194 protein-coding genes, 4 tRNA genes and 1 pseudogene (1 of these 199 only partly in view) are annotated in these 207,947 nt (G+C 66.2%); 93 read left to right on the top strand and 106 right to left on the bottom strand.

Annotation, left to right across the window (positions count from 1 at the left end):
- Nucleotides 1-998 precede the first annotated feature (998 nt).
- From HCU76_RS19560 to HCU76_RS19535, 6 genes are all read right to left on the bottom strand, one after another.
- Complete coding sequence (locus HCU76_RS19560; protein WP_213955079.1) at nt 999-1,739, bottom strand: TetR/AcrR family transcriptional regulator; 741 nt, start codon at nt 1,737-1,739, stop codon at nt 999-1,001.
- Complete coding sequence (hemW, locus tag HCU76_RS19555) at nt 1,736-2,986, bottom strand: radical SAM family heme chaperone HemW (protein ID WP_218510391.1); 1,251 nt, start codon at nt 2,984-2,986, stop codon at nt 1,736-1,738. Before hemW ends, HCU76_RS19560 begins: the two co-directional genes overlap by 4 nt.
- 58 nt (nt 2,987-3,044) lie before the next feature.
- Nucleotides 3,045-3,647 (bottom strand): RdgB/HAM1 family non-canonical purine NTP pyrophosphatase, encoded by a 603-nt coding sequence (gene rdgB / locus HCU76_RS19550; RefSeq protein ID WP_218510390.1) that lies wholly within the window; start codon nt 3,645-3,647, stop codon nt 3,045-3,047.
- Nucleotides 3,648-3,684: 37 nt separating this feature from the next.
- Nucleotides 3,685-4,413 (bottom strand): ribonuclease PH, encoded by a 729-nt coding sequence (rph, locus tag HCU76_RS19545; protein WP_218510389.1) that lies wholly within the window; start codon nt 4,411-4,413, stop codon nt 3,685-3,687.
- A 133-nt stretch (nt 4,414-4,546) separates the two neighbouring features.
- Nucleotides 4,547-5,449, bottom strand: a complete 903-nt coding sequence (locus tag HCU76_RS19540; RefSeq protein WP_213955082.1) for a PP2C family serine/threonine-protein phosphatase — start codon at nt 5,447-5,449, stop codon at nt 4,547-4,549.
- A gap of 79 nt (nt 5,450-5,528) precedes the next feature.
- Entirely contained in the window at nt 5,529-6,536 is a 1,008-nt protein-coding gene (locus HCU76_RS19535; RefSeq protein ID WP_213955083.1) for a serine/threonine-protein kinase, read from the bottom strand.
- 91 nt (nt 6,537-6,627) lie between these two features.
- On the opposite strand from HCU76_RS19535, the gene HCU76_RS19530 reads away from it, so the two are divergent.
- From HCU76_RS19530 to HCU76_RS19515, 4 genes are all read left to right on the top strand, one after another.
- Nucleotides 6,628-7,542 carry a YicC/YloC family endoribonuclease gene (locus HCU76_RS19530; RefSeq protein ID WP_218510388.1) on the top strand — a complete coding sequence of 305 codons (915 nt, stop codon included), beginning with the start codon at nt 6,628-6,630 and terminating at the stop codon, nt 7,540-7,542.
- Between the two features lie 14 nt (nt 7,543-7,556).
- Nucleotides 7,557-8,177, top strand: coding sequence for a guanylate kinase (gene gmk / locus HCU76_RS19525; protein ID WP_218510387.1), 621 nt, complete (start codon nt 7,557-7,559; stop codon nt 8,175-8,177).
- Nucleotides 8,178-8,199: 22 nt separating this feature from the next.
- Nucleotides 8,200-8,403: a DNA-directed RNA polymerase subunit omega gene (rpoZ, locus tag HCU76_RS19520; RefSeq protein WP_213955086.1), complete on the top strand. Its 204-nt coding sequence runs from the start codon at nt 8,200-8,202 to the stop codon at nt 8,401-8,403.
- A 94-nt stretch (nt 8,404-8,497) separates the two neighbouring features.
- Nucleotides 8,498-10,786 (top strand): bifunctional (p)ppGpp synthetase/guanosine-3',5'-bis(diphosphate) 3'-pyrophosphohydrolase, encoded by a 2,289-nt coding sequence (locus tag HCU76_RS19515; RefSeq protein ID WP_218510386.1) that lies wholly within the window; start codon nt 8,498-8,500, stop codon nt 10,784-10,786.
- Here the strand turns inward: HCU76_RS19515 and greB are convergent.
- Both greB and HCU76_RS19505 read right to left on the bottom strand, forming a co-directional pair.
- Nucleotides 10,750-11,331, bottom strand: coding sequence for a transcription elongation factor GreB (gene greB / locus HCU76_RS19510; protein ID WP_218510385.1), 582 nt, complete (start codon nt 11,329-11,331; stop codon nt 10,750-10,752). The two genes, HCU76_RS19515 and greB, sit on opposite strands and share 37 nt — an antisense overlap.
- A 9-nt stretch (nt 11,332-11,340) precedes the next feature.
- Entirely contained in the window at nt 11,341-11,811 is a 471-nt protein-coding gene (locus tag HCU76_RS19505) for a nuclear transport factor 2 family protein (RefSeq protein WP_218510384.1), read from the bottom strand.
- Nucleotides 11,812-12,112: 301 nt separating this feature from the next.
- Between HCU76_RS19505 and HCU76_RS19500 the strand changes: the two genes are divergently transcribed.
- The gene (locus tag HCU76_RS19500) at nt 12,113-12,331 is read left to right on the top strand and encodes an AMP-binding protein (protein ID WP_218510383.1); all 219 of its coding nucleotides are present in this window, start codon (nt 12,113-12,115) and stop codon (nt 12,329-12,331) included.
- Nucleotides 12,332-12,467: 136 nt separating this feature from the next.
- On the opposite strand, the gene HCU76_RS19495 is transcribed toward HCU76_RS19500, so the two are convergent.
- Together HCU76_RS19495 and HCU76_RS19490 are read right to left on the bottom strand one after the other, a co-directional pair.
- Nucleotides 12,468-13,361 (bottom strand): PaaX family transcriptional regulator C-terminal domain-containing protein, encoded by an 894-nt coding sequence (locus tag HCU76_RS19495; protein WP_256354295.1) that lies wholly within the window; start codon nt 13,359-13,361, stop codon nt 12,468-12,470.
- 100 nt (nt 13,362-13,461) lie between these two features.
- Entirely contained in the window at nt 13,462-15,105 is a 1,644-nt protein-coding gene (locus tag HCU76_RS19490; protein WP_218510381.1) for an AMP-binding protein, read from the bottom strand.
- 328 nt (nt 15,106-15,433) lie between these two features.
- Between HCU76_RS19490 and HCU76_RS19485 the strand changes: the two genes are divergently transcribed.
- The 9 genes from HCU76_RS19485 to HCU76_RS19445 all read left to right on the top strand — a co-directional run bounded on the left by HCU76_RS19485 (nt 15,434) and on the right by HCU76_RS19445 (nt 23,349).
- The gene (locus HCU76_RS19485) at nt 15,434-16,630 is read left to right on the top strand and encodes a cytochrome P450 (RefSeq protein WP_218510380.1); all 1,197 of its coding nucleotides are present in this window, start codon (nt 15,434-15,436) and stop codon (nt 16,628-16,630) included.
- A complete protein-coding gene (gene boxA / locus HCU76_RS19480) occupies nt 16,627-17,880 on the top strand; it encodes a benzoyl-CoA 2,3-epoxidase subunit BoxA (protein ID WP_256354294.1) in 1,254 nt (417 codons plus the stop codon). The genes HCU76_RS19485 and boxA overlap by 4 nt, the downstream gene beginning before the upstream one ends.
- A gap of 39 nt (nt 17,881-17,919) precedes the next feature.
- Nucleotides 17,920-18,144: a ferredoxin gene (locus HCU76_RS19475; protein ID WP_218510379.1), complete on the top strand. Its 225-nt coding sequence runs from the start codon at nt 17,920-17,922 to the stop codon at nt 18,142-18,144.
- Nucleotides 18,145-18,188: 44 nt separating this feature from the next.
- Entirely contained in the window at nt 18,189-18,770 is a 582-nt protein-coding gene (locus HCU76_RS19470; RefSeq protein WP_218510378.1) for a DUF2889 domain-containing protein, read from the top strand.
- A gap of 295 nt (nt 18,771-19,065) precedes the next feature.
- Nucleotides 19,066-20,049 (top strand): tripartite tricarboxylate transporter substrate binding protein, encoded by a 984-nt coding sequence (locus HCU76_RS19465; protein ID WP_218510377.1) that lies wholly within the window; start codon nt 19,066-19,068, stop codon nt 20,047-20,049.
- 30 nt (nt 20,050-20,079) lie between these two features.
- Nucleotides 20,080-21,066, top strand: a complete 987-nt coding sequence (locus HCU76_RS19460; protein WP_218510376.1) for a hypothetical protein — start codon at nt 20,080-20,082, stop codon at nt 21,064-21,066.
- The gene (locus tag HCU76_RS19455; RefSeq protein ID WP_218510375.1) at nt 21,063-22,298 is read left to right on the top strand and encodes a phosphotransferase family protein; all 1,236 of its coding nucleotides are present in this window, start codon (nt 21,063-21,065) and stop codon (nt 22,296-22,298) included. The genes HCU76_RS19460 and HCU76_RS19455 overlap by 4 nt, the downstream gene beginning before the upstream one ends.
- The gene (locus HCU76_RS19450) at nt 22,298-22,939 is read left to right on the top strand and encodes a hypothetical protein (RefSeq protein ID WP_218510374.1); all 642 of its coding nucleotides are present in this window, start codon (nt 22,298-22,300) and stop codon (nt 22,937-22,939) included. Before HCU76_RS19455 ends, HCU76_RS19450 begins: the two co-directional genes overlap by 1 nt.
- An 8-nt stretch (nt 22,940-22,947) precedes the next feature.
- Nucleotides 22,948-23,349 (top strand): PaaI family thioesterase, encoded by a 402-nt coding sequence (locus HCU76_RS19445; protein WP_218510373.1) that lies wholly within the window; start codon nt 22,948-22,950, stop codon nt 23,347-23,349.
- A gap of 95 nt (nt 23,350-23,444) precedes the next feature.
- Here the strand turns inward: HCU76_RS19445 and HCU76_RS19440 are convergent, their stop codons facing one another.
- The 5 genes from HCU76_RS19440 to HCU76_RS19420 form a co-directional block, all read right to left on the bottom strand.
- On the bottom strand, nt 23,445-25,196 hold the full coding sequence (locus HCU76_RS19440; protein ID WP_218510372.1) for a GMC family oxidoreductase: 1,752 nt from the start codon (nt 25,194-25,196) through the stop codon (nt 23,445-23,447).
- 7 nt (nt 25,197-25,203) lie between these two features.
- Nucleotides 25,204-26,703 (bottom strand): aldehyde dehydrogenase, encoded by a 1,500-nt coding sequence (locus HCU76_RS19435; RefSeq protein ID WP_218510371.1) that lies wholly within the window; start codon nt 26,701-26,703, stop codon nt 25,204-25,206.
- 22 nt (nt 26,704-26,725) lie between these two features.
- A complete protein-coding gene (locus tag HCU76_RS19430; protein WP_218510370.1) occupies nt 26,726-28,072 on the bottom strand; it encodes an MFS transporter in 1,347 nt (448 codons plus the stop codon).
- A 139-nt stretch (nt 28,073-28,211) separates the two neighbouring features.
- Nucleotides 28,212-29,552, bottom strand: coding sequence for an MFS transporter (locus HCU76_RS19425; RefSeq protein WP_218510369.1), 1,341 nt, complete (start codon nt 29,550-29,552; stop codon nt 28,212-28,214).
- A gap of 47 nt (nt 29,553-29,599) precedes the next feature.
- The gene (locus HCU76_RS19420) at nt 29,600-30,754 is read right to left on the bottom strand and encodes a M20 aminoacylase family protein (RefSeq protein ID WP_218510403.1); all 1,155 of its coding nucleotides are present in this window, start codon (nt 30,752-30,754) and stop codon (nt 29,600-29,602) included.
- Between the two features lie 184 nt (nt 30,755-30,938).
- On the opposite strand from HCU76_RS19420, the gene HCU76_RS19415 reads away from it, so the two are divergent.
- Nucleotides 30,939-31,823, top strand: a complete 885-nt coding sequence (locus HCU76_RS19415; protein WP_218510368.1) for a LysR family transcriptional regulator — start codon at nt 30,939-30,941, stop codon at nt 31,821-31,823.
- A gap of 1 nt (nt 31,824) precedes the next feature.
- On the opposite strand, the gene HCU76_RS19410 is transcribed toward HCU76_RS19415, so the two are convergent.
- Nucleotides 31,825-32,745: a FadR/GntR family transcriptional regulator gene (locus HCU76_RS19410; RefSeq protein WP_218510367.1), complete on the bottom strand. Its 921-nt coding sequence runs from the start codon at nt 32,743-32,745 to the stop codon at nt 31,825-31,827.
- On the opposite strand from HCU76_RS19410, the gene HCU76_RS19405 reads away from it, so the two are divergent.
- A complete protein-coding gene (locus HCU76_RS19405; protein ID WP_218510366.1) occupies nt 32,713-33,501 on the top strand; it encodes a PaaX family transcriptional regulator C-terminal domain-containing protein in 789 nt (262 codons plus the stop codon). The two genes, HCU76_RS19410 and HCU76_RS19405, sit on opposite strands and share 33 nt — an antisense overlap.
- 4 nt (nt 33,502-33,505) lie before the next feature.
- Here the strand turns inward: HCU76_RS19405 and HCU76_RS19400 are convergent, their stop codons facing one another.
- Together HCU76_RS19400 and HCU76_RS19395 are read right to left on the bottom strand one after the other, a co-directional pair.
- The gene (locus HCU76_RS19400) at nt 33,506-35,137 is read right to left on the bottom strand and encodes a class I adenylate-forming enzyme family protein (protein WP_256354293.1); all 1,632 of its coding nucleotides are present in this window, start codon (nt 35,135-35,137) and stop codon (nt 33,506-33,508) included.
- Entirely contained in the window at nt 35,134-36,363 is a 1,230-nt protein-coding gene (locus tag HCU76_RS19395; protein ID WP_218510365.1) for a CaiB/BaiF CoA-transferase family protein, read from the bottom strand. Before HCU76_RS19395 ends, HCU76_RS19400 begins: the two co-directional genes overlap by 4 nt.
- Nucleotides 36,364-36,451: 88 nt before the next feature.
- On the opposite strand from HCU76_RS19395, the gene HCU76_RS19390 reads away from it, so the two are divergent.
- Entirely contained in the window at nt 36,452-37,306 is an 855-nt protein-coding gene (locus HCU76_RS19390; protein ID WP_218510364.1) for an enoyl-CoA hydratase/isomerase family protein, read from the top strand.
- A gap of 26 nt (nt 37,307-37,332) precedes the next feature.
- The gene (locus HCU76_RS19385; RefSeq protein WP_218510363.1) at nt 37,333-38,169 is read left to right on the top strand and encodes an enoyl-CoA hydratase-related protein; all 837 of its coding nucleotides are present in this window, start codon (nt 37,333-37,335) and stop codon (nt 38,167-38,169) included.
- Nucleotides 38,170-38,181: 12 nt separating this feature from the next.
- On the opposite strand, the gene HCU76_RS19380 is transcribed toward HCU76_RS19385, so the two are convergent.
- The 9 genes from HCU76_RS19380 to HCU76_RS19340 all read right to left on the bottom strand — a co-directional run bounded on the left by HCU76_RS19380 (nt 38,182) and on the right by HCU76_RS19340 (nt 48,985).
- Nucleotides 38,182-39,156 (bottom strand): tripartite tricarboxylate transporter substrate binding protein, encoded by a 975-nt coding sequence (locus tag HCU76_RS19380; RefSeq protein ID WP_218510362.1) that lies wholly within the window; start codon nt 39,154-39,156, stop codon nt 38,182-38,184.
- Between the two features lie 27 nt (nt 39,157-39,183).
- On the bottom strand, nt 39,184-40,839 hold the full coding sequence (locus HCU76_RS19375; protein ID WP_218510361.1) for an AMP-binding protein: 1,656 nt from the start codon (nt 40,837-40,839) through the stop codon (nt 39,184-39,186).
- A gap of 94 nt (nt 40,840-40,933) precedes the next feature.
- The gene (locus HCU76_RS19370; protein WP_218510360.1) at nt 40,934-41,911 is read right to left on the bottom strand and encodes a tripartite tricarboxylate transporter substrate binding protein; all 978 of its coding nucleotides are present in this window, start codon (nt 41,909-41,911) and stop codon (nt 40,934-40,936) included.
- Nucleotides 41,912-41,972: 61 nt separating this feature from the next.
- Nucleotides 41,973-43,367, bottom strand: a complete 1,395-nt coding sequence (locus HCU76_RS19365; protein WP_256354292.1) for an aldehyde dehydrogenase family protein — start codon at nt 43,365-43,367, stop codon at nt 41,973-41,975.
- A gap of 50 nt (nt 43,368-43,417) precedes the next feature.
- The gene (locus tag HCU76_RS19360; protein WP_218510358.1) at nt 43,418-44,203 is read right to left on the bottom strand and encodes an SDR family NAD(P)-dependent oxidoreductase; all 786 of its coding nucleotides are present in this window, start codon (nt 44,201-44,203) and stop codon (nt 43,418-43,420) included.
- Between the two features lie 8 nt (nt 44,204-44,211).
- Nucleotides 44,212-45,435 (bottom strand): CaiB/BaiF CoA-transferase family protein, encoded by a 1,224-nt coding sequence (locus HCU76_RS19355; protein WP_256354291.1) that lies wholly within the window; start codon nt 45,433-45,435, stop codon nt 44,212-44,214.
- A 5-nt stretch (nt 45,436-45,440) separates the two neighbouring features.
- Nucleotides 45,441-47,093: a class I adenylate-forming enzyme family protein gene (locus tag HCU76_RS19350; RefSeq protein WP_256354290.1), complete on the bottom strand. Its 1,653-nt coding sequence runs from the start codon at nt 47,091-47,093 to the stop codon at nt 45,441-45,443.
- Entirely contained in the window at nt 47,090-47,962 is an 873-nt protein-coding gene (locus tag HCU76_RS19345; RefSeq protein WP_218510357.1) for an enoyl-CoA hydratase-related protein, read from the bottom strand. Before HCU76_RS19345 ends, HCU76_RS19350 begins: the two co-directional genes overlap by 4 nt.
- A 36-nt stretch (nt 47,963-47,998) precedes the next feature.
- Entirely contained in the window at nt 47,999-48,985 is a 987-nt protein-coding gene (locus tag HCU76_RS19340; RefSeq protein WP_218510356.1) for a tripartite tricarboxylate transporter substrate binding protein, read from the bottom strand.
- 229 nt (nt 48,986-49,214) lie between these two features.
- On the opposite strand from HCU76_RS19340, the gene HCU76_RS19335 reads away from it, so the two are divergent.
- Nucleotides 49,215-49,952: a FadR/GntR family transcriptional regulator gene (locus tag HCU76_RS19335; RefSeq protein WP_218510355.1), complete on the top strand. Its 738-nt coding sequence runs from the start codon at nt 49,215-49,217 to the stop codon at nt 49,950-49,952.
- Nucleotides 49,953-49,969: 17 nt separating this feature from the next.
- Here HCU76_RS19335 and HCU76_RS19330 read toward each other — a convergent pair whose 3' ends face one another.
- The 4 genes from HCU76_RS19330 to HCU76_RS19315 all read right to left on the bottom strand — a co-directional run bounded on the left by HCU76_RS19330 (nt 49,970) and on the right by HCU76_RS19315 (nt 51,753).
- The gene (locus tag HCU76_RS19330) at nt 49,970-50,470 is read right to left on the bottom strand and encodes a DUF2514 family protein (RefSeq protein WP_218510354.1); all 501 of its coding nucleotides are present in this window, start codon (nt 50,468-50,470) and stop codon (nt 49,970-49,972) included.
- Nucleotides 50,470-51,027, bottom strand: a complete 558-nt coding sequence (locus tag HCU76_RS19325; protein WP_218510353.1) for a glycoside hydrolase family 19 protein — start codon at nt 51,025-51,027, stop codon at nt 50,470-50,472. Before HCU76_RS19325 ends, HCU76_RS19330 begins: the two co-directional genes overlap by 1 nt.
- Before the next feature lie 73 nt (nt 51,028-51,100).
- Complete coding sequence (locus HCU76_RS19320; RefSeq protein ID WP_218510352.1) at nt 51,101-51,268, bottom strand: hypothetical protein; 168 nt, start codon at nt 51,266-51,268, stop codon at nt 51,101-51,103.
- Entirely contained in the window at nt 51,265-51,753 is a 489-nt protein-coding gene (locus tag HCU76_RS19315; protein ID WP_218510351.1) for a hypothetical protein, read from the bottom strand. The genes HCU76_RS19320 and HCU76_RS19315 overlap by 4 nt, the downstream gene beginning before the upstream one ends.
- A gap of 1,072 nt (nt 51,754-52,825) precedes the next feature.
- Here HCU76_RS19315 and HCU76_RS37235 point away from each other — a divergent pair.
- Nucleotides 52,826-52,882 (top strand): annotated as a pseudogene (locus HCU76_RS37235) (hypothetical protein); the annotation flags it as partial.
- Nucleotides 52,883-53,126: 244 nt separating this feature from the next.
- Here HCU76_RS37235 and HCU76_RS19305 read toward each other — a convergent pair.
- From HCU76_RS19305 to hrcA, 3 genes are all read right to left on the bottom strand, one after another.
- Nucleotides 53,127-53,203: transfer RNA gene (locus HCU76_RS19305), tRNA-Arg, on the bottom strand.
- Nucleotides 53,204-53,298: 95 nt separating this feature from the next.
- Nucleotides 53,299-53,375: transfer RNA gene (locus HCU76_RS19300), tRNA-Ile, on the bottom strand.
- Between the two features lie 41 nt (nt 53,376-53,416).
- Entirely contained in the window at nt 53,417-54,421 is a 1,005-nt protein-coding gene (gene hrcA, locus HCU76_RS19295; RefSeq protein ID WP_213955089.1) for a heat-inducible transcriptional repressor HrcA, read from the bottom strand.
- A gap of 28 nt (nt 54,422-54,449) precedes the next feature.
- Here hrcA and HCU76_RS19290 point away from each other — a divergent pair, with 28 nt between their 5' ends.
- The 3 genes from HCU76_RS19290 to rapZ are packed head-to-tail and all read left to right on the top strand — an operon-like array spanning nt 54,450 to nt 57,911.
- On the top strand, nt 54,450-55,346 hold the full coding sequence (locus HCU76_RS19290; protein WP_218510350.1) for an NAD kinase: 897 nt from the start codon (nt 54,450-54,452) through the stop codon (nt 55,344-55,346).
- A gap of 28 nt (nt 55,347-55,374) precedes the next feature.
- Entirely contained in the window at nt 55,375-57,039 is a 1,665-nt protein-coding gene (recN, locus tag HCU76_RS19285; protein ID WP_218510349.1) for a DNA repair protein RecN, read from the top strand.
- Complete coding sequence (gene rapZ, locus HCU76_RS19280; protein ID WP_218510348.1) at nt 57,036-57,911, top strand: RNase adapter RapZ; 876 nt, start codon at nt 57,036-57,038, stop codon at nt 57,909-57,911. Before recN ends, rapZ begins: the two co-directional genes overlap by 4 nt.
- Nucleotides 57,912-57,939: 28 nt before the next feature.
- Here rapZ and mutY read toward each other — a convergent pair whose 3' ends face one another.
- From mutY to mutM, 3 genes are all read right to left on the bottom strand, one after another.
- The gene (mutY, locus tag HCU76_RS19275) at nt 57,940-59,031 is read right to left on the bottom strand and encodes an A/G-specific adenine glycosylase (protein ID WP_371319857.1); all 1,092 of its coding nucleotides are present in this window, start codon (nt 59,029-59,031) and stop codon (nt 57,940-57,942) included.
- The gene (locus tag HCU76_RS19270; RefSeq protein ID WP_213955093.1) at nt 59,021-60,985 is read right to left on the bottom strand and encodes a dynamin family protein; all 1,965 of its coding nucleotides are present in this window, start codon (nt 60,983-60,985) and stop codon (nt 59,021-59,023) included. The genes mutY and HCU76_RS19270 overlap by 11 nt, the downstream gene beginning before the upstream one ends.
- Before the next feature lie 86 nt (nt 60,986-61,071).
- The gene (gene mutM / locus HCU76_RS19265) at nt 61,072-61,890 is read right to left on the bottom strand and encodes a bifunctional DNA-formamidopyrimidine glycosylase/DNA-(apurinic or apyrimidinic site) lyase (RefSeq protein ID WP_213955094.1); all 819 of its coding nucleotides are present in this window, start codon (nt 61,888-61,890) and stop codon (nt 61,072-61,074) included.
- Nucleotides 61,891-61,973: 83 nt separating this feature from the next.
- Between mutM and HCU76_RS19260 the strand changes: the two genes are divergently transcribed.
- The 8 genes from HCU76_RS19260 (at nt 61,974) to HCU76_RS19225 (ending at nt 68,325) form a co-directional block, all read left to right on the top strand.
- Complete coding sequence (locus HCU76_RS19260; protein WP_213955095.1) at nt 61,974-63,818, top strand: tetratricopeptide repeat protein; 1,845 nt, start codon at nt 61,974-61,976, stop codon at nt 63,816-63,818.
- Nucleotides 63,815-64,303, top strand: coding sequence for a lipoprotein insertase outer membrane protein LolB (locus tag HCU76_RS19255; protein WP_345944667.1), 489 nt, complete (start codon nt 63,815-63,817; stop codon nt 64,301-64,303). Before HCU76_RS19260 ends, HCU76_RS19255 begins: the two co-directional genes overlap by 4 nt.
- Nucleotides 64,300-65,169, top strand: a complete 870-nt coding sequence (gene ispE, locus HCU76_RS19250; RefSeq protein WP_218510347.1) for a 4-(cytidine 5'-diphospho)-2-C-methyl-D-erythritol kinase — start codon at nt 64,300-64,302, stop codon at nt 65,167-65,169. The genes HCU76_RS19255 and ispE overlap by 4 nt, the downstream gene beginning before the upstream one ends.
- 43 nt (nt 65,170-65,212) lie before the next feature.
- A tRNA-Gln gene (locus tag HCU76_RS19245) sits at nt 65,213-65,289 on the top strand.
- 96 nt (nt 65,290-65,385) lie between these two features.
- Nucleotides 65,386-66,360 carry a ribose-phosphate pyrophosphokinase gene (locus HCU76_RS19240; RefSeq protein ID WP_218510346.1) on the top strand — a complete coding sequence of 325 codons (975 nt, stop codon included), beginning with the start codon at nt 65,386-65,388 and terminating at the stop codon, nt 66,358-66,360.
- A gap of 80 nt (nt 66,361-66,440) precedes the next feature.
- Nucleotides 66,441-67,127 (top strand): 50S ribosomal protein L25/general stress protein Ctc, encoded by a 687-nt coding sequence (locus HCU76_RS19235; RefSeq protein WP_218510345.1) that lies wholly within the window; start codon nt 66,441-66,443, stop codon nt 67,125-67,127.
- A gap of 78 nt (nt 67,128-67,205) precedes the next feature.
- Nucleotides 67,206-67,856: an aminoacyl-tRNA hydrolase gene (pth, locus tag HCU76_RS19230; RefSeq protein WP_213955099.1), complete on the top strand. Its 651-nt coding sequence runs from the start codon at nt 67,206-67,208 to the stop codon at nt 67,854-67,856.
- Nucleotides 67,857-67,896: 40 nt separating this feature from the next.
- Nucleotides 67,897-68,325: a hypothetical protein gene (locus tag HCU76_RS19225; RefSeq protein WP_256354288.1), complete on the top strand. Its 429-nt coding sequence runs from the start codon at nt 67,897-67,899 to the stop codon at nt 68,323-68,325.
- On the opposite strand, the gene HCU76_RS19220 is transcribed toward HCU76_RS19225, so the two are convergent.
- On the bottom strand, nt 68,297-68,581 hold the full coding sequence (locus tag HCU76_RS19220) for a YfhL family 4Fe-4S dicluster ferredoxin (protein ID WP_218510344.1): 285 nt from the start codon (nt 68,579-68,581) through the stop codon (nt 68,297-68,299). The genes HCU76_RS19225 and HCU76_RS19220 overlap by 29 nt on opposite strands.
- A gap of 74 nt (nt 68,582-68,655) precedes the next feature.
- Here HCU76_RS19220 and HCU76_RS19215 point away from each other — a divergent pair, with 74 nt between their 5' ends.
- The 13 genes from HCU76_RS19215 (at nt 68,656) to HCU76_RS19155 (ending at nt 81,541) form a co-directional block, all read left to right on the top strand.
- A complete protein-coding gene (locus HCU76_RS19215) occupies nt 68,656-69,606 on the top strand; it encodes an ABC transporter permease (protein WP_213955102.1) in 951 nt (316 codons plus the stop codon).
- Nucleotides 69,607-69,688: 82 nt separating this feature from the next.
- On the top strand, nt 69,689-70,564 hold the full coding sequence (locus tag HCU76_RS19210) for an ABC transporter permease (RefSeq protein WP_213955103.1): 876 nt from the start codon (nt 69,689-69,691) through the stop codon (nt 70,562-70,564).
- A 159-nt stretch (nt 70,565-70,723) separates the two neighbouring features.
- Complete coding sequence (locus HCU76_RS19205; RefSeq protein WP_218510343.1) at nt 70,724-71,713, top strand: ABC transporter ATP-binding protein; 990 nt, start codon at nt 70,724-70,726, stop codon at nt 71,711-71,713.
- Complete coding sequence (locus HCU76_RS19200) at nt 71,710-72,519, top strand: ATP-binding cassette domain-containing protein (protein WP_218510342.1); 810 nt, start codon at nt 71,710-71,712, stop codon at nt 72,517-72,519. Before HCU76_RS19205 ends, HCU76_RS19200 begins: the two co-directional genes overlap by 4 nt.
- Nucleotides 72,520-72,570: 51 nt before the next feature.
- Nucleotides 72,571-74,061, top strand: coding sequence for an ABC transporter substrate-binding protein (locus HCU76_RS19195; protein ID WP_213955106.1), 1,491 nt, complete (start codon nt 72,571-72,573; stop codon nt 74,059-74,061).
- A 124-nt stretch (nt 74,062-74,185) separates the two neighbouring features.
- Nucleotides 74,186-75,592 (top strand): amidase, encoded by a 1,407-nt coding sequence (locus HCU76_RS19190; RefSeq protein WP_218510341.1) that lies wholly within the window; start codon nt 74,186-74,188, stop codon nt 75,590-75,592.
- A complete protein-coding gene (locus HCU76_RS19185; protein WP_371319856.1) occupies nt 75,585-76,022 on the top strand; it encodes a GNAT family N-acetyltransferase in 438 nt (145 codons plus the stop codon). Before HCU76_RS19190 ends, HCU76_RS19185 begins: the two co-directional genes overlap by 8 nt.
- Nucleotides 76,023-76,186: 164 nt before the next feature.
- Entirely contained in the window at nt 76,187-76,534 is a 348-nt protein-coding gene (locus tag HCU76_RS19180) for a hypothetical protein (protein WP_218510340.1), read from the top strand.
- 83 nt (nt 76,535-76,617) lie between these two features.
- Nucleotides 76,618-78,105: a porin gene (locus HCU76_RS19175; protein WP_218510339.1), complete on the top strand. Its 1,488-nt coding sequence runs from the start codon at nt 76,618-76,620 to the stop codon at nt 78,103-78,105.
- 94 nt (nt 78,106-78,199) lie between these two features.
- Nucleotides 78,200-79,120 carry a metal ABC transporter solute-binding protein, Zn/Mn family gene (locus tag HCU76_RS19170; RefSeq protein WP_218510338.1) on the top strand — a complete coding sequence of 307 codons (921 nt, stop codon included), beginning with the start codon at nt 78,200-78,202 and terminating at the stop codon, nt 79,118-79,120.
- Nucleotides 79,117-79,893, top strand: coding sequence for a metal ABC transporter permease (locus HCU76_RS19165; RefSeq protein WP_218510337.1), 777 nt, complete (start codon nt 79,117-79,119; stop codon nt 79,891-79,893). The genes HCU76_RS19170 and HCU76_RS19165 overlap by 4 nt, the downstream gene beginning before the upstream one ends.
- Before the next feature lie 56 nt (nt 79,894-79,949).
- Nucleotides 79,950-81,287 (top strand): tetratricopeptide repeat protein, encoded by a 1,338-nt coding sequence (locus HCU76_RS19160; protein ID WP_218510336.1) that lies wholly within the window; start codon nt 79,950-79,952, stop codon nt 81,285-81,287.
- A gap of 77 nt (nt 81,288-81,364) precedes the next feature.
- Complete coding sequence (locus HCU76_RS19155; protein ID WP_218510335.1) at nt 81,365-81,541, top strand: hypothetical protein; 177 nt, start codon at nt 81,365-81,367, stop codon at nt 81,539-81,541.
- A gap of 218 nt (nt 81,542-81,759) precedes the next feature.
- Here HCU76_RS19155 and HCU76_RS19150 read toward each other — a convergent pair whose 3' ends face one another.
- The 4 genes from HCU76_RS19150 to HCU76_RS19135 form a co-directional block, all read right to left on the bottom strand.
- Complete coding sequence (locus tag HCU76_RS19150) at nt 81,760-83,166, bottom strand: aldehyde dehydrogenase family protein (protein WP_218510334.1); 1,407 nt, start codon at nt 83,164-83,166, stop codon at nt 81,760-81,762.
- A gap of 59 nt (nt 83,167-83,225) precedes the next feature.
- Nucleotides 83,226-84,704: an amidase gene (locus tag HCU76_RS19145; RefSeq protein ID WP_218510397.1), complete on the bottom strand. Its 1,479-nt coding sequence runs from the start codon at nt 84,702-84,704 to the stop codon at nt 83,226-83,228.
- Between the two features lie 129 nt (nt 84,705-84,833).
- Nucleotides 84,834-87,164, bottom strand: coding sequence for a primary-amine oxidase (gene tynA, locus HCU76_RS19140; RefSeq protein ID WP_218510333.1), 2,331 nt, complete (start codon nt 87,162-87,164; stop codon nt 84,834-84,836).
- A gap of 220 nt (nt 87,165-87,384) precedes the next feature.
- Entirely contained in the window at nt 87,385-88,404 is a 1,020-nt protein-coding gene (locus tag HCU76_RS19135) for a helix-turn-helix domain-containing protein (RefSeq protein WP_218510332.1), read from the bottom strand.
- A gap of 196 nt (nt 88,405-88,600) precedes the next feature.
- Here HCU76_RS19135 and HCU76_RS36680 point away from each other — a divergent pair, with 196 nt between their 5' ends.
- A complete protein-coding gene (locus tag HCU76_RS36680; protein ID WP_256354287.1) occupies nt 88,601-88,735 on the top strand; it encodes a hypothetical protein in 135 nt (44 codons plus the stop codon).
- Nucleotides 88,732-89,028, top strand: coding sequence for a hypothetical protein (locus HCU76_RS19130; RefSeq protein WP_213955117.1), 297 nt, complete (start codon nt 88,732-88,734; stop codon nt 89,026-89,028). The genes HCU76_RS36680 and HCU76_RS19130 overlap by 4 nt, the downstream gene beginning before the upstream one ends.
- Before the next feature lie 81 nt (nt 89,029-89,109).
- Here HCU76_RS19130 and HCU76_RS19125 read toward each other — a convergent pair whose 3' ends face one another.
- The 7 genes from HCU76_RS19125 to paaA all read right to left on the bottom strand — a co-directional run bounded on the left by HCU76_RS19125 (nt 89,110) and on the right by paaA (nt 95,346).
- Entirely contained in the window at nt 89,110-89,799 is a 690-nt protein-coding gene (locus HCU76_RS19125; RefSeq protein WP_218510331.1) for a Crp/Fnr family transcriptional regulator, read from the bottom strand.
- 447 nt (nt 89,800-90,246) lie between these two features.
- The gene (paaK, locus tag HCU76_RS19120; RefSeq protein WP_213955119.1) at nt 90,247-91,566 is read right to left on the bottom strand and encodes a phenylacetate--CoA ligase PaaK; all 1,320 of its coding nucleotides are present in this window, start codon (nt 91,564-91,566) and stop codon (nt 90,247-90,249) included.
- Between the two features lie 96 nt (nt 91,567-91,662).
- Nucleotides 91,663-92,751 (bottom strand): 1,2-phenylacetyl-CoA epoxidase subunit PaaE, encoded by a 1,089-nt coding sequence (gene paaE, locus HCU76_RS19115; RefSeq protein ID WP_213955120.1) that lies wholly within the window; start codon nt 92,749-92,751, stop codon nt 91,663-91,665.
- Nucleotides 92,751-93,278: a 1,2-phenylacetyl-CoA epoxidase subunit PaaD gene (gene paaD / locus HCU76_RS19110; protein ID WP_213955227.1), complete on the bottom strand. Its 528-nt coding sequence runs from the start codon at nt 93,276-93,278 to the stop codon at nt 92,751-92,753. Before paaD ends, paaE begins: the two co-directional genes overlap by 1 nt.
- 8 nt (nt 93,279-93,286) lie before the next feature.
- Nucleotides 93,287-94,036, bottom strand: coding sequence for a 1,2-phenylacetyl-CoA epoxidase subunit PaaC (paaC, locus tag HCU76_RS19105; RefSeq protein ID WP_213955121.1), 750 nt, complete (start codon nt 94,034-94,036; stop codon nt 93,287-93,289).
- A 10-nt stretch (nt 94,037-94,046) separates the two neighbouring features.
- Entirely contained in the window at nt 94,047-94,349 is a 303-nt protein-coding gene (paaB, locus tag HCU76_RS19100) for a 1,2-phenylacetyl-CoA epoxidase subunit PaaB (protein WP_218510330.1), read from the bottom strand.
- A 1-nt stretch (nt 94,350) separates the two neighbouring features.
- Nucleotides 94,351-95,346, bottom strand: a complete 996-nt coding sequence (paaA, locus tag HCU76_RS19095) for a 1,2-phenylacetyl-CoA epoxidase subunit PaaA (RefSeq protein WP_218510329.1) — start codon at nt 95,344-95,346, stop codon at nt 94,351-94,353.
- A 248-nt stretch (nt 95,347-95,594) separates the two neighbouring features.
- On the opposite strand from paaA, the gene paaX reads away from it, so the two are divergent.
- Nucleotides 95,595-96,518, top strand: coding sequence for a phenylacetic acid degradation operon negative regulatory protein PaaX (gene paaX, locus HCU76_RS19090; protein ID WP_218510328.1), 924 nt, complete (start codon nt 95,595-95,597; stop codon nt 96,516-96,518).
- Here the strand turns inward: paaX and HCU76_RS19085 are convergent.
- Nucleotides 96,493-97,200 carry a histidine phosphatase family protein gene (locus HCU76_RS19085; protein WP_218510327.1) on the bottom strand — a complete coding sequence of 236 codons (708 nt, stop codon included), beginning with the start codon at nt 97,198-97,200 and terminating at the stop codon, nt 96,493-96,495. The two genes, paaX and HCU76_RS19085, sit on opposite strands and share 26 nt — an antisense overlap.
- Nucleotides 97,201-97,298: 98 nt before the next feature.
- Here HCU76_RS19085 and HCU76_RS19080 point away from each other — a divergent pair, with 98 nt between their 5' ends.
- Entirely contained in the window at nt 97,299-98,003 is a 705-nt protein-coding gene (locus HCU76_RS19080) for an alpha/beta fold hydrolase (RefSeq protein WP_218510326.1), read from the top strand.
- Between the two features lie 131 nt (nt 98,004-98,134).
- On the opposite strand, the gene HCU76_RS19075 is transcribed toward HCU76_RS19080, so the two are convergent.
- Nucleotides 98,135-98,569: an RNA-binding protein gene (locus HCU76_RS19075; protein ID WP_213955127.1), complete on the bottom strand. Its 435-nt coding sequence runs from the start codon at nt 98,567-98,569 to the stop codon at nt 98,135-98,137.
- A gap of 35 nt (nt 98,570-98,604) precedes the next feature.
- Between HCU76_RS19075 and HCU76_RS19070 the strand changes: the two genes are divergently transcribed.
- Nucleotides 98,605-98,745 carry a hypothetical protein gene (locus tag HCU76_RS19070; RefSeq protein ID WP_213955128.1) on the top strand — a complete coding sequence of 47 codons (141 nt, stop codon included), beginning with the start codon at nt 98,605-98,607 and terminating at the stop codon, nt 98,743-98,745.
- Nucleotides 98,746-98,756: 11 nt separating this feature from the next.
- Here the strand turns inward: HCU76_RS19070 and pxpA are convergent, their stop codons facing one another.
- From pxpA to HCU76_RS19035, 7 genes are all read right to left on the bottom strand, one after another.
- Nucleotides 98,757-99,497, bottom strand: a complete 741-nt coding sequence (gene pxpA / locus HCU76_RS19065; RefSeq protein ID WP_213955129.1) for a 5-oxoprolinase subunit PxpA — start codon at nt 99,495-99,497, stop codon at nt 98,757-98,759.
- A gap of 62 nt (nt 99,498-99,559) precedes the next feature.
- Nucleotides 99,560-100,558, bottom strand: a complete 999-nt coding sequence (locus HCU76_RS19060) for a biotin-dependent carboxyltransferase family protein (protein WP_213955130.1) — start codon at nt 100,556-100,558, stop codon at nt 99,560-99,562.
- Nucleotides 100,555-101,217, bottom strand: a complete 663-nt coding sequence (pxpB, locus tag HCU76_RS19055) for a 5-oxoprolinase subunit PxpB (RefSeq protein ID WP_213955131.1) — start codon at nt 101,215-101,217, stop codon at nt 100,555-100,557. The genes HCU76_RS19060 and pxpB overlap by 4 nt, the downstream gene beginning before the upstream one ends.
- 19 nt (nt 101,218-101,236) lie before the next feature.
- Nucleotides 101,237-101,737: a pantetheine-phosphate adenylyltransferase gene (gene coaD / locus HCU76_RS19050; protein WP_213955132.1), complete on the bottom strand. Its 501-nt coding sequence runs from the start codon at nt 101,735-101,737 to the stop codon at nt 101,237-101,239.
- Between the two features lie 50 nt (nt 101,738-101,787).
- Nucleotides 101,788-102,468 carry an RsmD family RNA methyltransferase gene (locus tag HCU76_RS19045; protein WP_213955133.1) on the bottom strand — a complete coding sequence of 227 codons (681 nt, stop codon included), beginning with the start codon at nt 102,466-102,468 and terminating at the stop codon, nt 101,788-101,790.
- A 40-nt stretch (nt 102,469-102,508) separates the two neighbouring features.
- Nucleotides 102,509-103,867: a pitrilysin family protein gene (locus HCU76_RS19040; RefSeq protein WP_213955134.1), complete on the bottom strand. Its 1,359-nt coding sequence runs from the start codon at nt 103,865-103,867 to the stop codon at nt 102,509-102,511.
- 15 nt (nt 103,868-103,882) lie between these two features.
- On the bottom strand, nt 103,883-105,322 hold the full coding sequence (locus HCU76_RS19035; RefSeq protein ID WP_218510325.1) for a pitrilysin family protein: 1,440 nt from the start codon (nt 105,320-105,322) through the stop codon (nt 103,883-103,885).
- A gap of 28 nt (nt 105,323-105,350) precedes the next feature.
- Between HCU76_RS19035 and ftsY the strand changes: the two genes are divergently transcribed.
- Entirely contained in the window at nt 105,351-106,751 is a 1,401-nt protein-coding gene (gene ftsY / locus HCU76_RS19030) for a signal recognition particle-docking protein FtsY (RefSeq protein ID WP_256354286.1), read from the top strand.
- Here the strand turns inward: ftsY and HCU76_RS19025 are convergent.
- Nucleotides 106,714-107,298, bottom strand: coding sequence for a hypothetical protein (locus HCU76_RS19025; protein WP_213955136.1), 585 nt, complete (start codon nt 107,296-107,298; stop codon nt 106,714-106,716). The two genes, ftsY and HCU76_RS19025, sit on opposite strands and share 38 nt — an antisense overlap.
- Nucleotides 107,299-107,315: 17 nt before the next feature.
- On the bottom strand, nt 107,316-108,743 hold the full coding sequence (locus tag HCU76_RS19020; protein WP_213955137.1) for a carotenoid oxygenase family protein: 1,428 nt from the start codon (nt 108,741-108,743) through the stop codon (nt 107,316-107,318).
- Between the two features lie 105 nt (nt 108,744-108,848).
- Between HCU76_RS19020 and HCU76_RS19015 the strand changes: the two genes are divergently transcribed.
- Nucleotides 108,849-109,490 (top strand): TetR/AcrR family transcriptional regulator, encoded by a 642-nt coding sequence (locus HCU76_RS19015; protein WP_218510324.1) that lies wholly within the window; start codon nt 108,849-108,851, stop codon nt 109,488-109,490.
- Between the two features lie 59 nt (nt 109,491-109,549).
- Nucleotides 109,550-110,011: a DUF962 domain-containing protein gene (locus tag HCU76_RS19010; RefSeq protein WP_213955139.1), complete on the top strand. Its 462-nt coding sequence runs from the start codon at nt 109,550-109,552 to the stop codon at nt 110,009-110,011.
- 114 nt (nt 110,012-110,125) lie between these two features.
- Here the strand turns inward: HCU76_RS19010 and HCU76_RS19005 are convergent, their stop codons facing one another.
- Nucleotides 110,126-110,455, bottom strand: coding sequence for an FHA domain-containing protein (locus HCU76_RS19005; RefSeq protein ID WP_213955140.1), 330 nt, complete (start codon nt 110,453-110,455; stop codon nt 110,126-110,128).
- A 260-nt stretch (nt 110,456-110,715) separates the two neighbouring features.
- Between HCU76_RS19005 and rpoH the strand changes: the two genes are divergently transcribed.
- Nucleotides 110,716-111,657, top strand: a complete 942-nt coding sequence (gene rpoH, locus HCU76_RS19000; protein ID WP_213955141.1) for an RNA polymerase sigma factor RpoH — start codon at nt 110,716-110,718, stop codon at nt 111,655-111,657.
- A 100-nt stretch (nt 111,658-111,757) separates the two neighbouring features.
- On the opposite strand, the gene HCU76_RS18995 is transcribed toward rpoH, so the two are convergent.
- From HCU76_RS18995 to HCU76_RS18975, 5 genes are all read right to left on the bottom strand, one after another.
- Nucleotides 111,758-112,375, bottom strand: a complete 618-nt coding sequence (locus tag HCU76_RS18995) for an SCO family protein (protein WP_213955142.1) — start codon at nt 112,373-112,375, stop codon at nt 111,758-111,760.
- Nucleotides 112,376-112,508: 133 nt separating this feature from the next.
- On the bottom strand, nt 112,509-113,417 hold the full coding sequence (gene cyoE, locus HCU76_RS18990; RefSeq protein ID WP_218510323.1) for a heme o synthase: 909 nt from the start codon (nt 113,415-113,417) through the stop codon (nt 112,509-112,511).
- 121 nt (nt 113,418-113,538) lie between these two features.
- Nucleotides 113,539-114,846 carry a heme A synthase gene (locus tag HCU76_RS18985; RefSeq protein WP_218510322.1) on the bottom strand — a complete coding sequence of 436 codons (1,308 nt, stop codon included), beginning with the start codon at nt 114,844-114,846 and terminating at the stop codon, nt 113,539-113,541.
- A complete protein-coding gene (locus HCU76_RS18980; RefSeq protein WP_213955145.1) occupies nt 114,843-115,556 on the bottom strand; it encodes a hypothetical protein in 714 nt (237 codons plus the stop codon). The genes HCU76_RS18985 and HCU76_RS18980 overlap by 4 nt, the downstream gene beginning before the upstream one ends.
- Nucleotides 115,507-116,295 carry an SURF1 family protein gene (locus tag HCU76_RS18975; RefSeq protein WP_371319855.1) on the bottom strand — a complete coding sequence of 263 codons (789 nt, stop codon included), beginning with the start codon at nt 116,293-116,295 and terminating at the stop codon, nt 115,507-115,509. Before HCU76_RS18975 ends, HCU76_RS18980 begins: the two co-directional genes overlap by 50 nt.
- Nucleotides 116,296-116,322: 27 nt before the next feature.
- Between HCU76_RS18975 and HCU76_RS18970 the strand changes: the two genes are divergently transcribed.
- Nucleotides 116,323-116,553, top strand: a complete 231-nt coding sequence (locus tag HCU76_RS18970) for a twin transmembrane helix small protein (RefSeq protein ID WP_213955146.1) — start codon at nt 116,323-116,325, stop codon at nt 116,551-116,553.
- 77 nt (nt 116,554-116,630) lie between these two features.
- On the opposite strand, the gene HCU76_RS18965 is transcribed toward HCU76_RS18970, so the two are convergent.
- The 8 genes from HCU76_RS18965 to HCU76_RS18930 form a co-directional block, all read right to left on the bottom strand.
- Complete coding sequence (locus HCU76_RS18965; RefSeq protein ID WP_213955147.1) at nt 116,631-117,512, bottom strand: cytochrome c oxidase subunit 3; 882 nt, start codon at nt 117,510-117,512, stop codon at nt 116,631-116,633.
- 45 nt (nt 117,513-117,557) lie between these two features.
- A complete protein-coding gene (locus HCU76_RS18960) occupies nt 117,558-117,764 on the bottom strand; it encodes a DUF2970 domain-containing protein (RefSeq protein WP_213955148.1) in 207 nt (68 codons plus the stop codon).
- Nucleotides 117,761-118,387 carry a cytochrome c oxidase assembly protein gene (locus HCU76_RS18955; RefSeq protein ID WP_213955149.1) on the bottom strand — a complete coding sequence of 209 codons (627 nt, stop codon included), beginning with the start codon at nt 118,385-118,387 and terminating at the stop codon, nt 117,761-117,763. The genes HCU76_RS18960 and HCU76_RS18955 overlap by 4 nt, the downstream gene beginning before the upstream one ends.
- A gap of 18 nt (nt 118,388-118,405) precedes the next feature.
- A complete protein-coding gene (locus HCU76_RS18950) occupies nt 118,406-118,516 on the bottom strand; it encodes a cytochrome oxidase small assembly protein (protein ID WP_213955230.1) in 111 nt (36 codons plus the stop codon).
- 14 nt (nt 118,517-118,530) lie between these two features.
- Entirely contained in the window at nt 118,531-120,162 is a 1,632-nt protein-coding gene (gene ctaD, locus HCU76_RS18945) for a cytochrome c oxidase subunit I (protein WP_213955150.1), read from the bottom strand.
- A gap of 34 nt (nt 120,163-120,196) precedes the next feature.
- Nucleotides 120,197-121,375 carry a cytochrome c oxidase subunit II gene (gene coxB / locus HCU76_RS18940; RefSeq protein ID WP_218510321.1) on the bottom strand — a complete coding sequence of 393 codons (1,179 nt, stop codon included), beginning with the start codon at nt 121,373-121,375 and terminating at the stop codon, nt 120,197-120,199.
- Nucleotides 121,376-121,436: 61 nt separating this feature from the next.
- Complete coding sequence (locus tag HCU76_RS18935; RefSeq protein WP_213955152.1) at nt 121,437-121,913, bottom strand: DUF2244 domain-containing protein; 477 nt, start codon at nt 121,911-121,913, stop codon at nt 121,437-121,439.
- A gap of 123 nt (nt 121,914-122,036) precedes the next feature.
- A complete protein-coding gene (locus HCU76_RS18930; RefSeq protein ID WP_213955153.1) occupies nt 122,037-122,954 on the bottom strand; it encodes a biotin synthase in 918 nt (305 codons plus the stop codon).
- Nucleotides 122,955-122,975: 21 nt separating this feature from the next.
- On the opposite strand from HCU76_RS18930, the gene HCU76_RS18925 reads away from it, so the two are divergent.
- The gene (locus HCU76_RS18925) at nt 122,976-123,692 is read left to right on the top strand and encodes a ComF family protein (RefSeq protein ID WP_213955154.1); all 717 of its coding nucleotides are present in this window, start codon (nt 122,976-122,978) and stop codon (nt 123,690-123,692) included.
- A gap of 26 nt (nt 123,693-123,718) precedes the next feature.
- Nucleotides 123,719-124,180: a tRNA (cytidine(34)-2'-O)-methyltransferase gene (locus HCU76_RS18920; RefSeq protein WP_213955155.1), complete on the top strand. Its 462-nt coding sequence runs from the start codon at nt 123,719-123,721 to the stop codon at nt 124,178-124,180.
- 114 nt (nt 124,181-124,294) lie between these two features.
- Here the strand turns inward: HCU76_RS18920 and HCU76_RS18915 are convergent, their stop codons facing one another.
- Nucleotides 124,295-124,753: a MaoC family dehydratase gene (locus HCU76_RS18915; RefSeq protein WP_213955156.1), complete on the bottom strand. Its 459-nt coding sequence runs from the start codon at nt 124,751-124,753 to the stop codon at nt 124,295-124,297.
- 66 nt (nt 124,754-124,819) lie between these two features.
- Nucleotides 124,820-125,440 (bottom strand): ParA family protein, encoded by a 621-nt coding sequence (locus HCU76_RS18910; RefSeq protein WP_213955157.1) that lies wholly within the window; start codon nt 125,438-125,440, stop codon nt 124,820-124,822.
- 156 nt (nt 125,441-125,596) lie between these two features.
- Here HCU76_RS18910 and HCU76_RS18905 point away from each other — a divergent pair, with 156 nt between their 5' ends.
- Nucleotides 125,597-126,307: an NAD(P)H-dependent oxidoreductase gene (locus tag HCU76_RS18905; protein WP_213955158.1), complete on the top strand. Its 711-nt coding sequence runs from the start codon at nt 125,597-125,599 to the stop codon at nt 126,305-126,307.
- The gene (gene kefC / locus HCU76_RS18900) at nt 126,307-128,133 is read left to right on the top strand and encodes a glutathione-regulated potassium-efflux system protein KefC (protein ID WP_213955159.1); all 1,827 of its coding nucleotides are present in this window, start codon (nt 126,307-126,309) and stop codon (nt 128,131-128,133) included. The genes HCU76_RS18905 and kefC overlap by 1 nt, the downstream gene beginning before the upstream one ends.
- A gap of 91 nt (nt 128,134-128,224) precedes the next feature.
- Here kefC and HCU76_RS18895 read toward each other — a convergent pair whose 3' ends face one another.
- From HCU76_RS18895 to HCU76_RS18885, 3 genes are all read right to left on the bottom strand, one after another.
- On the bottom strand, nt 128,225-129,829 hold the full coding sequence (locus HCU76_RS18895; RefSeq protein ID WP_213955160.1) for a nitrous oxide reductase family maturation protein NosD: 1,605 nt from the start codon (nt 129,827-129,829) through the stop codon (nt 128,225-128,227).
- A gap of 152 nt (nt 129,830-129,981) precedes the next feature.
- Complete coding sequence (locus HCU76_RS18890; protein WP_218510320.1) at nt 129,982-131,529, bottom strand: right-handed parallel beta-helix repeat-containing protein; 1,548 nt, start codon at nt 131,527-131,529, stop codon at nt 129,982-129,984.
- A gap of 463 nt (nt 131,530-131,992) precedes the next feature.
- Nucleotides 131,993-132,865 (bottom strand): amidohydrolase family protein, encoded by an 873-nt coding sequence (locus HCU76_RS18885; RefSeq protein WP_218510319.1) that lies wholly within the window; start codon nt 132,863-132,865, stop codon nt 131,993-131,995.
- Between the two features lie 105 nt (nt 132,866-132,970).
- Here HCU76_RS18885 and HCU76_RS18880 point away from each other — a divergent pair, with 105 nt between their 5' ends.
- The 7 genes from HCU76_RS18880 to HCU76_RS18850 all read left to right on the top strand — a co-directional run bounded on the left by HCU76_RS18880 (nt 132,971) and on the right by HCU76_RS18850 (nt 141,634).
- On the top strand, nt 132,971-133,744 hold the full coding sequence (locus HCU76_RS18880) for a crotonase/enoyl-CoA hydratase family protein (RefSeq protein ID WP_218510318.1): 774 nt from the start codon (nt 132,971-132,973) through the stop codon (nt 133,742-133,744).
- Between the two features lie 161 nt (nt 133,745-133,905).
- Nucleotides 133,906-135,777: a feruloyl-CoA synthase gene (locus HCU76_RS18875; RefSeq protein ID WP_218510317.1), complete on the top strand. Its 1,872-nt coding sequence runs from the start codon at nt 133,906-133,908 to the stop codon at nt 135,775-135,777.
- 21 nt (nt 135,778-135,798) lie between these two features.
- Nucleotides 135,799-136,584: an SDR family NAD(P)-dependent oxidoreductase gene (locus tag HCU76_RS18870; protein ID WP_218510316.1), complete on the top strand. Its 786-nt coding sequence runs from the start codon at nt 135,799-135,801 to the stop codon at nt 136,582-136,584.
- Nucleotides 136,585-136,610: 26 nt separating this feature from the next.
- A complete protein-coding gene (locus HCU76_RS18865; RefSeq protein ID WP_218510315.1) occupies nt 136,611-137,600 on the top strand; it encodes a Bug family tripartite tricarboxylate transporter substrate binding protein in 990 nt (329 codons plus the stop codon).
- 71 nt (nt 137,601-137,671) lie between these two features.
- Entirely contained in the window at nt 137,672-139,378 is a 1,707-nt protein-coding gene (locus HCU76_RS18860) for a tannase/feruloyl esterase family alpha/beta hydrolase (protein WP_218510314.1), read from the top strand.
- 9 nt (nt 139,379-139,387) lie between these two features.
- Nucleotides 139,388-141,121 carry an acyl-CoA dehydrogenase family protein gene (locus HCU76_RS18855; protein ID WP_218510313.1) on the top strand — a complete coding sequence of 578 codons (1,734 nt, stop codon included), beginning with the start codon at nt 139,388-139,390 and terminating at the stop codon, nt 141,119-141,121.
- A 45-nt stretch (nt 141,122-141,166) separates the two neighbouring features.
- Entirely contained in the window at nt 141,167-141,634 is a 468-nt protein-coding gene (locus tag HCU76_RS18850) for a MarR family winged helix-turn-helix transcriptional regulator (RefSeq protein WP_213955169.1), read from the top strand.
- Between the two features lie 7 nt (nt 141,635-141,641).
- On the opposite strand, the gene HCU76_RS18845 is transcribed toward HCU76_RS18850, so the two are convergent.
- The 4 genes from HCU76_RS18845 to HCU76_RS18830 all read right to left on the bottom strand — a co-directional run bounded on the left by HCU76_RS18845 (nt 141,642) and on the right by HCU76_RS18830 (nt 145,361).
- Nucleotides 141,642-142,403: an SDR family NAD(P)-dependent oxidoreductase gene (locus HCU76_RS18845; protein ID WP_371319859.1), complete on the bottom strand. Its 762-nt coding sequence runs from the start codon at nt 142,401-142,403 to the stop codon at nt 141,642-141,644.
- Between the two features lie 33 nt (nt 142,404-142,436).
- Entirely contained in the window at nt 142,437-143,195 is a 759-nt protein-coding gene (locus tag HCU76_RS18840; RefSeq protein ID WP_213955171.1) for a sulfite exporter TauE/SafE family protein, read from the bottom strand.
- Nucleotides 143,196-143,288: 93 nt separating this feature from the next.
- The gene (locus HCU76_RS18835; protein WP_213955172.1) at nt 143,289-144,518 is read right to left on the bottom strand and encodes an RtcB family protein; all 1,230 of its coding nucleotides are present in this window, start codon (nt 144,516-144,518) and stop codon (nt 143,289-143,291) included.
- Between the two features lie 114 nt (nt 144,519-144,632).
- On the bottom strand, nt 144,633-145,361 hold the full coding sequence (locus HCU76_RS18830) for a Crp/Fnr family transcriptional regulator (protein ID WP_218510311.1): 729 nt from the start codon (nt 145,359-145,361) through the stop codon (nt 144,633-144,635).
- Between the two features lie 134 nt (nt 145,362-145,495).
- On the opposite strand from HCU76_RS18830, the gene HCU76_RS18825 reads away from it, so the two are divergent.
- The 3 genes from HCU76_RS18825 to HCU76_RS18815 all read left to right on the top strand — a co-directional run bounded on the left by HCU76_RS18825 (nt 145,496) and on the right by HCU76_RS18815 (nt 148,961).
- A complete protein-coding gene (locus tag HCU76_RS18825; protein WP_218510310.1) occupies nt 145,496-145,963 on the top strand; it encodes a hypothetical protein in 468 nt (155 codons plus the stop codon).
- A 232-nt stretch (nt 145,964-146,195) separates the two neighbouring features.
- Entirely contained in the window at nt 146,196-147,662 is a 1,467-nt protein-coding gene (locus HCU76_RS18820; protein WP_213955175.1) for an amino acid permease, read from the top strand.
- Nucleotides 147,663-147,791: 129 nt separating this feature from the next.
- Entirely contained in the window at nt 147,792-148,961 is a 1,170-nt protein-coding gene (locus tag HCU76_RS18815) for a hypothetical protein (RefSeq protein WP_213955176.1), read from the top strand.
- A gap of 18 nt (nt 148,962-148,979) precedes the next feature.
- Here the strand turns inward: HCU76_RS18815 and pcaF are convergent, their stop codons facing one another.
- From pcaF to HCU76_RS18800, 3 genes are all read right to left on the bottom strand, one after another.
- The gene (gene pcaF, locus HCU76_RS18810; protein ID WP_213955177.1) at nt 148,980-150,185 is read right to left on the bottom strand and encodes a 3-oxoadipyl-CoA thiolase; all 1,206 of its coding nucleotides are present in this window, start codon (nt 150,183-150,185) and stop codon (nt 148,980-148,982) included.
- 172 nt (nt 150,186-150,357) lie between these two features.
- Nucleotides 150,358-151,011: a 3-oxoacid CoA-transferase subunit B gene (locus HCU76_RS18805; RefSeq protein ID WP_213955178.1), complete on the bottom strand. Its 654-nt coding sequence runs from the start codon at nt 151,009-151,011 to the stop codon at nt 150,358-150,360.
- Complete coding sequence (locus tag HCU76_RS18800; protein ID WP_213955179.1) at nt 151,008-151,709, bottom strand: 3-oxoacid CoA-transferase subunit A; 702 nt, start codon at nt 151,707-151,709, stop codon at nt 151,008-151,010. The genes HCU76_RS18805 and HCU76_RS18800 overlap by 4 nt, the downstream gene beginning before the upstream one ends.
- A 137-nt stretch (nt 151,710-151,846) precedes the next feature.
- Here HCU76_RS18800 and HCU76_RS18795 point away from each other — a divergent pair, with 137 nt between their 5' ends.
- A complete protein-coding gene (locus tag HCU76_RS18795) occupies nt 151,847-152,650 on the top strand; it encodes an IclR family transcriptional regulator (RefSeq protein WP_213955180.1) in 804 nt (267 codons plus the stop codon).
- A gap of 258 nt (nt 152,651-152,908) precedes the next feature.
- Here the strand turns inward: HCU76_RS18795 and HCU76_RS18790 are convergent, their stop codons facing one another.
- The 4 genes from HCU76_RS18790 to HCU76_RS18775 form a co-directional block, all read right to left on the bottom strand.
- Nucleotides 152,909-154,165, bottom strand: coding sequence for a hypothetical protein (locus tag HCU76_RS18790; RefSeq protein WP_213955181.1), 1,257 nt, complete (start codon nt 154,163-154,165; stop codon nt 152,909-152,911).
- Nucleotides 154,162-156,561, bottom strand: a complete 2,400-nt coding sequence (locus HCU76_RS18785; protein ID WP_213955182.1) for a hypothetical protein — start codon at nt 156,559-156,561, stop codon at nt 154,162-154,164. Before HCU76_RS18785 ends, HCU76_RS18790 begins: the two co-directional genes overlap by 4 nt.
- Before the next feature lie 27 nt (nt 156,562-156,588).
- Nucleotides 156,589-157,797, bottom strand: coding sequence for a hypothetical protein (locus tag HCU76_RS18780; protein WP_213955183.1), 1,209 nt, complete (start codon nt 157,795-157,797; stop codon nt 156,589-156,591).
- 595 nt (nt 157,798-158,392) lie between these two features.
- Nucleotides 158,393-159,853, bottom strand: coding sequence for a cytochrome P450 (locus HCU76_RS18775; protein ID WP_213955184.1), 1,461 nt, complete (start codon nt 159,851-159,853; stop codon nt 158,393-158,395).
- Nucleotides 159,854-159,989: 136 nt separating this feature from the next.
- Between HCU76_RS18775 and HCU76_RS18770 the strand changes: the two genes are divergently transcribed.
- Nucleotides 159,990-161,249 (top strand): glutamate carboxypeptidase, encoded by a 1,260-nt coding sequence (locus HCU76_RS18770; protein WP_213955185.1) that lies wholly within the window; start codon nt 159,990-159,992, stop codon nt 161,247-161,249.
- Nucleotides 161,250-161,282: 33 nt separating this feature from the next.
- On the opposite strand, the gene HCU76_RS18765 is transcribed toward HCU76_RS18770, so the two are convergent.
- The 7 genes from HCU76_RS18765 to HCU76_RS18735 form a co-directional block, all read right to left on the bottom strand.
- Complete coding sequence (locus HCU76_RS18765; RefSeq protein ID WP_213955186.1) at nt 161,283-162,224, bottom strand: 2-hydroxyacid dehydrogenase; 942 nt, start codon at nt 162,222-162,224, stop codon at nt 161,283-161,285.
- Between the two features lie 23 nt (nt 162,225-162,247).
- Nucleotides 162,248-163,213 (bottom strand): tripartite tricarboxylate transporter substrate binding protein, encoded by a 966-nt coding sequence (locus HCU76_RS18760; RefSeq protein ID WP_256354284.1) that lies wholly within the window; start codon nt 163,211-163,213, stop codon nt 162,248-162,250.
- 16 nt (nt 163,214-163,229) lie between these two features.
- On the bottom strand, nt 163,230-163,958 hold the full coding sequence (locus HCU76_RS18755; protein ID WP_213955188.1) for a ribonuclease activity regulator RraA: 729 nt from the start codon (nt 163,956-163,958) through the stop codon (nt 163,230-163,232).
- Between the two features lie 178 nt (nt 163,959-164,136).
- Nucleotides 164,137-165,225 carry a tripartite tricarboxylate transporter substrate binding protein gene (locus HCU76_RS18750; protein ID WP_256354283.1) on the bottom strand — a complete coding sequence of 363 codons (1,089 nt, stop codon included), beginning with the start codon at nt 165,223-165,225 and terminating at the stop codon, nt 164,137-164,139.
- The gene (locus HCU76_RS18745; protein ID WP_213955190.1) at nt 165,222-166,238 is read right to left on the bottom strand and encodes a tripartite tricarboxylate transporter substrate binding protein; all 1,017 of its coding nucleotides are present in this window, start codon (nt 166,236-166,238) and stop codon (nt 165,222-165,224) included. Before HCU76_RS18745 ends, HCU76_RS18750 begins: the two co-directional genes overlap by 4 nt.
- Nucleotides 166,239-166,267: 29 nt before the next feature.
- Nucleotides 166,268-168,010 carry an L-arabinonate dehydratase gene (gene araD, locus HCU76_RS18740; RefSeq protein ID WP_218510309.1) on the bottom strand — a complete coding sequence of 581 codons (1,743 nt, stop codon included), beginning with the start codon at nt 168,008-168,010 and terminating at the stop codon, nt 166,268-166,270.
- 327 nt (nt 168,011-168,337) lie between these two features.
- The gene (locus HCU76_RS18735) at nt 168,338-169,369 is read right to left on the bottom strand and encodes a LacI family DNA-binding transcriptional regulator (protein WP_218510308.1); all 1,032 of its coding nucleotides are present in this window, start codon (nt 169,367-169,369) and stop codon (nt 168,338-168,340) included.
- A gap of 98 nt (nt 169,370-169,467) precedes the next feature.
- On the opposite strand from HCU76_RS18735, the gene HCU76_RS18730 reads away from it, so the two are divergent.
- Together HCU76_RS18730 and HCU76_RS18725 are read left to right on the top strand one after the other, a co-directional pair.
- The gene (locus tag HCU76_RS18730) at nt 169,468-169,902 is read left to right on the top strand and encodes a DUF1841 family protein (RefSeq protein ID WP_218510307.1); all 435 of its coding nucleotides are present in this window, start codon (nt 169,468-169,470) and stop codon (nt 169,900-169,902) included.
- A 28-nt stretch (nt 169,903-169,930) separates the two neighbouring features.
- The gene (locus HCU76_RS18725) at nt 169,931-170,698 is read left to right on the top strand and encodes a class I SAM-dependent methyltransferase (RefSeq protein WP_218510306.1); all 768 of its coding nucleotides are present in this window, start codon (nt 169,931-169,933) and stop codon (nt 170,696-170,698) included.
- A 235-nt stretch (nt 170,699-170,933) separates the two neighbouring features.
- Here the strand turns inward: HCU76_RS18725 and HCU76_RS18720 are convergent, their stop codons facing one another.
- Nucleotides 170,934-172,253 carry an NAD(P)/FAD-dependent oxidoreductase gene (locus HCU76_RS18720; RefSeq protein WP_218510305.1) on the bottom strand — a complete coding sequence of 440 codons (1,320 nt, stop codon included), beginning with the start codon at nt 172,251-172,253 and terminating at the stop codon, nt 170,934-170,936.
- A gap of 236 nt (nt 172,254-172,489) precedes the next feature.
- Between HCU76_RS18720 and HCU76_RS37095 the strand changes: the two genes are divergently transcribed.
- Together HCU76_RS37095 and HCU76_RS18710 are read left to right on the top strand one after the other, a co-directional pair.
- Nucleotides 172,490-175,105 (top strand): alpha/beta hydrolase fold domain-containing protein, encoded by a 2,616-nt coding sequence (locus tag HCU76_RS37095; protein ID WP_218510304.1) that lies wholly within the window; start codon nt 172,490-172,492, stop codon nt 175,103-175,105.
- A gap of 160 nt (nt 175,106-175,265) precedes the next feature.
- On the top strand, nt 175,266-175,661 hold the full coding sequence (locus HCU76_RS18710) for a nuclear transport factor 2 family protein (RefSeq protein WP_218510303.1): 396 nt from the start codon (nt 175,266-175,268) through the stop codon (nt 175,659-175,661).
- 42 nt (nt 175,662-175,703) lie between these two features.
- Here the strand turns inward: HCU76_RS18710 and HCU76_RS18705 are convergent, their stop codons facing one another.
- Nucleotides 175,704-176,720, bottom strand: coding sequence for a LysR substrate-binding domain-containing protein (locus HCU76_RS18705; RefSeq protein WP_218510302.1), 1,017 nt, complete (start codon nt 176,718-176,720; stop codon nt 175,704-175,706).
- 101 nt (nt 176,721-176,821) lie between these two features.
- Here HCU76_RS18705 and pcaH point away from each other — a divergent pair, with 101 nt between their 5' ends.
- A complete protein-coding gene (gene pcaH / locus HCU76_RS18700) occupies nt 176,822-177,547 on the top strand; it encodes a protocatechuate 3,4-dioxygenase subunit beta (RefSeq protein ID WP_218510301.1) in 726 nt (241 codons plus the stop codon).
- A gap of 19 nt (nt 177,548-177,566) precedes the next feature.
- Entirely contained in the window at nt 177,567-178,172 is a 606-nt protein-coding gene (pcaG, locus tag HCU76_RS18695; RefSeq protein WP_256354282.1) for a protocatechuate 3,4-dioxygenase subunit alpha, read from the top strand.
- 138 nt (nt 178,173-178,310) lie between these two features.
- On the opposite strand, the gene HCU76_RS18690 is transcribed toward pcaG, so the two are convergent.
- Nucleotides 178,311-178,988, bottom strand: coding sequence for a cytochrome c (locus HCU76_RS18690; protein ID WP_213955200.1), 678 nt, complete (start codon nt 178,986-178,988; stop codon nt 178,311-178,313).
- A 149-nt stretch (nt 178,989-179,137) separates the two neighbouring features.
- On the opposite strand from HCU76_RS18690, the gene HCU76_RS18685 reads away from it, so the two are divergent.
- The 6 genes from HCU76_RS18685 (at nt 179,138) to HCU76_RS18660 (ending at nt 189,052) form a co-directional block, all read left to right on the top strand.
- A complete protein-coding gene (locus HCU76_RS18685) occupies nt 179,138-179,980 on the top strand; it encodes a MoxR family ATPase (protein WP_218510300.1) in 843 nt (280 codons plus the stop codon).
- Nucleotides 179,981-179,988: 8 nt separating this feature from the next.
- Nucleotides 179,989-180,594 carry a GNAT family N-acetyltransferase gene (locus HCU76_RS18680; protein ID WP_218510299.1) on the top strand — a complete coding sequence of 202 codons (606 nt, stop codon included), beginning with the start codon at nt 179,989-179,991 and terminating at the stop codon, nt 180,592-180,594.
- A 6-nt stretch (nt 180,595-180,600) separates the two neighbouring features.
- Entirely contained in the window at nt 180,601-181,788 is a 1,188-nt protein-coding gene (locus HCU76_RS18675) for a VWA domain-containing protein (RefSeq protein WP_213955203.1), read from the top strand.
- A gap of 213 nt (nt 181,789-182,001) precedes the next feature.
- Nucleotides 182,002-182,853 (top strand): 2OG-Fe(II) oxygenase, encoded by an 852-nt coding sequence (locus HCU76_RS18670; protein ID WP_213955204.1) that lies wholly within the window; start codon nt 182,002-182,004, stop codon nt 182,851-182,853.
- Between the two features lie 49 nt (nt 182,854-182,902).
- On the top strand, nt 182,903-184,804 hold the full coding sequence (locus tag HCU76_RS18665; protein ID WP_218510298.1) for an autotransporter assembly complex family protein: 1,902 nt from the start codon (nt 182,903-182,905) through the stop codon (nt 184,802-184,804).
- Between the two features lie 84 nt (nt 184,805-184,888).
- Nucleotides 184,889-189,052 (top strand): translocation/assembly module TamB domain-containing protein, encoded by a 4,164-nt coding sequence (locus HCU76_RS18660; protein ID WP_371319858.1) that lies wholly within the window; start codon nt 184,889-184,891, stop codon nt 189,050-189,052.
- A gap of 215 nt (nt 189,053-189,267) precedes the next feature.
- On the opposite strand, the gene HCU76_RS18655 is transcribed toward HCU76_RS18660, so the two are convergent.
- Complete coding sequence (locus tag HCU76_RS18655; RefSeq protein WP_218510296.1) at nt 189,268-190,404, bottom strand: BMP family ABC transporter substrate-binding protein; 1,137 nt, start codon at nt 190,402-190,404, stop codon at nt 189,268-189,270.
- 72 nt (nt 190,405-190,476) lie between these two features.
- Nucleotides 190,477-191,211 carry a GntR family transcriptional regulator gene (locus tag HCU76_RS18650; RefSeq protein WP_218510295.1) on the bottom strand — a complete coding sequence of 245 codons (735 nt, stop codon included), beginning with the start codon at nt 191,209-191,211 and terminating at the stop codon, nt 190,477-190,479.
- A gap of 218 nt (nt 191,212-191,429) precedes the next feature.
- Between HCU76_RS18650 and HCU76_RS18645 the strand changes: the two genes are divergently transcribed.
- Nucleotides 191,430-192,512, top strand: coding sequence for a DUF1989 domain-containing protein (locus tag HCU76_RS18645; RefSeq protein WP_218510294.1), 1,083 nt, complete (start codon nt 191,430-191,432; stop codon nt 192,510-192,512).
- A 130-nt stretch (nt 192,513-192,642) separates the two neighbouring features.
- Nucleotides 192,643-192,717 (top strand) — tRNA-Arg (locus HCU76_RS18640).
- Nucleotides 192,718-192,784: 67 nt separating this feature from the next.
- Here the strand turns inward: HCU76_RS18640 and HCU76_RS18635 are convergent.
- Entirely contained in the window at nt 192,785-193,603 is an 819-nt protein-coding gene (locus tag HCU76_RS18635; protein WP_218510293.1) for a hypothetical protein, read from the bottom strand.
- Between the two features lie 205 nt (nt 193,604-193,808).
- Here HCU76_RS18635 and HCU76_RS18630 point away from each other — a divergent pair, with 205 nt between their 5' ends.
- Nucleotides 193,809-194,600 carry an SDR family NAD(P)-dependent oxidoreductase gene (locus HCU76_RS18630; RefSeq protein ID WP_218510292.1) on the top strand — a complete coding sequence of 264 codons (792 nt, stop codon included), beginning with the start codon at nt 193,809-193,811 and terminating at the stop codon, nt 194,598-194,600.
- Here HCU76_RS18630 and HCU76_RS18625 read toward each other — a convergent pair.
- Nucleotides 194,524-195,750, bottom strand: a complete 1,227-nt coding sequence (locus HCU76_RS18625) for an acyl-CoA dehydrogenase family protein (protein WP_218510291.1) — start codon at nt 195,748-195,750, stop codon at nt 194,524-194,526. The two genes, HCU76_RS18630 and HCU76_RS18625, sit on opposite strands and share 77 nt — an antisense overlap.
- Before the next feature lie 33 nt (nt 195,751-195,783).
- Nucleotides 195,784-197,403: an acyl-CoA carboxylase subunit beta gene (locus HCU76_RS18620; protein ID WP_218510290.1), complete on the bottom strand. Its 1,620-nt coding sequence runs from the start codon at nt 197,401-197,403 to the stop codon at nt 195,784-195,786.
- 267 nt (nt 197,404-197,670) lie between these two features.
- Between HCU76_RS18620 and HCU76_RS18615 the strand changes: the two genes are divergently transcribed.
- The 3 genes from HCU76_RS18615 (at nt 197,671) to HCU76_RS18605 (ending at nt 201,612) form a co-directional block, all read left to right on the top strand.
- Entirely contained in the window at nt 197,671-198,453 is a 783-nt protein-coding gene (locus HCU76_RS18615) for an IclR family transcriptional regulator (protein ID WP_218510289.1), read from the top strand.
- Nucleotides 198,454-198,738: 285 nt separating this feature from the next.
- Complete coding sequence (locus HCU76_RS18610) at nt 198,739-200,982, top strand: ATP-binding protein (protein ID WP_218510288.1); 2,244 nt, start codon at nt 198,739-198,741, stop codon at nt 200,980-200,982.
- A gap of 9 nt (nt 200,983-200,991) precedes the next feature.
- Nucleotides 200,992-201,612, top strand: coding sequence for a response regulator transcription factor (locus tag HCU76_RS18605; RefSeq protein WP_256354281.1), 621 nt, complete (start codon nt 200,992-200,994; stop codon nt 201,610-201,612).
- Between the two features lie 176 nt (nt 201,613-201,788).
- Here HCU76_RS18605 and HCU76_RS18600 read toward each other — a convergent pair whose 3' ends face one another.
- Nucleotides 201,789-202,868: an AraC family transcriptional regulator gene (locus HCU76_RS18600; protein WP_218510287.1), complete on the bottom strand. Its 1,080-nt coding sequence runs from the start codon at nt 202,866-202,868 to the stop codon at nt 201,789-201,791.
- Nucleotides 202,869-203,064: 196 nt separating this feature from the next.
- On the opposite strand from HCU76_RS18600, the gene HCU76_RS18595 reads away from it, so the two are divergent.
- The 5 genes from HCU76_RS18595 to HCU76_RS18575 all read left to right on the top strand — a co-directional run.
- Entirely contained in the window at nt 203,065-204,735 is a 1,671-nt protein-coding gene (locus tag HCU76_RS18595) for a GMC family oxidoreductase (RefSeq protein WP_218510286.1), read from the top strand.
- Nucleotides 204,736-204,971: 236 nt separating this feature from the next.
- A complete protein-coding gene (locus HCU76_RS18590; protein ID WP_256354280.1) occupies nt 204,972-205,955 on the top strand; it encodes a formylglycine-generating enzyme family protein in 984 nt (327 codons plus the stop codon).
- Nucleotides 205,956-205,966: 11 nt separating this feature from the next.
- Nucleotides 205,967-206,452, top strand: coding sequence for a YidH family protein (locus HCU76_RS18585; RefSeq protein WP_218510284.1), 486 nt, complete (start codon nt 205,967-205,969; stop codon nt 206,450-206,452).
- 14 nt (nt 206,453-206,466) lie between these two features.
- Nucleotides 206,467-206,865 (top strand): DUF1622 domain-containing protein, encoded by a 399-nt coding sequence (locus tag HCU76_RS18580; RefSeq protein WP_213957335.1) that lies wholly within the window; start codon nt 206,467-206,469, stop codon nt 206,863-206,865.
- A 321-nt stretch (nt 206,866-207,186) separates the two neighbouring features.
- Nucleotides 207,187-207,947, top strand: partial view of a TolC family protein gene (locus tag HCU76_RS18575; protein ID WP_256354279.1) — the 5' portion only. The gene runs 697 nt beyond the window's last position; the window shows 761 of its 1,458 coding nt (coding positions 1-761); it begins with the start codon at nt 207,187-207,189; its stop codon lies off the right edge, out of view.

The following is a 207,947-nucleotide window of genomic DNA, read 5'->3' as shown; positions in this document are numbered from 1 at the left end:
CCTTGGCCGGAGGCATATCGGCATATCGCCAACATTCGCAACTTCGCCACCGAGCCTCATTGTTGGAAACCGCGCTCTGGCGCAAGTTCAGACGCTAGGCCAAGTGTTCCTGGGCAGTGCCCACGACGGCGCGCACGCCTTTACGGCCGGCCCCTTGGCACCCGGCCCCGGCAATTGATGAGCGAATGCGCACGGAATTTCGCCTCGTGCGGCACGAGCCGGAAGTGGCCGCCGGGGGTGGCGGGCATCACCCAGGAGGAATTTACCCATCTAGTCTGGCGTGAAGCTACATGTGTGGCATCCGGTGCGGGCGCGCGCAATCCGCGCTTCACGGTCCTCATGCGAATCTTGGAGGCCTTGGAATGGAGGCGGGCAGGTCTCTCGGCACTCTCCGCAACCGCCCAACCACGCAGGTAATGGCGAGACGCAGCGCGTACCACAAACGATAGCAAGCAGTTCCAGGTCTCGATGTGGCCCTGCACGCCTCGCCTCCCATCGTTGGGTCCTCCAATGGACTCTGCAAGATCGCAGTGGACAAGTTGCCCCGGGAAACCCCTACCAAGGTCGATACGCACTGGGCCGACGACGCAGCCGATCGACCTCTGATCCAAAGGCCAGAAGGCGCGCCACTATGACCATTGCAGGCCCCAAAAACGCGAAGTCAGGGGAGGGAAGCCTCCCTCCCCGCCTTAAAGGCGTGGACAACTCTTACGAGTTGCCCACACCACGGCTCCCCCTCCCTCTTCCTTAGATAAATTCACGATAGAGATCGGCGCCTAGGAGACGATCGGGGCCGATTAGACGCACCAACTGCCAACCGCCTTCTCCCTGCGACAGGGCGCTGGAATTGGTTGCACAAAAGCTTGGTTGAGATAAGAACTCACGGACGCTTTCACGTCGGCAGTTTTCAAGACTGCTGGTTTAAACCGCTCACCCAACTCTCCAATGAAGACATGCACCGCTCGCCCTGGGGCGGCAGGCAAGAGGCGGGAGGGATTCTAGACGGTGCTGCCTTCAGAGCGCTGCGCATGGCTGGCTTCGGGCTCTTGCGACGCCTTCCGCGGCGCCAGGCCGCCGAGCACCAGGTCCAGCACGCCCTGCGCCCATTCGCGGCGCTCCACCGGCCCGCCAAGCGGCCTGGAGATGAAGAAGCGAACTCCGCCGAAGGCCAGGTTCGAAAGCTGCACAGCGGTGAGTTCAGGATTGGGCACATGCAATTGGCCGTTGCGGTGCGCCTCTTCCAGGTAGGCGACGACCGGGCCGAGCACCCAGCTGTTCTCCGTATAGACGAGCTTTGCGAGTTCAGGGAAGCGCGTGGCCTCGGCAATCACCAGGCGCAGCAGCCCCAGCGTGCGCGGCTCGGTGGCCCCCAGGTACATGCCTTCGATCAACTCGAGCAGGCGCTCCTCGGTGTTGGTCTGTTCGCCCTTCAGCGCCGCATGCATGTCGGTACGCGCCTTCTCGACCGCCCGATGGATCACTTCGTGGAACAGCGCCTGCTTGTTTTCGAACTGGCGATAGATCGTGATCTTGGCAACGCCGGCGTCACGCGCAACAGCCTCGATGCTGGTGCCGGCATAGCCCTTTTCCAGAAACGATTGCGTCGCGGCATCCAGGAAGGCCTCCCGCAATTCGGCGGCCTGCACCACGCTGGGACGCCCGCGCGCGCGGCGCTTCGGTTCAACGGCTTCCGCGGAGGGCGAAAGTTCGGTCACGGGGTCGAGCAGTGTGATGGTCATGAATCTGGTAGGAACAATGTCTGGAGGTCGCTCAGGAAATCGAGTCCCCTTGCAGTAGGCCAAACGTGTCGAAGATCGCGAGAAAGTAACCCATTTTGCTCCGCTTGGGCCAGTCCGCGTTGAATTGCGGTGATCGAAAGGCCAGTCCGTTCGCCATATTGCGACAGAGTGAACCCTTCCTTCAGTCGCAAGACATTGAGCATGTATTCGAAGGGCAACTCGGCCAGCGCCACGTCATCGCTGTGTGATACCGCTACCCCGGCCAACGCCTGGTCCATGTATTTCTGGGGCTCCCGGAAACGCACCTGCCGCACGATCCGGTGCGCAAAACTCAGCTTGCTGTGCGCGCCGGCGCCAATGCCAAGGTAGTCGCCAAACTGCCAGTAGTTCAGGTTGTGGTGGCACTGATGGCCCTCGCGGGCAAACGCCGATATTTCATAGCGGGCCAGTCCGGCTGTCGCCGTGCGCTCGGTGATGCGGTCGAGCATGGCATAGGCGTCATCGTCTTCCGGCACCTTGGGCGGAAACTTGGCGAAGTAGGTGTTGGGTTCGATGGTGAGGTGGTAGATCGACAGATGCGGCGGGGCCAAGGCCAGCGCCTGCGCCAGGTCCGTCTCCAATTGCGCGGGCGATTGCCCTGGTAGCGCATACATCAGGTCGAGGTTGAAGGTGTCGAAGGCGCTCGCCGCCTCCTCCACCGCGGCAATGGCCTGCGCCCGATCGTGCACGCGTCCCAGCGCCTTCAGGTGCTCGTCGTTGAAGCTCTGCACCCCGACGGACAGGCGCGTCACGCCCGCGCTTCGAAAGGCCCGGAAGCGGTCGCGCTCGAAGGTGCCCGGGTTGGCCTCGAGCGTGATCTCGCAGTCGGGCGCCAGTTTGACGCGCGCACGCACGTCGCTGATCAGTCGGTCGATCGCCTCGGGCGAGAACAGGCTGGGCGTCCCGCCACCAATGAACACCGTGTGGATGGTGCGGCCCCAGATCAGGGGCAGCGCCGCATCGAGGTCGGCCACCAATGCATCGAGGTAGCGCTGCTCAGGCAATGCGCCTGCCTTTCCGTCGGACCATTCATGCGAGTTGAAGTCGCAGTACGGGCATTTGCGAAGGCACCAGGGCAGATGGACGTACAGCGAGAGCGGCGGCAGCGCGGACAGTTGCAAGGGCCCGGGCCGCATCATGTGCAGCACGTCGTTGGCGTTCGGCGCACCGGCCTGCACCGCGGGCGCGATGGGGACGATCGTGTTCATTGGATAACCTTCGCGCCGCGCGCTGCGGTGCGAGCACCTTCGGGCGGCCGGGCGGTGCTCATGGAAACCAACGCTCGCGCATCATCGCCAGCATCGCGCGCGCGGCCTGCCCCCGGTGACTGTTCGCGTTCTTCACCTCGGGCGGGAGTTGGGCGAAGGTTTTGCCGAACGCCGGCAGGAACATCACAGGATCGAAGCCGAAGCCGTTCTCGCCCACCGGCTCGCGCGTGATCCGCCCGGCCGCACGCCCGACCGCGATCAGCGGTTCCGGGTCTTCGGCACTGCGCAGCGCCACCAGCGTGCTGACCAGCGCAGCGCGGCGGTCCTCGATGCCGGCCATCTGTTCGAGGAGTGCACGCACGTTGCTCGCGTCGCCCTTTTCATAGCCGAACCGGGTCGCATAGTAGGCCGTGTCCACGCCGGGCAGGCCGCCGAAGGCCTCGACGCAAAGCCCCGCGTCATCGGCAATGGCCGGCAGGCCGGTGGCGGCGGCCGCATGCCGCGCCTTGGCCAGCGCGTTCTCCACGAAGGTGCGAAACGGCTCGTCGGCCTCGCCCACGCCCAGTTCCGACTGGCGCACGAGGGTCACATCCAGCGATGCGAGCAACAGTTGCAACTCGGCCAGCTTGCCGGCGTTGTTGGATGCGAGAACCAGTTTCATAAGCGATGCGCGCCCGCATGACGGGCACTGTCAGAAGTTACTTGGCGAGCGCCTGCTGTTGCAGCACGACCAGTTCCTGGATGCCCTTGTCGGCCAAGCCCAGCAACAGGTCCATCTCGGCGCGGGTGAAGGCAGCGCCCTCGGCCGTGCCTTGCACTTCGACGAAGTGGCCGGCACCGGTCATGACGACGTTCATGTCGGTATCGCAGGCAGAGTCCTCTGTGTACTCGAGGTCCAGCAACGGCGTGCCTCGGACGATGCCCACCGAGATCGCAGCCACCGGGCCGAGGATCGGCGATGCCGGGAGGGTCCCCGCGGCCAGCAGCTTGTTCACGGCATCCTGCGCCGCGACGAATGCGCCCGTGATGGCCGCCGTGCGCGTGCCGCCGTCAGCCTGCAGCACGTCGCAGTCGAGGTGGATGGTGCGCTCGCCCAAGGCCTTCAGATCGAACACGGCGCGCATGGAGCGGCCGATCAGCCGCTGGATCTCCTGCGTGCGCCCACTCTGCTTGCCACGTGCCGCCTCGCGGTCGCTGCGGGTGTGGGTGGCGCGCGGCAGCATGCCGTACTCGGCCGTGACCCAGCCCTCGCCGCTGCCGCGCTTGTGCGGCGGCACCTTCTCCTCCACCGAAGCCGTGCAGAGCACGCGCGTATCGCCGAACTCGATCAGCACCGAGCCCTCGGCATGAATGGTGAAACCGCGCGTGATGCGGACCGGTCGCAGTTGGTCAGCCGCGCGGCCGCCGCTTCGTGTGTATGTAGTCATGGGTTGAATTGGCAGTGATGAGAAAAGCGCGGACACCATAGCGCGCCCTGAGGGCAAGGAGATTTTCGCAGCGAAGGCGGCGAGGGACATCGCCGCCCCGAGATCGGCGACCGCAGTAGAAAGATCCCCGGCCTCAGCTCTTACGGGCTGCGGAGCGACGGATAGCTTCGTTGATTTCGGCAATCGACCGTTCGATCGCGTCTTCATCCAGATCGTCAGCCTCGCCATCCGACGGCATGCCGGCCTGGATCGTCGAGGCGAACACGCCTTCGCTGATCGCATCGGTCGACACGCCGCGCTCGTTGCCGGCCACGTCGGGCGTTTCCCATTCGAGCGCGATCAGCGTCACGTTGTCGCTGTGGGTGCCGCCGTTGCGGAGCGCCGCTTCAGCCAACTCCGGCGCAGCGTCAGACACAGGCCTGTTCGACAGCGTCCGCACGATTTGCTCGTCATCCAGCACACCCCAGACGCCATCCGAGCACAGCATGATGCGGTCGCCCTGCTGCAGGGTCAGCGGAGCCGAGACATCCAGCGTGGGCGTGGACGGCGAGCCGAGGCAGGTCAGCAGCAGGTTGCGATTGACGGGCTCGTTGCCCCCGTCGAGCCGCGGCCGCTCGGCATGCGAATGGTCGCGGGTACGCATCAGCAGTTGCCCGCCGCGCACCACGTACAGACGCGAATCGCCGCAGTGAACCCAAGTCGCCGTCGTGCCTTGCAGCACGGCCGCCACGAGCGTGGTGCGGGGCGTGTCGAGCATCGCCTTGTTGCCCGCATAGCGCATGATCTGCTGATGCGCCGACAACGCCGACGACGTGAGGAAGGCGCGTACGTCCTTCACCACCGGGCGGGCTTCGCGCTGATAGAGCGCGGCAATGGTCTGCAGCGCCATCTGCGCCGCGACCTCACCCTCCGGATGGCCGCCCATGCCGTCGGCCAGCACGAAGAGGCCGGACTCCCGCGTGTAGCAGTAGCCCATGCGGTCTTCGTTCTTGACGCGGCCGCCCTTGCGGCTGACTTGGAATACGGAAAATTTCATGAGTGCCCGCACGGCAGCACGAAGGCCGCACAAACCCATTCAGGGGGAAGCGAACACACGAGATATGGAGCGTGGAGATTCATGCCGGTCTGGTTGTGGGAGCGGCCGCCTTGGGCAACCCCTTCTTGTCGGGCGAGCGCATGTTGTCGATCGACAGGCGCACCTTCTCGCTGACGCTGAGCTTGGTATAGCGACGCTCGCCTTCGCGGCTCAATTCCTTCTGCAGCGCGAACACAGACTGCGGACGCGACAGCGGATCGAGCGACATGCACCACTCGACTACCTCGATCAGGTTGTCCGAATAGATGCCGCGCAGGCGCGACAGCGAGAGACTCAGCCGGTCCTTCTCGATGCGCTGCGGCGCGTCGTTGGGCGGATAGCCCTGCATGCAGGCATAGATGCAGGCGCCGATGGCATAGATGTCGGTCCAAGGCCCCATCGACGAATCGCGACGGTACATCTCGGGTGCCGCAAAGCCGGGCGTGTACATCGGCCGGATGAAGTTGCCCTCCTTGGACAGCACCTCGCGCGCCGCGCCGAAGTCGATCATCACGGCGCGGTCGTCGTCGGTCACGAAGATGTTGGCCGGCTTGATATCCAGGTGCAGCATCTTGTGCTGGTGCACGATGCGCAGGCCGCGCAGGATCTCGTCGAACAGGGAGCGGATGGTCGACTCCCTGAATACTTTCTGCTTCTTCAGGTCGCGCGCGGTGACGATGAAATCCTGGAGCGTGGCGCCTTCCAGATTGTTCATCACCATGTAGACGGTCTCGTTCTCGCGGAAGAAATTGAGCACGCTCACCACCGATGCGTGCGAGATCTGCGCCAGCGAACGCCCCTCTTCGAAGAAGCTCTTGAGGCCCAGCCGATACAGCGAAAGCTTCTCCGGCGCGACCTGCGGCGCCAGTTCGCCGACGCCGCGCGTGGCCAATGAAGACGGCAGGTATTCCTTGATGGCGACCTGCTGGCCGGAGGGGTCGACCGCCAGATAGACGACGCCGAATCCACCCGCGGAAATCCGGCGGATCACGCGGTATCCGCCGATCACCGTGTCGGGCAGCAGGGGCGAAGGTTTGACCTTTGACATAATCCGGGAGTTTCACCCGAAGGCGAGTGTGCGGCAAGCGAACGCACTGCCGATGCCTCGGTGCGAACAAACAAATTCACAGTGAGGCGCAATGCCAGTTTACAGCATGACCGGCTACGCGAGTGGCCAGAACACCCCCGGTGGAGGCCACGCTGACGCGGACTCGCGCCCTGCGGCCACGGGCCGTCTTGGCGTCGAAATTCGCTCGGTCAACAGCCGATTCCTCGACCTGACTTTCAAGTTGCCGGAAGAGCTTCGGCAGCACGAACCCGCCCTGCGCGAACTGCTCACCCGCAGCCTCAAGCGCGGCAAGGTCGAGTTGCGGGCCAACTTCGAGAACAGTGCCGCATCGGGCGTGGTGGAGCCTTCCACCAAGCTGCTGCAGCGGCTCAACGGCGTACAGGACAGCATCAAGGCGTGGCTCCCAAGCGCACGCGAACTGAGCGTGGCCGACGTGCTGCGGCTGGCCGGCGGCGACGGCAGCCAGCGCGGCGACTGGGGCCCGGACCTGCTGGATGTCAGCGGCAGGGCACTCGCCGCCATGATGGAAGCCCGCGCCCGCGAAGGCGCCCGCCTCGCCACCATGCTCAGCGAGCACCTCGGCGAGTTGCGCAAGCTGGCCACGCAGGCCGGCCCGCTGGTGCCTCAACTGGTCGAGCAGCAACGCAACCGCTTCCTGGAACGCTGGCAGGATGCTATGGGCCTGGTCGGCGGCACCCTGCCCGAAGCGGCGCAAGACCGCGCACTGACCGAAGCAACAGCCTTCGCCATCCGCATCGACGTGGCCGAGGAGCTCACCCGCCTCAGCTCCCACCTGGACGAAATCGAGCGACTGATCGCCAAGGGCGGCGAGATCGGCAAGCGCCTCGACTTCCTCATTCAGGAACTGCACCGCGAAGCCAACACGCTGGGCTCCAAGTCCGCCGCACTCGAACTCACGCGCATCGGCGTCGACATGAAGGTGCTGATCGAGCAGATGCGCGAGCAAGTGCAGAACATCGAATAAGAAGACCCTGCCCGATGGATTACCCCGGAAATATCTTTGTGGTGGCTGCGCCCAGCGGCGCCGGCAAGTCCAGCCTCGTGAAAGCGCTGATGGAGCTGGATTCGGCCGTGCAACCCTCGGTGTCGCACACCACCCGTCCCCCGCGCGGGCAGGAAAAGCATGGCCGCGAATACTTCTTCACCTCCGATGGCGAATTCGACGCGATGGTCGCCGGCGACGGGTTTATCGAATGGGCGCACGTGCACGGATGCCGCTATGGCACGTCGAAAAGGGCCATCGAGGAGCGCGTGGCGCAAGGCGCGGACGTGGTGCTCGAAATCGACTTCCAGGGCGCGATCCAGATCCGCAAGACCTTCGCCAACGCCGTGCTCATCTTCATCCTGCCGCCGAGCTGGGAAGAACTGCGCTCGCGGCTCGAGCGTCGCGGCGAAGACCGCGCCGACGTCATCGAACTGCGCCTCCGCAATGCGGCCACCGAGATGGCCCGGGCGGGGGAATTCGATTTCGTTATAATCAACGAGTTATTCGAGCGTGCGCTTTTCGACCTGAAAGCCATTGTTCACGCCCAGCGGCTGCGTTATTCCGCCCAGCGCCGCGCGCGGGCCGACACCTTCGCCGCTCTGAACATCCCCTGACACCGTCTACCGAAAGTTCATCATGGCCCGCATCACCGTCGAAGACTGCCTGCTTCAGATCCCGAACCGCTTCCAGCTCGTGCTGGCCGCAACGTACCGCGCCCGCATGCTGAGCCAGGGCCATGCGCCCAAGATCGAGAGCAAGAACAAGCCCGGCGTCACCGCGTTGCGCGAAATAGCCGAAGGCAAGATCGGCCTCGAAATGCTCAAGAAGGTGCCGGGCTGATCATTCGCCCCCGCTTTCCCATAGAGGCACCGCTTGCGGTGCCTTTTTTGTGGGCAATCACCTGCCCTCGAATGGCACGCTAAAGTCGGGGGCTATGAGCGCAGTCGCCAAACCCGAGCCCAACGCCCCGCGGGGTGCTGCTCGGCCCAGCCCTGCCGCCCTCAACGCCGCTGCGGCCAGCTTCGCGGCCCTGACCGCCCGGCTCGACTATCTCAGCGCCGAAGACACCGAACTGGTCCGCCGCGCCTACCGCTTTGCCGACGAGGCCCATCTCGGCCAACTGCGCAACAGCGGCGAGCCCTACATCACCCATCCGATCGCGGTCGCGGCCCAATGCGCCGAGTGGAAGCTGGATGCGCAAGCCCTCATGGCGGCGCTGCTGCATGACGCCATCGAGGACTGCGGCGTCACCAAGCCCGAACTGATCGAGCGCTTCGGTGCACCCGTCGCCGAACTGGTCGATGGCCTCACCAAGCTGGACAAACTGCAGTTCAACACCCGCGAGGAGAACCAGGCCGAGTCCTTCCGCAAGATGCTGCTGGCGATGGCGCGCGATGTGCGGGTGATCCTCGTCAAGCTGGCCGACCGCACCCACAACATGCGCACGCTCGACGATGCACCGCGCGAGAAGTGGCCGCGCATTGCGGGCGAGACGCTGGAGATCTATGCGCCTATCGCGCATCGACTGGGCCTGAACCAGACCTATCGCGAACTCCAGGAACTTTCCTTCAGGCACCTGAAGCCCTGGCGCTACGCCATCCTGTCGAAGGCCGTGACCAAGGCCCGCAGCCGCCGGCGCGATCTGATCCAGAAGGTCCAGCGCGAACTTGAAACCGCCTTCGCAGCCGCCGGTATCAGCGTGCGTATTGCGGGCCGCGAGAAAACGCTCTACTCGATCTACCGAAAGATGGACGAGAAGCACCTGAGCTTTGCGCAGGTCACCGACATCTACGGCTTCCGCCTGATCGTGCCGAACGTCATCGCCTGCTACACGGGGCTGGGCATCCTGCACCAGATGTACAAGCCCCTGCCGGGCAAGTTCAAGGACCACATCGCGATTGCCAAGCTCAACGGCTACCAGTCATTGCATACCACGCTGGTCGGTCCGTCGGGCGTCAACGTCGAGTTCCAGTTGCGCACGGAGGCCATGCATGTGGTCGCCGAATCCGGCGTGGCGGCGCATTGGCTCTACAAGGCGACCGACAACGCGTCGCCGTCGCGCGAGCGGCTCGGCGCGAAGTGGCTGCAGTCCTTGCTCGACATCCAGGACGAGACGCGCGATGCCGCGGAATTCTGGGACCACGTCAAGGTCGACCTGTTCCCCGATGCGGTGTACGTCTTCACGCCCAAGAGCCAGATCCTCGCCTTGCCGCGCGGCGCCACTGTCATCGACTTTGCCTATGCCATCCACAGCAACATCGGCGACCACACCTCGGCGGCGCGCATCAATGGCGACCAGGTGCCGCTGCGCACCGAGCTCAAGAACGGCGACGTGGTGGAAGTCATCACCGCGCCCGTCTCGACGCCCAATCCGGCCTGGCTGGGATTTGTTCGCACCGGCCGCGCACGATCGAAGATCCGCCACTACCTCAAGACCCTGGCCCATGCCGAGTCGGAAGGTCTCGGCGAGAAGCTGCTGGCCCAGGCGCTGCGCGCCGAGGGCCGCAACAAGGTGCCGCCGGAAGACGGCGAATACCAGGTCATCTGGGAAAAGCTGCTGCGCTTCACGGCCAACCGCTCGCGTTCCGAACTGATGACCGATATCGGCCTGGGCCGACGCATTGCGAGCATCGTGGCCAAGCGCCTCATGTTCCTGCTGTCCGAGCGCGGCGAGAAGCCCGATGCCCTGCTGCTCACGCGCGAGCGCTTCACTGCGCACGAGACCGTCTCGCAAGGCGGTGTCACGCTCGACGGCAGCGAAAACTCGTCGGTTCGCTTCGCGCTGTGTTGCCGGCCCATTCCAGGCGATCGCATCGTCGGCTACCTGGGCCACGGCGAAGGGCTCGTCGTTCATACCGACGAATGCGGCGTCGGCCAGCGCCTGCGGCACCGCGACAGCGAACGCTTCTTCGCAGTCGAGTGGGCCGAGGAACCGGTCCGCACCTTCGAGACCGGCGTGGTCGTGACGGTGCGCAACGACAAGGGCGTGCTGGCCCGCGTGGCAGCCACGCTGGCGGAGGCCGAGGCCGACATCACGCATGTCGAGATGGCCGATGAAACGCCGCAGGATTCGACCGACCTGCGCTTCGTGATCGCGGTGCGCGACCGCGCGCATCTCGACCTGGTGCTGCGCGCCGTGAAGCGGACGCCGTCGGTGCTGGTCGCGAACCGCGTGGTGCCCGCGCCCTATTCGGCCGACCCGAGCGCACCGGGCGCCGGGTAGCGCACCGACAGCACTTCGATCTCCTGCGCGCCACGCGGCGTGACGAGCTTCACCACATCGCCCTCGCGCGCCTTCAGCAGCGCCCGGGCAATCGGCGAAATCCAGCTCACCTGCGCTTGCTGGCTCTGGGCTTCATCGATGCCGAGGATGGTGACGCTGCGCTCCTCGCCCGCGGGATCGGCGTATTCCACTGTCGCTCCGAAGAAGACCTGGTCGCTGCCGTGATGCACGGACGGGTCCGTCACCTCGGCCACTTCGAGCCGCTTGGTCAGGAAGCGGATGCGGCGATCGATTTCACGCAGCCGCTTCTTGCCATAGAGGTAGTCGCCGTTCTCGGACCGATCGCCGTTCTTTGCCGCCCAATGCACCGCCTCGACCACCTTCGGCCGCTCCTCGTCCATGAGGCTGAGCAACTCGTCACGCAGCCGTGCATAGCCTTGCGGCGTGATGTAGTTCTTGCCGCCTGGCGGCAGCGGCGGCAACCCGCCGTCCGCGCCATCGTCGTCGTCGTCGGCGTCCGACTCTTTGGTGAATGCTTTGCTCATGGCGCCATGCTAAGTAAAAGCCTTGCCCCTTTGGCCATGGTGAACACCAGCCCCTGATCCAGCCATTGGGCGGCTCGGCAAGCCACTTGCGCCGGCGATGGGCCTCTCGGACCGCCTGCAGGCCTGGACCTTCGATGCGCCTTCGACGTAGCCAGCAATGGCTTCAGGGCCCACGTGGCGGGAGATCTGCTTGTCGCTGCCGAGGGTGATCACAAGCTCGCCCTCTTTCGTGAACAGCGAGCGCACGACGTCGAGCCTGGCCTCATCCCAGGCGATCCCCCAACGATAGAAAGCCTCCTGGACCAGCATCCTGTCCAGCACATTGGACGTCGTGTCAGCCTTCCCGTTGGGCTGCAGTTGAACCATTCCAACCTTGCTCGCCCAGTGTTGCGGAGGGAAGGGCTCCGCCTTCGCGGCCAATGCCACAACGGCGATGAGCAGGACCGCAAGCGGTCTCGGTGTCGTGTTTGAAAAGACCATGGAAATGCATCCGGTGGAAGTGGAAATCCCAGTGTTCCACCGGGACGCACCTCAAGGAATCACATATGCGATTTCGGTAGTGTCGGATGTCCGGCGCCGGTCTTCCGGGAAACGCACTCCGATCTCACACTCGCCGGCTACATACACCCCAAGCTTGCGCCGCATCAGCGCACCATAGGAGTCGGGGAACAGGCGCGAGATCCGGTGGATTGCGCGCGCCCCATTCTCCACTAGGAGGCGCCTGTCCCCGCGTGCAAGACCGCTCACGATGCCGCGCGCACTCCTTCGGGGACGTTAAGAGATGCCGACGCTTCGCAAGCTGCCATCCCCGCTCATGGAAGTGCGCATCGTCGACGACGACATGAACGAGATGCCGGTCGGCCAGCCCGGCGAATGCGTGGTGCGCGGCCCGAGCTTGTTGTCGGTCTACCTCGATGACGACACCGCCAATGCCGAGGTGGCCCGCGGCGGGTGGCTGCACACCGGCGACCTGCTGCGCGGCGAGGCGGACGGCAGGTAGTCGTCTCCGTCGCGCGTGGCGGTGGTGCGCATGGAGCCGAGGCGCGTCGGAGCCGGCGCCGGGTTCGGTGAGTTGCTCAAGCGCTGAGGCCGTACGCGGTCGCGGGAACGCCGTCGCTCCCCTTCCGCTTGTCTCGCTAAACCGTCGGCACGACCCCGGCGATCTCATCCCAGCGCCGATGCGCTTCCTCGCTCCACTGCTGCCGCAAGCCTTCAAGACGCGTGACCGCTTCCTTGCCGCCCCACCGAGGCGGCAAGAGGACCAGGGGAAGGCCGGGGTCGACAAAGGGGACACGTTGCCACTCGTTGACGAGTTGAACATGCGTGAACAGCATCGGATCCCCCGATCCTGGACGCAGCCTGCCGAATCGATTGAGCAACTGGTCATAGTGAACAGACACGGTGTCCAGATCCCAGGATTGGTCCACCACCTGCCGGTCGGTCATCCCCATCTGTGACGACGGCCCCACGAAAGCAAAGGTAGTTGCCGAGACCGCCAGCTGCTGCAGAACGCGCCTGGCCTCTTCCTCGCGGTCCGAATGGGGATTTACCCACAGGCCGGCGATCGGGTTGCCGAAGCCGATCCAGTGCAGCGCCCGCGACACCTTGAGCTTGAGCGCCCTATCGCCCTCCGGTGACGCCATCACGAGCACGAGCCAACGACCGTCCCAAGGTGTGTTGCGCTGGCCCATCGACAACACGCGTTGTGCACCTTCGTCGATGACGCGCCGCCCCCGCTCGGTCAGCGTCCAGCAGGTCTGGCGACCCACCGGATGCGCATCGATCCATCCCGTGGCAGAAGCCCTGGCGATCGCCTGCCGCGCAGACTTCTCGACGATACCGGCGCCGACCAGCACATGCACCAGGGTCGATGTCCAGACCGGCCGCCCGCGCGGCAGCACGAACTCGCCGAGCAAGGTCAGCAACAGCGATCGGGCGCTGCCCGGGTTGAGGCGATCCGAAGGCGCCGCCGCCGATGAGGCGTCGGATTGTCGAGGTGTTTTCTGTCTTGCTTTCCCTGCTGGCGGCATACCGTCCTTTGCGTCTGAACCTGTGGCGCAGCGGATTGTAGGAAGACCAGCCAATGTCTTCCGGACGCGCGCAACAATTGGCGCAGGCCGGCAAGATCTTTCAAGTCTTGGCTTCGACCGGGACGGGAAGCGTCACCAGTTCTCCGCTTCGGAGTTGCTCCCGCAGAACGTGCTTGCGGATCTTTCCGGACGCCGTGAGCGGGAAGGCTTCGACGAAATGCCAGACGACCGGTGTCTTGTAGGCGGCGAGCTTTCCGCGGCACCAGCCTCGCAACTCGTCTTCGGCCGGCGGCGACTGCGGCGACGCTGGCCGGATGATCGCCACCACCACTTCGCCCCATCTTTCGTCCGGCACACCGACCACGGTGGCATCCCCCACCGCCGGATGACCCACCAGCACATCCTCGATCTCGCGCGGATAGATGTTCTCGCCGCCGCGGATGATCATGTCCTTCAAGCGGCCGGTGACCCGCAGGTAGCCTTGCCCGTCCATCATGCCCATGTCGCCGGTGTGCAGCCATCCCTCGTCGCGCAGGGCAAGGGCCGTGGCCTCTGGCATGTCCCAGTAGCCGGTCATCGCCTGGTAGCCCCTCACGCAGATCTCGCCAGGGACCCCTGCAGGCAGGATCTCGCCGGACAGCGGATCGCCGATCTTCATCTCCAGGCAGGGCAAGGGCGTGCCGACCGTCTCGGCTTGCTGCACGGGGGAGTCCGTGAGTCGTGTCTGCGTGAAGACGCCGTTGCCTTCCGTCTGGCCGAACAGGATGGAGAACGCGCAGCCAAAGGCTTCCATCGTCCTGCGCACCAGCGCCGCGGGAACGACGGCGGCACCGGACAGCACCGTTTGCAGGCTCGACAGGTCCCTGCCCTTGCAATCCGGATGCTCGAGCATCGCAAGGATCATGGTGGGTACCAGCAACGCGATGTTGCCGCGCTCGCTCTCGAGGATCTCGAGCATCTCGCCGGCATCGAATGCGGGCAGGAGCACGAAGGTGCCGCGTTGCGCGAGGGCACCGATCTCGGTCACGGCGCAACCGCCGACATGGAACAGCGGCATGGCGTTGACCCAGACGCCGCCAACCGGAAACTCCGCCCGCAACGCCACGTACCGCGATGCGTTCACGATGCCGCGGTGGTGCAGGCAGGCACCCTTCGGAAAGCCGGTGGTGCCCGAGGTGTATTGGATCTGCACCGTGTCGCCAGGGCTGACACGCGGCAGCAGCACGTCGGGCCGGGCCTCCGCGAGAAAGCGATCCCACGACGAGAACGAGATGGCATGACGAAGCCCGGGGAGGCGCGGCCGCACCGCCTCGACGCCCGCCTTCATGTCGTTTTTCCTGTAGGTGTCGACGTGGAATATGCCGCTGGCGCCGGAGGTCCTGAGCACGTGCTCCAGTTCCTTGGACAGGAACGCCGGATTGACAGTCACCAGCACGATGCCGGCAAGGCTCGCACCATGCTGCAGGAAGATCCACTCGGCGCAGTTCGGCGCCCAGACTGCAACGCGCTCGCCCGGCGCGAAGCGACCGAGCAAGGCGCGCGCCGCACACTCGGCGCCCTCGAGCAGTTCGCGATAAGTCCAGCGCCGCCGCTCCGACGCCATGGTTCCGCCCTCAACCAGAGCGATGCGGTCGGGGACTTCCGAAGCAACTTGTCGCAACAAGTCGCCCAGTGTCACATCGAGCACGGCTTGGGAAGGGTCAGCAGGCCAATAGGAAGGGATGGATTCTCTGACGGCATTCATGCTGCAGCCTCCTTCAAGGCGCTGGCAAGGACCGCGAACCGCGGCGCCGGGCGCTGCCCCGCAGCGGTGCTGATGCTCGATCTCATCGTGGGTCTCCTCTTTCGGGTTTCGGGTTAATGCTACATACATCAAACTTGGTTTTCTCAATATGTAGTATGAACATCTTTTGGATTCGACGTCAATAGCCTAGTTTTCGAGTTGCCTTTCAGGCCAGCCTCTGCATGTTGACTTTCTCACCGCCTGATTTCATACTACGTTCAACTACTGTTTACGATATAGTGTGTAGTATAAATTTCACCACAGTACCTGCAACTGAAAGGCAACCGACATGACTGACCAGGCAACGCATGTTCACGATGGCTACGACATCTACGGAGCGGACTTCGCGAAGGATCCGCACACGGTATGGGAAGCGATGCGGCGTGGCGGCTGCCCGGTCGCGCACAGCCAGCTCGGCGGCGGGTCGTGGATGGTCACGAAGTACAACGACATCCGCGACATCACCCAGGACCCGGCGCACTATTCTTCGCGTGCCGTCGAGGTTGCCGGCCCCGTTCCCGCCATGGGGCGCGAACTGTTCATGCCCCCCCTCACGTCGAATCCGGAAGATCACAAGGCGCACCGCGACCTGCTGGCGCCCTACTTCACGCCCGACCGCGTCGCCCAACTTGAGCCCTTCGTTCACGAGGAAGCACAGCGGCTTGCACAGGCCATTGCCGAACGTGGCCACGGCGACGCAGTCTCGGACTTCGCGATGCCGCTTGCGCTGGCAGTGATCACCAAGATCCTGAAGGTGCCTGCCGACGCGCGCGACCGGTTCGTGGACTGGGTGGTTCGGCTGATCCGCCTCGGGCCGCTCGACCAGGCCGTGCGCAGTGCCGTCATCCAGGAAAAGTTGCAGTACCTCGAGCAGTTGCTGGAGGAACGTACGCGCAACCCGGGCGACGACATCATCAGCTACCTCGGACACGCCACGCTCGACGGCCAGCCGCTGTCCCGCAAGCACAAGCTGGGCAGTCTCTTCCTGCTGGTGCTGGCCGGCGCCGACACGACCTGGAGCGCAATAGGAGCGAGCCTGTGGCACCTCGCATCGCACCCCAAGGACCGCGCCACGCTGCTGGCCGATCCGGGCATCATGCGCACCACCGCCATCGAGGAACTGCTGCGGGCCTATGCACCGGTGTCGATCGCGCGCCTGGCGAGCGAGGAGGTCGAACTGCACGGACGCTGCATCGCCGCACAGGAGCGTGTGATCCTGCCATTGGCCGCAGCAAATCGCGACCCGGAAGTCTTCGAAGACCCGGACGTCGTCAAGCTCGATCGCAAGCGCAACAGGCACCTGACGTTCAGTTCCGGCCCGCATCGCTGCCTGGGCTCCAACGTGGCACGGCTGGAGCTTCGCATCGCGCTGGAGGAGTGGCTGCGCGTGATGCCGAATTTCCACCTGACCGATCCCGATGGCGTCGAATGGAGCACCGGGCAGACCCGCGGCCCCGAGCATGTTCACATCGGAGTGGACCAATGACCGCCACTGCCTTCGCAGCGCTGCCTGTCTCATCCAGGGTCGCTTTCATGCGGCAGCATCTGATCGACCCCGAGGTCTGCATCCGGTGCAACACCTGCGAGGAGAGTTGTCCGCACGGCGGCATCGTCCACAACGACGACAACTACGCCGTGCTTTTCGACGCCTGCACAGGCTGCGGCAAGTGCCTTGATCCTTGCCCGACGGGAGCCATCGCCAATTGGCGCGACGTCAGCTCGACGTACAGCGTCGACGAACAGTTCAGCTGGTCGCAGTTGCCTGCGCAGCAGGCCGGGATCGCGATCGACTTGAAGGATGCAGCGCACCTCGTCCCCCCGACGATCGAGCCGGCGGAAGAGCTTCCCGCGCTGGCCGAAAGCGAGTTGACGGATGCGTTTGCGGTCAAGCCCGCCGCGCCGTCCTCCGCCAGCCGGCCGGTGGTCAATGCGTTCAAGCGCAACCAGCCGGCCACGGCAACGATCGTGGCCAACGTCAGGCTGACCGCGCCCGAATCCGACACCGACGTCCGCCACATCGTGCTGCGGTTTGCCGATGGCATGTTCCCGGTGCTCGAAGGCCAGAGCCTCGGCATCGTCATGCCGGGAGCCGACAGCCAGGGCAAGCGCCATGCGGTGCGGCAGTACTCCATCGCGAGCCCTCGCAATGGCGAAGCAGGCGAGCCGAACACAGTGGCCCTGACGGTCAAGCGCGTACAAGGTGGCTTGTGCTCGAACCATTTGTGTGACCTGTCGGCAGGCGCCAGCGTCGACGTCACCGGCCCGTTTGGCGCCACCTTCCTGATGCCCAATGACCCGGCCGCCAACATCGTCATGGTGTGCACCGGCACCGGCGTCGCGCCCTTCCGCGGCTTCGTCGAACGGCGCCGCCAGTTGGCACCGGAGTCGTCAACAGGAAAGCTCGTGCTGTTCTACGGGGCGCAGACGCCGCAGTCGATGCCTTACGTCGACTACCTGGAGGAGCTGCCCGTCACCACCGTGCAACGCGATTTCAGTTACTCGCGTCTGGAAGATCGCCCGAAGATCCGTGTCCAGCAACGCATCCGCGCATCGGCGGCGCTGGTGTCGGCTCTATTGCGCGACGATCTGACGCATCTATACATCTGCGGTCTGAAGGGAATGGAGCAAGGCGTCGAGCAAGCCCTGGCCGAAGTCTGCGGCACCGCCGGCCTCGACTGGATTCGCGTACGCGACCGGATGCGCGCCGCGGGCCGCTACCACGTCGAGACCTATTGAGCTGCCATTCAACCGCGGCCATCACACGAATGCCCCACCATGAAACTGCACGTCTCCACCGAGCTCTGCCAAGGCCACAACAACTGCATCCGGATCGCGCCCCAACTGTTCCAACTCGATGCGTCCGGTTACGCCAGCGCACGGCTGGCGGCCATCCCGGTCGCACTTGAAAGCCTCGCGGAACTCGCAGCGGACAACTGTCCCGAATGCGCGATCGAGATCATTCGCGAGGAAGTGACCGAAGCGGGCAATCGCCAAGCTTGAGTTGCGTCGATCAAGCCACTTCCCGTATTGCAATGGAGACCTGAATGTCACTGCCCGCGCCAGTCGAACGCACGCCGCTGCACACGCGAAGGATCACTTTCCGGGGCTATCACCGGCATGATCGGCTGTGGGACATCGAGGCCGAACTGACGGATGCCAAGGGCTACCCCTTTACGTCGCCCGGCCTCGGCACTCTCCCCCCGGATACGCTCATCCACAACATGGCGATCCGCGCGACGCTGGACGAAACGCTGACCATTCGCGAAATTGCAGCCACGATGAATGGCAAGCCCCAAACGGAGTGCGCGCTGGCGACGCATCCGATGCAGCAACTCGTGGGCTGCACGATGGGGCCGGGCTGGCGCGCCACGCTTGAAAGGCACCTGGGCGGCATCAAGGGCTGCACGCACCTGCGCGAACTCATGTTCAACATGGCCACCGCCGCCTTCCAGACGATTCCCACCCACCACGAACTGCTGCTCAGGCAAGCCGGTGAACCGGTTGGGGATGATGGCCAGCCGCCTTACCACTTGGGCAAGTGCATGTCGTGGGACTTCAACGGGCCTCTCGTCCAGAAGCACTTTCCACAGTTCCAGGGGTGGCAGCCGCTCAACCGGATCAAGTAGTCATCGCTCGACGAGGGCCCGTCGCTATCGCGCGCCGCCGGAATGCGAAGACCCCGATGAAGCCGGTGCGGCCGCGCACGCCAGTTTGATGCCCTCGCATCGGCACAGGGCATCCAGAACCCAGGTATCAAGCGGCGCCGGCCCCGAACAGGCATGCGTCACTTCGCCCTTGACTCGCTCAGAGTTTGGGCGCAATATTCATTGGGTGACCCATTGACTACATGAAACTTCGCGCTTGCAGTGCCCACCCCGTGCTGCAGGTCAAACGTACTACGACTAATCGAAGGAGATTGCGGTGTCCATCCTGATGAGAACGATCCTCGTGGCGCTTGCGAGTGCTCTGGTGTCTGCGCAGGGCTATTGCCAGACCGAGACCTATCCGTCACGCAGTGTGCGCATGCTGGTGCCCTACAGCGCCGGCAGCGGCGTCGATCTGCTGGCGCGCAGCTTCGGTCATGGCATGGAAGGCAAGCTGAAGAATCCCGTGGTGGTGGAGAACCGGGAGGGAGCGACCGGCGTGATTGGCACCCAGGCGGCTGCGCGCGCACCCGCGGACGGCTACACGCTCATGGTCAATGCAAACCCGCCGTTCCTGGTCGCGCCTCTGAGCCAGAATCCGCCACCCTACGACGTGCTGAAGGCCTTTGCCCCGGTGGCGCGGGTGGGCAGCGTTCCGCTCGTCATGATCGTCGCAGCAGATTCGCCGGTAAAGGGCTTTGCGCAATTGCGCGAATATGCCAAGGCACATCCTGACAAGGCGACGTACGCGTCCACGGGGAACGGCTCTCCAGGGCAGTTGTTCATGGAAACGGTGAAGGCTGCGACCGGTCTACCGCTAAGGGAAGTGCCGTACAAGTCATCGACCCAGGCGCTCACGGACCTGATCGGCGGGCAGATCCTCACAAGCATCGTGTCGCTTCCTGCCGCCGATCAGCTGATTCAGAACGGGCGCCTGCGCGTCCTGGCGGTTGGGTCCAGGGAGCGACTGACTCGGTTCACCGACGCACCCACCTTGTCCGAAGCCTTGGGGTCACCCCTGGAAGCGAGCGTGTGGTACGGGTTCCTCGTGCCAGTCGGCGTCGTGCCCGAGAGGATTGCCGTTCTTTATTCCGCAGTGGCCAAGGTGTTCGACACGGACGAGGCCAGGAAAAGCATGCAGGTCCTGGGCATCATCCCCGAGCTTCAATCGCCGACGCAGTTCGCGGCCTCATTGCGCCAGGACGCCGATGCCGCCCGCAGGATGCTCTCCCTTGTGGAGCAGAGCAAGACCACGCCTTGATCCGCAGCAAGATTCCAGCATGGGCACACAATGATCCAAGCCTCCGATACCGAGTTCCACCCGCGCGACCCCGCGGACAGAATCTGGACCGAGACCACCTACCTCGCTTTCAACGTCCCCGAAGCGGCGCTGCACGGTACATGCTACGTGCTGGCGCGCCCCAATCTGGGCGTGGCGATGTCCTCGGTCGTTGTCGCGCGAGGAATGCGCCGCCGGCCGTATGAAGTGGATTTCTGCGATCCGCAGATCCACCTGCCCTGCCCGTCGTCCTACGCCAGCTTCACGCTGGAGAACGGATTGTCGGTCGATGCCGAGTCACTGACGGACTGGCGTTTCCGCTATGCGCACAAGCTCGGAATCTGCAGCTTCGACCTGCATCTGGAAGGGCTGCATCATCCATACGATCCCACCGACTCGCGCGAGAATCCGATGGTCGAACAGCTGGCCTCCCATCCCGCGGACTCGCGCATCGGCGATGCGTGGTCGCATGGACACTTCGATCTCAAGGGCCGGATTCGCGGCACGCTGAAGCTGCGCGGGCGTCAGTACCAGGTCGATTGCCATGAAGGGATGGACCGCAGTTGGGGTCCGCGCAACGAGACCCCGAACCGGGCCACTTCCTACATTTCGGTGAACTGCGGCGACGCCATGGCCATGTGGCTGACCATGACCCTCGACGTGGCCGCGTCCGGTCACGTGCGCTACGAACGGCTCAATTCCGGATACCTCGTCGAGCACGGCGTGGTGACGCCCATCGTGACGGCGCAAGTCGATGCCACGACGGTCGACATGCTCGCGATCAGCGACCGCATTGTTGTCACCGATACCAGGGGCCGCACGCATGAGTTCTTCGGTGCAGCGATCGGCACGCGGCCCATGGGATCACTGAACCCTTCGATCGCGGCATTCGTGTCGCTGATGCGCTATCACTACCTCAACCACGTTGGCCACGGCGGGCACGGCAAGCTTTTTGGCCTGTCATACCTTGCAGAACGGCTGGCCGGAGACGACGCATGATCACGTACGAATATGGCGCCGGGCGCGCCGCTGGCTTCGACAACCGGGACGCGCCTTCCGAAGCGTTCATTGCCGACCTGCGCAGTCGCTTCCCCACAGAGCCCGAGACCGACGCGTTGTTGACGCGCAAGATGCAGCGGCGCAGCGCGCCACCGTATCAGCAAGTCAGCCTGGAGCAGATGACGCGATGGCTTCACACCATGCTTTCGGCCCAGATTGCGGGCGAATTCACGGTGCGCGATCCAAGATGGCTGACAGGCGGCGCCTCGAAAGTGCAGGTTGCGTTCGTGCTGGATTGGGATGCCCCGGGACGAGGTCCATGCAGCGATCATCTCGTCATCCGGATGGATCCCTCCGAAGCTTCCAACACCACCAGTCGTGTGCGGGAAGCGGAACTGCTGGAGGCTTTTCAGACCCGGCTTCCCGTGCCGAGGGTCCTTTGGATCGATCGGGAGGCACGCTGGTTTCCGGAGCCAGCCATCATCTATACCTTCGTTCCCGGCGTGGCAAAACCCAGGAGCGGAAGCGCCGGCCAGGTCGTGGGCTTGGGTACCAACTTCGGCCGGCGCCTGCGCGAGTTGCTCGCGCCGCAGTTCCTGCGCGACCTGGCGATCATCCACACGGCTGATGTCGACAACATGCACTTCGAGAGCATGGAACAGCCCTCGGTCGGCACCCGGGAGGCCGCGCGCTGGCAGTTGAACCGCGCCCGGCGTGTCTGGGAAGAAGATCGAGGTGAGGACTACCCGCTGATGGACGTCGCGGCCAACTGGCTGGAGCGCAACCTGCCAGTGCTCGATCGCACAAGCATCGTGCATGGTGACTTTCGAAGCGGCAACTTCCTGTTCGACGAGGCCTCCGGCAACATCACGGCATGGCTGGACTGGGAGCGCGGCCATCTCGGAGACCGACACCGGGACCTTGCCTGGATGACCCAACGCGAGAAAGGGCACCTTGCCGAAGACGGCAAGACCTATCTGGTCTGCGGCCTGATCCCCCTGCAGGATTTCTACGAACTCTACGAAAGAGCGTCGGGCCTCACCGTAGATCCCGTCCGGCTGCGTTGGTACCGGGTGCTCAACTGCTTTCAGGTGATCACGACCACCATGGCCACCATGTATCGGGTCGCGAAGCTCGGCAAATCCCACCAGGACATCTTGCTGGCGCGCCTGAAGGCCATCGCCCCTATCGGCGCCCACGAGCTTTGCGAACTGCTTGAAGGAGACCTCTGATGGATCACACCCATGTCGGCTTGCGTGCCGCGGTACGGTCACTCACTGACGTCGTCGCACCCGCGGTAGACCCGCAGCACGCCCAGGCGCGCGACCAGCTACGGCTCACGGTCGAATATCTCGAGTTCGTGCTTCAACGCCTGGATCACTTTCATGAACGTGATCTGTTCGAATTGCGCCATCACATGGACTTGGCCAGGCAGGTGCTGGCGGTCGTCCCCGCGTCCGCCATGACCTGCTCCGCAGCACTCGGCTCGGCGCTGGAACAAGGCAAAAGCGCCCTGGCAGAAGTCAATGCGGCAGCGACGACGCTGCGCAACGCCACGGGCGCCCTGGCTGCGGCCGTGGCGCAAGCGGTGCGAGCAGCACCGCAAATGGATGCGTCGGCGCGCCGGAATATCGAAACGTGCGTTCTCCGCGCAAGCAAGACGCGCATCGCGTTCGAGCGCTCCTGGTATCTGCCGCTCGGTCTTGACGCGGATTCACACGAGGTCCTGCCGCTTTCCGAGGCTCTCCGCTTGCAGGTCGAAAGCACGGCGCACTCGTGGTGTCCTGCAGAACTCGACGATCCGGCATCAAGGTCAGTCCTGGATCCGAACGTGAAAGCGGAGCGGCAGATGGCGGTGAACGGAAGCGACTGAACTGAACCATGGCCGTCCAGATCGAACAAATCCCTTTTTCCGCGCACCTCGGCATGCAGTTGCAGTCCTCATGCGAGGGCCGCTCTAGCTGTACGGTCCCGCTGCGGCCAGAGCACCTGAATTCCAATGGTTTTGCGCACGGTGGCCTGACCTTCTCACTGTCGGACACGTGCATGGGCCAAGCCGTTGCCACGATGCTGGCGCACGGAGAACGTGCCGTCACAGTCGAGAGCAAGATGAACTACTTTCGGCCGGGCTCCGGCGAGTTGCTGCGCAGTGAAAGTGAAGTGGTGCATCGCGGCCGATCGCTGGCGAATGTCGAATGCCGAATCTGGGCAGGCGACCGGCTGGTCGCCACGGCCAACGGCACCTTTGCGATCCTGCGCGTTCCGGACAATCCGGCGGCGTGAAGTCGACAGCAGTGCCGATCCAATCCACCTGTCACAGGCACCAGGCCTAACCGTGCCAGGCAGGGCTTGGCGCCACTTCAGTCGCGCGTGCAAGCTCAGGCGTGCGTAACCATCGTTGAAGCCGTCACTACCGCGCGCGCTGTCTTTTGGGCCTTTCCATCGACAAGCCCATCCAACATGCCTGCAGCGATCCTTTCCGCCACCATGATCGTGGGTGCATTGGTGTTGGCGCCTGGAATCACCGGAAAGATGGATGCATCCACCACACGCAAGTTGTGAACGCCATGGACGCGCCCCGCGCTGTCCGTGACCGCGCCAGCGTCGTTCGCCGCACCCATGCGGCAGGTGCAGGACACGTGCCAGACGCCGGCGCTGGACTTGCGGATGTGACTGCGCAGGAGTGCAGGGTCCTGCAGCAGATCGGCCAACCGTGGCGCATCACGGATCACGTTCTCGAACAGGAACTTGCGCAGCGGCGCGGGGCCGTCGAGGCACGCGGCCAGGACATCGGTCAGCACCTTGTTGCGCTTGCTGAGCATGCCGATCTGGCGGACCTTCTCGCCATACGAAGCGAGGAACGGATGTTCGGTGATGGCGGACAGCGCACTCGATGCCTGCAGCGCGGCCATGCGCACGAACCCATCGGTCAGGCGTTCAATGTCCCTTTCGTCCGACAGCATGCCAAGTGACACGCTCGGAAACTGACGCCAGTCGGGCGAGTCCAGCGTGACTTCGCCCGACGCGGAGAACGGATTGTTGATGTAGGTCAGCAGCGTGCCGATGCGCTCACCCACGGCATGCCACGACGTCTTGGTCACGCCGAGCATGAGCATGTCACCCGACGGCGCGCCGACGACGCCGGAGGAATAGCGACAGCCGACGCGGATGTGATGGCGGGTCGGTCCGCTGATCCGATGCGCGCGCTTGATGTACGACGCCAGCGCGATGGAAGGATGCTCCATCAAGTTCTTTCCCACGCCCCGGAGCGACTTGACCACGGGCACGCCCATCCCGGCCAATTCATCGCCGGGGCCGATGCCGGAGCGCAACAGGATGGCAGGCGAATGAATGGCGCCGGCGGAAAGAATGACCTCCTTCGCGCGCACCGTCTCGAGTTGGCCTCGCGCCTGCAGTTCGACGCCGGTGCATCTCGTGCCATCGAAGGTCAACCGTGCTGCCGTGGTCTCGGTGGCAATCGTGAGGTTCTTGCGGCCGCGCACCTCCGCGTTGAGGTAGGCGGTCGCCACCGACACCCGCTTCTCGTCCTTGTTGGAGAGCGCGATCGGAAAGTAGCCGTCCGTGAATGCACCGTTCTGATCCTCGATGTACTTGAAGCCCTGGGATTCGAATGCCTTGCCGACCGCTTTCGCATGCCCGGGCCACACCTGGGGAAAGATGCGCCGGACCTGGATCGGCCCCGCCTTGCCATGCAGTTCGCCATCGAAGTCGAGGTCTGTCTCCGCCTTCCGGAACCAGGGCAGCACGGTGTCCCAACGCCAGCCTGCGGCGCCACGGCGTTCCCATTCGTCATAGTCCGCGGGCGCGCCGCGGTTGAAGAACTGGCCATTGATCGAGGAGCCTCCGCCGAGGATCCTCGCCTGGTCGTACTTGTCCGCGGGCCTGTCCGCAGTCGGACGTGCGCGGAGTCCGGCCCACATGAAGCTGGGGTTCAAGTAGGCCGTGCCGGGATAGCTGTCGAGAATAGAAGGCGGGATGTTGTCCAGCGGAAGGTCCTTCCCGGCCTCGCACAACAGCACGCGAATGCCGGGCGATTCAGAAAGCCTCGCTGCCAGGACGCAGCCGGCCGAGCCGCCGCCCACGATGATGTAGTCGTATTGGGAGTGCATGGCTGGCTCAGTCGATGTTGAGCCAGACGGCCTTGGTCTCGAGGAACTCCTCGATGTGCTCCACGCCGGACTCCCGTCCGTACCCGCTCATCTTGTAGCCGCCGAACGGAACGGCGGCGTCCATCGCCTGGTAGCAGTTGACCCAGACCGATCCGGCGCGCAGGCCCTGCGACATCTTGTGCGCCGTCTTCAGGCTTTTCGTCCAGACGCCGCTGCCCAGGCCGAGATCGGAGTCGTTGGCGCGCCGCAAGACTTCGTCGATGTCGTCGAATGGCAGTGCGGAGATCACCGGCCCGAAGATCTCTTCCCTGGCGATGCGCATCTCGTCGGTGACGTCGGCAAAGACCGTGGGCCGCACGAAGTAGCCTTCATCGAAAGGTTCCGTCGTGCAGCGCTCGCCGCCGCAGAGAGCGCGCGCTCCCTCGGCATGGCCGATGTCGAGGTAGCTGACCACCTTCGAGAGGTGCCGTTCCGAGACCAGAGGACCCAAGTCCGTCGCCGGATCGGCCGGGTCGCCCACCACCAGCTTGCTTCCGTAGGCGGCGACCCGATCGACAAATTCATCGTAGACCTGCCGTTGCACGAACAGCCGGGTGCCGGCGCTGCAAACCTGCCCCGAGTTAGAAAAGACCGCCATCGCGGCCGCCGGCACGGCCAGGTCGAGATCGGCGTCCGCGAAAACGATGTTCGGCGACTTGCCGCCCAGTTCCAGCGAGAGGCGCTTCACGTTGCCCGCGGACGCAGCGATGATGCGTTGACCCACGTCGGTCGATCCGGTGAAGGTGATCTTGTTCACGCCCCGATGGGCACTCAACGCGGCGCCCACGACACCCTGCCCCGTGATGACGTTGAGCACGCCCGGTGGCAGACCGGCCTCGGCGCAGATCTCAGCCAGCCGCAACGAGGACAAGGGCGTCTGCTCGGACGGCTTCAAGACCACCGTGCAACCGGCCGCCAGCGCCGGCGCGATCTTCCAGATGCCCAGCGTCAGCGGGCCGTTCCACGGCGTGATGGCGCCGACCACGCCCACCGGCTCTTTCACGGTATACGAGAGCACATTGCCGGGAACCGAGTTCGCAATGGTGGCCCCGTGCGGCATCGTGGCCAGGCCCGCATAGAAACGAAGCAGCGAAAGGGCACGGCCGCGCATCGCACGGGTGCGCGTCAGCGGCGCGCCCATGTTGAGCGTGTCGAGCGCAGCCAGCTCGTCGTAGTGCTTCTCGACGAGATCGGCGATCTTGAGCAGCAACTGCTGCCGCCCCTGCGGCTTGACCCGCGCCCATGCGCCCTCGAAAGCCGCCCGCGCCGCGCTGACCGCGCGATCGACATCCACCTCGTTGCCGTCGGCGATTTCCGCGAGCGGCTGGCCGGTGGTCGGGTTGGTGACCCAGTAGGTCTTGCCGGAGGCGGCGGGGCTGTATTCGCCATTGACGTAGAGCTGCTTCGGTCCGCCCTTGAGGAAGTCCGCACCAGACTCCAGCGCGCGATTGTGTTGCCAGATCGTCATTGGGTTTCGTCTCGTTGATTTTTCAGCCGGGCTGCACGGAAGGCTGTGGCTGGATTGACCTTGCTCGCTGCTCCACGCCGCGCAACAAGAAGGTCGCAATGGCGGAGACAAGCAGCAGCCCACCGAACAGCATCAACCCAGTGGACTGCGAGCCGGTCGCATCCTTGATCCACCCGACCACGAAGGTCGCGGCAAACCCGCCAAGATTGGCAATCGAATTGATCAGCGCGATACCTGCGGCGGCAGCGGTGCCCGAGAGAAACAGGCTGGGCAGGCACCAGAACACCGGGAACGATGCAAACGCGAACGCGTTGGCGACAGTGAGCAGCACCAGTGACAGCACAAGGCTGTGCGTGCTCTGCGCCGTCGCGATCAGCGCCATGCCGGTGACCACGAGGGTCAGGGTCAGGTGGCCCCACCGTTCCTTCCTGCGATCGGAGCTTGCGGAGACCACCAGCATCAGGACGATAGCCGCGACGCTCGGAATGGCGGTCAACCAACCGATCGTGAAGGCACTTCCTGCACCGGCCTCCTTCAGCATGGATGGCAACCAGAAGCTCACGATGTAGGTCGCAACGGCAATCGTCATGTCGATGAAGCCGAGCAGCAAGATCTTCGGGTCCCTGAACGCCTGCATGGCGTTGTGCTTCTGCTCGGGCTCTGCGTGCTTCTTCAGCTCCGCTTCAAGGTGATCCTTTTCGCTGTCGTCGAGCCAACGCGCAGAGCGAATGTTGTTGGGCAAGACCATGAAAAGCGCAATGCCGAGCACCACCGAGGGAACAGCCTCCAGCAGGAACAGCCATTGCCACCCAGCCCAGCCGTTCACACCGTGGAAGGCGGTCATGATCCAGCCCGACAGCGGCCCGCCCAGCACGCTGGCCAGCGGCAGGCCGACGAGGAACAGACCGAAGATGCGGCCCCTTCGCCTCGCCGGATACCACAGCGTGAGGTAGTAGAGGATGCCGGGCAGAAAGCCGGCCTCCGCCGCGCCCAACAGGAAGCGCACCAGATAGAACTGCGTCGGGGTCTGCACCAGCATGGTGGCCGCCGACAGCAGCCCCCACGTCACCATGATGCGACCCAGCCAGATCCTGGCGCCGACGCGGCTCAGGATCACGTTGCTCGGCACTTCCAGCAGGATGTAGCCGATGAAGAACAGACCCGCGCCCAGGCCGTAGACCGTGTCGCTGAACTTGAGCTGGTCGAGCATCTGCAGCTTGGCGATGCCCACGTTGATGCGGTCCAGGTAGGCCGCGAAGTAGCAAAGACAAAAGAACGGGATCAACCGCAAGCTGACCTTGCGATAGATCGCCTCCGAGGCTGCGGGATCGACCGGCAATGTCACATTTCTCGTCGCTGCTGGCTGCATGTGTGTCTCCAATCCTGGAATCCGTCACGTCGACGGAGGGGCTCCGTCTTATTGGGTCACCCATTATGGTGTTTGCGGATTCTCCAGTCTTTGTTCGATGCCGTCAAGGCGATGCGTGCACGTGGAAGCGTGCTGCGATTCAATCTTCCAGCGCGCGCTCCCGACTCTCCGGCAACGCAAGCATCGCCAGCGCCGTGATGACACTGGTGCCAGCGACATACCAGGCCGGTGCGGCCGGGTTGCCCGTCGCGTCGATCAGCCAGGTCACGACGAACTGGGTGGTGCCGCCGAACAGGGACACGCCCACCGCATAGGCGATGGAGAGACCCGTTGCACGAATGCCGCGCGGCAGCAACTCAGGAATCGCAACCAGTGACGCGCCACCGCTCAAAGCGGTCAGAGCCGCGAGCAACGTCGTCACGGACAGCAGCAACGGCACGCTCGGGAATGCGATCAACAGCATGAATGCCGGCAACGTGAGCACGGCAGTCGCAACGCGCGGCCACAGCATCACCGGCTTGCGGCCGTAGCGATCGCACAGCCAGCCGCCAAGCAATGCGAACACCAGCGTCGCGAGGCCCACCATCACCGTCGCGCCCATCGCGATCAACGGCGGGAACTTCAGCGTCGTGATGGCATAGGTCGTCATGTAGTTGCCCACGTAGTTCGACACCGTTCCGCCCAGAATCACCAGCACGGCCAGCACGATGATCCTGCGGTGGTGCCACAGGCCGCGCACGCCGACGCTCGTAGCGGGGGCGGGTTCGCCGTGCAGGGTCTCGGGCATCTCGCGTCGCAGGTAGAAGGCGATCGGCACCAGCAGCAGGCCGACCGCGAACGGCACGCGCCAGCCCCAGCTTTGCAGTTGCTCGGGCGTCAGCAAGGCGATCATCACGACACCGAACACGCCGGCGACGAGGGTTGCAATGCCCTGGCTTGCCGATTGCCAGCTCGCATACAGGCCGCGCTGGTGGGACGGCGCCGACTCGATCAGGAACGCGCTCGATGGCCCGACCTCGCCGCCGAGGGCCAGGCCCTGGACCAGGCGGCACAGGACGACGATGATGGGCGCGGCCATGCCGATGGCAGCATACGAAGGCGTCAGCGTCATGCCGAGCGTGCCAACCGTGATCAGCGCGATGGTCAGCAGCATGGCCGGCTTGCGCCCTGCCCTGTCTGCATATGCGCCGATCAGCACGCCGCCGAGCGGACGCGAGACAAAGCCGACACCGAACACGGCCACCGACAGCAGCAGGCTTCCGAGCGGCGTCGCGGCCGGGAAGAAGGTCCTGCCGATGTAGACCGCGAAGAAGGCGTAGGTGACAAAATCGTAGAACTCGAGCGCATTGCCGGCCACGGTGGCGGCGACGATTCGCTTGGGTATACCGTTCGCCGCAGCGGGCGCAACGGCGGATTCAGCGGGCGACCAAGTCGCGGATGCGGTCCGCGGGAGGGTGATCGGCATGGCAGTGGCGTTCATGATCTTGGGCTTTCGCGAAAGAAGGGATCGGAAGCTGGAAGCCGCGCTTACGCGCAGAGGAATCGCGCGACCAGCAGCGACCAGTACGCCGCGCCGACCGCGATGTTCTGGTCGTTGAAGTCGTAGCCGGGGTTGTGGACCATGCAGGCGCCCGCGCTGTCGCCGTCGCCATTGCCGATCAGGAGGTAGCTGCCCGGCACCCGCTCGAGCATGAAGGCGAAGTCTTCGCTGCCCGTCAACGCGGGGCCCTGCGGCGTGACGGCCGCCACTCCCACCAGTTCGACGCCAATGGCGCGCGCGAAGGCGGTCTCGGCCGGCGTATTCACCAGCACGCAATAGCCGGTGCGCCATGCGATGTCCGCGGTCAGGCCATAGCTCTCGGCCTGCGCCTGGACGATCGCCTTGATGCGGCGCTCCAGCATGCCGCGCACCTCGCGGTCCAGGGCACGCACACTCAGTTCCATCGTGGCACTGGCTGGAATGACGTTGTTGGCCTTGCCGGCGTTCAGTGCGCCCACGGTGACCACCGCCATCTGCAGCGGGTCGACATTGCGCGACACCACGGTCTGCAAGGCCATGACGATGCTGGAGGCCGCGACCACCGGGTCAATGGCCTTGTGCGGAATTGCGCCGTGACCGCCGACACCGTGCAAGGTGATCGTCGCGTAGTCACTCGACGCCGCGGCGGAGCCTTCGCGGAACACCAGGTGTCCTTGCGGGATGCCAGGCATGTTGTGCATCGCAAACACCGCGTCGCAGGGATAGCGGTCGAACAGGCCATCCTCGATCATGCGCAGGGCGCCGCCACCGCCCTCCTCCGCCGGCTGGAAGATCAGGTTCAGGGAGCCCTCGAATGTGTCGTTCTGCGCAAGGTCGCGCGCCGCAGCCAGCAGCATTGCGGTGTGGCCATCGTGACCACAGGCGTGCATCACGCCGGGACGCTGGCTGGTCCATTCGGTGCCGCTGGCTTCGTTGATCGGCAGTGCATCCATGTCCGCGCGCAGGCCGAGGCGTTTTGTTCCGTTGCCGCGTACCAGTTGCCCGACCACGCCCGTGCCACCGATGTTGCGTTCCACCCGATAGCCCCAGCCCTCCAGCTTGGCTGCCACCAGCGCGGCCGTGCGGTGTTCCTCGAATGCGAGTTCGGGTTGGCTGTGGATCTCGCGGCGCAAGCGGATGAATTCGCCAATCTGCATTTCCATCGCGCTGGCGAGATAGGCCCCTGCGGCTTGACTGTCGTACATGGTGCTTCCTTTGAGGTGTGGGTAGGGCCCGAAGCGATTCACCTCGGGAATGCCGCAACTCTAAAAATCCGGAAGCCTCCAGTCCAATGCATTGTTTCTAGGGATACGATGCCTTCACCGCATGCATCTACAAGGCGCGCTCATGACACTGGTCCAACTCCGGCATCTTCTCGCCTTGGCAGAAACTGGTTCATTCACTCGCGCGGCAGAAGCGGTGTTCCTGACGCAGCCCGCGTTCAGCCGCAGCATCCGCACGCTGGAGGACGAACTTGGCCAGCCCCTTTTCGACCGCGTCGGCAAGCGCAGCGAGGTGACCCCGTTCGGGCGCGAGATCGTGGCGCGCGCGAAATACCTTGTGTTCGATGCCGACGAGCTTGCCGCCAGCGGACGCAACATGAGCGAGGGTCGCACCGGTACCGTGCGCATCGGCATGGGGTCGGGACCGGGCGCCATCCTGATGACGCCGCTGTTGATGGAGATGACGACGCGCCATCCCACGATCCACATCGACGTTGCACGCGGCGACACGTCTTCACTCGTCCACGCATTGCGCGAACGCAAGCTCGATGCGCTGGTCGTCGACGTGCGCTCGCTGTCACCGGGACCGGACCTCCGGATCACGACCTTGGTCGAGATGCGCGGCGCGGTGATGTGCCGCGCAGGCCATCCGTTGACGCGCTGGAAAGGCGCGCTGCGGTTCGCCGTGCTGCGGCAGTATCCGATCGCCTCCACCCCCTTGAGCGATGAGGCCGCGCGTGCCATGGTCGAGCGCTACGGAAACGCCGCGCATCCGCAGGAGTGCGTCACCGTGCGTTGCGAGGAAATTCCCAGCCTGGTGGAAGTGGCGCGGCACAGTGACGCCCTGCTGCTGGCCATCCGCGCAGCCGCGCCCGACCTGGTCGAACTGCCGCTCAAGCCGCCGCTGTCAACGATGGCGCGTTTCGGCCTCGTGACCTTGTCGCGCCGCTCCGAAGCGCCCGCGCTGTCGATCGTCCGGGAGTTGATGGAAAAGCTGATGCACGACTGAGCTACTCGTGCGCGCGCTTCTCCGCGACCTGCCGAAGATAGATGGTCCGCAGGCGCAGCAGGTGGCTTCGCATCCGCTCGCCGGCAGCCTCCGAATCGCGCGCCCGAAGGTGGCCGAGCAACTGGCGGCGCAAGGGCATGACGGACCGATTCGATGTCGGACCGACCTCATCGACGAAGCGCTGGGTGATCGCAGTGACCGCCTCGGTCAGCGTGACCAGCAAGGGATTGCGCGTCATGCGTGCCAGCATGCGATGAAACTCGAGGTTGATCGCGGTGCGCCGCGAGAAATCGTTGTCGCGGGCTGCCTGTTCTGCGAGCTTGACGTTTTCCTCCAGCGCATCGATCTCTTCGACCGTGCAGCGCTTGCACGCGAGTTGCACCACTTCCACGCCGATCAGGATGCGTACTTCGGTGAGGTGTTCGGGCTGGATCGTGCCCAGCGAATACAGGTCGGAGATGCCTGCCATGACCGCATCGCCGCCGCCGTCACGGATGAAGGCACCCCCGGCGGACCCCTTCTTCATCTCCAGCAACCCGCTGTCCACAAGCGAGTGCAAGGCCTGCCGCACCGAGTTGCGGCTGACGCTAAACTGCTCTGCAAGTTCACGCTCGGAAGGCAGTCGATCACCGGCCTTCAACTGATGGGTCGCCAGCAAGTTGCGGATCTGGGCCTGGATTTCCTCGGCAGGACGCGTCCCCACCACCGGCGTGAACCGCATGGCCGACTTGACCGCGGCTGGTTGCTTCTCTTTCATCCCGACGTTCCTTGCCATAGCGCTGCGATCCATGATTTTCATATCGATGTTAACGACCGGACCATGCCACGCGTAAAGCAGGAGAACGCTTCGACGACGCCGGCACGTGTCAGCCCAGGCAGTGCGCGCTCGGTGCTGCTGACCCTTCTCGGCGAATTCGTTCATCCGACCCATGAGTCGACCTGGACCTCGACCCTGCTCTACGCGTTCCATGGCGTTGGCATCGCCGAAAAGTCGGCTAGGCAAGCCATTGCCCGAGCGTCCGCTGCGGGCTGGATCGAGAACGATCGCGAGGGCCGCCGCGCTTCGTGGCGCCTCACCGCCAGCGCCGATGCACTGATCGGCGAAGGGTCGCGGCGCGTGCGGGGCATCCGCAGCAGCATCGAATCCTGGCAGGGCGAATGGGTGGTGCTGCACATCTCGCTGCCGGAGTCGCGTCGCGCCGATCGCCTGCGCGTCTACCGGGCGCTCAGCTGGCTCGGCTTCGGCAACCCGACGCCGGGGCTCTGGATCTGCCCGCATGCGGATCGCGCAGAAGCAGCACGCAAGACGGTCGAGGAGATGGGACTCACGGAACACACCATCGCGCTGAACGCGCACTCGCTTGGCTTCGGCGTTTCCGAGCGCGACCTGGTCGCACAGGCATGGGACCTCCAATCGATCTCGTCGCACTACGACGCACTGGTCGAACGCTTCGCCGGCCTTCGTCCCCGCAGCGAAGAAGCGATCTTCTTCGCGCACATCGAACTGGTGAACGAACTGCAGCGGCTGCCGTCGATCGACCCCGGCCTGCCAGTGCCCTTGCTGCCCACCGGCTGGCAAGGCACGCGCGCCGCCACGCGCCTCAACGAGTTGCGCGCCAAGTGGCGAGACGCCGCTCATGCGCACTGGCGCACCGTCTCGCGCGAGCACGACGACTAGAAGGTCAGTCCCCGCCCCAGCGCTTCGGCAAGTCGCGCTTCAGGATCTTGCCCGTGGCATTGGTCGGCAAGGGTCCGTCATGCAGCCACCAGCGCGATGGCACTTCGAACTTGCCGAGGTTGGCAAGCGCATGTTCGCGCAGTTGCTCGACGGTGACCGGCATGTCGTCACGCAAGACCACCACGGCGCCAACCTCCTCGCCGAGGTCCGCGTGCGCCAACGGCACGACCGCCGCCTCCCGCACCGATGGATGGGCCAGCAAGGCATGTTCCACATGCGCGCAAGCAATGTTCTCCCCGCCACGGATGATGATGTCCTTCGACCGGCCGACGACGTAGAGGTGGTCGCCCTCGATGCGCCCGAGGTCGCCGGTCTTCACCCAACCCTCGGCATCGGCGATCGGCGTGGCATCACGCCAGTAGCCACTCGTCAAGGTCGGCGTGCGCGCAAGGATTTCGCCGATGCCGCCGGCATCCGGTGCGTCGATTCGAAGTTCCACCACGGGCAAGGCGCGGCCGACGCAGCCCGGGCGCCCTTTCACGTCGTCGGCTGAACCCGCTGCCAGGACGCCACCCGCCTCGGTCAGTCCATAGAGGCTGCCGACGCTCTTCTTCGTCGCCGGAAAGGCCCGCTGCACCTTCGCACGCAACTTCGCGGAGATGGCGGCGCCGCCCATCGGGATCGAGCGCAGGCTGGAGGTATCGAAAGCGTCGAAATCCTCGAAGTCGACGACGCGCGACACCATCGTCGGGATGCTGCCCCACACGCGCACCTTCTCGCGCTGGATCAGGCCCAGGACCTCGGCGGGATCGAAGCGTCCCTCCAGGAACACCAACGCGCCACCGGAGAGCAATGTCGAAAAGCTGATCTGGATGCCGGCGAGGTGGAACAGCGGCACCGATAGCAGGCTGACCGTGCCGGGCTTGTCGATCGGCAATTCGCTGGGCAGGCGCCCAGTCAGCACGAGGAGATTCTGGATGTTCGCCACCACGCCCCGGTGCGACATCATCACCCCCTTGGCAGCGCCGGTGGTGCCGGAGCTGAACATGATGATGGCGATGTCGTCTTCGCCGACCGGCGGCGTCGGGGGCTGTGCCACTTGCTCGCTCGAATCGACGATTGCCCGCAGCGCGCGCAGGTCGATCGGATGGAATCGCTCGTCGATCGCATGCGCGCCGCTGCGATCGGTCAGCACCGCGGCGGGTTCGATCAGCGCGAGCGCGGTGCGCGTTTCATCGTCGCCCCACCAGGCGTTCGCCAGGACCGCCACGCCTCCGAGCAATTGCACAGCCCAGAACGACGCCAGCCACTCCACGCTGTTGTAGCCGAGCAGCACCACGCGATCGCCTTGCCGGATGCCGCGCGCATGCAGGTGCCCGGCAACCCGATGCACGGCCGCCTCGAAGGCGGCGAAGCCGAGCCTTCGTTCTCCCTCGATCACGAAGGGGCGCGTACCCCAGCGTCGCGCGTCGTGCAGCAACTCGGACAACGAACGCGGACGTTGCGCGTACACGCGGCAGGGGTGGCCCGCAACCACGCCCGCCTCCACGCTGCGACCCCAGCGCTGTCGTGGCTGCAACGCGGGCTGCCGCGCATCGACGGCTTCTGCTTTAGGGGGCATCTCGAACGCGGTCATGCGGTGGCCTCGCGGGCGCCGGCAAGCGCTTCGATTTCCTGCTCTCCATATCCAAGTTCCGTCAGCACTGCCCGCGTGTGCTGGCCGGACTCGGGCGGCGGCGGCACCTCACCGCGGTTGACGCCATCGAAGCGAACGGGCGCATCGACCGACCGGACGTCGTCCACCGTCACCCACGCACCGATCGCATCGGCCTGTTTGTCGATCATTACTTCCGCAGGCGTCTGGATCGGCGCCCACCAGACATCGTGCACATCGAACTTCTCCACCCAGTACGCGAGCGGCTGCGCATTGAAGGCCTGGTCCAGGAGCGCAATCAATGCCTTGCTGTTCTGCGCGATGCCACGTGCGTCGCGAAAGCGTTCGTCTTCCACCAGGTCGGCCCGGTCGATGGCTCTCAGCACCGGACCGACATGCCGTTTCGCCTCGACGCCCACCAGGAAGAACCAGTGGTCGTCCGAGGTTCGGTAGGAGTTGTAGAGCGGCGTGCGGGTCTCGTCGCGCGGCTTGGGCGGACGCGGATTGCCACCGAGCGCCTGCTGCCCCAGTTCGCCGGCCAGCGCCCACATGCCGGTGCGCATCAGCGAAGCCTCCACGAAGCGGCCGCGGCCGGTTTGCTGCCGGTCCATCAGCGCCACCAGCACGCCCGATGCGGCCGTCATGGCGGTGAATGCATCGCCGATGCCCTGCAGCAATGCCGCGGGTGGCGTGCCTGCAGTCGTGATCTCGTGCGCGATGCCGGTACGTCCGTAGAAGGCCGCAATGTCGTAGCCCGGCCGGTCCTGGTCGGGACCGCCCCAGCCATAGGCGCTGAGTGCGCAATAGACCAGACGCGGATAACGCTCGCACACCTCCTTGTTGCCGAGCCCCAGGCGCTGGAGCGCGTCAGGCCGAAGGTTGGTCAGCAGCACATCGGCATTTTCCAGGAGCCGGTCCAGCGCGGCGCGGCCCCGCTCCGTCTTGACCTCCAGCTCGATCGAGCGCTTGCCGCGATTGGCCGCGATGAACGCACCGTTGGGCGTGCCCTTGCGCGCGCCCATCGAGGCAAAGATGGTGCGCATCGGCTCGCCGCCCGGCGGCTCCACCTTGATGACGTCGGCGCCCCAATCCGACAACAGACCGGCTGCCAGCGGACCGGCCATCCAGTGGGCAAGCTCGACCACGCGGATGCCGCGCAGGGGTTTGACAGCCGAGTGGTCGGCAATGGGTTCAGAGGTTGTGTTCATGGATTTAATGCTACAGACAATTGACGCAAATATCAATCTCTGTATCATGAAGGCAGCCACGCACCCGACCCCCTACCCGGAGCACCGAATGACTGACCCGTTGATCGTCGAAAAAGAAGGCCCCGTCGCGCGCCTCATCCTCAACCGGCCCGAGAAGCACAACGCTATGCGCTTCGCCGACCTCGACGTACTTGTCGAGGCGCTGCACGACGCGGAGGACGACGACGACATCAAGGTCATCGTCCTCAAGGGCAACGGCCCATCGTTCTGCGCGGGTCACGACTACAACGACGCGATCCGCTCGTACGGGCTGGAAGGCGACGGCAGCGGCACGAAGCCCCGGCGCCCCAGCCAACGCTCGCGCCTGATGCGCGACCGCAAGCTCGGGGCCAACTACATGGCGTTCCAGAATTCGTTGAAACCGGTCATCGCACAGGTCCATGGACATTGCACCGGCGCGGGCCTCTACCTCGTGGAACTGGTCGACCTCGCGATCGCCTCCGAGGACGCTTGTTTCAGCCACGCCGAGCAGCGCCTGGGCCTGGCCGGCAACACCTGGCACCTCAACAGCCAGATCCTGATGTACGGCGCCAAGAAGGCGCGCGAACTCCTGCTGCTGGGAGACACTTTCGACGGACAGGAAGCCGAACGGATGGGCCTCGTCAATCGCGCCGTGCCCCTGGCCGACCTGGAGTCCACCGTGGAGGCTTGGGCACAGAAGATCAGCAAGCATGCACGCGACGCGCTGGTCACGGGCAAGGCGATGCACCAGATGGCACTCGACAGCCTCGGCGCGAGCCAGCAGTTCTACCGCGGCTACGTGGGCCACACGCTTGGCACCAACCTGCGCTTCGAGAGCGACGAGTTCAACTTCCTGCGCGAGCGCCGCCAGGAGGGCACCACCTCCACCTTCAAGAACCGCGACAAGCGCTTTGCCGAATGACCCACGCAACAGATAGCGAGCACACCATGGAACTCCACGTCATCGAATCCGCGGTCGAGGACCACGTGGGCATTGTTCGATTGAATCGCCCCGAGCGCGGCAACTCCTGGACCACGCGCATGAACGCGGAGTACCGCTGGGTGATGCAGTCGATGGAAGACAACCCCGAGGTGCGCGTGATCCTGGTGACGGGCGCTGGCAGGCAGTTCTGCGTCGGCGCCGATTTCAAGGCACTCGACCACTACAAGGCCAGCGACAAGGACTATGTCGAGAGCAGCCGCAACGAGGAAATGGCAAGGCCCGGCCACGGCGTGCGGGAGGAGTTCGACCACGAACTGGTGTGGCACTGGGGCTTGTCCAAGCCCGTGATCGCCGCGGTCAATGGCGCGTGTGCAGGCATCGCTGTGGCGTTGACGGCGTTTTGCGACTTGCGCTACGCCGCAGCCGGGGCCAAGTTCACGACTTCGACACCCCGGCTTGGCCTGCCCGCGGAATACGGGCTCTCCTGGGTGCTGCCTCGCATCGTCGGCCTCACGCGCGCAGCCGAAGTGCTGCTGAGCGGTCGCGTGTTCCGTGCGGAAGAGATGCTGGCGATGGGCTTTCTGAACGGCGTGCTGCCAGCGGAAGACTTTGCGGCCTCGGCGATGCGAGTCGCGAAGGACATGGCCACCAGTGTGTCGCCCACGGCAGTCAAGGCCGCCAAGCGCCAGCTCTATGCCGAGCAGATGCACCTCGACCCGGGTCGTTCGGTCGAGGACTCGAAGGTGCTCACCGGCAAGCTCCTCAAGCAGCCCGACTTCAGGGAGGGCGTTGCCGCCGCGCAGGAAAAGAGGGCGCCGAAGTTCGGCGCCCTCGCTGCTTGACCAAAGCGTCCCTCAACGCTCCTTGAGGTTCCCGCTCGCCACCAGCTTTTTCGCGGTCTCGACGTCGCGAACGAGACCGGCGGCGAAGGCCTTCGAATCGAGCAGTTCGGGCACCATGCCCGAGCGACTCATGAAAGCGGCCATGCGCTGCGACATGGCCACTTTCGAGATCTCGCCCTGCAGTTTGTCGAGTCGATCCTTCGGCAAGCCGGCCGGTGCGAAGAAGCCATACCAGACGCCGGCCTGGAAGTCCTTCTGGCCGATGCTCTCGGCGAGCGTTGGCACCTCCGGCATTTCAGGCAGGCGCTCGCGAGAGCCCACTGCGAGCGCACGCAACGACCCCGCCTTGATCTGCTGCGAAGCCGCAGTCACCGACACCAGGCTGACCAGCACGTTGCCGGACATGACATCGGTCAACGCTTGCCCGGTGGCCTTGTAGCGCACCTCTTCGAGTTTCAGGCCGGTGGCCTGGTTCAGCAACTCACCATAGACCTCGCCCGGAGAGCCGACGCCCGCCGACGCGTAGTTGGCCTGCTCGGGATGCTTGCGCACGTAGTCCTTCATTTGCTGGAAGTTCGTGAAAGGCGACTTTCCCGAGGTGATCAGCACCAGGGGCACTGCTCCCACGCGAGCGATCGGCACGAAGCTCGTCAGCGCGTTGTAGGGTGGCTTGGGCATGGCCTGCGGCGACGTGACGAAAGGCGGGTTGGCAGTGAACAGCAACGAGTAGCCGTCGGCCGGCGCACGCGCCATGTAGGCCGTGCCGATCGCTCCCGCCGCGCCTTCGCGGTTCTCGACGAACACCGGCACGCCGAGCGGCTGCCCCAGTTGCTGGGCGAATTCACGCGCCAGCAGGTCGAGCCCATTGCCTGCCGAATACGGCACGACGATCGCGATCTTGTCGGAGGGATAGGCTTGGGCATGCACAACGCCGGTGGTGCCGGCCAGCGCGCATGCAACACCCAGCGCGGTGAGCATCTTCTTCATCTGGTGTCTCCTTTGGGATTTTCCGATTCAGGCGCGCACGCTCTCGCGCACCGGCTTGGCGAAGGGCTGCGGCGTGATGCCACCCTGCCGGATACTTTCGCGCAAGGCGAACTTCTGGATCTTTCCGGACGACGTCGTCGGGAACGCATCGACATAGAACCATTGCGCCGGCGTCTTGTAGGCCGCGAGTGACTTGCGGCAATGCGCGTGCAGTTCGACGGCATCCGGGGGCGGCAGGTGCGGGTTCAGCACGACGACAGCGGCGACGACCTCTCCCCACTTGGGGTCCGGCACGCCGACGACGCTGGCCTGCCGCACGGTCGGATGCGTGGCCAGCACGTCTTCGATCTCGCGCGGGTAGACGTTCTCGCCGCCACGGATGATGCAGTCCTTGAGCCGACCCGTGATGCGCAGGTAGCCGGCAGCGTCCATCGTGGCCTGGTCACCGGTCTTCAGCCAGCCGTCCGGCGTGATCGCCTGGTCAGAGGCCTGCGCAGCGTTGAAATAGCCGAGCATGGTCTGGTAGCCGCGTGCCCAGATCTCGCCCGGCTCGCCCAGCGGCAGCACGGCGCCCGTCTCGGGATCGGCGATCTTGACTTCCATTTGTGGCGCAGGTTGGCCGATCGTGGTCGCCTGCCGCTCGGCCTCGTCGTCGGGGCGGGTCTGGCAGATGACGCCATTGAGCTCCGTCTGGCCGAAGGTGATGGTGAAACGGCATCCGAAGGTGGCGCTGGCGCGCCGGACCAGGGAAGCCGGGACCGAGGAGCCGCCGCTCATCACGGTCTTCAGCGAAGTGAGGTCGCGGGCCGCGAGACTTGCATGCTCCAGCATGGCGAGCAGCATCGTAGGCACTGCATGCACGTGCTGCACCTGCTCGCTCTCGATGAGGTCGAGCATCACGCCCGCGTCGAAGCTGGGCAGCAGCACGAAGGTGCCCCGGCGCGAGAACGCGCCGATCTCGCTCCCCGCACATCCGCCCACGTGAAAGAGCGGCATCGCGCTCGCCCAAGGCGCACCGTCGGCCACGCCGGCGCGCTGCGCGGCGAAGCGCGCTGCGTTGATCACGCCGCGATGGTGCAGGCAGGCGCCCTTGGGCTTGCCGGTCGTGCCGGAGGTGAACTGGATCTGGATCATGTCGCCGGGCGCAACGAGCGGCAGTTCGACGGTGGGATTGCTGACCGCGACGAAGGCATCCCAAACGGTGAAGGAAATGACTTCGCGCAACTGCGGCAGTTCGGAGCGAATCGTGCGAATCACTTCCGCCATGTCGGTGTCGCGATAGCGGTCGGTGTGGAAGATCCCGGCGGCCTTGGCTGTTCCGAGCACATGCGCCAGTTCTGCCGCCAGGTAGGCCGGGTTGACCGTGACGAGCACCAGGCCGGCCAGCGCCGCACCATGCTGCAACAGCACCCATTCGGCGGAGTTGGCGGACCAGACTGCCACGCGCTCGCCTGGTTGGAACAGACGCAACAGGGAACGCGCAACGACCTCAGCCGACTGGAGTAGTTGCAGGTAGGTCCAGCGCCGACGCGCGCTTGCATCCGGCACGCCTTCGACGAGGGCGATGCGATCGGGCACTTCGGAGGCCAGTTCCCGTAGCAGATCGCCCAGCGTCGTGTCCAGTACGTCGGCAGAGGTGTCGGCACTCCAGTACGAGTCGGTGAGGCATACGTCGCGTGGCATCCGGAAGTCTCCTGTGCTTGAATCAATGGGTGACCCATTAATTGGACATCCGAACGGCCTCGGAGTCAAGCGATTCGATCGACTGCTCGCCCGGCTACCTGGCTGCCGCACCCACCATCGCCAGCAGGTCGCGCGCGCGCTTCTCCCCTTCCGCGATCTCGACGGCAAACTGCCGTGCGCCCGCGTTGGCAGCCTCTGCATCGGTCTGGGCAAATACGTTCTCGACCGTCGGAGACATCGTGGCAGTCTCGATCTCACGCTGCACGCGGTCCACGACATCCGGCGGCGTGCCCTTGGGCGCAAGGAAGCCGAACCACACATAGGCCTCGTAGCCGGGTTGCTCCAGGACCTGGGCAAATGTCGGAACGCCCGGCAGCTTCGCCACCGGCTTCGAGGAGCCGACCGCGAGCGCGCGCAGCTTGCCCTCTTGCAGCAAGGGCAACACCGCCGAAAGCGACGGCAGGTAGAGCTGGACCTGGCCACCGATCGTGTCTGTCGTGGCCGTGCCGGTGCTCTTGTAGGCCACGTGCGTGGCCGCAATGCCCAGGTCCTTGAAGAGCTTCTCTGCGTACAAGTGGCTGGGCGTGCCCACGCCGGAAGATGCGAAGTTCAACTGCCCGGGACTCGATTTCGCGAACCGCACCAGGTCGTCCACGGTCTTGATGCTGGAATTGCCAGCCACCACCAGCACATGCGGCGACCTGGCGACCTTGGCGACAGGCGTGAAGCCGTTGGTCGGATCGTAGGTCTGCCCCGCCTGCAGGTACGGCGTGGTCAGGAAGGGGTATTCGGCGGTAAAGAGCAGCGTGCGGCCGTTGGGTGCCGCGCGCGCGGCCGCCATGGTTCCGATCAGGCCGCCCGCCCCTTCCTTGTTGTCCACGATCACCGGCGCGTTCAACTGCTGGCCGAGCTGGGTCGCGTAGTTGCGCGCCATCACGTCCAGGCCGTTGCCGGTGCCGAAGGGCACGATGATCGTGACCGGGCCATCGGGCCATTTCTTCTGCGCCAGCGCGGGGGCCAGCATCGCAGCACCCATCACAAATCCGACGAGGGCCCGCTTGAAAAGTCTCATGTCTCCACCTCTTGTAAAGCTATGGCGAAAGGATCGCCGACGTGCAGAAAATCCCCCGGCCTCACGCCGGGCAGGACGCGTTGATGACCTTGAGTTGCGTGAAGTCCAGCAAGCCGTACAGGCCCAGTTCGACCCCAACGCCGGATTGCTTGGCGCCCGCCACGGGAACGTGCGGCGTGCGGTCGATGTGCTTGTTGATCCAGACCGTGCCGGTGTCCAGCCTCGATGCCACCGAATGGGCGAGATCCATGTCGGCCGACCAGACCGAAGCGGCGAGTCCATACGGGCCGCTGTTGGCTTGTCTCAACGCCTCATCGACGTCATCGAAAGGCATGACCGGCAGGATCGGACCGAACTGCTCCTCGACCACCAGCCGGCTTTGCGGCTCGCAGTCCTTCACGATGGTCGGGCGAAAGAAGTAGCCCGGGCGATCCACCGGGCCGCCGCCGGGCATCACCTCGCCATGCTGCCTCGCATCGTCGAGCAGGCCCTTGAGGCGCTCGAACTGCGCGGCGTTCTGCACCGGCCCGTAGTCGACGGCCTGCTCGGCACCATCCCCGACGACTGCGCGTTGCGCCAACGCGGCCAGCGCATCGCAGAACGCCTCGTACACCGACGCGTGAACGTAGACACGCTTGACCGCGCGGCACACCTGCCCGCAGGTGCCGAAGGCCGAAGCGAACACCAGCGTCGCCGTCTTCCGCACATCGACATCGCCCAGCACGATCGCCGGATCATTGCCGCCGAGTTCAAGCGTCACACGCTGCAAGCGGGCTGCACTCCCGGCCATGACCTTCTTGCCGGTTTCCGTCGAGCCAGTGAAGCTCACCTTGCGCACGTCCGGATGCGCCGTGAGCGCCGGCCCGATCTCGTCCGTTCCGGCGATGACGTTGACCACGCCGGCAGGCACCAGGCCGGCGGTCAGGCGCGCCACCGCCAAGGTGGTCAACGGCGTGGTGGGTGCGGGCTTCACCACGACCGTGTTGCCCGCGAGCAGCGCGGCCGGCAACTTGAAGGCCAGCAGCAGCAATGGAAAGTTCCATGGAACGATCGCCGCGATCACGCCGAGCGGAACGCGGTGGATCTCGACCCGGCGCATGTCGCTGTCTTCCAGCAGTTCCGGCGTCAGAGAGAGCGTGGTGAAGAAGCGGAAGTAGTCGACGGTGCCCTGCACCTCTACCAGCGCCTGCGCGCGCGGCTTGCCATGCTCGAGCGTGAGCACGTCGGCGAGTTCGTCCTTGTGCAATTCGATGGCGTCGGCGATGGCCGTCACCGCTGCGCGTCGCGCCTCGAAGGGCGTTCGACTCCATGCCGGAAAGGCACGCCGCGCCGCCGCGACGGCCTCGTCGACTTGCGCCAGCGAGGCCGCGGGCGAGTGCGCGAAAGGCACGCCTTTCGCCGGATTGATGACTGGCATGGTCGACGCGCCGGGCACGAGTTGCCCGTCGATCAACATCGAGAATTCCTGCATTCGATACCCCTTAATCTGGTCTGCTGGATCGGGCTTCAACGTGCGGTCAGGCCGCCATCGATCGGCAGTGCCGCCCCCGTGACGAAGGACGCGTCGTCCGATGCCAACCACAAGGCCGCATGCGCGACCTCCAGCGGCTGTCCCACGCGCCCCATCGGCACGGCGGACAGCACGCGCTGCTCGTTGTCTTCCTTGCTGAAGCGCGGATCGACCTTCATGAAATCGTTGTAGAGCATGGGCGTTGCCACCGGGCCCGGGCAGATCGTGTTGACGCGAATGCCTTCGGCGGCATAGCGCACCGCCAGCCCCTTGGTCAGGCCGATCACGCCGGCCTTCAATGCCGAGTAGAGCGGGCTCAGCGCAGAGCCCACCAGGCCCGACGTGGACGAGGTGAAGACGATCGAGCCGCTGCGCTGCTTGCGCATGGTCCGGATCACTTCGCCGGATACGAGCACGGCCGAGGTGAGGTTCAGTTCGGCGGACAGGCGGTAGCGCGCGAGGTCCAGGTCGTCGATGTCCGCCGGCGCGGGCATCCCGGCATGGTTCCAGAGGATGTCGACGCCTTCGAGCCATTGCTTGGCAGCGTCGATGACATCCACCGTCGCCTTCGAGTCGCTCAGGTCCGCCACGAAGCCGCGTGCATGCCCGCCGGAGGCCTCGATGGCCGCCACGACGCTGGCCAGCGCGGCTTCGTCGCGATCGATCGCCGCAATGCGCGCGCCGTGCTGTGCGAACAGTTCGCAGCCGGCCTTGCCCATGCCGGAGGCAGCGGCGGTGATGATGGTTCTCTTGCCTTCCAGGCGTCGAGGGTTGTGGCTCATGGGGTCTCTCAGAAAGTGGAAGTGACGGTGTCTCGGGGCGTGACTGGCGCGCGCTGACGGGCGCGCAGCTCTGCAAGGATCTCGTCGGTGTGCTCGCCCAGCAGCGGCGGCGGGCGCCGGATGTCCGGGCTGTGCGTGGAAAGCTTGATCGGGTTGCGCAGCAGCGGCAGGTCGCCCGCGGTGGGATGCCGAACCGTCTGCACGATGCCGTCGCGGACCACGGGGTCGCTGAACACTTCCTCGAAATCACGCACCGGTGCGAAGAGCACGCTGGCGTCGGTCAACACCTGCGTCCAGTGCGCGAGCGTGCTCTTCGCAAAGGCACTCGCGATCTCGGGTTCGAGCGCTGCGCGGTTTTCCAGGCGCGTCGCGTTCGTGAGAAAGCGCGGGTCCGCCAACAGGTCCACGCGGCCCAGTGAAGTCGCCAACGCGCGCCAGAACTTGTCGGTGTGCGCAACGATCATGATGTGGCGGCCATCGCTCGTGCCGTAGGTGTTCCACGGCGAGATCTGGTAGTGCGCGTTGCCCAGCCGTCCCGGCGTCTGGCCGGTCGAGAAATAGAAGCCCTCGCGCGGCACCATCGAGAAGACGGTCGCATCGAGCATGGAGACATCCACGCGCTGGCCCCTGCCGCTCGATGCGCGGGCGAAGAGCGCGCCCATGACGCCGATGGTGCCGAACAGCGGCGGCACGAAGTCGGAGATCAGGATGCCTGTCTTCAGCGGACCGCTGTCGGGCGTTCCGGTCAGTTGCATCACGCCCGACATGGCCTGGATCACCGGGTCCAGCGCGGGCCGGTCGCGGTACGGGCCGCTTTGGCCGAAGCCCGACATGCTGCAGAAGATGAGCCCTGGATTCAGTTCGGACAGCGTCTCGAAGCCGATGCCCAGCTTCTCCATGGTGCCAGGCCGGAAGTTCTCGACCACGATGTCCGAGGCCAGCGCGAGTGCCTTGAGCGTCTCGATGCCGGTCGCCGTCTTCAGGTCGAGCACAATGCTGCGCTTGTTGCGGTTCAGGCTCAGGAAGTAGTCGCTTTCCCCGCAGGCCCTGTTGACGCCGATCTGGCGGCTTGAGTCGCCATCCGGCGGTTCGACCTTGATCACTTCCGCGCCCAGGTCGCCCAGCAGCAGCGTGCACAGCGGCCCGGCCACCATCTGCGTCAGGTCCAGCACGCGGATTCCCTCGAGTACACCGCTCATGGCTTGTCCGGTCTTGTTGATGGGGTCGGTCATGGCAGTCAGGCCTCCGCAGGCCAGTTCTGGATGACTTCGCGCTTGACGACCTTGCCCGACGCGTTGGTCGGCAGCGGATCGCGAGTCAGCCACCAACGCGAGGGCACTTCGAAGCGCGCGAGCTGGGCGGTCGCATGGGCCCGCAACGCGTCCACCGTCGTCGCGGTGCCTTCGCGCAGCACCACCGCCGCGCACACTTCCTCGCCCAGGTCATGGTGCGGCAGCGGCACCACCGCCACCTCGAGCACGTCAGGATGAGTGCGCAGGCAGCGCTCGACATGCACGCTCGCCACGTTCTCTCCGCCGCGGATGATGTTGTCCTTCAGGCGGCCGACCACGTAGAGGAATCCTTCGTCGTCGATGCGGCCCAGGTCGCCTGAGCCGATCCAGCCATCGTCGTCGCAGATCGGGTGGGGGTCGCCCAGGTAGCCGCTCGTTGCCGTGGGCGTGCGTGCCGTGATCTCGCCTACGCCTTCCGCATTGGCATTGCGGATGCGCACTTCGACGGCAGGCAGCGGCTTGCCGACGCAACCCGGACGGCCTTCGAGGTCGCTGCCGGAGCCCGCGGCAATCACGCCACCGGCTTCGGTCAGCCCGTACATGCTGCCGACACGCTTGTCGGTCTTCGGGAAGGCCCGCTTCACCTCGGCCCGCAGTTCATGCGGAATGGCCGCGCCGCCCATCGGGATCGAGGACACGCTGCCGGTATCGAAACTGGCGAAGGACTCGTGGTGAATGACGCGCGACACCATCGTGGGCACGCTGCCCCAGGCGCGCACCTTCTCGCGCTCGATCAGTCCCAGCACCTCGAGCGCGTCGAACTTGCCCTTGGGAAACACCAGCTTGCCGCCCGACAGCAGCGTCATGAAACTGATCTGCACGCCGGCCAGGTGAAACAGCGGCATCGTCAGGAGGCTCACCGTTCCGGGATGCGTCGGCGGCAGTTCGCTCGGGAGACGGCCGGTCAGTGCCAACAGGCTATGGATGTTGGCGATCACCGAACGGTGCGACATCACCACGCCCTTGGCCTGGCCCGTGGTGCCGGAACTGAACAACACCATCGCGGCTGCGTCCTCATCGACCTCGTCGATGACGAGCGGCACGTCTTCGTCGCGTTCGACCAGGGCGCGCAGTTCAGAGAACTGGACGCGCGTGGGCGCCTCGGGCAACGGCCGATCCAGGGGCCTGTCGGTGAGCACCAGTGCCGGCTTCACCCACTCGATGGCGGCCGCAGCCTCCGCATCGCTCCACCAGGCGTTGCCCAGCACGGCCGTGACGCCGATGCACTGCAGGGCCCAGAAGGCAGCCAGCCACTCGATCTGGTTGTAGCCCAGCAGGACGACGCTGTCGCCCGTCCTGGCGCCGCGCTTGCGCAACAGATCCGCCACACGTGCGACCGCTCGTGCGTGCTGAGCACCGGTCAGGCGCCGATCGCCCTGGACCGCCAAGGGCCTGTCGGCCCAGCGTTGCGCATCCAGGAACAGCTCCGAAAGCGCGCGCGGCCGGACGGCATACACACGGCACGGATGGCCGTTCACCGATCCCTGCTCGATCCGGGTGCCCCAGCGCGGGGCGATTGCAGCGGCGCCATGCGATTCGCCCGCGACGAACCGGGTTGCCGTGTCCGACGGCGCGGCCAAGGTCTCCATCGCGCTCATGCCTGCCTCGCTTCCTGGACCGCTGCAAGACTGCGGCCAATGCCCTTGAAGCGGGGCGGACGGCGTTCCTGCAAGGCGGCGACACCTTCCTTGTAGTCATCGCCACGCATCAGCTCGCCAATGAGGCGCTTCGAATCCTCGACGCATTCCCCGACATCCGATTCCATCAGCTCGGCATAGAGCTGGCGCTTGGTCGTGAGCGCCGCTTGCGGCGAAACGGTGAGCGCAATGGAGCGTGCAATCGCCGCGATGCGTGCGTCGAATTCCTCGGGCTCGAACACATCGTTGAGCAGTCCCATCTGCTTGGCCTCCTCGGCAAGGAAGATGCGCCCGGTGATCAGCACGTCGGCCGCATGCGTCATGCCCATCAGGCGCGGCAGCAGCCAGGCCATGCCGTATTCGGCGGGCAGGCCAAGCCGGGCCGCCGCCGTCGTGAGCTTCGCGCCCGCCACCGCGTAGCGCAGGTCGCAGAAACCCACGATCGCGACCGCGATGCCCGCGCAAGCGCCGTTGATGGCGGCGATGACCGGCTTCTTCAGGCCCCAGTGCCAGACCAGTTCGTGGTCGTATTCCTTGCGCACGCCGTGGCCGGGCCTGGCGAAGCCCTCGCCCCTGACGCTGGCCACGTAGTCCTTCTCGCCTTCGGTGTAGTGGTCAAGCGCCTTGAAGTCGGCGCCGACGCAGAACTGCTTTCCGGCACCGGTGAGCACGATGACCTTGACTGCCGGATCGTCGTCGAGCGTGGCCATGATGTGCCGGTATTCGGCATTCATGCGGGAAGTCCAGGAGTTGCCGCGACCGGGCCGGTTGAAGCGAACGGTGGCCACGCCGTCCCGGTCGATGTTGTAGTCGGTGACTTTGAGTTCCATGGTGAGGTGTCCTTCGCACTCAGGCAAAAGTGGATGTCATTTCTCGGCGATGCCGAGCTTCTGGACCAATTGCCGGCTGCTGGTCACTTCGGCCCGGATCTGTGTGGCGAAATCCGCCGGCCCGACGAGCAAGGGCTCCGCGCCCATCTTGCTGACCAGCGCGACGATCTCCGGTGCTGTAGCCGCCTTGGCCACTTCCGACGCCAGCCGGTCGACGACCGCGCGTGGCGTGCCCTTGGGCGCCAGCAGCCCGTACCAGACGCGAATCTCCGGTCCGGGCTGCTTCAGCGCCTCGGCCAGCGTCGGGATGTCGGGCGCGCCCGCCGCACGCATGGGCGAACCGATGGCCAGTCCCTTGACCTTGCCGGCTTGCAGGTAGGCCTGCGCGGCTGGATAGGACGGCATGTAGAGCGGCACATGGCCGGCAATCGTGTCGGTCATCGCCTGCCCTGCGCTCTTGTAGTGGACAGGCTCGATGTTCAGGCCGAGCCGCTCTTTGATGACCTCGACACTGAGATGGCTCGGCGTACCGATGCCGGTGGTTGCGTAGTTGAGCTTGCCGGGGTTGGCCTTGCTGTAGCTCGCCAGTTCTGCGAGCGACTTGAACGGGGCATCGTTGTTGGCGATCAGCACCATCGACGTCGCAGCCACCTTGGAGACTGGCACGAAGTCGCTGTTGGGGTCGTAGGCCGAACTTCCCTGCACCGCCGGTCCCACCGCATAGGGCGGGCTGGCCGTGAAAAGCAGCGAGTAGCCGTCGGCAGTTGCCTTGGCCACGGCAACCGCGCCCAGGGTGCCGCCGGCGCCGTCGCGGTTCTCGACGATGAAGGCCGTCTTCGTCTGCTCACCGAGGCGCTGCGCAAGGCCGCGCGCCACGAGGTCGACGCCGCTGCCGGCCGCGAAGGGCACGACGAGGTGGACAGGTCGCGTCGGATAGTCGCCTTGGGCGGCGACCACACCCGCGAGCGCAAGCAGCGCGGCCGGGATGGAGAACCGGGCACAGGCCCGGACACATGACTTCATGACGCTTGTCTCCTGAACTCTTCAACTTCTTGCCAACAAGATTTGGTCCTACCATTTTTAATAACGCTATAGCCTTATTTATTGCGTCCAATGACATAATGGTAGGACCAATATTTCGATTCGTCAAGCCGCTACTTGAAGCGCTGCAGCCCAACCCGCCGGCGGGGCGTCCAACTGTCGACAGCTAAAGTCGCAAACGCATGCGGCAGTCATCAACGCGAGGTCAGAAATGAATGAACACAGCACCCTTTCAGCGTTCAAGCCGGTTCGTCGGCGAACGTTCGAGGACGTCACTTCGCAAATCCGCGAGCAGATCGCGAAGGGTGCGCTGCGCGAGGGCGATCGCTTGCCGGCCGAGCGCGTGCTGGCCGAGACCCTGGGAGTCAGTCGGAACACGGTGCGCGAAGCCCTGCGCTCGCTCGAGTACGCCGGGCTGCTGACACAGAAACCGGGCGCCTCAGGTGGCGCCTATATCGCCAGCGGCGGCGTCGAGGTCATCCGCTCGGCCTTCGATGACCTGATGAGCCTGGGCACCATCAGGGCCCCCGACCTCATCGAGGCCCGCATCGTGATCGGACGCGAAGTCGCGCGCCTCGCCTGCGAGCGCCACGACGCCGCCGACCTGGCCGCCCTGGTCGACAACGTGGACAAGACACACAAGGCAGCCGAGGCAGCCGACCTTCCGCTGCGCGTGCGCTACAGCCTGGAGTTCCACAAGCTCATGGCCCTGGCGGCCAAGAACCCGGTCCTGACGATCATGACCAACGTGCTGACGGACACCACGATGAAGTTCGTCAAGGCCATCGGCGAAATGCCCAACGACTTCGTGCTTGCGTCCCGGATACGGATGCTCGATCACCTGCGCAACCGCAACGCGGACATGGCGGCGGACGAGGCGGACGCCTATTTGCGGACTACCCTGCGCAGCTATTTGCGGGACGCGCAACTCCCTCCTGTTGGCAGATAGAGGGTGTCGACGCGACCCTAGGGCTTGACCGTCAGGGCGTCGTAGGACCGCTCGCAGGCGATGCCGACGACCAAGAGCCGGTCAGCGTATTCGCTGATTGCTCCCGCAGCGTCATCAGTCCGCACAAGCACGAGGGCGAGCAGATCGAGGGCGTCGGCACCAGGCTTGCCCTGCCCTCCGGTGGCAGGCTTGGGATCCTTGCCGGTTCGGACGGCGGCAGCAATGGCTGCGTGCAGTCGGTCAGCACCAGCGCGAGCAGCGCCAACATCGCTCTCCAGCGCTGCGATTCGATCGTGGGCATCCTTGGCCTCCTTGTCTATGGCGACCTGGCGCCGGGTTTCTTCGTTGCGCTGGGCGCCGTCGGCGAGGATCCGCTGCTCGGATTGCTGGGTCTTGTAGGCATCGAAGTCCGCCCGGACCGATGCTTTGCCGCCGCGGCAGGCGAACGCATGGGTGAATGCGAGGAATGCCGCCAGCGCAAGCGCAAGCCACGCGCGCGGATTGAGCAGGACGGCCATCACGCAACGCCAAGCGCGGCCTTCGCGGCCTTCCAGAACGCGAATCGCTCGGCATACCCGTTGCTGTCGCCGACGGCAGCGGTCTTCCGGCCCCGATTGATCAGATCGCAGACGCCATCGAAGTCGCCCGTGTCGGCCACCGCGCTCAGGTTGTGCGCCATCCAGAAGTAGCAGGCACTCCGGCACGCATCCACTGTGTTGCCAAAGCGCTCGGGGTCGGCCACATAGTCGACACCGAGCGGTTCCTTGAGGGCCGCGTAGCTGCAGCGACCCGTGGTCTGAATCAGGCCGCGACCGCGGTATCTGAAGCCGTCACCGGGCTGGGTGTTGCCGAGATCCTTGCGGCCTTCGTACCGGCGCTGTTGCTCGGTCGGGCCCCAGAGCTCGACTGTGTAGTGAAGGCCGCCGGACTCGTGTCCGATGTTCGCGAGGAACATGGTTTGCCGCGAAGGCTTGCCGATACCGAACTCGGCCATGGCAGCCGTCAGCGGTTCGGCGAAGCGCTGGGCGCGATCCAGGCGGGCGTTGGTGCAGCGCGCAAGAGTGGTTGCATCCATACGTCTACACCTTCGGTTCGTCGGTCGTGAGCGTGGCCTGCTTCACCGGCCGGCTGAGCACCACCAGGATCAGTCAGGCCAGGCGGATGCCAGACTTGTAGCCGCCGTCCAGCCAAGTGAGTGAGTCGGTGTTGTCCGCGATGAGTTGCAGAAGCTCGGGCAGCGCGATGCCGAGTGCTGCGAAGCGGATCGACCACGCGCGCCACAGCTTCTGCCAGCCTTCGATGAGTTCGATGTTCACGGCTTGATCCCTCCGGGGATGGTTGACTTCTTGACGGCCTCGGCCGCGCTCTTTGCGGTGTTGGCGGCGGTGGTCGCCGCCGAGGTCACAGCGGTGGTGGCGCTCTCAAGGCGCACGCCATAGGCCAGCTGTAGCCGTGCAATCTCGTCGAGCGAGTCTTGGCGCAGCCGCGGGACCTCGAAGTCGTTCAGGCGCGAGCTGTAGACGAAGCCCGTGCCGAAGCCGCCCAAGAAGATGCTGCCAATGACGAAGGCGTTTTCCGCCAGCCGGCGCCATGCGGGTGGCACGCGCAGGCGGGGCTGATGCTCGAGCGGGGCCGTGTCGGAATCAGTTTGACCACCGACGAGCGCGAGATCATCGCCGCCACCGATGCGCACCTCGGGGCCGCCTCGTGAAGCGCGGCCTGACCCAGCCGAGGCGATCGAGTACGTCGGCGTCAAGCGTCGCACCTTTGACGAGGACTGGCGGCCGCGCTTGGTGGCCATGCGGCAGGGCAGCTGCCTGATCGTCGACAAGCTCGACCTCGACCGACGGTTCGACGAGTTCAAGGCCGCAGCAGCAGCGCCAGCGGCCAACGCCGGCGCCGACCGGCCCCACAATGACCCTCGGAACGGGCGGCCCATTCAAGAAAGAGGAGAAAGCACATGGGCCAAAAGACACGGGGTATCTACCCCGAAGAGAACGGAACCTGGACGGTCGACAAGTAGTGGCGCGGATCTCGACTTCGACTCCGTGGCTGCAGCAGTTTTGAAGAGGCGGAACGCTGGCTGATCGCTCAGCTGGCGGCCAGGCACGAAGTCGTGGTGCACGGCGCGCGCCAGGTGCGGACATTCAAGGCGGCCGCGGCGCACTACGTGGCGATCAACCAGGACAAGACGTCAATCGAGACCGAGATCTACCTGCTCAAGAACCTCATGCCGCACATCGGAGCGCTCGAGCTGCACCAGGTGCACGACTCCACGCTGGCCCCGTACATCACGGACCGGCTGGCCAAGGGGCGATCGCACAAGACGATCAACCTTGCGCTGGGCGTTGCGCGCCAGATCCTGAATCTCGCGGCCACAAGCTGGCGGGATGAAGGCGGCCGCACTTGGCTGCAGCAGGCGCCGAAGATTACCCTTCTGCCGCTGGTCGGCCACCAGCGCGAGCCTCGCCCCATCACCTGGGGCGAACAGCGCGCGCTGCTGCCGAAGTTGCCTGACCACTTGGCGCGCATGGCGTTGTTCACGCTGAATACCGGCGTGCGCGACGACGTGGTCTGCAACCTACGGTGGGAGTGGGAGATCAAGGTGCCGGAGCTGGGCGTATCGGTGTTCGAGGTCCCGCGGCAGCACGTCAAGGGCAAGCGGCTGGCCAGGGTGGTGGTTTGCAACAGCGTGGCCCAGTCGGTGGTCGACGCTGTCCGTGGCCAGCACAAGGAGTTCGTATTCGTCTACCGCCGGGAGCGCGTCAAAAACGTCGACCAGGCGCCCACGATGGCCTACCGGCCGATCGAGACGATGAACAACACCGCTTGGGCAGCGCGCCCGCGGCGAGGCCGGGCCGGGCGACCTTCACGTGCACGACCTCCGCCATACCGTGGGCATGCGGCTGCGGGAGGCCGGAATCGTCGAGAGCGCGATTTCCGACCTGCTCTGGCACTCGACGGGCACGATGACGCGCCACTACACCGTGGCGCAGCTGGTCGAGCTCCATGGGGCGCTGGAGAAGATCAAGGCGGACAGCGGGCGCTGGAGCAAGAGCCTGGCGACGCTGCGGAGGGAGCAGGAAGAGGGGCGCCGGGCGGAGGTCACTCCCCAGAAGTCCCCCAAAAGAAAATGGCCTAGAAGGGGGAAACCTTCTAGGCCATTCGAGAGAGTGGTGCGGCTGGCAGGAATTGAACCCACGACCCCTTGGTTCGTAGCCAAGTACTCTATCCAACTGAGCTACAGCCGCACAGCTTGCGATTATAGCATGTACTTTTCATGACATTCCCAACAGGGCGAAATGATTTCGTAAATGCCTTCCTGCGCAGTCCCGCAAGACCGGACTGGTAGGCCGTGTTGGACTTGAACCAACGACCAAAGGATTATGAGTCCTCTGCTCTAACCAACTGAGCTAACGGCCCGCGCGGCCGGGATTCTAGTCGGCGCCCCGTGGCCTTCCGGATTACTTGCGTCCGCTTAACGCGTTGCTCACCAGTCGCGACGTGATGTCGACGATCTGGATCATGCGTTCATAGGGCATGCGCGTCGGCCCGATCACGCCGAGCGTGCCGACGACCTGCCCATCGACTTCATAGTTGGCGCTGACCACGGAGAGCTCCTCGACGGGCACGAGTTGGCTCTCGCCGCCGATGAAAATGCGCACGCCTTCGGCCCTGCTCGACGAATCCAGCAGCCGCATGAGTTGCGCCTTCTGCTCGAACAGGTCGAACGCGCGGCGCAACTGGCCCATGTCGCTGGAGAAGTCGCTGACCGACAGCAGGTTGCGCTCGCCCGACACCACGACTTCATCCTGCGCCTCGGTCAGCACCTCGCTGCTCACGACCACGGCTGCCTGCATCAGCGATGCGATCTCGCCGCGCAGCTTTTCCACTTCCGATTGAAGCCGATCGCGGACCTGCTCGATCGACAAGCCGGCAAAGTGGGTGTTGATGTAGTTGGACGCCTCGATCAGTTGCGATGGGGTGTAGTCCGTCTCCGGAAAGATCACGCGGTTCTGCACGTCGCCATCGGGCGACACGATGATCACCAGCAGGCGACGGTCCGACAGCCGCATGAACTCCAGGTGCCGGAACACCGACGGCCGCCGTGGCGCCATCACGACGCCCACGAAATGCGAAAGGTTCGACAGCAGCTGCGCCGCATTGGCGATCACCTTCTGCGGCTGGTCCGGCGAAAGCGGCGGTGTCGTGAAAGGTTCACGCCGGCTGGTCAACATGGTGTCGACGAAGAGCCGATAGCCGCGTGCCGTGGGAATGCGTCCGGCGGATGTATGCGGACTGGCGATCAGGCCCAACTCTTCGAGGTCGGACATCACGTTGCGAATGGTCGCTGGCGAAAGCTCCAGCCCCGGCGTTCGCGACAAGGTGCGAGAGCCCACGGGTTGGCCGTCCGCGATATAGCGTTCAACCAGAGTCTTCAGCAGTAGCCTGGCGCGGTCGTCCAACATCTGGCAATTTTAATGTTGTAATTTGGTCATGACCCCTCGCTTCCGGCACGTCGCCCTTATTGGCAAATACCAGGCGTCCGGCGTCCGCGCGCAGGCCGATGCACCCGACAGCGTGACCTGCGAGATTGCCACCTTTCTGGAGAGCCAAGGCTGCGAAGTAGTGGTCGAGCAGTCGACCGACGAATCGGCCGGTTCTGGCCGCTATCGTGCCCTCACGCTGGACCAGATCGGCGAGCAATGCGACCTGGGCCTCGTGGTGGGCGGCGACGGCACCATGCTGGGCGTCGGACGCCAACTGGCCCGCCATGGCTTGCCGCTGATCGGCATCAACCGCGGCCGGCTCGGCTTCATCACCGACATTCCGCTCGACAACTACCAGGCCACGCTGATCCCGATGCTGGCCGGCGAATTCGAGGAAGACCATCGCAGCATGATGCATGCGCAGGTGTTCCGCGACGGGCAGGTCGTCTTCACCGCCTACGCGATGAACGACGTGGTGGTGAATCGCGGCGCGACCTCCGGCATGGTTGAACTGAGCGTGTCGGTGGGCCGGCACTTCGTGGCCAACCAGCGCGCGGACGGCCTGATCATCGCGACGGCCACCGGCTCGACGGCCTATGCGCTCTCCGCCGGCGGGCCGCTTCTCCATCCGGCGATACCGGGCTGGGTGCTCGTCCCGATCGCGCCCCACACCTTGTCGAACCGGCCCATCCTGCTGCCCGACGCGGACGAGGTCACCATCGAGCTCGTGGCCGGCCGCGACGCGAGCGCCAATTTCGACATGCAGTCGCTCGCCTCGCTGCAGCATGGCGACCGCATCGTGGTGCGCCGCTCCGACTACCGCGTGCGCTTCCTTCACCCCAAGGGCTGGAGCTACTTCGATACGCTGCGCAAGAAACTGCATTGGAACGAAGGCGGATCATGAGCCTCCTCGCTTCCCCGGGAGACCTGACTTGGCATTAAGACGCATCGCCCTGCGCGATTTCGTGATCGTGCGTGAACTCGAACTCGACCTGTCGAGCGGGTTCACGGTGTTGACCGGAGAAACCGGCGCAGGCAAATCCATCCTCATCGACGCATTGCAACTGGCGCTGGGCAACCGGGCCGATGCCGGGTCGGTGCGCGAGGGCGCGGAGCGGCTGGACGTGTCGGCGGAGTTCGATGCCGATGCTGCGCTGGCCGGCTGGCTCGACGAGGGCGGCTTCGAATCCGGCGATTCGCTGTTGCTGCGCCGCACCGTCGACCTCCAGGGCCGCAGCCGTGGCTGGATCAACGGCAGCCCCGCCACGGCGACTCAGTTGCGCGAGCTTGGCGACCACCTGCTCGATATCCACGGCCAGCATGCATGGCAGAGCCTGACGCGGCCCGACGCGGTGCGCGGCCTGCTCGATGCCTATGCCGGCGTGCGCACCGAGGCGCTGGATGCGGGCTGGCACGCATGGCGGCAGTCGCTGTTGGCGCTAGAAACGGCGCGGTCCGCACAGGATTCGCTGCAACGCGACCGCGAGCGGCTGCAATGGCAGATCGGCGAAGTCATGAAGCTCGCCCCCGGCGCGGACGAGTGGAACGAACTGTCGGCCAACCATGCGCGCGCGTCGAATGCGCAGACGCTCATCGAGGCGGCCGAAGGCGCACGCGAGGCGCTGGAAGGCGACGATGGCGGCGCACTCAGCGCCCTCACCCGCGCCGCGACGCTGCTGCAGGGCTGCGAGCACATCGAGCCCGAGTTCAAGGCGCTCGGCGAAGTGCTCGCATCGAGCGTGGCGCAGGCCGCCGACGCCGTGCACACGCTGCATGGCTATCTGCGGCACGCGGACACCGATCCGCAGACCCTGGCCGAACTCGACGAGCGCATGGGCCTCTGGATGTCGCTCGCGAGGCGCTACAAGCGCGGCCCGGCCGACCTGCCCGGTCTGCTCGCGGGCTGGCAGGATGAGCTCAAGGCCCTCGACGCGGCCAGCGACCTCGAAGCACTGGAGCGCGTGGAGCAAGCAGCACAGCAGGCCTTCATGAAGGAAGCCGGCGCGGTCGGCAAGGTGCGCAAGCAGGCGGCGCCCAAGCTCGCGAAGGCGGTCACGCTCGCCATGCAAGGCCTCGGCATGCAGGGCGGCAGCTTCGAGGTGAAGCTGCAGGCGCTGGCGCAACCCGGTCGTGCGGGCCTCGAAGACATCAGCTTCCTCGTCAGCGGCCATCCCGGCAGCACGCCACGGCCGATCGGCAAGGTCGCATCGGGCGGCGAGCTGTCCCGCATCGCGCTCGCGATCGCTGTGACCACGAGCGAACTCGGCGCCGCGCAGACCTTGATCTTCGACGAAGTGGACGCGGGTGTCGGCGGTGCGGTCGCTGAAACGGTGGGCCGCCTGATGAAGCAACTGGGCCGGGATCGCCAGGTGCTTGCAGTGACCCACCTGCCGCAGGTTGCCGCGTGCGCCGATCATCACCTGGTCGTGGCCAAGCGCCAGATCGCCGGTCGCACCGAAAGCGGCGTCACGCCACTCGAAGGCGCGGCGCGGGAGAAGGAAGTGGCCCGCATGCTGGGCGGCGAGAAACTGTCGCAGACCTCGCTCGCGCATGCGCGCGAGATGCTGGGCAAGACATCGGCGGAAGCGCGCACATGAGCCTCGAACTGGTGCTCATCACCGGCATGTCGGGCTCCGGCAAGTCGGTCGCGCTGCATGCGCTGGAAGACGCGGGCTACTACTGCGTCGACAACCTGCCGCCCGAACTGTTGATGCCCTTCATCGCGTTGCAGCACGAGCAGCAGAGCGAGCGGGTGGCAATCGCGATGGATGTGCGAAGCGGCGTCTCGCTGCCCTTGGTGCCGCAGCAGCTTGAAACGCTGCGCCGCGATGGGGTGTCACTGCGCTCGCTGTTCCTCGACTCCACCACCGACGCACTCGTGCGCCGCTACTCGGAGACGCGCCGGCGCCATCCACTCTCGCGCCAGGAAAGCCGCAATGACGTGCCGGAGACCCAGCGCGTGCTGATCCAGGCCATCGAACTCGAGCGAGAACTGCTGGCCGAGTTGCGAGACGGCGCCGATGTGATCGACACCAGCATCATCCGCCCCGCGCAACTGCAGAGCTACGTGAAGCTGCTGATCTCGGCGCCGCAAAGCGCGTTGACGCTGGTGTTCGAATCCTTCGCCTTCAAACGCGGCGTGCCGCTCGACGCCGACTACGTGTTCGACGTGCGCATGCTGCCGAACCCGCACTACGTCCCCGCGCTGCGGCCCTTGACCGGCCGGGACGAGCCGGTCATCGACTGGCTTCGCCAGCACGACGACGTGGCGCGCATGTATGACGACATCGAACAGTTCCTCAGCCGCTGGCTCGATGCGCTCGCGCGCGACCATCGCAGCTACGTGACGGTGGCGATCGGCTGCACCGGCGGACAGCATCGCTCGGTGTTCCTGGTGGAGCAACTGGCCCGCGGCTTTGGCGCGCGCTGGGCCGCGCTCAAGCGACATCGGGAGCTGGACGGGACTTGAGTCCCCGGACGCGGTTCCCGATCCGCGTTCAGTGCTCGCCCGAGCCCAGCAGTTTGCGTACCGGCGCAGGCAGGCCCAGGCCTTCCCAGTCGGGCGGAGCGAACCATTGCCCGCCGCCCGGCATCGCGGCCCTTGCGTCGCCTTCGACCCGCACGGGATGCAGGTGCAAGTCCTTGTGAGTCAGCACGTGCACGAACGAGGCGCCGTCGCGCGCAGTGGCCCGCAGGCCCACAGGCAACGCCTCCAGCAAAGCCGCATGGCTGTCGAAGACCGGCAGGCAGTACAGGCCCGCCCACACTCCCCGCGCCGGCCGTTTCTCGAGCCAGCTTCGTCCCGTTTCGTCGTTCGCCTGCAGCAGCCAGAGCGACTGCGAAGTGCGCTTGACTTTTCGCGTCTTGACCGGATAAGCCTCGGGTGTGCCTTGCCGGCGTGCGACGCATAGCTCGTTCACCGGACACAGGAGACAGTTGGGTTTGCGCGACAAGCAGACCGTCGCGCCCAGGTCCATCAGCCCTTGCGTGTAGCTCTCGATCGCTCCGCGCTCGCTTGCTGGCGGCAGGAGTTCGGTCGCCTCGTTCCACAACGCACGCTCACTGGCGCCCACGGAAAGATCGGCGTCGAAACCCAGCACCCGCGTCAGCACGCGCTTGACGTTTCCGTCCAGGATCGCAACGCGCTCGCCAAAGCAGAAAGCAGCGATGGCCGCCGCCGTCGAACGGCCGATGCCGGGCAGCGATTCCAGGTCCTCCGATTGCCGTGGGAACGTGCCGCCAAAGCGCGTCATGACCTCCTGTGCGCAGCGATGCATGTTGCGCGCGCGGCTGTAGTAGCCCAGGCCGCTCCAGAGCCCGAAGACCTCGTCTTCTCCCGCCGCGGCCAATTCGCCAACGGTCGGAAAGCGCGCAAGGAAGCGGTCGAAGTAGCCGAGCACCGTCGACACCTGCGTCTGCTGCAGCATCACCTCCGACAGCCACACACGGTATGGGTCGCGTGTGTTCTGCCAAGGCAGTTTGCTGCGCCCGTGGGCGCGCTGCCAGCGCACCACGCTGGCGGCAAACACGGGGGCGATCAGACTGGATTGCGACGCGGCCGCCGTGGCCGCGCCGGGCTCACGCGGCACGAAGCTCGTTGTTTTGCGCTGCGGAGGTGCTGGGTGGCTCGTTGCTGGTCAGCAGGGACGTCAACTCACGCAGCCGACGGTGCAATTCCACCAGCCCCGCCTCTTGCGCGCTCAACTCCACAAGGCGTTCTTCGAGATTCCCAGCGGCTTGCTGGATGCGGTCGACGGCCTCGATGCGCTTGCCGAAATTGCGACGGCGCTCCTTCAACTGGGCATCGAGCTGGGCCCCCGCGCCCTTGCTCCAGCGCTCGACTTCGCTCATGGCCGCTTCGTTCACCACGCGCAGCCGACTGGACAGCGCACGCACCAGCTTGTCGCAGAACTCGGGTTGCGCCAGCTTGAGGATGTTGCCGACGCCGAGGTACTGCGTGTGGCTCTGTTCGATCTGGCTCATCTGCTCCTCGAACTCCTTGAGGTTCGGCTCGGCAGGCGCCAGCAGCGTGAAGCCGTGCTCCGCATTGAGCTGGCGGAAGGTGGCATGCAGCATCTGCTGGATCTCGGCGCTGGTGGCCTGCACTTCCCGCAGGTTGTTGCGCAGCGCGTCGAAGGTTTCGGCGTAGATCTTGCGCACGTTGAACTTGATGCCGGGCTTCTTGAGCGCTGCGGCCAGCTTGCCCATGTCGGACTTGAGCGCCGTGCTGCCGAGCACCGCATACACCTCGCGCAGCAGCTTGCCCTGGACCGAGCGCAGCGCCAGGATGCGCGCGTTGCTGCCTTCGAATTCGCTTTGTTCCTGCTCGATGCGGGTGCGCATGTGCCGGATGACGGACACGTTCTTGCCGCGCAGTCCTTGCAACTCCAGCGCCTGTTCGGACAGGTCGCGCTGGCGCACGTTGAGGATGCGGGCGGCTTCGGTGCGCAGCGCGGCAATACCGTTGTCCACCGCACCGCGCAACATCATTTCGCGCTTGCCGAGAAGGCCCTCGCCCAGCACCGATTCGAGTGCCGGTAGCCGGCTGGCCTGGAGCAACGGTCCATCTCGGCGGATCTTGGCCTGCAAGCCCTTCTGCGCGGAAACCGGCAGCACCTGGCGCAACGGGACGCCCAGCAACTCGGCCGCGCCCTTGCGCTGGCGGTCGATCTGGGCATCGATCTGGGCCGGCGTGCTCAGGATGTCCCACATGGTGTCGATCTTGTTGAGCACGACGATGCGCGCCTCGCCCGGGTCGCCTTCGGTGATCAGGTGCTCGCGCCAGATCGAGAGGTCGGATCGCGTCACGCCGGTATCGGCGCCCAGGATGAAGACGACGGCATGCGCCTGCGGGATCAGGCTCACCGTCAATTCGGGCTCGGCGCCGATGGCGTTGAGGCCAGGCGTATCGAGGATGACCAGGCCCTGCTCCAGCAGCGGATGCGGCATGTTCAACACCGCATGCCGCCAGCGCGGGATTTCGACGCGGCCCTCTGCATCGGGTACCGGGTTGTCCTCGGTGTTGTCGTCGCTCCAGAAGCCCAGCGCGCGCGCTTCGTCAAGCGACACCCAGTTGACCTCGGCCACCTTGTGCATCGTTTCCGCGAGCTGATCGGCGTCGTTGACGTCGATGGGCAACTCTGTCCAGCGCGAGGTCTCGTCGCGCCAATGGGTCAGCGAATGCGGCTCCAGCCGCGTCTCGATGGGCAGCAGGCGCAAGCTCGGGGGCACGCCCGTGTCATAGCCGAGCTCGGTCGGGCACATGGTCGTACGGCCCGCGCTGGCCGGCATGATGCGGCGGCCGTAGCCCGCGAAGAAGATCGCGTTGATCAGCTCCGACTTGCCACGCGAGAACTCGGCCACGAAAGCCACCATGACCTTGCTGGTGCGCATCTGGGACTCCAGGTCGCGCAGGCGCTCGGCCACGGATTGGTCGAGCAGCTCGTTTTCATTGAGCCAACCGGACAACCACTTGAGCCGGTGCGCGAAATTGCGTCGCCAGGTTCCGTGCTGGTCGAATTGCTGATTGAAAGAGCGGCTCAAGATTAATATGTAAGTGTTGGTTTACAAATACTATCACCGGCATCCTGCCAGATCGGCGCGCGTTGCGCGCGTCCGTTGGGCATTTGCTAGCACTTTTGACAACTTGGACAGAAAAACGTCGAGCGTTGGCCTTGCTTGATCTGCCGAATCGTCGCCGAACAAACCCTGCACGGTTCGCCGGCCCGCCCATAAACCGTGGCCTCCAACTGGAAATAGCCGCTCTGTCCGTCCGTGTTGGTGAAGTCGCGCAGCGTGCTGCCTCCCCGCTCCACGGCACGCGCCAGCACGTCCCGCACCGCCGCATGCAGGCGCAGCGCACGCGGGCGACTGATGCGCGAGGCGGAGAGCGTCGGCCGGATGCCGGCCAGGAACAGGGCTTCGGATGCATAGATGTTGCCCACGCCCACCACGAGTTCGCCCGCCAGCAGCACCTGCTTGATCGGCGCCTGGCGCTTCTTCAGTCCTGCAAGAAATGCGCCGAAGTCGAAGCCGTCGCCCAACGGCTCCACGCCGAGTCTGCCCAGCAACTTGATCGCCAACGGCGCGGCCTCGTCGTGCGCGTAGACCACCGCACCGAAACGACGCGGATCATTGAGACGCAGCGAACCCTTGTCGGTGACCATGTCGAAATGGTCATGCGGGCCGGGCGGCGGCAACGGCGCATCACTGAACCGCAGGCTTCCCGACATGCCCAGGTGGAGCAGCAGCAATCCTTCGTCCAAGTCGATCAGGAGGTATTTGCCACGCCTGCGCACCGCCCGCACCCTGCGGCCCACCAGCGCCGACGGCTCGACAGCCAGCGACCAGCGCAGCGGCTTGCCCATGCGCACGGCTTCGATGCGAGCGCCCGCGATGCGATCGGCAAAGCCAAGGCGTGTGACTTCTACTTCAGGGAGTTCGGGCATGGTCGACAATTCACGTCAGATTCCGCTGGAACCTCAAGCCCCTTGCGGCGGTCACACAAAAGCCTTGGATTATTATGGTTGCAATGACCCCTCCGCCCCGCCGACTCCGCCTTGCGGCGGCCGCTTCCGCCGTCTTGCTCGCCCTTGCGGCGCACGCCCAGCAGACCGATTCCCCACCTGATTCGCCACGGAATCCTGCCGCGCCGATGAGCCCTGCGCCCATCGTCGAGCCGCCGGGCGCGCCCCCTGCGGCGATCCAACCTCCGCAGGATGAAGACGCGCCGGACGCACGGCCGTCAGCGCTTACCGGTGAACTGTTCTTCGACGTGCTCGTCGGCGAGTTGAGCGCCCGCACAGGCTCGCCGGCTGACGGATCGGCGCTCATGCTCGAAGCGGCGCGCCGCACACGCGATCCGAGGTTGTACCAACGCGCCGTCGAACTGGCCTTGCAAACACGCTCCGGCGACGCCGCTTTGGTAGCAGTCCGCGCCTGGAAACAGGCCCAGCCGGAATCGCGCGACGCGCGCCGACTCGAACTGCAGATACTCATCGCAATGAACCGACTGTCCGCCACGGTCGAGCCGCTGCGCGCCGAACTCGCCGCCACCCCGGAGGTCGAGCATCCTTTCCTGTTGACCTTGATCACGCGGACCTACGCGCGCGCCACCGACAAGAAGGTCGCGGCGCAGGTGGTGGAGAGCGCACTGGTCGACGAAGTCAAGAAGCCAACGACCGCCGGCCTGGCCTGGGCCACGATCGGCCGCATGCGCCTGCTGGCCGGGGACGCTCCCGGCGCGATGGACGCTGCGTTGAAAGGCCAGGCGGCCGATCCCAAATCCGATGGCCCGGCGATGCTGGCGCTCGATCTCATCGACCCCGGGCAGCCCCTGGCCGAGCCCATCGTCACGCGCTACCTCGCAACGCCGGATGCGCAGCCCGAGATCCGCATGGCCTATGCGCGCGTGCTGGTCGAGGGCCGCCGCTTCGACGAGGCGAGCGCGCAGCTCACCAAGCTGACGACCGAGCGCCCCGAACTCCCCGAGCCCTGGGTCCTGCTCGGCTCGCTGCAAGCCCAGGCCCGGCAAGACACCGCAGCGGAAGCGTCGCTCAAGCGCTACGTCGACCTCGCCAATGGCCAGGCCGACGCCGAGGACCGCAAGCGCGGCCTGACGCAGGCCTACCTGTTGCTGGCGCAATTGTCCGAGCGCCGCAAGAACTACGCAGCTGCCGAAAGCTGGCTCGCCAGGATCGACAGCAGCGAAGACTTGGTCGGCGCGCAGGCGCGCCGGGCGTCCTTGCTGGCACGCCAGGGCAAGATGCAACAGGCCCGCGAACTGGTGCGCTCGCTACCCGAGACCTCGCCCGACGACAAGAAGCAGAAGTTCCTGGCCGAGGTCCAACTATTGCGCGATGCCAAGCAATACCAGCAGGCCTACGACATGCTCGCCAAGGCCAGCGCAGCCGCGCCGGATGACGGCGACCTGATCTATGACCAGGCCATGCTCGCTGAAAAGCTGAATCGCATGGACGACATGGAACGGCTCCTGCGCCGCCTGATCGAACTCAAGCCCGACAACCAGAATGCCTACAACGCGCTCGGCTATTCCTTCGCCGATCGCAAGGTGCGCCTGCCGGAGGCCCGTGAGTTGATAAGGAAAGCTGTCCAACTGGCGCCGGACGACCCATTCATCGCCGACAGCCTCGGCTGGGTGGAATACCGGATGGGCAACATGGATGAAGCCTCGCGCATCCTCGAGGCCGCGTACAAGAAGCGCCCGGATGCCGAAATCGGCGCCCACCTGGGTGAAGTGCTGTGGGCCATCGGCAATCGCGATCGCGCCGTGGCGATCTGGCGGGAATCCTCCCTGGCCGATGCCGACAACGAGACCTTGCAGGAAACCCTCAAGCGCCTGCGCGTCAAGTTGTGAGACGCCGCGCGGTATTGCTGGCAGGCGCAGCGGCCGCGCTCTTGATGGCGGGGTGCACCACGCCGCAGGTCCGGAACGCCGGACCCAGCGGCGCCTGGAACGGCCGGCTGGCGCTGCGTGTCGAGGGGGACGAGAAGCAGAGTTTCTCGGCCTTGTTCGACCTGCGGGGTTCGCCGAGCGCCGGCGAACTCGCGTTGACCACGCCCATCGGCAACACCTTGGCGGTATTGCAGTGGTCGCCAGGCGAAGCCCTGCTGAAAAACGGCAACCAGACGCGGCGCTATGACTCCGTGGATGCCTTGATCGAAGCCGCCACCGGCGCGGCGATCCCGGTTGACGCGCTGTTCGGCTGGCTGGCCGGCCGGGACGAACCGGTTTCAGGCTGGAAGGCCGACCTGTCTCAATATGGCAATGGCCGCCTTCAGGCGATGCGCTTTTCACCACAGCCCGCCGCCGACCTGCGCATCGTGTTCGAGCGCCAATGAAGGCCCTGTACGACCTCCCGGCGCCGGCCAAGCTCAATCTTTTCCTGCACATCACCGGGCAGCGGGACGACGGCTACCACCTGCTGCAATCGGTCTTCATGCTGATCGACTGGTGCGACACGCTCCATATCGAGCGGCGCGACGATGGCCGACTGTCGCGCGAAGACCTCACGACGCCGCTGCCGGCGGACGACCTGGTCCTGCGCGCGGCCCGCGCGCTGCAGGCCTTTGCGACGCCAGGCCAGGGCGCGCACATCGCCATTGCCAAGCAGGTGCCGGCGCAGGCCGGAATGGGCGGAGGCTCCTCGGACGCAGCCACCTGCCTGCTGGCGTTGAATCGCCTGTGGGGGCTGAACCTGCCACTCGCCCGGCTCGAACAGATCGGTCTTGCACTGGGCGCGGATGTGCCCTTCTTCTTGCGCGGACGCAACGCCTGGGTCGAAGGCATCGGCGAGAAAATCACGCCGATCGAACTGGCGCCGGGGCGCTTCTGCGTGGTCAAGCCATCTGACGGAATCGATACGCGTCGTATTTTTACAGCGCCGGACCTTGAGCGCCAAACTCCGAGTGCTATAATCGCAGGCTTCTCTGCAAAGCATGGGTCAAATGAGATCGACAAGTTCGAATTTGGCCACAACGACTTGCAGCCGGTTGCCCAGAGGCTTTGCCCCGCGGTCACCCAGGCCATCGAATGGCTCGGGTCGCAGGGTTTGAAAGGCAGGATGACCGGCTCCGGGAGTGCCGTGTTCGCAGCGATGCCGCAGGAAGCGGATCTGGCAGTAGCCCCCGAGGGCTGGTCGGTACGACAATGCGGCAACATGGCTGTTCATCCCCTGGCCGGGTGGGCAACCAGCGACATTTCATAGGTAGGCGGCCCGTCTCCACAAGAGACGAGCCTTCGACCCGTGTAGGGGAGTCGCCAAGCTGGTTAAGGCACTGGATTTTGATTCCAGCATGCGAAGGTTCGAATCCTTCTTCCCCTGCCAAACAACAACTCCCTGCAGCCGGCGGGCTGCGGGGATTTCAAGACTACACGTAGCCCTCCCCGGAGGGCTTTTTTGCCGAATTGCCGGAACGTACTCATGCAGGCTCACCATCCTGATTTCATGGTTTTCACCGGCAACGCCAATCCTGGCCTTGCAGCAGAAATCGCCCACAACCTCGGCACGACGGTCGGCGCCGCCCGCGTCGGTCGCTTCTCCGATGGCGAGGTCACGGTAGAGATCAACCAGAACGTCCGGGCACGCGATGTGTTCGTGGTGCAGTCGACCTGCGCACCGACCAACGAGAACCTGATGGAATTGCTGATCATGGTCGACGCGCTCAAGCGCGCCTCGGCCGAGCGGATCAGCGCCGTCATCCCCTACTTCGGCTATGCCCGACAGGACCGCCGCCCGCGCTCGAGCCGGGTGCCGATCTCGGCCAAGGTGGTCGCCAACCTGCTGGAAACCGTTGGCGTGGCCCGCGTGTTGACCATGGACCTGCACGCAGACCAGATCCAGGGCTTCTTCGACATCCCGGTCGACAACATCTATGCGTCGCCGGTGCTGCTGGGCGACCTGCGGCTGAAGAACTACGAAGACCTGATCGTGGTGTCGCCCGACGTCGGCGGCGTGGTTCGCGCCCGCGCGCTGGCCAAGCAACTGAATTGCGACCTGGCCATCATCGACAAGCGCCGTCCGCGCGCCAACGTGAGCGAGGTCATGCACGTGATCGGCGAGATCGACGGCCGCAACTGCGTGATCATGGACGACATGATCGACACGGCCGGTACGCTGGTGAAGGCGGCCGAAGTGCTCAAGGAGCGCGGCGCCAAGAAGGTTTACGCGTATTGCACGCACCCGATTTTCTCGGGCCCCGCCATCGAGCGGATCACGCAGGGCACTGCGCTGGACGAAGTGGTCGTGACCAACACGATTCCCCTGTCCGACGGCGCATTGACCAGCGGAAAAATTCGCCAACTGTCCGTGGCACCGCTGATCGCCGAGACGATCCAGCGCATTGCCAAGGGCGAGTCGGTCATGAGTTTGTTCTCGGATCAGGACAACCTGTTCTGAGCAAAAGGCGGGCTCCCTTCGGGTGAGCCCATTCGAAACGGGGTCGCACTGGTCGCGGTGGACCCTTACAGGAGTTAGATATGAAATTCGTCGCTTTTGAGCGCGCCAAGCAGGGCACGGGTGCGAGCCGCCGTCTCCGCATCTCGGGCAAGACGCCCGGTATCGTCTACGGTGGTGGCACCGAGCCCCAGCTGATCGAGGTCGACCACAACGCACTGTGGCACGCCCTGAAGAAGGAAGCGTTCCACGCCTCGATCCTCGAGATGGAACTGGCCGGCAACGTCAGCAAGGTCCTGCTGCGCGACGTGCAATACCACCCGTTCCGCCAGCTGGTCCAGCACATCGACTTCCAGCGCGTCGATGCCAAGACCCGCATGACCATGAAGGTGCCGCTCCACTTCAAGGGTGAAGAAGAGTCCGACGCCGTCAAGCTCGAGCACAACCTGGTCAACCACGTGACGACCGAACTCGAAGTGAACTGCCTGCCCGCAGAACTGCCCGAATTCATCGAGGTCGACCTGTCCGGGCTGAAGAACAACGGCACGGTCACGCTGAAGGACATCAAGCTGCCGCGCGGCGTGAAGTGGGTCAGCCACGGCAAGGTGAACGCAGTGCTGGCTTCGGCCTCCGCTCCGGTCGCCGAGGAAGAAGAAGTCAAGGCCGAAGGCGCCGAGGCCGCTGCAGCCGCACCGGCTGGCAAGGGTGGCAAGCCCGCCGCCAAGACCCCGGCTGCGAAGACGCCGGCTGCCAAGACTGCCAAGAAGTAATTCACTTCCTGCTGTCTGCAGATCGACGGCCCGCCCAGTGCGGGCCGTTTCCGTTTTGGCGACCGGATAATCGAAATCATGATCAAGTTGTTCGTCGGCCTGGGCAATCCGGGCCCGGAATACGAGGCCACGCGGCACAACGCGGGCTTCTGGTGGGTGGATGCGCTGGCGCGGGACTGGAAGCTGTCGCTGGTCCCGGAGCGCAGCTACCACGGGCTGGTGGCTCGGGCCAACGTCAACGGACAGAGTGTCTGGCTGCTGGAGCCGCAGACCTTCATGAACCTGTCAGGCAAGTCCGTCGGTGCGCTGGCGCGTTTCTTCAAGATCCAGCCGGACGAGATCCTCGTGGTGCACGACGAGCTTGACGTGACACCCGGACAGGCCAAGCTCAAGTTCGGCGGCAGCCATGCGGGTCACAACGGACTGCGCGACATCCACGCGCAACTGGGCACGGGTGACTATTGGCGGCTGCGGCTGGGCATCGGGCATCCGGGCGTCAAGAGCGAGGTCATCCACTGGGTGCTGAAAAAGCCGCTGAAGGAGCAGCGCGAGGCGATAGAGGACGCCATCGCGCGCACGCTGCACGCGGTGCCCGCGCTCGTGGCGGGCGAGATGGAGAAGGCCACGATGCAGATCCACACCAGCAAGCCGCCTCGGCCCAAGCCGCCGCGGCGCGAGCCCGAAGAGGGTGGGGGAAACGCTGGCGGTGCATCGCCGGCCCCGGGTTAGCATCGGCCCCACAAGACAACGGACAGGGAGACACGACAAGATGGCACAGCCACTACTTCGATCCATCGCGATCGTTTCGCTCGCGCTCTGCACGCATCTCGCGGGCATCGCCGCCACGTCGCCGCACGGCGTCTGGCGTTGCGGCTCGACCTACACCGACCAGCCGTGCAAGGAAGGCAAGTCGTTGAATGTGGACGACAGCCGCAGCGAGGCCGACCGGCGCGCCGCCGACAACGCCACGCGCCGCAACCAGGTCGAAGCCGACCAGATGGAGCGCACCCGCCTTCGCCGCGACAAGGACGCGATCGACCGTGACCGCAAGGCGGCTGCGGAGGCCCGTCGATTTGCGTTGGCAGAACGGCGTGCCGCTTCGGCCGAACGCGTGCACCAGGCACGCATCCGCAAGCTCGAGCGCGAGCCGCGGAAATCGACGATGAAGTTCAAGGGGCCGGAGACCCGGACGCTGTAGCGGCCGCCTTCGCAGCGGCGAGTCGCTGGAACTTCTCGAACAAGGTCTCTCGCGTCTCGACATGCGCGGGATTCACCGGGATGCAGGCCACGGGGCAGACCTGCACGCATTGCGGCTCGTCGAAATGGCCCACGCATTCGGTGCACTTGTGCGGATTGATCTCGTAGATCTCGACGCCCATGTAGATGGCGTCGTTCGGGCACTCGGGTTCGCACACGTCGCAGTTGATGCATTCGTCGGTGATCATCAGGGCCATGTTGCGATTATCCGTCGCGGGTCAAAGCCCCTGGAACGATCATTGCATCCTCGGGTTATGCTGCGCCCCGCCCCATGAGCCTGTTTCTTTTCAAGCGCATCCTGACCCTGATCGCGACATTGATCGGGGCTTCGATCATCGTCTTCGGAGTTCTGGAAATCCTGCCGGGCAACGCCGCCCAGTTGCTCATGGGCGCCGACGCCGCCCCGGAAGCCGTGGCCGCGCTGGCGCACAAGCTGGGCATCGACCAACCCGCATGGCTGCGCTACTGGCACTGGATCGCCGGCATGCTGCGCGGCGACCTGGGCGACAGCTATGCCTACAGCACGCCGGTCGTCGAGCTGATCCTGGAGCGGCTCGCCCTCACCGTGCCGCTCGCGTTGATGGCGATGGCTTTCACCACCGTCCTGGCCCTGCTGGTGGGCGTGACGGCGGCCGCGCGGCACAACAAGCTGGGCGACGTGGGGCTCATGGGGCTCACTCAGGTGGGCATTGCCATTCCGAATTTCTGGTTCGCGATCCTGCTGATCCTGGTGTTCGCGAAGACGCTGCAATGGTTCTCGGCGGGTGGCTTCGACGGGTGGGATGACGGCATCCTGACCGGCCTCAAGGCGCTGCTCCTGCCCGCGCTCTCGCTGGGCGTGGTGCAGGCCGCGATCCTCGCGCGCATCACGCGCTCGGCCGTGCTCGAGGTGATGCGCGAGGACTTCGTGCGCACGGCGCGAGCCAAGGGCATCTCGCAGCGCGCTGTGCTGTGGCGGCACGTGCTGCGCAACGCGATGATTCCGGTCGTGACGGTGATGGGCCTCCAGTTCTCGGAGTTGCTCGCGGGCACCATCGTGATCGAGAGCGTGTTCTACCTGCCCGGCCTGGGTCGCCTGATATTCCAGGCCATCAGCAACCGCGACTTGATCGTGGTGCGCAACTGCGTGATGCTGCTCGCGGCCATGGTGGTGATCGTGAACTTCGTGGTCGACGTGTTGTATGCGGTGATCGACCCGCGCATCAAGGCTTCGGACATATGAGCGCGGTGCAGGGCCGCCCCACGCAAGTTCGCGCTCCCTCAGGGGGCAGCGAGGACACGACGTGCCGAGCGTGGGGGCTCCGATGAACACGGTCGTCGTACCGAGCGCGGCGGCACTCACCGTGCCGGGCTTCTGGCGCCGCGCATTCCACCATCGCAGCTTTGCCATCGGCGCGGTGCTGAGCCTGCTGCTGCTGCTCGCCGCGGGCATCTCGTTCGTGTGGACGCCGTGGTCACCCTACGAGATGGACATCGCGAGCAAGCTGCAGCCGCCCTCCGCTGCGCACTGGCTGGGCACCGATGCCTACGGGCGCGACGTGGCCTCGCTGCTGCTGGTGGGCGCGCGCGCGTCGATCCTGGTGGGCGTGATCGCGGTCGGCATCGGCCTGGTCGTCGGGACGGCGCTCGGCCTGCTCGCTGCGGCCCGGCGCGGCTGGCTGGAGGAAGCCATCATGCGGCTGACCGACTTCTCCCTGGCCTTCCCGGCGATCCTGTCGGCCATCATGCTGACCGCCGTGTTCGGCGCCGGCATCGTGAACGCGATCATCGCGATCGGGATCTACAACATCCCGACCTTCGCGCGCATCACGCGGGCCTCGGCCAATGCGATCTGGTCGCGCGAGTACGTCGCCGCGGCGCGCGCCTGCGGCAAGGGCACTTTCGCGATCACCATGCAGCACGTGCTGCCCAACATCTCGGCGGTGCTGATCGTGCAGATCACCATCCGCTTTGCCATCGCGATCCTGGCCGAAGCCGCCCTCTCCTACCTCGGCCTGGGCACGCAGCCGCCGCAACCTTCGTGGGGCCGCATGCTGACCGAGGCGCAGACGCTGATGTACCAGGCGCCCTTGCTCGCAGTCTGGCCCGGCATGGCGATCGTGCTGGCGGTGCTGGGCCTGAACCTGCTGGGCGACGGCCTGCGCGACCTGCTCGACCCGCGATTGGCGAGGGCACGCTGATGAATGCGGACTTGACCGTACGCGAAGGGCGCGAAGAAGCGCAAAGGACGCGAAAGATGCAAAAGGCGAACCTCATCCTTTCTGTCTTCCTTCTGCGACTTCTGCGAAACCTTTGCGACTTCTGCGTTCGGCCGTCCGCTCCCGTTTCCGCCCCCTGACATGCCCCTGCTAGAAGTCGACAACCTCCACATCGGCCTGCAGACACAGCGCGGCCCGGCCGAGGCCGTGCGCGGCATCGGCTTCACGCTGGAGCGCGGCGAGACGATGGGCATCGTGGGCGAGTCGGGTTGCGGCAAGTCGATCACGGTGCAGTCCTTGATGGGCCTGCTGCCGTCGAGCGCCAAGGTCACGGGCAGCATCCGCTTCGAAGGGCAGGAACTGGTGGGCCTGGGCGAGCGCGCGATGTGCGGCATCCGGGGCGACCGCATCGGCATGATCTTCCAGGAGCCGATGACGGCGCTGAACCCGGTGCACACGATCGTGCGCCAGGTCGGCGAACCGCTGCGCCTGCATCGCGGGCTGTCGGCCGCCGATGCGCGCAAGGAGGTGCTGGCGTTGCTGGACCGCGTGGGCATTCCCGATGCGGCGTCGCGGCTCGATGCCTATCCGCACCAGTTCTCGGGCGGGCAGCGGCAACGCATCGGCATCGCGATGGCGTTGGCCTGCGGGCCCGACCTGCTGATCGCCGACGAGCCGACCACTGCCCTGGACGTGACCATCCAGAAGCAGATCCTCGACCTCATCAAGGGCCTGGTGGCGGAACGCGGCATGGCCATGATCCTGATCTCGCACGACCTCGGCGTGATCGCGCAAAGCGTGTCGAAGGTGCTCGTCATGTACGGCGGCAGCATCGTCGAAAGCGGCCCGACCGCGACCGTGTTCGCCGAGCGCGCGCATCCTTACACGCAGGGCCTGTTCGCGGCGCGACCGGCGTTGGGTGCACCACGCGGCGCGCGGCTGGCGACCATCCAGGGCAGCGTGCCCGAACTGGTCGATCTGCCGGCCGGGTGCCCCTTCGCGGGACGTTGCAGCTTCACGGTGGAGGCCTGCCACACAACGCGGCCGCCGGCGATGCAGATGCGGCACGACCATGAAGTTCGTTGCATCCGACTCGACGAGGTCATCGCTGCCACGGCGGTGCAGGCATGACGAAGACGCCGCTGCTGGAGGTCTCCGACCTGGTGCGCCACTACGAACTGCCGCGCGAAAAGCTGTTCGGCCCATCGCCTGTTGTCAAGGCGCTCAACGGCGTGAGCTTCAGCGTGCAGCCGGGACGCAGCATGGGCATCGTCGGGGAATCGGGCTCGGGCAAGTCGACCATCGCGCGGCTGGTGATGGCGCTGGACCGGCCCACGTCCGGCAGCGTCCGGCTGGAAGGGCGCGACCTGCATGCGCTGCCGCGCCAGGAATTGCGCGCGGCGCGGCGCGATGTGCAGATGGTGTTCCAGGACCCGTATGGCTCGCTCGACCCGCGCCAGACCGTGGCGCGCATCGTGGCCGAACCGCTCGAAGCCCTGGCCGAGACCAGCCGCGCGGAACAACGTCAACGCGCCAGCGAGTCGCTCGCCGCCGTCGGACTGCGCAGCAGCGACCTCGACAAGTACCCGCACGAATTTTCCGGAGGCCAGCGCCAGCGCATCGCCATCGCCCGCGCGCTGATCACGCGCCCCAAGCTCATCGTGGCCGACGAGCCAGTGAGCGCGCTCGACGTGTCGGTGCAGGCCCAGGTGCTGAACCTCATGCAGGACCTGCAGCAGCAGTTCGGCATCAGCTACCTGCTCATCAGCCACGACCTCGCGGTGGTCAACCACCTGTGCGACGAGGTCTGCGTGCTGCACCGCGGCCTTGTGGTGGAGCGCGGCGCGCCGCAGCAACTGTTCGCCCATGCCCAGCACCCGTACACGCAGGCCCTGCTCGCCGCGGTGCCGCGGGCCGAGCCGCCGGTCGTGAGTTGATGTAACGTATTCTTTCCTGCAATCTTTCTTCTTCTCCTGGAGTCGTCGACCATGCTGAACCGCCGCACCGTTCTCACGTCCACCGCCATGGCCGCGCTGGCCACCACAGTGCCGCAGATTGCACTGGCGCAGGGGCGGAAGGACGCCATCGTGATCGGCATCACGCTGGAACCGCCGGGCCTGGACCCGACGGCGAACGCGGCGTCGGCCATTGCCGAGGTGGTGCTCTACAACGTCTTCGAGACCCTGACCAAGGTGAATGCCGACGGCAAGGTCACGCCGTTGCTGGCCGAGAGCTGGGAGGTTTCGCCCGACCTCAAGACCTACACCTTCAAGCTGCGCCGTGGCGTCAAGTTCCAGAACGGCGAGCCCTTCAACGCACAGGCCGTGAAGTTTTCCTTCGACCGCGCGGGCGGGGAGAAGAGCACCAACAAGGACAAGCGCACCTTCGCGGCCCTGAGCACGCAGGTGGTCGATGAAAACACCGTGGTGCTGATCAACAAGGAGATCGACCCGGACCTGCCCTTCCTGCTGGGCCAGGCGACGGCCGTCATCGTCGAGCCCAAGAGCGTCGACACCAACGCGACCAAGCCCGTGGGCACCGGTCCCTACAAGCTCGACAGCTGGGCCAAGGGTTCCTCGCTCGTGATGAGCAAGTGGGACGGCTATCGCAACCCCGGCGAGGCCAAGCTGAAGAAGGTCACCTTCCGCTTCATCTCCGACACCGCCGCGCAGGCCGCGGCGCTGCTGGCGGGCGACGTGGATGTGTTCAAGCCCATCGGCACCCGCGCCGTGGCGCAGTTCAAGAGCAACCCGCAGTTCCAGGTGATCCAGGGCGGCTCGCGCGCCAAGACCATTCTGGCCATCAACAGCAAGAAGAAGCCGCTCGACGACGTGCGCGTGCGTCGCGCCATCCTGGCCGCGATCGACCGCAAGGCGGTGGTCGAGGGCGCTGCCGACGGCTTCGGCACGCCGATCGGCAGCCACTACGTGCCCGGTGCGGAAGGGTATGTCGACACGACCGGCATCAACCCCTTCGACATCGAGAAGGCCAAGAAGCTGCTGGCCGAGGCCGGTGTCAAGACGCCGCTCGAACTCACGATGACGCTGCCGCCGCCGGCCTATGCGCGCCAGGGTGGCGAGGTGATCGCGGCCCAGCTGGCCAAGATCGGCATCAACGTGAAGATCCAGAACGTCGAATGGGCCCAGTGGCTCAGCAACACCTATGGCGGCCCGCACGACTACGACCTCACCATCGTGTCGCATGTGGAGCCCTTCGACCTCGGCAACTATGCCAAGCCCGACTACTACTGGGGCTACGACTCGAAGGCCTTCACCACGCTCTACGACAAGATCAAGCAGACCGGCAATGCCGCCGACCGCGCCAGGCTGCTCGGCGACGCGCAGAAGCTGCTGGCCACCGATGCGGCCAACGGCTTCCTGTACCAGCCGCTGTTCCCGAGCGTGGCCAAGAAGGGCGTGAAGGGCCTGTGGAAGGAAAGCCCGATCTTCGTCAACGATGTGGCGGCCATGAGCTGGTGAATCGGCTCGCGCTCCAGGCTCCACGCCCTTCGGCTACTCCCGCGCCCCCTCGTCCGGGGCAACTTCTGCGGACCGGCAAGGCCGGTCTCGCAGTGCTCCACCCCATTGCCTCGATCGCTGCTGAATGAACAACGCATTGCATTCCGCTTCGGCGGTTGAACTGTTGAGTGCCTACCGCGAGGGCAAGCTGTCGCCCGTCGAGGTGACGCAGGACGTGCTGGCACACGTCGCGCGGTGGGAGCACCGGCTGCAGGCCACGTACCTGCTGCGCCCCGAGGCTGCGCTTGAGCAGGCACGCGCCTCGGAGGCACGCTGGCGCAGCGGCGCGCCGCTCGGTCCGCTCGACGGCGTGCCGGTCACCATCAAGGAAAACATCGCGACGCGTGGCGACCCGCTGCCCGCAGGCACCGCCGCCGTGGACCTGAAGCCGGCCGCGCTCGATGCGCCTCCGGCCGCTCGCCTGCGGGAGACCGGCGCGGTGATCTTCAGCAAGACCACCATGCCCGACTACGGCATGTTGTCCTCGGGCTTGTCGAGCTTCCATACGCTGGCGCGCAATCCGTGGGACCTGAGCCGCACGCCGGGCGGCTCCAGCGCGGGCGCGGGCGCTGCGGCCGCCGCCGGCTACGGACCGCTGCACGTCGGCACCGACATCGGCGGATCGTTGCGGCTGCCGGCCGGCTGGTGCGGCATCTTCACGCTCAAGCCCAGCCTGGGTCGCATCCCGATCGACCCGCCCTACATGGGCCGGGCGGCCGGACCGATGACGCGCACCGTGTCCGACAGCGCGCTGATGATGCAGGTGCTGTCCCGGCCGGACGCGCGCGACAGCATGAACCTGCCGCCGAACGACATCGATTGGGCGAGCCACGAAGTCGGCGCAGATCACCTGAAGGGCCTGCGCATCGGCTTGCTGCTCGATGCGGGCTGCGGGCTACCGGTCGATCCCGAAATCCACGCGGCAGTGGAGCATGCTGCCCGGCTGTTCGAAGCGGCCGGCGCCATCGTCGAGCCGATGCAGCCCTTCATGACGCAGGCGATGCTCGACGGCATGGACCACCTGTGGCGCATGCGCTCGCACGTCGACATGCAGTCGGTGCGGCCGGACCAGCGCGCGAAGGTGCTGCCCTACATTCGCGCCTGGGCCGGGAGCGCCGACGGCTTCAGCGGAGAGCATGTGTTCCGCGCCTTCAGCCAGTTCCACGCGACGCGGGTGGCCGCGGTCGCGGCCTGTTCGAAGTTCGACTACGTGATCTCGCCCGTGGCGCCGAACATGCCTGCCCCGGCCGAAGACCCCTCGCCGACGAACGACCCGTTGCGTCCGCTGGAACATATCGGCTTCACCGTGCCCTTCAACATGTCGGAGCAGCCGGCTGCCTCGATCAACTGCGGCTACAGCGCGGCCGGTCTGCCGATCGGCCTGCAGATTGCCGGGCAGCGCTTCGACGACCTGGGCGTGCTGCGCGTCGCGCGCGCTTTCGAGCAGATTCGCGAAGCGCAGCGCCCCTGGCCGGAGCCGCCCGGTGCCTGAACACGGGTCCGGGCTGCGCATCGCGCAGGCCACGGAGGAAGAGGTCCGCTCGGGCTACGTCGGGCGCCAGTTGCGCGAGTTCAACTACGGCTTCGTCGGCGAGTACCCCGAGACGCAGCCGGTTCGACTGAACGCCAAGGACGCCGATGGCAAGGTGGTTGGTGGCGTGCGGGCCTACGTGTTCCTGTACTGGCTGCACATCGACGTGCTGTGGGTGGAAGAAAGTGCGCGTGGCCAGGGCCTGGGCTTGCAGCTGCTCTCGCAGGCGGAAGCGCGGGCGATCGAACTGGATGCGCGCAATGCCAAGCTGGAGACCTTCGAATGGCAGGCGCGCGGCTTCTACCTGAAGCACGGGTACGAGGAGTTCGCGCGCATCGACAGGTACGCGGGAGACTTCTACCTGGCCTTCATGAAGAAGAGCCTGGGTTGACTGTCCGCGGCAGGCGCCGCGCGTCTGCCGTGGCGCGAGCCCGCCGTTGTGCTCCTCGATCGACGGCATCGGCCATCTCTCGACTTGTGCGCGATTCCGCAAGGAGGCCTTGTCGCCCCCGGCACGCCGGCGGAAGATCCAGCGGCTAAGATTCGCCCTCCACCATGCCCGCAGCCCACTCCCGCCTCACGCGCCCGCCGCGCCACCTCGCGTGGTTGCTCTGGCTCGTGCTGTTGCTGCCGGTGGCGCAGGTGGCGGCAACCTCGCACCTGCTGTCGCACGCGGGCGAGGCACTCGCTGCGGCGGCGGATCAGAAGGCCGCGACCCACGTGTTGCAGTGCGACCTCTGCGCCACGGCGGGCGCCATTGCCGGCGGCGCTCTGGCAGCCAGCCCGCCCTCCCTTGCGCTGCCCCCGGCAGCGCCCGTCGAAACGCCGCGGCCGGCCTTCGACAACCTGCGCGAGAACCTCCTCGCCCTGGCCTACCAAGGCCGCGCTCCTCCCGACGCCTGACCGCTGACTGTTTCCAGTTGCGCCCGACCCGCCTGAACCGCGGCCGGGCGCGGTTCGACGTATTTGCCGGGAGCGTTTCCCTCATGCCCAAGTTCTTGCCGGCGAGCCTCGCGCTCGCCCTGTCCCTTCCGATCGGCGCGATGGCCGACACCACCTCCGATGTGCGCGCACTGCAAAAGGAAATGAAGGCGATGCGCGCCGACTACGAAGCCCGCCTGAAGGCGCTGGAGCAGCGCGTCAAGTCGGCCGAAGCCGCGGTGTCCGCGCCAGGCACGGCGACCGCGAAGACGCCTGCATCAGCCACGGCCGCAGCCGGGACCGCGGCTGTGGCGACGGCCCCCGCGGACACATGGTCACCGCCCACCACGGTGGCCCAACCCTCGCCCCAGGCCACCCCAGCCGCTGCTGCGGCCCCTGCCACGGTTGCCTCGGCGGGTGGTGGCGGCGGCGCCAACGCCTTCAACCCTGCACTCTCGCTGATCCTGTCCGGCGGCTACACCCACACGTCGCGCGACCCTGCGGACTACCGGATCACGGGCTTTCCTTTGCCGCCCGGCGCGGAGATCGGCCCCGGCACGCGCAACTTCAGCCTCGGCGAAACCGAGCTCGGCTTCTCCGCCAGCGTCGATCCGTGGTTCCGCGGCGCCGCGAACATCTCGGTCGCCGCCGACAACTCGGTGTCGATCGAGGAAGCCTTCGTCGAGACCACGGCATTGGGCAAGGGCTTCACGCTCAAGGGCGGCCGCTTCTTCTCGGGCGTGGGCTACCTGAACCCGCAGCATTCCCACACCTGGGACTTCGTCGACGCGCCGCTGGCCTACCAGGCCATGCTCGGCACGCAGTACGGCGACGACGGCGTGCAGTTGAAATGGCTCGCGCCCATCGACCAGTACCTGGAACTCGGGGCCGAACTGGGCCGCGGCCGCACCTTCCCGGGCAGCGACAAGGACGGCAACGGTGCCGGCATGTACGCGCTCTACGCCCACACCGGCGGCGATATCGGCGTGAGCAACTCATGGCGCGCCGGCATCTCGATGCTCAGCGCGAAGGCGAGCGACCAGACCTTGACGGGCGTCGACGCCGCCGGCTTGCCGTTTGCCAGCCAGTTCACCGGCAACTCGCGCGTGTGGGTGCTGGATGGCGTCTGGAAGTGGGCGCCAAACGGCAACGCGACGCGCACCAACTTCAAGCTGCAGGGCGAATACCTGCGCAGCCAACGCGACGGCAGCATGGTTCTGGCAGCCGACGGCTCCGCATTGCCGAGCCCCTACGGCGTGACGCAGTCCGGCTGGTACCTGCAAGGTGTCTACCAGTTCATGCCCGCCTGGCGCATCGGCCTGCGCACGGAACAGCTGGACCCGGGCACGCCATCGTTCGGCCTCGATACCGGGCTGGTGGGCACCGGCTACCGGGCGAAGAAGAACTCCATCATGCTGGACTACAACCCGAGCGAGTTCTCCCGCATCCGCCTGCAGTTCGCGCAGGACCGCGCGCGCGAGGGCAAGCCCGACAACCAGATCTCGCTGCAATACCAGATGAGCCTGGGCGCGCACGGCGCGCACAGCTACTGAGCACCCCATGAAACTCCTTCGACACTCCCGCCCCCCAAGGTCCCGCGAAGTGGCAACACCCCATCTGCTTGAGACCGACCACCGGAGAACCTCCATGAAATTGAATCGCTCGACCCTTCTGGCGACGCTGGCCGCGCCGCTGCTGCTGCTCGCGGCGCCCGCCGGTGCGGCCCTGCGCGTGTTTGCCTGCGAGCCCGAATGGGGCGCGCTGGCGCAGGAACTCGGCGGCAGCAACGTCGACGTGTCGGTGGCGACCAACGCGTTGCAGGACCCGCACCAGATCCAGGCCAAGCCCAGCCTGATCGCACGCGCACGCAGCGCCGACCTGGTCGTGTGCACCGGCGCGGAACTGGAGATCGGCTGGCTGCCGGTCCTGCTGCAACAGTCCGGCAACCCCAAGATCCAGGCGGGGCTGCCCGGCAACTTCGCCGCCGCCGATTTCGTGCGCAAGCTCGAAGTGCCGACCACGGTCGACCGCTCGCAAGGCGATGTACACGCAGCCGGCAACCCGCACATCCAGACCGACCCGCGCAACATCGCGGCCGTGGCGACGGCGCTGGGCGCGCGGCTGCAGCAGGTGGACCCGGCGCATGCCGCCGACTATGCCAAGGCGACCAGCGACTTCTCGCAGCGCTGGCAGAAGTCGATGGCGGGCTGGGCGGCGAAGGCCGCGCCGCTCAAGGGTGCGCCGGTGGTGTCGCAGCACAACGCCTTCGTCTACCTCTACGACTGGCTCGGCCTGAAGGAAATCGCGGTGCTGGAGCCGAAGCCGGGCGTGGAGCCGACCGCTTCGCACCTGCAGGAAGTGCAAGCCGCGATCAAGGGCCAGCCGGTGCGCATGGTGCTCTACGCTGCCTACCAGGATTCACGGCCTTCCGACTGGCTCAGCAAGAACGCGGGCATTCCGGCGGTGAAGCTGCCCTTCACCGTGGGCGGCACGGACGGCGCCAAGGACCTGTTCGGACTCTTCGATGACACGGTGGCGCGGCTCACCGGCGCCGGAGCAAAGCCTTGAACTGGAGCGCGCTCGACTGGGGCATCCTCGGGCCCGCGCTGGTCGCGGGGCTGCTGGTGCTGGCGACGCACGTACCGCTGGGCGTGCAGGTGCTGGACCGCGGCATCGTCTTCATCGACCTGGCCATTGCGCAGATCGCCGGGCTCGGCGTGATCGCGGCCGACGCACTGGGGCTGCCCGAAGGCGGCATGGCGGTGCAGGCCGCTGCCGTGGGCGCCGCCCTGCTCGGCGCCTGGCTGCTGACCTGGACAGAGCGGCGCGCGCCCAAGCAGCAGGAGGCCTTGATCGGTGTCATGTTCATCCTCGCGGCCTGCGCCGGCATCCTGATGCTGGCCAGCAATCCGCATGGCGGCGAGCATCTGAAGGACTTGCTCGTGGGCCAGATCTTGTGGGTCAACACCACGCAACTGATGTGGCTCGGCGGCGTGTCGGCGGTGCTGCTGGTAGCGCTGCGCATGGGTTGGGTCGCACGGCTCGGGCGCTTCGGCTTCTACGGCGTGTTCGCGCTGGCGGTGACGGCTTCGGTGCAACTGGTGGGGGTGTACCTCGTGTTCTCCAGCCTGATCATTCCGGCGCTGGGTACGCTGGCCTATTCGGGGGCGAAGCGCTTGAGGCTGGCCTATGGCATCGGCGCGGTGGGCTACGGCCTGGGCCTGGCGCTGTCGGCCCTGCTCGACCTGCCGTCGGGCGCGGTGATCGTCTGGACGCTGGCCGCTTGCGCGCTGGTCGGGTCGCTCGTGTTCCGGCCCGGCGACGCTCCCGTCCGCGCCTGAACCGCGGGCTTGCGGCCGGCCGGCCGCGAGGGCGGGCGCGGCGGCACAATGGCCCGATGCACACCGACAGCCTCGGCAATCCCCTCAGCGTGAGCGACGTCGCCAGCGTGCGCGCGGTCGACGATTTCGTCATGGGCTTCATCTCGTGCGAGGCGCGGGCGGTGAATGTGTTGTCGGTGGCGCGGGACACCAGCCCGATCGTGCAGGCGTATTGCGCCGCGCTGCACATGTTCGCGGAGTCGCGCGACGCCGTGGCCAATGCGCGGCCTTTCATCGCACGCGCGCAGTCCGGCGTCGGGCGGGCCACGCCGCGCGAGCGGCGCTTCATCGCGGCGGTGGCGGCGTGGGTGTCCGGCGACATCGCCCAGGCGATCCGGCTGCACGAGGAGCAGGCGCGCGAGTTTCCGCGCGACCTGGCCTCGCTCAAGCTGGGCCAGTACCACTGCTTCAACGTCGGCGACTGCCCGGGCATGCTGCGCATCGCGCTGGCCACACTGCAGGCATCGGCCGATGTGCCCTACGTGCATGGCATGGCGGCCTTCGGCTACGAGCAATGCCACCTCATGCGCGAGGCCGAATCCAGCGCGCGCCGCGCCATCGCCCTGTGCCGCAAGGAACCCTGGGCCCATCACGCGCTGGGCCATGTGATGCTGACCGAAGGCCGCCTTGCCGAAGGGCTCGGCTTCATGCGCGCAGTCAGCGATTGCTGGACCGGCCTGAACTCGTTCATGGTCACGCACAACTGGTGGCATGTCGCGCTCTTCCTCATCGACCTGGGCCGCGATGCCGAGGCGCTGGCCCTGTACGACGAACAGGTCTGGGGCGTGGTCAAGGCTTATTCGCAGGACCAGATCGGCGCCGCGTCCCTGCTGGCACGCTTCGAGCTGGCCGGCATCGACGTCGGCGATCGCTGGCAGGACCTGGCCGGGCACCTGGCGCAGCGCACCGGCGATCACGTCCTGCCCTTCCTCGACCTGCAATACCTCTACGGCCTGGCCCGGGCGGGAAGGCCCGAGGCCGACACCTTGCTGCACAACATCGAGGCCTACGCGCCGCGTGCGCCCCGCTCGACCCGCGCCGCCTGGGAGCGCGTCTGCGTGCCCGCCGCGTACGGGCTGCGCGCCCATGCGCGCGGCGACCACGCGGCCGCCATCGAAGGCCTGGCCCTCGCCCTGCCCCGGCTGATCGAGATCGGCGGCAGCCATGCCCAGCGCGACCTGTTCGAGCAGGTCTATCTCGATGCGCTGGTGCGCAGCGCCACCACGACCGCGCTCACCGGCGCCCAGGGGATGCTGCAACGGCAATTGAACGGGCAGCCGGAGTCGCTCCGCCTGCGCCGGCAGGCCGACGCGGTCTACCGGGACCTGGGCCTGCCCGGCGTCGGCGCAGGCTGACGGCGCATGAAGCGTTCCGCCGAGGCGCCACCCTCGGGAACGCACGCAGTCTGGCGGTCTACTACCAGGAGACTGCCATGAGCCCCAGCGAATCGTCACGCACCAAGCCCGGCGACAACGAAGAGCCGGAAATCACCCAGGAAGAATCGGTGCCCTCCGACGGCAAGGACGTGGAAGGCGAAGCGATGATCCGGCAGGTGCGCAACAAGAAGCTGGAGAAACCGGAAGAACCGGCCGCCGACGAGGCGGGCTGACTCCATCGGGGCAGCGCCCTGCCCGCCAAATTCGCGCCAGAAGGTGTGAAGATTTCGTAGCGAGGGCGCCGAGGCCGGCTCGCGGAGCGGAACCGGCGTCAAGTACGGTGACAACGAAGTTGCGGCAGAGGCTGACAACTGCGCGAAGCGCTTGTCATGCCGGAGCCAACACCGCAGACCCGAGATCGGTGGCCGCAGTAGAGAGCTTCACACCTTCTTCAGCTGAAGATCACCTGGCCGTCGGTGTATTCCTTCATGCCGTCTTCGGTGAACTCGGAGCCCACGCCCGACAGCTTGACGCCACCGAATGGCGCGTTGGGCTGGATGGCGCCGTGCTTGTTGATCCACACCGAGCCGGTTTCCATGCGCAGGGCGATGCGCTTGGCATGGTCGATGTCGCTCGACCACACCGAACCGCCCAGGCCGTTGTGACTGTCATTGGCGGCGCGGACGGCTTCGTTGACGTCGGAATAGCGGATGACGGGAAGCGCGGGGCCGAACTGTTCGGTGTCGACCAGGGAATCGCCGTTCTTGAGCCCGGCAATGATCGTCGCCGGGAAGAACAGCCCGTCGCCCGGCTCGCCGCCGATCAGCACCTCGCCCTTCTTCTTCGCATCGGCCACCAGGCGCGAGACGATGTCGAACTGCGGGCGGTTCTGCATCGGGCCCAGCATGCTCGTCTCGTCCATGCCGTCGCCCATCTTCACGTTGCGCGCGTAGGCCACCAAGTGCTCGCAGACATCGTCATGGATGCTGTCGTGCACATACAGGCGCTTCATCGCGGCGCAGGTCTGGCCGTTGTTGATGAAGCCGCCCCAGAACAGGCCTTCTGCAATGGCCTTGGGGTCGGCGTCGGGCAGCACGATGCCGGCATCGTTGCCACCCAGCTCCAGGGTGAGGCGCTTGAGCGTTTCCGCGGCGGACGCCATGACGCGCTTGCCGGTGCCGGTGGAGCCGGTGAAGACGATCTTGCGGATGACCGGGTGCGCCGACATCTGGGCGCCCAGGTTGGAGGTCTTGTCGTCGCAGCTGACGCTGTTGATCACGCCGGGCGGCAGCACCTCGTTGAGCAACTCGACCATGCGCAAGGTGGCCAGCGGCGTGAAGGGCGATGGCTTGATGACCACCGTGTTGCCGGTGCGCAGCGCGGGCAACACATGCCACACGGCGATCAGCACCGGATAGTTCCACGGCGTGATGGAACCGACCACGCCCAGGGGCTTGCGATGCAGTTCGATGCGGCCTTGCTCGTTGTCCTGCAGGACGCGCATCGGCAGCGACAGCCCCGCCGTGTAGCCGGACCACGCGCCGGCGCCGCCGACCTCGAAGCGCGAGCCCATGCCGTTCAGCGGCTTGCCTTGTTCCTGCGTGAGCAGCACGGCCAGTTCTTCGGCATGCGCGTTGATCTTGTTCGTGACCGCGACGCAGGCCTCGGCCAGCTCGGCGTCGGACTTCTGCGACCAGCTCTGGAAGGCGGCATGCGCGGCGGCGACGGCCGCGTCCAGGTCCGCGCTGGAGCCGTTGGGCGCGGTGCCGATCACTTGCCCGGTCGATGGATTGCGGACCTCGAAGGTGCCGGCGCCGGCGACGGCGCGGCCGCCGATGGTCATGGTGGCTTGATGCATTGTCTTGTCCCTACATTTAGGTTTTGTTGATGAAGTGCTCAGGTCGGGTGAACTGCTGTTCAACCCAGCAGCGGACTGCGCCGCGAGGTGTAGCCGCTCGCCTGGTCATAGGCATGCCCGACCTGCAGCACCGCGAGGTCCGCTTGCGCGCGTCCCATGACTTGCAGGCCCATGGGCAATCCGTTCGAACCGAAGCCGGCGGGTACGTTGAGGACCGGCAGGCCGGCGAGCGTGCCGCCCACCACCACTTCCATCCAGCGGTGGTAGGTGTCCATCGGCTTGCCGTTGATGCTCTTGGGCCAGTCGAGCTTGGCGTCGAAAGGGAACACCTGCGCCGACGGCAGCACCAGGTAGTCGTAGGTCTTGAACAGGTTGTTCAGCGCCTGATACCAGCTCGACCGATCGACCCCCGCCTTGAACACGTCCGCGCCAGAAAGCTTCAGGCCGTTCTCGACTTCCCAGATGGCCTCGGGCTTCATCATGGCGCGCAGCTTGGGGTCGGCATACAAGCCGCCGGCCACGCCCGCGATGACGAAGCCGCGCATCGAAAGCCAGGTGCTCCAGAGCTTCTCCATCGGGAAGTCGGGTTGCACCGCCTCGACCTTGCAGCCGATGGCCTCGAAGTTCTTGAGGGCCTGGATACAGGTGTCCATGACGCCCGGTTCCATCGGCAGGTAGCCGTTGAAGTCGCCGAGCCAGCCGACGCGCACGCCCTTGAAGTCCTTCTGCAACGGCTTGGCGAACATCGCCGGGTCCTGGTCGATGGACTGCGGCGTGCGCGCATCGTAGCCCGCCTGCACCGACAGCAGCATGGCCAGGTCGGCCACGTTGCGTCCCATCGGCCCTTCGTAGCCGAGTTGCTGCAGGAAGACCTCGCTGGTCGGGCCGAAAGGCACGCGGCCCAGGGAAGGCCGGAAGCCGTAGACGTTGTTCCATGCCGCGGGGTTGCGCAGCGAACCCATCATGTCGCTGCCGTCGGCCACGGGCAGCATGTTCAGGGCCAGCGAGACGGCCGCGCCGCCACTGCTGCCGCCCGCGCTCTTGCTGGTGTCGTAGGCGTTGAGCGTGGTGCCGAACACCGTGTTGTAGGTGTGCGAACCCAGGCCGAACTCCGGCGTGTTGGTCTTGCCGACCAGCACCGCGCCGGCCTTGCGGACCCGCTCGACGATGATCGAGTCGGTCTTGGGCACGTTGTTCTTCAGGATCGGCGAGCCTTGGGTCGTGACGATGCCGGCCGTGTTCGTCAGGTCCTTCGGCGCCTGCGGAAAGCCATGCATCCAGCCCACGCGCTGGCCCGCCTTGGTGGCGCTGGCCAGCTGCGCGTCACGCTCGGTGGCCTGCGCCAGCAAGCCGTCGCGCGCCTGCAGCGAGACGATTGCATTGACCTTCGGATTGAAGCGGTCGATCTGCGCGAGGTAGGCCGTCATGACCTCCACGCACGAGACGCTGCGCGACTGGATCGCCTGCGAGAGCTGGATCGCCGTCAAGCCGGTGATCTCGCCAGCGCCCTTGGCGGCGGCGTGCGCGGATTGCGCCATCACGCCCAGGGGCGCAGCCAGTGCTGCCGCACCCAGCTTGAGAAAGTCGCGGCGCTGGGTTCCACGTGATGAATCGCTGCCGCTCGTTGCTTGCGTTTGATCGTCTTGCATCCTGGGGTCCTGGTGGGTTTACTTGGCCTTGGCTGCAGGCGCGTTCAGCCCCAGCGTCGGCGTTTCGTCGAAGAAGTTCCACGGCTTGAGCAGCACGTTGACCCACTCCGTCGGCATGATCGGCCACTCCTCGGCACGCGCCACGTGGGTGGTGCCGGTGGTGAGCCACACCACGTCGTCGGCGTTCTCGATGGACTGGTCGTCGGCGACGAATTCGCCGAGACCGGTGTCCTTGTTGGAGCGGTTGGGGTACTTGCCCTCGGGGAACAGCTCGTCGGGGTTGTAGCGGGTGACCCAGAGCTGGCGGTCCATGAAGCTCAGGCGGTGGTTGATCCATTCGTCCTTGGCGAAGTTGGCGCCCTTGGCGATCGGATGCGTGCCGCCTGCATAGGGAATCAGCTGGTAGGACACGGGGTTGCCGACCTTGTTGCTGCGCGCCGGATTGCTCAGCAGCCGGATGGTGGCCGCGTCGAACTTCTGCGCGGCCTTCTGCTCGGTCGCCACGGTGCGCGTCACCGTTTCCATGGCGCTGGTGCGCGGTCCACCGCGGGTGTTCGGCACGACCACCGGGTCGACTTCGGTCAGCGAGTTCTTCTCGCCGTCGACGTCGAGGTCGAGCCGGAAGTTGTAGATGTGCTGGTGCGTGGTGCCGACGATGTTGTGGTCGAGCAAGGTGCCGTAGCGCGTGTCCTCGGCCGCCGTCGGGTCCTGCATGGTGCGCGACTTCACGCCCTTGACCGCCTCGATGCCGGTGGCGCCGGCATTGATGCCGATGGTGCCGTTCTCGGCAAAGACCCAGTCGAAGATGTAGTCGTAGTTGCCGACCGTGCTGATCCAGCGCACCACCAGTTCGCGCCGCTCGGTGCTGACGGTGTACTTGCCCATCTCGTTGTGCTTGAACTCGGGGCCGGCATAGCGCTCGAACACGGCCATCGCGTTCGGGATCTTGTAGGCCTTGCCGGTGAAGTCGGCCAGCGTGGCGTCGAGCAGCACGGCGTTCATCGGCGCATCCTTGCCGGCCACGATCGGCGAGGTCAGCGTGCCCATGCCGTACTCGCCCGAGTCGAGGTAGGCCTTGAAGTACCAGCCGACATCCGGGTCGCCGTAGGGCACGATCATGCCGCCGAGCGAGCCCTCGTACATGATCTTGCGCTTGGTGCCCTTGTCGTTGTAGGTGACGGTCGAGAGCATCATGCCCACGCGCGAGTCCAGCCGCATGTGGAAATCCCAGTTGCGCCAGTGCAGCGTGTTGCCGGTGATCGTGTAGTTCTTGCCCTCGGGCTCGGTGATCTCCAGCGGCTTGGGCGGGGCCGTCAACGCGCGGTCGCGGCCGTCATAGGGCGTGGCCTTCATCGGCACGGGGATGACGCCCGAGTCCTCGATCTTGATGATCTTCTTCTGCTCCAGGTCGACCACGGCCACCAGGTTCTCGATGGGGTGTGCCCAGGTGTTGCCGTCGCCGACGTCGGCATAGCTGACCACCTTCAAGAGCCGGTCTTCCTGCTTCAGGCCATCCTTGCCGTCGAAGTAACCCACCGTGAGCGGCGTGGCGTAGACCTTCTTCACGTCGTTGATGCCGCGCTTGGCCAGCGCCTGCGCGTATTCGGGGCTGGCCTCGATGACCTTCTGCACCGTCTCGAAGTCGTCCAGCAGCACCATGCCGTGCGCGCCTTCGATGGGCTTCCAGTTCGTCAGGCTGCGCGCGGCCAGGTCCACCGTGCCTTCGATGACCTTCTTGCCGTCCAGGATCACGAAGTTGGCCTGCCGCGGCGCCTGGACCGGCTGGCCGCCGAGGGCATAGGACCACACCTGGTCCTTGGGCGGCGTCTTCAGGCTGATCTCGGTGAAGCGGTAGCCCGGCTGGTACTTGCCCGAGGCCTTGAGCACGTCCACCGTGGCCGTGATCTCGGCCTCCGTCAGCGGGTTGAGCGGGCTGGCCTTGCGCTCGATGACGAAGGTCTTGTCCAGGTTCGACTGGAACACCTGGTTGATGAAATCGTGCGACACGTACGGCGCGCCCTTGCGCATCACCACCGGCACGTCGAGTTGCAGGGGCTGACCGTTGACCAGCGCCTCCCTGGAGCCGGGCTTGACGCGCACCAGCGTGCCGTTGCGGTTGATGGTGTAGACGTTGGAGAAGCGGTCGAAGCGCACGCTGGCGCCGAAGTCTTCCAGCGTCTTCGTCATCGGCACCATGTGGGCCGCGCCGCCGTGGGCCATCGCGGGCATCGACCCCATCGTGGCCGCGCCGATGGCGCAGGCGCCAAGGACCAGGGCGATGGCCCGGCCGATCGGCCGCAGCCGCGGGCCGGTGGTGCGCAGTGCGAGTGAAGTGGGTACGTCTTGCATGGTGGATTCCTGGTCGTCAGTCGGTCGGAGGTGACAGCGCGACGAAGGTTAGGGCCGCGGGGGGCCACGGCGTTATCCACTTTTGGCAAGGCCTCGGGGAGGGATAACCCGCACGCCCGGCCGCGGGCATGGGCTCTCGAGTCGATGTGGCTTTGCCATCTCGAGGTGATTCCCCGCGGGGGCGGGCGTGGCCCGGCCCTGGGGGCTCGATCGCCCCTTCTCAGTGCCGCCGCATCGGCTCCGGCGGCATGGACGCGAATCGCATGCGCGTGACCGAGGGAAGTTCGCCGAACAGCTCGCGGTATTCCGCCGCAAAGCGCGACGGGTGCCAGAAGCCCCAGCGCGCCGCCACGTCACCGACCGTGTCGCCGTGCCGCGCCTGGAGTTCGCTGCGCACGCGGTTGAGCCGCATGACGCGCAGGTAGGTCACCGGGCTCAGCTGAACCACGTTCTCGAACGCGTACTGCAATGCGCGGCGTGACGCGCCGGTGGCCACGCACAGGTCCGGCACCGAGATGGGCTCGTCCGCATGGCTGCGCATGTACTCCCGCGCGGTCGCCACGATCTGCCGGCGCGCGGCGGCGCCCGGAAGCAGGCCCGACTCGATGCAGTCCGGTGCGATGCTCTCGAGCACCGCATCGGTGAGCGATTCCGCCAGCCGGTTGCGCAGCGCCCCATCGGCAAGGGTCGCGGGCCGGTCACGCACCAGCGACATGGCGCTGTCGACCAGCAGGGCCAGCGCGTCCCGATGCATCGTCGGCCGGCTGATGAGCGACGGGCCGGGCAGGCTCAGCGGCAACTCCCGGCCGTGCAGGATGGCCGCGCGCTTGGCGAGCTCCGCCGTGTCGACGCAGACCCCGACCAGCGCCATGCCGGCGCCGGCGACGAGGTCGAACTCGCGATCCGAGCTGAGGGCAAATACGCGGCCCTCGCCAATCTCATGCCCGCAGTACCAGCCCGCCACTTGGGTGGCCAACGTCAGCGCCACGGAGATGGTGTTCGCGCGCGGACGCCCACCCTGCAGCACGGCCTGGTTGGATTGTTCGCGGAAGATCTGCACCGGTCCGATATGGAACTCTTCCAGGCAGCCCTCGTAGCGCCCAGCCGAGAGCTGTTCATAGTGCTGATCCCACGCGCTCAGGCTGGCGGCATGCTCCCCGGCGTCGCGCGTCAGGGTCCTGGCGTAGCGGATTGCGGCGGCCTTGGCCGGTGCATCGGGAGGCAATTGCTGCGCGGGCATTGTTCTGGAGGGCCTGTTCACACTGCTAACAGAGATCGCGGGTGAACAAGCCTTGTGGCCTGCTCACTGCATGGCGAATGCTAGGTCACCGAAAGTACTCACACAACCCGCTCTTGTGCATCACTTTCGCCGGCATGGCAATCAGTGCGGATGGAATCCGGATTGACCCTGAACTCCTGGCCTCGCGCGAATTTCCTTGACTGAAATCAAGATTCTTGAAGTTGGCGCCGCCGGGCAACTCAAACGAAAACATTCATCCTTAGGATCACGCCCGGTCACCGCAAATCTGGATGATCGTTCATTAAACCAATATCAAGGAGTACAAGAATGACTGTGATGTTCACCCGTATCGGCACCCCGCACGCTGGCCACCAGCAGGACGCAATGGTCTACGCCAAGAAGCGCTGCGAAGCCGTCAACCAGGTCTATGCCCTGCATGCCCAGGTCTACGCGCGCTTTGGCGGTCCTGCCGGCCAGGTGGTGATGCTGGAAACCTTCGAGAACATGGCTGCCCTGGAAAAGCTGAAAATGGCCACGATGGACCCCGCCAACAACGCCAAGATTCCCGTCGCTCCGGAAGGCGTGTTCCAGTCGGTGGAAGAGCACATCTGGATCAAGCTGTAATCCGGCTCGTTTTTCCGGGAAGAAGAACAAACCCTTCCTAAAGGGTGTTTCCAATCGGCAGTTCGATGATTCGACTGCCGATTATTTTTTGTCCGCCGCGTGCTGGCTCAACCTGTGCACATCCAGGATGGTCACGCTGTTGCCTTGCAGTTCGATCAGCCCCAGCTTGCAGAACTCCCGGAAGTAGCGCGACAGGGTTTCCGGCGTCAGGTTCAACTGTGCGGCCATCAGGTGCTTGTGCAGAGAGAGTTGAACGCGGCTCACGCCTGTGCCATTGGGCGGCACCAGCCGCAACAGGTAGCTGGCCAGCCTCGCACCCGGCGGGTGCATGAAGAACTCGTCGATATCGGAGGCCGCCTGATGCAGTCGACCTGCCAGGCTGCAAAGCAGGCGCAAGGTCAGCTGCGGGTCGGCGTGCAGCAACGCCAGCACGGTGGCCTTGGGCACATAGACCAGCGCGGAGTCCTCGAGCGCGATGGCCGTCGTGTTGTGCGCGAGGTCGCGCAGCAGCGTGGCGTCGCCAAAGCCGCCGCCGGCCTCGACCACCCGCAGCGGCTTTTCAACGCCCTGGCCGGTGAACAGCGACTGGCGGACACGGCCGTAGGCAATGATGTAGCTGCCGCAACAGGGGTCTCCCTTGCGGAAGATGACTTCTCGTTTCTGCACGCGCAGCACGCGCGCCTCATGGGCCAGCTTGGCGAGCACGTCTTCGTCCAGCCCCTGGAAGAAGGGCAAGTTCTGGATCAGGCGCGCGATTTGCGCAATCTGCATTTTGGGAATTGAAGTGGGGGCGTTTGCGAATCGCATCGGCATCGGACCGTCCGCCGCTGCCGCGTGCAACATGAATCGTTGCGGCCCTGGACGCCGAGTGGCAACGCGCGCATCAACGGGCGGGTCAGGCCGGGAATGCGGCGCGAACCTTCAAGCTGCGACGGGGAATGCGCGACTGCCGTTTCCCCGGCTTCAACCGACATGCGGACGGGTCCGCGGCAATGGTTACCCAGTTCATTCTTGTGCCTCCTTGTTTGTTCGCCGCCTCGAAGGCGGTCTCTTGCGACGCCGTGCCCTGGCCACCGGCCGCCTCGCGTCCACACAGCGACGAGAACGGGATGATCGGCCGCGCCATTCTCCAATCTTCGCACGCACGGTTCCTGCAACTTGCGCTGCGCCCGCAGGCCGCCGAGGCCGGACACGGGCGCGCGGGCGCCGTTGCAGCAATCAGGCGCGCGGACGGTTGTCGATCACGCGGCGCGCCTTGCCGGTCTGGGTGCGCTCGATCGAATCCGGCGCCTGCACCGTCACGCGGGTGCTGATGCCGACCATCGTCTTGATGCGCTGCTGCAGCCAGCGGGCGGTCTCGGCCACTTCGCCGGACGGCATGTCGGCCGCGCCCGGCTGCAGTTCCGCCAGCACCTCGACCTCGTCGAGCAGGCCCTGGCGCGTGACGATCATCTGGTAGAGCGACGACAGCTTGCCGTGCTTGAGCACCAGCTCCTCGATCTGCGTCGGGAACACGTTGACGCCGCGGATGATGAGCATGTCGTCCGAACGGCCGACGATCTTGCCGATGCGCCGGAAGGCGCGCGACGTCGGCGGCATCAGCCGTGTGAGGTCGCGCGTGCGGTAGCGGATCACCGGGAAGGCCTCCTTGGTCAGCGAGGTGAAGACCAGTTCGCCCTCCTCGCCATCGGGCAGCACTTCGCCAGTCTCGGGATCGATCACCTCCGGGTAGAAATGGTCCTCCCAGATCACCGGCCCGTCCTTCGACTCGACGCACTCGCTGGCCACGCCCGGCCCCATGACTTCGGAGAGCCCGTAGATGTCCACCGCGTCGATGCCGGCCTGAACCTCGATGTCGCGGCGCATGCCTTCGGTCCATGGCTCGGCGCCGAAGATGCCGATCTTCAGGGAGCTCTCGCGCGGGTCGATGCCCTGGCGCGCGAACTCCTCCAGGATCACCTGCATGTACGACGGCGTGACCATGATGAGGCGCGGCTTGAAGTCCTGGATCAGTTGCACCTGCTTCTCGGTCTGTCCGCCGCTCATGGGGATCACCGTGCAGCCCAGTCGCTCGGCGCCGTAGTGCGCACCCAGCCCGCCCGTGAACAGGCCGTAGCCATAGGCGATGTGCATCGCGTCGCCGGCACGTCCGCCCGCGGCGCGAATGGATCGCGCCACCAGGTCGGCCCAATTGCTGATGTCATTCATCGTGTAGCCCACCACCGTCGGCTTGCCCGTGGTGCCCGACGACGCATGGATGCGCGAGACCTGGCTTTGCGGCACCGCGAACAACCCGAAGGGATAGTTGTCGCGCAGGTCCTTCTTGGTCGTGAAGGGAAACTTGCCCAGGTCTGCCAGCGTCTTCAGGTCGTCGGGGTGGACGCCCTTGGCATCGAAGGCCTGGCGGTAGTGCGGCACGTTGTCGTAGACGTTCTGCAGCGTGGCCTTGAGGCGCTTCAATTGCAGGGCGGCGATCTCGTCGCGGCTGGCGCGCTCGATCGGGTCGAGCAGATCGGTGGGAGTGGTGTGCACGGTCATGGTTCTTGTATCTCGTCGAATGGGTGGGGTCGCTTGTCTGGCGCGGATGCGTTGCCGGGCCCACGCGCGCACGCGGACGGGCCCCGGCAACAGGCTTCAGTTGTGGGCGTGTTCCTGGTCGAAGTCGATGACCAGCTTGTCGGTGACCGGATAGCTCTGGCAGCACAGGACGAAGCCGCGCGCCACCTCGTAGTCCTCGAGTGCGAAGTTGATGTCCATGTCGACTTCGCCCTGCACCACCTTCGCGCGGCAGGTGGAGCACACGCCGCCCTTGCACGAGTACGGCATCTCCAGCCCGGCCTTGATGCCGGCGTCGACCAGGTTGTCGGTGTTCTTGCGCATGAAGAAGCTGCGCCGCGTGCCGTCGACCACGACCTCCACTTCGCACTGGTCGCTGCCTTCGACCGGGGCACGCGTCATGCGCAGCTTGCCGTCCTTCGGGGCGCTGCCGAACAGCTCGACCTTGATGCGCGACTTGTCGACACCATGGTCCTGCAGGGCCTGCGAGGTGGCCAGCATCATGTCTTCCGGGCCGCATATGAAGGCAGCGTCGATGCCGGCCGGGTCGATCCAGTGCGTGAGCAGCTGGCTGCACTTCTCATGGTCGATGCGGCCGTTGAACAGCGGAATGTCCTGCGACTCGCGGCTCATGATCCAGACCAGGTTGAAACGGCCGAGGTAGCTGTCCTTCAGGTCCTCGAGTTCTTCCTTGAACATCACGCCGCTCGACGAGCGGTTGCCGTAGACGAGCGTCACGCTGGTCTCCGGTTCGGCCAGCAAGGTGGTCTTGATGATGGAGAGCACCGGCGTGATGCCGCTGCCGGATGCGAAGGCCACGACATGCCGCTGAGCATCGGGCTGCAGCGCCATGTGGAAGTGGCCCTGCGGCGGCATGACTTCAATGGCGCTGCCCGGCCGCAGGTTCTCCGCCGCCCAGTTGGAGAACGCACCGCCCGACACGCGCTTGATGGCCACCCGCAGGCGCCGGTCCTGCACGGCCGAGCAGATCGAATACGAGCGGCGCAGCTCTTCACCGTCGAGCCGCGTGCGCAGCGTGAGGTACTGGCCCTGCACGTACGAGAAAGTGTCGTCCAGGTGCTCCGGCACGGCGAAGGTCACGGCCACTGCGTCGCGGGTCGCCTGCTCGACGTGGCTGACCTGGAGGGAATGGAATTGAGGGGTCATCAGTGCGCCTTGAAATAGTCGAAGGGTTCCAGGCAGTCGTTGCACTGGTAGAGCGCCTTGCAGGCGGTCGAGCCGAATTGCGACAACAGGCGCGTCTTGCGCGAGTTGCATTGCGGGCACGGCACGACGACGCGCCGGGCCAGCAACGCGCTGATGTCGATGGCCTGCGTGCCATCGGCCGCAGCGGCGTGCGCCACCGGCGGCGCGATGCCATAGGCGTGCAGTGCGTCGCGGCCCTTGGCGCTCATCCAGTCCGTGGTCCATGCGGGTGCGAGCTGCGTACGCACCTGCACGCGCTCCACGCCGCGCGCCTGCACGGCATCGCGGATCGACTGGGCGATGACCTCGGTGGCCGGGCAGCCCGAGTAGGTCGGCGTCACGGTGACGACCAGCGAACCATCCTTCCATTCGACATCGCGTATCAGCCCAAGATCGACCACCGAGACCACAGGCACTTCCGGGTCCATCACCTCGCCGAGCCAGGCCAGCACCGAGTCGCGCGAGACCTGTTCCTGCGGCGCCGCCATCACGGCGCTCACCACTGGGCTCCCGGATAGGTGCGCTGCACGAACTGCAGATCGGTCAGCAGATGACCCAGATGCTCCGTGTGCACGCCACGCTTGCCGCCGCGCTGATGGCCGATGTAGCCGGGCATCGCAAGAGTCGCACGGCTCAGCACGGCCTCGACACTCGCGCGCCAAGGTGCGGCGAGCGAAGGCGCCGCCGGCGCCACGCCCGCTGCGGCGCAGGCCTCGTCCACCGCATCGGACTCGAACCATTCGTTGGCATACGGCCAGAGCAGTTCCACCGCCGCCTGCATGCGGGCATGGCTTTCCGGCGTGCCGCGACCCAGCGCGATCATCAAGCCGGCGCTGCGTTCGAAGTGATAGCGCACCTCCTTCACCGACTTCTGCGCGATCTCCGCGATGCGCGCGTCGCTCGACCCGGCCAGTCCGGCCAGCGCATGCATGTGCCAGGCATCGAACAGGAACTGCCGCGCCACCGTGTTGCCATAGTGGCCGTTGGGTTGCTCCACCAGCAGCAGGTTGCGGAATTCATTGCCGTCGCGGAAGTAGGCAAGCGCGTCCTCGTCGCGGCCCAGCCCCTCTTCCTCGCCCGCCAGCGTCAGCCACATGCGTGCCTGGCCCAGCAGGTCCAGCGCCACGTTGGTCAGCGCGAGGTCTTCCTCCAGCGCCGGCCCATGGCCGCACCAGGCCGCCAGTTGCTGCGACAGCACCAGGCAGTTGTCGCCCATGCGCAGCAGGTATTCGAGTTTGGTGTTCATGCGCCGGCCGTCAGATGTGTTCCACGCCGTCGGGCATGGGGAAGAAGGTCGGGTGGCGGTACACCTTGCTCTGCGCTGCATCGAACAGCGCTTCCTTGTCGCCGGGGCTGCTGGCCAGCACGTCGGCCGCACGCACGACCCAGATGCTCACGCCTTCATTGCGCCGCGTGTAGACGTCGCGGGCATGCTGGACGGCGCTGGCGCCATCCACTGCATGCAGGCTGCCCACATGCTTGTGCGCGAGACCGTGCTGGCTGCGAATGAAGATTTCCCACAGGGGCCATTCGCGTCGGGTTTTCTGTTCGGAGTTCATGTCATGCCGCCTTCAGTTCATCGGGTTGTTCCTGCTGGTCCGCATAGGCCTGCATGGCCTCCCGGAACCATGCGCCTTCGTTCCATGCCTTGTTGCGAGCGGCCAGGCGCTCTTGGTTGCACGGGCCCTTGCCGCGCACCACGTTGAAAAAGTCTTCCCAGTCGATCGGGCCGTAGTCGTAGTGACCGCGTTCCTCGTTCCACTTCAGGTCGGCGTCGGGAATGGTCAGGCCGAGGAACTCGGCCTGCGGCACGGTCTGGTCGATGAACTTCTGGCGCAGCGCGTCGTTGGTCTGCGACTTGATCTTCCAGGCCATCGACTGCGCGCTGTTCACGGACTGGTCGTCCGCCGGGCCGTGCATCGCGATGGAAGGCCACCACCAGCGGTTCAGCGCATCCTGTGCCATCGCCTTCTGCGCCGCCGTGCCGCGGCACAGCGTGTGCATGATCTCGAAGCCCTGGCGCTGGTGGAAGGACTCCTCCTTGCACACCCGCACCATCGCGCGGGCATACGGTCCGTAGGAGCAGCGGCAGATCGGCACCTGGTTGACGATGGCCGAGCCATCGACCAGCCAGCCAATGGCGCCGATGTCGGCCCAGGTCAGCGTGGGGTAGTTGAAGATGCTCGAGTACTTGGCCTTGCCCGACAGCAGGTCGAGGTAGGTCTGGTCGCGTGTCACGCCCAGCGTCTCGACCGCGCTGTAGAGGTAGAGGCCGTGACCAGCTTCGTCCTGCACCTTGGCCATGAGGATGGCCTTGCGCTGCAGCGTCGGGGCCCGCGAGATCCAGTTGGCCTCGGGCAGCATGCCGACGTATTCGGAATGCGCGTGCTGCGATATCTGGCGGATGAGCGTCTTGCGGTAGCCCTCGGGCATCCAGTCCTTGGGTTCGACCTTGATGCTGGCGTCGATCCGCTCCTGAAATGCGCGCTCCTGCGGCGACATTTCCTCCAGCGTCCTGACTGCCTGTGCACCCGTCTCGACGAGTTGTGCGTACATGCCTGTCTCCATTCATCGTGTCGTTGATATGCCCACCCCCGAATGCGCCTGCGGCGCCTCCCCCCTCAAGGGGGCGCACCCGGAGGCCCGGCAAAGCCGGTTCCGCGGGTGCCCACGAACGGGCTTCGCGGTGCTCGCCGGTTTCATGCGTCGCGGGTGCGCGCAGCGAAATGGCCAACTGAAATGAATGGTAGTGATACAAATGGACTCATACAATCGAAGGCTGTGTATCACTTCAGGAGCACGCCATGCCTCCCGCAAAGCTCGAAGCACAGATTTCCCCCCGCGTCGCGAAGCTGCGCCGAGGGCTGGTCATGCGCTCCAACTCCGTGTTGATCACCATCTACGGCGATGCGATCGCGCCCCGTCGGCAATCGGTCTGGCTGGGCAACCTGATCGCGCTGTCCGAGCCTTTCGGCATCTCGTCGCGGCTGGTGCGAACCAGTGCATTCCGGCTCACCGCGGACGACTGGTTCACCGCCACGCGCATCGGGCGCCGCAGCTACTACGGCCTGTCGGACATCGGCCTGCAGCGCGTGCGGCATGCCGATCGGCGCATCTACGAATTCAACCTGCCCACTTGGGACGGCCGCTGGACGCTGGTGCTGCTGGAAACTGGCATGCGCGCCAGCATGCGCCAGCACCTGAAGCGCGAACTGCTGTGGGAGAGCTTTGGCCAGCTCTCGCCCGGCATCTTTGCGCACCCGCATGTGGACCATCAATCACTGCAGGAAATACTGCGCGCCGCCAAGGCGGAAGACCGGGTCGCCGTACTCAGTGCGCAAAGCCTCGACGACTACGGCCGCAAGCCGCTGCAAGCCCTCATGCACGACACCTTCAAGCTTTCGAAGGTCGAGCAGGCATGGCAACAGTTCATTGCCCGTTTCGAGCCGGCCGTGGCGTTGCTGGACGCATTGACCCAGGCTGAAGCCTTCTTCCTGCGCACGCTGCTGATCCACGAATACCGCCGCGTGTTGCTGCGCGACCCCAACCTGCCGGCCGCCCTGCTACGGGCCGATTGGCCCGGCCTGCGCGCACGCGAACTGTGCGAGTTGCTCTACCGCGGGTTGCTGGCGGGCAGCGAGCAGTTCCTGTGCGCCCACCTGGAAACCACCGACGGCCCCCTCATCAAGACGCCGAAAGAAATCAGCCGGCGTCTGTCGCGGGCTTGACCGTGGGCGTGGGCGCGAGATGGCGCCGCTGGTCGTAGGTCGGCTGCGGCGGCAGGTCCTTCAGGTGCCCTGCATCGGCCCACTCGAGGATCTCGATGCGCGTCGGTTGCGAGGCATCGGCCAGCCGGATGCGGTTGACCCCGGCGTTTGGAATCTCGCTCTGCCGGGGACCGCTGAGGCTCATGCCCCTGGCGGTGCGCCACACCATGTCGAGCACGCCGCCATGCGTCACGACCAGCACGTTCTGACCGCCGTAGGTCGTCGCGATACGGCCCAGCGCCTCCATGATGCGCGCATGGAAGGCAAGCGCCGATTCACCCTCGGGCATCGAGTTCTCCTCGCGGAATTCGAGCCACTGCTCCCAGGCACGCGGATGCAGCGCGCGGATCTCGTCGGCGCGCAGCCCCTCGGCCACGCCGAAGTGCTGCTCGCGCAAGCCGACGGTGGTCACGATCGGCAGCTTGAGCTGCTGCGCCGCCGGCGTCGCCGTCTGCTGCGCGCGCATCAGGTCGCTGCTGATCACCTGCTGGATCGGCTCCCCGGCCAGCCGCAGCCCGAGCCGGCGGGCCTGCTCATGGCCCATGTCGTTGAGTGGCACATCGACGTGGCCCTGGAAGCGCAGCTCGCGGTTCCAGTCGGTCTCGCCGTGGCGGATCAGGATCAGGTTGGTAGAAATTTGCATAGTGCGTACTCGCATTGTCCCATTCGCACGCTTCAAACCTGTGTCGATGCCAGAATCGTTGGCAACCTCGCATTGCCATTCCTGCCAACCCCCTCGACATGCCTCAACTCGTCCTGCTTCCCGGCCTCGCCTGCGACGACCGCCTGTGGCAAGACCAGTGGCCCGCGCTCCCCAGCCACATGGCGCCGGCGGTGAGCGACGCCCACATGCGCTTCGCGACGATCGAGGAAATGGCGCGCGACGTACTGGAAGCGCACGAAGGCCCGCTGGTGCTTTGCGGCGCCTCGATGGGCGGCATGATCGCGATGGAAGCCGCGCGCCAGGCGCCAGAACGCATCCAGGGCTTGGCGCTCCTCGGCACCAATCCACGCCCTGAAACACCCGACATGCGCGCACTGCGCGAGGCCGCGATCGAGCTGTTCCAGCGCGGCGACGTGCGCAGCGTGATCGAGCCCAACGTGATGTTCGCGTTCCACCCCACGCAAGCCGCCGACAAGGCGATGGTGGCTCGCTACCTGCACATGATGCTGGACGCCGGCGCGCAGCAGTTGATCAACCAGAACCGCGCCCTGATGAAGCGCCCCGACGCGCGCGAGCAATTGCCCCGGCTGCGTTGCCCGGTGCTGGTGATGTGCGGCGACGCCGACCGCCTGACACCACCCGACTGCTCGCGCGAGATAGCGGCACTGGCGCCCGGTGCCGAGCTTGTGTGGTTGCCGGACTGCGGCCACATGCTGACCATGGAAAAGCCGGCGCTCGTCAACGCATCGCTGGGCGCCTGGCTGGACCGGCTCGTCGACTGATACGGCCCGCAATCAAACACATCACTGCGTCGGATCGGCCCGCCTGGCTACAGCACTGTCTGCGGCACTTAACTTGGCCAGACGCAAAAAAGGCTCCCAAGGGAGCCTTTTTTATTCAAAGCAGCGAGTGCTTAGTAGCCGCCGCGGCTGTTGCCGCCGCCGTAGCCACCACCGCCGCTGCCGCCACCACCGTAGCCGCCGCCACCACCGCTGCGGCCACCGCCGCCGCCGCCGTAACCGCCGCCGCCACCGCCGTAACCGCCGCCGCCGCCACCACTACGGCCGCCGCCGCCACCGAAACCACCCGAGGGGCGCGGTTCCATCGGGCGAGCTTCGTTCACCGTCAGGCTACGGCCTTCGAGTGCGTGGCCGTTCATGCCTTCGATGGCTGCGAGCGCTTCCGCATCGCTGCCCATCTCGACAAAGCCGAAACCCTTGGAGCGACCGGTGTCGCGTTCCATCATGACCTTGGCGCTGGCGACAGCACCGTACTGGCCGAAGGCCTGTTCCAGGTCGTTGTCACGGATCGAATAGGCAAGATTGCCCACGTACAGTTTTTTGCCCATTTTTTGGACTCCTCAAATAACAAGAAACAAAAGCGATGGAGTCCCAGAATCACAACAAACAAAACCCGCTGTGGCGCGAAACCAACCTATCACCGTTTGCCAACCCGCAGCAAGGTGCGGGAAAGCTGCGGCATTATGTGCCAAAGCGCGTCCTTGTGCGGGAAAAAGAAAAATAGTTCACATTGTTTCAACATGCGGCACGAATTGCGATGCCCTCTCCGGCCAGCTTTTCGCGGATGCTTCTTGCGAATTTCAGGGCGTGGGGCCCGTCGCCGTGCAGGCAGACGGTCTGGGCATTCACTGCCACCAGGCTGCCATCGATGGCCCGCACGCTGTGGTCTCGTACCAACGAAATGGCCTGGGCCATTGCCAGGGCATCGTCCTCGATCAGCGCGCCGGGCAGCTTCCGGCTGACCAGGCTGCCGTCGGCGTTGTAGCCGCGGTCGGCAAATACCTCTTCCACCGGCTGCAGGCCGGCCCGACGGGCCGCAGCGATCATTCCGCTGCCGGCGAGGCCGAAGAACCGCAGTGACGGATCGAAGCGCCTGACCGCCTCGCACAGCGCATCCGCCAATGCCGGATCCTTCGCCGCCTGGTTGTAGAGCGCGCCATGCGGCTTGACGTGCGCCAACGTGGCACCCTCCGCCCTCGCGATCGCCGCCAGCGCGCCGATCTGGTAAAGCGTGCCGGCGATGATGTCGTCGGCGGGCAGGTTCATCTCGCTGCGCCCGAAGTTCTCGCGATCCGGATAGCTCGGATGCGCGCCGATGGCCACGCCATTCTTCAGCGCCCAGCGCACGCATTGACGCATGGTCGTGGCGTCGCCCGCGTGCCAGCCGCAAGCGATGTTGGCCGAACTTACCAGCGCCATCAGCGCTTCGTCGTTGTCGCAGCCTTCGCCCAGGTCGGCATTCAGATCGATGGACATTTCGCTCACCCCGAGATTCGTTGCACATGCGTGCGCCGCAGAAGGATTCGCACCTTTTCAGTCTACGTCTGCAAGGGCCAATCGGCCGCCAGGAGGCCTTGCGCGACTTGCCGCAGATAGAGCTGCTGAGCGTCCCAGGCGGCCCGCGCGCCCGCGGCATCTGTCTCGACCAGCCGCAAGCGCGCATTGAGCGGCGCCTGCGCAAGCTTCCAGAGGTCGGCGCGGATGACCACGCCGATGCGTGGATAGCCGCCGGTGGTCTGCGCATCGCCCATGAGGATGATCGGCTGGCCGGCCGGCGGTACCTGGATCGTGCCAGGGATGACGGCCGATGAAAGCATGTCGGCCTGGCGCCGGCGCTTCAGCTCGGTGCCCGCCAGTCGACTGCCCATGCGGTTGCTCTGGGTCGTGATGCGCCACTCCCCGCTCCACAACGCCGCCCGCGCCGCCACCAGGAACTGCTCGTACTCCGGGCCCTGCATGACACGCAGGGTGATGGGTTCCGTGCCGCCCTCGCCGGCCGCCCACGCGGGCGGGCGCAGGCCGAACGGCCGACGGGTCCGCCGGGCATCATCCAGCGCGGAAGCGCCCACGGCGAGTTCGTCGTTCTTGCGCAACGCCCGCCCTTCGAAGCCGCCGAAGCCGGCCTTCAGGTCGGTGCTGCGCGATCCCAGCACCAAGGGCACGTCGATGCCACCCGCCACCGCCAGCCAGGTGCGCAGGCCAGCCTTGCCGCCCGACGCATTCGCGCCGCCCAGCCGGAGCGTCTGCCCGGCCTCGACCGGCACGCTCCAGCAGGGCCACAGCGGCCGGCCATCCAGGCGTGCGGAAAAATCGTCGCCGGCCAAGGCGATGCGCGTGGGGGATTCGAAGCGAAATTCGCAGTTGCCCAGGGTGATTTCAACGCCGGCCGCGCCGTCGGGGTTGCCGACCAGCCGATTCGCCAGGGTCAGCGCCAGCGTGTCCAGGGCGCCGCCCGGACAAATGCCGAGTTGGCGATGGCCGCGCCGCCCCAGGTCCTGCACCGATGCGAGGATGCCAGGGCGCAGGACGGTGATCACGTCCGCACGCTTTCCGCGACGAAGCGCACGCGGTCGCCGTGGCGCAGCAGCGTCGGCTCCTTGGCAGTCGGATCGAACAATTCCAGCGGAGTGCGTCCGATGAGGTTCCAGCCACCCGGCGAGGCCACCGGGTAGATGCCCGTCTGCTCGCCGCCGATGCCGACCGATCGAGCCGGCACCGAGGTACGCGGTTCGGCGCGGCGCGGCGTTGCGAGCTCGGGCGGCAAGCCGCCCATGAAGGCAAAGCCCGGGAGAAACCCGAGCAGGTAGACGACATACTCGCCGGCGCAATGGCGTCGCACCACTTCGTCGGGCGCGAGCCCGCAATGGGCTGCGACATCGCCCAGGTCCGGCCCCTCGTCACCGCCATAGGCGACCGGAACCTCCACTTCGCGCGAAGCGATGGCGCCGGCCTTGAGCTTGGGCCAAGTCGTCAGCACGCGCTCGCCCAGGGCCTCCGCATCGGCGAGCGCCGGGTCAAACATCAAGGTGAGGTTGTTCATGCCCGGCAGCACTTCGTCGACACCGGGCCACTGCGCCGCTTCCGCCGCCAGCGCCCAGATCCTCTGCTGCACCGCCAGCTGCGCAGGGGCCGGCAGTTCGCACAGCAAGGCGGCATCGCCGAGCGAGTGGAGCCGGGGCGGTGCGAGTTCGCTCATGCCAGGGGTGGCGGGCGCATCATTCGCGCCCCAGGGACCGGACCTTGGCCAACAGCTTCTTGCGCACGGCCGGCGACACGAACTTGTCGATCTCGCCGCCCAGCGTCGCGATCTCGCGCACGAAGGTGCTGGAGATGAACTGGTACTTGTCGCTGGGCGTCAGGAACACCGTTTCCACATTCGGCATGAGCGTGCGGTTCATTCCGGCCAGCTGGAACTCATAGTCGAAGTCGGTCACCGCGCGCAGGCCGCGCACCATGGCCTTGCCGTTGCGCGCGACCACGAAGTCGCGCAGCAGGCCCGAGAAGCTCTCGACCGTCACCAGTTCCTTGAAGGGCTCGACCACTTCGCGCACCATCGACATGCGCTCCTCCAGCGAGAACAGGGCCTTCTTGTGATGGCCCGCCGCCACCGCCACGATGACGTGCGAGAACAGTTGCGTGGCGCGACGCACCACGTCTTCGTGGCCGAGGGTCATGGGATCGAAAGTCCCGGGGTATACGGCAATCACACTGGACATTTTCTTTGTTCTCCTCCGCCGCCGGACTGTTCGATTTCTGGTCGGGCGGATTATGCCGCCGCAGGGGCCGATCGGCGCAGCAGATGCGCATGCACCGCACCGGCCTTCAGGTAGCGGAAGCCGACCAGGCCCAGCGGCGCGAGTTCGTCGTCGGTCCAGCGCCGTGGCGCCTCGAGGTACACCGCGCCGTCGACATGGACCGCCCGGGCCGCGGCACGCAACGCGGGCTCGTACAGCGCGGCCTGCTCGAAAGGCGGATCGAGGAACACCGCGTGCAGGCTCCCCGCCGGCGCGCGTTCGACCGCGGTCACGCCATTGCCGCGCTCGACGCGCAAGGCCGGGGCGTCGAGCTTGCCCTTGATGGCCTGCAGTTGCGCCACCAGGTCGGCGTCCTGCTCGCAGAGGATGACGCTGCCGGCGCCGCGCGATGCCGCTTCGAGCCCCAGGGCGCCGGTGCCCGCGAAGGCGTCGATGCAATGCCAGCCCGGCAAGTCGCCGCCGCCCGCGCCGGCCAGGCTGGCGAGCCAGTTGAACAGCGTCTCGCGCACGCGGTCGGGCGTGGGACGCAGGCCGGGCTTGTCCGCCACGGCGAGGCGCGTGCGCTTCCATTGGCCGCCGATGATGCGGATCTGGCGCGGCAGGGGCGCCTTGTGGCGCGGCGTCTTCGCTGCGGGCTTGGCAGGCTTGGCGGAGGGCTTGGCGCTGGCCTTGGGTGCGGTTTCTTTCCTCATCGGGCCGAGCTTAACCGCGGCCACGCGTGGCGACGTTTCGTCATTCCTTGGCGCCAAGAACGACCGTCACCATCCGGTCCGGGTGCAGCTTGCGCTGGAAGGCGGCCTTGACGTCGGCAGCGGTGATGGCATTCATGCGCGCCGTCCAGGTGTCGAGGTAGTCCAGCGGCAAGCCGTACCAGGCGATGTTGGCGACGTTGCCGAGCAGTTTGCGGTTGCTGTCCAGCAGCAGCGGAAAGCCGCCGATCAGGTTGTCCTTCGCGGCCTTGAGTTCGGCCTCGGTCGGGCCGTCGGCAACGAACCTGGCGAGCACTTCGCGCGACAGCTTCGTCGCCTCGGCGGCCTGGTCGGGCCGGGTCTGGAAGCCGATGCGGAACGCACCCGCATGCAGGCCCGGCGCAAAGCCGCTGTAGATGCTGTAGGCCAGGCCGCGCTTCTCGCGCACCTGCTCGGTAAGGCGCGACACGAAGCCGCCGCCGCCCAGGATGTAGTTGCCGAGGTTCAGTGCGAAGTGGTCCGGGTCGCTGCGTGGGTAGCCCGGCTCGCCGATGTAGACATGCGCCTGCGCGGCGTCGAAGGGAATGCGCTCCTCCTTCGCCGCCGTGAGCGGCATCACCTCCGGCACCGTCGGCAGCGCCGCGCATCCCGCTGGCTGCGCGGGCAGGCGCGACAGCAGCGTCATCGCGATGGATTCCGCCTGCGGCCGCGTGACCGCGCCAACGATGCTCAGCTTGGCGCGGCAAGGCACGATGAGTTCCGCGTAACGCGTGCGCATCGCCGCCGTGTCGATGCGCGCCAAGGTCTCCTCGGTCACCTCCGCGCCGAAAGGATGGCTGCCGTAGACCGCCTGCGAGAAGGCGCGCGAAGCGATCGTGTCGGGCTTGGTGTTGGCCTCCTTGATCGCCGCGCCGATGCGTTCGCGCTCACGCTTCCAGATGTCTTCCGGGAACGAGGGCTCGCCGATCTCGCGCGCGGCCAGGGCCACGGCCTTGTCGAGCAGTGGCGGATCGGACAGCGTGCGCAGGCTGAAGCTGGTGCGTTCGGAGCCAGCGCCCGCATCGAAGCTGGCGCCCAGGTCGGCCCAGGCCTCGCCGAGCGCGTTCTGGTCCATCGCCTGCGGATACGGGCCGGAGCCCGGCGCCGCGCGCACACCCTTCTCGATCATGCCGGCCGACACGCTCGCCAGCCCGGCCTGCGCCGCCGGGTCACGCCGGCTGCCGGCATCGAAGTCGAGCTGCAGGTCGACGATCGGGAGCGATTCGACGCTCGCGAGCCAGACCTGCGCGCCATTGGGCAAGGTCCAGTGCTCGATCGGCACCGCCGCCTGCGCGTGGGTTGCGATCAGTGCCGCAGCGCCGGCCAGCAAGGCGCCTGCGGTGAGTCTTTGAAAAGCGAACATGGTGCGTGGCTTCTTTCAGCGCAGCTCGCCCGCGGGCGCGGGACGCGGGCGGCGATTCTTGTCGAGGGGCAGCGGCCGCAGGATGGCCACCGTGAGCTGGTCGTCGCCGAAGTACTTGCCGGCGACCGCCTGCACCTGATCGGCCGTGACCGCCTGCAGCCTGGCAATCATCCTGCTGCTCGAATCCAGCGGCAGTCGCTGGACCCAGTTGCTGCCCAGTTCGCGCGCCTGCGCCATGACCGAGTCGAGCTTGTAGGTCTCGCTCGCCACCCACTGCGTCTTGACGCGCGCGAGCTCGGCCGCGCCGACGCCCTCCTTGGCAACGCGGGCCACTTCCGCGCGCAAGGCGGCCTCGACCTGCTCCGGCGTCTTGCCGGGTGCCGGCACGCCTTCGAGCCCGAACAGTTGCGGACCCCGGCCGATGAAGCCCGAATACGAACCGGCGGAATCGGCCACGCGGTTCGGCCCTTGCGTCAGCGCACGGTCCAGCCGGGCGCCCGCGTAGCCGTCGAGCAGGGCCGAGAGCACCACCAGCGCCCAGGCATCGCTCTCGCCATCGAGGCTTTCGAGCTTGGGCGTACGGAACGCCAGCGACACGTACGACTGCTCGGCCGGCGCCTTGAACTCGACGCGCCGGATGCCGCGCTGTTCCGGCTCGACGCGAGGCTTCCGCTCCGGCACCGCGCGGGCCGGGATGCTGCCGTAGTATTTCTCGGCCAACTTGCGCACCTGCTCCACGTCGACATCGCCGGCCACCACGAGGGCCGCATTGGCCGGCACGTACCAGCGCTGGTGGAAGTCGCGCACGTCCTGGGGCGTCATCGCATCCAGGTCGCTCATCCAGCCGACCACCGGCCGGTGATAGGGTGACGCGATGAACACGGCCGCGTTCTGCTGCTCGCCGAGCAAGGAACGCGGCTGGTCTTCGGTGCGCATGCGGCGCTCCTCCTTGACCACCTCGATCTCACGCTTGAACTCGTCGTCGGGCCACTGGTTATGGGCGAAGCGGTCGGACTCCAGCCTCATCACATCTTCCAGCTTGCCCATGGGAATCTGTTGGTAGTAGCCGGTGTAGTCGCGCGTGGTGAAGGCGTTCTCGCGACCACCCAGCGCGGCGACGCGGCGCGAGAACTCGCCAGGCTTCAGGTCCTTCGTCCCCTTGAACATCATGTGTTCCAGCGCGTGGGCCACGCCCGAGGTGCCGTCGACCTCGTCCATGGCGCCGACGCGCACCCACACCATCTGCACGGCGGTGGGCGCTCGGCGGTCGGGCTGGACGATCAGCGCCATGCCGTTGGCCAGCGTGAACTGCTGCGCCTGCGTGGACCGCGCGGCAGGTGTGGATGGGTTGGGAGGGGGTGGGTTTTGCGCAGCGGCGGGCGCGGACCAGAGCGCAACAAGCGCCGAGGCCAGCACCGCACCGAACGCAGCGCGGCGTGGCGAGGGGCGTTTCATAGAATGGGTCGATTGTAAAAACGCTGCGATGTTCAGTTTCTTCAAGAAAAAAAAATCCGAGGATGAGCCGCCCCCGGCATCCGAACCTTCTCCCCCCCCCGCGCCGATGATGGCGTCGGGCACGGCAGAGCAGGAGGTGCCGGCGTTCCTGCGCGACTTGCCCGCTCCGGCCGATGTGGCATTCGATGCCCTCCGAGGGAGAGGTCCCGGCGCCGGCGGCACAGTATCGACGCCCGCATCGAAACCGCTAGCCGATGCGGCCATTGCGCCGGCACCAGCGGCTCCCACGCCCGCCGCAGCACCGTTCCTGCCGCCGCGCTGGACCAAGCCGCCGCCGGCCGCACCGCTCGCGTTCAAGCCGCCACCGCCTGTGCCCCCATCGGCCGCGGTGCCACCGGCTGCAGCCACCGACGTCCCCGCGTTCCTGCGCGACCTGCCGCCCGCGCCGACGCCCTCCACACCACCTGCGGATCAACGCAAGCCCTCGCCCTACCGCGCCGCACCGCCGCCGGAGGCACCCGGCGAACCGGAGCGCGCAGGCTGGCTCGCCAAGCTCAAGACCGGCCTCAAGAAGACCGGCACCGGCATCCAGGCTGTGTTCGTCAACGCGCAGATCGACGAAGACCTCTACGAGGAACTGGAGACCGCGCTGTTGATGGCGGACGCCGGCGTGAAGGCGACCGAGCAGATGCTCGAGGAATTGCGCCGTCGCGTCAAAAGCACCATCGCCACCGATGCCGCGCAGGTACGCGTGCTGCTGGCCGACGTGCTGACCGACCTGCTCAAGCCGTTGGAAAAGCAACTCGTCATCGGCGAACACACGCCCACCGTGATCATGGTGGCCGGCGTCAATGGCGCCGGCAAGACCACGTCCATCGGCAAGCTCACCAAGCACCTCGCGGACGAGGGCTGCGCGGTGCTGCTGGCCGCTGCCGACACCTTCCGCGCCGCGGCACGCGAGCAGTTGCTGGTCTGGGCCGACCGCAACACGGTCGAGATCGTGAGCAACGAAGGCGGCGATCCGTCCTCGGTGAGCTTCGACGCGGTGAAGGCTGGCAAGGCACGCGGCAAGGACGTGGTGCTGGTCGACACGGCCGGGCGACTGCCCACGCAGATCCACCTGATGGACGAATTGAAGAAGATCAAGCGCGTGGTCACCAAGGCCGACGCATCGGCGCCGCACGAGGTGCTGCTGGTCATCGACGGCAACACCGGCCAGAACGCGGTCGCGCAGGTCAAGGCCTTCGACGACGCGCTCGGCCTCACGGGGCTGATCGTGACCAAGCTCGACGGCACCGCCAAGGGCGGTGTGCTCGCCGCGATCGCGCGCGAGCGGCCGATCCCTGTGTACTTCGTCGGTGTCGGGGAGAAGCTGGAGGACCTGGAGACCTTCAGCGCGCGCGAGTTTGCGCAGGCGCTGCTCGGCTGAGTTCCGCTGCGCGACGCAAGCGGCTCGGGTACCAGCCCGTGAACCAGGCCGCGCCCGCCAGCGCGCCGACGGTGATGGCAACGCCCACCGCCAGCGGCACCTGTGGCAGCAGCGCCATGATGAGGTCCGCGCCCGTCATCAGCGCAAAGGCCAGTCCCCATACCGCCGTGAGGATCTGGTTCACCGCGAGGAACTTCGGTGAATCGTGGAATTCCTTCGGCGCCTGCTCCCGCGCATACTGCAGCGTGAAGGGCTGGCGAATCAGCATCGTGAACAACACGATCAGCAGCAGTCCGCCGTCGACCGCCAGCCGGACCTCCGGAATGCTCCAGGCCCCGCCGTTCAGCAGCACATGGACGCCGAGCCCGCCGAACAACAGCACCGTGCCGATCTCCAGCAGCTTCATCGCACGATGGCGAACGAAGTGGTCGCGCAGCAGCAGCGCCAGGGCCAAGGCAGCGGCGGAGAACAGCGAAACGGTGAGGGGCGCCGAACGTGACATCAGCGCGTAGAGGACGAAGGGTGCAAAGCTCAGAAGAATGCCCATGACGGTCTCCGAAGAATCTAGCGATGCGCCTGGCGCACGAACTGGCCCGGCACCCAGCTGCCATGGAACCCTGACGGCACCCGGTGCGGAAGCTGCACCGTCGCGACCGGCCCGTCGCCGATCGCCAAAGCGTTGAAGACGGCCAGTTCGCTGCGGTTCTGCGCGGCCCGCCATGCGACTGCGAGCAGCCAGCCATCGCCTTGCGCCGCATCCGCCGCGCGCGGCACGAACACCGGTTCTGAGAATCGGTCGCCCGCGGACAGCCAATGGAGGTTGCGCTTGCCGTTCGCCAGGTCGAAGTGCACCAGGCCCTCGTAGCCGGCGCCGCGCACGGCCTCGCGCTGGCAGGCGGCCCAGCCATGACGGTATGGCAGGCCCGAAAAGCGCTCGTCGAAGCGCGGGAATTCGGTCGCCAGGTCGTCCATCGGCGTCTGCGTGAAGCGATTGCTGTCGCCGGCCAGGTCGAAGGTCCAGCGGCACATGCGCGCGACGCTGCGGGCCGGATCGGTCGGGCGGCCGTCCGGATGGGGGAACAGCGGTGGCTCGTCGTAGCGCATCACGTCCGCCACGATGCGCTCGCCCTCCTCCCCTTCTTCCCAGGCATTCATGACGTGGAAGACATAGCCACTGTCGCCCTCGAACCAGCGCATCTGCCCGACCGGGGCGCCGCGCTTCAACACACCGACGCGGGCGCCAAGTTCAGGCTCCCAGGCGTAGGGTGGCCGGCCTTGCTGCATGCGTGCCATGCTGCCCGTGAGGGGCAGGATCGGGAACAGCAGGTGATGCTCGGTGACGGCGAAGTCGTGGACCATGCTGGCATACGGGGCCTCGAAACGCTCGAAGCGGGTGACGCGGCCGGCCGCGTCGATGCTGCCGTGACTCATGCCGGTGGTGAGCGGGCCGGTGGCGTTGTAGCCGAAGAAGAGGAGTTCTCCGGTGGCCGGGTCGGTCTTGGGATGGGCGGTGAAAGGACCGGCCAGGCCACCGCCCAGGTTCGTCTGGCCGCGCGACATCAGCGTGGCGGGGTCGATTTCCACCGGCAGGTGCGCCTCTTCCAGTGCGAAGAGGCGCCCGGCGTACCAGATCACATGGGTGTTGGCAGCGCCTTCGTCGGCGATGGTTTCGTTGCGGCTGCCGTCGAGGTTGCGGCCATAGGCATCGAAGAGCCGTCGGCCGGCAGCGCGCTCGGCTTGCCAATGCGCGGTGCGTACCCAGCGGTTCCTGTAGCTTGCCCTGCCGCCGTCCAGCGTGAAGGCGTGCAGCATGCCGTCGCCACCGAACAGATGGGCATTGGCGTCGGGAAATTGCGGGTTCGGCCCGTTGCGGTAGAGCGTGCCATCCAGGCCCTTGGGCAGTTCTCCCTGGACGGGCAGGAACGCAGCATCGCACTCGATCGCGAGGGGGCTGCCGTAGAGAGAGGGCGCGGTGGTGGGAGGCGTGTTCATCGAGGCTCCTCGAAGTCAATGTTTACGCTGTAAATATCTGAATTGAATCAGGCGGCGCAGGCCTCGTCAAGTAAAATTTACATCGTCAACATCAACGAGGAATGCATGCCGCCTCGCGCCGCCGCCACGCCCTACCACCACGGAGACCTCCGCGCCGCCATGCTCGAGGCAGCGCAACGAATCCTCGAGAGCGAGGGCATCGAGGGCCTGACGCTGCGGGCCGCCGCACGCGCCGCCGGTGTGTCGCACGCCGCACCCAAGAACCACTTCGGCGACTTGAGTGGATTGCTCAGCGAATTGGCGGCCATTGGCTTCCGCCGGTTCACGAGCGAGTTGAAGGCCGCGATGGAAAAGATGCCCTCGGGCTCCGCGGAAGAGCGGCTGGATGCGATGGGCGCCGCCTATGTCGGCTTTGCCAAGGCGCATCCCGGCATGTTCGTATTGATGTTCCGCGGCGAGCGACTCGACCTCCAGCGCCCCGCCCTGCGCCAGGCCGTCGACGAGGCGCAGGCCGCGCTGGCATCGTCGATGGCGGCCCGACTCGGCATCGACGCTGCCGCAACGGGACATGGGTCCGTGACGCCCGAGCAAGGCGCCGCCATGGTGCGCGCCTGGTCGCTGGTGCACGGCTTCTCCATGTTGCTGATCGACGGGCGGCTGGACCGCGTGCTGGCGCAGATGCCGCCGGGGAGCGATTGGCGGACCCTGCTGGCGCGGACGTTTTCCGTGGGTTCCCATCCTCGCTGAAGCCGGGCTGCAATGGCATCATCGCCGCCGTACCGCACAGCGCGCCCATTGGAGACACGATGAACACAGCCCACGCGCCCTTGGCGGGCACCGAGCGCAAGCTCGACCGACTGCTCGCCCACTATGGCGAAAGCCATCGCAACCCCAGCAACGAGTTGATCCATTTCATTGCGATTCCGGCCATCCTGTTGAGCATCGTCGGGCTCTTGCATGCGCTGCACCCGTGGGTGGCTTATGCGTTCGTCGCAGCCAGCCTGGTCTACTACGCGATGCTGCGCTCGCCAGTGCTATGGGTCACGATGGCGGTGGCCACCGTGGCGGTGCTGGCGGCGGTGCGTGCGCTCGGGGAGCAGGTCGTGCCGGTCTGCGCGGCGGTGTTCGTAGTCGCCTGGATCTTCCAGTTCATCGGCCACAAGATCGAGGGCAGGAAGCCGTCGTTCTTCGAGGACATCCAGTACCTGTGGGTCGGACCGCTGTTCGTGGCGACGCGGCTCTACGCCAGTCTGGGGGTGCGCTGGTAGCGGACGGTGGCGGGCGCGCCGGGGCTCTTGGGCCGATGTGACTTTGCCGACTCGACTTGACCCCTCCGGGAGGCCAGTCGGCGGGGAAGCGGCCTTTGCGGCCGATGCCGCGGATCACTCGGCCAGGGTCAGTTCCTTGGGAAACGCGTAGCCGTTCTGGCGATTGAGGTAGCGCAGTTCAATGTCCCCGATGCGCATCACGTCGCCGTGACGCAGCGCGCGGTGCTGGACCTTGTGGCCGTTGACGAAAGTGCCGTTGCTGCTGGCGAGGTCAATCACCCAGGTGGTTCCGCCTTCGGTGCGCAGTTCGGCATGATGGCGGCTGACGCGCGGACGATCGATCTGGAGATCGTTGGCCGCGTCGCGGCCGATCAGGATGCGCTCATCGGTCAGTTCGATTTGTTTGGGCGAACTGGTTTTCGTCATCAACAGCAGGCGGGCCATGGCAGGGGTCTCGTGTAAATACCGGAGGCTTGGGGCAGACCGGGGAAATGTGCCCAAAGCGTTTAGTTAACTATAAGTAACATTTTAGCATTTAGTCCTTTTTGATACATCTACACAACACTACTGTGTGCTTATGTATTTCTGCAGGAAGTCTCGGTCTTCCAACAAACTATCGGATCGATAGCGATAAGGGGGAACCCTATGCTTAGCACTCCCTCTAACCGAGTGCTAATATGTCCCGAATGAAAGGAGCTTCCTCAATGACAGCACTGTCTGGAGTCTCTGCCAAGTCGCTCGCGGTCGCGAACCCGTGGTCCGTCGTTCCGCCGCTCGGCAACCTCGACGCCTATATCTCGGTCGCCAATCGGCTGCCGCTGCTCACGCTCGACGAAGAGCAGGGCTACGCTCGCAAGCTGCGCGACAACAATGATCTGGAGGCCGCGGGCGCGCTGGTGCTGTCGCACTTGCGCCTTGTCGTCTCCATCTCCCGTCAATACCTCGGCTACGGCCTGCCGCATGGCGACCTGATCCAGGAAGGCAACGTCGGCCTGATGAAGGCCGTGAAGCGTTTCGACCCCGACCAGGGCGTGCGCCTGGTGAGCTACGCCATGCACTGGATCAAGGCCGAGATCCATGAGTACATCCTGAAGAACTGGCGCATGGTCAAGGTCGCGACGACCAAGGCCCAGCGCAAGCTGTTCTTCAATCTGCGGTCGATGAAGCAAGGCTTCAAGGCCGACGCCGCCGCCATCGATGCCGATACGCACCGCGAGACGCTGAGCTTCGACGAGGTCGGACAGGTCGCGGCCAAGCTGAACGTCAAGCGCGAGGAAGTGCTCGAGATGGAAACCCGCCTGTCGGGCGGCGACATCCTGCTCGACCCGAGCCCGTCCGACGACGGCGACGACGCCTTCGGCCCGATCGCCTATCTGGCGGACGCCACGCAGGAGCCGACCGCGCAGCTCGAGATGCGCGCACGCGACCGCCTGTCGAGCGACGGCATCTCCACCGCGCTCGAAGCGCTGGACGACCGCAGCCGCCGCATCGTGGAAGAGCGCTGGCTCAAGGTCAACGACGACGGCTCGGGCGGCATGACGCTGCACGAACTGGCCGCCGACTATGGCGTGAGCGCCGAGCGCATCCGCCAGATCGAAGTGGCTGCGATGAAGAAGATGAAGAAATCGCTGGCGAGCTTTGCCTGAAGACAAACCGAGCCCGTGGGCGCCTGCGGCGCCCCATCTCGACGAGCCCGGCCAAGCGCCGGGCTTTTTCTTGCGCGGCCCACCCTGAGCCCGCCCTCGCTCAGGATTTCAGCAAGGCCTGGATGTCCGACACCATCGGCGCCACACCCGCGCCATAGCGCGCATACAGGCGCAGGCGCCCCTGGGTGTCGTAGATATAGCTGGCAGCCGAATGATCCATTGAATAGCTCGTCGGCGTCTTGCCTTCGACCTTCTTGTAGTAGACCTTGAAGTCCTTCGCGATGGCCGCGAGTTGCTCGGGTGTCGGGATCAGTGCGACGAAGCCGGGGTCGAAGGCGCCCATGTAGGCCTTCATCACGGCGGGCGTGTCGCGCGCCGGGTCGACCGTGACGAACACGACCTGCAGCTTGTCGCCGTCCTTGCCGAGTTCCTGCTTGACCTGCGCCATTTCGGTCATGGTCGTCGGGCACACGTCGGGGCACTGCGCATAGCCGAAAAACAGGACGACGACCTTGCCCTTGAAGTCGGCCAGTGTCCGCTCCTTGCCGTCGGCGTCCGTGAGCTTGAAGTCCCTGGCATAGTCGGCGCCCGTGAGGTCTACCGCATTGAAGTTGGGCTTGTTCTCGCTGCAGCCCGCGAGTCCGAGGCCCAGCGCGCCGGCGGCTGCCGTCCAGCCGGCGCCTGCGGCAATCCACTTGATGGCGTTTCTCTTGTTCATGTGATCGAACTCATTTCAGTTTTCATGGCGCCGCAACCGCGCCGACGTGCGCAAATCGAAGCCCAATCGAACCGGCTTTGCCGGGCCGTGGGGTACGCCCCGTGGGGAGCGCCACAGGCGCATTCGGGGCGGGTCATCCGATGTAATGGTCGACCAGCAGCGCCGCGAACAGCACGCTCAGGTGGATCAGCGAAAAACGGAAGGTCTTGCGCGCCAGCTGGTCCGAATAGTTGCGCCAGAGCGCGAACGCATAGCCGGTGAAGCCGATGCTCACGCCCACCGCCACGGCCAGGTATAACCAGCCGCTCATGCCGTAGATGAAGGGCATCAGGCAGGCGGCAAACAGGATGAAGGTATAGAGCAGGACCTGCAGCCGGGTGAACTCGTTGCCATGCGTGACCGGCAGCATCGGGAGTCCTGCCTTGCGATAGTCCTCGACGCGGTAGAGCGCCAGCGCCCAGAAATGCGGTGGCGTCCACAGGAAGATGATGAGGAACAGGATCAGCGCTTCCGGCCCGACGTCGCCGCGGATCGCGGCCCAGCCCAGCACCGGCGGCATCGCGCCGGAGGCGCCACCGATGACGATGTTCTGCGGCGTGAGCGGCTTCAGGATCACGGTGTAGATCACCGCATAGCCCACGAAGGTGGCAAAGGTGAGCCACATGGTCAGCGGGTTCACCGTGAACCACAGCAGCGCCGAACCCGCGGCGCACAGGAAGGCCGAAAAGATGAGCGCCTGCCGGTCGCTCAACTGCCCGCGTGCGGTCGGTCGCCACGCGGTGCGTTTCATCTTCGCGTCGATGCCCTTCTCGACGAGGCAGTTGAACGCCGCTGCGGCGCCGGCCACAAGCCAGATGCCCACACAGGCGAGCACGGCACGCTGCACCTCGACCCACCCTGGCACCCCCGGCACCGCCAGCACCATGCCGATGAAGGCGCAGAAGACGATGAGTTGCACCACGCGCGGCTTGGTCAGCGCGTAGAACTGGCGCAGCACGCTGGCGGTGCTGGTGGATCGTTGGACGGGTACGGGGGTGCTCATTCGATAACCTCAGCGCCGCGCGCTGCGGTGCGAGCGCCTTCGGGCGGCCGGGCGGCGCTCATTGGATAACCTTCGCGCTGCGCGCTGCGGTGCGAGCGCCTTCGGAGCGGCCGGGCGGCGCTCATTGGACAACCTCCGCGCCGCGCGCTGAGGTGCGAGCGACATCGGGCGGTCGGGCGCCATTCACAGGACCTCGCTGCTGCGCGCCGGGGTGGGAGCCTGCCTCAGGCGACCTGCTCCCGTATTGCGCGGGGTGCACCATGGCCGTGGCGCCCTGCGGCACGGCCACGGGAGCGCGTCGGCTTTCGCACAAGGACCAGACCAGTACCACGGCCAGCGCTGCCGCGCCGCCGGTGTGAAGCAGGGCCGCCAGCAGCGGCCAGCCGAGCAGGACGTTGCCGAGGCCGGTGGCGAGTTGAAGCAACGCCAGCCCGGCCAGCCAGTTCGACTGCGCGCGCAGCGTCGGCACGGCGCGCAGGCGCCACGCGAGCGCACCGATCGCGGTGAAGACGGCGTAGGCCATCAGCCGATGCACGTAGTGGATCGCGGTCAGCGCCGAAAAATCGACCGGGTTGCCCTCGGCAGTGAGGCCCAGCGAACGCCAGATCTCGAAGCCCTGTGCGAAGTTCATCGGCGGCCACCAACTGTCCTGGCACGTCGGGAACTGGGTGCAGGCAAGCACCGCATAGTTGGTGCTGACCCAGCCCCCCAGCGCGATCTGGAAACCAAGCAGCAAGCTGGTCGCGACCAGCAGGTTGCGCAAGGCGCCGGGCAAGGCGGTCGGCAATCGCTCGCTGGCGGCCTGCTGGTAGCGCACGGCCTGCATGCAGAGCAGCGAGAGCAGCACGATGGCGCCGAGCAGATGCAGTGTGACGATCGCGGGATAAAGCTTCATGGTCACGGTGAGCGCGCCAAAGGCGCCTTGCAGGCAGACCCACAGCAGCGTCACCAAGGGCCAGGCCGGCCGCAGCGCCGCATGCCGCGCGGCGCCAAGGGACGCGCGGCGTTGCTGGCGCCACGCAATGAACGTCGCCACGGCCAGCACCACGATCAGCACACCGACGCCGGTGGCCAGGTAGCGGTGCACCATCTCGATCCAGGCCTTGCCGTGCGTCACGGGGCCGGTCGGCTGGAGGGATTGCGCCATCGCGATTTCATGGCGTGCCCCCATCGGGCTGGCATTGCCGTAGCAGCCCGGCCAATCGGGGCAGCCGAGGCCGGAATCCGTCAGCCGCGTGAAAGCGCCGAACAGCGTGAGGTCAAAGGTGAGGAACAGCGCCAGGACCGTCAGCGCATGCAGGCGCCGCGCAATGCTGTGACCCGCGCTGCGCCGCCAGACCCACAGCAGCGGGCCGAGCGCGATGAGCACGCCCGCGCCCATGAGCCAGGCGATCGGCGAGAGGTCATAGGGCGCGACGACGGGGGTCATCGGCCGGGCTCGTCCCAGGATGCGGAGGCGCGCAACAGACGCTCCAGATCGCGCTTGGCGCGCGAAGCCCCGGCGGCATCCATGCGGGCCGGGAAACGCATCATCCAGTTGCCCATCGGGTCGACCACATACAGGTGTTCGTTCAAGGCGTGCCCCGAGGCGGGCGCCAGCCACTGCGACAACTGCGCAGCGGGCATCCGCAGCACCGTGGCGCCGCGCAGGCCGTTGTCCAGGCGCGCGGGCGGCGATCCGGCGTCGCTGATCATCCAGACGCGGTCCACGCGCTCCTTCTCGCGCCCAAGGCTCTCGCGCAACTGGCGTTGCAGGTAGAGCTGCTGCTCGCACAAGGCATCGCAGGCAGCATCGGCCACGGCCACGATCAGCCATTGGCCCTTGAGCGACGACAACGGCACCGACACGCCGTCGCGGTCGAGCGCCTTGATCGCCGGCAGCGTGCGTTGCGGCTCGACCAGTTCGCCGTAGACGCTGCGCCCCTCCGGCCGGACCACGTAGTAGGTGAAGTAGGACGCAATGACGGGCGCCGCGCACATCAGCATCACCGCGATCATCTTCCAGCGGCCCGAGACCGTGCGGCGGCCGGCCTCGGCGCCCAGCGCCTGCGGCGATGGCATCGAGTGCACGGTCAGCCCGAGCGGCTCGTCAGCCACGGCGGGCACGGCGGAACGGGGCAACAATTTGGAACCAGACATAGAGGATGGTGACGAGGGCTGCGAGGCCGAACCACTGGAATGCGTAGCCGTAATGCTTTTCGATGCCGAACGCCGGCGCCGGCCAGTCGCGATGCAATCCTTCGGAAGCGGCGCCGGTCTGCTGCAGTGACACATCGGTGCGCAGCGGCAGCCTGGATTCGGCCTTGAACACCTCGAGGTCGAGATTTTGCCGGATGGGCGATGCACCCGGCGATTCCACGGTCGCAGCAGCCGGCGCGGGCGTCTTGCCCAACTCCAGCAAGTGCGATGGCGGCGCTTCGATGCGGGCGTCGATCTCAACCAGGCCGGCGGGCGTCTGCACGGGTTGCAGCTTCGTGCGGTCCTCGAAATTGCGCTGGATCCAGCCGCGCTGGACCATCACGGTCTGCTGGCTGCCTTCGATGGCGAAGGGGGCGACAACGTAGAAGCCAGGCACGCCGCCCATCTGGCGGTTGTCGAGGTAGACCGTTTGCGGGGCCAGCCACAAGCCGCGCAGGTGCACCAGCCGATGCATGGCTTCGCCCGGTTGCCCCATGGCAAGGAAGTCCTGCTGGCCGAGCGGCGGCAGCGTCTTCTGCGACTCGATGGCGGCCTGGAGCGCCTCCTTTTGCGCCGCGCGCGAAAGCTGCCAGCGGCCCAGAGACAAGGTGGCCACAAGCATGAGCAACGCGGCGACCGTGACCAGCCAGAAGCGGCCGCGTCGCGCGGCAGGTGCGGCCTGCAGGGAGATGGTGTTCAAGGGACGGGGCGGCGTGGTCGGCCGATAATGAGAGTCATGAAATATGTCGTCGCCCTTGCCTTTGTCGGCATCCTGGCGAGTCTCGGATTTGCGCTCTACTACATGCTGAAGGACGGGCGCGACGGGCGCGCCAAGTCGGGTGGGATGGCGCGCGCTCTGACCGTTCGGATTGCCTTGTCGGTGATTTTGTTCCTGTGCATCCTGCTGGCCTGGAAACTGGGATACATCCAGCCAGGGGGCCTTCCGGTCAGCCGATAGGTCGGGGCGGGCCGCATCGCCGCCCAGCCATGAAAAAAGCGCCTCGCGGCGCTTCTTGAGGGTGCCGGCCAATGCCATCAAAGCCAGTACACCAGCGTGTAGAGGCCCAGCCAGACCACGTCCACGAAGTGCCAGTACCAGGCCGCGCCTTCGAAGCCGAAGTGCCGGTCGGGGGTGAAGTTGCCGTTCATGAGGCGAATGGTGATGAACAGCAGCATCAGCATGCCGATGAACACATGGAAGCCGTGAAAACCGGTGAGCATGAAGAAGGTCGAGCCATAGGCGCCCGAACTCAGCTTGAGGTTCAACTCGGTGTAGAGGTGATGGTACTCATAGCCCTGCACGCCCAGGAACAGCAGGCCCAGGATCACGGTCACGATCATGAAGCGGATGCATTGGGCGCGATGGTTGGCGCGCAGCGCGTGGTGGGCGATTGTCAACGTGACGCCCGAGCTCAACAGCAGCGCCGTGTTGATGGTCGGCAGCCAGAACGGGCCGACGGTCTGGAACGGCTCCACGATGCCGGCGGGCGAGCCCGTCACCCCTGCCGCGACACTCGGCCACACCGCCTTGAAGCCAGGCCAGAGCAACGCGTTGTCGAGGCTGCCGAGCGCCGGCAGCGAGTGCGTGCGCGTCCACCACAGCGCCGTGAAGAAGGCGCCGAAGAACATCACCTCCGAGAAGATGAACCAGCTCATGCTCCAGCGGAAGGAGAGGTCGACCTTGTGGCCGTACTGCCCGCCTTCGCTTTCGTGGATGGAGGTACGGAACCACACGAACAGCGTGCCGAGCCAGACCAGCATGCCTGCCAGCAGCGAATACATGCCCCATTCATGGCCGTTGATCCACTGGGCCGCGCCCAGGATCACGAAGAGCAGCCCCGTCGCGGCCATGACCGGATAGGCCGATGGGCCGGGCACGAAGTAGTAGGGCGTGGCGCCGTGGGTGGGTGAACTCATATCAGGTCCTGGCTTTCTTCTCTCGATTCAAATCTTTTGCGGGGATCAGGGCGCGACCACGAACTTGACCAGCACGATCAGGGCGCCGACGAACAAGGCAACCGCCCCGAAGCCGACCGCGATGATGTGCAGCGGCGTGAGGCGGGCGACGTCTTCCTGGTGCGCGCTGTTCTTGCGCACGCCGAAAAAGCCCCAGGCCACGGCCTTGATGGCCCGCAGCAGCGAGCCCTTGCGTTCCACGCCGGGGTTCATGACTTCGGCTCCACCTGCAACTGGGGTGCGGCCGCGGTCGGGGCAGGCGGTGTCTTGCCGCCCACCTCGAAGAAGGCGTATGACAAGGTGATGGTCTTGACGTCCTTCGACAGCTTCGGGTCGATGATGAACGCGACTGGCCATTCCTTCTTCTCACCCGGGTCCAGCGTGTATTGGTTGAAGCAGAAGCACTCGAGCTTGTTGAAGTACGGCGCGGCCTGCTGCGGCGCATAGCTCGGAATGGCCTGCGCCGCCATGCGGCGGTTCTGCACGTTCTGGAACTGGTACATCACGGTGTGCAACTCGCCCGGATGCACCTGGATCGAATTCTGCGCCGGCTTGAAGTCCCAGAGCGCGCCGTGCACGTTGGCGTCGAACTCGACCGTGATGGTGCGGCTCATGTCGACCTGCGTGTTCGCCGGCACCTTGACGTCCTTGCCGCCCGAGGCGCCGCCGGGCACCTCCAGTTCGGACAGCGCCAGGATGTTGATGCCGGTCACTTCGCAGATCTCGCGGTACAGCGGCACCAGCGCATAGCCGAACGCGAACATGCCGGCGGCCACGACGGCCAGCTTGGTGACCATCTGGAAGTTGGCGCGGCGAATGCGTTGGGCGATGCTCATGGAATGGGTGCGCGGGCCTTAGTGACCGACATAGACCATGCGGACAATGAATCCGACGAAGAACAGCACGGCGATGGAGGCCAGCGTCAGCCCCATGCGGCGGTTGCTCTTCTTTTGTTCCGGCGTCATCGCGTTTGCGGCGTTCAACCGATCACCTTGGTGGCGGTCGGGTCGAGGCGCGGAGGTGTTTCGAAGGTGTGGAACGGCGCCGGCGACGGCACTTCCCACTCCAGGCCTTCGGCGGCTTCCCACGGCTTCTGCGAAGCCTTTTCACCCTTGCCGAGCATGGTCGGCAGCGCGATGAAGAAGAAGAAATACACCTGCGCCAGTCCGAAGAACAGCGCGCCGATCGACGCCACCGCATTGAAGTCGGCGAACTGCATCGGGTAGTCGGCATAGCGACGCGGCATGCCGGCAAGGCCCAGGAAGTGCATCGGGAAGAAGGTGACGTTGAACGAGATCAGCGACCACCAGAAGTGGACCTTGCCGCGCGTCTCGTTGTACATCACGCCGGTCCACTTGGGCGACCAGTAGTAGAAGCCCGCGAACATCGCGTAGAGCGAGCCGGCCACCAGCACATAGTGGAAGTGGGCCACGACGTAATACGTGTCTTGCAGCTGCGTGTCGATCGGCGCCACGGCCAGGATCAGGCCGGTGAAGCCGCCCATCGTGAACACGAAGATGAAACCCACCGCGAACAGCATCGGCGTCTCGAAGGTCATCGAGCCCTGCCACATGGTGGCGATCCAGTTGAAGACCTTCACCGCCGTCGGCACCGCGATCAGCATGGTCGCGTACATGAAGAACAACTGGCCGGTGAGCGGCATGCCGGTCGTGAACATGTGGTGCGCCCACACGATGAAGGACAGGATGGCGATCGACGAGGTGGCGTACACCATCGAGGCGTAGCCGAAGAGCTTCTTGCGGGCGAAGGCCGGCACGATCTGGCTGATGATGCCGAAGGCCGGCAAGATCATGATGTAGACCTCGGGGTGGCCGAAGAACCAGAAGATGTGCTGGTACATCACCGGGTCGCCGCCGCCGGCGGGGTTGAAGAAGCTGGTGCCGAAGTGGCGATCGGTCAGCGTCATGGTGATGGCGCCGGCGAGCACCGGCATCACGGCGATCAGCAGGTAGGCGGTGATCAGCCAGGTCCAGCAGAACATCGGCATCTTCATCAGCGTCATGCCCGGGGCGCGCATGTTGAGGATGGTCACGATGATGTTGATCGAGCCCATGATGGACGAGGCGCCCATGATGTGCATCGCGAAGATGCCGGCGTCCATCGACGGACCCATTTGCAGCGTCAGCGGCGCGTAGAGCGTCCAGCCGGCCGCGGGTGCGCCGCCCGGCATGAAGAACGAGCTGACCAGCATGATGGCGGCCGGGATCAGCAGCCAGAAGCTGAAGTTGTTCATGCGCGCGAAGGCCATGTCGGACGCGCCCACCTGCAGCGGGATCATCCAGTTCGCGAAGCCCACGAAAGCCGGCATGATCGCGCCGAACACCATGATCAGGCCGTGCATGGTGGTGAACTGATTGAACAGCTCGGGGTTGACCAGCTGCAGGCCGGGCTGGAACAGCTCGGCGCGGATCATCAGGGCCAGCACGCCGCCCACCATGAGCATGGTGAACGAGAACAACAGGTACAGCGTGCCGATGTCCTTGTGGTTGGTCGCGAACACCCAGCGGCGCCAACCAGTGGGCGCGTGATGTTCGTGGCCATGGTCGTCATGACCGTGTGCGTGGCCGTGGGGGTCGAGGACTGCGCTCATGAATCTTCCTTGGAAATCGTGGGTCTCGGCGCGCTTACTTGGCGCGCTCGGCCTTCACCTGGGAAGGCTGGACCAATTGGCCCGTCTTGTTCGACCAGCTGTTCTTGGTGTACGACACCACCGCTGCAATGTCGGTGTCGCTCAATTGCTTCCAGGCGGGCATGGCCCCGTTGTTCTGACCATTCAGCACGACATGAAGTTGCACGGAGGCGTCTGCGTTGAGCACCTTTTCGCTGGCATCGAGGGGCTTGATCGGGCCGGCGCCCTTGCCATTGGCCTGGTGGCAGGCCGCGCAGTTGCCGGCATAGACCTTCTCGCCGCGCGCCATCAAGTCGGGCAGCACCCAGACCTTGTTCGGGTCGTCGAGCTTGGCCGCGGCTTCCTTCTTCTTGCCGTCGACCCAGGCGGTGTAGTCGGCGGCTGCCATCACCTTCACGTGGATCGGCATGTAGGCGTGCTCCTTGCCGCACAGTTCCTGGCATTGGCCGTAGTAGTCGCCGACCTTCTCGGCGCGGAACCAGGTGTCGCGCACGAAGCCGGGGATCGCGTCCTGCTTGAGGCCGAACTGCGGCACGGCGAAGGCATGGATCACGTCGTTGGCGGTGGTGATGATGCGGATCTTCTTGTCCACGGGAACGACCAGCGGGTAGTCGACCTTGAACAGGTAGTCCTTGGGCATTTCGCCGTGGGCGCCCGCATCGGACATGGCGCGCTGGCTGCTGTCGAGCGTGGAGATGAAGGCCAGGCCTTCGCCTTCGCCCTTGACGTAGTCGTAGCCCCACTTCCACTGGTAGCCGGTGACCTTGATGGTGAGGTCGGCGTTGGTGGTGTCCTTCTGCGCGACCAGGACCTTTGTGGCGGGCAGCGCCATGAGGATCACGATGACGAAGGGGACGATGGTCCAGATCACTTCGACGACCACCGACTCATGGAAGTTGGCCGCCTTGTGGCCGACCGACTTGCGGTGCTTCCAGATCGAATAGAACATGACCGAGAACACGGCAACGAAGATCACCGTGCACAGGACCATCATCGCGTTGTGCAGGAAGTGCTGTTCCTGCGCGATCTTGGTGACGCCAACGGGGAGATTCAACTGGCGTACCAAGGGGCCGCCCGGCAGGCTTTCGACTGCGTTCGCAGCACCACTGATCACCGCGCCGGCCGCCAGCAGCAGGGTTGCCGGCCAGGTCTTGTTGCGCCAATTGCTCTTCATCGTGTGTACTTCTTCAATTACCAGTTAACCCATTGGCCCGGTGCCCGCCTGCGCGCGCCACTCAGGCCGCGCGCAGTGCCATGCGAATCTCACGCGCCAGCGCGGCACGCAACTCGGGTCGCACATAGCGCCCCACCCTGACCGAACGACCCTGCCCCGAGACCTCGATCAGCGAACGGTCGCTGGCCTCGGGCTCGACCCGCACCTGGTGCGGCAAAAATTCCGTGCGCTCGTAGTGGCCGCCATTTTCCAGTTCAACCACCAGGCGACCTTCCTGCAGCGCGATCTTTTCGCCATCGGTCGCATGCCGCGCATACAGCACGAAGGCGACGCCGACGGCGGTGAGTTCCAGCCAGGCAAACGGCAACACGAGCCGCGCCCCATGCCACCAGAACACCGTGCCGATGCCCAGCGAGACGATGCACAGCGACGCGTAGAGCCAGCCCAGCTGGCTCGGCGTGACCGAGCAATTGCGCTTCAGGAACCAGTGGATGCTCTGGCCTGAGACAGTGGCAAAACGAAACACGGAATTCGACACGGGCGAGTTCGGCAAATCGGTGCGTCGACAGCCGCCAAACGGGTGTTTGACGAGCCGCGTTCGCGGGACCATACCCACGAGTTCACGCAACGGCGGATTGTAGCGGGTGGTTTCGGGCCAACTTCATGCGCCGGGGCGTCCTCGCTGCAGCATGGAGCGCATCTCGCGCAGCGAAACGGCGCTTTCTGGCGCGAGCGCGACACGTGGCGCCGGTTTGAACGCGTGGCCATAGATGATTTCGAAGCCCAGTGCAATGCGACCCTGGTCGGGGCCGCCGTTGCTGGCGGTGGCGGCGAGCGCGGCGCCGAGTTGCCCGCGCCACTTGCGGCCACGCAGCGCGCCGAAGCGAGCCGGATGCAGGTTTCGACCGAGGGTGCGCAACTCCGCCAGCGCCGCCTCGAGGGTAGCCCAGGTGAGGGTCACGCGTTCCATGTCCATCACCGGCTCCGCGAACCCGGCGTGCACCAGCATGTCGCCCCAATCGTGCATGTCGGTGAATTCATGACCGGCCGGCGGCCAGCCCAGGCGCGCGTAGAGGGCACGCAGTTCGCGCACCGTGTCGGGGCCGAGGCAGGAGAACATCAGGAAGCCGTCGGTCGCGACGGTGCGGTGCCAGCGCTTGATGAGCGCCTCCGGGTCGGCGGCCATGTGCAGCGCCATGTTGGCCCACAGCAGGTCGACACCGTCCTCTGGCGGGGCTTCGAAGCGCGGCTGCGCGCCTTGCCAGCGCCTGGCGCTCCACCAGGGTGCGCTGAGGAGCCCAGCGGTACGCGTGGCCAACGCGTCATCGGGCTCGATCACGTAGGGCGCGGCGGCGGCGTAGCGGCGCGCGACCAGCGCGTGCGCCTCCAGGCCGCCACGCAGCGGCGACCAGTCGGCCCAGGTCTTGGGCTTGGCGGTGATCCACTGGAGGCGATCTTCCATGCGGCGGCCGATTTCCTCGTGCAGCCAGGGGGAGCCTTGCGCGGGCGCGAGGCGGGACCAGCGGCTGGCCGCCGCGGCATCGATGGTGGGCGGGCGCTGGGCGGGGTCGGTAGCCATGGGCGGCCAGTATATTGAGGCATGCGCTTCCGCCCGGCCCTGCGCCCGTTCACCGCCCTGCTCGACGCCTTGCCAAGCCAATGCGCGGTGTGCCGTACCTGGCCGACCAGGCCGATCTGCGATGCCTGCGTGGCCCGGCTGGCGGCTCCTGTCGAACGCTGCCCCACTTGCGCGATACCGACGCCGCAGGGGATCACGCGTTGCGCCGAGTGCGTGGCAAATCCGCCACCGCTGGACGCCTGCATCGCGGCCTGCGCCTACGAATGGCCGTGGCCCGAATACATCGCGCAGTTCAAGTTCCACGGCGACGCGGGCTGGGCCGCGCCGCTGGCCACGCTGATGCGCAGTGCGCCCTGGGGCGAGCCGGCGCTGGAGGAATGCGATCTCGTGTTGCCGATGCCCCTGGCGCTGGAACGGCTGCGCGAGCGCGGCTTCAACCAGGCGCTGGAGTTGGCGCGTCGGCTCGCTCCGGGCAAGGTCGATGCCACGCTGCTGCTGCGCACGCGCGCGACCACGGCGCAGAGCGGGCTGCTGCGGGCCGAGCGATTGCGCAACCTGCAAGGCGCCTTCGCCATCGAGCCCTTGCGCGCGGACGAGGTGCGGGGGCAGCGCATCGTCCTGGTCGATGATGTGATGACCAGTGGTGCTTCGTTGTTCGCGGCGGCGCAGGTACTGCGCGCCGGCGGGGCGTCGCACGTGGGCGCCATCGTGCTCGCGCGCACCGGCGCTCCACAATAGCCGCCCTTCCTGTCATTCGCCGCGCAATGTTCCATATCGTCCTGGTCGAACCCGAGATCCCGCCCAACACCGGAAACGTCATCCGCCTTGCAGCCAATACCGGATGCACGCTGCACCTGGTCGAACCGCTGGGTTTCTCGATGGACGACAAGCTGTTGAAGCGCGCCGGGCTCGACTATCACGAGTACGCCGAGGTGCGGCGCCATGCGAACTGGCAGGCGCTGCTTGACGATATGCAGCCGCCGGCCGACCGCATGTTCGCGCTGACCACGCGCGGCACGCGCTTCGTGCACGAGACCGCGTTCAAGCCGGGCGACTGGCTGGTGTTCGGCGCGGAGACGCGCGGCCTCGCGCCTGAGTTGCGCGAGCGCTTTGCGCCGGCGCAGCGCCTGCGACTTCCGATGCGCGAAGGTCAGCGCAGCCTGAACCTGTCGAACGCCGTGGCGGTGACGGTGTTCGAGGCGTGGCGGCAGAACGCCTTCGCCTGAGGCAACTGCATGGCCTTCTGACGGCGATCCAAGGCCCGCGCTGTCGAATCGCGGGCGAGGGGGCTGAATGCGCTGTCGAGGAGCCTCACGGTCTCTCCGGCGGCGCGGATGGCATCAGCGGAAGCGGCGCACCACCGATTCGGCCACGCAGGCCGGCTTGCTTGCGCCTTCGAGCTCGATGGTGACTTCCCAGACCATCTGCACACTGCCCTTGTCGTCGATCGACTCGCTCGACAGCAGCTTCATGCGGCCACGCACGCGGCCACCGACCGGCACCGGCGACATGAAGCGGACGCGATTGAGGCCGTAGTTGACGCCCATGCGGGACTCGACCACGTCGACGCCCTCCGCGAAGATCTTGGGGATCAAAGCCAGCGTCAGGAAACCGTGCGCGATCGGTCCGCCGAAGGGGCCCGCCTTGGCGCGCTCGACATCGACGTGGATCCACTGGTGGTCGCCGGTGGCTTCGGCGAACTGGTTCACCTGCTCCTGGGTAATGGTGATCCAGTCGGTGGTTGCGACTTCCTGGCCGACGCACGCGGCCAGATCTTGAAGGGTCTGGAAAGTTTTCATGCCCCGGACTCTAGCCGTCGGCAGCGTGAATCGTCTGTAGCGGCGGCGACAAATTCCCCCGGGGAACTACTGATCCAGCCAATGCACGAGGGGCTGCCACTGTTCCAGGTCGCGCTGCACGCGGCCGGGTGCGATGTCGAACAGGGTGAGCCCGCGCGCGGCGAGCTGGACGTAATTCTGCGTGTCGCGCAGCTCGGTCACCATCGGCACGCCGAGCCGGGCCACGAACTCGCGCAGCCGGTCGCCCGACAGGGTATGGGCGCCCACGCGCATGCCGACCAGCCCGATGCGCGACTTGCCGGCCTTGCGCTGGCCCTCCAGCCGCAGCAGGAAATCGCGGGTGGCGTAGATGTCGAAGATGCTCGGCTGCAATGGCACCAGGATCTGGTCGGCCAGCGCCACCACCTCCTTGAAGCGCCAGCCGTGCAGGCCGGCCGGCGAGTCCAGCACCGCATGCGTGGTGCCGCGCGGCGGGCGGGCGACGGTGCCCTCGCCGGCCGCTTCCCAGGTGGCAATGGGCGCCGCCTTGGCCGGCCGCAGGTTGAGCCACAGGCCGGACGACTGCTGGCGATCGACGTCGCCCAGCATCACCGCATGGCCACGGCTGGCGAAATAGCCCGCGATGTTGGTCGCGAGCGTCGACTTGCCGACACCGCCCTTGGGGTTGGCTATCAGAACCACCGGCATGGAGTCTCCTCGGATACAGCGGAAGAAGTCCGCATCCTAGTGTGTCGTCCCGCGAATTGCTGCGCAAAGTGAAATTGAAGCATTTCAAGTGCGCCGCTTGCGGACGGCACATCGGCCTTGCGCCACGGCGTTCGACGATTGCGCTATGTTCGCGGCATGCCGGCCTCCACGACACCTCCAACCAGCCCACCCCGCGTCTACGTGATCGCGGCCCACCCGCAGTGGCGCGACTCGCGCGTGAACCGCCTGCTGATGCAGGCGGCGCGCAGCCTGCCGCACGTCGATGTGAACGATCTCTACGGCAGCTATCCGGACTACGACATCGACATCGAGGCGGAACAGGAGCGCCTGGCGCGCGCCGACCTGCTGGTGCTGCTCCACCCGATCCAGTGGTACTCGATGCCGCCACTGCAGAAGCTGTGGTTCGACGAGGTGCTGGGCTGGGGCTGGGCCTACGGGCCGGGGGGCTCGGCGCTGCGGGGCAAGGACTGCTGGCTGGTGGCGACCACGGGCGGCACGGAGTCGAGCTACCACCCGCAGGGCTACAACCGCTATTTCTTCGACGCCTTCCTGCCGCCCTATGAACAGACCGCGGCCTTGTGCGGCATGCGCTTCCTGCCGCCGCTGGTGTTCCACGGGGCACGCAGCGCGACGCAGGAGGAACTGGTGGCGCACGTCAACGTGTTCAAGGACCGGCTCGCGAGCTATCCGGACTGGCCGGAGATGGACGAGATCGACGCCTGCCCGACCTGCGTGGTGCCCGAGACCGACCGGCCGGCCGAGCAGGAAGACGCCGGCAAGCTGGGCGCCCAGGCCCTGAAGGACGCGCTGGCCCGCATCGCCCCCGCCCAGGCGGGAGCGGCCTGATGGAGCATCACGCACCGGCCTGGCTGGTCAACTCCCTCATCTACCTGGGCGCCGCGGTCATCGTGGTGCCGATTTCGAAATGGGCCGGCCTGGGCTCGATCATCGGCTACCTGGTGGCCGGCATCGCGATCGGGCCGACGGTGTTCGGGCTCGTCACGAATGTGCAGGACATCCTGCATTTCGCCGAATTCGGCGTGGTGCTGATGTTGTTCCTGGTCGGGCTGGAGCTGGAGCCCAAGCGGCTGTGGAACCTGCGGCAGCCGATCTTCGGCTGGGGCAGCGCGCAGGTGCTGTGCTGCGCGGCCGCCCTGTTCGCGCTGGGGTGGGCCGCGGGCGCCATGTGGCGCGTGGCGCTGGTGGGCGCGCTGGGGCTGGCCTTGTCATCGACCGCGATCGCGCTGCAGGTGTTCGGCGAGCGTAACCTGCTGAAGACATCGAGCGGCCAGGCCGGCTTCTCGATCCTGCTGTTCCAGGACGTGGCAGCCATTCCGATCCTGGCGCTGCTGCCCTTGCTGGCCGGCGATGCGGCGGGCGAAGCAGCGACCGGCACGGGGCGCCTGCTGCAGGGGCTCAAGATCATCGGCGTGATCGGCGGCATCGTGCTCGGTGGCCGGCTCGCGTTGCGGCCGGTGCTGCGGTGGATCGCGCGCAGCAACACGCCGGAGATCTTCACCGCCGCCTCGCTGCTGCTGGTGGTGGCGATCGCAGCGCTGATGCAGTTCATCGGCCTGTCGATGGCGCTGGGCGCCTTTCTCGCCGGCGTGCTGCTGGCGGAGAGCGAATACCGGCGCGAACTCGAGACCGACATCGAACCCTTCAAGGGCTTGCTGCTGGGCCTGTTCTTCATCGCCGTGGGCATGAGCATCGACTTCGGCGTGCTGATGCGGCAACCCGGCACGATGGCCCTGCTGGTGGTGGCCTTCATGGCGATCAAGCTGGCGGTGATCTACGCACTGGCCAAGGCGATGGACATTCCGTACCAGCAGCGACCGGTGTTCACGCTGCTGCTGGCGCAGGGCGGCGAATTCGCCTTCGTGGTGTTCCAGGCGGCCGGACCGAACGTGCTGCCGCCGGAGACCGCATCGCTGCTGATCGCGGCAGTGGCGCTGTCGATGCTGGTGTCGCCGCTGCTGCTGGTGGCCATCGACAAGCTGATCCTGCCGCGCTACGACCTGATGGGCGGCAAGGCGATGGAGGAGATCTCCGAGCAGCAGGAGGGCAAGGTGCTGATCTGCGGCTTCGGGCGCTACGGCCAGATCATCGGGCGCCTGATGCTGGCCAACGGCATGCCGCCGACGGTGCTGGACCATGACGCGGACACGGTGGAAGGGCTGCGCCAGTTCGGCTTCCGGGTGTTCTATGGGGATGCGACGCGGCTGGACCTGCTGCGCATCGCAGGCGGCGGGAGCGCCAAAGCGATCGTGGTGGCGGTGGATGACATGGAGCAGTCACTGGAGATCGTGGACCTGGTGCGCGAGCACTTTCCGCAGGCCGAGATCATTGCGCGCGCGCGCAACGTGGCGCACTACTACCATTTGCGCGACCGCAATGTCGCCCACATCGAGCGCGAGGTGTTCGAGTCCTCGCTGCGCAGCGGGCGCTCGGTGCTCGAAGCGCTGGGCTGGCCGGCGCACGAGGCGCGGCACGCGGCGATGCGCTTCCGGCAGCGCAACATCGGCATCACCGAAGCGGGCTACCCGCACTACAAGGACCGCGCCAAGCTCATCGCCGTCGCCAAGGAAGGGCGGCAGCAGTTCGAGGAGCAGATGGCGCGCGAGCGGGCGCAGCGGCGGGAGCGCTCGGGGGTGGGCTGGGAGCAAGAGTAGGCCCACCCCCGAATGCGCCTGCAAAAGGTTCGCGTGTAGATCAATTGCATGGTGGCTCTCAACTGCCCTGCCCCGTGGCAGCCGCCTGCTATCAACGACGCGCGAAGTACGCGCCGAAGTACGAATAGCCCGGCTGCACCGGCGCCCCGCCGAAGTCGCTGACGCCGCTCAGTTGCAGGCCACCGCCCTGCAACGGCGAGGCCAGCCGCATGCCGCCGATCAGCGGCGCGGCCAGGTTGTCGAACAGGGGTGTCTCGACCAGGTTGCCTACCGTGCGGGTCGCGGCATCGATGGTGGCGGGCGTGTTGACCCGGATGTCGTCGCCCCAGCGCATCACGGTGCCGCCTTCAGTGTTGACCAGCAGGTTCGGCCCGATGGTGTTGGGCTGGGTGAAGGTCTTTCCGTCGACGTAGACCGCCGGCACGCCCGCGCGCGTGGACATGGCGATGTTGTTGATCACCACGTTGCCGCGCGTGCGGCTGTTGCCCCTGGACGCACCAACGATGATTTCGGCCACCGCCCCGTGCGTGCCGTTCGGGTCGATCGAGTTGCCGCGCGTGGTGTTCCCGAAGATGCGGTTGTTCTGCGCCTCGTAGATGTTGATGCCGTGCCCGTCGTTGCTCAGCAGGATGTTGAAGGCCACGGTGTTGTCGTCGCACCAGCGGTCCACCTCGATGCCGTTGCCGTCATGCAGGCCGGTGTCGACGTTGTGATGGCTGATGTTGTAGACGATGTCGTTGTGGTCGCCGCTGTCCTCGGCCTCCGAACCGCTGAAGAGATGGATGCCGGAAGTGCCCGGCACCGCCAGCCCGCTCAGGCTCACGTCGTTGCGCTCGATGCGCCAGTACGAGCCGCGGATCTCCATGCCGTGGTGCCCGCTGCGGCGCACCGTGTTGTGACTGATGACGCTTTGCGCGCCGGCCGCGCCGTTGACTTCCACGCCGATGCCATGCGTCACGGCCTGGTCGACCACGTTGCTGACGATGTAGATGTTGGCGCCGGCGCCCTGCGACACGTTGATGCCCATGTGCCCGCCCATCACCACGTTGTTGCTGACGGTGATGTGGTGACTGGCCTGCCGGATCACGAATCCGCTGTACTGCGGTGGCTGGACGTAGAGGCCGCTGATGCGCAGGTGGCTGGCGTTCTGCACGTCCATGGTGGTCAGGATGACCGGCCGCTGGTTGCGGTCCGCCGCCACGATGCGAATGGGCGATTGCGCCGTTCCGTTGGCCGTGATGGCCAGCGGGCCGGCATAGGTGCCGGGCGCGATGCGCACCAGGCTGCCGGGCGGAAGCTGGCGCCAGGGCACATCCTGGAGCTGCGCGACCTGGAGTGCGCCGGCCGGGACGGCGATGCCCGACCCCACCACGACCAGCTGGCCGCTGGCCCAGGGCCAGGGATCTTCGTCGGGGGCCGGGGCAAAGCCGGGAATGAACTCGGGCGCCGGCAATGCATCCGCGGTGGTCGTGTCGCCGGCCTTGGAGAGGGCCATCGCTTCCGATGGCGACTTGCCCGCGCGCGGGGGGGTCTGCGCGGCTCTGTCGACATTCGCCGCCGCATCGACATTGCTGCTGGCAAGGCTTCCTGCAATCCCTGCGCTGCCGTCCCCGCTTCCACCACCCCCACAGGCCATGACGCATAGCGCGCCCGCGACCACCGCCGCGCTGGTGCGCGTCACTGTCTTCATGTTCATTCGACGTGTCCTCCCTTTTCAGCCCACGAGTATGGGCCGATGCGAACTATCGGATCAATTGGTCCGAATGTCCCACTCGACGATTTCAGGCTGCCCAGGGGCTCGGCATGCGTGCACCCCGGCCCCTGGAGGACAGCGAAAGGGAAGCCGCTTCACAGGGGACTGAAGAAATAGGCCCCGAAGTAGACGAGCGGGGGCTGCGCCGGGGCACCGCCGAAATCGGCCGCTCCGCTCAAGGAAGCGCCGGTGCCTGCCGGCGCTTGCGCCAAGCGAAGTCCGCCGGTCAGCGGATAGCTCGCATCGACGAACGCAGGTCGCTCGACCGCATTGCCGCTGGTCGACGTCGCGACATCGACGGCGGCGGAATTGTCGGCGCGGATATCGTCGCCCCAGCGCATCACCGTGCCACCCGCCGCGTTGAACAGCAGGTTGGGCCCGACCACGTTGTCGTGCAGGAAGGCGCGGCCGTCCACATAGATCGCCGCGCCGTCCGCGCGCGTTGCGACCGCGATGTTGTCCATCACCAGGTTCCCGCTGGTCCGGTTGTTTTCCGGCGTGGCGCCCACCATGATCTCGGCCAGCGCGCCATGGGTATGCATCGGGTCGAGCGCGTTGGCCAGGGCCGTGTTCGCATAGACGCGGTTGCCCTGCGACTCGTACACGTTGATGCCCGCGCCGTCATTGGCCCAGACGAGGTTGAACGCCACCGTGTTGTCGTCGCACCAGCGATCGGTCTGGATGCCGTTGCCGTCGTGCGCACCGGTGTCGGCGTTGGCATGGCTCGCGTTGTAGACGACGACGTTGTGGTCGCCGCGGTACTCTTCCGCTGTCTTGCTGAAGATGTGGATGCCGGAGGTCCCGGCGATCGCCAGCCCGCTGTAGCTGACGTCGTTGTGTTCGATGCGCCACCAGGAGCCGCGAATCTCCATGCCGTGGTGGCCGCTGCGGCGCACGGTGTTGCGGGTGATCAGGTTCGTCGCGTCGGCGGTGCCGTTGCCATCCACGCCGATACCGCTGAACACGGTGTCCTCGATGAGGTTGTTGCCGATGACGAGGTGGGTGCCCGGTTCCCCGGTCACGTTGATGCCGATCGGCGCGCGGCGGATGACGTTGTCGGTCACCGTGATGTGATGGCTGCCCTGGCGGATCACCACGCCGCCGTTGGCCTCGGTCCGTACATCGAAGCCGCTGATGCGCAGATGGCTGGCGCCACGCACGTCAAGGCTGGTGGTGACGACCGGCATCTGGGTGCGGCTGGCGGCCTGGATGCGGATGGGCGCTTCTGCCGTTCCGTTGGCGGTGATGGCGATCGTGCCGACATAGGTTCCGGGCGCGACGCGCACCACGCTGCCGGGTGGCAAGGTGTCCCAGCGCACGTCCTTGATCTGGGCGACCTGGGTGGCCCCGGCCGGCACCTCGATGCCCGAGCCCACGATCACGAGGACGCCCGCACCCGACGGCGTGGCATCCAGTTCGCCGATGGGCGGCACATAGCCGGGGGGCGCCTCGGAGGGTTTGGCGGCGTCGGGTCTCACTGGCGTGGCGCCCCCGCCTCCAGACGTGCCGATCACTTTGCCAAGTTCGGTCAATTCCACCGTGCCGAGGGCGGGCGCAGCGTCCAGCGCCTCCGAGCCTGCGGGCTTCGACACGCCGGTCGATGGCTCCCCGGGCGTCGTCGCCACGGTGCCCAGGCCGGCCATTCCGGCAGAACCGCCGCCTCCGCCTCCGCCGCAACCGACGAGAAACAGGGCGCCAGAAAGTATTGCTATGGCAAAACCGGACGCATTCTTGTAAACCTTAATACACATAAAACGATACTCCAATCTTGCATCAGTAGATGAAGTATCGCAATACGATCCCGAAATGTATCGGTCAGGCAACCAAAAGTGACTTTGTCCTACAAGATGCATGTCGGCCCCGAATGGCGCCGCAGAGGAGGGAGCGGATGCAGTTCGAAGTGCTTCCGGGGTGCAGCGTCGCGCCGCATGGACGCGCTGATGGTCTTGCCAACGCCGTTCGTCGCCATGGACAGGCTGTTGGTCTTCCTCCCTCTCCCTCCGGGAGAGGGCCGGGGTGAGGGCAGCCGCCTCCAAAAGGAGGCAAGGCTGCCGATCCACCCCGAGCCCGGTACGTACGGGCGCACCCAACCCAGGAAAAACGAACTCAGGAAGCCTTGTCCAACCCCAGCAACCTCACCGCATTCCCCTTCAGGATCGCCGGCATCACTTCCGGCTTGAAGCCCGCATCCTCGAAGTCCTTCAGCCACCGGTCCGGCGTGATCAGCGGATAGTCGCTCGCGAACAGCACGCGATCCTTCAGCAGCGTGTTGGCGTACTGGACGAGTTGCTTGGGAAAGTACTTCGGGCTCCAGCCGGACAGGTCGATCCACACGTTGGGCTTGTGCGTGGCCACGCTCAGCGCTTCGTCCTGCCATGGGAAGCTGGGGTGCGCCATGACGATCTGCATGTCGGGGAAGTCGATGGCCACGTCGTCGAGGTGCATCGGGTTGCTGTATTCGAGGCGCAGGCCGCCGCCGCAACGCATGCCCGAACCGATGCCGCTGTGGCCGGTGTGGAACACCGCCGGCAGGCCGTATTCGGCGACCACCTCGTAGATCGGCCAAGCCATCCTGTCGTAGGGATGGAAGCCCTGAACGGTCGGATGGAACTTGAAGCCCTTGACGCCGTATTCCTCGACCAGCCGGCGCGCCTCGCGAGCGCCCATCTTTCCCTTGTGCGGGTCGATGCTGGCGAAGGCGATCATCATGTCGCTGTTCTTCTGCGCGTGCTCGGCGATCTCCTCGTTGGGGATGCGGCGCCGGCCCATGTTCGACTCGGCGTCGACCATGAACATCACCAGGCCGATCTTGCGCTCGCGGTAGTAGTCGATGCTTTCCTGGATGGTCGGGCGGCGGCCGGCCTTGAAGTACTTGTCGGCGGCGCGGTCGTATTCCTCGCCGTAGTTGTCGAACGGGTTCCAGCAACTCACTTCGGCGTGGGTGTGGGTATCGATCGCGATCAGGTTCTGGTGGTCCACAGGCTTTGTCTCCAGGTTCGGGTAAGTACCGAGTTCAGCCGCCTCATGCGGCCTTGAATTGGTTATTAACCATAACCATAATCGAAGCCACACCGGAACGCAATCATGAACCACCCCGATCTTCACATCGAGCTTCGCGACACCATCGCCATCATCCGCCTGACCCGCGGCGCCAAGCGCAACGCGCTGTCGGACGGACTGATCCTCGCGTTGCGCGACGCCTTCGACAACCTGCCCGACACGGTGCGCGCCGCCGTGATCGACGGCGAGGGCCCGCACTTCTGCGCGGGGCTGGACCTGAGCGAACTGCAGGAACGCGACGCGGGCCAGGGCATGCGCCATTCACGCATGTGGCACGCGGCGCTGGAGCGGGTGCAGTACGGGCCGGTGCCGGTGATCGCGGCGCTGCACGGCGCGGTGGTCGGCGGCGGGCTGGAACTGGCGAGCGCATGTCACATCCGTGTGGCGGACAGCAGCACCTTCTACGCGCTGCCGGAAGGCTCGCGCGGCATCTTCGTGGGCGGCGGCGGCTCGGTGCGCATCCCCAAGCTGATCGGCGCGGCGCGCATGACCGACATGATGCTGACCGGCCGCGTCTACAACGCCGAGGACGGCGAGCGCGCCGGCTTCGCGCAGTACCTGGTGCCGGAGGGCACGGCCTTCGACAAGGCGCTGGAACTCGCGCAACGCGTGGCCCAGAACGCGCCGCTCACCAACTACGCGCTGATGCACGCGCTGCCGCGCATCGCCGAGCAATCGGCCGACCATGGCTTCTTCACCGAATCGCTGATCGCGGGCATTGCGCAGGCCTCCCCGGAAGCGAAGACGCGGCTGGCGGACTTCCTCGAAGGACGCGCCGCCAAAGTCAGCAAAGACTAGAAGGTGTGAATCTTTCTACTGCGGCCACCGATCTCGGGCCTGCGGTGCTCACCGCACGAGAGTGCGGTTCCGCTCCGCGAACCGGGCTCCCGGCTGGCGCCCTCGCTACGAAATCTTCACACCTTCTGACTCCCTCCAACTGGTAGCGCATGACAACCACAATGACCGAGACAAAACCCACTCCCGTCGTGCCGCGCTACCGCCCCCTGGCCTTTGGCATCACCCGCGGCGTGCTGACCGAAGGCGCGCCCGGCGTGCGCTACCTGAAGGCGGAGACGCCGCTCGCGCCCTACGTCGATCGCATGACGGATCGCCTCAAGCACTGGGCCACGGTGGCGCCGGACCGCACCTTCATCGCGCGCCGCGAACGCCTGCCCGACGGCAGCACCGGCGACTGGATTCGACTGAGCTATGCCGAGGCGCTGCACAAGGCGCGCAGCATCGCGCAGGCCGTGCTCGACCGTGGCCTGAGCGCCGAACGGCCCGTCGCGATCCTCAGCGAGAACAGCATCGAGCACGCGCTGATTGCGCTCGGCTGCCTGTACGCGGGCGTCCCCTACTGCCCGGTGTCGCCGCCCTACTCCATCGTCAGCCAGGACTTCGACAAGCTGCGCCATGTGCTGGACACGCTGACGCCCGGACTGGTGTTCGCCGCCGACGCGAAGCGCTTCGGCCGCGCCATCGATGCGGTCGTGCCGGCGGACGTGGAAGTCGTGCTGGCCGAAGGCACGCTGGACCGCCCCACCACTTCCTTCGACGAACTCGCCGCCACGCCCGCAACGTCCGCCGTCGATGCCGCGCTGGCGGCGACCGGCCCCGACACCATCACCAAATTCCTGTTCACCTCGGGCTCGACCAAGCTGCCCAAGGCCGTCATCAACACGCAACGCATGTGGTGCGCCAACCAGCAGCAGATGCGCCAGTCGATGCCGGTGCTGGGCGAGGAGCCGCCGGTGCTGGTCGACTGGCTGCCGTGGAACCACACCTTCGGCGGCAACCACAACGTCGGCATCGTGCTGGACAACGGCGGCACGCTCTACATCGACGACGGCAAGCCCACGCCGGGCGGGATGGCGGAGACGCTGCGCAACCTGCGCGAGATCGCTCCAACGGTGTACTTCAACGTGCCCACCGGATTCGAGGCGATTGCCAACGCGATGGAATCCGACCCGGTGCTGCGCAAGAACCTGCTGTCGCGCGTGAAGATGTTCTTCTATGCCGGCGCCGCCCTGTCGCAGCCGGTGTGGGACAGCCTGCACCGCTCGCAGGAGGCCGAAGTCGGCGAGCGCATCGTGATGGGCACGGGGCTGGGCATGACCGAGTCGGGCCCGTTCGCGCTCTACATCACCGGGCCGACAGTGCAATCGGGCGACCTCGGGCTGCCGGCGGCCGGCATCGAGATCAAGCTGGTCGACATCGACGGCAAGACCGAGGTGCGCTATCGGGGGCCGAACATCACGCCGGGCTACTGGCGCGCGCCGGAAGCGACGGCCGAGGCCTTCGATGAAGAGGGCTACTTCTCCACCGGCGACGCCGTCAAATGGATCGACGAAGCCGACATCCACAAGGGCCTGCGCTTCGACGGCCGCATCGCGGAAGACTTCAAGCTCGCCACCGGCACCTTCGTCAGCGTGGGGCCGATGCGCGCGAGGATCATCGCGGCCGGCACGCCGTACATCCAGGACGTGGTGCTGACCGGCATCAACCTGAAGGAAGTCGGCGCATTGATCTTTCCGACGCAGGCGGTGCGCAAGCTGGCCGGGCTGCCGCCGGATGCGCCGCTGCGCGAGGTGCTCGACAGCGCACCGCTGCGCGCGCGGATGCAGCAGGTGCTCGACGCGCTGGCCGCGGGCAGCACCGGCAGCGCCAACCGCATCGCACGCGCCTGGCTCGTCGACGAGCCGCCTTCCATCGACAAGGGCGAGGTCACCGACAAGGGATCGATCAACCAGCGTTCCGTGCTCAAGCACCGGGCCGCACTCGTCGATGCGCTGCATGCGGACACGCTGGCCTCCATCCTCAAACCCCGATAGACATTCCAAGGAGACAGACAGATGAAGATCGAAGGACAAGCCGCACTCGTCACGGGTGGCGCGTCGGGGCTCGGCGAGGCGACGGCGCGCGAGCTTGCGCGCCTGGGCGCCAGGGTGGCGGTGCTCGACCGCAATGCGGAGCTGGCCGAGAAGGTCGCGAAGGCCATCGACGAAGAATTCGGCGACGGTCGCGCCGTGGCCTGCGCCTGCGACATCACCGACACCGGGAGCGTGAGCGCAGCCATCGAACGCGCCGCCGCCGCGCACGGCCCGGCGCGCATCCTCATGAACGTCGCCGGCATCGGCAGCGCCAAGCGCATCGTCGGCAAGGACGGCAACCCCGCGCCGCTGGAAGACTTCGTGCGCGTGGTCAACGTCAACCTGATCGGCGGCTACAACATGGCGCGCCTGTTTGCCGCGGCCTGCGCGAAGCTGCCTGCGCTGGAGGGTGGCGAGAAAGGCGTGATGCTGTTCACCGCATCGGTCGCGGCCTTCGACGGGCAGGTCGGCCAGCAGGCCTACAGCGCCTCGAAGGGCGGCCTAGTCGGCATGACCTTGCCGATGGCACGCGACCTGGCGCAGCATGGCATCCGTGTCTGCACCATCGCGCCCGGCCTGTTCGCCACGCCGCTGCTCATGGAACTGCCGGAGCCGGTGCAGCAGTCGCTGGCCGCGTCGATCCCGTTCCCGCCACGACTGGGCAAGCCCTCCGAGTTCGCGGAGCTGGCCTGCCACGTCGTGACCAACGGCCACCTCAACGGCGAGGTGATCCGTCTCGATGGCGCGCTCCGCATGGCGCCGCGCTGACCTTTCCACAACCCCGGAGACATGACATGAGCACTCGTCGCACCATCCTCTCTGCTGCCGGCGCCGTCACCGCGCTCGCAGCCCTCCGCCCGTTGACCGCCCTCGCGCAGGCGCTGGACCAGGTCAAGATCTACTACGGCTTCCCTGCCGGGAGCGCGGGCGACAGCGTGGCGCGCCGCGTGGCCGAGAAGCTGGGCGGCACGCCCTACAGCAAGGGCGCGGGCTACGTCGAGAACAAGCCTGGTGCAGGCGGCCGCATCGCGGTCGAGTCGCTCAAGGCCTCGCCGCCGGACGGCTCCGTGCTGACGCTGGCGCCGGTGTCCGCGCTCTCGGTCTACCCCTACATCTATCCGAAGCTCAGCTACAAGCAGGACGATGTCGCGCCGGTGTCGATCGGCGCCATCATGTTCCACGGCCTGGCCATCGGACCCGCCGTGCCGGAAGACGTGAAGACGCTGAAGGACTTCCTGGCCTGGGCCAAGGCCAACCCCGCGCAGGCCAGCTACGGCTCGCCGGGCGCCGGCTCCATGCCGCACCTGCTGGGCGCCCTGCTCGGCCTGCGCTCCGGCGTGGAACTGAAGCACGTGCCCTACCGCGGCACCGTGCCCAGCATCACCGACCTGGTCGGGGGGCAGATCGCCGCCGCCATGAACCCGAGCGGCGACTACCTGCAATACATGAAGGCCGGCCGCGTGCGCGTGCTGGCCACCTCGGGCAAGAAGCGCTCGCCGTACCTGCCGGACGTGCCCACCTTCACCGAGCTCGGCTACCCGGATTGCACGGTGGAGGAATGGTTCGGCTTCTACGCACCGGCCAGGACGCCCGCGGCCACCATCGCCAGCGCCAGCGCCGCCATCAACACCGCCCTTGCCGACAAGTCGGTGATCGACGCGCTGGCATTGGTCGGGCTGGTGGCGCATGGCAGCACGCCGCAGGAAATGGCGGCCGACCAGAAGGCCGAATACGAGCGCTGGGGTCCGCTGGTCAAGCAGATCGGCTTTACTGCGGAATCATGAGGAAGCTCCCCCTTCGCGCACGGCGCCTTGCTGCGCCGCCCCGCTTGCAGAGGGCGGCCTGCTGGAGCAGGATGCACGGTGCCCCTGGCCTTGCATTGGCCGCGGCAACGCTGGTGGGCTGCGCGAGCATCGCACCCGGCACGCCGCCGCCGCAACTGCGCGCCGCGCGCCCCGGCGAACTCATGGCCTGCGGCGATCTGGCGAATCTCACCGGGCCCATCGGCACCGTCATCCTCCAGGCCACGGCCGTGGCGGCTGGACCGGTGCCGGTCGGCAACGGCAGCCAGCCCGCACCGGCGCACTGCCTGGTGCGCGGCAAGGTCAACGAACGGGTCAGTTCGGTCGACAACAACACCTACGCGATCGGCTTCGAACTGCGCATGCCGGTCGAATGGAACGGACGCTTCTTCTACCAGGCCAATGGCGGCCTCGACGGCGTCGTGGTGCCCGCGCTCGGCGGCATCGGCGGCGGCGCGCCGACCACCAGTGCGTTGCAGATGGGCTTTGCGGTGATCAGCTCGGATGCGGGGCATCCCGGATCGATGGGCCCGCGCTTCGGTGTCGACCCGCAAGCACGGCTCGACTACGGCTACAACGCGGTCGCGCAACTCACGCCCATGGCCAAGGGCCTGATCGCGCGCGCCTACGGCCGCGGTCCGGATCGCTCGTACTTCGGCGGTTGTTCCAATGGCGGCCGGCACGCGATGGTCGCGGCCGTGCGTTCCGCGGACCAGTACGACGGCATCCTCGTGGGCGACCCGGGTTTCAACCTGCCGAAGGCGGCCGTGGCCCAGCTCTACGGGGCGCAGCAATATGCCAAGGTGGCGAGCAGGAAGACCGAGGACGACGAGCCCGACCTGCAGAGCGCCTTCACGCCCGCCGAACTCAAGCTCGTGAGCGACAAGGTGCTCGCGCAATGCGACGCGCTCGACGGCCTGGCCGATGGCATCGTGTCCGATGTCAAGGCTTGCCAGGCGACGTTCAAGCTCGACACGGCAGTGCCGACATGCGCGGAAGGCGTGCGGGACGGCAGTTGCCTCAGCGTGCCGCAGAAGACGGCTCTGTCGAATGTCTTCGCAGGCGCACGCAACAGTGCCGGCAAGCCGATCTATGCCAGCTTTCCATTCGACAGCGGCATTGGCGGCAGCAACTGGCGCGAATGGAAGTTCGCCAGCCCGAGCACGCGCGACTCGGGCGCGGTGCAGTTCATCTTCGCGACCCCGCCGATGGTCGACCGTCCCGGCGGCATGGCCTTCACGCTGGGTTTCGACATGGACCGCGACCTGCCGCGCATCGAAGCCACCGACCCTGTCTACCGCACATCGTCCCTGGCCTTCATGACGCCGCCCGATGCAGCCAACCTGTCGGCGCTGCGCAACCGCGGCGGCAAGATGATGGTCTACCACGGCACCAGCGACCCGGTGTTCTCCTCGGACGACACGGCCGCCTGGTACGAGCGCGTGCAGGCCGCGAACGGCGGCGACGCGGCCAGCTTCGCGCGCTACTTCCCCGTGCCCGGAATGAACCACTGCGCAGGCGGCCCGTCCACCGACCAGTTCGAGATGCTGTCGGCGCTGGTGGCCTGGGTCGAGCAAGGCCAGGCGCCGGCCTCGGTCACGGCTGCCGCGCGTGGCCCCGGCGCCAGCGTGGTCAACGCCGAGGTGCCGGCCAATTGGTCCGCCAGGCGCACACGGCCGCTGTGCCCCTACCCCCAAGTCGCGCGCTACCAGGGCGGCGACGTTGAAAGTGCGGGCAGCTTCGCCTGCACTGCACCCTGAAGCTTTCACATGGACTATCAGCCTCGCCCCGAAGACCAGCGCTTCATCCTCGATGCCGTGCTCGGCGCTTCAAGCCGGCTCCGCGGCCTCGCGCCCTTTGCCGAGTTCGATGCATCGCTGCAGGCGCAATTGCTCGAGGAGGCCGGCCGCTTCATCGGCGAAGTGATCGCGCCGCTGAACCGTGTCGGCGACGAGGTCGGCTGCCGCTTCGCGCAAGGCCAGGTCACGACGCCGCCGGGCTTTCGCGAGGCCTATCGCGCGCTGTGGCAAGCCGGCTGGCCCGCGTTGTCCGCCGCGCCGGAAGACGGCGGGCAGGGCCTGCCCGCGCTGCTGTCGGCCATCGTGTCGGAATGGCTCAGCGCGTCGAACCAGGGCTTCAACATGGCGCCCGGCCTGCTGCACGGCGCCTACGAATGCCTCAAGCACCACGGCGACGAAGACCTGAAGCAGCGCTACCTCCCGAAGCTCGCCAGCGGCGCATGGCTCGCGACCATGTGCCTCACGGAAGCCCATGCCGGCAGCGACCTCGGCCAGGTGCGCACGCGCGCCACGCCCCAGCCCGATGGCACCTACCGCGTGAGCGGCAACAAGATCTTCATCTCCGGCGGCGAGCACGACCTGAGCGACAACATCGTGCACCTGGTGCTCTGCCGCCTGCCAGATGCGCCGGCAGGACCCAAGGGCCTGTCGCTGGTGCTCGCGCCCAAGCTGCTGCCGGACGGCGCGCGCAACGCGGTCCACTGCGAACGCATCGAGGAGAAGATGGGCCTGCACGGCAGCCCCACCTGCCAGATGCGTTTCGAGGACACCACGGGATGGCTCATCGGCGAGCCGAACCGCGGGCTGCAGGCCATGTTCGTGATGATGAATTCGGCGCGCCTGCTGGTCGCGCTGCAGGGCATCGGCCTGCTCGATGCGGCATGGCAGAAGGCCGATGCCTATGCGCGCGAACGACGCCAGATGCGCGCGCCACAAGTGCCGGCCAGCCGCGGTCCGAACGATGCGGCCGACCTGATCGTCGAGCATCCCGCCATGCGCCGCATTCTCGACACGCAGCGCGGCTGGATCGATGGCGCGCGCGTGCTGGCCTATCGCACCGCCCTGATGCTCGACGTGGCGAGGCACGATGCGGACAAGGTTTCGCGCGAGCGTGCGCAGCGCTGGTGTTCGCTCATCACGCCGGTGCTGAAGGCGGCCTGCACGCAGCAGGGCTTCCAGGGCGCGAGCGAATGCCTGCAGGTGTTCGGCGGCCACGGCTACGTGCGCGAATGGGGCATCGAGCAGATCGTGCGCGACGCGCGCGTGTCGATGATCTACGAGGGCACCAACGAGATCCAGGCCATCGACCTGCTGGTGCGCAAGGTGCTGCCCGATGGCGGTGCCGGCATGGGCAAGCTGCTCGTCGAACTGCGCGACGAACTGGAAGCTTCACGCGACACCGACGCGGACGCGCAGCGCCGACTGGCGCAGCTGCGCTACCTCACGACCACGGTGGCGATGGCCTCGCACGCCGACCCCGCGTTGCCGTATGAAGTCGCCGACGACTACCTGCGCGTGGTGATGCTCACGCTGATGGCATGGGCCTGGGCGCGCATCGACGTGGCCGCGTCGGGCGAGCCAGACGCTTCGCGCTGGTCGGCGCCGGCCGCGGCGTTCCGCCGCCACGCATTGCCGGAGTTCGACATGCGGCTCGGCATGGTCAAGCGGGCCTGCGAAGCGGTGACGATGCAGCCCGCGACGTGACGCTGCGACAGCGCCAGGGTCTCCTTAAGTTACGCTCGCGCCACCATGCCGACTGCCCGCACGCCCTCTTCTTCCTCCTCCGAATCCGCATCGCTCGACACGCGCGTCCTTGAATCGCTGGTGGGCTACAACACCCGCCGCGCGTGGAGCGTCATCAGTTCCGTGTTCGCCGAGCGCATGGCCGTGTACGGGCTCAAGCAGGTCGATTTCTCGGTGCTGTCATTGCTCGCGCACAACCCCGGCGCCACCTCGCGCCAGCTCTGCGCCACGCTCGACATCCTGCCGCCCAACCTGGTGAGCCTGGTGGCCGCGATGGACAGCCGCGGCCTCATCGAGCGCCGCCCCCATCCCACCGACGGCCGCGCCGTGGGCCTGCACCTGACCGCCGCCGGCAAGAAGCTGGTGCGCGAGGCCGAACAGACCGTGACGCAGCTGGAGCTGGATGCGAGCGCCAAGCTCACGGCGCGGGAGCGGGAGACGCTCATCAAACTGCTGCAGAAGGTTTACCTGTGATGCGCGATCAGGCGTCCCGCACATCAGCCACCGGCTTGCTCCCGAAGTCGGGCCGATCCAGGTAGCCCAGCACTTTCGCCGCAGCGACTTCGGGCGAATCCAGCAGGCCCTGCGCCTTCAGTTGCACGAAGCGCTCGCGGTCCGGGAACTCGTCGGCGCCGGTGCTGCGCAGCGTCACCTGCATGTCGGTGTCGATCACGCCCGGCGCCAGCGACACGATGCGCGCGCCGTTCGGCCGGGCCGCCTCCTCCAGCGCCACCGCGCGCGAGAAGTGGTCCATGCCTGCCTTGGCCGCGCAGTAAGGCGCCTGGCTGGCCATCGCATTGCGGCCCAGGCCCGAGGAGATGTTGAGCACTTCACGCCGGCCCGGCCAGTCGCGCGTCGCACTCAGGAAGGCGCTCGTCAGCATCACCGGCGCACCCAGGCCGACGCGCAATGCCTGCGCCAGTTCGGCAATCACGCTTTCGGCCAGCGGGCGTGGGTGACCGACGGTGCCGGCGTTGTTGATGAGCGTCGCGCGCTCGAAGCGCGACGGCTCGATGGCCTGCAGCCACGCGGCGAGCCGTTCCGCGGCGACGACCGAATTGCACAGGTCCTGCTGCCATTGCTCCAGCACGACGCCGGCGGCCTGCGCCGCTGCCGCGAGCGCGGCATCGGTGTGGCGCGAGATGCAGACCAGCGTCGCGCCCGGTTGCAGCAGTTGTTGCGCCATGGCACGGCCAAGGCCGCGCGACGCGCCGGTGAGGATGGTGAGGCGGCTGGAGGAAATAGTCATGTCGTGGCCCTGTCTGTTCGTGATTGTTCAGGCAATGAATCCGTCCCACACCAGCTTGAGCCCGGTCAACAACATGCCCAGGTACAGCATGCGATAGAACCAGGTCCCGCTGATGCGACGCGCGATGCGCACGCCTGCCCACACGCCAAAGGGCGCAAGCGGCAGAAGCACCAGCGAGGTCGCGAGATTGCGCCAGTCGAGCAGCCCGAGCCAGGCGTAGGGGACCCACTTGCTCAGGTTCACGACGAAGAAGAAATAGGCCATCGTCGCCGCGAACTCCACCGGCTTGAGCCGCAGCGGGATCACATACGCATTGACCGGCGGCCCGCCCGCATGCGCGATGAAACTGGTGAAGCCCGAGATCGTCGTCAACACGCTGCCAGCCAGGCGGGACGGTGGCGCCGAGTCGGCCGTGGGCGGGAACAACAGCCGCTGCGCCAGGAACAGCAACGTGAACAGCCCGACGATGCCCGCGACCGTGTGCGGCGTCAGCGTGCGAAACAGCATGGCGCCGATCACGGTGCCGACCAGCCCGAACGGGATCAGGAAGCCGAGCAGTTGCCGGTCGAAGTCGCGCCGAAACGCGGCGATGCCCAGCAGGTCCATCAGCAGCAGCACCGGCATCAGGATCGCAGCGGCTTCAGGGACCGTGACGGCCAGCGCCATCATCGGCACGGCCAGCGAGCCGAAGCCGGCGCCGAAGCCGCTCTTGCTGATGCCGAGCAACAACACGGCCGGCACGGCGGCGGCATAGAAATGGGGGTCGGAGATCGGAGCGAATTGCAAGCGGCGGATTTTCACACGCACGTTGCAGCCCCGCCTGACCGCGGCGCCTCTCTTGAGTCGACGTGGCTCCGCCAATCGAGCCCGGTCGCATCTTCACCCCTTCACGCACACCACCTGCTTGAGCGTGTAGACCACCTCCACCAGGTCCTTCTGGGCTTCCATCACCGCATCGATGTCCTTGTAGGCCATCGGAATCTCGTCGATCACGTCGGCGTCCTTGCGGCATTCGACGCCCTCGGTTGCGGCGATCTGGTCGGCGATGGTGAACATCTTCTTCGCCTTGGTGCGGCTCATGGCCCGGCCTGCGCCGTGGCTGCAGCTCATGAAGCTTTCCGGGTTGCCCTTGCCGCGCACGATGAAGCTCCTGGCGCCCATGCTGCCGGGGATGATCCCCAGCTCGCCCGCCTTCGCGCTCACCGCACCCTTGCGGGTCACGAGCACGTCTTCGCCGAAGTGCGTTTCGCGGCTCACGTAGTTATGGTGGCAATTCACCGCTTCCACATGTGCGTCGAAAGGCTTCGCGATGACCTTGCGGGCGGCGCCGATCACGCGCTCCATCATCACCTCGCGGTTGGCCCGCGCGAACTTCTGCGCCCAGCCGACGGCGCGCACGTAGTCGCCGAAGTACTGCGAGCCTTCCTCGAAGTACGACAGGTCCTGGTCGGGCAGGTTGCGCTGGTGCCGCTCTGCATCTTTCCTGGCCAGCTCGATGAAGTGCGTGCCGATGGCATTGCCCACGCCGCGCGAACCCGAGTGCAGCATGAACCACACGGCGCCAGCTTCGTCCAGGCAGACCTCGATGAAGTGATTGCCAGTGCCCAGCGTTCCCAGGTGCTTGTGGTTGTTGGTGTTCTTCAGGCGCGGGTAGCCCTCGCAGATCAGGTTGAACTCGGCGACGAGCGTGGCCCACGCCGCATCGGCTTCATCGGGTGGCGTTTCCCACGAGCCCCTGTCGCGGCCCATGCGCCTGGGGTTGGAGCCATGCGGCACGGCGCGCTCGATGGCCGAACGCAGCGGGCCCAGGTTGTCGGGCAGGTCTCGCGCATCGAGCGTGGTCTTGCACGCCATCATTCCGCAACCGATGTCCACGCCGACCGCGGCGGGGATGATGGCCTTGAAAGTCGGGATCACCGAACCGACGGTCGCGCCGATGCCGTAGTGCACGTCCGGCATGGCAGCGATGTGCCTGAAGACGATGGGCAGGCGAGCCGCGTTCTCGAGTTGCTTCTGCGCCTCGGCCTCCACGGGTACGCCGCGCGTCCACATCTTCACGGGGACGCCGTGCTCGACTTCATGCAGCTTGTAGTTCTTGATGATTTCCATCTTGTGACCTCCTCGGGTCTTCGACGAGAGCGCCGCCGCGTGCGCCCTCCCCCGACTCGCGCCACACGGCGCTTGCCTTTGTATCGCGGAGAGTGTGAGCTGCGCCCTGCCTACCTACCCGGCCCCGCTCACCTGCGCCACCATCCGGCTCAAGCGCTCCACGTCACGCAGCACCATGGCCTTGCCGTCTTTCTCGACCAGCCCATCGCGTGCGAGCCGGGCCAGTTCGCGCGTGACCTGCTCGCGCTGGGTGCTGATGCGGTTGGCCAGCGCCTCGTGCAGCGGAGCCGGGTCAAGCCTCGCGACGTTGTCGACGATGCCTTCCGTGCGCGCCATGCGCAGCAGCTCCGCATGCAGCCGGTTCTGCACGCCCAGCGTGCTGAGTTCGATGACGCGTTGCGACAGTTGCCGCACCAGCCCGGCCAGGTGGCGCATCTCGCGCTCGGCCACCAGGGGTTCTTCGCGCAGCAGCGCCATGAACGCCGCGCTGTCCAGGCTCGCGACGGTGCTGGGCTCGAGCGTGACGACGTCGGCCGAGCGCGGCCCGCCGTCGACGGCGGCCATGTCGCCGAACCAGTCGCCCTTGACCGAATCCCGAAAACTCACCTGGCGGCCGCCCGCAGAGTAGCTCGTCACGCGCAGCCGGCCGGAGAGCAGGAAGTAGACATCGCGCTGCGGGTCCGCGCGCAGCAGCAGGGGTTGGTGCGCCGCCAGCTGGTGCCACTGGCACTGCCGCGCCAGTTGTTCGAGCCGCGCGTCGGGCAAGCTCGCGAACAGGGGCAGCGAGCGCAAGGCCAGGCTGGAGCGAATCGGCGGATCCATGGGCGTCGGCGGGCCTGCCATTCTGCGCCGCGGGCCCCGAGCAGCGCAAACGTGTGCGCCAGCGCACATCGCCGTCGGGCAACCTGGACCGACACTGCCGCGTCGCGGATGCGATCCCCGCAGCCCGCGCGCCGCAGTTGAAGGAGCGCAACCCAATGAACGCCACGCAATTCGCACTCTCGGCCACGCTCGTCGCCGGCGGAACGGTGTCATCGGCCCAGACCGTGCCGGCAGAGCAATGGACGGGACCGGCAGTTTCGACCGTCGGCGGCGCGGTGGTCCGGGCCGAGGTCGTCGCCTTGCTCAACAGCTTCCTGGCGCAGCGGCAGGCCGCGCCGGAAGCCTGGGTCGGCGCCGCGGAATCGGCGACCGTCCACGTGGGCGATGCGCAGCGCGCGGAGGTCAAGGCGGACACCGCCATGGCGACGCGTGCCCGCCTCACCGGCTACATGACGCGCAATGAGTACAACCCCCAGAGCGCCGAGGCGCAACGCCGCAACGCGCGCTACATCCGGCTGCGCTTCGGCCCCGAATACACGGACGAGCTTTCACGGCTGCAGGGCCAAACACGCCCGGCCGCCGCGGCGTCAATGGCCAGCGAACCGGACGCGGGCGGCGAGTGAAGCCAGCCGCCGTACGGGCGGCCATGAGGTGGCATGGGCGGCATTGATGCATATCCAGCATGCGGCCATGCGCCGGATGCACATAAATTAGGCATTCAAACGACGCATTGTCGACCGAACGTTTCCTGAAGGCGCGTGAGTACTCGTCAATTGCGAGGGCGTGTGCTAACTTCCGCGCGGGCGCCACCGGGGGCCTCCGCGGCGCCTCATCTACAAAATCAGGGAGACAAGAATGGCAAACAGCCAGTACACGGCGCGCAAGAGCGTGGCCGACATCGTCGCGAGCGGGGAAGGCAGTCACACGCTGCCCAAATCGCTCGGCGCTTTCAGCATCACAGCCATCGGGGTCGGGGCCATCATCGGCGCCGGCATCTTCGTACTGACCGGCACCGCAGCCGCGCAATACGCAGGGCCCGGCATCATGATGTCCTTCATCCTGGCCGGGTTCGCCTGCGCCTTCGTGGGACTTTGCTACGCCGAACTGGCGGCGCTGATTCCGGTCAGCGGAAGTTCCTACACCTACACCTACGCCACCCTGGGCGAGCTGGCGGCCTGGATCATCGGCTGGGACCTCGTGCTCGAGTACGCCATGGGCGCGGCCACTGTCGCCGTGGGCTGGTCGGGTTATCTCGGCAGCCTGCTGGGGCAGTTCGGCATCCACCTGCCGCCGGCGCTCATGCATTCGCCGGGCGCCGTCACCCTGAAGGACGGCTCGACGATCACGGCGCTGTTCAACCTGCCGGCCGCGCTCATCATCATGGCGCTGACCTTCCTGCTCATCCGCGGCACCAAGGAATCGGCCAGCCTGAACAACGTGATGGTCGCGATCAAGCTGATCGTCGTGGTGGCCTTCATCGGCTTCGGTATCGGCTACGTCAACCAGGACAACTGGACGCCGTTCATTCCCGCGAACACGGGTGAGTTCGGCCACTTCGGCTGGAGCGGCGTGCTGCGCGGTTCCTCGGTGGTGTTCTTCGCTTTCATCGGCTTCGACGCCGTCTCGACCGCGGCGCAGGAAGCCAGGAACCCGCAACGCGACATGCCTATCGGCATCCTGGGTTCGCTGATCGTCTGCACCGCGCTGTACGTGGCCGTGGCCGCGGTGCTGACCGGCCTGGTTCCGTACGCGAAGCTCAACGTGCCGGACCCGATCGCGCTGGGCGTGGACGTCATCGGCAAGCCGTGGCTGTCGCTGCTCATCAAGTTCGGCGCCCTCGCCGGCCTGACCACCGTGATCCTGGTGCTGCTGTACGGCCAGAGCCGGATCTTCTACACGATCGCCAGCGACGGCCTGCTGCCCAGGTTCTTCTCCAACCTGCATCCCAAGTTCGGCACGCCGCACATGAGCCAGATCTTCATCGGCCTCATCTGCGCCATCGTGGCGGGCCTGGTGCCGATCCATATCCTGGGCGAAATGGTGAGCATCGGAACGCTGTTCGCATTCATCCTGGTGTGCGGCGCGGTGATCTACCTGCGCAAGAGCGAGCGGGACACCTTCCGTCCGTTCCGCGTTCCCGGCGTGCCGTTCATCCCCTTCCTCGGTATCGGCTTCTGCCTGATGCTGATGAGCGCGCTGCCCGGCGACACCTGGCTGCGGCTGGTGGTCTGGCTCGTCATCGGGCTGGCGATCTACTTCAGCTATGGCCGTCACCACTCGGTGCAACACCTGAAGCAACTGCGCAAGGCCGGCAAGCGCTGAGCGCGCCTTTGGCCCAGCCTGCACAAAGCGCCTTCGGGCGCTTTTTGCTTTTTGCCGCGGCGCTTCTGGCGCACCCATGCGGGCGCTTATAGTGGTCGCGGGAGGCCCACATCAGCAATGAGGATGACGATGCCATCGACAAGTCCGGACGCGACGTTCGCACCGATCGACAACGAATTGCCCCTGCGCTGGATGCGCCGGCTGGGCCTCGTTCCGCCCGACGGGCTGGGCACCATCCGTCGCGCCGTGTTCCTGGCAATGCTGTGCTGGCTGCCCATCGTCATCTGGGCGACCACCATGCGCCGCCTCGGCAACGTCGACCCCGGCGAATCGCTGCTGCAGCACTACGGCGTCCACGTACGCTGCCTGCTGGCGATTCCATTGCTGGTCATTGCCGAAGGTCCGTTGCAGACCATGATCCAGAAGCTGGTGCAGCAGTTCCACCTGAGCGGCATCGCATCCAGCGCGCCGGGCTCGCCCTTCGACCGCCTCATCGCAGAGATGCGCCGGGCGCGTGACGCATCGGTGCCGTGGATCCTCGTCCTCGGCTTCTCGATTGCATGGTCGGCCACGGTGCATCCCTCGTTCAGGGACGACGCGCTGAACTGGGCGATCGACGCCGATGGTTCACTCGGTTTCGGCGGCTGGTGGTTCGTGTGGGTGGCGCGGCCGATCTTCGTTGCACTCGTGACGGCGTGGGTGTGGCGAATCCTGCTGATCACCTGGTGTTTCTGGCGCATTGGCCGATTGGACCTGTCGCTGGTGCCCTCGCACCCCGACCGATGCGCCGGCATCGGCTTCGTGGCGAAGCTGCCGCGCGGCTTCGCCATCGTGACCTTCGTGCTCTCGGCCACGATGGCGTCGCACTGGGCGCATGAAATCGTCGTGCATGGCGCCAAGCTCGATACGTTCCAGATGCCCGCGCTGCTGTTCGTCGTGCTGTGGACGCTTTGCCTGCTGTTGCCGTTGATGGCCCTGGCGCCCGCCTTGCACACCGCGCGCTCGCACGCGTTGCCGGCCTATGCGGCGCTGGTGGGTGAGCAGGGCCGCCTGCTGTACCGGCGCTGGATCCTGCACGAGACGGTGGAAGACGCGCCCATCGTGGAGGCGCCCGGTATCGGCGTCGTGGCCGATGCAGCGGCGTTGTACGAGGCGGTCTCGAAGATGCGGATGGCCCCGATCACCCTCAAGTCTGTGTGGTACGTCCTCGCCCCGCTGGGGCTGCCCTTCGTCGTGGTGGCGAGCCTGCAGATTCCGCTGCTCGACTTGCTGCTCAAGCTGGCGAAGGCCCTGGGGTGATCCCCCCGGGCCGCCGGATCACACGCGTTCGAGGATGACCGCGATGCCTTGGCCGACACCGATGCACATGGTGCACAGCGCGTAGCGGCCGCCCTGCTTGTGGAGCTGGTTGACCGCGGTGGTCGCCAGGCGCGCGCCACTGGCGCCCAGCGGGTGGCCCAGGGCGATCGCGCCGCCGTTGATGTTGACGCGGGCATCGTCGTCCTTCAGGCCCAGCATGCGCAGCACCGCGAGGCCCTGCGCGGCGAAGGCTTCGTTGAGTTCGATGACGTCGATCTGGTCGAGCGTGAGGCCGGTCAGGGCCAGCACCTTCTGCGAAGCCGGTGCCGGGCCGATGCCCATGATGCGCGGCGCGACGCCGGCGGTGGCCATGCCGACCACGCGGGCGCGCGGCGTGAGGCCGTACTTGCCGGCGGTGGCTTCATCGGCCAGCAGGATCGCGCAGGCGCCGTCGTTCACGCCGCTGGCGTTGCCGGCGGTGACGGTGCCATCAGGCCGCACCACGCCCTTGAGCTTGGCCAGCGCTTCCATCGTGGTGTCGCGCGGATGCTCGTCCTTGCTGACGATGATCGGGTCGCCCTTTTTCTGCGGCACGCTCACCGGCGTGATCTCGGCATCGAAGAATCCGGACTTCTGCGAAGCCACGGCGCGTTGCTGCGATGCCAGCGCCATGCGGTCCTGCGCCTCGCGCTCGATCTTGTAGTCGGTGGCGACGTTCTCGGCCGTCTCGGGCATCGAGTCGACGCCGTAGGCTTCCTTCATCTTCTTGTTGACGAAGCGCCAGCCGATGGTCGTGTCGTACACCGCATTGGCGCGGCCAAAAGCCGACTCGGCCTTGGGCATGACGAAGGGCGCGCGGCTCATGCTCTCGACGCCGCCGGCGATCATCAGGCCCGCCTCGCCGGACTTGATGGCGCGGGCCGCGGTGCCAAGGGTGTCGAGGCTGGAGCCGCACAGGCGGTTGATGGTCGAGCCGCCCACCTCGAGCGGCAGGCCGGCGAGCAGCGCCGACATGCGTGCCACGTTGCGGTTGTCTTCGCCGGCCTGGTTGGCGCAGCCGTAGAGCACGTCGCTGACGGCTTGCCAGTCGACCTTCGGGTTGCGGGCGATCAAGGCCTTGAGCGGCACGGCGCCGAGGTCGTCGGCGCGCACGCTCGAGAGCGCGCCACCGTAGCGGCCGAAGGGGGTGCGGATGGCGTCGCAGATGAAGGCTTGGGTGGTCATATGTTGTCTCTTCAGAAGGTGAAATAAATACGGGTACCGGACGCAGAGGACGCGAAGATTTCGCGAAGGACGCGAAAGAACTCCATGAATTCTTTCTCGGTTTTCCTTTCGCGTCCTTCGCGAAACCTTTGCGTCCTTCGCGGCCGGATGTCCGTATTGGCTGTTCGGCTGCTTATTGTGCGATCGGCAAGCCCACGAGCTTTTCGAGTTCGGCGTGCTCCAGGCCGTCGACCTTGTCGACGAGCTTGAGGCCATCCGGCGTGCATTCGAGCGTCGCCAGGTCGGAATAGACGCGCTTGACGCAGCCGATACCGGTCAGCGGATAGGTGCATTGCTTGACCAGCTTGCTCGCGCCCTGCTTGGTCAGCAGGTCCATCATGACCCACGTTTGCTTCGCACCGATGGCCAGGTCCATCGCGCCGCCGACCGCGGGGATCGCGTCCTTCTCGCCGGTGTGCCAGTTGGCCAGGTCGCCCGTGGCCGACACCTGGAAGGCGCCGAGCACGCAGATGTCGAGGTGGCCGCCGCGCATCATCGCGAAGCTGTCGGCATGGTGGAAGAAGGAGCCGCCCGGCAGCAGCGTGACGGGTTGCTTGCCGGCGTTGATGAGGTCGTAGTCTTCCTCGCCGGCCTTGGGTGCGGGGCCCATGCCGAGGATGCCGTTCTCGCTTTGCAGGATGACCTCGCGGCCTTCCGGCAGGTGATTTGCGACGAGCGTGGGCTGGCCGATGCCGAGGTTGACGACGGCGCCGTCGAAGATGTCCTGGGCGACGCGGGCGGCGAGTTGGTCCTTGGTGCGACGGGTGTAAGTAGCGCTCATGGTCATGCTGCCTTCTTGAAACCGCCGGCTTGCGTGGCGATGCGTTCGATCTGTACGACCTGGTGGACGAAGATGCCCGGCGTCACGATGGTCTCGGGGTCGAGTGTTCCCAACTCGGCGATTTCGTGCACGGTGGCGATGGTCTTCTTCGCGGCCATGGCCATCACCGGGCCGAAATTGCGCGCGGCCTTGCGATAGACCAGGTTGCCCCAGCGATCGCCGCGTTCGGCCTTGATGAGCGCCACGTCGCCGTGGATCGGATACTCCAGCACGTAGTGGACGCCGCCGATGACACGCGTCTCGCGGTCGCCGGAGAGCTGCGTGCCGTAGCCGGTCGGGCAGAAGAAACCGCCGATGCCGGCGCCGGCCGCACGGATGCGTTCGGCCAGGTTGCCTTGCGGCACGAGTTCCAGCTCCAGCTTGCCGGCGCGATACAGGCCGTCGAACACCTGGCTGTCGGCCTGGCGCGGAAAGCTGCAGATGATCTTGCGCACCCGGCCGGCCTTGAGCAACGCGGCCAGGCCCACCTCGGCATTGCCGGCGTTGTTGTTGACGACGGTCAGGTCTTTTGCGCCCTGCTCGATGAGGCCATCGATCAGCTCGTTGGGGATGCCGGCTGTGCCGAAGCCGCCGATGAGGACGGTCGAGCCGTCCTTGATGTCGGCCATCGCGTCGGCAACCGAGCGCGCGATCTTGTTGATCATGTGAGCTTGTCTCCAGTTGGGGGATTCGGGGAAATCACTGAACGGATCGTTGCGAATGGTTGCTCGGCGGATTCTTGCAACTTGTTCGCATACCGAACATTTGTTCTTATAATGAATTCTAGGAGGATTGACCCATCATGGCAACCACCCCGATACAAAACCATACATCTGACGACTACGCACCACCCAGGCCGGGCGACACCTATGTGCAGTCCTTCGCGCGCGGGCTGGAAGTGATCCGGTCCTTCAGCGCCCGTGCGCCGCGGCAGACGCTCAGCGAGGTCGCGGCCGCGAGCGGCCTCACGCGCGCCGGCGCCCGGCGCATCCTGCTCACGCTGCAGACACTGGGCTATGTCGAGTCGGACGGCAAGCACTTCGCGCTGACGCCGCGCATCCTCGACCTCGGCTTCGCCTATCTCTCGTCGATGCCGATCTGGAACCGCGCCGAGCCGGTGATGGAGGCGCTGGTGCAGGAGGTGCAGGAGTCGTGCTCGGCGGCCGTGCTGGACGCGACGGACATCGTCTACGTGATGCGCGTGCCCACGCACAAGATCATGAGCATCAGCCTGGGCGTCGGCTCCCGGCTGCCGGCGTACTGCACGTCGATGGGCCGCCTCCTGCTGGCCGAGTTGAACGACGATGAGTTGCGCGCGCGGCTCGAGGCGTCGTCGCCGCAGCCGCTCACCAAGCACACGGTGACGGACATGGACGTCCTGCTGGCCAAGGTCGCGCAGGCGCGCCGCCAGCGCTGGTGCCTGGTGAACCAGGAACTGGAGGAAGGGCTGGTCTCGATTGCCGCGCCCATCGTCAACCGCGCGGGACGCGCCGTGGCCGCCCTCAACATCAGCGGGCAGGCCAACCGCACCAGCGCCAAGGTGATGCAGGAGACGATGCTGCCGCCGCTGCTGGAGGCGGCTCGGAAGATTTCACGGATGCTGTAGGGCCGCGGGCAAAGGCCGCTTGTCGCTGTCAGACAGAAGAGAGACGCTCGCGTGCCGGGGCGCTCGTCGTGGCGCCACGAATTGTTATTGCCCTGCGTCGCTCAAATACCGCTGGCCGACAAGTCTGGAGTCGCAGGCATTTCAATGGAACTCGATATAGCTGCAGGCAATCGCGTCTTCAACTCCGCGGCCCTCAATACCATTGAACGATCACCCGGTTGGATGCGTCGAGCGGGAATTCGTGAACCAGACCATTTCCTAACGCGGCCAAGCTGCCCAATACTGTTCGGATTCGTTCGCCGTCTCAATCATTTTTACCTGAATTCGGCCATTCTTGTCATGCTGTTTAGCCAAACCCAAGGATCGTGTTTCCCCGAGCAATTGGGTGACGAACCGATACTGACCTTGCTGGGGGGTCCCGAAGCATCGCCAGGTCTGCGCCGCACCTTGCGGTCCAATTCGATTGGCGGGGATGGTGCTGAGTGGATTCTTGGAGGCAATATCCTTGTCAGCAGCAAGCGCCGCCCCGCTGCCATCCAGTATTTGCCAGTAACCCATTCCAATGCGTCGGAAACGCCACGTCGGGCCTGTTGCATGGCCAACCACAAAATTCGTACTGGCCGGGTCCCGAATCAAGGCGGTGAGGCTGTAGCGTGCGGTGTACAGGTAGTAACTGGTATTCTCCTCTATTGCGCAAGCATCGTAAAAATAGTCTCCGGATACGAGATGGTCAAATTCTTGTTGTGCAATATCCTGATCGTGAATCGATCGCGCTGAGGATATGGTTCGGGCAAGCTGCGGCATTGCGGAGGCTATATCAGCCAGCACTTTTTCTGAATCAGGATCGGGCCGTTGCGGCAAGGTGCTGGATAAATGAGCAACATCCACAATGATCGCTCTCCAGCGCCCCCAGATCTCCTCGATCTGCCCGGCCGTTTGTACCGGATCGGGACTGACAGGCAGGACGGCCGATTCGGGAAAGCGGGCGGCCGAATAGGATCGCGCCGCATTTGTTGCGCTCAGGGCAAAGGTCTCCATCGCATTGCGGAACGAGCCCGAGGGCACATTTCCTTGCAAGTCCACCACCGTGGTTGCCAAATTGCGGCGGACCCCATCCATCTTCTGTGTCCATAGCGCGAAGTCGAGCGGTTTGCCGCCCATACCAGCATCGTCGAGTTGCTGACACAGATTGGCGAGGGAGAGGAGGTCGGCATCCAAAGCTACCAGCTTTGCGGCGAGTGCCCTGGACCGTGCCCTTGTATCTCGCCACGCAGCGCCGCTGGCGTGCAAATTGGCGAAGCTACCGAATGTCCGCAACCGCGACGCCAATTGCATGTTGCCTTGGACTGCGTCAGAGTCGTTGCCGACCATGAACGCAAACTTCGCGATATCCTGCCAGGAGGCGCGTGGAACAGGTGCCATCTTCGGCTCGGGCGGAACTGTGCAAACCCCGGCCACGGCTTGCCAGGCGGCCAGCATGCCGAAAAGCGCGCCAACAATGCGCCCTGTCTTCATAGAAAAGCTTGACCGATAAGCCGCACGCGCAGCCCCACGATTTTCGGAGGCGACAGTGGTTGCGAGATGCCGATGGTCCAGTCGGAGAACGGCGGAAGCAGGACGTGCTTCAATTCCCGGGAGAGTTCTACTTTATCGCCTCGGTACTCGAATGGAAATGGTTGAAACCAACCAAAAAATCTTGCGTTGCGCGTGCTGTCGATACGGTCCTGACAGCTCTCACCGCTATAGAGAATCAGGGCTACATGCCCGGTCAGGGCCGGGGTAGTTTCCAGCCGTGCCTGAACCGACGTCAATCGTACGTGCGACAGGGTTGCCAATAACGGATGATTTGGCGAGAGCGGGAAAGTCACGGTGCCGCGCTCCAGCCTGGCCATCAATTCCGGATCGTCGATGAATATTTCGCGGTCAAAATCAACTTGTTTTATTCCGATCAATCGTGTGGCATCCGCGTGGTCAGTTTCCATCGCCGCGCAACGGGCCTCCATCAGGGCGGGATCGGAGAGCACTTCGGGTACGACGAAGGTCGTGGGCGTGTACGTTTCAAAGAAAGTTGCGCGCTGGAAACCATAGCAGGCTTCAAAGAATTCGCGTGCCGCGGCTTGCTGGCGCAACGTTATCTCTGCCTTGATCGTTTCTGCCAGCACGGTGCGCTCGGTGAGCGTGGCCTGCAGTTTTTCGAGTTCCGCCTGCTTGCCGATCTGCGCCAGGCGCTGCAAGACAAGTGTGCCCTGCGCTCGATCCACGGCATCGCCCGCAGCTTGATATTCCGAGAGCACACGACCCTGAATACAGACCTTCTCCATCAGCGTCTTGTATTTGATCGCCGCCTGCTTCACTGCGTCGGAGAACTCGCCGTCAATGATGAGTTGCAGGCCGTTGACGACGTCAACCTCAATGGCATCCCATGCTGCCTTGGCTTCGATCGGGTGGGGCTTGCCGGCGATGGCGCGGATCGCCTCGCCGACCAGACTGCTCATTTCCGCGGCCAGATCAGGAGATGTGAGGTTGTTCAATATCGCTGTGCCGGCCTTCTGGATCGCGCTCGTGGCGTCCAACAACTTCTTGATGCTGTTGGCGTGGTCTGCGCCGTTCTCCCACGCGAAAGTCACTGGCAAGGCAAAGAGATTGATGACGGTCATCAGATGGTCAAGCCCGCCGCCGGCAAACATTCCACCGTACTTCGTGTTCTTGACCGCATCGATGAGGCCGGTGACGCCTTTGATATCGCCGTGGGACCCGCCACCCGGAAGGGGCGGAACCCCCATCGCGATCGCACCGAGACTGGTCGCCAGATTGATCAAGGCGCCGACGACTTCGAAGGATGCTTTGACAATCTTGTCGATTTTGTCGAGTTCCAGGGCCAGGCCAAGCCGGATGCTCTGTAAATTGGCCTCGAATTTCTGATCGGCGATGTCGCGAGCGACCCGTTCCATTGCTGCTGCAATGGTCTTGCGTCGCAAGGCCAGTTCTATCACCTGGCCTTCAATCAGTTTGGCTTCCTGGCGATCACGGCCGATACCTGCCGAGACAAACTGATGCGCGATGTCTCCAATGGTGCCCGTCAAATCGAGGAACTTGATATCCAGGCCGGTCGCCCTTGCCAGCTCCTTGCGTGACCAGGCCAGTTGTCTGTAGCTGTCGGCGGTCCTGGGTGGTATCGGATGCACGAGATCGTCGCCTTGGGCCACAGGCAGGAGCGCTCGTACCGCCTCGGAAATGCGGCCGATCGGCGCGAGGTCGGCATGCAGGCCAGCGAACCGCGCAACCCACCCAAGCATCGCTTGAACCATTGCCACGCGTTCGTTGGACGGGGCGCCGAGTGCTCCGGCGCACAGATCGAACGATGTCGCGAGGGAACGATACAACGGTCGTCCCAGCCGCAGCAATCCTGCCGGCACTTCAGACCGGGAAATGGCGGAGGCATCATCCCGCCAATGGAACACGGTGTAGCAGGGACGCTCGGAATTCTCCTTCAATCGCTCAAGATCGTAGGGTTCGTGTTTCTTGTTCCGAACGGACACGACACGGAAGTCCCCCACTACGCTGCCCGTCAGGATGCGCACCGCACCAATCGGTCCTGCGCCGTCGTGGGCGAGCAAGATATGGCCGGTACCCGAACCCTCCACGACGATGCGCCTGGCAATAATGGAGAGCCTTTGCGGCGTATTGCCTATTTGCACGCGCATGCCATCGGACACAACCAGCGTATCGGTATAGATGTCTACCGATCGCGCATTGCCTGATTCCGCAATCACTTGGGCGAGATTGACGACCAGGCTCTGATGGATTCGATCTGTTCCCAGGTCAGACCCGTCAAGCGGGGTTGGCGCGGGCAACAGGAGGCCTGCCGCATCGAGTTTATTTGCAAGCGCAACGATATCACTCGAATTCACGGGCGGCTCCTTGGTTTTCGCAATTCTTCATGCGGCCAATTTCTTCATTGCTTCATCGAGATCGTTGGCGGCTACTGGCATCGCTACCGTGCGCAGATGTTCAGCCTTGGTCGCCACGGATGCCCAGCTCTTTTGAGCGGTTTTCAAGGTCGTCACGAAGTTGAACCAATCCTCGTCATTGCTCTGACTGCGGCCGGGGCCACTCAGCAGGTCGACGATGAAGCGTATGTCTTTGGCGATTGCACGCCAGCCCAGCCCGAGTGTTTCGATTTTTGGCAGAATATTTTCGATGCCCTTCGACGTCTTGGTGACCATTGATTTGCCGTTGTTGTAATAAGTCATGAAGCGTTCGGCGCGCCCGAGCTCCGTCGAGATCAATCCCGCCTCATTCAGTTTTGCATCGATCTTGGCGCGTGTCACAGCCAGATCGACCCCAACGCCGATGTTTACGCCCAGCAGAATGAACGGCCCGAAAAATGGAATTATTAGATAAAGTGGAGAGGTTCCAAGCGCGATCACTTCATCGCGCTCCTTCTTGCGCAGACCACTGATCTCGATTTGGAGATTTTCCACGTCTATCTTGAATTTCACGACGCGTGGGCTTTCCTTGCCGAACTCGCTTTCAAAGACTTCCTTTTTCGAGTCGAAGCCCGTCTTGCTGGCTTGCAGTTTCATCTTCAAGCCCAGAGGGCCGAGAATATCTTCACGCAGCTTTTCCGCCCGTGTCGCGCGCTTCTCTGCTTCCAGGATCAAATCTTCCAGGGCCAGCTTGAATCGCTTCTGGATCTGATCTGAATTGCCAGAGACTTGGCCGCCCTTCCATAACTTGATCAGGGCGTTGAACTTTTCCTGGAGCGCTTCGGGCGTATCGCCGACACCCGGCATGTCGAAGCGTCCCACCAGATCAGCCAGACGGGTATAGACAACGTCCGCTTTGGCCTGGTAATGAACGATATCGTCAGCGAGATTCAGTACCTCATCGGCGATCCGGAAGGTGAAATCATTGCTGAGAGCAACCAGGTCTTTGTAAAGTGCGACGGTATCGGCGAATGCAGGTGCGAACGCGTCCCCTGGCAACATCTGCAGGCCGCTGCGCATTTTCGCTTCGCTGTCGGGTGAATTCGTGATGGAACTTTTGAAAAAGCACGACAACACCACCCAATCCGTTGTCGAGATCAGCGAAATTCCGTCGTCTATTTCCGATTTCGAAGAAAACTTTTCATCAATCTTGGACATTTTTTATTCCGGGTTTTGATTCGTGGAGCAGCTCGCCACGAAAATTGCAGAGAAAAGCCTTGCCCGAACGGGCCAGTAGACGCAATCGCCGTTTCCGACGTCGAAGGAACGTGGAACAGGAGGCCCCGCGAATCATCCAGTTTCGCGGACCTCGGAGAGCAGGACCCGTCGCTTCATCCAACAAGATGGTTGGTGCGCCGAGATCCGCAAATTCGTCGTGGAGCGATGAAGGTGCCCCGACCTTTTCGGAAAGTTACCGGGCTCGCAGTTTCCGCACTCGCCAATTCTTGACTTTGGTGGTGACCCGGCTTTTCACGGTGAACGTTCTGTCGGTCATGAAGGGCCCAGGAAGTTCTGGTTGGTCTGGCGGCGTGCAGTATCCGCTCGGACCCTGTGCGACAGCTACCCACAAACTAGGTAGTTTCCCGAAATCGAGGTCGACCCAACACCAGGCTGTCCGGTCGGACGGCTTGATCTCCGCTGTCGAGGTGAGCCGTTCCGGCAGCACGCTGTCACGACCGCGTGCCGCCCTCCGCCGGACGACATTGCGGCCGCTGTGGCTTTGCCAGGCCCCGCGATCAGGGCAGCAAGAAATCTACGACGCGCATTCGCGCAGCCGCATGCGAAGCCCCACGGGCGTCATGGTGAAGGCGAGCAGCTCGCGCGCCGGCTGGCCGTCGGGGGTGTCGATTGCGGCGATGTCGAAGCGGCTCAGCAAGACGGCCATGGCCATCTTGATCTCGAGCAGCGCCAGGTAGCGCCCGGGGCAGATGCGCGGTCCGGCGCCGAAGGGCATCGATGTGCGCCGGGCACTGCTGGCCATCGCGCCCGGGCCGCCATCGGCCATCCACCGCTGGGGCTCGAAAGCGGCTGCGCGCGGCACGTGACCCTCGCTCACGCCGTCGCGCCGCATGAGATTGACCACCACCGTGCCGGCCGGCACTTGGATGTCACCGACGATCACGTCCTTCTTCGCCTGCAAGCCCAGGATGGGCGCCACCGGGCGCAGGCGCATCGTCTCGTGCGCGCAGGCCTCGACGAAATCGAGCTGGGCCATCTGCTCGAAGGTCGGCTGCGCCGTATCGCCGACCACGCGGCGCACTTCCGCGGTGGCGCGCGCCAGCGCATCGGGATGGCGCCACAGCAGGTCGATCATCCAGGCGATGGTGTTGGCGGTGGTGTCCTCGCCCGCCAGCAGCATCGTCATGACGTTGCCCGAGACCTGGGCGTCGGTGATGCCGCTGTCGGGCTCATCGGCGGCGGCGATCATGGCTTCGAGCAGGTTGCGCGGATGGGTGCGCAATGCGGGGTCGGCTTGCATCCTCACACGCGCCTGCGCGACGAAGCCGTCGACGGCTTCGTTGACCGCCACCACCCCGCGCGCAAGCTGGCGGTCCGCCTGGGTCGGGAACCAGCGCCAGGTCGGCAGCGGCGACAACATGCGCTTGAGCAACGCGGGGAAGATCTTGTCGAGATGCTGCTGGATCACGTCGCCATCGGTTTCGAGCGTGTTCACCTCGGCGCCGAAGGCCAGCCCGGCGATGGTGTCGACGGTGTAGCGCATGAGGTCGGCCTGCAGGTCGATCGCGCTGCCGTCGCGCGCGGCTTTTTGCCAGCGCCGCGCCAGCCGATCGGCCACGCCTTGCAGCGACGGAAAGTAGCCCTTGACATGCGCCGGGTCGAAGCCCGCCATGACCATGCGGCGCTGCCGCCGCCAGTCGTCGTCGTTGGCACCGAAGACACCGGGCTTCAGGCCCATTTCCTGGCCGACCTTCTCCAGCCGCGTGGTGCGCTTGAAGCCATCCGGCCGGTCCCGCAGCATCGCCGCCACGGCCTGGTGGTCGCCGACGATCAGGAGATAACTGCGGCCGACCTTCAGCTTGAAGAACGGGCCGAACTCCTTGCACCACTGCTCCAGTTGCTGATGCATGCGCGGCGGGTCGAGTTGCAGCAGGTTGCCCAGCAGCGGGATGCCGCGCGGGCCCGGCAGGTCGGCGATCTGGCGAGGCGCGGGCTGGGGTGGGGTGATGGGCTTGTCGAGGGTGGGCGAATCCATGGTCATGGTGCTATTGGGCCATTTTTGGGTGGCGGTCGCGAGACATGGTTTCCCCTCCTCCTGACAATGGATCGCCGGGACGCAGCCCGGTCGCGCTAACCTCGCGCGCCTGCCCAACAAATCATCCAGGAAAAACATGACCTGCCGAGTCCCAAAGCTACTCTCGTCCATCGCAATGGCCTGCGGCCTCGCCATTGCCGGGACGGCTGTTCAGGCGGCCCCCGACGCCAAATTGCTCGCCGCTGCCGAGAAGGCGCAGCCCGCCGTGATCGAGAACCTCAAGGAAATGGTGCTCGTCGAATCGGGCAGCCTCAACGCGGAAGGCCTCATGAAGATGGCCGACATCACCGACGGCCGCCTCAAGGCACTTGGCTTCACGACGAAACGCGTCAAGACCACTATCGGAACGCCGGCCGAGATCGTCGTCGGCGCCCTGAAGGGCACCGGCAAGCGCAAGTTCATGCTGCAGGCCCACATGGACACGGTGTATCCCGCCGGCATCCTCACCACGCAGGGCTACCGCGTCGACGGCAACCGCATCTACGGCCCCGGCATCGCCGACGACAAGGGCGGCATCGCGGTGATTCTGGCCTCCCTCAAGATACTGGTTGATGCGGGCTGGAAGGACTTCGACACGCTTACCGTGCTGTTCAACACCGACGAGGAAGTCGGCTCCAACGCCTCCGGCGAACTGATCGCCACCACGGCCGAGTCGCAGGACTATGTGCTGTCGTTCGAACCCACCGCGGCCAAGTCGGTGGCCAAGGGCGAGGCGCTGCTGCTCGGCGCCGCCGGCATCGCGCAGGCCACGATGGACGTCAAGGGCCGCGCCGCACATGCCGGCGCCGCGCCGGAACTCGGCCGCAACGCGCTGTATGAACTCTCCTACCAGTTGCTGCAGACCAAGGACTTGGCCAAGGACATTCCCGGCATCACGCTGAACTGGACCGTGGCCCGCGCCACCGGCCCGAGCAACCAGATCACCGAGAAGGCGCAGGCCATCGGCGACATCCGCATCACGCAGCCCGGCGCCGAGAAGAAGCTCGACGCCGCGCTGCAGGCCAAGATCGCCGCCGGCAAGCTGATCCCGGACACCGAGACCACCGTCCAGGTCGTGACCACCCGACCGGCTTTCCTGGCCGGCGACAAGGGCCTGGCGGTGGCGAAGAAGGCGCAGGACATCTACAAGGAAATCGACCGCGAACTCGCGCTTGCGCCGATGACCGGCGGTGGCACCGATGCGGGCTTCGCAGGGCGTTCAGGCAAGCCGGCCGTGGTCGAGAGCTTCGGCCTGGCCGGCTTCGGCTACCACGCGAGGGACGAGTTCATCGAGGTGGATTCGATCGTTCCGCGCCTGTATCTCTCGACGCGGCTGTTGACCGAACTGGCGAAGTAAGGACTCCAGCGCGAGCGAGCCGAGCCGAGCCGCTCAGGCCGCGGCGCTCACCATCGGCTGCCCCGCCAGCGCAGCCTCCAGGTTCTCCTCCATCCGTCGAGCCATCGCCTCGCGCGTCTCGTTCGTGTTGCTCGCCAAATGCGGCAGCAGCACCACGTTGTCGAGTTCGAAGAAGGCCGGCGGCACGTTGGGCTCGTCCTCGAACACATCGAGCCCGGCGCCAGCAATGCGCCTGTGCTGCAGGGCCTCGATCAATGCCTTCTCGTCGACCACGCTGCCGCGCGAGATGTTGACGAGGTACCCATCGGGCCCGAGCGCGTCGAGGATCTCGCGCGAGACCAGGCCGCGCGTCTCCGGCCCGCCGGCGCTGGCGATCACGAGGAAGTCGGCCCATTCGGCCAGGCTCCTGAGCGTCGGCTCGTAGCCATGTTCGGTGTCCGTCAACGGCCGCCGGTTGTGGTACCTCACCTCCATGTCGAAGCCCGATGCGCGCCGCGCAATCACGCGTCCGATGCGCCCCATGCCGAGGATGCCGAGCTTCTTGCCCGACACCTTCGTCGCGAGCGGGAACGGTCCCTTCTGCCATTCGCCACGCCGCACGAAGCGGTCGGATGCGCTGATGCGCCGCGCCACGTCCATCACCAGCACGAAGGCGGTGTCGGCCACGCAATCGTTCAGCACGTCGGGCGTGTAGCCGACCGGGATGCCGCGCTCACGAGCCGCGTCGAGGTCGAGGGTCTCGAGGCCGACGCCGAAGCTGGAGATCACCTGGAGATTCGGCATGGAAGCGATCAGCGCAGCATCGGCGCCGAAACGGGCCGAGGTGACGAGCGCGGTGAACTCGCCGCCGTGCGCAGCGAGGAAGGCCTTGGCGTCGGCCTCCTGCCACAAGGGGTGGAGGTCATAGCGCTCGGCCAGCCGTTTCTCGAGCGCCGGCAGCAGCCGGCCGTGTTGCAGCACGCGGGTCTTGGGCATGGTTGGTTTCTCGTCTTCAGTTTTCATTCGGGCTGGATGCCGGCGTCCTTCGCGACCTTGGCCCACTTGACCATCTCGCTCGCGATGAAGGTGGCGAACTGCTGCGGCGTGCCGCTGCCAGGCTCGATGCCGTTGTCGATCAGCGTCTTGCGCACGTCCGGCAAGGTCAGGATGCGATCGACTTCGGCGTTGAGCTTGTCGACCGTGGCCTTCGGCGTGCCGGCAGGCGCGAGCAAGCCGCCCCAGGTGCTGGTCTCGTAGCCGGGTACGCCGGCCTCCTGCATCGTCGGCACGTCAGGCAGCACGCTGGAACGCTTGGCCGTGGTCACTGCCAGCGCGCGCAGGCGGCCTGCCTTGATCTGCACGTTGGCCGCGGCCACGGTGTCGAACATCAGCGAGGTGCGCCCGCTGATCAGGTCGGGGTGCGCCAGCGTGCTGCCCTTGTACGGGATGTGCGTGATGTCCAGGCCCGTCATGCTCTTGAACAGCTCGCCCGAGAAATGCGGCGCGCCGCCGGTGCCGCTCGACGCGAAGCTGAGCTTGCCGGGATTGGCCTTGCCGTAGGCGATGAGTTCCTTCACCGTCTTCACCGGCAGCGTCGGCGACACGATCAGCACCAGCGGCACCACGTGCGTGAGCGCGACCGGCTCGAAGCTCTTGAGGGTGTCGTAAGGCAGCTTCTTCACCATGCTTGGATTGATCGAGTGGCTGCTCGCCACCAGCGCCAGCGTGTGGCCGTCAGGCGGGCTCTTGGCGACGAATTCGGTGCCGATGATGCCGGTGGCGCCGGCGCGGTTGTCGATGACGACCGGCTGGCCCCAAGCTTCCGTGAGCTTCTGGCCGATGAGGCGCGCCGCAAGGTCGATGGCGCCGCCGGGCGATGCGGGCACGACGATGGTGATCGACTTGCCGGGATAGCTCTGGGCCATGGCGGGCATGGCGCCGGCAAGGGCGAGCGCCGCTGCGGCGGCGAAGGTCCTGCGTTGCATGAGCGTCTTCATGTGTTCAGATGCCCTTGGCCTTCCGCCACACCTCGAAGGCCGCCTTGGTGTCCGCGTTCGGCGGATAGGTGCCGGCCAGCTTCGCACCCCCCTCGATGCGTTCGAGCACGAAGGCTTCCATCTTTTCCTGTTCGGTCGCGTCGCGCGCCACTTCTTCGGCCAGGTGCTGCGGGATCACGACCACGCCCTCGTCGTCGCCGACGATCACATCGCCCGGATACACCGCCACGCCGCCGCAGCCGATCGGCACGTTGAGGTCGATCGCATGGTGGTGGATCAGGTTCAGCGGCGCGCTGCCGCCTGCGCAGTACACGGGAAAGTCCATCTGCGAGATCGGCCCGCTGTCGCGCACCGGGCCATCGGACACCAGCCCCGCCGCACCGCGCACCTTGAGCCGCGTCGTGAGGATCTGGCCGCCCGAAGCCACGCGCTTCTCGCCGCGACAGTCGATCACCAGCACGTGGCCCTCGGGCACGCTCTCGATGCCCTTGCGCTGCGGATGGTTCGGGTCATCGAAGGCGCTGATCTGGTCGAGGTCTTCGCGCGCCGGGATGTTGCGCATCGTGAAGGCCGGGCCGACCAGGTTGCCGCCGCTGGGCCGGGTCAGGCGGCCGACGCCTTGCAGATAGACATTGCGAAAGCCGCGCTTGAAGAGTTGCGTGCACAGCGTGGCGACGCTGACGTGGCGCAGTTGCTCGCGGGCCGTGACGGACAAGGGGGGCGAAGAGGTCATGGTGTCTCGATGTAGTTCAGGGATTGGGAAAGTGCTGCGCGCCACCGGGACGCACGAAACAACAGCTGCAAGCAAAGCGAAGCACGTTCGGGAGCGCCCGCGGAACCGGCTTTGCCGGGCCGCCGGGTGCGCCCCCTCGAGGGGGAGGCGCCGCAGGCGCGTTCGGGGGTGGGCTTCACTAATCGGCCCTGGCGCCGCTCTTGCGCACGAGCTCGCTCCAGCGCGGGATCTCCTTCTGCATCAGCGCGGCGAGTTGCGCCGGGGAGCCGGCCACCACCTCCATGCCGAGCTGGTTGCTGAGCTTGTCCTTTACCTCGGGCGTCAGCAGGATCTTGTTGATCTCGGCCGAGAGGCGTTGCGCGATGGGCGCGGGCAGCCCCTTCGGCGCATAGACGGCCTGCCACGAGGCCATCTCGAAGCCCTTCACGCCGGCCTCCTGCATGGTCGGCAACTCAGGCGCCAGCGCCATGCGTTTGGCGGAGGTCACGGCCAGCAGCTTGAGCTTGCCGCCCTGCACCAGCGGCAGCGCGGCCGTGATCTGGTCGAACATGAACGTGACCTGCCCCGAGGACACATCGAGCATCGCCGGTGGCGTGCCCTTGTAGGGGATGTGAGTGAGCTTCACGCCGATCATGTCGCCCAGCATCTCGCCGGCCAGGTGGGTCGACGTGCCCGCGCCGGACGATGCGAAGGTGCGCCTGGACGGGTCCTTCTTCAGCAGCGCGATGAGCTCGGCCACCGAGTTCACGCCGAGGTTCGGATCGACGATCAGCACGTTCGGCAGGAAGGCCACGAGCGAGATCGGATCGAAGTCCTTCACCGGGTCGTAGGGCAGGCTCTTGTAGAGGCTGGCGTTGATGGCGTGCGTGCTGATGGTGCCGCCGAACAGCGTGTAGCCGTCCGGCTTGGCCTTGGCCACGAAGGCCGCGCCGACCGCGCCCGCGGCGCCCGGCCTGTTGTCGACGATGACCGGCTGGCCCAGCGCCTCGCCGAGCTTCTGCGCGATGACGCGGCCGATCACGTCGGTCGAGCCGCCGGGCGTGAAGGGCACGACGTAGGTGATGGGGCGCGAGGGCCACTTGTCCGCGGTTTGCGCGACCGAGAGGAGGGGCACGGGCAGGAAGAGCGCCACGACGGCAGACAGCGCGGCGCGGCGAATGCCCGACGCACCGGTGAAGCGCCTTGGACGTGCCACCGGTGTAGCCGCCGACGAGAAAGCTGGCGCAGCAACGCCACGTGCGGAGAGCTTGAAGCAGCGCATGCTCATTCCACCTTGACGCCACGCGCCGTGATCACTTGCCCGTAGCGCGCCTTGTCGCTCTCGATGGTCTTCTGCAACTCGGCCGGCGTGGTGCCGCGCGGCGTGGCGCCCTGCGCGATCAATGCCTTGCGCATGTCCTCGGTGCCGATGATTTCCTTCACGTCGGCGGCGATCTTGTCGATCAGCGCCGGCGGCGTGCCGGCAGGCGCCAGCAGCGCGACCCAGGAGCCTGACTCGGCGTTCGGCACGCCCTGCTCCGCCAGCGTCGGCACGTCGGGCATGGCCGGCGAGCGTTGCGGGCTTGTCACGGCCAGCGCGCGCAGCTTGCCGGTCTTCACGTAGCCCGAGGTCTCGAGGATGGAGGCGAACAGCATGTCGACGTGCCCGGCCATCAGGTCGGCCATGGCCGGCCCGCCACCCTTGTAGGGCACGTGAACGAGCTTGACGCCCGCGGCCTGCTGGAAGATTTCTGCGGTGAGGTGAGGCGAGCCTCCGCTGCCGGAACTGGCAAATGTGTACTTGTCCGGCGTGGCCTTGGCGAGCGCGATGAACTCCTTCGGGGTTTTCGCCGGGATCGATGGATTGATGACCCACGCGAAGGGCAGGTCCGCGAACAGCGACACGGGCGCGAAGGCCTTGTCGGGGTCGTACCGCATCTTGTAGAGCGACGGGTTGATCGACTGCGTGCCCACGTTGCCGATCAGGAAGGTGTAGCCGTCCGGCGTTGCCTTGGCCACCATGTCCATGCCGACGATGCCGCCCGCGCCGGTGCGGTTGTCCACCACCACCGACTGGCCCCACTTCTTGCCGAGCCGCACGGCCAGCAAGCGCGCCGCGATGTCGGTGCCGCCGCCGGGTGCGAAGGGTACGACGAAGGTGACCGGCCGCGAGGGCCAGCCTTCGGGCACCTGCGCGCCGGCGGCGACGGGCGCGAAGGGCAATGCGGCGAGTGCGATCCGCGCGGCGAATCGACCGAGCGCCAGGCTGGGTCGAGGGCGCGCCTTGTGAGTTGTCTCCATGCTGTTCTTTTCCTTGTGGACGGTTGGGTTCAGTGGATTTCCGGATCGCGCGTGCCGGCGGCCTCTGCGTAGTCCGGCGCGAGGAAGTCGAAGTCGCAGCCGGTGTCGGCCTGCTGCACATGCTTGAGGAACATGACGCCATAGCCGCGGCCGAACTTGGGAACGGGCTTCTGCCATTCGGCGCGGCGCTTCGCGAGTTCTTCGTCGCTGACGTTCATGTCGATGCGGCGCGCGTCCACGTCCAGCGTGACCAGGTCGCCGTCACGCACCAGCGCCAGCGGCCCGCCGACGTGCGATTCGGGCGTGACGTGCAGCACGCAGGCGCCATAGCTGGTGCCGCTCATGCGCGCGTCGCTGATGCGGACCATGTCGCGCACCCCTGCCTTGAGCAGCTTCTGCGGGATCGGCAACTGGCCCCATTCGGGCATGCCGGGCGCGCCCTGCGGGCCGGCGCTCTGGAGCACGATCACGCTGTCCTTGGTGACATCGAGTTCGGGGGAGTCGATGCGCGCCGCCAGGTCGTCGTAGTTCCTGAACACGATCGCGGGGCCGGTGTGGCGGCGCAAGTGCTGTTCCATTGCGGCGGGCTTGATGACCGCGCCATCGGGCGCCAGGTTGCCGCGCAGCACGGCGAGGCCGCCGCTCTCCAGCAGCGCTTCCTGGCGCGGTCGGATCACGTCGGCGTTGTAGACCTCGGCGCCGGCGATGTTCTCGCCGAGCGTCTTGCCGGTGCAGGTCATCTGGCTGCCGTCGATGAGGCTGCCCATCTCCTTCAGGAAGGCGCGCAGACCGCCTGCGTAGTAGAAGTCCTCCATCAGGTACTTGCCGCCCGGCCGCAGGTTGGCGATGACGGGCGTGCCGCGCGCGAGTTCATCGAAGCGGGCCAGGTCGAGCGGCACGCTGGCACGCCGCGCCATCGCGATCAGGTGGACGATGGCATTGGTCGAGCCGCCCAGGCCCAGCACGGCGGTCACGGCGTTGTCGAAGGAGGCGGGCGTGAGGAAGTCCAGCGGCTTCAGGTCTTCCCACACCATCTCGACGATGCGCCTGCCGGTGTGCGTGGCCATCATTGCGTGGCGCGAATCCGCGGCGGGAATGGATGACGCACCGGGCAGCGTGAGGCCCAGCACCTCCGCCGCGCTGGTCATCGTGCTCGCAGTGCCCATGGTCATGCAGGTGCCGGGCGAGCGGGCGATGCCGTCTTCCACGTCCTGCCAGTCCTGCTCGCTGATGTTGCCCGCGCGCAGTTCGGCCCAGTACTTCCAGGTGTCGGAGCCGGAGCCGAGGAAGGTACCTTTGTAGTCGCCGCGCAGCATCGGGCCGGCGGGCACGAAGATGGTCGGCAGGTTCATCGCCAGCGCGCCCATCACGAGGCCCGGCGTGGTCTTGTCGCAGCCGCCCATGAGCACGCAGCCGTCTGCCGGGTAGGAGCGCAGCAGTTCCTCCGCCTCCATCGCGAGCATGTTGCGGTAGAGCATGGTGGTCGGTTTCTGGAAGGCTTCGCCCAGGCTCATCGCCGGGATCTCGACAGGGAAGCCGCCGGCCTGCCAGACGCCGCGCTTGACCTCCTCCACCCGCTGCTTGAAATGCGTGTGGCAGGAGTTCATGTCGCTCCAGGTGTTGAGGATCGCGATGACGGGCTTGCCGAGGTAGTCGTCGCGGCTCAAGCCCATCTGCGCCGTGCGCGAGCGATGGCCGAAGCTGCGCAGGTCTTTTACGCCATACCAGCGGTGCGAGCGGAGGTCTTCGGGCTTCTTGCGTGGGGTGGTCATGATCTTGTCTCGAATTTGCGTCTTGAATGTTAGCGCTGTCATTCGATCATAAGCAGGTCCGCTGGTCGGCGTCAATCGGAAAATCAAGGGAATCCGGAAGCGGGCACGACGGTCCCCGATGGCACCGCCCTCGGCCCGTCTCAGACCATGGGCAAGCGGCGCGATGCTTGTTCGTGGACACCCGCGGAACCGGCCTTGCCGCTCCGCTCGGTGCACTCCTTCCAGCGGCTCAGGGCCGCGGCGACGAGGCTGCACGGGCCCGCAAGAGCAGCTGCCTGTGTGGCGGCCGGCCGGGTGCCGCAGGCACATGCGTGGGCCGGGCCTGTTTCAGGCGCTCAGGCGCTCGATCAGGGAGAAGCCCAGGTCGACGACCATTTGCTCTACCTCGCGGCCTTCTGCCCGCTCGACGATGAAGCGCGCCGCCTGCCGGCCGATACCCGTGCCGTCGATGCGCACCGTCGTGATGGCCGGATGCGCATGCTGCGCGAAGCCCAGGTCGCCGAAGCCGATCACGCCCATGTCGCCCGGCACCCGCATGCCGCGCGCCTGCGCCTCGGTGATCACGCCGTGCGCCAGCACGTCGGAGCTGCAGGCCACGGCATCGATGTCCGCGCCAGCCACCAGCAACGCGGACAAGGCCTCGCGGCCACTGCCCAGCGTGGTCGGCGCCGGCACTTCGCGCACCGGCGCCGCATTGCCGCCCAGTATCCGCCACGCCTGCTCGAAGCCGTGGCGGCGCAGGGCCGCACGCTGGTCGTCGCCAGTGACGATCACCGGCTTGCGATAGCCCTTGCGATGCAGGTATTGCGCCATGGCCGCCCCGGCCTTCTCGTGCGAGAAGCCGACCAGCATGTCGATCGGCGTCGGCGTCAGGTCCCAGGTCTCCACCACCGGAATGCCCGAGGCCAGCAGCCGTCGCCGGCCGTCGACGGAGCGCATGATCCCGGTCAGCACGATGCCGTCCGGACGGCGCCCGACGATGGCGTCGATCAGCGCGTCCTCCCGCGCGTTGTTGTAGCCGGCCTGGCCGAGCATGAGCTGGTAGCCCTTGTCGGCCAGCGCCTCGGTCAGCGCCTGGATGGTCTCCAGGAACACCGGCCCGGCAATGGTCGGCACCAGCGCCGCCACGAGGCGGCTGCGATTCGACGCGAGGCCGCCCGCCAGCAGGTTCGGCACGTAGCCCGTGCGCTCGACCGCGAGGCGCACCTTCTCACGCGTCTCCGGCGACACCAGGCCCGGCGTGTTCAGCGCGCGCGACACGGTGATGGCCGACACGCCCGCCAGCTTGGACACGTCGCTCAGGGTGATGCCGCCGCTGCCGCGTCGCGAGGCTCGTCCGGACAGGTTCCGCTGGGTCAAGAAGGAGGCTCCGATGTTTGCGCTAACGTCCGCGCCGGACGCCGCTGCGGATTATGGATGAAAGCGGTCGCCCTGCGCCCCGGTGATACGCTGGGCGCATGTTCAATCCTTCCCCCGAAGACGTTCGCCGCTTCTTCTGCGGCGTTTACGCCAAGAGCCGCCAGGGCCTGCCGCTGGAGGCCCTCGAAACCATCGCCGCCGGCTGGATCGACCAGCATCCCGAGTACCACGCCGACCTGGCCGACGCAGACGCCGCCGTCGCGCGGGTCTACGACGGCAAGGACGGCCGCGAGAACCCGTTCCTGCACCTGTCGATGCACCTGTCGATCAGCGAGCAATGCTCCATCGACCAGCCGCGCGGCATCCGCCAGGCGGTCGAGTTGCTTGCCGCGCGGCGCGACTCATTGCTCGAGGCGCACCATGAAGCGATGGAATGCCTGGGCCGCATGATGTGGGAGGCCCAGCGCGCGGGCCGGCCGCCCGACGGCGAGGCCTACATCGCCTGCGTCCAGCGGCGCGCCACCAAGGACTGACGCGCCGGGCGTTTGCCTATGATGGTGCATGAACGACACCACAAGAACCACAACCAGAGACGCCGTGCAGTCACCGCACACCCCCTTGCCCGAGTACTACCGCGACGAGGCTGATCACCAGCGCTACCTGCGCCGCATCTTCGACGAGACGGCGAGCGACTACGACCGCATCGAGCGCGTGCTGGCGCTGGGCACCGGCGCCCGCTATCGCCGGATGGCGCTGCAGCGCGCGGGGCTGCGTGCAGGCGACAAGGTGATCGATGTCGGCATCGGAACCGGCCTGGTGGCGCGGGAGGCGCTCGGGTTGATCGGCTCCTCGGGCAGCCTCGTCGGCGTCGACCCGAGCCCGGGCATGCTGGGCCAGGTCAGCCTGCCCGGCGTGCAACTCAAGGTCGGGCGGGCCGAGCAACTGCCCTGCGCCGACAACGAGGCCGACTTCCTCAGCATGGGCTATGCGCTGCGCCACGTGTCCGACGTCGGCCAGACCTTTGCCGAATTCCACCGGGTGCTGCGCCCGGGCGGACGCCTCGTCATCCTGGAGATCAGCCGTCCGGAGAGCGCCCTCGGCAACACCCTGCTCAAGGCCTACATGCGCACGCTGGTGCCGGTGATTGCCCGCGTCGTCGCGCGCCAGCGTGGCACCTCCGAACTGTGGCGCTATTACTGGGACACGATCGAAGCCTGCATCGCGCCGGCCCAGGTCGTGGCAGCGTTGCAGGCGGCCGGCTTCGAGACGGTGGCGCGGCACAAGGAAGTCGGGATCTTTTCCGAGTACACGGCGGTCAAGCCAGGTTGATCCAGGGCTGCTGAGGTCGCTGCTACGCCGGTCTGCGGAAGCCTTCATTTCACGTGCGGGGCGTGTGCCGAGGACACCGGGTATTCCCCTCCGCGAATGTCCCCCGCCGCCAGCCTTCGGCTGCCGGCTCCTCCTTTATTTCGCTGCGGGGAACACCCGATGCCCTCGGCACGGGATATGCCGCGTTGTGCCGGTCGGATCGACCGCCGGACGGCGGCGTGATCGCGGCACCGCCCTACTTCAGGATCGTCTCACCCCGCAATTGCCCCATGTCCCGGACATTGAACCGATGCCGCTTCCACCCCGCATAGGTGCGGCGCCAGTTCAGCAGCGAGACGAAGTAATACACCACCTTGAACATCCAAAGCGAGCGCCGGTAGTACCAGCCCTGGTGGATGTCGGCCGCCAGCAGCGACATCAGCCCCTGCTTCACGTTGAAGATGTTCTGCGGGTGCATGAACATGTCGCGGATCGTCGGGTTGGTCACGCGATAGATGAACCACGAATAGTCGCGCGGCCCCACGCGCAGGCGCGTCTCCATCTCCTGCCGCGCCGCCGGCAGTTCGGCTGGCCGGTCGAGTGCGGTCTGTACGAGCTTCGCGCCGTCGAAGGCGCTCTGCATCGCCAGGAACACGCCGGACGAGAACATCGGGTCGATGAAGGTGAAGGCATCGCCCAGCATGAGGTAGCGCTCGCCGGTGGCATGCGTGCTCGAATAGGCGAAGTTGCCGGTGGCATGGACCTTGTCGTCAACGAGCGTCGCGTCCTTCAGGCGGTCGTTGAGTTCGGGGCACATCGCGATGGTGTCGAAGAAGTAGTCCTTCAACGGCTTGTCGCGCGCCTTCAGGTAGTAGGCCCAGCACACCGCGCCGACGCTGGTCGTGCCGTCGGCCAGCGGAATGAACCAGAACCAGCCGTGCTCGAACCAGCAGATGCTGATGTTGCCCTCGCGCTTGCCCTCCAGCCGCCGGGCGTTGCGGAAGTGGCCGAACAGCGCGGTGCTGTTGTGCTTCGAATTCTTCTGCTTGCACTTGAACTTGTTGGCCAGGACCGTGTCGCGGCCGCTGGCATCGACGACGAAGCGGGCCCGCCAGGTGCGGCGCGCACCATCGTCGAGTTCCGCCTGCACGGTGGCGCCCGTGCTGTCGAAATCAATCTCGCGCACGCGCGCGCCTTCCATGGCCACCGCGCCCACTTTCGCGGCATTGCGAAACAGCAACTCGTCCAACTCGGACCGGCGCACCTGCCAGGCCGAGTCCTTCGACGGATCCCAGCCTTCGGAAAAATCGACATAGCTGCAGTAGTCGAGGTCCGGCGGCACGAACTCGATGCCGAACTTGGGCATGCCGATCTTCTCGACCTGCTCGCGCACGCCGAGCTTGTCGAACAATTCCACATTGCCGGGCAGCAGCGATTCACCGATGTGGAAGCGGGGGTGGTGTTCCTTCTCGAGCAGAACCACGCGGCGGCCTTCGCGCGCGAGAAGTGCGGCAATGGTCGATCCGGCCGGGCCTCCGCCGACGACGAGCACATCGCATTCCTGAACAGCATCCATAGCGGACTTCTCCTGGGATTGAGCAAATTATTTGTACTCATTGTGCCGTCGCAGGACTGGCGATTCCAGGCGGGTGCTTCCCTCGCAGGTCGCGATCCGCAAACCGAATCGCGCAAGAAAGCAAGTGCACAACGCACATGGCGCGTGGTGGCCGCAAGTTGTAAGCTGAAAAGTCGGGCCGTCCTCAGGAACACCCTGGTGAAGTCTGCCTGACACATCAACCTGGAGATACCGCCATGGTGGAGACAAGGAACGACGACACCGCGCCCCCGGCCGGCAATGCCAAGGTCGATGTCGACGTGGTGGTGGTGGGCGCCGGCTTCTCCGGCCTCTACATGCTGCACAAGTTGCGGCAACTGGGCTTCACCACCCGTGTGCTGGAGGCGGCCGGCGATGTGGGCGGCACCTGGTACTGGAACCGCTACCCCGGCGCACGCTGCGACATCCCGACCACCGACTACACCTTCGGCTTCGACCCCGAACTGGAAAAAGCCTGGACCTGGTCGGAGAAGTACGCCACCCAGCCGGAGATCCTGCGCTATGCCCAGTTCGTGGCCGAGCGCTACGACCTGCGGCGCGACATCGACTTCCACACCCGCGTGGTCGCGGCCCGCTGGGACGAGGCGGCCGGCCGCTGGCATCTGCGCACCGACACGGGCCAGGACATCAGCTGCCAGTTCTACGTGATGGCCAGTGGCTGCCTGTCGCTGCCGAAGACGCCCGACATCCCCGGCGCCGATCGCTTCAAGGGCGAGGTCTACTTCACCGGCCGCTGGCCGCACGAGGGCGTGGACTTCACCGGCAAGCGGGTCGCGGTGATCGGCACGGGCTCGTCCGGCATCCAGTCGATCCCGCACATCGCCCGCCAAGCCAGCCAGTTGACGGTGTTCCAGCGCACGCCCAACTTCTCGATTCCGGCCGGCAACGGCCCGGTGCGGCCCGAACGCCTCGCACCGCTGCAAGCCGACCGCGACGCCTATCGCCGCGAGGCGAAATGGTCGCGAGCCGGCGTGCCGAACGAGCGGACCCAGATCTACGGCCGCTACAGCCCGCCGGAGGTGCACCGCCAGCGCTTCGAGGCCGCCTGGCAATCGGGCGAGCTGATTCCGATCCTGAGCGTGTTCGCCGACCAGATCCTGTTTCGCGATGCCAATGCCATCGTGGCCGGCCTGGTGCACGAGAAGATCCGGGGCGTCGTGCAAGACCCCGAGATCGCCGACCTGCTCTGCCCCACGGACCATCCGTTCGGCACCAAGCGCCCCTGCCTGGACGCCGGCTACTACGCCACCTTCAACCTGCCCCATGTGCGGCTGGTCGACCTGCGAAGCCAGCCGATCCAGAGCATCACCGAAGCCGGCATCGACCTCGCCGACGAGACGATGGCCTTCGATGCGATCGTCTATGCCACGGGTTTCGACGCCATGACGGGCGCCATCGTCTCCGTCGACATCACCGGCCGCGACGGCGTCACGCTGAAGCGCAAGTGGGCGAACGGCCCGCGCACCTACCTCGGGCTGATGACCGCGGGCTTTCCCAACCTGTTCACCATCACCGGGCCGGGCAGCCCGTCGGTGCTGTCGAACATGATGGTCTCGATCGAGCAGCATGTGGACTGGATCGCCGACTGCCTGGCCCGCCTGCGCGCCGACGGCCTGGGCACCATCGAGCCGACCGAGGCCGCCGAGGCCGGCTGGGTGCAGCACGTCGACGATTGCGCCAACATCACGCTCTACCCGACCGCCGATTCCTGGTACATGGGCGCCAACGTGCCCGGCAAGCCGCGCGGCTTTCTGCCCTATGTCGGCGGGGTCGACGCCTACCGCGGCGCCTGCGACGAGGTGGTGGCGCGCGACTGGCTGGGCTTCCGGCGCACCGGCGCGCAAGTCACGCGCTGCACGGACGGCGTGGTCCGGCGCCTGCAGCCCGACGTGGGGATGGTGCTGCAGATGATGGCAACCCTGAACCTGCCCACCTTCGATTCGCTGCCCGTCGAGCAGGCGCGTGGATTGCTGGCGCAGTTGTCGGCGGCGCGTCCGCCCGGCCCGACGATCGGCGAAACCGTCGACGGCGCCTTGCCCGGGGCGGCCGGCCCGTTGGCGTACCGCCTGTACCGGCCGGAAAGCCCCGGCCCGCATCCCGTGGTCGTCTACTTCCATGGTGGCGGCTGGGTGCTGGGCAGCCACGATTCCGACGATCCACTGTGCCGCGACCTCTGCCAACGCTCCGACGCGCTGATCATGTCGGTGAACTACCGGCACGCACCGGAGGCGCGGTTCCCCGCCGCGGCCGACGACGGCCTCGCAGCCGTGCGCTGGGTTGCGGACCACGCAGCCGAGCTGGGCGGCATTCCGGGCGAACTGGCGGTGGCCGGCTGGAGCGCCGGCGCCAACGTCGCGGCGGTGACTTGCCAGCAGGTGCGCGACCACGGCGGGCCGGCGATCTCGGGCCAACTGCTGCTGACGCCGGTGACCGACTGCGACATGCGCACCCCGTCCTATGTCGAGAACGCCGAGGGTTACGTGCTGACCGCGCCGTTGATGAAGTGGTTCTGGGACCACTACGCCGACCCCGCCGATCGCACGCATCCCAAGGCGTCGCCGCTGCGCGCTGCCGACCTGTCGAACCTGCCGCCCGCGTTCGTGGTCACCTGCGAGTTCGATCCGCTGCGCGACGAAGGCATCGCCTACGCCAAGGCGCTGGCCGCCGCGGGAACGCCCGCACGCTGGATCACCGCACGCGGCCACACCCACACCTCACTGACGATGATCGACGTGGTGGTCTCGGGCGAGCGCGTGCGCAGCGAGATGGCCGAGGCGCTGCGCGGCTTCTTCAAGGTGGCGGAGCCGGCCTGACAAGACCGCGGCACGCGGGCCGGACGATCAGCCCGCGCGTCCCTCCATGTCGCCCTGCGTCGGCCGTGTAGGCGCGGTTCTACCGGGCGAAAGCACCCCGTCTGATCGCCTGCGGCACACGCGTTGGAATCATGTGGCATTTGCGAATGGAGAATTTGCAATGCCGACGCTCGACAAAACCCTCATCGACCTTGAGACCAGGTTCTGGCAGTCGATGGTCGACCAGGACACCGACGCCGCCCTCTCGCTGCTCGACAAACGCGCGCTCATGGTCAGTCCGCAAGGAACGCTCCAGTTCGACCACGCGGGCTATCGAAAGATGGCGGAGGAAGGCGCCATGGTGCTGACCTCCTTCGAACTCAGCGACGTCGATGTCTTCCTTCCGAACGATGCAACCGCCATCCTGACCTACCGAGTGAAGCAGGGCGTCTGCAAGCGCGGCAAGCCCGAAAGCAGCACCACGACGGACATGATCGACACATCGACCTGGGTGAAGACCGGCAACGGCTGGCGCTGCGTGGCGCACACGGAGATTCCCGCGGCAGCGAGGCAATGATCGTCGCAGGCCTCGGGCCCACCGGCCCGGTGATGCGGGGCATCAGCGCGCGGCTGTCTTGCGCGAAGCACCTCTCTTCGTCGTCGCACCCGCAGGCCGGCTCTTCGGCTGGCCCTGGCGCGCAGCCTCGCGCAACAGGCCCAGCATCGCGACACACGCCGCCGAACTCTGCGCATCGCTGCGCATCAGCAACCCGACCGGCTCCTCCGTGCCAGGCGTATCGATGCGAAGCCGGATCAGCGTGCCGGCCAGGAAATCGTCTCGCGCCGCGCCCAGCGGCGTGACCCACACGGCATCGGAGGCCGCCACCAGCGCGCGTGCCACCATCAGGTCGAGCGTCTGCAGTGCGTCGGGCGGCAAGGCCAGCCCGCGCGAGGAAAAGAAACTCTCCGTGTTGTGCCGCGGGATCGTGCCCTCCGCGTAGACCACCAACGGAAAGCCGAGCACCGCCTGCACCGAACTCCCGCGCCGTGCCAGCGGATGACCCTTGCGCACCGCGAACACCAGCGGCTCGGTGTAGAGCAGTTCGAAACTCAGGCCCGTCATCAGGCGCGGATCGCTGAGGCGGCCCACCACCAGGTCGAGTTCGCCCGCGCGCAGTTCATCAAGCAGCACCGCATTGGTCGCGCTCTTGACCCTCACCTGCAACGCCGGCCAATGCGCGCGCAGCCTGGCCAGCGCCTGCGGCAGCAGCGCGGGCGCGACGCTTGGCAAGGCGCCGATGCGCAGGCGCTCCAGCCGCACGCCCGCCGCCGGCGCGATGGCCTGTGCGCCGGCATCGACCGCCTCCAGCACGCGCAGCGCATGCCCCAGCAGTTGCTCGCCGGTGGGTGTCAGGCCTTGCACGCCGCGCCGCCCCGCACTGCTGCGCTCGACCAGGCGCGTGCCGACCAGCGCCTCGAGCTCCGTCAGGGTCTTGGAGATGGCAGGCTGGCTCACGGCCAGGCGTTCCGCCGCCCGCGCCAGGTGCCGCTCCTGCGCGATCGCGACAAAGCAGCGCAGGTGCCGCAACTGCACGTTGCGCGAAAAGGCAAGAGCCGGCGCGGCGCTCTTTTTCATAACCAATGCTTATTGAAAATCATCGATTGTTCAATTTACATCAACTAAGAGGCCTTCTAAAGTGCGGGCTCCCACAAGACATTTCCCTCAGGAGACACGACATGCTGGACCGCACCAAGACGCCCGCCGCGACCCTCGCGCCACGCGATTTCGAAAGCCATCCCTCCTACATCTACCCCGGCTACAAGTCGACCGTGAAGCGCGGCCCGACGCAGCCGCTGATCCCGCTCAAGGCCTCGATCGGCGAATTGCAGCAGCCGGTCTACGGCCACAGCAGCATCGGCGAATTCGACAACGACCTCACCCGCAACGCCCGCCGCAACGGCGAGCCGCTCGGCGAACGCATGATCCTCACGGGCCAGGTGATGGACGAGCGCAAGCGCCCGATCCGCAACACGCTGGTCGAGATCTGGCAGGCCAACGCCGCCGGCCGCTACGTGCACAAGGTCGACCAGCACGACGCACCGCTGGACCCCAACTTCCTCGGTGCCGGCCGCTGCATGACCGACGACGAAGGCCGCTACCGCTTCCTCTCGATCAAGCCCGGTGCCTACCCCTGGGGCAACCACCCGAACGCCTGGCGCCCACAGCACATCCACGTGTCGCTGTTCGGCGAGCACTTCGCCAGCCGCCTGGTCACGCAGATGTACTTCCCCGGCGACCCGCTGATGCAATACGACCCGATGGTCACCGGCACGCCGGCGAAGTACCGCAACCGCCTGGTAGCCGACTTCAGCCTCGACATCACCGAGCCCGACTACGCCCTCGGCTACGTCTTCGACATCGTGCTGCGCGGCGCCGACGAGACGCCGTTCGAAAACCGTTGATCAAAAGGAGACACGATTCATGATGAGCGCACTCGAAACCAACTTCGGCCAGACCCCTTCGCAGACGGTCGGCCCGTACTTCGCCTACGGCCTCACCGCCACCCAATACGGCTACGACTTCAATCAGCCCTTCGACGCCACCGTGGCGCTCGACAACGCCACCGGCGAACGCATCCGCCTCGAAGGCCGCGTGATCGACGGCGACGGCATCCCGATCTTCGACGCACTGGTCGAGATCAGCCAGCCCGATGGCGAAGGCCGCTATCCGCAGACCGTGGACGAAGCCAGCGAAATCGGCTTCCGCGCCTTCGGCCGCTGCGGCACCGGCACCGACGCACACAAGCGCTTCGTGTTCCACACCGTCAAGCCGGGCGCCGAGGCGCCGGGCGAAGCGCCTCACGTCAACGCCATCATCACGATGCGCGGCATGCTGCTGCACGCCTTCACGCGCATCTACTTCAGCGACGAGGCCGAAGCCAATGCGAAGGATGCCGTCCTGCAAAGCGTGCCCGCGCAGCGCCGCGAAACGCTCGTCGCGCAACGCCACGAGCAAGGCGGCGCGGTGGTGTATCGCTTCGACATCCACATGCAGGGCGCGAAGGAAACGGTGTTCTTCGACGTCTGACGAGAAGGTGTGGATCTTTCTACCGCGGCCACCGCTCTCGCTACGAAATCTCCACACCTTCTGACGCGGCGGCAATCCGCACAGCAAAAAGCCCGCAAACGCGGGCTTTTTGTTGGGTGAGGCAAAGGCCTCGTCGGCTTACTTCGCCTTGTGGATCATCGACTCCGGCACCGTCTTGAGTTCACCCGGCACCGCACTGATGTAGCTCGCCAGTTCCTTCAATTCGGCGTTCGTGAAGTTCTTCGCCTGGCCACCCATGATGGGGTTGGAGCGCCCGACCATGGGTTGATGCGCCTTGTACGATTTGAGCGCCACGAGCAGGTAGTCGGCATGCTGGCCGGCCAGCTTGGGCACGGTGCCGTCGTTGGGCGTGTTGAAGTTGGCGCCGTGGCACTTGGTGCAGTTGTTGTCCTTGTCGCGCGAGATCAGGGCCTGGACCGTGTCATTGGGCTGCGCGGCGGCCGGAGGAGCCGCATCGCCCTGCGCCATGCCGAGCGTCGAGTAGTACGCAGCCAGGTCGGCCATGTCCTGGTCAGTCAGCGTGTCCGCGATGGCGCGCATCGTCGGATGCTTGCGGTCGCCGGCCTTGTAGGCATTGAGCGCCGACACGATGTAGGTGGCGCTCTGCCCCGCGATCTTGGGCACCTTGTAGATCTCGGGGAAGCTGGCCTGGTAGCCGATGATGCCGTGGCAACCCACGCACATGGCTGTCTTCTTGCCGCCGTTTTCGGCATTGCCCGTCACCTTCTGGGCATTGGCCGAGACCGTCACGCAAGCGACAGCGAGGGCAAACATCGTGGTCAACAACTTGTTCATTTTGCGCGCACAATCTCGTGGAGAAATCAGATTTCAGATCAACATTTGATTATATGCAGGGCGCATTGCTGCCCCGGGCGCAAGGCAGTGAATGCAGCGCATCGCAGATCGAATGTGTTCCCTTTTCACCCACAGCTTCACCTGATCCAATGAAATTCAAGGGCTCTGACAACTACGTCGCCACGCAAGACCTGATGCTTGCGGTCAACGCCTCCATCACGCTCAAGCGCCCGTTGCTGGTCAAGGGCGAACCCGGCACCGGCAAGACCATGCTCGCCGAGGAAGTGGCCGCCGCGCTCGACCTGCCGCTCTTGCAATGGCACATCAAGTCGACCACCAAGGCCCAGCAAGGCCTCTACGAATACGACGCGGTGAGCCGCCTGCGCGACTCGCAGCTCGGCGACGAGCGCGTCAAGGACATCCACAACTACATCGTCAAGGGTGTGCTGTGGCAAGCCTTCACGGCCGATGCACCGGTCGCGCTGCTGATCGACGAGATCGACAAGGCCGACATCGAATTCCCCAACGACCTCTTGCGCGAACTCGACCGCATGGAGTTCTACTGCTACGAGACGCATGAACTCGTGCGCGCCAAGCACCGCCCGGTGGTGTTCATCACGTCCAACAACGAGAAGGAACTGCCCGACGCCTTCCTGCGCCGCTGCTTCTTCCACTACATCAAGTTCCCCGACGCGACGACGATGAAGCAGATCATCGACGTGCACTTCCCCAACCTGAAGCAGGAACTGCTGACGGCCGCGATGAAGACCTTCTACGACGTGCGCAACCTGCCCGGCCTGAAGAAGAAGCCCTCGACCTCCGAACTGCTCGACTGGCTCAAGCTGCTGGTGGCGGAGGACATCCCGGTCGAGGCACTGCAGAGCAAGGACGACAAGGTCGCGGTGCCGCCGCTGGTGGGCGCGCTTCTGAAGAACGAGCAGGACGTGACCTTGTTCGAGAAGCTCGTCTTCATGCAACGCAACAACCGCTGAACCGAGCGATGCCTTTCGTCGAACCCGTCACGCTGTCGTCGCGCGGTATCGCCCTGGTGCCGCTGGCACTGTCCCATGAAGAAGGCCTGAAGGCCGCGGCAGCTGACGGTGAGTTGTGGAAGCTGCGCATCACCTCCGTGCCCGAACCGCACGAAACGCGCGGCTACGTCGAGAGCGCGCTGCAAGGGCGCGAGGCCGGCAACCGCTTCGCCTTCGCCGTCACGGACGAAGCCACCGGCGCTGTGCTCGGCAGCACCAGCTACCACGACATCCTCCCTGCCGTGAAGCGGGTGGAAATAGGCTACACCTGGTACGCCAGGCGCTGCCAGCGCACGCACGTCAACACCACCTGCAAGCTGCTGATGATGTCGCATGCCTTCGATACCCTCGGCTGCAACGTGGTGGGCTGGCGCACCGACAATTTCAACCATGCATCGCAGGCCGCCATCGAACGGCTGGGCGCGCGCAAGGACGGCGTGATCCGCGGCCATGCGATGCGGCGCGATGGCACGATTCGCGATACCGTGATGTACAGCCTGCGCTCGGGCGAGTGGCCCGAAGTGAAGGCGCAATTGCTTTACCTGCTGGACAAGCCCCGTTCGGCAAAGGAGTGACGCAGCATGCTGATCGACTTCTTCTACACCCTGCGCTCGGCCAAGCTGCCGGTGTCCGTCAAGGAATACCTGATGCTGCTGGAGGCGCTGCAGGCCGACGTGGTCGGGCCCAACTCCGACGACGCCCACAGCCTGGATGACTTCTACTACCTCAGCCGCACCACGCTGGTGAAGGACGAGAAGCACTACGACAAGTTCGACCGCGCCTTCGCCGCCTACTTCAAGGGCGTCGAGATGCTGGCCGACTTCACCAAGGAAGTGCCGCTCGACTGGCTGCGCAAGACGCTGGAGCGCGAGTTCACGGCCGAGGAAAAAGCCAAGATCGAGAAGATGGGCTGGGACGAACTCATGGAGACGCTGAAGAAGCGCTTCGAGGAGCAGAAGGAGCGCCACGAGGGCGGCAACAAGTGGATCGGCACTGGAGGAACCTCGCCGTTCGGCCACGGTGGCTACAACCCGCAGGGCATCCGCATCGGCGGCGCCGGCAAGAACAAGAGCGCCGTGAAGGTCTGGGACCAGCGCGCCTACAAGGACTACGACGACTCGCAGGAACTCGGCACGCGCAACATCAAGATGGCGCTGCGCAAGCTGCGCAAGTTCGCGCGCGAGGGCCATGAAGACGAACTGGACCTCGACGAAACCATCAACAAGACAGCCGCCAACGCCGGCTACCTCGACATCAAGATGCGGCCGGAGCGCCACAACAACGTCAAGGTGCTGCTGCTGATGGACGTCGGCGGCACGATGGACGAGCACGTGCAGCGGGTCGAGGAGCTGTTCTCCGCCGTCAAGACCGAGTTCAAGCACCTGGAGTTCTATTACTTCCACAACTGCGTCTACGACTTCATGTGGAAGAACAACAAGCGTCGCTTCTCCGAGAAGTTCGCGACCTGGGACATCCTGCGCAAGTACAACAAGGACTACAAGCTCATCTTCGTCGGCGACGCAACCATGAGCCCCTACGAGATCCTGCAGCCCGGCGGCAGCGTGGAATACAACAACGAGGAAGCCGGCGCCGAGTGGATCCAGCGCCTCACGCACGCCTTCCCGAAATTCGCCTGGGTCAACCCGGAACCGCAAGGCGTCTGGCAATACCGGCAAAGCATTGCCGTGATGCAGCAACTTGTGTCGAATCGTATGTTCCCTCTTACGCTGAAAGGCTTGGAAGAGGCCATGCGCCTACTTTCAAAGTAGGCGTATTCCTACACATATCGATGTTTTTTTGTCAAGCGACATAGGCCATCTAAACGCTGGCACGCACGTACACTTCCCGTTACATTAATACTTTCTAGTTCACAATTTCTCAAGAATTGGAGACTGGAAGGGCCGCGCCTTCGGGCGTGTCTGCAAATCTTGACGGGGCTACCTGCCGTGTACATCTCATCGCTTGAATCTGCCGCCGTTGGTTTGGTCCCCCAGGCCCGCGCGAACGCATGGGTTCCCGACACGATCACCATCCGCGGTGTGCAGCTTGCCATTCCCGAACTGGTGGACCGCTCGTACTTCGAGCCGGCACGGATCGAGTCCTTGCGGGCACGCCTGCAGGCCGGCCAGCCGTTCCCTCACCTGGTCGTCGAAAACCTGTTCAACCCGCGACTGCTGGAACTGGTGACAGAGGAGTTCGACCAGAGCCAGTGGATCGACGTCAAGAGCAACTACGAATCCACGCGCCGCACGGCGCTTGGCGCGCACCTGGGGCCGGCGTCCCAGTTGTACTTCGACGTGGTCAATTCGGGCTGGTTCACCGAGTGGCTGTCGGCGGTGATCGACGTGCCCTACCTGCTGCCGGACCCCAAGCTGTTCGGCGGCGGCCTGCATGAAAGCAAGCCGGGCGCGACCTTCGCGGTGCACCGCGACTTCAACCTGCATCGCCACCTCGGCCTGAAGAACGAGATGGTGTTCATCACCTACCTCAACAAGGGCTGGCAACCTGAATGGGGCGCGTCGCTCGAACTGTGGAACGCCACCAAGGACAAGTGCGTGACCAAGGTGCTGCCGGAATTCGGCCACACCTTGCTGATGCCGCACGGCCCCGTGAGCTACCACGGCCATCCCGACCCGATGACCCCGCCGGACGGCCGCCCGCGCCGCTCGATCGCCGCGTACTACTACACGAGCCCCGACGCGGGCAAGACGCGCGAGGATCAGGTCTCGTCGATCTTCATCAAGATGGGACGGGTCGACAAGCTCAAGCGCGTGGCGCAGATGATCGCGCCGCCCCTGCTCTGGTCGGTCGCGCGCAAGTTCGTCAAGGGATAGTCCTCCCGCATGCCTCGGGGGTGCGAAGCATGCTGTCAGAATCGGGCGGATGCACAGGGTGGCACCCTTCAATACGCCGGCTTTCTGGCCGGCGTTGCTTTTTTTGATCACCCTCCTCCTGCAAGGGTGCAGCTTGCTGCCGAACCAAAAGCAGGACGAGCCGGCCTCGGTATCCAGCCCGGTCGCGGGGGCGGACAAGGACGATGCCGGCAAGTCGCAGAAGGAGCCGCACGATGCGTTCAGCATCGAGGTCGAGGCGCCCGACAAGGTGCGCGAGTATCTGGTCCGCCACCTCGAACTCCAGCGCTACCGCCAGATCGATGATCTCGGCGCCGCCGAGTTGTCGCGCCTGATGGTCGCGGCCGAGGCGAATGCCCGCGAATTGCTGGGCACGCTCGGCTATTTCACGCCCACGCTCACGCTGGAACTGCGCGAGACGCCCGACGCCCCCGCACCGCGCCAGGTGCATGTGACGGTGGTGCCCGGCGAGCCGACGCTGGTGGCACAGGTCGAGATCAATTTCAGCGGCGCGGTGGCCGAGGATGCGGCCGGCGAGGCGCAGCGCAATGCCGTGCGCGCCGGCTGGTCGCTGCGACCCAGCCTGCCCTTCAGCCAGGAGGCATGGGACAACGCAAAGTCCGGCGGCCTGCGCACGCTGACGGCCAAGCGCTATCCCACCGCCAGCGTGAAGAGCAGCCGGGCCGACGTCGACGCCGACACCGCCCGCGCCCAGTTGCATGTGGCCTACGAATCCGGGCCGGCCTATCGCTTCGGACCGATGCTGGTGCGCGGCAGCGACCGCTACAACCCCATCAATGCCCTGCGCATCGCGCGGCTGCCGCAGGGCCAGGACTACGACCAGCAGGTGCTGCTCGACGCCCAGCAGCGCCTGGCCAGCAGCGGCTACTACGACTCGGTGTTCCTGACGCTGGACACCGAAGGCAAGGATCCGCAGGCCGTGCCGGTGATCGCGCAGGTGCGCGACGCGCCGCTGCAGAAAGTGGTGCTCGGCGTGGGCTTCACCACCGACAACGGCGCCCGCGTGAGCATCGACCACACCAATAACCAGATGCCCGTGCTGGGCTGGCGCGCCGTGTCCAGGCTGCAGTTCGACCAGAACACGCAGTTCGTCAGCACGCAGTGGACCGACGTGCCCGGCGAAAGGGGCTGGCGCTGGTTTGGCGGCGGGCAGCTCAAGCGTGACACCTCGGGCGACTACGAGGTCGACAGTGCCCGCGTGCGCGGCGGCATGAGCACCAGCACCGACCACATCGACCGCAGCTATTTCCTGCAATACGACAACGCACAGAACAAAGGCGTTGGCGCGCCGCCGTCGGCCTCGGCGCTGACGCTCAACTGGGGCTGGACCGGCCGCTACTTCAACAATCCCGCGCAGCCGACCAGCGGCTACGGCGTGGCGGTCGAGCTGGGTGCCGGCTACACGCTGACCGGCGAGCGCCTGCCCTTCCTGCGCAGCTACGGGCGCTGGCTCGGCATCTTTCCGCTGGACTGGACTTCGGACAGCGCAGCCCGGCGCAGCCGAATCGCGCTGCGCGCCGAGGCCGGGGCCGTCACCGCGAGCGACCGGGCGCTGATCCCCACCACCCTCGAGTTCCTGACCGGTGGCGACAACACCGTGCGCGGCTACAGCTACCAGGAGATCGGCGTGCCCAACGCCTTGGGGCAGACCGTGCAGGGCCGCTACCTGGGCGTGGGCAGCGTCGAGTGGCAGCGCCCGTACATCCACAACGGGCAACTCACCGACTGGGAAAGCGTCGTCTTCGTCGATGCCGGCTCGGTGGCGGACCAGTTCCGGCAGTTGCGGGCCAAGTTCGGCGTGGGCGCTGGCGCACGCTGGAAGAGCCCGGTCGGGCCGGTGCAGATCGACCTGGCCTATGGCGTGGACATCCACAAGTTCCGGTTGCATCTGCGGCTGGGCTTCAACTTCTAGAAATGAGAACGGGCTTCAATATGTTCGCCGTAGCTGCAGGCGTCGCGGAACAACGGCGCAGCACCATGGAACGCTGAGATGGCGATGAAGCAGGAAGCCAACCCGGAAGCGGCGGCGCCAGTGGCGGAGGCTGCACCTCCTACTGCCCGGCCAGCGCGCTCGCGCACGCGGCGTGCGTTGCGCGGCCTCGCGTGGCTCGCGGGCGGCATGGTGGCGCTGCTGCTGGCGCTGGCATTCGGCGCCTGGTGGTGGATCGGCTCCGACCAGTCGCTCGCGTTCACGCTGTCGCGGGCCGCGCGCTACCTGCCGGCGGGGCAGACGCTGGAGTCGCGCGAGGTCAGCGGGTCGCTCCGCACGGGCGGGCACATCGGCTTCCTGCGCTGGCAGAGCGAGAAGCTGGCCGTCGAGGTGCACGAGGCGACGATCGGCTGGAGCCTGCAGCCCCTGTTGAGGCGCCAGGTGAAGCTCGGCGAGGTGCATGCGGAGCGCGTCAGCATCGAGCGCCTCGGCCCGCCGGACGACAAGCCCGTGGAGCCGCTCGAACAACTGGCGCTGCCGATCGAGATCGACCTGCCCTTTCGCGTCGACGCGCTGCACTGGGGCGGCCCGCCGCCGCTGGACATCGGACAGCTCGCCGGCCACTACCGCTACACCGCCGACCATCACGAACTGCAGGTCGACGGCATCGATATCGCGGATGGCCACTACAGCGGCAAGCTGCGGCTGCAGGGCCCGGCGCCGATGGCCATCGAGGCCGCACTGGAAGGCAAGGTCCGTGCGCCGCTGGACAAGGAACGCAGCATCGACGTGCTCGCGAGCGCGAGCGTGAATGGCACGCTGGCCGGACGCGATGCGCGCCTCGCGGTCGAGGCCCGGTTGAAGCCGGCGCAGGAAGATGCGGATACGCCGATGAATGCCCAGCTCACGGCCCATCTCGCGCCGTGGCAACCGCAGCCCGTGCTCGACGCGCGGGCCGAATTGGAGAACGTTGACCTGGCCCAGCTGTGGCCGCAGGCGCCCGCGACACTGCTCAGCGGCGAGGTGGCGGCCGGACCGGACAGCACCGCTGGCCCGAACGGCTGGCAAGGCAAGGTCGACCTCCGCAACGACCGGCCCGGTCCGTGGGACGAGGGCAAGCTGCCGGTGGAGCGGGTCGAGGCCAGCGCCAGCTTCGACGGCACGAACTGGGACGTGCCGCAGGCCACGATCCATGCCGGCGGCGGCCGCATCAGCGCGGAAGGCCGCTGGAGCCCGGCGCCTTCGCCCTGGACCGCCAAGGCCACGGTGGAGGACGTGCAGCCCGGCCTGCTGCACTCGCAGCTTGCCGGCGCGCCGGTGGACGGCCGCGCGAGCGTCGAGCAGCGGGGCCAGGCCTTGCTGTTCGACCTCGCCCTGGATGCCAAGGGCGGCGCCGGGGCAGCCGGTATCGAAGGCCTGCGCCTGGACCATGCCGACGCGCAAGGCCAATTGCAGGACCAGGTGCTCGACCTGCGCTCGCTGCACCTGGAGGCCGTGCGCGCCCGCCTGGACGGAAAGCTGCAGGTGCGCATCGCAGAGCAGGCCGCCAACGGCAATCTCAACCTGGTGATGCCGGGCGGCCGTGTGCAGGTCGAAGGGCGCGTGGCCCCGGCGCAGGGCGCGGCCGAACTCAAGGCCACCGTGGACGACGCGACCGCACTGCAGCGATGGATCGAGCAATTGCCCGGCCTGGCCCAGGCCTTCGCAGGCCACGTGCTGGTCGGCGGTGCGCAACTCGACGCGCGCTGGCAGGGCGGCTGGCAGGCCATCCAGCGGCGGCTGCAGGATGTGCGGCAGCCAGCGGCGCGCGGCGCGGAGCCTACGCTGCAGGCCACGCTCTCGGCCCCGCGGCTGGACATCAAGCTGCCGCCCACCGGCGCCACCGCCATTGCCACTGCCACCACCACCGCCGCCGCCGCCGCGCGGCAGGTACCGGCCGCGCAGTCCATCGAGGGCGCGCAGACGCTGCGCCTGCGCAACCTGCGCGCCGAGGTCGACGGCAGCATCGCGCAGGCGAAGCTGACGCTGAGCGGCGAGGGCGCCATCGGCACGCAGCAGGTCACGCTGTCCACGCAGGCCCGTGGCGGCCTGCAACGCGCCGACCAATGGCAGGCTGCGCTGGAGAACCTCAAGCTGCAAGTGCAGGACCGCACCCGGCCCGGCCCCTGGACGCTGGAACTCGCCCGTTCGGTCAATGCCACGCTGCGCACCGGCGCGGGCGGCAAGCTGGACGTGGAAGCCTCGGCCAGCGGTGTGACCGTGCGCGGCCCGGTGCCCGGCACGGTGCGGATCGACTGGGAGCCGGTGCGCTGGAGCCAGTTGGGCGCGCCGCCCAAGCGCGTCTACCGCCTCCAGTCGAAAGGCAGGCTGCAGGGCTTTCCGATGGCCTGGGCGCAGGCGCTCGGGCCCGGCACGCTGGCCGACATGGGCGTGAGCGGCAACCTGGTGTTCGACGGCGACTGGGACATCGACGCGGGCGACACGCTGCGCGCCCATGCCCGCCTCGCGCGGCAGAGCGGCGACATCCGCGTGCAGGCCGGCGAGGCCGCACTGGTGCGCCGCATCCGCAGCACCGGCACGGGCACGGCCGGCGAGATCACCACCGACGCGGCGTCCGCGGGCGCAGGCACACCAGCCGGCCTGCGCAAGGCAGAACTCAACCTCGACGCGCAAGGCGAAGCGGTCAAGGCCGACCTCGCCTGGGAAAGCGAGCGCGCCGGCCAGATCAGCGCCGAGGCGGCCACGCGCGTGCAGCAGCGCGATGGCGGCTGGCTCTGGGCCAACGATGCGCCGTTGGCGGGCAAGATCAAGGCACGCCTGCCCAACCTGGGCGTGTGGTCGATGCTGGCGCCGCCGGGCTGGCGCATCGCGGGCACGCTGGACGCCGATGCGACGCTGTCGGGCAACCGGGCCGCGCCGCGCTGGAACGGCACACTGGCCGCCGACCAACTCGCCCTGCGCGCGCAGGTCGAAGGCCTGGACCTGCGCGACGGCCAGTTGCGCGCCGTGCTGAACGGCGACCGGCTGGAACTGAGCGAGTTCACGCTGCGCGGCGGCGCGGCCAGCAGCACGCGCATCACCGGGCAGAGCGGCAATCTCAGCACCGCCAGGAGCGAGGCCGCGAAAAGCGGCGGCACGCTGTCGGTCAAGGGCACGGCCAGCTGGGGCAACGCCGGCACGACGGCCGGCAGCGGCATCCGCATGGACATGGAAGGCCAGTTGCGCGAGCTGCGCCTGCTCGTGCGCACCGACCGGCAGGTGACCTTGTCGGGCGACGTGCAGGCCCGGCTCGACGCGGGCCAGATCACCGTGCGCGGCGACCTCAAGACCGACCGCGCGGTGATCATCCTGCCCGACGAAACGGCACCCAGCCTCGGCAGCGACGTGTTCGTGCATTCGGCCGCGCGGGATCGGGAGACTGCCAAGGCCTCGGCTTCGGCCTCGGCCTCGGTCGGCACGCAGCCGCAATCCGCTGGCGACGACACGCTGCCCGCCGCAGCACAGACGAAGAAGCCGCCCGACATCGAGGTGGGTTTCGACCTGGGCAAGGACTTTGCCGTGCAGGGCCGTGGCATCACCACGCGCCTTGAAGGCAAGCTCGACATCAAGAGCGCCGGCGCGGGCACGCCGCCGCGCATCACCGGCGAGGTGCGCACGGTGCGCGGCCAGTACCGCGCCTACGGCCAGCAACTCGACGTGGAAAGCGGCATCGCGCGATTCAGCGGGCCTTTCGACAACCCGGGCCTCGACATCCTCGCCATCCGGCCGAACATCTCGCAGCGCGCGGGCGTCCAGATCACCGGCACCGCGCAGTCGCCGCGCGTGAAGCTCTATTCCGAGCCCGCGCTGACGGACGCCGAGACGCTGTCGTGGGTCATGCTGGGCCGTGCCTCCGCGTCGAACGGCGGCGAGGCCGTGGTGATGCAGCAAGCGGCACTGGCCCTGCTGGGCAAGCTGGGCGGCAACGCGGGCGGCGGCAACTTCGCCAGCCGCTTCGGCCTGGATGAGATCGGCTTCAAGGGGCCCAGCTCCGGCGGCGACCTGAACGAGTCGGCGATCACGGTGGGCAAGCGGCTGTCGAAGGACTTCTATGTGACCTACGAGCGCAGCCTGTCCGGCACGGTGGGGACGCTCTTCATCTTCTACGACCTGACGCAGCGGCTGACGCTCCGCGGGCAGGCCGGGGAGCACAACGGCGGCGATCTGATCTACACGATCAAGTTCAACTGAGGGAAGGCTGCGGAAAGCGGACTTGGCCGTACGCGAAGGACGCGAAGGTTCCGCGAAGGACGCGAAAGAAAACCGAAGAAGATCCGAAAGAAATCCGACGAATTTCTTTTGAATTTTTTGGCGTCGTTCGCGTACCTTCGCGCCGTTCGCGTCCGGTCAAACCCGATCGCGCATTGGCTCCGGCCGATGAAGCCAGGACATCCGCTCGCGCACGATCAACCCAACGTGCCGGCCACGCCTTCCACGAGGTAGTCCATCTTCTCCAGCACCGGGTCATAGAGACCGTAGCCCTTGTCGAGCACGACCTTGCCGGTGTTGCTCTTGACGGGGCCGGTGAAGATGGGCTTGCCGGCCTTGAGGTCGGCGATGGCTTGCGTTGCCGCATTGCGGGCCTTGTCGCTGGCGCCGGCGCCGAAGGGCGTGCTCAGCACCATGTCCTTGTCGTAGCCGCCGAAGAACTGGTTGGGCAGCTTCTTGCCCTCGGAGATGGCGACGGCGAAGGTCTTGTAGACCGTCTCCCACTTGTTCTCCGCGCCGGTGATGAAGCCCTTGGGCGCGAGCTGCGCCTGCGAGGCGTTGTGGCCCAGCGTCTTGACGCCGGCCTTCTCGGCCGTCTCGATGACGACCTTCGGGCTGTCCACGTGGCAGGCGATCACGTCGTTACCGGCGGAGATCAGCGCATTGCAGGCTTCGGCCTCGCGCACCGGCATCGACCAGTCGCCGGTGAAGACCAGTTGCACCACGGCGTTCGGGTTGACCTTGCGCACACCCATGGTGAAGGTGTTGATGTTGCGCAGCACGATGGCGATCGGCTTGGCGGCGATGAAGCCGATCTTGTTCGACTTGGTCGACAGGCCGGCCGCGATGCCGTTGATGTAGTGGGCCTGGTCGAGGTAGCAGAAGTAGCCGCCGAGGTTCATCGGGTGCTTGTCGGCGGACCACAGCGAGGTCGGATGGCGGAACTCGACCTTGGGGTACTTCTTTGCCATGTCGATCATGAAGGGATCGAAGTAGCCGAACGAGGTCGGGAAGATCAGCGAGGCGCCGTCGCTCTGGATCATGCCTTCCATGGTCTTTCGCACGGCCACGGTCTCGGGCACGTTCTCTTCCTCGACGACCTTCACGCCGGGCACCGACTTCAGGGCCTTGGCCGCCACGGCATGGGCCTGGTTCCAGCCGTAGTCGTCACGCGGGCCGACGTAGATGAGGCCGACCGTGACGTCGGTCCTGGCCTGTGCGGCCGATGCACCAAAGATGGCGGGCGCGATCGCCGTGCCGGCAAGCGTGCTGCCGACGGCGGAACTCAAGGTGGTGCCCAGGAAGCGGCGGCGGTTCCAGTTGGTGTTCGACATTTGCAGTTTCCTTAGGTGGTCGAGTTGGGAGAGCAGAGGGAAATCGTTTTTGAATGAGGGCAGCGCGATGCGTCAGGCCGACCTGGGGCGACGCGTTGTTGTTGTCGGGTGCACGCCAGCGCCTGTGATGTAGCGGCCGAGGATGCTGCCGAGGTCCTCGTCGACCGGCTTCTTCTCGGGCATCAGCGCGCGCTCCTGCACGCCGGTGAGATGCGACACCATCAGGCGCACGGCCGTCTTCTCGTCGCCGCGGCGGAAGGACTCGATGAGCGTGCGGTGTTCGTCGATGCCACATTGCGACGAATGCGGGTTGCCGTAGATGGCCAGGATCAGCGAGCAGCGCGAGACCAGCTCCGAGATATAGCGCTCGATCACGGGGTTGCCGCCGAGTTGCGCGAGCTTGATGTGGAACTCGCCGGCCAGGCGTGCGCAGACGGTCGGCGGCAGGTCGCGCGCGGCCTCTTCCTCGCTGCGTACATGGCCTTCCAGCACCGCGCCCATCGCCGGTGTCCAGTTCTTGATGACCAGGCGCACCACCTCGCGCTCGAGGCAGGCGCGCGCCTCGAACACGCTCTGCGCCTCGGCGCGCGAGGGCTGGGCCACGGTAGCGGTGCGCTTGCGGCCGGCCTCGACGAGGCCCTCGGCCGTGAGACGCGCAAGCGCTTCGCGGATCAGCGTGCGGCTCACGTTCAGGTGCGTGCCCAGCACGTCCTCCGGCAGCCTGGTGCCGGGCGTCAATGCCTGCTCGATGATGGCGTGCTTGATCGCGAGGTAGGCGGTTTCGGCCTTGCCGGTTTCGATGGTCATGGTGTACGGATCAGGTATTCCAGCGGATGGCAATCACGTATGCGAAAACCGGGCCAGCTTGAAACCGCCCCAAAGCGCCGCGGATGCACCGCATTGGCGCGCCGAGCGCCGGTGCCGGTCGTCGGACGCACCGATACAGGTAGGCCGGCATGCCGAACCGCTGGCCGAAATCTTGCATACCTGAATCCATCCACCAGGTACACCAGACAGGAGTTGAAATGACCTCGCAGTCGATCAAGCTGAGCTTGAACCAGCAGCAATCCGAACTCATCGCGCGTTGCATCTCGCTCGGTGACGCCGCGGACCTTCAGTCCCTGGCGCAGCGCGCGGTGCGTGAATGGAAAGACGGCGTTCCATCCGCCAGGCCGGCACCTCCAGCCAAGCCCGACGTCTCGACGCTCTCCACCCGGCGCACCTTGCTGAGCTCGCACATGATCCAGCCTGGCACCGGCAAGGCCTTCGAAGTGCTCAAGGGCCAGGTCATCCGCATCGAGCAGGTCGAGGGCGGCCAATGCGCCGACTTCAACTGCTTCAACCTGCATGACTACAAGGAGTTCATGCACGTCGGTCGCACGCGCACCGTGCATGGGCTCAACCCCGGCCCCGGCGACTACCTGTGGTCGGCGCCGCCGCGCGAGCGCGCGATGATGTACGTGCTCGCCGACACGGTGCGCGCCAACGACGTGATGTTCCCGCGTTGCAGCGCCAACCTCTACGAATCAGCGTACGGCTTCCACAAGCACACCAACTGCCACGACATCCAGTCGGAAGCGCAGCGCGAGTACGGCCTCACGCCGGATGACGTGCATGACTCCTTCAACCTGTTCATGGTCACCGAAATCGTCGGCGATCGCGGCCGCATCGAGCGCCAGACCTCCAGGGCCGGCGACTATGTCGAGTTCCTCGCGCTGATGGACGTGCTGGCCGTGCCCAACGTCTGCGGCGCGGACATCATGCGCACCAGCAACTTCTCGCTGAAGCCGCTGAAGATCGAGATCCACGATGCGTCCGAGGCCGACCTGGCCGTGGCGCCTGCCGTCGCCGAATACGAGACGCAGCGCACGCCGGCGCAGTTCAGGCAGCCGACCATCAAGGCGGATCGTCCGCTGCAGCGCGATGAAAGCTATGTGCCGCAGTTCACCAACACGCCGATCGTCGAGCGCGATGTCGAGGTGCAACTGAGCGATGCCGAAGCCGAGACGCTGGCCTCGTTCGGCCTGCACCAGTACTACGGCAGCAACCGGGGGGCGATGCTGCGCGACGTGGTGTTCAGCTGGTGGGAAAAACGGTACCTCGGCTGAAACGCGTGACACGCCAACCGGAAGGCTTTCGCCTTGCGCTGTACGAGGAATCGCAAGAGCCATACCATTCGAATCGCGCAGAAAATCCCGCGCATGGTGCATGGCCCAAGCTGGTAAAGTCCGCGCGCTTGTCTTCGTAGTTCAATGGATAGAACGGGGTCCTCCTAAGACTCAGATACAGGTTCGATTCCTGTCGAAGGCACCAGCCCGGCGTTGATTGCGCTCACGTTTCCAGATTGCCGCGGATCGACGCGGCGCGCTCGCGCCGGCCCTCATGCGCCGGGAACGCACACCATCGCGATGCTGATCCAGACGCCGAAGCTGAAATAGGGCGTCAGCCAGAGCGCATCGGCCTTCCATGCCGCCCAGCTGCCGCTCGGCACTCGACGGTGCCAGGCGTCGCGCGCGCCCTGGTCCAGGCGCATGTAGGGCAACCCGCGCGCGCGCCCGTGCCGGTAACGGCGCCAGTACATCGGCACATCCACGCCCAGGACGTAGGCAACGAAGGACATCGAACACAGGATCCCGAAGATCGCCAGGGAGTTGACCCAGCCGTTGCTGTCCAGGGCGACGACGCCAAGCAAGGCCGCCATCCAGGAAAAGCCGGCAGCCCAGAGCATGGACTCGACGGCCTGGGTGATGTGGTTCAGCGTGAGCACGCTGTGCCAGCAGAACCCCTGGGCCACCACCATGAACATCGGGACAGCCCACGCGGCCATTTGCACCCACGGAAGGCCGGCATGCACGCCCAACTGGTGGACCAGCAGCCCCAACTGCAGCGCGAAGCAGATTTCGGCGACCGTGGCTGCAGCACGGCCCAGGAAGATGCTGGACAGGCGCGTGTCCACCACCACCAACCGCTCCAGGTCCACTCGCGGAAGCACCGAACGGTAGGCGCATACCAGCACATAGACGCCGGACAACGCCAGTTGCAGACCCGCGTGGACACCGCTGAAAGGTCCTGAAGTCAGTACCGCCAGCCACAAGCAGACATTCAGCACGGCCAGCGCGCAAAGAGCCCGCCACCACGACAGCACCCGCCTGTCCGCCCCGGCGATGCCTATCGCAATATTGTGTCGAAGTGATGACATTCGGCGGCGAGCGTAACTGGGAGTCGATCGCAGAGGCAAGCCCTTTCACCGCACCTTGCGTGAGCCTTCAGCGAACCTCTGCCATCAAGGTGGATCGAGACTTCGCGGGTTTCCGGCGATCGCCTCAGCCCACGCCCGGCGCAGAATCCGGGTCGCCTGCATCACAGGCGCACACCCCCACCACCTTCAACGACTCCAGAAAACCATGACAGAACGCAAGGCAGCCATCGTCACGGGCTCCGCAACCGGCGTCGGCGCCGCAACGGCGCTCGCATTGGCGCGTCGAGGCTACGACGTGTTGATCAACTACTCCCGCAGCGAGCGCGAGGCCAGGGAATCCGAGGCTGCCTGCCGCGAGGCCGGGGCCGACACCTTGCTGGTGTGCGGAGACATCTCGGACGATGCCGCATGCCGCGCCATGGCGGACGCCGCGCTGGGGCGGTGGCAGCGCATCGACGCGCTGGTCAACAACGCGGGCATCACCTCCTTTGCCGGCTCGACCAACTGGGATGCGCTCGACGCGAAGACCTTCCAGCGCATCCTCGACGTGAACGTGATCGGCGCGTTCCAGATGGTTCGCGCCTGCGCGGCGCACCTGAAGAAGTCGCCCAACGGGTCGATCGTCAACGTGTCGTCGATCGCGGGAGCGCTCGGCATCGGTTCTTCGCTGGCCTACATCGCCTCGAAGGGCGCGGTCAATGCGATGACGCTGAACATGGCGCGCGCCCTGGCCCCGGAGATTCGCGTGAACGCGGTGTGCCCCGGCATGATCACGACGCGGTGGTTCGTCGACGGCATCGGCGCGGAGAACTTCCAGAAGCTGAAGGCGCAATACGAGCAGTCGACGCCGCTCGGGCGGGCCTGCACCGCGGAGGACGTGGCCGAGGCGGTGCTGTGGCTGACCGATGGCGCTCGCACGGTCACGGGCGAACTGGTGCTGCTGGATTCGGGGACGCACCTGGGCCGTCCTCCGACGGTGGTGCAGGCGACGAAGTAGTCGTCAACCCCATCTGGCGCGCGATGACCATCAGCATCACCTCGTCCGCGCCGCCGCCGATGGAGCCGAGCCGGTAGTCGCGATAAGCGCGCGAAACCGGGTTGTCCCACGTGTAGCCCATGCCGCCCTGGAACTGCATGCACCAGTCGGCGATCTCGCGCGAGAGGCGGCCGGCCTTGAGCTTGGCCATCGACGCCAGCTCGACCACGTCGCCGCCCTCCACGTAGGTCTGCGTGGCGACGTAGATCAGCGCGCGCAAGGCTTCGAGTTCGGTCTTGAGTTCGGCCAGCTTGTACTGGATGAACTGGTTGTCCAGCAGTGGCTTGCCGAAGGCATGGCGCTGGCGCAGGTAGTCGGCGGTCTCCTGGATCCAGGCCATCGCCGACAGGCGCCGTGCCGCGCCGTCGAGCCGCTCCTCCTGGAACTGCTTCATCTGGTAGATGAAACCCATGCCCTCCTCGCCGATGCGGTGCCGCACGGGCACGCGCACCTCGTCGAAGAAGACCTGCGCCGTGTCGGAACTCCACATGCCGAACTTGCGGATCTTCTGCACCGACACGCCGCGCGTGCGCTGGCCGTCCTGCATCAGCGGCACGATGATCAGCGACTTGTTCTTGTGCACCGGCCCGTCGGAGGTGTTGCACAGCAGGCAGATCCAGTCGGCCTGCATGCCGTTGGTGATCCACATCTTGGCGCCGCTGACGACGTAGTCGTCGCCGTCACGGCGCGCGCGGGTCTTGAGCGAGGCCACGTCGGAGCCCGCGCCCTGCTCCGACACGCCGATCGAGGCGACCATGTCGCCCGCGATGGCCGGCGCCAGGAACTCGCGCTTCAACTCATCGGAGCCGAAAGCCGCCAGCGCCGGCGTCGCCATGTTCGACTGCACGCCGATGCCCATGGCCACGCCCTGCGCGCGCGCATGGCCCATGGCCTCCGCGGCGGCGACCGCATAGGAAAAGTCGAGGCCCAGGCCGCCGTACGCTTCGGGCTTGGTGATGCCGAGAAAGCCCAGGTTGCCCATCTTCTTGAACAACTCATGGGCCGGGAAGATCTCGGCGGCCTCCCATTCGTCGACGAAGGGATCGATCTCGGCCGCGATGAAGCGGCGGATGCTGTCCATCATGTGGCGGTGTTCGGTGGTGTAGAGCATGGATGTGTCCTGAAAAGCGGGAAGGCGCGCTGTTCAAAAACGCGCGACGCCGAACTGGATGGGCCGCGTGCTGCGCTGTGCAGCCTCGCGTGCCGTGGCAAGCACGAAGGCCAGCACCGCGCGCGTGTCGCGCGGGTCGATCACGCCGTCGTCAAGCATGTGGCCGCTGGTGTAGAAGGCGCTGGCCTGGCGCTCGAAATTGCCGACGATCTCTTCCTTCTGGGCGGCAAGGCGCGCCTCGTCGAGCGGGCGGCCCTTGCGCTCGGCCTGCTGGCGCGCAACGATCTCCATCGTGGTGGCGGCCTGCTCGCCACCCATGACGGCGGTGCGTGCGTTGGGCCAGGAGAAGCAGAAGCTTGGATGGAATGCGCGCCCGCACATGCCGTAGTTGCCGGCGCCGAAAGAAGCCCCGCAATAGATCGTGACCTGCGGCACCTGCGAGTTGGCCAGGGCCTGGATCATCTTCGAGCCGTGCTTGATCATGCCGGCCTCTTCCGACGCGCGGCCGACGATGAAACCGGTGGTGTTCTGCAGGTAGACGATGGGCGTGCCCGACTGGTTGCAGAGCTGGATGAACTGCGCGGCCTTGGTGGCGCCGGCCGGGTCGATCGGCCCGTTGTTGCTGACGAAGCCCACGGGGTGGCCCTCGATGCGGGCCTGTCCGCAGACGGTGGCCGTGCCGTAGTCCGGCTTGAAATCCATCCAGCGGGAATCGTCGACGAGGCGTGCGATGACTTCGCGCATGTCCACCGGCTTGCGGTGCTCGAGCACCATGACGCCGGCCAGTTCCTCGGGGTCCAGGCGCGGCGGCGGCGCGCTTGCTGCGAGGGCGTCGTCCGCACACTGCCAGCCGAGGTTGTCCACGATGTCGCGCGCGATGTCGATGGCATGCGCATCGTCCTCGGCCACGTATTCGGCGAGGCCGCTGATGCTGGCGTGCATGTCGGTGCCGCCCAGCGCTTCGGCCGTGGCGATCTCGCCGGTGGCGGCCTTCAGCAACGGCGGACCGGCGAGGAAGGCCTTGGCCTGGCCGCGCACCATCACCACGTAGTCCGACAGGCCCGGCATGTAGGCGCCGCCCGCGGTCGACGAACCGTGCACCACGGTCACCACCGGCAGGCCCGCGGCCGACAGGCGCGCAAGGTTGTAGAACATGCCGCCGCCGCGGATGAACTTCTCGACGCGGTACTTGCGCAGGTTGGCCCCAGCCGACTCCACCAGGTGCACGAAGGGCAGCTTGTTGGCGAGCGCGATCTCCTGGCAACGCATGATCTTCTGGTTGCCGGACTCGGTCAGCGCGCCCGCGTCGATGCCCGAGTCGTTGACCACGACCATGCAGCGCACGCCGCTCACGAAGCCGATGCCGGCGAGCTGCGAGCCACCGGGCACGACGGCGGCCAGGTCGGGGTCGTCCATGGCATAGCCCGCGATGCTGGCGATCGGCAGGAAGGGCCGGCCGAAGTCGAGCAGGCGCGTCAGGCGCTCGCGTGGCAGCAAGGCGCCGCGCTTCGCGAAGCTCGCGGCGGCGCGCGCGGAAGCGTCGGCCGCGCGCTGCTCCAGCGCGCGCAGCTCGTCGATCAGCGCGAGCATGCCGGCGCGCTGCGCCTGGAAGGCCCCGGAGGCGGGTTGGATGCGGGATACGAAGGGCGTCATGGAAATGCTTCGGCGAAAGGGGTGCGAAGGGGCGGCTGGAAATGGCACAGCCCCGCATGGCGGGCTTGCGGGTGTGTCGGCCGGCGCGTCATAAGTCCAGCCGCTTCGCGATGAGGTCCTTCATCACCTCTTCCGCGCCGCCGCCGAGGCGACGAAGCAATGAACGCATGAGTTTGTCCCTTGATCTTGTGGTGTGTGAACCCATTCAAGGGCACGCGCCGCGACAGCGCAAACACTTGTCGTCTCTATGTGCACAATGTGCACAACATGGCTGTTCCGTCCGCGAAAACCCTCACCGTGCCGGGCGCCCAGAGCATCGACCGGGCGTCGGCGCTGCTGCGCTGGATCGCGCGCGAACATGTGTCCGGCATCGCGTTGCGCGATCTGGTCGCGCGCACCGGACTGGACCGCACGACGGCATGGCGCATCGTGTCCAGCCTCGTGAACCAGGGCCTGGTCGCGCGGGATGCGCGCAGCGGTCTCTACCACCTGGGCATCGAGGCGATGGCATGGGGCGCGGCCTGCATGGACCGTTCCCCGCTGGTGCAGGCCTGCCGCCCGGTGATGAAGTCGCTGGCGCGCCTGTCGGGAGACAACGTGTTCCTGGTGCTGCGCTCAGGCGACTACAGCCATTGCCTGCACCTGGAGGAAGGCGCCCACCCGGTGCGTTCCTTTGCGCTGAACGTGGGAGGCACCCGGCTGCTGGGCCTGGGCGTGGCCAGTATCGCGCTGCTGGCCAGGCTGCCTGAGGATGCGCTCGCACAGCACTACCAGCGCCACCGCGAGGAGTACCAGTCGCACGAACTCGGCCTGGCCAGGCTGCAGCGCTGGGCGGTGCAGACGCGGGCGCGAGGGCATTCGCAGATCGGCGCTGGCGGCGTCGCGGGCGTGGGCCTGCGGTTCCCCATGGGATCGTGCGGCGATGCCGCGATGAGCATCATCGCGCCGCGCACCCGCCTGTCACGGGCGCGCTCGGAGGAACTGGCACGGTCGATGAAGTCGGAGATCGCCGGCATGTTGCCGCAGCTCGCGCCCATGCGGGCGGGTTGAAGCGGTTCCGCCGCCCTCGGGCGCCCCTGCCACGTCGCTGCCACGTACTGTGCCAAGTACGCCCAGGCCATGCCGGGCTTGCCGCGACAGGGGACCGCGAGAGGTACCGCATTTCGCAGTTTTCTGCGAATGAAATAACACTTTTTTACCTTGATTCCTGCGCAGTTGACTGTCAGTCTAAACAGCTACATTACGCACCTCCATCCGATCCCGATGTCCGTTCCTGCGCGACGACATCCAGTGAATCACCCGGGAACAATGATCTGTTCGACCCCGCGCCGGGACATGCCCGAGACCGGCTCAACTCACGGCGCCCTCGTGCACCTTGTGATGCTGCTTGCATGCTTCCTGCTGCCCATCGCCACGGCCTGCGCACAGCAGCCCACGGGCCGGAACGTGCTTGTGATCTTCTCCAACGACAAGCAGCTCCCGGCCAACATCGAGGTCGAGCGCGGCCTGCGGGAAAGCTTCAGCGAACCGGTCGACCGCGATGTCGACTTCTTCACCGAATTCCTCGACGACCCCGCGTTTACCGGCGAAGCCTACGAACAGACCATCATCACCTACCTGCGCGACAAGTACGCCCTGCGCAAGCCCGAAGTCCTCGTCGCCGGAGGCCGGCCCGCGCTCGATTTCCTGCTGCGCCATCGCGCGCAGTTGTTCCCCGACGTCCCCGTGGTTCACCTCGCCGTCGCCAGGGATGCCATTGCAAAGGTGCAACCCCTGCCCGCCAACGTCGTCGGCGTACCGATCGACTACGACTTCGGCGGGACCATCCAGCAGGCGTTGCGCTGGCATCCCGGGACGCGGCGGCTGGTGGTGGTCACGGGCGCCAGCGCGAGCGACCGACGGCTTGCGGCCGAGACGCGCGCGATCATCGCCGGACTCGACCTGCACGTCCCCGTCGAATACCTCGCGGGCCTTCCCAGCGATGCCCTGGCGGAGCGGCTGCAGCATCTGGGCGGCGATGCCGTGGTGTTCACGCCCGGCTATTTCCAGGACGGAGCCGACCGCGTGTTCCGGCCCCGGGAATCCGCCGCGCTCATCGCCGAAGCATCCAACGCGCCGGTCTACGGCCCCTACAGCACCTTCATCGGCGCCGGTGTCGTGGGCGGGCAGATGCCGAGCTACCAGGAGATGGGGCGGCAAGCGGCGAAGGCCATCGACACCTTGCTGGACGGCGTGCTGCCCGCGGCGCTCGACCTGCCGGCCCGCGTGCCTTCGCACGTGCAGATCGACTGGCGGCAGGCGGTCAAGTGGGGCATCTCCGAGGACATGCTGCCGGCCGATGCCATCGTCCATTTCAGGGCGCCGACTTTCTGGGAACGGTACCGGAGCCAGGCGCTGTTCTTCTCTGGCGTGCTCGTATTGCAAAGCCTGCTGATCGCCGCACTGCTCGTCGAGTGGCGCCTGCGTCGTCGCACCGTGTCGGCGCTGGAGGAAAGCGAGCGGCGCATGAACCTGGCGGCGCGCGCTGCCCGGCTGTCGATGTGGGTGTGGGACGTGGGCCGCGACAAGATCTGGCCGCTCACCGAACTGCGCGAGTACGTCGGCTTGTCGAAGGCGCAGCCGGTCCGGTTCGATCGCGTTCTGGACACGGTGCATCCGGCCGACCGCGAAGTCGTCGACAGCGCCGTGCGCCGTGCCGTGGCACGGGACGAGGAAGTCGACGTCGAGTACCGCGTGCTGGAGCCCGACGGCAGCGTACGGTGGATGGCCGCGCGCGGCCGTGCCGAGGCCGGTTCCGATCACCGCATGACCGGGGTGGCGCTCGACGTCACCGTCCGCAAGGAAGCCGAGCTGCAGGCCGAGAAAGACCGCGCCGCGCTGACGCACATGACCCGCGTGTCGATGATGGGGCAGATGTCGGCCTCGATCGCGCATCAGCTCAACCAGCCGCTGGCCGCCATCCTCGGCAACGCGGAGGCCGCGCGCAAGATCCTGAGGCGCGACCAGCCCGACCTGGACGAGGTGCGCGAGATCTGCGAGGACATCATCAGCGAGGATCGGCGCGCCGCCGAGATCATCCGGCGCCTGGGCGCGCTCTTCAAGCACGGCGAGATGCACATCGCGCCGCTCAACCTGAACGAACTGGTGGCGGAGACGCTGGACCTGGTCCGGACCGAACTCGCGCGCCGCCACGTCGGCACCGCGACCGAACTCGCGCCGTGGCTGCCCTTGATCGAAGGCGGACGCGTGCAGCTTCAACAGGTTCTGCTGAACCTCATCCTCAACGCGGCCGACGCCATGAGCCAGGCCGCCCCGCCCCAGCGCAAGCTCAGCATCCGCACCGAATGCGACGACTCCGACGTGCGCGTCCATGTGATCGACCGCGGCACCGGCATCGACCCCCAGGACATCCGCCGCGTGTTCGACGCGTTCTGGAGCACCAAGGCCGGCGGCACCGGCATGGGCCTGGCGATCTGCAAGTCGATCATCACGGCGCACCGCGGCACGCTTGCCGCCAGCAACAACCCGGAAGGCGGCGCCACCTTCGTTGTCACATGGCCGTTGCGGCAGTCCATTTGAATGCATCCCATGGAAATCACCATGCCCGAACCGGAAACCGTGTTCCTCGTCGACGATGACCCGGCCGTCTGCAAGTCGCTCGCGCGCGTGCTGCGCGAGGAAGGCTGGCGCGTCGACAGCTTCGCGTCCGCCGAGGCCTTCCTCACGCGGCCCGACCCGCGCTCGCGCGGCTGCATCGTGCTGGACGTGACGATGCCCGGGCTCGACGGGCTCGAGTTGCAACGCCGGCTCGCGGAGACCGGCCACCCGCTGCCGATCGTCTTCCTCAGCGGGCATGGCGACATTCCCATGACCGTGCAGGCCATCAAGGCCGGCGCCGCCGACTTCCTGACCAAGCCGGTCAGCGCGCAAGCCCTGATCGACGCGGTGCGGATGGCGGTGGCGCAGGACGCGTCGACACGCCAGGCCAACGCCGACGCCGCGGCCTGCGAGGCCCGGCTGGCCACGCTGACCGCCCGCGAGCGCGAGGTGCTTGCCGCCGTCGTCAAGGGCCGGCTCAACAAGCAGATCGCCAGCGACCTGGGCATCGTCGAACAGACCGTCAAGTTCCACCGTGCGCGCATCATGGAACGCATGCAGACGCGCACCGTGGCGGAGCTGATGCACGTTGCTGCCAAGCTCGGGTGGTAGGCGCCAAGCCGAGCCGATGCACGTGGCTGCGAGGCTCGGCTGTCAGGCGCCAAACCGGCAGCGGAGAAGGTGTGAAGATTTCGTAGCGAGGGCGCCAAGGTCGGGTCGAGGACCGGAACCGTACACCCGTACGGTGAGGACCGCAGACCCGAGATTGGCGTCCGCAGTAGAAATATTCACACCTTCTCGGCGCGGCGCTCTCGGTAGAAGGTGGTGGTCTGGTTGGTCCACTTGCGAAAGGCCTTGCGGAAGTTCGACTCGTCCGAGAAGCCGGTGCGCTCCGCGATCTCGCCGACCGACAGTTGGGTGCGTTCCAGGAACTCGATGGCAAGGCGCTTGCGCACGCCGTCGACGATGCCCTGGTAGGTGGTGCCTGCGTCGGCCAGGCGGCGGTGCAGTGTCCGGCTCGACAGGTTCAGCCGATGGGCCATCTGTTCGGCCCGAGGCAGGCCGCCTGACGCGTTGAGGCAGATTTCCTTGATCGCCTGGACCAGCGGGTTCTCGACGCCATCTGCCGCCTCCAGCATGCGATGGCAAAAGGCCGAAGATACCTGCGCCGTGATGGGATTGGCATTGGGCAGCGGCAGCTCCAGCAGCCGGGCATCGAAGCGCCATTGCATCGCCGGCGCATCGAAGTTCACCGGGCAACGCAGGATGTCCTCGTAGTGCGGTGCGGCGGCGGGTGCCGGGTAGGGCAACTGCAGGCACAGCGCCTCGAAGGGACGTTCCAGGATGCGGCTGATCAGCACCTGCATCGAACTGAACCAGAACTCGGAGGCCATCGGCAACAGCGGCCCCAGTTCGGCGAAGCCGTGGCCCTCGAAAATGGCAACGTCGCCCTCGATCCGGAAGCTCTTCTCGATGACCGGGCCGGCCAGGCGAATATGCTTGATGCCGAAATCGATGGCCTCTGCGAAGGTCGCGCTGCTCAGGAGCGCATAGCCATAGACGCCGAAGTCGGACAGGCGCTGGCGCTGCCCCGCCCGCAAGCCCACCGCCGAGTCGTTCGAGAGTCGCCGCACATTGTCGAAGAGCGCGATCTTCTGGCGGTGCGAGATGCGGGCCTCGTGGTCGGAGATGGCCTGTGGGACGATGCCGGTCCCGGCGAAAAGCGTCACGGCGTCGACACCCTGCTCGGCCATGGCATCGACGAGGGCGCCAAGGCCCTGCATGCTGTGCAGCGGGCGGCCCGGGTCGCCGGCCTCGCGGATGGTGATCCGCCGCGAGGGAGCCTGAAAGGCAATGGAATTACGCACGTTCTGACAGATTGTGAATTCTTGGCGGATTTTCACCCGATTGTGGCGGAGTTGGACCTAGGCGCGACCCGAGTGCCGCCCTACATTCGCACCCGCGCCGGCACTCCGGCACTTATACCCGCCGGTAGACGCTTCTCCTTCGCACGCTGCGTCACGAATCCAGGCACCTGATCCACGAGAGAACTGAGACACAACCATGAGCATTGAAGAATTTGACTACGTCGTCGTTGGCGGCGGTTCCGGCGGTTGCGTCGTCGCTTCTCGATTGAGCGAGGACTCCAGCACCAGCGTGTGCATGCTGGAAGCTGGCGGACCGGACAAGAGCGTCTTCATCCATGCGCCGATCGGCGTGGTGGCGATGCTGCCCATTCCGTTCAACAACTATGCCTACAAGACCGTCCCGCAAAAGGGCCTGAACGGCCGCCAGGGCTACCAGCCGCGCGGCAAGACGCTCGGCGGGTCGAGCTCCATCAACGCGATGGTCTATGTGCGCGGCAACAAGTGGGACTATGACCACTGGGCCTCGCTCGGCAACCCCGGCTGGTCCTACGACGAGATCCTGCCGTACTTCAAGCGCGCCGAAAACAACGAGACCTTTCGCGACGACCCCTTCCACGGCACGGGCGGCCCGTTGAACGCAGCGGAAGTGCGCAACCCGAGCGCGTTGAACAGGGTCTTCCTCGAGGCCTGCGCGATGAAGGGCGTGCCCAATACGCGCGACTACAACGGCGCCGAACAGTTCGGCTCGTTCATGTTCCAGGTCACGCAGAAGAACGGCGAGCGCCACAGCGTGGCCAAGGGCTACATCACGCCCCACCTGTCGCGCTTCAACCTCTCGGTTCGCACCCATGCGCTGACCTCCCGCATCCTGTTCGAAGGCAAGCGTGCAGTCGGCGTTGCGTACACGGTCGATGGCGTCGAGAAGCAGGTGCGCGCACGCCGCGAGGTCATCCTCACCGCGGGTGCGTTCGGCTCGCCCCAATTGCTGATGCTGTCGGGCGTCGGTCCCGCCGCGGAACTGCAGAAGCTCGGCATCCCGGTCGTGCACGACCTGCCTGGCGTCGGCGAGAACCTGCAGGATCACATCGACCATGTGCAGAGCTATCGCACGAGCTCGAAGCACGAGACCTTCGGCGTCTCGGCACGCGGTGGTGCGCGCGTGGCGTCGGCCATGCCCGAATGGAAGAAGAGCCGCACCGGCCTTGTCACCTCCAACTTCGCGGAATCCGGCGCGTTCATTCGCTCGTCGCCAGACGTCAAGGTGCCGGACCTGCAGATGGTGTTCGTCATCGCGCTGGTCGATGATCACAGCCGCAAGCTGCATGTCGGACACGGGTACTCGTGCCACATCGAAGTGCTGCGTCCGTACAGCCGCGGCCACGTCAAGCTGGCCAGCCGCGACCCACGCGCCGCACCGCTCATCGACCCCAAGTTCCTGGACGACGAGCGCGACCTGAACCTGCTGGTCAAGGGCGTGCAGCTGCAGATGGACATCCTGGAAGCCAAGCCCTTCGACACGTACCGCGGCAAGATGCTCTACAAGGTCGACCGCAACGACACCCGGGCCATCGCAGAAGACATCCGCAATCGCGCCGATACGCAATACCACCCTGTGGGCACCTGCAAGATGGGTCCGGCCAGTGACCGCACGTCGGTGGTCGACGAGCAGTTGCGTGTGCATGGCCTGCTGAGCCTGCGCGTCGTCGATGCTTCCATCATGCCGACGGTCGTTGGCGGCAACACCAATGCGCCGACCGTGATGATTGCGGAGAAGGCGGTGGACATGATCCGCGGCGTCCAGGCGCAAGCGAGCGCCAGCGCCAGCATCGGGGCAAGCGCGGTCAAGCCCGCCGCCGTCGTCGCATAACGCCGCTTCGCGCATGCGCGCAAGCGCATCGAAAAAAGCCCCCGCTGCAGCCGCAGCGGGGGCTTTTTTCATGGCGCAGCCCGCGCATGGACGCCAGGGCCTGCACCAAAGACTAGTAGCCGCCGCCACTGCTTCAGACGAAAAATTGGCCATCTTGCAATCTATTGACGATGCGGTTCGTCGGCGGCAACCTACGCCCATCGATGCGCGTCGCGTCGGCCACCAGGACCATTGAATTGAACGATCTTTTGCAAGCGGAGCCCTTGAAGGAAAAGACCCACGCGCCGCCCGGCGAGAACATGGTGTGGATCCCCGGTGGGACCTTCCAGATGGGGTCGGACGACCACTATCCTGAAGAGGCGCCGGCGCATCGCGTCACTGTCGACGGCTTCTGGATCGACAGGTACACCGTCACCAACGCCGACTTCAAGCGCTTCGTCGATGCGACCGGCTACGTCACGCTGGCCGAGCGGCCGGCCAACGCGGCCGACTATCCAGGCGCCGATCCGGCCATGCTGGTGCCTTCGTCGGTGATGTTCCAGAAGGCCGCGCAGCGCGTGGACCTCGACAACCACCACAACTGGTGGACCTATGTGGCCGGTGCCAACTGGAAGCATCCGCGCGGACCGAAGAGCGGACTGCAGGGCCTGTGGAAGCACCCCGTCGTGCACGTCGCCTTCGAAGACGCACAGGCCTACGCGAAGTGGGCCGGCAAGGACTTGCCGACCGAGGCCGAATGGGAGTTCGCGGCACGCGGCGGCCTCGATGGGGCCGAGTATTCATGGGGCAACGAACTGACGCCCGGACGCCGCCACATGGCCAACACCTGGCAAGGTGAATTCCCGTGGCAGAACCTGCTCGAGGACGGCTACGAATGGACGGCGCCGGTGGGCTCGTTCCCGCCCAACGGCTATGGCCTGCACGAGATGACAGGCAACGTCTGGGAATGGACCACCGACTGGTACCAGGACCACGGCAAGATCGCGCACCCCTGCTGCACGCTCACCAACCCGCGTGGCGGCAACGCCGACGACAGCCACAACCCGCGCGCGGCGGCCGACCTGCGCATTCCGCGCAAGGTCATGAAGGGCGGCTCCTATCTCTGCGCGCCGAACTACTGCCGCCGCTATCGCCCCGCCGCCCGCATGCCGCAGGAAGTCGATACGTCGACCTGCCACCTGGGCATTCGCTGCGTCTCGCGCGCGGCAGGGCCGACGTAGTAGAGGACGCCATGGTCGACACGTCCGATCCCGCACCGCAAAGGATCCATCCGGTGGGCCTCACGCCCGAGGAAGCCTCCACCGAGCTGTCGTCGCGCCGCACCGGCATGTCGTTCCAGCGCACGCGCTTGAGCGCCGACCGCACGCTGATGTCGGTGATTCGCACCGCGCTGTCCCTGATCGGCTTCGGCTTCACGATCTTCCAGGTGTTCCAGAAGTTGCGCGATGCGGAGGTGCTCAAGAGCAGCCACGCGCCGCGCCTCTTCGGCGAGGCGCTGGTGTGGCTCGGCCTGGGGATGCTGGTGCTGGGCATCGTCTATCACGTCAACTTCATGCGCGGCCTGCGCAAGGAGCGCGCGCAGTTGCATGCGCTCGGGCTGGTGCATGCCGAGAGTCATTTCCCGGTCTCGATGACATTGATCATCGCGGTCCTGTTGCTGTTGCTGGGCATCCTGGCCATATGCAGCATGACCTTCGAGGCCGGCCCGTTTCACTGACAAAGGATTCGCGGATGGACCTGGAACACCTCGAGATCACGCTGCACACGTGGGCGCATTTCGTCTCGCTTGCCATCGAGACATGCGCGGTGTTCTTCATCGCCGCGGGTGCGCTCGGGGCGCTGCTCAAGATCTCGGGCATATGGATGGCGAGGAGCTCCCGCAACCTCGACTATCAGCGGCGTGCTGTGTGGCTGACCTTCGCACGGTGGCTGGTGGCCGGGCTCACGTTCCAGCTGGCAGCGGACATCGTCAATACCTCCTTCTCGCCGACCTGGGAAGAACTCGGACACCTGGGTGCGATTGCCGTGATACGGACCTTCCTCAACTATTTCCTGGGGCGCGAAGTGGAGGAGAAGGTCGAGTTGCAAGAAGACTCCCTGAAAGAAGGCGCCCACAAGCGTTCCGCTTGACACATCGGTAAACACCGAGACGTTGCTTCCTGACGCGAACAGGCACCTTTCGAGGTGCCGCAGGATGCTGCGCTCTGTTCATCGGAACCTTTTGCGGCTGCTGTATGACTTTGTCACTGAATAGTTTCTTGAGCTATGTCTTACGTGAGAAGTGGGCGTTAACCTGCGCGCCATAACACATTAATGAGGTGGGCCATGTCAATGACAACCAAGTCGAATATCGACCGCAATCGATCGGCCCATCCCTTGCTCGAAGTTCGTCGTAGACCCCGACGCTCGTTGTCTGCAGTGTCAGCCGGCATCGTTCTGATCTGCGCAAACTTGAACGGTTGCTCGATCACACCGACCACACTCGATGCCCAACAGAACAAGGACCGTTCCGCCGCGCTGGTCTCGCGCATGGCCGCGGACCAGGAACCGGTGACTGGACCGATCGACTTGTACGAAGCCATGGCACGCGCCATCAAGTACAACCTCGACTATCGAGTCGAGGTGATGGACCAGGCGCTTCGCACCAAGGACCTCGACCTCAAGCGCTTCGACATGCTGCCCAAGCTCGTGGTCAACCTTGACTACTCCGGCCGCAACAACGAATCGGGCGGCATCAGCCGGTCGATCACGACCGGGAGGATCAGCCTGGAGCCGTCGACATCGAGCGATCGCGACGTGTTCGCGACCGACGTCACGTTGAGCTGGGATGTGCTGGACTTCGGCCTCTCGTACGTGCGTGCGCAGCAGGCAGCCGATGAAGTGATGCTGTCCGAGGAGCGCAAGCGCAAGGTCATCAACCGCATCGTCGAAGACGTCCGCTCGGCCTATTGGCGCGCCGTCAGCGCCGAGCGCCTGCTCGGCAAGATCGACGAACTGGAGCGGGTGACGCAGGAGGCGCTTGCACAAGCCGAGCAACAACAGAGCAGCGGCCAGTCGGCACCGCTGGCGGCCTTGAGCTACCAGCGCGAGTTGCTCAGCATCCGCCGCGAAGCGCAGACGCTGGCTCGCGAACTCAGCGTGGCCAAGCAGCAGCTTGCCGCGTTGATGAACCTGCCGCCGGACACCCCGTACAAGGTGGTTCTTCCTTCGCG

Source organism: Variovorax sp. dw_308 (assembly GCF_019207085.1).
GTDB lineage: Bacteria > Pseudomonadota > Gammaproteobacteria > Burkholderiales > Burkholderiaceae_C > Variovorax.
Note: the sequence above shows the minus strand (reverse complement) of the source record. Positions and strands in the feature narration are given on the sequence as shown.

What these genes read in the sequence shown, in the direction of transcription:
- HCU76_RS19560 (WP_213955079.1), bottom strand. Translation starts at nt 1,739, where the DNA reads ATGACCATCACACTGCTCGACCCCGTGACCGAACTTTCGCCCTCCGCG.
- hemW (WP_218510391.1), bottom strand. Translation starts at nt 2,986, where the DNA reads ATGAACACGATCGTCCCCATCGCGCCCGCGGTGCAGGCCGGTGCGCCG.
- rdgB (WP_218510390.1), bottom strand. Translation starts at nt 3,647, where the DNA reads ATGAAACTGGTTCTCGCATCCAACAACGCCGGCAAGCTGGCCGAGTTG.
- rph (WP_218510389.1), bottom strand. Translation starts at nt 4,413, where the DNA reads ATGACTACATACACACGAAGCGGCGGCCGCGCGGCTGACCAACTGCGA.
- HCU76_RS19540 (WP_213955082.1), bottom strand. Translation starts at nt 5,449, where the DNA reads ATGAAATTTTCCGTATTCCAAGTCAGCCGCAAGGGCGGCCGCGTCAAG.
- HCU76_RS19535 (WP_213955083.1), bottom strand. Translation starts at nt 6,536, where the DNA reads ATGTCAAAGGTCAAACCTTCGCCCCTGCTGCCCGACACGGTGATCGGC.
- HCU76_RS19530 (WP_218510388.1), top strand. Translation starts at nt 6,628, where the DNA reads ATGCCAGTTTACAGCATGACCGGCTACGCGAGTGGCCAGAACACCCCC.
- gmk (WP_218510387.1), top strand. Translation starts at nt 7,557, where the DNA reads ATGGATTACCCCGGAAATATCTTTGTGGTGGCTGCGCCCAGCGGCGCC.
- rpoZ (WP_213955086.1), top strand. Translation starts at nt 8,200, where the DNA reads ATGGCCCGCATCACCGTCGAAGACTGCCTGCTTCAGATCCCGAACCGC.
- HCU76_RS19515 (WP_218510386.1), top strand. Translation starts at nt 8,498, where the DNA reads ATGAGCGCAGTCGCCAAACCCGAGCCCAACGCCCCGCGGGGTGCTGCT.
- greB (WP_218510385.1), bottom strand. Translation starts at nt 11,331, where the DNA reads ATGAGCAAAGCATTCACCAAAGAGTCGGACGCCGACGACGACGACGAT.
- HCU76_RS19505 (WP_218510384.1), bottom strand. Translation starts at nt 11,811, where the DNA reads ATGGTCTTTTCAAACACGACACCGAGACCGCTTGCGGTCCTGCTCATC.
- HCU76_RS19500 (WP_218510383.1), top strand. Translation starts at nt 12,113, where the DNA reads ATGCCGACGCTTCGCAAGCTGCCATCCCCGCTCATGGAAGTGCGCATC.
- HCU76_RS19495 (WP_256354295.1), bottom strand. Translation starts at nt 13,361, where the DNA reads ATGCCGCCAGCAGGGAAAGCAAGACAGAAAACACCTCGACAATCCGAC.
- HCU76_RS19490 (WP_218510381.1), bottom strand. Translation starts at nt 15,105, where the DNA reads ATGAATGCCGTCAGAGAATCCATCCCTTCCTATTGGCCTGCTGACCCT.
- HCU76_RS19485 (WP_218510380.1), top strand. Translation starts at nt 15,434, where the DNA reads ATGACTGACCAGGCAACGCATGTTCACGATGGCTACGACATCTACGGA.
- boxA (WP_256354294.1), top strand. Translation starts at nt 16,627, where the DNA reads ATGACCGCCACTGCCTTCGCAGCGCTGCCTGTCTCATCCAGGGTCGCT.
- HCU76_RS19475 (WP_218510379.1), top strand. Translation starts at nt 17,920, where the DNA reads ATGAAACTGCACGTCTCCACCGAGCTCTGCCAAGGCCACAACAACTGC.
- HCU76_RS19470 (WP_218510378.1), top strand. Translation starts at nt 18,189, where the DNA reads ATGTCACTGCCCGCGCCAGTCGAACGCACGCCGCTGCACACGCGAAGG.
- HCU76_RS19460 (WP_218510376.1), top strand. Translation starts at nt 20,080, where the DNA reads ATGATCCAAGCCTCCGATACCGAGTTCCACCCGCGCGACCCCGCGGAC.
- HCU76_RS19455 (WP_218510375.1), top strand. Translation starts at nt 21,063, where the DNA reads ATGATCACGTACGAATATGGCGCCGGGCGCGCCGCTGGCTTCGACAAC.
- HCU76_RS19450 (WP_218510374.1), top strand. Translation starts at nt 22,298, where the DNA reads ATGGATCACACCCATGTCGGCTTGCGTGCCGCGGTACGGTCACTCACT.
- HCU76_RS19445 (WP_218510373.1), top strand. Translation starts at nt 22,948, where the DNA reads ATGGCCGTCCAGATCGAACAAATCCCTTTTTCCGCGCACCTCGGCATG.
- HCU76_RS19440 (WP_218510372.1), bottom strand. Translation starts at nt 25,196, where the DNA reads ATGCACTCCCAATACGACTACATCATCGTGGGCGGCGGCTCGGCCGGC.
- HCU76_RS19435 (WP_218510371.1), bottom strand. Translation starts at nt 26,703, where the DNA reads ATGACGATCTGGCAACACAATCGCGCGCTGGAGTCTGGTGCGGACTTC.
- HCU76_RS19430 (WP_218510370.1), bottom strand. Translation starts at nt 28,072, where the DNA reads ATGCAGCCAGCAGCGACGAGAAATGTGACATTGCCGGTCGATCCCGCA.
- HCU76_RS19425 (WP_218510369.1), bottom strand. Translation starts at nt 29,552, where the DNA reads ATGAACGCCACTGCCATGCCGATCACCCTCCCGCGGACCGCATCCGCG.
- HCU76_RS19420 (WP_218510403.1), bottom strand. Translation starts at nt 30,754, where the DNA reads ATGGAAATGCAGATTGGCGAATTCATCCGCTTGCGCCGCGAGATCCAC.
- HCU76_RS19415 (WP_218510368.1), top strand. Translation starts at nt 30,939, where the DNA reads ATGACACTGGTCCAACTCCGGCATCTTCTCGCCTTGGCAGAAACTGGT.
- HCU76_RS19410 (WP_218510367.1), bottom strand. Translation starts at nt 32,745, where the DNA reads ATGAACGAATTCGCCGAGAAGGGTCAGCAGCACCGAGCGCGCACTGCC.
- HCU76_RS19400 (WP_256354293.1), bottom strand. Translation starts at nt 35,137, where the DNA reads ATGACCGCGTTCGAGATGCCCCCTAAAGCAGAAGCCGTCGATGCGCGG.
- HCU76_RS19395 (WP_218510365.1), bottom strand. Translation starts at nt 36,363, where the DNA reads ATGAACACAACCTCTGAACCCATTGCCGACCACTCGGCTGTCAAACCC.
- HCU76_RS19390 (WP_218510364.1), top strand. Translation starts at nt 36,452, where the DNA reads ATGACTGACCCGTTGATCGTCGAAAAAGAAGGCCCCGTCGCGCGCCTC.
- HCU76_RS19385 (WP_218510363.1), top strand. Translation starts at nt 37,333, where the DNA reads ATGGAACTCCACGTCATCGAATCCGCGGTCGAGGACCACGTGGGCATT.
- HCU76_RS19380 (WP_218510362.1), bottom strand. Translation starts at nt 39,156, where the DNA reads ATGAAGAAGATGCTCACCGCGCTGGGTGTTGCATGCGCGCTGGCCGGC.
- HCU76_RS19375 (WP_218510361.1), bottom strand. Translation starts at nt 40,839, where the DNA reads ATGCCACGCGACGTATGCCTCACCGACTCGTACTGGAGTGCCGACACC.
- HCU76_RS19370 (WP_218510360.1), bottom strand. Translation starts at nt 41,911, where the DNA reads ATGAGACTTTTCAAGCGGGCCCTCGTCGGATTTGTGATGGGTGCTGCG.
- HCU76_RS19365 (WP_256354292.1), bottom strand. Translation starts at nt 43,367, where the DNA reads ATGTTGATCGACGGGCAACTCGTGCCCGGCGCGTCGACCATGCCAGTC.
- HCU76_RS19360 (WP_218510358.1), bottom strand. Translation starts at nt 44,203, where the DNA reads ATGAGCCACAACCCTCGACGCCTGGAAGGCAAGAGAACCATCATCACC.
- HCU76_RS19355 (WP_256354291.1), bottom strand. Translation starts at nt 45,435, where the DNA reads ATGACCGACCCCATCAACAAGACCGGACAAGCCATGAGCGGTGTACTC.
- HCU76_RS19350 (WP_256354290.1), bottom strand. Translation starts at nt 47,093, where the DNA reads ATGAGCGCGATGGAGACCTTGGCCGCGCCGTCGGACACGGCAACCCGG.
- HCU76_RS19345 (WP_218510357.1), bottom strand. Translation starts at nt 47,962, where the DNA reads ATGGAACTCAAAGTCACCGACTACAACATCGACCGGGACGGCGTGGCC.
- HCU76_RS19340 (WP_218510356.1), bottom strand. Translation starts at nt 48,985, where the DNA reads ATGAAGTCATGTGTCCGGGCCTGTGCCCGGTTCTCCATCCCGGCCGCG.
- HCU76_RS19335 (WP_218510355.1), top strand. Translation starts at nt 49,215, where the DNA reads ATGAATGAACACAGCACCCTTTCAGCGTTCAAGCCGGTTCGTCGGCGA.
- HCU76_RS19330 (WP_218510354.1), bottom strand. Translation starts at nt 50,470, where the DNA reads ATGGCCGTCCTGCTCAATCCGCGCGCGTGGCTTGCGCTTGCGCTGGCG.
- HCU76_RS19325 (WP_218510353.1), bottom strand. Translation starts at nt 51,027, where the DNA reads ATGGATGCAACCACTCTTGCGCGCTGCACCAACGCCCGCCTGGATCGC.
- HCU76_RS19315 (WP_218510351.1), bottom strand. Translation starts at nt 51,753, where the DNA reads ATGGCCACCAAGCGCGGCCGCCAGTCCTCGTCAAAGGTGCGACGCTTG.
- hrcA (WP_213955089.1), bottom strand. Translation starts at nt 54,421, where the DNA reads ATGTTGGACGACCGCGCCAGGCTACTGCTGAAGACTCTGGTTGAACGC.
- HCU76_RS19290 (WP_218510350.1), top strand. Translation starts at nt 54,450, where the DNA reads ATGACCCCTCGCTTCCGGCACGTCGCCCTTATTGGCAAATACCAGGCG.
- rapZ (WP_218510348.1), top strand. Translation starts at nt 57,036, where the DNA reads ATGAGCCTCGAACTGGTGCTCATCACCGGCATGTCGGGCTCCGGCAAG.
- mutM (WP_213955094.1), bottom strand. Translation starts at nt 61,890, where the DNA reads ATGCCCGAACTCCCTGAAGTAGAAGTCACACGCCTTGGCTTTGCCGAT.
- HCU76_RS19260 (WP_213955095.1), top strand. Translation starts at nt 61,974, where the DNA reads ATGACCCCTCCGCCCCGCCGACTCCGCCTTGCGGCGGCCGCTTCCGCC.
- ispE (WP_218510347.1), top strand. Translation starts at nt 64,300, where the DNA reads ATGAAGGCCCTGTACGACCTCCCGGCGCCGGCCAAGCTCAATCTTTTC.
- HCU76_RS19240 (WP_218510346.1), top strand. Translation starts at nt 65,386, where the DNA reads ATGCAGGCTCACCATCCTGATTTCATGGTTTTCACCGGCAACGCCAAT.
- HCU76_RS19235 (WP_218510345.1), top strand. Translation starts at nt 66,441, where the DNA reads ATGAAATTCGTCGCTTTTGAGCGCGCCAAGCAGGGCACGGGTGCGAGC.
- pth (WP_213955099.1), top strand. Translation starts at nt 67,206, where the DNA reads ATGATCAAGTTGTTCGTCGGCCTGGGCAATCCGGGCCCGGAATACGAG.
- HCU76_RS19225 (WP_256354288.1), top strand. Translation starts at nt 67,897, where the DNA reads ATGGCACAGCCACTACTTCGATCCATCGCGATCGTTTCGCTCGCGCTC.
- HCU76_RS19220 (WP_218510344.1), bottom strand. Translation starts at nt 68,581, where the DNA reads ATGGCCCTGATGATCACCGACGAATGCATCAACTGCGACGTGTGCGAA.
- HCU76_RS19215 (WP_213955102.1), top strand. Translation starts at nt 68,656, where the DNA reads ATGAGCCTGTTTCTTTTCAAGCGCATCCTGACCCTGATCGCGACATTG.
- HCU76_RS19210 (WP_213955103.1), top strand. Translation starts at nt 69,689, where the DNA reads ATGAACACGGTCGTCGTACCGAGCGCGGCGGCACTCACCGTGCCGGGC.
- HCU76_RS19205 (WP_218510343.1), top strand. Translation starts at nt 70,724, where the DNA reads ATGCCCCTGCTAGAAGTCGACAACCTCCACATCGGCCTGCAGACACAG.
- HCU76_RS19200 (WP_218510342.1), top strand. Translation starts at nt 71,710, where the DNA reads ATGACGAAGACGCCGCTGCTGGAGGTCTCCGACCTGGTGCGCCACTAC.
- HCU76_RS19195 (WP_213955106.1), top strand. Translation starts at nt 72,571, where the DNA reads ATGCTGAACCGCCGCACCGTTCTCACGTCCACCGCCATGGCCGCGCTG.
- HCU76_RS19190 (WP_218510341.1), top strand. Translation starts at nt 74,186, where the DNA reads ATGAACAACGCATTGCATTCCGCTTCGGCGGTTGAACTGTTGAGTGCC.
- HCU76_RS19180 (WP_218510340.1), top strand. Translation starts at nt 76,187, where the DNA reads ATGCCCGCAGCCCACTCCCGCCTCACGCGCCCGCCGCGCCACCTCGCG.
- HCU76_RS19175 (WP_218510339.1), top strand. Translation starts at nt 76,618, where the DNA reads ATGCCCAAGTTCTTGCCGGCGAGCCTCGCGCTCGCCCTGTCCCTTCCG.
- HCU76_RS19170 (WP_218510338.1), top strand. Translation starts at nt 78,200, where the DNA reads ATGAAATTGAATCGCTCGACCCTTCTGGCGACGCTGGCCGCGCCGCTG.
- HCU76_RS19160 (WP_218510336.1), top strand. Translation starts at nt 79,950, where the DNA reads ATGCACACCGACAGCCTCGGCAATCCCCTCAGCGTGAGCGACGTCGCC.
- HCU76_RS19155 (WP_218510335.1), top strand. Translation starts at nt 81,365, where the DNA reads ATGAGCCCCAGCGAATCGTCACGCACCAAGCCCGGCGACAACGAAGAG.
- HCU76_RS19150 (WP_218510334.1), bottom strand. Translation starts at nt 83,166, where the DNA reads ATGCATCAAGCCACCATGACCATCGGCGGCCGCGCCGTCGCCGGCGCC.
- HCU76_RS19145 (WP_218510397.1), bottom strand. Translation starts at nt 84,704, where the DNA reads ATGGCGCAATCCGCGCACGCCGCCGCCAAGGGCGCTGGCGAGATCACC.
- tynA (WP_218510333.1), bottom strand. Translation starts at nt 87,164, where the DNA reads ATGCAAGACGTACCCACTTCACTCGCACTGCGCACCACCGGCCCGCGG.
- HCU76_RS19135 (WP_218510332.1), bottom strand. Translation starts at nt 88,404, where the DNA reads ATGCCCGCGCAGCAATTGCCTCCCGATGCACCGGCCAAGGCCGCCGCA.
- HCU76_RS19130 (WP_213955117.1), top strand. Translation starts at nt 88,732, where the DNA reads ATGACTGTGATGTTCACCCGTATCGGCACCCCGCACGCTGGCCACCAG.
- HCU76_RS19125 (WP_218510331.1), bottom strand. Translation starts at nt 89,799, where the DNA reads ATGCAGATTGCGCAAATCGCGCGCCTGATCCAGAACTTGCCCTTCTTC.
- paaK (WP_213955119.1), bottom strand. Translation starts at nt 91,566, where the DNA reads ATGACCGTGCACACCACTCCCACCGATCTGCTCGACCCGATCGAGCGC.
- paaE (WP_213955120.1), bottom strand. Translation starts at nt 92,751, where the DNA reads ATGACCCCTCAATTCCATTCCCTCCAGGTCAGCCACGTCGAGCAGGCG.
- paaD (WP_213955227.1), bottom strand. Translation starts at nt 93,278, where the DNA reads ATGGCGGCGCCGCAGGAACAGGTCTCGCGCGACTCGGTGCTGGCCTGG.
- paaC (WP_213955121.1), bottom strand. Translation starts at nt 94,036, where the DNA reads ATGAACACCAAACTCGAATACCTGCTGCGCATGGGCGACAACTGCCTG.
- paaB (WP_218510330.1), bottom strand. Translation starts at nt 94,349, where the DNA reads ATGAACTCCGAACAGAAAACCCGACGCGAATGGCCCCTGTGGGAAATC.
- paaA (WP_218510329.1), bottom strand. Translation starts at nt 95,346, where the DNA reads ATGTACGCACAACTCGTCGAGACGGGTGCACAGGCAGTCAGGACGCTG.
- paaX (WP_218510328.1), top strand. Translation starts at nt 95,595, where the DNA reads ATGCCTCCCGCAAAGCTCGAAGCACAGATTTCCCCCCGCGTCGCGAAG.
- HCU76_RS19085 (WP_218510327.1), bottom strand. Translation starts at nt 97,200, where the DNA reads ATGCAAATTTCTACCAACCTGATCCTGATCCGCCACGGCGAGACCGAC.
- HCU76_RS19080 (WP_218510326.1), top strand. Translation starts at nt 97,299, where the DNA reads ATGCCTCAACTCGTCCTGCTTCCCGGCCTCGCCTGCGACGACCGCCTG.
- HCU76_RS19075 (WP_213955127.1), bottom strand. Translation starts at nt 98,569, where the DNA reads ATGGGCAAAAAACTGTACGTGGGCAATCTTGCCTATTCGATCCGTGAC.
- HCU76_RS19070 (WP_213955128.1), top strand. Translation starts at nt 98,605, where the DNA reads ATGGAGTCCCAGAATCACAACAAACAAAACCCGCTGTGGCGCGAAACC.
- pxpA (WP_213955129.1), bottom strand. Translation starts at nt 99,497, where the DNA reads ATGTCCATCGATCTGAATGCCGACCTGGGCGAAGGCTGCGACAACGAC.
- pxpB (WP_213955131.1), bottom strand. Translation starts at nt 101,217, where the DNA reads ATGAGCGAACTCGCACCGCCCCGGCTCCACTCGCTCGGCGATGCCGCC.
- coaD (WP_213955132.1), bottom strand. Translation starts at nt 101,737, where the DNA reads ATGTCCAGTGTGATTGCCGTATACCCCGGGACTTTCGATCCCATGACC.
- HCU76_RS19045 (WP_213955133.1), bottom strand. Translation starts at nt 102,468, where the DNA reads ATGAGGAAAGAAACCGCACCCAAGGCCAGCGCCAAGCCCTCCGCCAAG.
- HCU76_RS19040 (WP_213955134.1), bottom strand. Translation starts at nt 103,867, where the DNA reads ATGTTCGCTTTTCAAAGACTCACCGCAGGCGCCTTGCTGGCCGGCGCT.
- HCU76_RS19035 (WP_218510325.1), bottom strand. Translation starts at nt 105,322, where the DNA reads ATGAAACGCCCCTCGCCACGCCGCGCTGCGTTCGGTGCGGTGCTGGCC.
- ftsY (WP_256354286.1), top strand. Translation starts at nt 105,351, where the DNA reads ATGTTCAGTTTCTTCAAGAAAAAAAAATCCGAGGATGAGCCGCCCCCG.
- HCU76_RS19025 (WP_213955136.1), bottom strand. Translation starts at nt 107,298, where the DNA reads ATGGGCATTCTTCTGAGCTTTGCACCCTTCGTCCTCTACGCGCTGATG.
- HCU76_RS19020 (WP_213955137.1), bottom strand. Translation starts at nt 108,743, where the DNA reads ATGAACACGCCTCCCACCACCGCGCCCTCTCTCTACGGCAGCCCCCTC.
- HCU76_RS19015 (WP_218510324.1), top strand. Translation starts at nt 108,849, where the DNA reads ATGCCGCCTCGCGCCGCCGCCACGCCCTACCACCACGGAGACCTCCGC.
- HCU76_RS19010 (WP_213955139.1), top strand. Translation starts at nt 109,550, where the DNA reads ATGAACACAGCCCACGCGCCCTTGGCGGGCACCGAGCGCAAGCTCGAC.
- HCU76_RS19005 (WP_213955140.1), bottom strand. Translation starts at nt 110,455, where the DNA reads ATGGCCCGCCTGCTGTTGATGACGAAAACCAGTTCGCCCAAACAAATC.
- rpoH (WP_213955141.1), top strand. Translation starts at nt 110,716, where the DNA reads ATGACAGCACTGTCTGGAGTCTCTGCCAAGTCGCTCGCGGTCGCGAAC.
- HCU76_RS18995 (WP_213955142.1), bottom strand. Translation starts at nt 112,375, where the DNA reads ATGAACAAGAGAAACGCCATCAAGTGGATTGCCGCAGGCGCCGGCTGG.
- cyoE (WP_218510323.1), bottom strand. Translation starts at nt 113,417, where the DNA reads ATGAGCACCCCCGTACCCGTCCAACGATCCACCAGCACCGCCAGCGTG.
- HCU76_RS18985 (WP_218510322.1), bottom strand. Translation starts at nt 114,846, where the DNA reads ATGACCCCCGTCGTCGCGCCCTATGACCTCTCGCCGATCGCCTGGCTC.
- HCU76_RS18980 (WP_213955145.1), bottom strand. Translation starts at nt 115,556, where the DNA reads ATGTCTGGTTCCAAATTGTTGCCCCGTTCCGCCGTGCCCGCCGTGGCT.
- HCU76_RS18970 (WP_213955146.1), top strand. Translation starts at nt 116,323, where the DNA reads ATGAGAGTCATGAAATATGTCGTCGCCCTTGCCTTTGTCGGCATCCTG.
- HCU76_RS18965 (WP_213955147.1), bottom strand. Translation starts at nt 117,512, where the DNA reads ATGAGTTCACCCACCCACGGCGCCACGCCCTACTACTTCGTGCCCGGC.
- HCU76_RS18960 (WP_213955148.1), bottom strand. Translation starts at nt 117,764, where the DNA reads ATGAACCCCGGCGTGGAACGCAAGGGCTCGCTGCTGCGGGCCATCAAG.
- HCU76_RS18955 (WP_213955149.1), bottom strand. Translation starts at nt 118,387, where the DNA reads ATGAGCATCGCCCAACGCATTCGCCGCGCCAACTTCCAGATGGTCACC.
- HCU76_RS18950 (WP_213955230.1), bottom strand. Translation starts at nt 118,516, where the DNA reads ATGACGCCGGAACAAAAGAAGAGCAACCGCCGCATGGGGCTGACGCTG.
- ctaD (WP_213955150.1), bottom strand. Translation starts at nt 120,162, where the DNA reads ATGAGCGCAGTCCTCGACCCCCACGGCCACGCACACGGTCATGACGAC.
- coxB (WP_218510321.1), bottom strand. Translation starts at nt 121,375, where the DNA reads ATGAAGAGCAATTGGCGCAACAAGACCTGGCCGGCAACCCTGCTGCTG.
- HCU76_RS18930 (WP_213955153.1), bottom strand. Translation starts at nt 122,954, where the DNA reads ATGGCTACCGACCCCGCCCAGCGCCCGCCCACCATCGATGCCGCGGCG.
- HCU76_RS18925 (WP_213955154.1), top strand. Translation starts at nt 122,976, where the DNA reads ATGCGCTTCCGCCCGGCCCTGCGCCCGTTCACCGCCCTGCTCGACGCC.
- HCU76_RS18920 (WP_213955155.1), top strand. Translation starts at nt 123,719, where the DNA reads ATGTTCCATATCGTCCTGGTCGAACCCGAGATCCCGCCCAACACCGGA.
- HCU76_RS18915 (WP_213955156.1), bottom strand. Translation starts at nt 124,753, where the DNA reads ATGAAAACTTTCCAGACCCTTCAAGATCTGGCCGCGTGCGTCGGCCAG.
- HCU76_RS18910 (WP_213955157.1), bottom strand. Translation starts at nt 125,440, where the DNA reads ATGCCGGTGGTTCTGATAGCCAACCCCAAGGGCGGTGTCGGCAAGTCG.
- HCU76_RS18905 (WP_213955158.1), top strand. Translation starts at nt 125,597, where the DNA reads ATGCCGGCCTCCACGACACCTCCAACCAGCCCACCCCGCGTCTACGTG.
- kefC (WP_213955159.1), top strand. Translation starts at nt 126,307, where the DNA reads ATGGAGCATCACGCACCGGCCTGGCTGGTCAACTCCCTCATCTACCTG.
- HCU76_RS18895 (WP_213955160.1), bottom strand. Translation starts at nt 129,829, where the DNA reads ATGAACATGAAGACAGTGACGCGCACCAGCGCGGCGGTGGTCGCGGGC.
- HCU76_RS18890 (WP_218510320.1), bottom strand. Translation starts at nt 131,529, where the DNA reads ATGGCCGGCCTGGGCACCGTGGCGACGACGCCCGGGGAGCCATCGACC.
- HCU76_RS18880 (WP_218510318.1), top strand. Translation starts at nt 132,971, where the DNA reads ATGAACCACCCCGATCTTCACATCGAGCTTCGCGACACCATCGCCATC.
- HCU76_RS18875 (WP_218510317.1), top strand. Translation starts at nt 133,906, where the DNA reads ATGACCGAGACAAAACCCACTCCCGTCGTGCCGCGCTACCGCCCCCTG.
- HCU76_RS18870 (WP_218510316.1), top strand. Translation starts at nt 135,799, where the DNA reads ATGAAGATCGAAGGACAAGCCGCACTCGTCACGGGTGGCGCGTCGGGG.
- HCU76_RS18865 (WP_218510315.1), top strand. Translation starts at nt 136,611, where the DNA reads ATGAGCACTCGTCGCACCATCCTCTCTGCTGCCGGCGCCGTCACCGCG.
- HCU76_RS18860 (WP_218510314.1), top strand. Translation starts at nt 137,672, where the DNA reads ATGCACGGTGCCCCTGGCCTTGCATTGGCCGCGGCAACGCTGGTGGGC.
- HCU76_RS18855 (WP_218510313.1), top strand. Translation starts at nt 139,388, where the DNA reads ATGGACTATCAGCCTCGCCCCGAAGACCAGCGCTTCATCCTCGATGCC.
- HCU76_RS18850 (WP_213955169.1), top strand. Translation starts at nt 141,167, where the DNA reads ATGCCGACTGCCCGCACGCCCTCTTCTTCCTCCTCCGAATCCGCATCG.
- HCU76_RS18835 (WP_213955172.1), bottom strand. Translation starts at nt 144,518, where the DNA reads ATGGAAATCATCAAGAACTACAAGCTGCATGAAGTCGAGCACGGCGTC.
- HCU76_RS18830 (WP_218510311.1), bottom strand. Translation starts at nt 145,361, where the DNA reads ATGGCAGGCCCGCCGACGCCCATGGATCCGCCGATTCGCTCCAGCCTG.
- HCU76_RS18825 (WP_218510310.1), top strand. Translation starts at nt 145,496, where the DNA reads ATGAACGCCACGCAATTCGCACTCTCGGCCACGCTCGTCGCCGGCGGA.
- HCU76_RS18820 (WP_213955175.1), top strand. Translation starts at nt 146,196, where the DNA reads ATGGCAAACAGCCAGTACACGGCGCGCAAGAGCGTGGCCGACATCGTC.
- HCU76_RS18815 (WP_213955176.1), top strand. Translation starts at nt 147,792, where the DNA reads ATGCCATCGACAAGTCCGGACGCGACGTTCGCACCGATCGACAACGAA.
- pcaF (WP_213955177.1), bottom strand. Translation starts at nt 150,185, where the DNA reads ATGACCACCCAAGCCTTCATCTGCGACGCCATCCGCACCCCCTTCGGC.
- HCU76_RS18805 (WP_213955178.1), bottom strand. Translation starts at nt 151,011, where the DNA reads ATGACCATGAGCGCTACTTACACCCGTCGCACCAAGGACCAACTCGCC.
- HCU76_RS18800 (WP_213955179.1), bottom strand. Translation starts at nt 151,709, where the DNA reads ATGATCAACAAGATCGCGCGCTCGGTTGCCGACGCGATGGCCGACATC.
- HCU76_RS18795 (WP_213955180.1), top strand. Translation starts at nt 151,847, where the DNA reads ATGGCAACCACCCCGATACAAAACCATACATCTGACGACTACGCACCA.
- HCU76_RS18790 (WP_213955181.1), bottom strand. Translation starts at nt 154,165, where the DNA reads ATGAAGACAGGGCGCATTGTTGGCGCGCTTTTCGGCATGCTGGCCGCC.
- HCU76_RS18780 (WP_213955183.1), bottom strand. Translation starts at nt 157,797, where the DNA reads ATGTCCAAGATTGATGAAAAGTTTTCTTCGAAATCGGAAATAGACGAC.
- HCU76_RS18775 (WP_213955184.1), bottom strand. Translation starts at nt 159,853, where the DNA reads ATGGATTCGCCCACCCTCGACAAGCCCATCACCCCACCCCAGCCCGCG.
- HCU76_RS18770 (WP_213955185.1), top strand. Translation starts at nt 159,990, where the DNA reads ATGACCTGCCGAGTCCCAAAGCTACTCTCGTCCATCGCAATGGCCTGC.
- HCU76_RS18765 (WP_213955186.1), bottom strand. Translation starts at nt 162,224, where the DNA reads ATGCCCAAGACCCGCGTGCTGCAACACGGCCGGCTGCTGCCGGCGCTC.
- HCU76_RS18760 (WP_256354284.1), bottom strand. Translation starts at nt 163,213, where the DNA reads ATGCAACGCAGGACCTTCGCCGCCGCAGCGGCGCTCGCCCTTGCCGGC.
- HCU76_RS18755 (WP_213955188.1), bottom strand. Translation starts at nt 163,958, where the DNA reads ATGACCTCTTCGCCCCCCTTGTCCGTCACGGCCCGCGAGCAACTGCGC.
- HCU76_RS18750 (WP_256354283.1), bottom strand. Translation starts at nt 165,225, where the DNA reads ATGAGCATGCGCTGCTTCAAGCTCTCCGCACGTGGCGTTGCTGCGCCA.
- HCU76_RS18745 (WP_213955190.1), bottom strand. Translation starts at nt 166,238, where the DNA reads ATGGAGACAACTCACAAGGCGCGCCCTCGACCCAGCCTGGCGCTCGGT.
- araD (WP_218510309.1), bottom strand. Translation starts at nt 168,010, where the DNA reads ATGACCACCCCACGCAAGAAGCCCGAAGACCTCCGCTCGCACCGCTGG.
- HCU76_RS18730 (WP_218510307.1), top strand. Translation starts at nt 169,468, where the DNA reads ATGTTCAATCCTTCCCCCGAAGACGTTCGCCGCTTCTTCTGCGGCGTT.
- HCU76_RS18725 (WP_218510306.1), top strand. Translation starts at nt 169,931, where the DNA reads ATGAACGACACCACAAGAACCACAACCAGAGACGCCGTGCAGTCACCG.
- HCU76_RS18720 (WP_218510305.1), bottom strand. Translation starts at nt 172,253, where the DNA reads ATGGATGCTGTTCAGGAATGCGATGTGCTCGTCGTCGGCGGAGGCCCG.
- HCU76_RS37095 (WP_218510304.1), top strand. Translation starts at nt 172,490, where the DNA reads ATGGTGGAGACAAGGAACGACGACACCGCGCCCCCGGCCGGCAATGCC.
- HCU76_RS18710 (WP_218510303.1), top strand. Translation starts at nt 175,266, where the DNA reads ATGCCGACGCTCGACAAAACCCTCATCGACCTTGAGACCAGGTTCTGG.
- HCU76_RS18705 (WP_218510302.1), bottom strand. Translation starts at nt 176,720, where the DNA reads ATGAAAAAGAGCGCCGCGCCGGCTCTTGCCTTTTCGCGCAACGTGCAG.
- pcaH (WP_218510301.1), top strand. Translation starts at nt 176,822, where the DNA reads ATGCTGGACCGCACCAAGACGCCCGCCGCGACCCTCGCGCCACGCGAT.
- pcaG (WP_256354282.1), top strand. Translation starts at nt 177,567, where the DNA reads ATGATGAGCGCACTCGAAACCAACTTCGGCCAGACCCCTTCGCAGACG.
- HCU76_RS18690 (WP_213955200.1), bottom strand. Translation starts at nt 178,988, where the DNA reads ATGAACAAGTTGTTGACCACGATGTTTGCCCTCGCTGTCGCTTGCGTG.
- HCU76_RS18685 (WP_218510300.1), top strand. Translation starts at nt 179,138, where the DNA reads ATGAAATTCAAGGGCTCTGACAACTACGTCGCCACGCAAGACCTGATG.
- HCU76_RS18680 (WP_218510299.1), top strand. Translation starts at nt 179,989, where the DNA reads ATGCCTTTCGTCGAACCCGTCACGCTGTCGTCGCGCGGTATCGCCCTG.
- HCU76_RS18675 (WP_213955203.1), top strand. Translation starts at nt 180,601, where the DNA reads ATGCTGATCGACTTCTTCTACACCCTGCGCTCGGCCAAGCTGCCGGTG.
- HCU76_RS18665 (WP_218510298.1), top strand. Translation starts at nt 182,903, where the DNA reads ATGCACAGGGTGGCACCCTTCAATACGCCGGCTTTCTGGCCGGCGTTG.
- HCU76_RS18660 (WP_371319858.1), top strand. Translation starts at nt 184,889, where the DNA reads ATGAAGCAGGAAGCCAACCCGGAAGCGGCGGCGCCAGTGGCGGAGGCT.
- HCU76_RS18655 (WP_218510296.1), bottom strand. Translation starts at nt 190,404, where the DNA reads ATGTCGAACACCAACTGGAACCGCCGCCGCTTCCTGGGCACCACCTTG.
- HCU76_RS18650 (WP_218510295.1), bottom strand. Translation starts at nt 191,211, where the DNA reads ATGACCATCGAAACCGGCAAGGCCGAAACCGCCTACCTCGCGATCAAG.
- HCU76_RS18645 (WP_218510294.1), top strand. Translation starts at nt 191,430, where the DNA reads ATGACCTCGCAGTCGATCAAGCTGAGCTTGAACCAGCAGCAATCCGAA.
- HCU76_RS18635 (WP_218510293.1), bottom strand. Translation starts at nt 193,603, where the DNA reads ATGTCATCACTTCGACACAATATTGCGATAGGCATCGCCGGGGCGGAC.
- HCU76_RS18630 (WP_218510292.1), top strand. Translation starts at nt 193,809, where the DNA reads ATGACAGAACGCAAGGCAGCCATCGTCACGGGCTCCGCAACCGGCGTC.
- HCU76_RS18625 (WP_218510291.1), bottom strand. Translation starts at nt 195,750, where the DNA reads ATGCTCTACACCACCGAACACCGCCACATGATGGACAGCATCCGCCGC.
- HCU76_RS18620 (WP_218510290.1), bottom strand. Translation starts at nt 197,403, where the DNA reads ATGACGCCCTTCGTATCCCGCATCCAACCCGCCTCCGGGGCCTTCCAG.
- HCU76_RS18615 (WP_218510289.1), top strand. Translation starts at nt 197,671, where the DNA reads ATGGCTGTTCCGTCCGCGAAAACCCTCACCGTGCCGGGCGCCCAGAGC.
- HCU76_RS18610 (WP_218510288.1), top strand. Translation starts at nt 198,739, where the DNA reads ATGCCCGAGACCGGCTCAACTCACGGCGCCCTCGTGCACCTTGTGATG.
- HCU76_RS18605 (WP_256354281.1), top strand. Translation starts at nt 200,992, where the DNA reads ATGGAAATCACCATGCCCGAACCGGAAACCGTGTTCCTCGTCGACGAT.
- HCU76_RS18595 (WP_218510286.1), top strand. Translation starts at nt 203,065, where the DNA reads ATGAGCATTGAAGAATTTGACTACGTCGTCGTTGGCGGCGGTTCCGGC.
- HCU76_RS18585 (WP_218510284.1), top strand. Translation starts at nt 205,967, where the DNA reads ATGGTCGACACGTCCGATCCCGCACCGCAAAGGATCCATCCGGTGGGC.
- HCU76_RS18580 (WP_213957335.1), top strand. Translation starts at nt 206,467, where the DNA reads ATGGACCTGGAACACCTCGAGATCACGCTGCACACGTGGGCGCATTTC.